The organism is Streptomyces sp. NPDC047315 (assembly GCF_040643215.1).
Classification (GTDB): Bacteria; Actinomycetota; Actinomycetes; order Streptomycetales; family Streptomycetaceae; genus Streptomyces.
Window position 1 is genome coordinate 57,672 of record NZ_JBEYTZ010000012.1, and the last position, 183,663, is coordinate 241,334.

Below are 183,663 nucleotides of genomic sequence, written 5' to 3' on the forward strand. Positions count from 1 at the left end.
TCGGCTATCGCCGCCCGCACCTCGCGCCCGCCCGCCAACTCCTCCCGGTAGCGGGTGACGACGAAGAGGCTGTAGTCGATCGCGAGCCCGAGGCCCAGCGCCGTGGTGATGTTGACGCTGAACACCGACACCGGCACGAGCAGGTCCAGCAGCCGCAGGACGACGAACGACCCGATGACCGCGATCACCCCGACGAGCAGCGGCAGCAGGGCGGCCACCACGCTGCGGAACACCAACAGCAGGATGAACAGCACGACGGGCGCGGCCAACAGCTCCGCCTTGACCAGGTCCTCGCTGCTGCGTTCCTCGATCTCCATGCGCACGGCCGTGACGCCGGTGGCGGTCACCTCGACGCCGTCGCGTTCGCCGACGGTCTGCGGCACCAGCCGTTTGGCGCTCTTGCGGACGGTGTCCTCGTCCCCCGCGAGCCGCACCAGCACCAACGCCGAGCGACCGTCCTCGGCACGCAGCGGCTCGGCGCGCCCCAGCGACCAGTACGACGCGGCCTGGACCACGCCCCGCTCCGCCGCCAGCTCCGCGGTCAGCCGCTCGCCCTGCCGGGCCACTTCCGGCCCGTCGACGGAGCCGGGCGCCTTGACGACGAAGACCAAGTGCGGTGAGCCGGCGGAGAACTCGGTGTTCAGCAACGCGTCGGCGCGCGCGGCCTCCGAGCCCGGAGAGGTGATCCCCCCTTCCGACAACCGGCTCTCCACGTCGGCGCCGAAGGGCACCGCGACGATCACCGCGATCAGCGCGGAGACCAGCACCAGCCGCCGCCGGCGCGCCAGCCAGCCGCCGAACCGGGCCAGCGGCCCGCCGCCGGGCGGCGCCGACGACCCGCCTTCCTGCCCGGGCGGCGGTGCGGCGACTGAATCGGGAGTGGGATGGGAGCCCACGACTCCTCCTCCGGGTTGACGCGTCCCAGGAGCGGACGCAGGGGGGAACGGCAGTGCGGGGCCGCGTGCGCTGGCGGCGGCCTCGGCGCCGGTCTCCTGCGATGACCTGCGCTGCTCTGCCTGCTCGTGGTGCGACGTCGACCCCCGCGTCAGCGTAGGAAGACCGGTTTCAACGGACTGGCAGCGCAGCGTCAACGGCAGTGCAAATTGCGCCCGGAGGCACGTCGGCGCTCATCACGTGCGTCGCTCGCGGTGGACGGGGGCAGCACCGCGGGCCGCGTGATGTTCCAGCCGCCCCGCGCCTGACGACGTACGTCCACCGGTGGCCCCACCGTGTGGGACAGCGGAGTGATCATTCCCGGGGTAGCGCGTGTGAGACGGGTTGCCCACCCCGCCATGCTGAGACGAAACGGCTTCGACGCCGTGCTGAGAAAGGCCGCGCCGGTACTCGGCGACGGGCCCGGGCGGCGGGGCAGACCCGCCGCCGGATGGCGCAAGGGACTGGTGGCGGCGTTTGCGGCGGTCTCGCCGCTCGCCGGACTCACCGCCGTCGCGGAGGCCGCCCCCGCCCCGACCGCGGTCAAGGCGGCGACGGGCACGCTGTCGCTGTGCTCCGACCGCAGCGTGGACGGCGGGCAGTTGTACGACCTGGCCTTCTTCTCCGGCGGCTCCGGTGGCTACCTCGGCAACGGGAAGATCTTCCCGATCACCGTCGACGCCGGCGGTTGCACCCGCATCGACCGCGGAACGACCCGAGTCAGACGGAAGTCACCCGGCCGGACGTCCCGCCCGGTCCTGGATCGGACGTCACGCGCCGCCCTCGTCGAGCAGCGAGAGCAGGGCGTCGGCCGCGGGCGCCGAGGACGCCGGGTTCTGCCCGGTGATCAGCAAGCCGTCCCGCAGGACGTACGGCTGCCAGTCCCCGGCCTTGGAATACGCCCCGCCGAGCTTGACCAACTCGTCCTCGACCAGGAACGGGACGACGTCGGTGAGCTGGACGGCCTCCTCCTCGGAGTTGGCGAACCCGGTGACCCGCTTGCCCGAGACCAACGGGGTGCCGTCCTCGTTGACGACGTGCCGCAGGACGCCGGGGGCGTGGCACACCAGCGTCACCGGCCGGCCCGAACGCAGGGTCGTCTCGATCAGCCGCGCGGACACGGGGTCCTCGGCCAGGTCCCAGAGCGGCCCGTGGCCGCCGGAGTAGAAGACCGCGTCGAAGTCGCCGGCCGAGACCGAGTCGAGGCGCACGGTGTCCGCCAGCGCCCCGGTCGCCTCCGCGTCGGCCTCGAAGCGTCGGGTCAGGTCGGTCTGGAACTGGGGCTCGTTGCTCTTGGGGTCCAACGGCGGCTGCCCGCCCCCGGGCGAGGCGAGCACGATCTGTGCGCCGGCCTCCTTGAAGCGGTAGTACGGCGCCGCCAGCTCCTCCAGCCAGAACCCGGTCTTGCGGCCGGTGTCCCCCAACTCGTCGTGCGAGGTGAGGACGATCAGAATCTTCATGACACGCTCCTGTGCGAGTGGACCGACGTCCCCCGTGCGGTCTCTCGGCGGGCCGCACGGGGGACAACCACTCATAGACTTCCGTGCCGACGCCGTCCATAGGGGTACCCGGACCCGAGCAATCGCGTGATAGTCGGTTGCCGGGTGCCGCACGCGGTCCGCTGGCGCGCCCCTCGCGCAGTTCCCGGGGCCGGACGCGTTTAGGGCCAGGTCGGAGCAGTGGATTGCGGACTGCAAGGATCCAGGGGTCGACTTTCCAGGGGCGAGGAGACACCCCTACTCCGGATGAATAGGGGTACCCGATCTATGTGAGAACAGGTCGCTTTGTTCCCGGTCCGGTGCCTTCCGTAAGGTCGACTGCGTCGTTGACGCTGATCGTTACGACTGCTTACGCTGTGTCCGCAATGCTGAGTTGCCGGCATTGTTCAGCACGTTCAATTCAGAGCGAGCGTCGGGGGATTGGCAACGTGAGGTCCGTCGAGACCCTTTCGCTCATCAGCATCTGTCGAGAAAGGGTACCGTTATGCCGATTGCAACGCAGGAGAACGTCAGCGGAATGCGCCCGGAGTCCCTTGCCACGCAGGACTTCGCGAACAGCGTTCTGAGCGCGGCGGGCCCGGGGTTCCACTCGGACTCCGAGATTCCCGCGATGGCCACGCCGGCCACGCCGACCGTTGCTCAGTTCGTGATCCAGGGCAGCACCGTCTGCCTGGTTTGCTGACGGAAGAATGAATCGCGTGCCGGAGGGGAACTGGTCAACAGTGCCTTCTCCGGCACGCACTTCCGAGGTACTCATAGCTGCGTCCGGGTCCGAGACGGAAAGACGAAGATGTTGGTGAGTTTGCCACGGTGGAGGAAGAGAACTTCGAGTGCAAGCGTCGCCCAGAAAGCGGCTGATCGAGTCTTCCTGCCGATTGCGATAGGGCAGGTCCTGGCATCCGCGGAGACCCTGAGCCTCAAGGACGTCTTCGACGACGACGGCTATCTCCGAGGCGTTTCGGCCGAGCAGTACCCGGAGGGGAGCCTGCGCCACCGGATCAGTCGCGTGCTCGACCACGCACGCACCCCCAAGGTGCTCGCCGGCGTCACGCTCGCGGCTGCCGTGGGCCTGGCGTTGGGACGCGGCAACCGCAAGGTGCAGATCGCCTCGTCGGCGATCATCGCCACCTGCAATCGACTGAGTGAGATCCGCACGCCGTACGGCCGCGACGGCGCGGACCAGATGACCGCCGTGATCACGCAGTACCGCACGCTCACGGCGCTGATACCCGACCGACGGCTGTCCGACGACCTCTTCCTGCGGGCCGTCAACTTCCAGTCCGGGCTCAGCTACGCGGTCTCGGGCATCTCCAAAGCCTTCGGCAGCAGTTGGATCCAGGGCGACGCGCTGCCCGAGATCCTGCAGACGGAGGCGTACGGCCGGGGGCCAGCCGCCGAGCTGCTGCGAAGACGGCCGAAGCTGTCCCGTGCGATGACCGTCGGCACGGTGGTGTGGGAGAGCGCCTTCCCGCTGGTCTATCTGCTGCCGCGGCAGCAGGCGTCACACGCGCTCTCCGCGGTCAAGCTGTTCCACGTCGGCGTCGCGGCCACCATGGAGCTGCCGCGGTTCGTCTGGGGTTTCGTCGGCTCCCACGGAGCGGTCGGCTACGTGCTGGACACCCGGGGCAACCGTCGGACGTTCGAGAAGGCCGTGGTCGGCACCGCCTGCGGGGTGGCCGTCGCGAGCGCCCTGATAGCCCGTGAGAAGCGCAAGATCGCAGAGCAGCGACGACTGGGCCCCAAGGGCGTCTCGCAGCTCCAGAGCGCGTTCGGCACGGTCGAGTACGTCGTCAACCGGCCTTCAGACAACACGGACAACGCGGATGGCACGGATGGTGCAGTCGGCGCGGACGGCGCCCGGCCCGTCGTCGTCCTGGAATGCGGCCTCGGGCAGTCCCTCGAATCGTGGGAATGGGTCGCGGAGCGGCTGGCCCGGGACCACACGGTCATCCGCTATCACCGGTCCGGATACGGCCTGACGAACGCCCGGGCGTCCAGCGGTGACATCCTCAGCGCCGTCCTCGACGAAGTCGGGATCCAGGGCGAGGTCGTGGTGGCGACCCATTCGATCGGTTCGCTGAGCGCGGCGTCCTACGTCGGCGACCCCCGATTCGTCGACCGGATCCGCAAACTCGTCGTCGTCGACGGAACCGACCCCGAACTGCTGGACGCGGACCGCTCCGATCGCCGTCGATTCGGGAAGTTCATCCAGTCGCAGGTGCACACCCTCTTCGCCGCCGTGACAGGGATCTACGAGTGGGCACCGAACGCGGTCCAGCGGCAGGCGGGCTACACGCCCGACACCCAATACAGCCACGTCCAGTTCGTGTTCTCGCCGCAGAACATCGTCAACTCGGTACGGGAATACGTGAAGATGGGCACTGAAGGGACCCTCGCCGAGCTCAGCGCGGTCAAATCGGTCCTCGTCGTCGCATCCGGCGAGAACGCCGAGCAGCAGTCGGCGCTGGCGAAGAAGCTCGGAGCCGACGTCGAGGTGGTGGCTGGATCCGCCCACCGGTCGATCATTGGATACAAGAATCACGCCGAGAAGGTCGAAGGCGCCATCAGAAGGTTCATACATGCTGGGTGAACGAATCAGAGGTACCGCAGGCGCGTTCGCCGTGGGGGCGATCGCCGCGCATCTGGTCTCGACGGTCTTGCAGAACACACCGGACTCCTACAATCAGGACCTGAGGAAGTTCACCGGCGGCTGGCCCATTCCCGGTTGGCGCTTCTTCGCACCGAACCCGGGCGTGCAGAACGTCCATCTGCTGGTGCGCGAGGTGAAGTCCGACGAAACCGAGCCGACGCCGTGGCGCGACGTCACCCCTCAGGTGGCACACGGCTGGAAACAGGTCGTCTGGAATCCTGCGAGCCGGGGCCCCAAAGCGCTGTTCGACGCCATGCAGCAGCTTTCGGTGATGAGCTCGAACCACGCCGAATTCAACTGGGTCACCCAGAGCTCGCCGTACCGGCTGGTGTTCTCGGCGAGCCGGGCCTCCGCCGGGGACGACGCGAGGGCCCTGCAATTCCTGCTGATGAACGTCTTTCCCAGCGCACCGCCGGAGCAACGGATGAAGCCGATCCTCACGTCCGAGTGGATTCCGCTCCACCCCGCGGTCGACAGCGAGGCAGCCGCCGCATGAACGTGGAGCAGTTCGAGGGCGCCGAAGTGCACCTTCACATCACGGGGTCCATCAGCGCCGCGCTGGTGCCCTGGTGGATCCACTGGCTGCGGGAGCTGAACCCGGAGCTGACCGTGAACGTGTCGGTCACCCGGTCCGCCACGCGGTTCCTGGCGGTTCGGTCGCTGCGCCACCTGGCCAACGGTCGGGTGTGGGTCGACGCGTGGGACGAGTCGGACGTACCGCCCGAGGTCAACAGCGGACGGAGCGGCGCGTCCGAGTGCCTCCTCGTCTTCCCCGCGACCCTGGACACCCTCATGCGCCTGGCGCAGGGCCGGGCGGACTCGCCCGCCCTGATGATGCTGCAGGTCACGGACCTGCCCATCGTCATCGCCGACACGCTCCCCGGGTCGAACGAGATCGTGGAGGCCAACCTGCGCACCCTCCGGCTCCGTTCGAACGTCGCATTCGCACCACGGGTGACCGGCGTGCGCGCCAGCAACCGCGCGGCGGCCGAGGTGGGGTTCAACCTGCCGGGCGCGATCGCGGTGGCCAACGAAATGCTGAAGAAAGGTCGCCCCAGTGAGTGACGCGAGCGTGTACGACGAGAACGCGATCGACGCCTACGACCTGCTGTCGTCCATGCTCTCACCGGGTGCCCCGCACGCGGCCTGGGTGTCCTCGCACCGACCGCTGGCTGGGCAGAAGGTGCTGGACCTCGGGGCCGGTACGGGCGTCTCCTCGCTCGCGCTCGCCGAGGCCGGAGCCCGCGTCGTGGCCGTCGACGCATCGACGCCGTCGCTGGACCTGCTCAAGAGCAAGTGTGGCGAACACCCCGTCGAAGCGGTCGAAGGCGACTTCCGCCACCTCCGCCTCGACGACGCGTTCGACGTCGTCACCCTGTCGCGGAACACGTTCTTCCTCGCCCAGAGCCAGGACGAGAAGATCGATCTCCTCCGGGTCGTCGAACGGCACCTGAAGCCCGGAGGCACGGCCTTCCTCGACTGCACCGACCCCGCCGAGTACCTCCAGGCGGGCGGCGACGCGCATTCGGTGACGTACCCCCTGGGCCGGGAAAACATGGTGACGATCACCCAGACGTCGGACCGCGCCGCCCAAGCCGTGCTGAGCATCTTCCTGGTGCAGAGCGCAACGAAGCTCACGGCTTTTCACGAGACGGCCACCTGGGCGACGCTCGCGGAGATTCGACTGATGGCACGCATGGCGGGTCTGGAAGTGTCACACGTCAACGGTTCCTACGCGGGCGAGGACTACGGCCCGCGCTCCCGCGAAATGCTGATCGTGCTCCAGCGCCCGTAGGTCGTGTCCGCCGAGTCCCGCGTGGCCCGTGCGGCAGTGCCGCGCCTTGGCTGGCGCGCTTGCGTCGTGGTGCGTGTGCGGCCATGGCGTCTGCGGCCCGTCTGCGGCTGTTCGCGCAGTTCTCCGCGCCCCTAAATGCCTCCGTCCCAGCCCGCAGACAAGCGACGGGGGAAGAACAACAGGGGCGCGGGGAACTGCGCGAACAGCCCACCACCGGCCAGCCGGGACCAACGCTCCACCAGGGAAACGGCGGCTACGTCGAGAGACGCAGGAGCGCGCGCGGGACTTTGCGGACACGGCCCAGCCGGAACTCCCGTCGAGCGGAGCAAGGAGGCCCGCTCAACCGACGTCCGGTGCGACGTCGTTGATGCGGGCCACCGCGGTGCGGGCCGTTGCCCGCGGATCGCGGGCCCGGCCGCGCTGGAACGCTGCCGCGTAGGCCTCGTCCCCCAGCGCTGCTCGCGCCTTCTCGCGCGCCCGTTCCACGTCCCGCGCCTCACCGGGCGGCAGTTTGGCCCGTACGGCGGCGCGGCCCGCGGCGGCCGTCCCGAGGTGCTCGGCGGCCAGCCGCGCACGGCCCGCATCCGCCCACGCGGCGGACAGCCCCTCCAGCGCACGTGCGATGGAGCGCAGCGAACCCGTCTCCAGGGCGGCCCGCGTGCCCCGTGCGTGCTCCCTGAGCGCCGTGTCCGTGTCGCCGCGCAGCTCGGCCACGTATCCGAGTTCGGTGAAGACCAGCGCCGTCTCCACGGTGCCGGTCGCCTCGCCGCAGTGCGCCAGCCACGCCCGTAGACGGGTCTCGGCGGTGTCGAGGCGGCCCTCGCGGCGGGCGGCCAGGCCCGAACCGAGCTGGGCCAAGCGCTCGCCGAAGTCGTAGCCGATCTCGGTGGCCATCCGCCCGGCCTGCCGCAGCAGTTCGCGCGCTTCGTGGAAGTCGCCCTCGGCCATCGCGCACCAGGCGAGGCTGGAGAGCCAGTAGGACACCTCGGGCCAGAGGCCGAGGCCGCGGGCGATCGTCAGGGCCTCGCGGCCGATGCGGGAGGACTCGCGCAGGTCGCCGATGATCTCGGCGTGCCGGCTGAGCACGGCCATGGCCTGCAACTGCCCCCACTGGTCGCCCAGTGCACGGAAGAGGCGCAGCGCCTCGCCGGCATCGGTGGCGTGCCGGGGGGAACTGCCCTGGCTCTGCTCCAGCCAGGCCCGGTTGGACAGGGCCACCGCGGTGCCCCACTGGTCGCCCTGCGTACGGAAGTCGGCGAGGGCCCGGTCCAGGAGTTCCCAGCCCCGTTCCCTGTGGCGGTGCTCGTTGAGCGCGGGTCCCAGGAACCACATGGCCCGCGCGCGGGCGTTGGCGTCCCGCGCGTCGTCGAAGTGCGCCAGCGCGGCGTCGGCGCGCGCCACGACGTCCGTCGCGTGCGGCGCCATGTTCTCCAGGCCGGCGTGCCAGGCGGTGGCCACGGCCCGCAGTTGACGGCTGCCGCCGTCCATGGCGAGGGCCTCCGCGAGGAGCCGGTGCGCTTCCGCCAGCCGGCCGCGCACCCACCGGTACCAGAACGGGGCGGAGGCCAGCACGAGCGCGGCGCCGGTGTCCCCGCGGCGTACGGCGGTGGCCGATGCGGTGCGCAGATTGGCGGCCTCCTGGTCCATCAGGTGCAGCCAGCGCCGTTGTGCCGGGCCGCGCAGCATCGGGTCGGCGCGCCGGGCGAAGTCGGCGTAGTAGCGCATGTGCCGCTCGTGGACCTCGGCGGCCTCCCCGGACTCCGCCAGCTTCTCGGCGGCGTACGCGGCGATGGACTCCAGGAGTCGGTAGCGCGGCCCCTCCTCGGTCTCCACGACGCTGACCAGGGACTGTTCGACGAGTCTGGAGAGCGGCCCCAGCACCTCGCCGCTCAGGTCGCTGCCGATGTCGCCGGGCGCTTCCTGCGTGAGGTCGGCCTCCGCGGCAACCGCCCGTGCCGCCTGCGGTGTGCAGCCGTCGGAGTGCGCCGACAGCCGCTGCAACACCCGGCGCTCGTCCTCGGTCAGCAGCTCCCAGCTCCAGTCGATCACGGCACGCAGCGTCTGCTGGCGCCGGGGCAGCGTACGGTGACCGCCGTCCAGGAGCCGGAAGCGGTCGTCCAGGTGTGCGCACAGCTGGCTGAGGCCCAGCGCGCGCACCCGGTGGGCGGCGAGCTCCAGAGCCAGGGGCAGCCCGTCGAGGCGATGGCACACCGAGGCGACGAGGGGGAGCGTCTGGGCGTCCAGCCGCAGGTGCGGCGCGTGCCCGCGCGGCGAAGAGCCGTACGGCGCTGGGAGCCGAGGCCAGGTCGGCGGGCGGACGGCCACCGTCGGTGTCCAACGGCGCGACCTCGTGGACGTGTTCGCCCTCGGCCCGTAGCGGCTCCCTGCTGGTGACCAGGCAGCGGAGCCGGGGCGCACTGGTCAGGAGCAGATGGACGAGCCGGGCCACGGGGACGAGGGCGTGCTCGCAGTTGTCGAGCACGAGCAGGAGGCGGGAGCCGCGCAGCCGTTCGGCGAGGTGGGCGGCGGGTGCCGGGCGGCCGTGCTCCTCCGCTGCGCCGTCGCGGATCCCCAGCCCGGCGGTCACGGCCTCCGCGACCCGGTCGAGCGAGCCGTCGGCGCGTGCGAGGGCGCCCAGTTCCACCAGCCGCACCCCGTCGGGGAAGTCCGGTTCCAGCGCGGCGGCGACCTCCAGCGCGAGCCGTGTCTTGCCCACGCCGTCCGGTCCCGTCAGACACACCAGTCGCCCCTCGTCAAGGAGCGCTCGCACCCGCCGGACCTCCTCCGCGCGCCCGATCAGCGCGTTGACCGGCGCGGGCAGGTTGGAACGTGGGCGCAGCGCGAGGCCCGAATCAGGCGGCCGTACAAGACCTGAGCACAGACGGGGTGCCGTACGCAGTCTCATCAGTGAACGTCTGCGCGGCTGAGTTCTAGACTGCCCGCAGGGCGCCTGCATCAGCATCTGCTTGAGCCGAACTTCGTTCTGAAACGAACAGCGAGTGGGGCGTCCGGCGAAACGAAGAGGCGGGATTCCTGTGGCGGACGGGCATCCGGGATGTCCACGGGAAGACGCGGCGACGGCACTCCGGCAGGAACGGTCAGCGGACACGTGGGCGAACGACTGCCAGCGGGCACTGGGAGAACTGTAGAAGGTGGTGGCTCACGGATCCCAGTGCCAAGCCTCGGAAGCCTCCCAACCCTCGGGAGCCGACGACCAGGAGGTCCGCCCGGTCCGACGCACGGGCAAGTGCGACGATGGGTCCGTCATCGGGTAGCTCTTCCACGACTTCGACTTCGGGATGCCGTTCGCGCAGTGGAGCCAACCACCCCTTCAACGCCTGTCGTTGTTCTTGGCGCAGGGCGTCCTGGGCCGTACTGACCGCTGCGGGAGGGCCCGGATGACTCCAGGCGTGCACCGCCTGCAACTGGGCGCCGGTCAGCGACGCCACCTCGAAGGCGTACTCCAAAGCGGCATCGGAGTGAGCTGATCCGTCCGCGCCGACGACGACGCGTCGATGACCGCTGCTGACGTGGTTGACGATGACCACGGGGCTCGTCGAGTGACCGACGACCTGCAACGCGACGGAACCAAGGAGCAGGCCTCCGAATCCGCCTGTCCCCTTGGCACCGAGAACCATGGTGTGGGCGTGCTCGGCCTCGGCCAGCAGGACCGCCGCCGGCGTGCCCGAGACAAGGACGGGGGCGACTTCCAGACCCGGGTGGGCTTCCTGCGCGATGGCCACGGCTTCCTCAACGACACCCTGGTCCCGGTGGCTCTCCTCCCAAGCACGGCCCTCGGGGGTCGACGCGTACACATGAGCCGGAGGTAGGACGTGAACGATGCGTAGGGCGCGCTGCCGGAGCGCCGCCTCTCGGGCAGCCCACACCAGGGCGCGCAGACTTCGTCCGGATCCGTCAACCCCGACAACGATCGGATCAGCCATTTCTTCTCCCGGGTGTGCAATTGCCAGCCTTCGCCGTCCGCGTCCCCTCCGCGCTGCGCCTACTCGTTGCCCGGCGCCGAGCTGCCTCCTGCTCGGTCCTGCACCAAGCGGGTGGCCCCCACAGGCTGCGAAGGGTCACATCGGCACCGCCGGACGGTGGGACGCTCCCTACCACCGTCGACCACAAGTTTCGTCGAGGCACCTCAGAGCGGGCCGGAAGGACGTAGCCCCATCGCTGAGGACCGTCGACTTCCGTGGACGGGACCAGGGCCCGAGACAAGCAACCGGTGCTCCGGCTGCCCGGTCGGGGTACCGGGGTCCTGCTCCGTTGAGAGCACTGCGCCTCCAGTTCGGCAACCATGCCGAGGACCCATGCCGCTGTGACGTTCGTACAGGCGTTGCGTCGGTCCCGGGATCGCGATACCGATGCCGGCCCGAGAGCTGCCGGTACCGCTCGGCGACGACATCCGCAGGGCCACGTCCTTGCACGTCCGACTGGTGCTTGCGGAGAGCGCGGCCTTTGCACGGCGCCACCGAGCGTTCACGCACTGCCCTTCGCGAGGGAGGAAAGCGCGGCGTCGAGTAGGCGAGTCGCCTCGTCCGCTACGGAAGCCATGGCGTCAACGCCGGTGAGAGCGACCATGGTGGAGGGGTCGATTGCCTGCACGATCACTTGGTCGTCCTCCGTACGGACCACGACGTTGCAGGGGAGCAGGAGCCCGACTGCGGGGTCGGCGTCCAGCGCCTGACGGGCAAGCGCGGGATTGCACGCTCCGAGGATGAGATACGGCTCCATGTCGTGGTCGAGCTTCGCCTTGAGCGTGGCCCGGACGTCAATCTCCGTCAGGATGCCGAAGCCTTGGTCGGCCAGCGCACGGCGTACGGTCTCCACCGTCTCGTCGAAGGCGCCCGCCAGCTTGATGCTGCGGTCATACGGCATGCTCTCCACCTCACTGTTCCCATGACACCGATCGGCACATGGCGCGGTTCTGGTCCCAGCACCGACAGCACGATGCCCTGACCGGATTCGTCCGGAGACGCACCACAGCGGTGGAGCTGTGGCTTGGGCCGTCCGGTGCTCCTGTACGCCGCCTCCCAGCGTGACAACAGGGTGTCCCGCGCGCCACCCGCGTCCACGTCCGGCGCGCGGCCCGCCCTTGCGCGCCTTTTGCCCGCAGGGGCGGGCCCCGAGGCGACGCCTGGCCTGGGGCGGACGCGTCGTCGTGACGCGTGGGCGAGATGGGCTCCCGCGGTGGCCTGGCTCAGTCATGTGGGACGACGGCGACCGGGCAGGGCGCGTGATGTAGGGCGGCATGGGCTACGGGACCGAGGCGCGGTGCGAGGGCGGGGCGGTGCTTGCGTCGGCCGACGACCAGCACATCGGCCCCCTCGGCGGTGCGCACGACGGCCTCGGCCGGACTTTCGAGCCGAACGGCGTCTATCGGCTCCACGCCGGGGAACTTCTCGCGCCAGGGGCGGAGGACCTCAGCCAACCGTTGCTGCGCCACCTTTGTGATCTCCTCGACGACGTGGTGGTCCACGCCCCCCGGAGTCTGCGCGTGAATTGGCAGGCTCCGACCGTGGACGACCTGGAGTGGCACCCCACGGGCCGCAGCTGCCGTGAAGGCAAAGGCGAGCAGGTCATCGCAGGGATCGTGCAGCTTCAGCGCCACCACGACGCTGTTACCGGCGGATGCCGAGCCGTCTTGGCGGGCATTTAGACGGACCAGCACCACGGGTCTCGTGGCCCGCGCCACCACGGCCATGCTCACGGAGCCGAGGAAGTAGCTCTCGGCGGACGTCAGGCCGCGCGACCCCAGAACGGTCAGATCGGACTCGGATGCCGCCTTCAGCAGCGCGTCCTGAGCGTCGTTGGCGGCCAGGTTGCCGACGACTGGGAGGTCCGGGTGGCGTTCCTGGAGTTCCGCTTGCGCCTGGCGCACGATCCGTTTCGCCCAGTAGTTCTGGTCGATCTCCGATGCGGCACGGATCGGCTCTGGCACGAGCGTGGGCCAGGCATGCAGCAGACGCAGCGTGCATTTGCGCCGCCCGGCCTCGTCGGCGGCCCAGTGAGCGGCTGCCATGCTCTCGGGCGAGCCGTCCAGGCCGACCGTGACGACGGGCTCCATGCAAGATGCCTCCATCTCGAACCGCGGGGGAGGGGAGCGGGCGTGTCGACGGGCGAAGGCCCAAGCACGCCTTCTCCTCATTCGAGGATTACCCCAGATCGTCCTGCGCGCATACGCGCGACGATGTCCCCCCGGGCCCTTCCCGGCGGTGCGGCCCCAGCCGAATCCGCGGTGGACATTCCTGGGCGTCTCATCCGCGGGACTGGAACCTCGTTCCCACCTCGGGGCGGAGTGACCGGGCCACTTCCGGGTCGAAGGGTTCGGTGCTGGGGGTGAGCATGGACGCGGCGGCCACAGCCACTCCCAGCGCGCAGGCGTCGACCGGTTCGTCTCCGGCAGCCAGCCGCGTGGCGATGGCGGCCACCATGCCGTCTCCCGCGCCGGCGTCGCTCAACGGCTCACCGGGCAACGGTGGCGCGTGCAGTTCGACATGGCCCTGCTGGGTCGAGCACACCGCGCCCAGCGCTCCCACCGTGGTGACGGCGACCTCGGCGGCCCCCGAGGTGAGTAGGTGCTCGTTGACGGCTCGGGCGTCGTCCAAGGCGAGGACGTCCCGACTGGTGAGGCTTGCGGCCTCCGTCCGGTTGCACCTGAGGAGGAAGACGCCTTCCGAGAGCGCTGCGCCGAGCGCCGGCCCGGAAGTGTCCAGAATCAGTCGGCATCCGGCTTCCTTGGCACGACGGGCGGCGGCTGCGTAGAAGTCGGCTGGCAGGCCGCCCGGCAAGCTGCCGCTGGCCACGACGTACGGGTGTTCCCTCATGGCCCGCTCCAGCACGTCCAGGCACCACACCGCTTCGTGGTCGCGCAGTCGTGGGCCGGGCGGCACGATGTGGTAGCTGTGCTGCGGATCCGTCGTGACCAGCACGAGAGCTTCGCGGGTCTCGCCCTCGACACCGACGGCGACGTGGTCGACGCCCTCTTCGTCCAACAGCCGGTTCAGGCGCAGCCCTACCTCGCCTCCGGCGGTGTGGACGGCGGTGGCCCGGCCTCCGAGCCGCACCACACCACGGGCGACGTTGATCCCCCCGCCCCCGGCGGTCACCGACCTGACTCGGGCACGGTTCTTGCCGATGCCCTCCAAGCGCCCGACCTCCCAGCAGAGATCGACGGCGGGGTTCATCGTCAACGTGAGCACGGACGGCCCAGCAGCCTCGCGCCCCGACTTCCTCGCGTTGTCGGTGCTCCCTTCCGCGGCGGGGCCCGGCCTCCCCATCGCGTTCACCGCGGTGCGCAGGCCGAAGTGCCCGACCGCGCTCGGCATACCGCCTGTTCGACACGGTCTCGCGTCATCGCGCTCACCTCCGTGGACGGGAACACGAACCGCTACCAATGCTGGGGTAGTGCGAGGTCACCCGCATGCCGACTGCACTGCCCCGCCTACGGGCCCGCTGCCCAGCACCTCGGTTCCCGAGCCTGACCGGGGCGTCGGACCGTGGGACCACACCGTTGCTCGGGCACCCCGCCACCCGCCGGAGCACCTCGCGGGCAGGGAACCAGTCCCGCTCAGCACCCTCCGTCCCGACGCGTTGCCGTGGGGCCACCACTCGCTCCGCGTACGACCAGCACCGGACGGACAGCGGGCGTGGTGCACGCAGTGCGTGCTGACCGACCCGAGGAGCATTCCGGTGAAGGCCCCGCACCCGTGGCTGCCGACCACCAGGAGGTCGGCGTCTTGGGACGCCCAGGGCCTGCACGGCCGCCGGGTACCCCTCGACGACCCGCGGGGCGACCAGCACCTCCGGATGCGCCCCGCGGGCCTCCTTGATCGTCAGATGGAGGCTCTGGCGGGTCTGTTTCGGGCAGTCGACGTCGGAGTAGTCGACCGGCATCCCGTAGGCGGGCGGAAATCGCCACGCCTGCACGGGTGACAGCCGGGCGCCGGTCATAGCCGCTTGCCGGGCCGCCCAGCGCGGCGCGGACCTGCTGGACTCCGATCCGTCGACCCGACCACGATCAACCGTTCGGCTGCCGGCCGTCCCATCTCGCCCCTCCTTGCCGCGGGGCCGGCCTCCTTCGGGGCCGGCCTCTCCGGTGCGGCGCCACCGGACGTGGCCGTGCCGGCCCGGCCCCACACTCGGGTGGACGTCAGCACCTCCGGCACGGCGGCGTGAACCCGGCCGACGCGTGGGCGGAACGGATCACCGGCTCGCCTGTTCGCGGAACTCCCGGAACGCGGCGAAGGCGCGCGGACCGTAGACCGTGCCAGGGCCGCCGTTCATGAGGATCGCCACACCGATGGCCTCGGCTACCTCTTCCTCACTCGCGCCCCGCAGGGCGGCCCCGTGGGCGTGGGCCACGATGCAGCCGTCGCACTCCTTGCTCACCGCAATGGCCAGTGCGATGAACTCCTTGGTTTTGACGTCCAAGGCACCCGGAGCGAGTGCGGCGTCGTGCAGCTGTTTGTAGCCCTCGTACACCTGCGGAATGGCCTGTCGCAGCTCACGGCTGGGCACGCGCAGCCCCTCGCGTATCTGCTCTCCGTAGCTCATTTCGGTCTCCTCTCCGCTGCGCCCGTGGCACGGCTGACGTCTTCGCGCCTTCGTGTCCGGACGACCCGTGCGCCGGCCACTGAAAACCCGTCGGCGAGAGGTGGAACACGGCGTCGTCGCACGAGGCTCCCACCGGGCAGCACGCATTGCCGCCCGCCTGCGCGCTCGGGCCCGTCTGCGCCGTACGCGCAGCAGAGCCGGCGAATCCATGGGCGAGAGCGGGTGACTCCCCGAGAGGGCTGTCACGTGACGATGCGCTGACGGCCGCGGGCCACCGGATTCCCACTGCCATCGTCCGGCGCTCCGCTCTCGGTGGCGGTGGGCCGAACGGTACCCACTCCGGGGCCGGTAGGGCAGTGCGTCGGTGCACGTGACGCCGAGACCCACGCTGCCGACTTGCACGGCCCGCACCATGCGGAGGCCTGCGGCAGGCACGCGAGACGAGTTCCGTCGACCTCGGGCCGCGGGCTTCCTCGAAGGCGATTCGTTGGCGGACTGGCGCTCCGGGCCACAGGCCGGCTTCCAGCGTCGGGACACGGCCAGCCGAGTGCCATGAGGCCGCCGCCCAGGTGGTCCGTGAGCGCGGGCTGCTCGCCGACGCCCGATCGAGGTACCGACATCCCGCGGGTCACACACGAACCGGCAAGCGGGAGTCCGCATGTTCCCTGTCATTTGCCTCATCGTTTGTCAGAGCGCAGCTGTCATCGCGCTCCCGTTCGGCCGCGTCGCGTCTGTCCGCTTCCAAGCCGCGACGGCGTTCCTCAAAGGCCGCGTCACCGTGTTGGGCGTCTGCCGGAGCCACCGGACATCCGTGGCCTCTGCTGGCGATGTCTGCACGGCTGTGCATACGTGGAGTTGGCGGACCAGGGGTGGCGGTGACGGCATCTGGCGCCGGCCGGAGACCTGGGCGCGCCGGTGCCAGGAGACCCGCCGCACAGCCCCATCTCATGCCTGACGCACTTCAACCGCCCACGCCCCCAATCGGGTTGGTGGACGGAGACGACTCCGCCTGGCGAGAACGCCGGACGAGCCGAACCCAAGCCGCACCGTCAGCGAGACGCTGTATCGCGGCGAGGCGTTGTCCAACTGCGCGAGCGACGAAGCCGCGGTCGCTCACCATACGCCGCCGGCCGACCACCCCGGTCCGGCGAATCGGGCCCGGGTTCTCTCCGACGGACACAGGCACAGGTGCCACGCCCGAGTGTCCCGCAGGGTCGATCAGAGGCCATGCGTCCTCCGATGCCCAGTCGGTCCAGACCAGATGAACGCTGTCGAGCCCGATGGCGAGCCAGCTGCGGGAGCGCGCCCACGGCCCGGGCGACCCCTCTACGGCTCTTCGCTGTTGCAGCCGCACGCGGGCGCGGTCGGCGTCTGCGGCGGCCGTTGTGCCGCCGTCGCGGCCGAAGCGGCGGCTTCGCCCCGGCCACCGGCCGGAGGCGGTTACCCGCCGTCCCGGCCACGCCCATCCGAACGGTCCTCGGCCGAAGCCCGGCCCGGGGTGCAGCGAAAGGCAGTACCGCCATGAGCGGTGAACGACCAGGTACGGCCGGTCCGCGCCAGCCGGACCAGGAACCGGTCCCGGCGTCCCAAGGGGCGCCCGTGCGATCCGGATGTCCCCGCCCGGCGACCTGGCTCACTGCGCTCGCCCTGCTTCCCCTCGGCCTGTTTGCCGCGGCAGCTTGGCAAGGGCGCTGGGTGCGGCCCAGCGGGGACGACTGGTGCTTCCTGCCGTTGGTCCGCGACGGCGGCCTGACCGCCATGGTGGGGGAGTTCTACCTCGACGACAACGGGCGCGTCGCCAATGCGGTCCTCGTCTGGGCCTACGCCCGCTTCGGCCTGGCCGGGCACGTGTGGTTCGGTTTGGTCAGCGGCCTGATCGTGGCGGGCGTACTCTGGGCGGTGACGTCCCTGGCGGTGCGCCGGTCCGGGCTGACTGCCCCGCGCGGACTAACGCTGCTGACAGCGTCCATGGTGACGGCGCTCTTCCTGTTCGCCTCCCGTAACACGTACAAGACGTTCTACTGGCCGGCCGCGTCGGTCTCGCACACCTTGGCACCCGTCTTCGCCTGCGCGGCGGTGATCCCGCTGCTGCTGGCCCGCTCCGCGCGGGGCAGGGCGTTGGCCGTCGCGGCGGTCTTGCTCGTGGGCGCCGTCATCGGCACGCTGTCGGAGGAGACCTCGGTCGTCTCGTTGGTGATGCTCTCGTTCGTTCTCCTGCTGAGCCGCAGGGCGGTGCCCAAGCGAGCGTTGGGACGCACGCGCGCTTGGTGCCTGGCGGGGATCGCGGGAATCGCGACCGGGACCGTGGTCCTCGTCACGTCCCCCGGCTCAAGGAACCGGCGCGAACGGTACAGCGCACAGCACTCCTCGCTGCTGGAACCCGAGACCCTGATCAACGGCCTGGGCGTCTTCGCCCGCGTCATGTACCAGATCCTCGGAACCTGGCAGTATCTGGGAGCGGTCGCGGCCGGAGCCCTGCTGGGGCTGCTCGCCGCCCGGGCCGGCGCCCGCGCCGTGGCGCCGAATCGCACCCTGCTGGCCTGCTCGGGCGTCCTCGCCTTCCTGATCTCGGGCTATCTGTGCACCGTCGCCGCGTATCCTGCCTTCGGCCCGGGAGTGGCGAGCTCGCCCCGCCTGTGGAACGACTTCCTGCTCCCGTATCTCGCCCTGCTGACCGGGTTCGGCTTCCTGCTGGGGCAGGCCCTGCGCCGCCTGGACGTGCGCGTCGGTGCGGCGCGGGCGGCCGGCGCTGCCGTGTGCGGTCTCGCCTGCGTGAGCCTCGCCTTCCCGCTGGTCGAGTTGGGCGACGACATGTGGGCCCGGGCCGTGGCGTGGGACCGCCAGGACCGGTGGCTGCGGGCACAGGCTGCGGGCGGCACCAGGGTCGCCCCCTACTACCCGACACCGGTCGGTGGAATGACGGAACCCTCCAGCCGGCAGGGCAAGACGCTCTGGCCCGGTCAGTGCGTCGCCGACTACTACCACCTGGAGCACGTCACCCAGGCCGTGACGCCGCCCTGGCGGTGAAAGGGCGGCGTCCGACCGGGCTCATCGTGGGTGCCTCGCGGGAGGTCGGACGGATGTGGTCGCGTCCGGGTGCCGGGACGGGGTACCGCCCCGCTCAGGTGCGGGGCGGCGTGTTCGACCGGGTGACGGGGGCGCTGCGCGCTCGCGCGCGGACGGCCGTCAGACGAGATTCTGGCGCGGGATCTCCGGGGGCGAGAGCGGCGAAGACGGTCCGGTAGGCGCCCATCGGCCGGCCTGGGGCCTTGAGACGAAAACCAAGACCGGGTCCTATGCGGTGGGGTTCAGTTGAGCCCTGCCTGGGGCGGGGTGCGTGGAGTTTGACTGAAGTTGTCGATCATGTGACCGCCGGTCTCGAATGAACGCTTTTGCGGGCAGCCGTACCAGTTGCTCAGGTCCCCGCGCAGTCGCCGCGTGGAAGGCGTCCGCATGCCGACTCCCCACTCGTTCGCCCTACCGCGCCGTCAACGTGCAGCCGTGGCCCGGCTCGGCGACTCTGGAGATTGGGGGCAGTGCCGGGAGGAGCGCTGATGTGCTGGGAAACCATCCACAAGGACACGGCACCGGACGTCTCCCACCGCCTCGTCGACTACGACCGGGACCGTTCGGCCTTCGCCTGGTCCCAGGCCGCCGCCGGCCTGACGGGGCTGCCCGACGGCGGCCTCAACATCGCCCACGAGGCGGTCGACCGGCACGCGGCGTCCGACCGGGCGGAGAAGCCGGCACTGCGGTGCATCGCCCGCGACGACTCCGTGTCAACCATGACGTACGGAGAGTTGGCTCGTTGTACCGCGCGTTTCGCCAACGTCCTAAGGGCACTCGGCGTCGGCGCCGGGGAGAGGGTCTTCACCCTGCTCGGTCGCTGCCCCGAGCTGTACGTGACCGTCCTGGGCACGTTGAAGAACACCAGTGTGCTCTGCCCTCTCTTCTCCGCCTTCGGCCCCGACCCGGTCGAACAGCGCATGCGTCTTGGAGACGCCCGGGTGCTGGTGACTACTGCCGCGCTCTACCGGCGCAAGGTCGCCGGGCGCCGTGTGTCGATGCCAGGGCTTGAGCACGTACTGATCGTCGGGCCCGGCGCGGGTGAACTGCCCGGCACCGTGGACTTCAGCGAGCTGATGGCCGCTGCCGCTGACACCTACCCCATACCCCCGACCTCGCCCGAGGACATGGCGCTGCTGCACTTCACCAGCGGTACCACGGGCACCCCCAAGGGCGCGGTCCACGTCCACGAGGCTGTGGTGGCCCACTACGCCACGGCGGCTTACGCCCTCGACCTGTACCCCGAAGACGTGTACTGGTGCACTGCCGACCCCGGCTGGGTCACCGGCATGTCGTACGGAATCATCGCCCCGCTCGTGCACGGCGCGACGGTGGTCGTCGACGAGGGCGACTACGACGCCCGGCGCTGGTACCGGATCCTGGGAGAACAGAAGGTCACCGTCTGGTACACCGCTCCCACGGCCCTGCGCATGCTCATGCGGACGACACCGCGGCAGGGCCCGTACGACCTGCCCCGGTCCTACGACCTCTCGACCCTGCGCTTCATCGCCTCCGTCGGTGAACCCCTCAACCCGGAAGCCGTCGTGTGGGGCCGGGACGTCCTGGGCCTGCCGGTGCACGACAACTGGTGGCAGACGGAGACCGGATGCATCATGATCGCGAACTTCGCGGCCTGCGAGATCCGGCCCGGCTCGATGGGACGACCACTGCCCGGGGTGGAAGCCACGGTGCTGGAGCGCGGCGAGGACGGCCGGGCGCTGGTGCGCGGGGGCCGGGTCAAGCAGGTGGAGAACCCCGACATCGACGGAGAGCTGGCCTTGAGGCCGGGCTGGCCCTCCATGTTCCGGGGCTACCTGCACGACGACGAGCGCTATGACGCCGCGTTCGTGGACGGCTGGTACCTGACCGGCGATCTGGTTCGCCGGGACGCGGACGGTTGGTACTGGTTCGTGGGACGTGCCGACGACGTCATCAAGTCGGCGGGGCACCTGATCGGGCCCTTCGAGGTGGAGAGCGTGCTCATGGAACACACGGCAGTGGCCGAAGCCGGAGTGATCGGACGGCCCGATCCGGTCGCAGGCAACGTGGTCAAGGCGTTCGTTTCCCTACGCCCGGGGGTGCTGCCCACTGCGGACCTGGAACGAGAGCTGCTCGCCTTCGCCCGGGAGAAGCTCGGATCCGCAGTCGCTCCCCGGGAGATCGCCTTCGAACAGGACCTGCCCAAGACGCGCAGCGGAAAGGTGATGCGTCGGCTGCTGCGGGCGAGGGAACTCGGCCTGTCCACCGGCGATGTGTCGACCTTGGAGGGACCCACATGAGCGGGGCACACCCCACCCGCACCCGCAAGGCTCCGGCTTCCGGCAAGAAGACATCGGTGGCCAAGCGGGGGACGACACCAGCCGACCGGTCCGCAGCGGGACACCGGATGGACCTGCTGGAGGCGATGCTGCGCATCCGACGGTTCGAGGAACGCTGCGTGGAGTTGTACAGCGCGGCGAAGATTCGCGGGTTCGTCCATCTCTACATCGGAGAGGAGGCCGTCGCCGTCGGTGTCAACGAGGTGCTGACAGCCGAGGACGCCGTCGTCGCCACCTACCGTGAGCACGGCCACGCGCTGGCCCGTGGGATTACGGCAGAGGCGGTCATGGCGGAGATGTACGGCAGGACGACCGGGTGCAGCGGGGGCCGGGGCGGCTCCATGCACCTGTTCGACGCGAGCCGACGCTTCTACGGGGGCAATGCCATCGTCGCCGGTGGGCTCCCCCTGGCAGCGGGGCTCGCACTCGCGGACCGGATGCGCGGCCAGTCCCACGTCACCTGCTGCTTCTTCGGTGACGGGGCCTTCGCTGAGGGAGAGTTCCACGAGACCGCGAACCTCGCGGCCCTGTGGAACCTCCCCCTGCTCCTCGTCTGCGAGAACAACCTCTACGCCATGGGAACGGCGCTGGAACGACACGAGGCGCAGACCGACCTGGCCATGCGCGCCACTTCCTACGGCATGGTCGGCTGGGCCGTGGACGGCATGGATGTCGAAGCCGTGGAGCAGGCCGCCCGCAGGGCCGTGGAGGGCATCCGGGCCGGCACTGGACCGCACTTCCTTGAACTGCGCACCTACCGCTTCCGCGCCCACTCCATGTACGACCCCGACCGCTACCGTGAGAAGACGGAGATCGAACAGTGGCGGTCCAGGGATCCGATCAGCCAGCTCATGGACCGCATGAGGGACAGCGCCGAGTTGACCGACAGGGACGTCGCACGGGTCGAGCGGAGGATCACCGCCGAGATCGACCACGCCGTGGACGCGGCCGAGCAGGCGCCCGAGGAGCCGGTTGAGCGTCTACTGCAGCACGTCACCAGTTCCTCGACCCAGGCGGTGAACTGACGTGAGCGCCAAGGGAACGCCCGAGGCGACAACGACCTACCGGGAAGCGATGCGCGAGGCGCTGAGGCAGGCCCTGCGCGCCGACGACAGGGTCTTCCTCATGGGGGAGGACGTGGGCCGGTACGGCGGATGCTTCGGCGTCAGTCTCGGTCTGCTGGAGGAGTTCGGACCCGAACGCGTCCGCGACACTCCGCTGTCAGAGTCCGCGTTCGTGGGTGCCGGCATCGGGGCGGCCCTCGCCGGGATGCGTCCCATCGTCGAGATCATGACCGTCAACTTCAGCCTGCTCGCCCTCGACCAGATCCTCAACAACGCCGCCACCCTGCTGCACATGTCAGGCGGCCAGCTCCCCGTTCCGCTGGTGATCCGGATGACCACGGGCGCGGGGCGGCAACTGGCGGCACAGCACTCGCACAGCCTGGAGGGCTGGTACGCACACATCCCTGGCATCCGTGTCCTCGCCCCCGCCACGCTGGAGGACGCCCGCCACATGCTGGCCCCGGCGCTCGCCGACCCCGACCCGGTGCTGATCTTTGAACACGGCAGCCTCTACAACGCCTCCGGTGAGGCTCCACCGCCCGGGGGATCGGTGGACCTGGACCACGCGGCGGTCCGCCGCTCCGGCACCGACATCTCATTGATAACCCACGGCGGGTCGTTGCCCAAGGCGCTCGCGGCGGCGGACGAACTGGCTGCCGAGGGCATCAGCGCGGAGGTCATCGACCTGCGCACCCTTCGGCCTCTCGACGGCGAGGCCATCGCAACCTCCGTCGCCCACACCCACCGCGCGGTCGTCGTCGATGAAGCGTGGCGTACGGGAAGCCTGGCCGCCGAAGTCTCCGCCCGCATCGCTGAACAGACGTTTTACGAGCTTGACGCCCCTGTGGAGCGGGTGTGCAGCGCGGAGGTCCCGATGCCGTACGCCCGGCGGCTGGAAGAGGCAGCCCTACCGCAATCCGCGGACATCGTCGCGGCAGCTCACCGGGCGGTGGACTGACCATGGCCGAGTTCACCATGCCCTCCCTCGGCGCCGACATGGACGAGGGCACGCTCGTGGAATGGCTGGTCGGTCCGGGCGATCAGGTGCACAAGGGAGATCCGGTCGCGGTCGTCGAAACCGCGAAGTCGACGATCGAGGTGGAGTGCTTCGAAACGGGGACCGTGGCGGAAACCCTCGTAGAGCCCGGGGCGACCGTGCCGGTGGGCACACCACTCGCGGTCATCGGGCCGCCGGGGAAGAAGGACGGCAGTCCCGAAGGAGCGGGCGATCCCAAGAAGCGGTCGCCAGGCCGGGCACGACGAAAGGGCGCGGTCTCCAGCTCTCCGCCTCCCAAACCTGTGAGCACTTCGGCCCCGGCGCCAGTGTTCTCCGCAGCCGAGTCGCCCGGCCACGCCGAGGCAGGCCCCCTGACTCGGCACCTCGCGGAGCAGAGTGGCCTCGACCTGGAGCGGCTGCCAGGGTCCGGCCCCGGGGGACGGATCACCCGAACCGACGTCGAAGCGGCCGTCGCTGCCCGTGCCACCACTCGACCGCGGCGCGTGCGGGCCACACCGCTGGCCCGGCGGCTCGCCGCCGAACTGGACGTCGACCTGACCGCGGTGGCGGGAACGGGCAAGGACGCTGTCGTGCGCGCCGCAGACGTACGACGGAGCACCGCCGGTGCCGCGGACGCCACCACGGAGCGATCCGGAGCCGAACGTCCCTCCGTCGCCCGTATGCCCGAAGAGCAGACCACGGCCATGCGCCGGGCCATCGCCGACCTGATGAGTCGCGCCAACCGGGACATCCCCCACTACTACCTCTCGACCACGGTGGACATGGCCGCCGCGATGGACCGGCTGCACGAGCTCAACCGCCGCAGCCCCGTCGCTGAGCGACTCCTGCCCGCGGCGCTGCTGCTCAAAGCGGTGGCCCTGGCGGCACGGCAGGTGCCGGAGCTCAACGGATTCTGGAACGACGACCGGTTCACGCCCGGCGACGGCGTACACCTCGCCGTGGCTGTGTCCCTGCGTGGCGGAGGGCTCGTGGCCCCCGCACTGCGGCACGCCGACACCCTGCCGCTTCCCGGGTTGATGGCGGCCTTGAAGGACCTGGTGACGCGGGCACGCACCGGCAGGCTGCGGGGGTCGGAGGTGTCCGGTGCCACAATCACGGTCTCCAACCTGGGCGACCAGGGAGTGGAGACCATCCTCGGCGTGATCTACCCGCCGCAGGTGGCCCTGGTCGGCTTCGGGCGGCTAGTCGACCGGCCCTGGGCCGTCGGCGGCTTGCTGGGGGTACGACCTGTGGTGACCGTTTCACTCTCGGCTGACCACCGCGCTACGAACGGTGTTGTCGGGGCTCGATTCCTCACTGCGGTCGACCGTCTCCTACAGAAACCGGAGCAGCTGTGAACACGGACCGAACCGAGGCTCTGGACCTCGTCAGGGACTCGATCGTCGAGGTCGTCCCCGGCGCGGACGTGGCCTCCCTAGAACCCGACGACGCCTTCCGTGAGGCGCTGGAGATGGATTCCCTTGACTTCCTGAGGTTCGTCGAGACGCTCAGTCGCAGGTCCGGAATCCCGATCGAAGACGAGGACGCGACGCACCTGTCCACGCTGTCCGCCTGTACCGACTTCCTCCTCGCCCACGGGCGGTGAGGCTCACTGCCCAGACGGGCCGACTTCCTCCAACCGGACAGGTGCTCTCGTCCGTTCCGACGCGTTGCCGGGCGTATCCTCAGCCGGTTCGTCGGACGGGGACGGTGCGGCTGGCCGGTTCCGGGGTCGTGGGCCTGGGAACCGTCACCGTGAGGATGCCGTCCTGGTAGTCCGCCGTGGTTTCCTCTTGCGGTACGGCGAAGGGGAGCCGCACGGTCCGTTCGAAGGAGCCGTAGCGGAACTCGGAGTGCCGCTTGTCCTTGTCCTCGGTGGTTTCTGTGTGCTCGGCGCGCACGGTGAGGGTGTCGCCCTCGACAGTGATCTCGATGTCATTGTCGGGGTCCACCCCTGGAAGCTCGGCGCGGAGAACGAACCGGGAACCGTCGTCGGAGACTTCGATGGGGATGAGGTGGGACCCCTTGCGGACCCACCCGGCAGGGATGTCGGGCAGGCTGGAGCCGAACCATTCCATCAAGTCCGGCAGTCCGGTCCGTCGCCTCGGAAGTGACGAGTCGGCCATGACTGGCCCTCCTCTCAGCTGCTTCCTTCCACGCTGATCCTCACCATTCTCTCTCCGTGGCAGCTCGGCCGCAGACACATGCTGAGGACACGGACGGTGACGGCTTAATCGAAGGGCGATGGGGCCTCGTGCCCGCCCGACTGGTCCATGCTGTGCCCACGGTCGTCACTCCGGGAGTGATCGGCCCGTGTCTGACGGCAAGGCGGTCCGAACGGTGCCACACTCGACTGTGGCACACCGGCCCTGGCCCTGTGGAAGCCCGACAGGGGAGGGGCTGGCCGTGGGGTGGTGCGGATCTTCAGCAAATACGGAGTGCCGGAGCTAGGCCGTGTCTGACAAATCCCGTCTGGGCCGCGGCCCCCGTCCTCAGGGGCGGACGACGCTATTTGTCAGACACGACCTAGTGGGTGCGGCCCGTTTCCAGGAGAGGGGTCTGAGCGGATGCGTGGAGTGGATCCACTCGTAGTCGGTATCGACGGATCCGAGTCGAGTCTGGAAGCAGTGGACTGGGCAGCGGACGAGGCGACCAGGCACCGGGCTCCCCTGCACCTCGTGCACGCCGCCGCGTTGCCCGGGGTAGGACACGGCGACCTCATTGCGCTTGCGTCGCACCGAGCCAGGCAGCGCACCGACGCACCCGTGTCGAGTGAGGCCCTGCCCGGTGACGCTGTCGCCGAGTTGGTCGATATGTCGCGCAGAGCTCGCATCTTGGTGCTCGGTGCCAGGGGAGCCGACGGCCGCGCCGAGGTGACCCTGGGCTCGGTCGCTGTGAAGGTGACGGAGCGATCCGCTTGTCCTGTCGTGGTGGTGCGTGGTGCAGCGCAACACCGGAACGTCCGGTTCGGGAACATCGTGGTGGGTGTCGAGTACGGAGAGGGGAGCGATCCGGCGGTTGACTTCGGGCTCCGTGAGGCTTCCGTGAGGCGCTGCGCCTTGGCGGCCGTCTACGCCTGGAATCCGCTGACCGGAACACCCCCCGAATCTCCACCTCCGTTCTGGTACGCCCTTGAGGCACACCGGCGATCGCCGGCACAGGTACTAAAGGACGCGCTCAGAGGCGCTGAGGAGTGTTACCCGGACGTCGTCGTGAACTGCCACGTAGCGGAGGAGCCGGCCCGAAAGGCGCTCCTGAGGGCTGCGGAGGGCGCCGATCTGCTCGTCGTGGGCATCGGCAGGCGGGATGGCCCCTTCGGGCTGCGCCTGGGCCTGATCGATTCTCTGCTCCTCGAACGTTCTCCGTGCCCGGTCGCGGTAGTCCCGCGGCACAGTCCTTGGGCAAGGCGCTCCGCCGTGGGCGTCCAAGGTGCCGCGTGACCGTCGTACTTCGGCTGGTCTCGTTGAGGTCCGAAGGAGCACCTGAAATGGGAGGGCACCGCCACCAGACGGGCGCGGTGCCGATTCCCGTCGTTCTAGCAGCAGCTGTGTCCATAAGGGCAGGTCGACGTTGCGGCGACTATGCGACGCGTTGATCGGTGCCACGTTGCCGCGTCGCTTCCGCGTTCAGATTGTCTATGAGCCGTGGGGGCCTCCTTTTCAGGCGGAACGAGGGGCCTGGGTCGGCTGTCCCGGGGCGGTGCGTGGCCCGCTTGTGGTCGACTGCTGCCCATCACCGCCGGAGTGGTGGTGATCACGGCCACCCTTCGAAGGGTGCCGCGTAGGCTTGTGTAGTCGTCGCGGTAGGGCCGGGAGGGCGGGTGAAGCTTCCCTGCAAGCAGCTGGCGATGAGTCAGGGAAGTCGGCCAGTGTCAGCGTGAGCCCTGAAGAGGTTGGGGGAATGCTGCCGAAACATGCGACGCGTTGTAGGGTGAAAAAATCGCCCTTGACCTGCAAAAACGCAGGCAGGGAGCCTCTTTTCAGGAGCATTTTCATGCTGCGCACCATGTTCAAGTCCAAGATCCACCGTGCCACGGTGACCCAGGCCGATCTGCACTACGTTGGCTCGGTCACCATCGACGCCGATCTGATGGACGCGGCCGACCTGCTGCCGGGCGAGCTCGTCCACATCGTGGACATCACCAACGGTGCCCGGCTGGAGACGTACGTCATCGAGGGCGAGCGCGGCACCGGGGTCATCGGGATCAACGGTGCCGCCGCGCATCTCGTTCACCCCGGTGATCTCGTCATACTGATCAGTTACGCCCAGGTGGACGACGCGGAGGCCCGCTCGCTGGTGCCGAGCGTGGTGCACGTCGACGCCGACAACCGCATCGTGGCCACCGGCACGGACGCCGCGGCCCCCGTGCCGGGGAGCCGCACCGAGCGCAGCCCGAACGCCGCCGTGATCTGATCGTGGGGCGCAGCACCAGCAGGCCAGACGGACCAGAGGAGGCGGCCATGGCCGACGAGCGGAAGCACGACCTGCGGGACGACCGGAGCCGGGGGCTCCTTCAGGCGTACGAGGACGACGGCGTCGCCGGCCGCATCGCGTACTTCGTGCTCGACGCGGAGCCGGCGGCGCTCGTCGCCGTCCACACCGTCGTCGAACCCCAGCACGAGGGCCGCGGCATCGCCGGGGCGCTGGTGGCCGAGTTCTACGCGATGGCGGCCCGCGAGGGGGTGCCGGTGGTGCCGCTGTGCCCGTACGCCGCCGCGTGGGCCAAGCGCCACCCCGAGCAGGCGCCGGTCGCGCCGGCGGAGCTGGTGGCCGCGGCCGAGGTGCAGCTGCGGGAGCGCCCCGAACGCTGGTGACCCCTCGGACGTGTCCGCGGGGTCCCGCGAGCCCCTTCCGCAGGGGCTTCAGGGGCGCGGGGAACTGCGCGACAAGCCACAGACGGGTCGCAGACGCTGTCATTGCGTGCTCACCATGGCCGTACGGCGTCGGCAAGGGCTGAAGGGGCAAGCGGAGAGCGACGGGCGCGAGCTCGTTGGTGGCGCTGGTCGTGCCGGGGGAGCGGACCGGTGGGTAGGCTTCCGGTACGGGGGTGTGCGCCACACATTCGACGGCGACCGTGGAGGACCGGCATGACCCAGCCGCCCGTACCGCCCTCACCGATCCCGACCCCGGGGCCGCCGGGACCGGACCCCGGCCCGCTGCCCGGGCCCGTACCGACGCCGCAGCCGCCGCCGGTGCCGCCGGACCCGATCCCCCAGCCGGGACCGGATCCGAACCCCGCGCCCGAGCCGCAGCCGGAGCCCCAGCCCGCGCCGGGCCCGGCCTGACGAAGGCGCCCGTTCAGTCGGTGGACACCTCGGAGCGGTCTCCGCCCCACAGGGTGTGGAACGAGCCCTCGCGGTCCGTGCGCCGATAGGTGTGCGCGCCGAAGAAGTCGCGCTGGCCCTGGGTGAGCGCGGCCGGTAGCCGCGGCGCCCGCAGGGCGTCGTAGTACGCGAGCGCCGCCGCGAAGCCCGGCGTCGGCACGCCCTGTCGGGCCGCCGTCGCCACCGCCTCGCGCCAGTCGTCCTGCGCCTGCCCGACCTCCTGCGCGAACTGCTCGTCCGACAGCAGGCTCGGCAGGTCGGGCCGGGTGTCATAGGCGGCGCGGATCCGGTCGAGGAAGGCCGCGCGGATGATGCAGCCGGCCCGCCAGATCGACGCCACGGAGCCCGGGTCGACGTTCCAGTCGTACGCCTCGCTGCCCGCCTGGATCTGGTGGAAGCCCTGCGTGTACGAGACGACCTTCGACGCGTACAGGGCCTGTTCCACCTGCTCGGCGAACCGAGCCGCCGCCGCCTCGTCCAACGCCTTCGGCACGGGGCCCGGCAGCTCGCGCGAGGCTTCGCGCAGCTTCTGGTGGCCCGACAGCGACCGGGCGAACACCGCCTCCGCGATGCCGGAGACCGGCACCCCGAGGTCCAGCGCGATCTGCACGGTCCAGCGGCCGGTGCCCTTCTGCTCGGCACGGTCGGCGACGACGTCGACGAACGGCTCGCCCGTCGCGGCGTCCACGTGCGCCAGCACCTCCGCCGTGATCTCGATCAGATACGAGTCCAGCCGGCCGGTGTTCCACGAGCGGAAGGTCTCCGCGATCTTCGCGGGGGAGTAGCCGGCGACGGTGCGCAGCAGGTCGTACGCCTCGGCGATGAGCTGCATGTCCGCGTACTCGATGCCGTTGTGCACCATCTTCACGAAGTGGCCCGCGCCGTCGGGGCCGATGTGTGCGACGGTCGGCGTGCCGTCTTGCGCCTTCGCGGCGATCTTCTCCAGCAGCGGCCCGAGGGAGGCGTACGACTCGGCCGAGCCGCCCGGCATGATGCTCGGCCCGTGCAGGGCCCCCTCCTCGCCGCCGGAGATCCCGACCCCGACGAAGTGGATGCCGCGCTCGCGCAGCTCCTTCTCGCGCCGGCGGGTGTCGGCGAAGTGGGCGTTGCCGCCGTCGATGATGACGTCGCCCTCCTCCAGCAGCGGTGCGAACTCCTCGATGACCGCGTCGGTCGCCTCACCCGCCTTGACCATGATGACCAGCCGCCGCGGACGCTCCAGCGCGGCGACGAACTCCTCGGCGGACTCGGCGGGGACGAAGGCGCCCTCGTCGCCGAACTCCTCCACCAGCGCCCGCGTCCGGGCCGCCGTGCGGTTGTGCACCGCGACCGTGAGGCCGTTGCGGGCGAAGTTGCGGGCGAGATTGCGGCCCATCACCGCGAGTCCGGTGACACCGATCTGGGCTGTAGCGTCCATCACTGCTCCTGATGTGTCCGTGGTCTGCATGGCCTGCGTGGTGTGCGTCGTACGGGCGGGTACGCATCGAGACCGCGTCGCACGCGTGTCCGAGGCGTCGGCTGCCCGGGCGTCCACCGAACATCAATCCCGGGGCGGCGGGGAAAATTTCCCCGGGCCCGGCGATTTCGTCCCGATGGCGTCCAACCGCGGCAGCGGTGCCCGAGGGGCCTTCCGCCCCCGCTGCGCCCCGTGCGCGGGGCTTGAGCCCTTGTCATCTTCCGTGCGCAGCACTTAGGTTGACCGCTTGGTATGTGACCTTCCTGTTATGCACCTGTACACCAATGCACCTTTGCACCTCATCGTCGTTCTGCCTGTACGTAGGGGGAGACCTCCATGGCCGCAACGGGTCGGCACCGCCGGCAACAGCCGAGCCGCATCAACCGCGCCTCGCTCACCCTCACCGCCGGCGGTGCGGGGATGGCGCTGCCGCTGATCGGCGCGGGCACCGCGCAGGCGGCGTCGGTGGACGTCTGGGAGAAGGTCGCCGGCTGCGAGTCCACGAACAACTGGAAGATCAACACCGGTAACGGCTACTACGGCGGGCTCCAGTTCACCCAGTCCACCTGGGACGCCTACGGCGGACGGGAGTACGCGCCGCGCGCGGACCTCGCCAGCAAGGACCAGCAGATCGCGATAGCCGAGCGGGTCCTCAAGGGACAGGGCCCCGGGGCCTGGCCCTCCTGCTCGGTGCGCGCCGGGCTGACCCGCGGAGGAGACGCACCGGACATCGCGCCCGACGGCAGACGGTCGACGCAGGGGACCGAGGCGCAGGGCGAACGCAAGGCGAACGCGTCCGGGAGCGGACAGCGGACGGCCTCCCCGCAGGGAAGCCAGGTGCGGAAGCAGTCGACGCCGCCGAAGGCGACGCCGACGACCGTGCCCACCCAGCGCGAGGGCTACACGGTGGCCCGCGGCGACTCGCTCTCCCGGATCGCGGTGCAGAAGGACATACAGGGCGGCTGGCCACGGCTGTACGAGATGAACCGGACCACCGTCGGATCCGACCCGGACCTGATCCTCCCCGGCCAGCGGCTGGTCATCAAGATGGCGGCGCCGAAGACCGGGGGGAAGGCGGCGGCGCCCGGGCAGCAGGCCCCGAAGCCCGAGGCCGTCCCGGAGAAGAAGGCCGAGCAGCCGAAGAGCGCACCGAAGGCCGCGCCGAAGACCGAGAAGAAGGCACCGAAGCCGGAGACGGTCGAGAAGAAGGTCGAAAAGAAGGTCGAGAAGAAGGACACGAAGCCTTCGACGAAGCCGGTGCGCGCCGCCGAGACCCGTACCAAGCCCGCCGCGTCCACCAACAGGTCCGCCGAGCGGCCCACCCACAAGGCGGGCATGAGCGCTCCCGTGGACGCCTCCACCGGCACCCCGTACCGCAAGGCCGGCACCGCCTGGTCCAGCGGCTACCACACGGGCGTCGACTTCCCCGTCCCCACCGGCACCTCGGTCAAGTCCGTCGCACCCGGCCGCGTCGTGTCCGCCGGGTGGGCCGGGTCGTACGGCTACCAGGTCGTCATCCGGCACACCGACGGCAAGTACAGCCAGTACGCGCACCTGTCGGCGCTGACCGTGCGCTCGGGCCAGCAGGTGGCGAGCGGGCAGCGCATCGGCCGCTCCGGCTCCACCGGCAACAGTTCAGGGCCCCATCTTCACTTCGAAGTCCGCACGGGACCGGGATACGGGGCCGACATCGACCCCGTGGCCTACCTCAGGTCGGGCGGCGTCACGCTCTGAGCGCTCCGAGCGCTGCGTTGGGGACGCGGTGAGGTCCGCAGACGGCGCAGCGCTCGGGCGGCGCTCCACGGAGCTGCGGTTCTTCGGCCGCCCGCTGCGGCAGGCGCGAAATCCGGACCTCCGCTGCTCCGCGATCCGAAGGGCGGCGGGGGTCGCGGCACGGGCGCCGGCCGGAGCCAGACCTTCGACGAGCGCCGCGCTGCTCACCCCGTCATCCGCACGGTCCGTGTGATCGGTGTGCTCCGTGCGGTGCACGTTCCGAGCGGTGCCGGGGCCGTCCGAGCCCTCGTCGGCGCTCCCGGCGGTCTCGCGCTGCTGCACCGGCTGCATCGACACCCCCGACACGGCCGCGCTCTGAGCATCCCCTGCCTCTGCCTCCGTCCGTACCTCGCCCGCGCCCGGCTCCGCCGCGGTCGCCTCGTGGCCCGCAGCCGTCATCCGCTCCACGGTCAGCAGGACCAGACCGGCCGCCGCCATGGCGCCGAAGCCCATGGCCAGCAGAGTGCCGGCGAACCCGTAGCGGAACGTCTCCCCGAACATCGTGATGCCGACGGCCGCCGCGACCACCGGATTGACCACCGTCACGGTCGCCAGCGGCGCGGCGAGCCCCGCACCCCGGTACGACGCCTGGGACAGCAGCAGCCCGCCGATCGCCAGCACCGCCACCGTCAGCAGGCTGGACCACTGGGCGAGCGGCGCGGACCAGTCCCAGTCCACGGCCACCGTCTTGGTGAACACCGAGGCGATGCCGAACGCCACGCCCGCGCAGGTCGCCAGCAGCACGCTGCGCAGCACCGGCCGGTGGATGGTCTGCGCCACCAGGAAGACCAGCGCGACGACGCCGAAGGTCACCGCCGCCAACACCCCGCGCTCGCCCGACCCCAGCGATCCGGAGTCCGCACTGCCGCTGAGCGACATCAGACCGGCCAGGCCGATCGTGGCGAGCAGCGCACCGCGCCACGCGGTCGCCCCCGCCCGCCGCCCCACGAACATCGCGGCCATCGGCAGCGCGAACACGATCGTCAGAGCGCCGAGCGGCTGCACCACGCTCAGCGGGCCGTACGCCAGGGCGACGACGTGCAACAGCGCACCGGTGCCGTTCAAGGCAACGGCCCCCCACCACCCGGCGTGATGCAACGGAGCGTAGGGCCGGGCGGCGGTGGATGCGGCGACCTGCTCCTGCACGATCGCCCCGGCCGCATAGGCGACCGCGGAGACCAAGGAGAGCAGCAGCGCCAGCGCAAGGGGACTCATACTCTCTACGATCTCTCCAAAACGTGCTCCCGTCGTCGTCCTTGAGCAGGCACTTGGTCGTACTGCCGACGGAGTACGACCGTGGGACTTGAGTGCTACCAAGGTCTTTGTCGCAGGTCAGCCCGGGTGGAGAAAGAGCAGGATCGAGGCGGAACCAGACCCTCCGAGCGGCCTTGACGATCAATGAGACCTGTGAATGGATCTGATAACGACAAGGGGGGTGAGCTGCGGAATGAGGCCCGAGCAGCTGCGTGAGGTGGCGTCGGTCGGCGGCTTCTTCGCGCTGCGGACCGGTGAGCCGGACGGCGGGACTCCGCTCGCCGCCGTGTACGGGGGCGACGGCGCCCCCCTCACCCTGCGTGTCGACCTGGTGGCCACCCGGCTCGGCGCGCGGGAGCGGCGGGTCGCCGCCTCCATCGCCCACCTCGGGCTCGCCGCCCGGCTGTGGTCCACCGCCCTCGGCTCGGCCGCCCTGCACGGCCTGGTCCCCGTCCTGGACCCCGGGCGGACGTACTGGACCCCCGACCGCTCGTCCCCCGACGACCTGGTGCTCACCGAGGTCCGCAGTCGGCCCGCCTCCGTCGCCGCGATCCGCGACGCCGTCCAGGTCGACCACCTCGTCCCGCTGTCGACGGTGCTGCGCCGCGACACCCGGATCTCCCCCCGGCTGCTGTGGGGCAACGCCGGCTCGGCGCTCGCCGGGGCCGTGCGCGAGCTGGAGACCTGGGCGGGCGCCCGGGGCCGGCCGGAGGTCGTCGAGCGGGCCCGGGCGTTGGCGGCCGGCCTCTTCACCCACCCCGACCTCGCCGGCACCGTCCGCGGCCCCGCCATGCGGCGCACCAGCTGCTGCCTGTACTACCGGGCGGGCGGCGGGCTCTGCGGCGACTGCACCTTCGACGCACCGCCGACGGCGGCGGCCCGCGGCTGACCGCGCCGGTCCCGCTCGCGACGGCCTCCTCGGCGACCTCCCCCATTTGGCCCGCACCCGACCGCTCAGTACAGTTGCGCTTTTGAAACCTCCACCTGGCGAACACGCCCGGCGGACCCCTGACAGGGCGACCACCCCATCGACCGGCACCGGCCGGCGTCGACCAGCGCGCCCCGCGATCGAGAAACGGCAAGGCCCATGACGGTGACAGAGGACAGCTCCGTGTTCGGACCCGGGATCGACCCGGAGCGGCTGGCCGTCTGCCTGAGCGTGCTGGAAGAGCTGGACGCGCTGGAGGTCGACCACCCGGACGCGATCACCGTCCGCCGGGCCACCGCGGGCGTCTACCGCACGGTCAAGCAGCGCCGCCGTCAGGAGCGCCGGGCCGCGAAGACCGCGCACGACAAGTCCGTGACCGAGGCGACCGCCACCGGTTCCGCCCAGCGGATCGACGACGAGACGGAAGGGCTGCTGCCGTCGTCCTCCAGTGTCGGGGAGCTCGCGGGCATACTGCAGCGCCCGCGGTCCTGTTACGTCTGCAAGACGCGTTACGTCGAGGTGGACGCCTTCTACCACCAGCTGTGCCGCGAGTGCGCCGACTTCAACCGCGGCCGGCGCGACGCCCGTACCGACCTGACCGGCCGGCGTGCCCTGCTCACCGGCGGACGGGCCAAGATCGGGATGTACATCGCGCTGCGGCTGCTGCGGGACGGCGCGCACACCACCATCACCACCCGCTTCCCCAACGACGCCATCCGCCGCTTCAAGGCGATGCCGGACAGCGACGAGTGGATCCACCGGCTGAAGGTCGTCGGCATCGACCTGCGCGACCCGGCGCAGGTCGTCGCGCTCGCCGACTCGGTCGCCGCCGAAGGGCCGCTGGACATCCTGATCAACAACGCCGCACAGACCGTGCGCCGCTCCCCGGGGGCCTACCGGGAGCTGGTCGCGGCCGAGTCCGCCCCGCTGCCTGCCGGCGAACTGCCATCGGCGCAGGTCATCGGCGCCTTCGGCAGCGGCGCCGTGGACTCCGTGGCCGCCCTGCCGAGCGCGGCGGGCCAGGGCCTGAGCGCGACGGACGTCACCGCCCTCGCGCTGGTCTCCGGCTCCGCGACGCCGGCCCGCATCGAGGCCGGCACGGCGATCGACGCGGGCGGGCTGGTGCCCGACCTCGTCGACACCAACAGCTGGATCCAGACGGTCTCCGAGGTCGACCCGGTGGAGCTGCTGGAAGTCCAGCTGTGCAACTCCACCGCGCCGTTCATCCTGATCAGCCGGTTGCGGGCGGCGATGGCCGCGTCCTCGGCCCGCCGTCGGTACGTCGTGAACGTCTCCGCGATGGAAGGGGTGTTCAGCCGCGGCTACAAGGGCGCCGGGCATCCGCACACCAACATGGCGAAGGCCGCGCTGAACATGCTCACCCGCACCAGCGCCGAGGAGCTGTTCACCGCGGACCGCATCCTGATGACCGCGGTCGACACCGGGTGGATCACCGACGAGCGCCCGCACTTCGACAAGATGCGGTTGGCCGAAGAGGGCTTCCACGCCCCCCTCGACCTGATCGACGGCGCGGCCCGGGTGTACGACCCGATCGTGCGCGGCGAGGCCGGCGAGGACCTGTACGGCTGCTTCCTGAAGGACTACGCGCCCGCCAAGTGGTGAACAGCTCCGTCACCGTGTGACGGTTGGGACGAGGGCCGGTGGACGTTCGCCCGGATGCGTGCGGCCTGAAATCATATGTTTACCGGCCCCATCGAGCAGACGCGCGCTCATGTGGTTACGCTGAGACGTACGGACGCCACCAAGAGGATCCACGAAAGCCCCTTGGCCGTCCTGGGACAGGTCTGCAACCAGGCCGCGGTCCCGCCCGAAAGCCGGCGCCACCGCGACCGAATCGCCCTGTCCCAGTTACGCGACACAGAGGAGTGCGCGGTGACACCAGATGTGAAGCAGCAGGAGAAGCACCCTCCGGAACGGACCCGAGAGCGGAGTGCGCGCACCAAGGAACTCGGCAGCCTGGAGGTGTGGGCCCGCTCGGCCCCCATCCGGCTCGCCGGCTACGAGGACGACCTCGCCGAGCCGCACATCCTGCCCGGCATCGACTGAGCGCCGGCCCGTGCCCCCTGCCCCGCGGCAGGGGGCACGGCCGTGTCAGCGCCGCAGTCGGGTCGGCGGGAAGAACTCCCGCACCTGGTCCCGGTGCCACCACGCCCCCGTGGTCCGCAACTCCCGCCACGTCGTGTAGCGGTAGCGCCAGATCCGGGCCCGCACGTAGGTCGGCGGGGCGTCGGGGAAGGGGTTGTCCCGCAGCAGCCGCAGGGTGTCCCGGTCGCCGTCGAGCAGCCGCTCGACGAAGGGGCCGAACCAGGACCCGGCGTACGCGGGGGAGAGCGCGGCGAACCACATCAGCCAGTCCAGCCGCAGGTGGTACGGGGCGAACTGGCGCGGCATCCGGCGCGGATCGGTCGGCTTGCCCTTGAACCCGTACTCCTTCCACACCGTGCCCGGACCGATCACCTGCTCGTCGGTGCCCTCCACCACCACCTCCCGGCGCACCCGGCCCACCGTGCCGAAGGCGCCGTAGGAGTTGACCAGGTGGTAGGGGTCGTACGAGGTGTTCATGCGCTGGCGGCGGGAGAGCAGGTTGCGGGCCGGGCGGTAGCTGCGCACCAGCACCAGGGCGGTGACGGCGACGACCAGGACGGCGTACCACGTCGGCGGCGCGGGCAGATCGGGCGGCGCTGCGACGAGGGAGCCGTCGACGGCGGAGAGCGCGAGGACGATCGTCAGCCAGTTCAGCCATGCGAAGTTGCCCGAGAGCACCAGCCACAGCTGGGTACAGACGATCAGTACGGCCGCGACGGTGGCGATCGGCTGCGGAGCGAAGAGTCCGAACGGCACCACGAGTTGGGCCACGTGGTTGGCGGCGACCTCCACCCGGTGCAGCGGACGCGGCAGCCGGTGGAAGAACCAACTCAGCGGATTCGGCATCGGCTGGGTCTCGTGGTGGTAGTACAGACAGGTCAGATCGCGCCAACAACGGTCGCCGCGCAGCTTGATCAGCCCGGCCCCGAACTCCACCCGGAACAGCACCCAGCGCAGCAGGACGAGCACGAGGACCGGGGGAGCGGTGCGGTCGTTGCCGAGGAAGACCGCGAGGAACCCCGTCTCCAGGAGGAGGGACTCCCAGCCGAAGCCGTACCAGGTCTGTCCCACGTTGACGATCGACAGGTACAGCACCCACAGCGCCGCCCACCAGAGCATGGCCACCGCGAGCGGCAGCCGGTCCGCCGCGCCCGCCACCAGGGCCGCCGCCCCCGCCGCACCCGCCCAGGCGCAGCCGGCGAAGAACCCGTCCGAGTAGTGCAGGTGGAAGACGCTCGGCGCGCGCCGGAAGGGGACCCGGCGCAGATGGGCGGGGACGGGGAGCATGCCCTTCTCCCCGATCAGCGCCCGGAACTGCAGGGCGGCGGTCAGGAAGGCGACCACGTAGACGGTGGCCAGGGCCCGCTGGAAGACCAGCCGGCTCAGCCAGTAGGCGTCGTCACCGAACCACTCCATCGAGTCCAGTATCGAACGCCGCGCCCGCCGTCGTCAGCCGCCGCACCGTACGACCGAGCCGACGGGCGTACGCACGTTGGAACGGCGGCACCAGGGGGCCGGCGAGCCGGGTGTACCAGCGGGCCGGGCGGCTGAAGGCCAGCACGGTGAACCACACCGACCCGTCGTCCCGGATGTCGACGACGAAGGACTCCTCGCCGCACTCGGGGTGGCCGGTGAGCGTGCCGTATCCGAAGCCGGTGCGTCGGCGGTCCTGCACGGTCCACACGATCTCGCAGGGCGCGGTGAGCCGGACCGGTCCGAGGCCGACCGAGACCGCGACCCGTGCGCCCGGCGCCGCGCGGGGGGCCGGGGTCCGCAGCCGTACGCCGGAGCGCCGGTGCATCCGCCAGGTCATGACGGCGTCGGCGGCGCGCTCGTAGGCAGCCCGGCCCCGACCGATGCGGGTGGTGTGGTGCAGATGGTGATAGCCGTCGGGCAGCGGCCCGAGCCGGGTGGCCCCGGTCTGTGGGTACGTCAGCGTGCGCCGAATGGGCGCGGGCCTGACGGACGGTGTGCGCGAACGGCCGCGCGACACCCGGCCGCGCAGCTGTGCGGCCAGGCTGACCAGCACGGACAACACCACTTCCACCCCCGGGACCGATCGACGTCCTCCCCCTGACGGCCGAGCCTATGCGCCGACTTGAACGCGTTCAAGTCGCGGGTGGTGCGGTGTCCGGCACACCGTGGGGAGCAGGTCGCAGCCGGGTGGAGCCACAGCCGGGCGAGCGACCGAACGGGCAGAGCGTGCAGAGCGCGAAGAGGCGGGAGATGTTCGTGGGCCCCATTCGTCGTCGGTGGACCGCCCGTCGCCCCCCGACCGACCGGCGCCGGCGGTCGTCGGCCGCCGCGCTTCTTGCCGTCGGCTCCCTCGGTCTCCTGATGGCCGGCTGCGGCGGGGACGGCACGCAGGCCGCGGACCGGGACGAGGAGGTCTTCCTCCAGCCCGCGACGGAACAGGGGCCCGATCCGTACACGGCGACGACGGCGCGGGCGCTGGCCACCCCGGTGCCCGAGCCCGTCGTGCCGGCGGCCGTCGGTAGCGACAAGCCCACCCGCGGCCAGACCCTGCGCGTGCTGTCCGGCGCCACCCCGGGCCTGTACGGCGGTACGGAAGCGGTCGGCAGTTGCGACGTGCAGCAGCAGATCACGCTGCTGCGGGCGGACGGGAAGAAGGCGAGCGCCTTCGCGGACGGCGCCGACATCTCGCAGCAGGACCTCCCCCGCTTCCTGCGCGACCTCACCCCCGTCGTACTGCGCGCCGACACCCGCGTCACCAGCCGCGGCTTCCGGGACGGCAGGGCGACGGCCGCCCGGCAGACGGTGCTCCAGGCGGGCACCGCCGTGTTGGTGGACCAGCGCGGCGCGCCACGGGTGCGCTGTGCCTCCGGCACCCCGCTCGCCCGGCCGGTGGCGGTCAAGGGCGGGGTGATCCAAAAGGGCACGCCGTGGCACGGCTACCGGCTGGACCGGGTCGTGGTCGTCAAGCCCACCACCCAGGACCTGGACAGCCTGGTGATCGTCGACGTCTCGCAGGACACCTGGATCGACCGGCGCACCGGCACGGACGGCGAGGACGACCGCCGCCCCGACGTGGTGCCTCCCGTGGCACCCGACGACATCTACGCGTACCCGTCGGAGCCGAACCCGGAGCCGGCGGCCGACGAGTCGGAGCCGGGCGGGGCGCTGGTGCCGCCGGCCCCGGACGCGACCGGGGCGGAGACCGAGGACGCCCTCGGCGACGCGGTGGACCCGCTCGACCCCTTCGACGCCCCCGACTCCGTCGGCTCGGGCGACTCCGCGGACGCCATGGACCCGCTGGACTCCCTCGACCCCTTCGACCTGGACCTCCTCGACGCCGAGGGCACAGCGGGCACGTAGGCGCTCGTAGGTGCACACAGGCCAGGCGCGGCGGCCCGACGAGCCCAAGCGCTTTCCCCCTGCGCTGCCGCAACCAGTCGAAGAATCCGACAAATGATGGCAGAGTGGCCGCATGGTTGATCGGGCAGCGGGGGCGCCGACGCTACCCGACGACTGGCCGGCGGGCCCCGACACGAGCCTCACCCTGAATCGCATGGGCAGCTTCGACTGGGACCTGGCGAGCGGTCTGATGCACCTCGACGTGCCGGCCCACGACGTGCTCGACCTGCCGCTGGAGGAGTACGACGGACGGCGCGCCACCCTGATGCGCCGGATGCCGTCCGAGGACGCGGCCCGGCTCGACGCGCTGGTGACCGCGGCTCTGAAGGACGGCAGCGAGAACTACGGCGCGTACTTCCGCATCCGCCGCCGCGACGGCGGCCTCCGTTGGACCCACTCCCAGGGCTACGTGCGCCGCGACGCCGAAGGCCGCCCGGTGCGCGTCATCGGCATCGTCCGGGACGCCACGGTCGAACTCGCGGACGCCACCGCGCGCGTCGCCGCCGACGGCGAGCGGCGCTGGCAGACCAGCGTCGTCGAGGCCACCACGGCGGCGCTCGCCCACGCCCGCACCGTCCAGGACGTCATCGACGTCCTCAAGGACGTCCACGGCCTGGAGATCTTCGGAGCGACCAGCCTGGTCATGGGCCTGCTGGAGCCCGGCGGGCGGATCCACCTGGTCGCCGAGGGGCCCCAGGACGCCTTCGTGCCGGGCACCCGCTTCACCAGGGTGGACGAGCAGTACCCCATGAGCGAGGTGATCCGGACGCTGGCGCCCCGCTTCATCGAGGGGCCGCGGGACTTCGCCGGCTCGTACCCGATCCTGTGGCCGCACATCGAGGGCCTGGGCATCGAGGCCGCCGCCTATCTGCCGCTGATCGCCCAGGGCCGGCCGATCGGCGCCTTCGGCCTGCTCTACAACGACCGCAACGGCTTCACCTCGGCCGAGCGCAACGTGCTGATCGCGCTCGGCAGCACCATCGCCCAGAGCGTGCAGCGGGCCGTGCTCTACGACCAGGAGCACGACCTCGCCGAAGGGCTCCAGCAGGCGATGCTGCCACGCCGGATCCCGGACGTGCCCGGCGCGCAGATCGCCGTCCGCTACCGGTCGGCGCGCATGGGCCGGGACATCGGCGGCGACTGGTACGACGTCATCCCGCTGCCCGGCGGACGCGTCGGCGCCGTCATCGGGGACGTACAGGGCCACGACACGGACGCGGCGGCGGTGATGGGACAGCTGCGGATCGTGCTGCGCGCCTACGCCGCCGAGGGCCACTCGCCCGCGACCGTGATGGCCCGCGCGTCGGCCTTCCTCCACGAACTGGACACCGACCGCTTCGCCACCTGCCTGTACGCGGAGGCCGACCTGTCCAGCGGAGTGGTCCAGGTCGTCCGCGCCGGACACGTGGACCCGCTGCTGCGGGACACCGACGGCAGCTGCCGCCGCATCCCGGTCGACGGCGGGATGCCGCTCGGCCTGTCGGCGGAGTTCGGCCGCCTGGAGTACCCCGTCAGCACCGTGGAGCTGGACCCGGGGCAGAGCCTGCTGCTGTACACCGACGGCCTGGTGGAACTGCCGGGCGCCGACCTCGACGACGGCATGCAGCAGCTGACGGCCCTGGTGCGCAACGGCCCCCGCGACATACATGAGCTCGCCGACCACCTGTGCGAGGTCGTCGACGAACGCGGCGGTGACGACGACGTCGCGCTCCTGCTGCTGCGCCGGCGCGGCGCGCTGACCCCGCGCTCCGGCGGCCGGCTCCAGCAGTACGTCGCCCAGAACGACCCGGCGGCGCTGCGCTCGGCCCGCCGGATGGTGCGCTCGGCGGTCGAGGCGTGGGGCGGCGGGGCGCGCGCCGACGACATCGAGCTGGTCGCCGACGAGCTGACCACCAACGCCCTGATGCACACCGACGGCGGCGCCAGCGTCACCGTACGGGTCCTGTCCGGGTCGCAGCGCCGGCTGCGAGTGGAGGTGGAGGACCTCTCCAGCGCGCTCCCGCGGCGCAGGGACGCCGGGGAGTCCGGGGTCTCGGGGCGGGGCCTGCTGCTGGTGGACCGGCTGACGGACGCCTGGGGCGTGGATTCGCGCGGCAGTGGCAAGAGCGTGTGGTGCGAGTTCGCCGTACCGGACCGCTGACGCGCCCCGAGCCCGCCCTCAAAGCTCGACCTGCCGGCGTCGACACGCCGTCCGACGGCCGGACGTAACGGGTCCGTGACAGCGAGGCGTGTCCGGCAACTGTGTTAACTGTCCGTGAAACGATCGCACTTGAACGTGACTGCTCGTGAGAATTGGCTGTAGTGAGAGGAATCAGAGGACCGGAGGTACTGACGTGAGGACACCGTGAGCAGCGAGCCCCTCGCCCCCCTCGATCTGGCGTTCTGGCGCATGGAGTCCGTCGGCCACCCGATGCACCTCGGCGCGCTCGCCCTCTTCACCCCCGCCGACGACGCACCGCCCACCGCCGACGACCTCCTTGACCTGCTCGCGAGCCGGGCCAGCGCCGTCAGGCGGCTGCGCAGGAGGGTGCACGACGTCCTGTTGCCCATCGGCGGGGCAGCCTGGTCGGTCGACCAGGACTTCGACGTCACCCGCCACCTCCACCGGATCCGGCTGCCCGCCGATGACTTCGCGGCCGGCGCCACCGCGCTCGCCGGCGGGCTGATGGAGCGACCCCTGGAGCGCGGCCTGCCGCCCTGGGAGATGTATCTGATCACCGGCGCGGCCGGCGGCGCCTTCGCGGTCCTCGTCAAGCTGCACCACGCACTCGCGGACGGGATGCGCGCGGTGGCCATCGGCTCGGGCATCTTCGACGAGGTCGCGGACCCGCGGGGGGTGCGGGCCCGGGCCCGGGCGCGGATGCGTCGGGCTCCGCAGCCGACCGAGCGCTCGTGGCTGCGCGACCCCGGCCGGCTCGTCGGCACCGCCCGCGACCGCATCGACGACCTGCAACTGGCCGTCGGCGTCGGGGCCTCCCTGGTCCGTGCCAGCCGGCTCGACCTCGGGGGACTGCCGTGGCTGTCGGCCGCCGCCAGCGGCACCCGGCGGCTCGGCACGGCCGTCCTCGACCTGGAAGAGGTGCGGCTGGTGCGCAAGGCGGTCGGCGGCACCACCAACGACGTACTGCTCGCCACGGTCGCCGGCGGACTGCGGCGCTGGCTCGTCGAGCGCGGCGAGAGCCCGCCCCCGCAGGGGCCGCGCGCCCTGGTGCCCGTCTCCAGACGGCGGCCGGGCGCACCCCTCGGCCCCGGCAACAAGCTCTCGGGGTACCTGCTCGACCTGCCCGTCGGGGAGCCCGACCCCGGCCTGCGGCTCGCCGCCGTGCGCACCGCCATGGACCGCAACAAGGAGGCCGGCCCCTTGCGCGGACCCGGGGCGCTCGCGGTGATCGCCGACCAACTGCCCCCGGTCGCGCACCGCTTCGGCGCCCCGCTGGCGGGCGGCGCCGCGCGGCTGCTCTTCGACCTGCTGGTGACCAGCGTGCCGCTGCCCCGTACCGAACTCTCCCTCGGCGGCTGCCCGCTGCACTCCCTCTATCCGATGGCGCCCCTGGCGCGCGGCCAGTCGCTGGCGGTGGCGCTCACCCAGTACGGCGGTCAGGTCCACGTGGGACTCGTCGTCGACGCCAAGGCCGTGCCCGACGTGGACCGCATCGCGGTCGGCATGGGGGAGGAGTTGGCGGAGTTGGCCCGGCTGGGCAGCGCGGGATGACCCGCCGCGACCGGCGGCGATCGCCGGGAGGATCCAAGAGGCCGAGCAACCGAGGGCCGAGTGGTCAAGAGGCCGAGTAGCAAGAGACATCGGAGTGGTGGCTGGAGGGATCTGGATTCTGGTCGTCCACTCGCCGTTGACAGGCGAAGTGATCCGATGAATATTCGGCTGGGTAGGTGAGCACCGGAGCAACCGGCGGTCGTTCGACGGGCCCACGGCGAGGGGACGCAGCGCGATGCGACACCGCACGCTCGGCCGCAGTGCAGTGCGGATCACCGAACTGGCCTTCGGCGGCGCCGGCATCGGCAACCTCTACCGGCGCGTCGACGAGCCGACCGCGGCGGGCGCCGTCGACGCCGCCTGGGACGCGGGCATCCGCAGCTTCGACACCGCGCCCCACTACGGGCTCGGCCTGTCGGAGCGCAGGCTCGGGCGCGCGCTGCAGGGGCGCCCCCGGGACGCGTACACCCTCTCGACCAAGGTGGGCCGGCTGCTGCGGCCGACCGCGGGCGGCGGCAGTGACCTCGCCAACGGCTTCGACGTGCCCGCCGACCACGCCCGCGTCTGGGACTTCAGCGCTGACGGGGTGCGCCGCAGCGTCGAGGACAGCCTGCGCAGGCTCGGCCTTGACCGCATCGACGTCGCCTACCTGCACGACCCGGACGACCACGAGGACGAGGCGCTGCGGCACGGCTATCCGGCGCTGGAGCGGCTGCGCGCCGAAGGCGTCGTCAGGGCGATCGGCGCCGGCATGAACCAGACCCGGATGCTCACCCGCTTCGTACGGGACACGGACGTCGACGTCGTGCTGTGCGCGGGCCGGTTCACCCTGCTGGACCAGGAGGCGCTGGCGGAGCTGTTGCCGACGGCCGCAGCCCGCGGCACTGCCGTGATCGCCGCCGGGGTGTTCAACTCGGGCCTGCTCGCCGCCCCCGCGCCCGGCGCCCCCTACGACTACGCACCAGCGCCGCCGGACCTCACCGACCGCGCCCTGCGGATGCAGGAGGTCGCCGCCCGCCACGGCCTGCCGCTGCGCGCCGTGGCCCTGCGGTTCTCCCTGAGCCATCCGGCCGTCGCGGGCGCCCTGGTGGGAATGCGCTCCGCGGCGGAGGTGCACGACGCCGTCGCACAACTGGCCCGCCCCGTGCCGCCCGCGCTGTGGGACGAACTGCGCGCCGAGGGCCTGCTGGACGCGCCACCCGCGGAAGCGGGCACGAGGAGGTTACGAGGTTGAGGAGGTTACGAGGATGAGGGTCGCCTTGCACACCCGGGTCCGCGCCGATCGCATCGACGCCTACGAAGCCGCGCACCACGCCGTCCCCGAAGAGCTGATACGAGCGATCCGCGCGGCCGGCGCCACCTCGTGGACGATCTGGCGCAGCGGCACCGAACTGTTCCACGTGATCGACTGCGCCGACTACCCGCGACTGCTCGCCGCCCTCGAACACCTACCCGTCAACATCGCCTGGCAGGCCCGGATGGCGGACCTCCTCGACGTCGCCCACGACTACTCGGCGGCCGGCGGCACGGCCGGACTGCCCGTCGTCTGGGAGCTGTGAGCCGCCCGATGACGATCGTCGACGCACACCACCACGTGTGGGACCTGTCCGTACGCGACCAGGGCTGGATCACCGGCCCCGCACTCGCCCCCCTCCGCCGCGACTTCTCCCTGGACGACCTCGCCCCCGAAGCCCGCGCCGCCGGAGTCGGCGCGACCGTCCTCGTCCAGACCGTCACCGTCGCCGACGAGACCCCCGAGCTGCTGGCGCTCGCCGCCGCGGGCGACCTGGTCGCCGGCGTCGTCGGCTGGACCGACCTGACGGCGCCCGACGTGTCGCAGGAACTGGCCCGGCTGCGCGCACTGCCCGGCGGGGACCGGCTCGTCGCCGTCCGCCACCAGGTGCAGGAGGAGCCCGACCCCGGGTGGCTGGTCCGGCCCGAGGTGCTGCGCGGCCTCGCCGCCGTCGCCGCCGCCGGCCTCGCGTACGACCTGGTGGTCCGCCACCACCAGCTGCCGATGGCCGTCCGCGCGGCCGACTCCCTGCCCGACCTCGTCTTCGTCCTCGACCACCTCGGCAAACCGTCGATCGCCGCCGGCGAGGTGGAGCCCTGGGCGGGCGCGGTGCGGGCGCTCGCCGCCCGCCCCAACACCGCGTGCAAACTGTCCGGGATGGTGACCGAAGCCCACTGGGACCGCTGGACCACGACCGACCTACGTCCCTACGCCGACACCGCCCTCGACGCCTTCGGCCCCGCGCGGCTGATGTTCGGCTCGGACTGGCCGGTGTGCCGGCTCGCGGCCCCCTACCCCCGGGTGCTGGCCGCCGCACGCTCCCTCACCGAGCACCTCAGCGCATCCGAACGGAACGACGTCTTCGCCGGCACCGCGCAGCGCGTCTACGGGCTCCGCACCCTGTGAACCTGCGGCTTCCCATCCACTGCGGCACCCTGGACGCATGCCGGAACTACCCGAAGTGGAATCCCTGAGAGAGTTCCTTGACGCCCATCTGACGGGGCAGGAGATCGCCCGCGTCCTCCCGCTGAACATCAGCGTCCTCAAGACGTACGACCCACCGCTCAGCGCAGTCGAGGGCGCCACCGTCACCGCCGTGCAGCGGCACGGCAAGTGGCTGGACGTCACCGCGGGCGGACTGCACCTGGCGATCCACCTCGCCCGCGCCGGATGGCTGCGCTGGAGCGACGAGTTCCCGGCCGCACCGCCGCGCCCCGGCAAGGGCCCGCTCGCACTGCGCACCGTCCTCGTCTCCGGCGCCGGCTTCGACCTCACCGAGGCGGGCACCACGAAACGGCTCGCCGTCCACCTCGTCCGGGACGTGGCGCAGGTCCCGGGGATCGCCCGACTCGGCCCCGACCCGCTGGCCGAGGACTTCGACCGGGACGCCTTCGCGGCGCTGCTCGCCGGCGAGCGCCGGCAGATCAAGGGCGCCCTGCGCGACCAGGGCCTGATCGCCGGCATCGGCAACGCGTACAGCGACGAGATCCTGCACGCGGCGAAGATGTCGCCGTTCAAGCCGGTGCAGAACCTCGACGAGGAGGAGGTCACCACCCTGTACGAGGCGCTGCGCAGCACCCTCGGTGAGGCGCTGGAGCGCTCGCGGGGCGTGGCGGCCGGACGGCTGAAGTCCGAGAAGAAGAGCGGGCTGCGGGTGCACGGGCGGGCGGGGCAGCCGTGCCCGGTGTGCGGGGACACCATCCGCGAGGTGTCGTTCAGCGACTCGTCGCTCCAGTACTGCGCGACGTGCCAGACGGGCGGCAAACCACTCGCGGACCGCCGCATGTCCCGACTCCTGAAGTAGCCCCTCCGGACGTGGGCGTACCCGTGTGTCCCTTCCGCCCCGGCAGGCACGACAGCGGCACTTGCCAGAAGGGCCACGGCGAGAGCGTGGGGCTCCCGGGGCCAGCCGCGCGGGATCTCGCGGAGAGGGCCTAGTTGCTCAAGGTCGCCAGGACGCGTTCCGTGCCGTTCTCGCGGATCTCCCAGCGGTCGACGTCCCCGGCCGGGACGTTCGTGCCGCCCCGGACCTCCAGCGCGTTCCCGCCGACGTAGCCCCCCGGCGGAACCCGCCAGCTCAGCACGGGGTGCTCTACGCCGTCGCGGTCGACCGCGAACAGTCGGCACGCCGCCGGCCCCCGCAGCCCGGTGAGGCGCAACTCCACCTCGGTGCCCCAGGCGCGGCCGGTCACGGCCGCCGACGCGCTGACGGCCGTACCGGCGTCGGCGGCCGTGAACCGCTCCTCCGCCGTGCGCGGCGCCGCGGACGGCGGCCCGTTCGTCCGGACCGCGTACGTCCCCACGGGCACCGCCACCGCCAGTGCGAGCAGCGCCACCGCCACCTTGCGACGGCGCCCGCGGGCCCGTCGCCGCCGTCGCCCGACCTCCTCGACCAGCCGTCGCGGCAACGCGGGCGTCAAACGCGCGTCGACGCCCGCCGGGCCGAGCGCCGCGAGTTCCCGCAGTGCACCGGCCGTCGCCGCGAACCCGCACAGCTCGACCCGACAGTGCCCGCACCTCGCGAGGTGGTCCTCGAAGCGGTGGGCGTCCGCGGGTTCCAGGACGCCCAGCGCGTAGGCCGCCACGTCCTCGTGCCGCTGCGGGGTGATCACGACGTCCTCTATTCCTCTCGGGGCAGGTTCGGCACGGCTCTTCGGTGACGCATCGGACGCGCCGGATGTGCCACTGCGTCCGCCCCGCGTGGCCATGGATGTATACGCACCGGAAACCGAAAGCGCTCAAGTCGACACGGAAGCCCCTCTTCCTCCCCGGATCCTTCACCCCGTGCCGCCCGCGCCGCCCCCTTCCCGGCCGACCGCCGTCGGACCGTGGCCGGGCGCTGCCACCCCGCCTACACTCCGCACCATGCTGCGCGCACTGGCCGTCGACGACGAGGAACCCGCCCTGGCGGAACTGCTCTACCTGCTGCGCTCCGACCCGCGGATCACCCGCGCCGAAGGAGCCACCGACGCCACCGACGCACTGCGCCGCATCACCCGCGCCCTCGACGTCGGACCCGACGGCGACGACGGCATCGACGTCGTCTTCCTCGACATCCACATGGCCGGGCTCACCGGACTCGACGTGGCCAAACTGCTCGCCCGCTTCGCCCGCCCCCCGCTGATCGTGTTCGTCACCGCCCACGAGGGCTTCGCCGTCCAGGCGTTCGACCTGAAGGCGGTCGACTACGTCCTCAAGCCGGTGCGCCGGGAGCGGCTGGCGGAAGCCGTCCGTCGGGTGCGCGACCAGGTCGCCGCCACCGCCCGCGAACCGCGCACGACCGAACTGCCGCAGGGCCCCGCCGCCCCGCCCCCGCCCGGCCCCGTCCAGAGCAGCACCGGGCAGATCCCCGTCGAACTGGGCGGCGTCACCCGCTTCATCCCGATCGACTCCATCGCCTACGTCGAAGCGCAGGGCGACTACGCCCGGCTGCACACCGCCGAAGGCAGCCACCTGGTCCGCATCCCGCTGTCCACCCTGGAGGAGCGCTGGGCCTCCCGGGGCTTCGTCCGCATCCACCGCAGCCACCTCGTCGCCCTGGACCGGATCGACGAGCTGCGCCTGGACGGCGGCGCCACCACCGTGCGGGTCGGCTCGGCCGAGCTGGCCGTCAGCCGTCGGCACGCCCGCCAGCTCAGGGAGTTGCTGGTGCGCAGGGCCCACGGCTGAGCCATCGCCCCCGCGGCGGGGCCCAACCGTTCGCCGGACGCCGCCGACCGTTCGTCGTCCCGTACGTCCGTCCGGCGATCCGCCGACCCCGCCCACCGAGCGAAGGCCCCCGGCCCCCCGCCGCGCACTCCGAGCACGCCTAGCCTTGATCGCAGAGCGAAGGGGTCTGATGTCCGACATCGAAGCACTGCTCAAGGAGCTGCGGGGCCTGCCGGACGCCCCGGCCGTCAGCGCCCACGAGGTCCACGCACTGCTCACCGCGGTCAAGAGCGCGGCCGGGCGCTGGGCCGACGTGCTGTACGGGGTCCAGGAGTCGGCCCGCGGATTCGTCGGTCCGCGCGCGGACGCCGCACTCGAAGTCGCCTTCCGCAGGGCCGAGGAGTCCTACGTCGAACTGGAGATCGCCCTGCGGGACCTGAACGACACCAGCCCGCGCCGCTGACGGCCGCCACCCGCCGTCCGCCGCTCGCGCCGACGTCTACCGTCGGTAATCCCACCTGCGTAGACTCCGTGGCCCCACGACCGACCGAGCCCGTGGCGGCTCACCCGACGAGGCGAGGAAGCGGACGACGATGTCTGCAGAGCAGCGGCCCCGCCGCGAGGTGGTCACCGGGGTGCCCCGGGGCACCCGCCGCGCGCCCGGGCACGCACCCGCCCGGTCCGAGATCACCGAACAGACCACCCTCGGCGCCACCTACGTCCGCTCCCTGATGCGCAGCCAACTGCGCTCCGCGCTCTACGCACTGGGCACCCTCGCCCTGCTCGTCGGCACCCTCCCGCTGCTCTTCGCCCTCCCGGCCGCCTTCGACGGCGACTCGCTGTCGCCCCAGCCCTTCGTGTGGGCCGCGCTCGGCGTCGCCGTCCACCCCGTGATGTGGCTGACCGCCCGCTGGTACGTGCGCCGGGCCGAGCGCAACGAACGGGACTTCACCCGCCTCGTGGAAGGCCGCTGACCGTGACTCCACGCTCCCAGGCCCCCGCCGACCCCCTCATATCCAGCACCGCCGAAGGGCACGTCGGCCACCGCCCGAACGGGGCCCGGTGAACCAGACGTACGCGGTGACGGCCGTGACCGTCGTCGTCCTCGCCACCCTCCTCATCGGCGGGCTCGGACTGCGGATCTCCCGCACCACCTCGGACTTCTACGTCGCCTCCCGCACCGTCGGCCCGCGTCTGAACGCCGCCGCCATCAGCGGCGAGTACCTATCCGCCGCCTCCTTCCTCGGCATCGCCGGCCTGGTGCTCCTGCAGGGACCGGACATGCTCTGGTACCCGGTCGGCTACACCGCGGGTTACCTGGTGCTGCTGGTGCTGGTCGCCGCCCCGCTGCGGCGCTCCGGCGCGTACACCCTCTCCGACTTCGCCGAGGCGCGACTGGAGTCCGCCGCCGTGCGCCGACTGGCCTCGCTCTTCGTCGTCGGCATCGGCTGGCTGTACCTGCTGCCCCAACTCCAGGGCGCCGGACTCACGCTGGAGATCCTCACCGGCGCCCCGAACTGGGTCGGCGGGGTGGTGGTCGCCGTCGTCGTCACCGGCGCCGTCGCGGCCGGCGGGATGCGCAGCATCACCTTCGTCCAGGCGTTCCAGTACTGGCTGAAACTGACCGCGCTGCTCGTGCCCGCGCTGTTCCTGATCGCGGCCTGGGCCTCGGCGGACGCGCCCCGCGCACGCTTCGACGCCCCCGCCGTGCTGCGTGAGCACACCACCGTGAAGGTCGCCGACACCGTACGGATCGAACTGGCGAAGCCCCTGCACCTCACCGTCGACGGCACCGTGGACGGCACCGCGTACGCCGACGAGCACGTCACCCTGGACGAGGGCGCGCACAAGGTCACCGCGGGCACCAGCCTGACCCTGCCCGCCGGCGCCGAGGTCCCCGAGCGGACCACCACCGGATCCGACCCGGCGAGTTGGTCCCAACCCCTGTCCGGCGGACGCGACGGCTACCACCTGTACGCCACCTACGGGCTGATCCTCGCCACCTTCCTCGGCACCATGGGCCTGCCCCACGTCGCCGTCCGCTTCTACACCAGCCCCGACGGGCGCGCCGCGCGCCGCACCACCCTCGTCGTCCTCGGACTCGTCGGCGCCTTCTACCTCCTGCCACCCGTGTACGGTGCGCTCGGCCGCATCTACGCGCCCGAACTCTCCCTCACCGGCCAGGCGGACGCCGCGGTGCTCGTGCTGCCGGAGCGGGTCGTCGGCGGGGTCGCCGGGGACCTGCTCGGCGCGCTGCTCGCCGGCGGCGCCTTCGCCGCCTTCCTGTCCACCGCCTCCGGGCTGACGATGTCCGTCGCCGGGGTGATCTCGCAGGACGTGCTGCCGTCCCGGGGCGTGCGGTACTTCAGGCTCGCCACCGTCCTCGCGATGGTCGTCCCCCTGGCGGTGAGCGTGGTGGCCACCAACGTGCCCGTCGCCGACGCCGTCGGACTGGCCTTCGCCGTCTCCGCGTCCTCGTTCTGCCCGCTGCTCGTCCTCGGCATCTGGTGGCGCCGGCTGACCCCGCCGGGCGCGGCGGCGGGCCTGGTCGTCGGCGGCGGCTCGGCGCTCACCGCCGTGATGGCCACCCGCGCCGGGCTCCCGCCCGAGGGCTGGGCCCACACCCTGATGGCCTGGCCCGCGGTCTGGTCGGTGCCCCTGGGCTTCCTCACCATGGTCCTGGTGTCGCTCGCCACCGCGCGGCACGTGCCCGCGAACACCACCGCGATCCTCGCCCGGCTGCACCTGCCGGAGGACCTGGCCGGCGGCCGGCCGCAGCCGCACCCCGAAGCGCCGCACGCACCCGAGGGCCCCGCCGCAGCAGAGGGAGACCAACGATGACCGGTACGGGATTGGCGGCGCTGGCCGCCGCCGGGGCCGTCCTCCTCGTCGCGGGCGTCGCCCTGGGCCGACTGACCGCCGGCCGCCGCCCCACCGCCGACCTCGACCTCGGCACGCCCGTGGAGCGCGCCACCTTCCACACCCTGCACACCGCCTCCCTCGCCGCGCCCCCGCTGCGGGCCGGGCTCACCGAGGACACCGCGCGCAAGGCCGCCCGCCGACTGCGCTCCCTGCTCGGGACGGAGGCGCTGTGCCTGACCGACCGGGAGAAGGTGCTGGCCTGGGACGGGTCGGGCGGGGACCACCACGAACAGCGGGTGATGGCCCGCGTCGGGGCGGTGCTGGACTCGGGCCGCAGCCAGAGCATCGAGACCCGCTGCGAAGACCTGGAGTGCCCACTGAGGTGGGCCGTGATCGCCCCGCTCACCGGCGACCAGGGGGTGCTCGGGGCGCTGGTGGCGTACGGCTCCCGGGAGTCGGCCGTGCTGGTGCGGGCGGCGACCGAAGTGGCGCGCTGGGTGTCCGTACAGCTGGAACTCGCGGAGCTCGACCGCTCCCGCACCCGGCTGATCGAGGCCGAGATCCGGGCCCTGCGCGCCCAGATCTCACCGCACTTCATCTTCAACTCGCTCGCCGCGATCGCCTCGTTCGTCCGCACGGACCCCGAGCGGGCGCGGGAACTGCTGCTGGAGTTCGCCGACTTCACCCGCTACTCGTTCAGACGCCACGGCGAGTTCACCACGCTCGCCGACGAACTGCGCTCCATCGAGCAGTACCTCGCCCTGGCCGGTGCCCGCTTCGGCCGACGGCTGAAGGTCACCCTCCAGGTCGCACCGGAAGTGCTGCCGGTGGCGCTGCCCTTCCTCTGTCTCCAGCCGCTGGTGGAGAACGCGGTCAAGCACGGTCTTGAGGACTCCACGGGCCAGCGACGGATCACGATCGCGGCGCAGGACGCGGGCGCGGAGGCGGTGGTGACCATCGAAGACGACGGCGTCGGCATGGACCCGGACGAACTGCGCCGCATCCTGGCGGGGGAGCGCACCGCATCGTCCGGCATCGGCCTGTCCAACGTGGACGAGCGGCTGCGCCAGGTGTACGGGGACGACCACGGACTGGTCATCGAGACCGGGGTCGGCGCCGGAATGAAGATCACGGTCCGGGTGCCCAAGTACCGGGCCGGGGTGCACTCGTCACCCGGCCGCAGGGCGCCGTGACCGCACGCCGGCGGCATCGGGTCCGGCGGGCGGGCCGCCCGTGCGCGGGCGCCCGGGAAGCGGCGAGAGCCGAAACCGCGGGGTCAGAAGAGATGGATCGCCAGATGGCTGAGCGGCAGCCCGAGCTGCCAGGCCGGGGTCCACGACCGGGTGTCCTCGTCCACGGTCCGGGGCGCGTCCGAGGAGCGCCGGGGCCCCTCGTCGCCGAGGTCGGTGGCGAGCAGTTCGGTCTGCCGCAGCCAGCGCCAGGACTCCCGGGCCAGGGCGAGGTCGGGCCCCGCCGGTCCGCCGGCCTCCCGCGCGCGTTCCTCGCGCGTCGCCAACTGCTCGCCCACCCACGCGGCCCAGGGGTGGTCGTACGAGGTGAGGTTCAGCCACTCCTCGATCCGCGCCACCGCCTGCACCCCGGCCACCTCGTCGGCGCCGTCGCAGAGGTACACCGTCAGCGCCAGCGTCTGGCGACCGGCGCGGTACTCCAACGTGCCGACGTCGACGAGGTCGCCGGTGCGCAACACCTCGTCCGCGATGTACTCGGCGCATAGCCACGCCATGGGGATGGCCAGCGCCTCTCCGCTGGTGCCGTTCGTACGTTCGGGCTGCACCCTTCCCACCTTCTTCCGGGCGACCTTCTCTTGACTCGGAGACGAGCCTCCTCCGAGTAGCACGGCTGGGGACGGGTCTTTACTCAACTTCACCGTGATATTGAGAAATCGACGCCGTCAGCCGCCCTGACCAGCATCGCCGTCGGCTCCACCCCAGGAAATGGGAAACAACTGGGAAACCGTGCGCCGGGCCGGAGTAGGCCCCCTCAGCCCTTGGACCGTACATGCTGCACAGTCCTCTTGACGGTCCTTTCCGAAACCTCCGGCCGTACCCGGCGCACCTCAGCCAAGACGTCTCTCCACCCTTCGACACCCGATGCTATTGCCGCACGTACCAGCGACGCGATGGACAGACGCACGGCACCAGGCGATGGTGGATCACACTCCACGTCGCCGAGCCCCTCCCACCGTTTCTGTAGTGCATCCATGACAGCCCGCTCCATCGGCACCGTCACACTGCTGTATGTCCCCTCGACGCCGGGAACCTCGTGCCCCATCCTCGTCTCCACCGTGAACCGAGCATGACCGTCCTCGTCGAGCCAGGACTTGTGGCCATGACGGATCAGGTACAGACGCCGCCCCTGGAACGAGGGGACGGCCTCTATTGCCGGGCGCTGCCCCCGTGGGCCGTTCAAGGCGTCGCAGCCGTCGGCGATTGGGCGCCAGTACACCTTGCTGAATGCGATCCTGCCGAGGCATCCCCCCTCAGGAGCAGGGAACACCCAGGACTGCTCATGCGATTCGAGGAGCTTCTCCAAAAGTTGGGCCAGAAACGGGGGGATGACGAGGGTTCGCTTCGACCCGTATTTAGGCGGGAAGAAGAGCAGTTTGCCGTCCTCGTATTGGACTTGCTGCTCCACACGGATCGCCGGCATCAGTTCGCTGCCGCGTCCGTACCGAACCACGTCCTCGTCGTACCGATCCTCTTCGTCGGGATCATTTCGAGGGTCGGAAGCGGGCCAGTTCGGGTAGCAGTACTCGCGTGTGAGACCGAAGAGCTCAGCCGGGCGCATACCTGTCAGCGCCATCGTCCAGATGAACACGTAGCCGGCATAGCCCCAGCGCGCGTTGGCGTTCAGCGCCAACTGGTTCACCGCGGTGGCAGTCATATCCTTCTTGCGCTCACGCGGCTTCTTCGTGTACTTCCCTCGACGCCGTTGACGCTCCACGGGGGACGTCTTACACAGGCCGGCAGCAGCAGCGTCGTCCATGACCATTCCGAAGACCATCCAGATGTTCTGGATGCTGCTCTTACGTAGCCCGGAGTTGTTCAGGTGCTTCCTGAACGCCCGAGTGCTGATGAGGTCGACGTCTGCAACTGTCTTGTTCTCGTACCTCGGGCGAATGTGCTTGTTAATGATCGACTTATAGTTCCGAAGGGAGAGGTGGGCAAGGTCGATCGACTCCAACCAATCGTCCAACCAGTCCGTCATGAGCGTCGAGCCGTCACGGTTACTGACGTGGGTGCCGTGCCGAATCTCATACATCTGGTCTTGGCCGTAGGTGAACGCCTCATCCTCGTCGGTGAAGCCACCCCTCGACTCGAAGCGCCTCTTCCCGCTGGCCAGGTACTCGCCGGTCCACCACTTCACGCGACAGGTACCGCCGCGCCATTCCACATAGACGTGCTGATGCTGATGCGCAGGAATGTGTGCCTCCTTTGAAGGGGCGCGGTGCCCGGCAGGTACCCCTACCGCCGGGCGTCCGCGTCGGGCTCAGTCGCCTCGGCCGATTCGGCACAGGCGGCAGTCGCCGCATTCTCCTCCCAAGCCCCTCACCAGTTCCCGCATGATGTCCCGATCTCGGCTGTCGGGTTGAGACTGCTGCTGGCGAGGGACCGCGCAGACGATCCCGTCATCGATCTTGATGGCCTGGCCATGGAACCCGAGCCCGTAGTCGACCGTGAGCGCGCCTTTGTACAGCATTGGCCCCCCTACCTCGGTTGTTCGGGAGCCTCCAAGGGTTCTACCGACTCTGCCATGAACGTGCCCAGTTGGGACCCGTCGTGCCCAAAGAGGGCGAAGAATTTTCGCCAGGCATGGATGGGGATGGCTGAAGTCAGCAGGGTTGTAGGGCGGCTGGTGAAGTTTAGGTCAAATCAGGCCGTGCTTACGGAAGTCTTCGACGATGCGCTCGCTGAGTTCGCGGATCTGCTCCGCGTTGAGGTCTGTCGTGGCGACCGCTACCAGTTGGACTCGCTCACGTGCCTGCTGGTCCACCTTCTCCATTGCTTCCGGGTCGACTGCCGCGATGGTGGCGGTGCTGTCCGTGGTGGCGGCGCGGATGGGGATGGGGTCGCGGCCTTCCATGATGCCGACGCAGCCGCCGGTGGCCCATTGCAAGAGCCTGTCGATCTTGGTGTAGCTGGTGAGGTGGACGCTGAACCCGGCTTCGACGCGCTGCCAGGTCTTCTTTGACGTGCCGCCCTGCTGGGCGTTGACGTCGTTCAGGGCGAGACCGAGCTCGTGCCGGCGGCGCTTCGCTGCCGTGGCGAGGGTCTGGCGCTGCTGCTCGTCGTAGGGGGTGGCCATACCCCTCATCTTGGCAGGACTGGCCGGGACCACCTAGGACTAGCCCCCGATTGGGCCGAAAGTCACCCCAAGATACCCCCAGGTCACGGCCGTGATTGTCACTCGGCTGTCCATTTGTGGGCACAGTGTGGGTAGTTCAGGGGTAGACATGGGTGGAGGGTGTGGGTAGTGTCTGGGTATGCAAGAAGCCCTCACCACCTTCGAGGTGAAGGGGACGGCCATATGCGACACGCGCAAGCAAGCCGGACTCGACGTGCGAACCCTGGCCGAACAGATCGGCTGCACCCCTAGCTACCTGCGGAAACTCGAACGAGGAGACCGCAACCGCATGAGCCCTCGCTTGTACGTCCGCCTCCGTGCCGCCCTCGCAGCCACCGACGAAGACCTCCTCGCCGACAGCGAGGAACCCACGTGAAAGGACACGCCGTGGCTACCGACAGGCCCGTGGACGAGCCGGTTGACGAGCTGGAGCAGGAGGCGGTCGAGCCGAAGAAGTTCGTCGACCAGCCGAAGAGGCCCGAAGACCTGAATTCCCCCTACTTCACCCTCCGCGAGGCCGCCTGGCTCCGCAGGTGCAGCGTCAAGACGGTCCGACGCCGCATCAAGGACGGGACCCTCCCGCACAGCCGCCGCCGCAACTCGGAGGGCAAGCCCACCGGACGGATCCTCGTCAGCCGCGAGGACCTCGACCACCTCTACGACGCCGACCGTGTCGGCGCCGCCCCGGCCCCGCGCCGAGGACGCGCTCGAAGCGCACCGCAGCGCGCCGCCTGACCGCATAGGTCGGGGCCGCTGCAGACCCTGTCCGGTCCGCGCGACCCCTGCGCATCACCCCATCCGATCGAACACCCGATCAAGACAGGAGGAGACGCATGTCTCCATCGTCTCAGACCTCTGCCGTCGTCTCGACGGCTCCGCAGTCGCCGCAGCCGCCGTTGGTCCTCGTGGCGCTGGCCGCGTACGACGGCGCGTCCGGTGACGTGCGCGCCGACGTGCTCGCGCTGGCCGGCCCGTACCTGGAGCAGGTCGACGGCCGCCGCCGGCCGCTCGGCTACGACCACGGCCGCACGCTGGCCGGCCCGGTGGCTCTCATCGACGCGTACCGGATGCGCGGCGCCGAGTTGGTGAGCCTGCTGGGGCTCCAGCTCGGCGCGGACGACGCGCCGTTCGTGCTCCCGGAGGTGGCCCGCGCGATCGTCGCCGCCGCCGAGGCGCCGGTGGAGGCGCTGACCGCCCGCGCCACGGTGACGGGGCAGCCGGCCGCGATCGCGCTGCTGCACCTGATCGACGGCCGGCGCACGGTCCGCGTGTCGCTGCCGACGCGGCGCGCGACGACGCTGCCGCAGGTCCTCCGCAGCGCAGCGCGCATCATCGCCCGCCAGGGCCACTGGCCCTACGACTACGTCCCGGACGCGTTCGACCGGGAGATGACGCAGCCGCACGCGTTGCGGCCGATGAGCATCGTGGCCGCGCTGAAGTGCGCGGTGACGGGCGACCCGCACCGGGACTCGCTGCTCGCGGACGAGGCGATCGCCACGTTGGCGCTGCGGCTGGAGGTCGACGGCGAGGGCCCGCACTTCCGGGACGACGTGTTCCGCCTGGAGGGCCACATCGAGGCGTGGGAGCAGATCCCTGCGCGTACTGCGGCGTCGGTGGTGGCGGTCCTGGAGGCTGCCGGGGACGCCACGGAGGTGGCGTCGTGAGCGCCCGGGACGTTGAGCGGGCGCGCGCCGTCGCCGAGTTGGGTGCGCTGCCGGTGCCGCTCGGGCACGCCGAGCCGGCCGAGTCACCGCAGCGCACGTCGTTCGAGGCGCGGTTGGAGGAGTACCTCGGGCGTCCCGTGGTGCGCCGGTCGTGCTGCGGAAGTGAGCGGGCGCTGGCGGAGATCGCGGTTGGTCTGCGTGACGAGGTGGCCCGGCTGCGGGCTGCGCTCGACCAGGCTGAGGACGATCGGACGGGCGCCTGCCTGGCCCGGTGGGAAGAGGAGCAGGACAACCAGCGGCTGCGGCTGGCGCACAAGTCGGCGGTGGCGCGGGGTGTCCGGCTGCGGGAGCAGTGCGCGACGTTGGCGGCGCAGGTCGCCGGCGTGGACCGGCTGCTGGAGGACGTGCAGCCCTGGGCTGACGCGGCGGACCGAACCGCCGGGCTGAAGGCGAAGCCGGCCGGGTTGAGCGCGGAGGACTGGAACGAGCGGTACCCGGTGGGGACCCGCGTCCACGCCTACCCCGGGACGCGGGACGACGCGCCGCTGAAGACGCGGACCCGGAGCGTCGCGTGGACGCTCGGGCACGGTGCGGCGGTCGTGATGGTCGAGGGGCACTCGGCAGGCATCAGGCTGACCCACGTGGACCCCGAGGCGGGTGACCTGCCGTGATCGTGCTCTTGCTGCTCGCCGTGGTGGTGCTGTCCCTCGTCGACATCGTCGCGATCGACCGGCTGCCCGCCCGCCCGTGGGCGTCCCGTGGGGTGTTGTCGCGCCCCGCGCTGGACACGTGCTCCTGCGGCCGGTTGCTGCCCTCGTCCCTTTCCCGCTGCTCGGACTGCCCGGGAGGCACCCGATGACCGGACCCGATCACTACCGCGAGGCCGAGGCGCACCTGGCGTCCGCCAGCCGCAACGCCCTCAGAGGCGACGACCCCGGGCACGCGCTCGCTGCCGCGCAGGTGCACGCCACCCTGGCTCTCGCCGCAGCGACCGCGCTCATCGACGAGAAGCCCCGCAGCGGTTCGTTCGACGCGTACCGCGAGTGGGAGGCCGTGGCCACGGCTGTCGAGGAGGCGCCCGGTGCGTGACGACGACCTCGACGAGACGCCCGACGCGGCTCAGATCGCCATGGAGCAGGACGGCTACAGCCGCTACGGCGCCTGGCGCCCCGACGCGCCCGCGCCCACCACCACGACGACCACGACCGGAGGCACCACCCGATGACCACCCACCGCATCGTCGTCGTCGACGTCGACCGCGACGGCTGGACCGATGGGCTCCAGCTCAGCATCTCCCGCCTCGACGAGCAGGGGGCCGGGGACGGGTACCGGCTGGCCGGCCCCAAGTACAACGGCAGCAGCAGCAACCTGCTGCGGGCCGAGTTGACCGAGCACGACGCGGCCCAGATCCGCAGCTACCTGGACGGCGCTTTCCCACAGGCCGCACCAGACCACGCCGAGGTGCGCGCCGCCACGCTTCGGGAGGCCGCGGCAGCGGTCGAGTCCGGCATCCCGCTGCTGCTGAACACGGCGATCGGAGCCGAAGCCAAGGGCACCATGACGGGCACCCTCGAAGGACTGGCCGACCGGCTGCGCGCCATGGCCACCGAGGCCAGCCCGGCGCCCGCCGTCGTGCCCTGCGGCCGGTCACTGGCCACCGGCCAGCCGTGCCCCGACCACCAGCCGACCGCCGCGCAGGGCGGTGCCCGATGAGCGCCCGCGACGAGATCCGCGCCGAGCGGGACGCCGAGATCACCGCCTGGCTGGGCAAGAAGGCCCGCGAATACCGCTCGACCACGTCCCGCCAGCACGCCCTTCAGGCCGACGCTCTCGACATCATGGCGTCGAAGATCTCCCGAGGCGCCGTCCGCGACAACAACACCGCGACACTCCCCAGCGACGAGCCGCTAATCGTCGACCGGTTCGACACGGCGATCGAGCCCGCGCCGGAGGATGACCCGCTCCTCACCATCTGCGCCATCGCAGCCGGGGGACGCCCGGTCGCGCTCCTCCTCGACGAGGAGACCCGGGCCAAGGTCGCCAGGTGGTGCACGCCGTACCCTCGCCCGCTCCTGACCGCAGCCGAGCGCCGCATCCTCGCCTTCGCCCTCGACCTCGCCTTCAACCAGATGGTGTCGGACGACGAGTTCACCGAAGAGGACCACGCCGCGCTGAACTCCCTCGGCGCCCTGACCACCCCGCCGGTGGGTGCCGTGCCCGACCCGGAGTGCGGTATCTGCCGGGGCACCGGCGACACCTCGGCGACCTACGTCGGGCCGTCTGAGCTGCACCCCGGGATCGTCGAGTGCTCGTGCTGGGACCCCACTGCCGAGCCGGTGACCATCCCGCCCGAGGTTGCGGAGCACGTCCTGTGGCACGAGTACCGCGACCCCGCCGGCTACCCGCCCGGGGGCTACCTCCGCCAGCTGCTCACCGCTTGGTCGTACGCGGACGACGAGCACTCCCGCCGGCTCGCAGCCGCGTACCCCGCGTACGGCGCCGCCCGCGACCTGGCCGCCGCCCCCGACGGCCGCGACCGGCTGCGGCAGATCTCCGCCGCCGCAGCGCAGGGCGGTGACGCCGCATGAGCGCCGTGCGCACCGTCGCCGCTGTCGCTGCCTACGCCACGACTATCGGCACCGCGAACTGGCTGACCTCCCGCTACGGCCTCATCCCTATCGGGTTCGGGCTCACCGCGACCGCGGGCACTCTCGCCGCGGGGGCAGCGTTCCTGGCCCGGGACTGGGTGCAGGACACGTGCGGTCGAGTGTGGGCCGTGGCAGGGATCGCGGCCGGCACGATGCTGACCGCGGTCACCGCGCCCGCGCTGGCTGTCGCCTCGGCAACCGCGTTCCTCGTTGCCGAAGCAGCGGACATGGCCGTCTACACGCCGCTGCGGTCCCGCGGTTGGGCTGGGGCTGTGTTGGCGTCCGGTGCCGTGGGTGCGGTGGTGGACACCCTGCTGTTCCTGTGGCTGGCCGGGTTCTCCGTCTCGGTGCCGGTGGTCGGTGGGCAGCTCGTCGGCAAGGTCGTGTGGGCCACCGTCCTTCCGACCGTGGCGGTGCTCTCGGTGAGGGGGGTGCGTCGTGTTGTACCTCGGCACTCCCTCGGGGCCTGACGTGCGGGCCGCTATGTCCGCCGGGTTGATCGGCTGTATGACGACTCCGGCGCAGGGCAACCGGATCCCCGACGGCGCGTGGTTCGCGTGCGACAACGGCAAGTTCGGCAAGGGCTGGCCCGGCGCCGACGCGTGGTTCGCGTGGCTGGAGCGCACCGTTACCCGCTACGGGCCTGACCGCTGTTTGTGGGCCGTGGCCCCCGACGTGCCGTTCGACGCGGCGGGCACGCTGGCCGAGTCCGCGCCGTGGCTGCCCCGCATCCAGGCCCTGGGGGTCCCGGCCGCGTTCGCTGCGCAGGACGGATGCGACGCCCTCGGCATCCCCTGGGACCACATCGACGTGCTGTTCCTCGCCGGGTCCACCGAGTGGAAGACCGGCCCGGTCGCTGAACGCCTGGCGCGGGAGGCCCGTGAGCGCGGCAAGGGCGTCCACATGGGGCGCGTGAACTCGCTGGTCCGGCTGCGCACCGCTGAGTGGTTCGGCTGCGACAGCTGCGACGGGACCTACCTGGCGTTCGGCCCGGACAAGAACCTGGCCCGCCTGGCCGACTGGCTCGGCGAACTCCACCACACCCCGTCCCTCTTCGGGAGGTCCGCATGACGAACACCGCGCTGGCCGGGGCTTCGGCCCCGGCCGCCGGGCCCGCGCTTCGGCCCCGCGTCGCCCAACTCCTCGCCGCGATCCGCGCCGACGGCGGCCAGTGGTCCACCGGCCGCGTCCAGACCTGGCGGCGCAACACCGGCAGCCCGGACACGCAGCGGGGCACCGCACGGCGGGACCTCGAACACCTCGCCCGCCTCGGGCACCTCGACACCCGCGGCCCGCACAACGGGCGCTACTACACCAGGAGGGGCGCTCGATGACGACCATCGCACCGCCCGAGGTGACGCCCGGCGTGTACGACATCCCCGCCGAGACCTACCACGCCGACCCGATCCCCGGCGGCAGCCTGTCCTCGACCGGCGCCCGCCGACTCCTCGACTGCCCAGCGAAGTTCCGATACCTCCTCGATCACCCCGAACCGTACAAGCCCGCGCTGGAGTTCGGCACCGCAGCACACACCGTGCTCCTCGGCGACGGGCCCGAACTGGTCGTCGTCGACGGCGACCGCTGGGACACCAACGAGATCAAAGCCAAGGTCCGTGAGATCCGGGCCGCCGGGAACATCCCGCTGAAGAAGGCCGCAAAGCAGAAGATCGACGACATGGCCGCAGCGCTCGCCGCCGAGCCGGAGGCCGCCGAACTGTTCGCCCCCGGCTCGGGGGCGGCCGAGCAGTCCCTGTTCTGGCCCGACCCGCAGTACGGAGTGTGGCGACGAGCGCGGCTGGACTGGCTCCGCCCGGATCAGATCGTCGACTACAAGACCGTGCGGTCGGCCCGACCTGCGGACCTGGCGAAGGCGTTCTGGGAGCACGGCTACTACCAGCAGCAGGAGTGGTACCGGGACGGCGCCGCCGAACTCGGGCTCCTCGACCGCGACGTGCCGATGACCTTCGTCTGCCAGGAGAAGGAACCGCCGTACGTCGTCACCGTCGTCGAGTTGGACTTCTTCTTCGCCGAAGCCGGACGCCACCGCAACGCCCAGGCCCTCGACCGCTACGTCCACTGCCGGGAGACCGGCGACTGGCCCGGCTACGCCACCGGCACGACCTACCTCTCGATGCCCCCGTGGGCCGAACGACAGCTTCAGGAGAACCTGTGAACCAGCAACTCCCTCCGCCCACCCACATCGGCCGCCGCCCCGCCGCTGACGAGTTCGATGACGCCCCGTTCACGTTCCGGCCCGCGACCAAGGACAAGGCCAAGGCTCGTATCGCAGTCCAGGGCGTCTCGGGGTCCGGGAAGACCTGGACCAGCCTCTCGATCGCCCACGGCCTCGCCGGAGACGCGCCGTTCGCCGTCATCGACACCGAACGCGGCGCAGCCTCCCTGTACGTCGGCATCAACGGCGTCCGCTTCGACACCCTCCAGATGCACCGCTACGACCCGCGCGACCTGGTCAAAGCCCTCGCCGCAGCGGCGCAGCGCGAGTACCCGGTCATCGTCGTCGACTCCCTCTCCCACTTCTGGAAGGGCACCGACGGCACCCTCCAGCAGGTCGACAAAGCCAAGTCCCGCTATGGCGGGAACTCCTTCGCCGGATGGAAGGAGGGCACCCCGATGCAGAACGACATGATCGACGCCCTCCTGGCCTATCCCGGGCACGTCGTCGTCACCATGCGCTCCCACACCGAGTGGGTCCTTCAGGAAAACGACCGGGGTCGCAAAGAGCCCGTCGCCATGGGGATGCGCGCCGAGCAGCGCAAGGGCGTGGAGTACGAGTTCGGCCTGGTCTGCTCGATGGACATCGACAACACGCTCACCGTGCTGAAGTCCCGCTGCCCGGCGCTCCACCGCAAGGTCATCACCTCGCCGTCCGGTGCGATGGACATCGCGAAGCCGCTCCTCGACTGGCTCAACGACGGCGCCACCCCGGCCGACCCAGCCGCGTACATCGACCGTGCCTTGGACCCGCAGGCCACCTACCAGGGGCTTCTCGGTCTGTACGCGGAGGTCGAATCTCGGGGCCTGATCGCAACCCCGCTGCTCCATCCGGGCACGGGGGCGCCGGCCAGCCTCGGCGACTACATCAAGGAGCGCGGTAGCGCTCTCAAACAGGCCACCGGAGGCGCGTGATGTGGGCCCGCCGCGGCGCCCGCCCCACCTAAACCCCTTCATACCCCCCACGCCACCCTCGCTCAACCCCGTGCCTGGAGGTGCCCATGCCCCGCCACCCCGCCGCCGAACGCCCCGTCGGACGCGCCGCCGCCGCCCTGACCGTCGCCGAACGCCTCGCCGCCGCCAAGAAGGACACCCTGCTCACCGAACTGGCCGATCAGTCGTCGTGGGACAGGTTCCTCGTCGAACGGGCGATCTTCGCGGTCGCGACGACCCGGTCCGAGTTCACCGCCAACGACCTCCGCGAACTGCTGCCCGAGATGGGCCACGGCTTCCTCGGCGCCGCCATAGGAGCCCTCAACCACGGCGGCGTCATCACCGGCACCGGCCGCCTTGTGCCCTCCACCAGCCCCGGCACCAAAGGCCACGGCATCCACGTGTGGACCCTCACCGCAAAGGGCCGCCGCATCCACAAGAAGCGCACCGACCGCCGCACCGCGGCCAACACCGGAAGGAACCCGCGATGAGCCGCCGCAATCTGGAGTGGATGGACGAGGCCGTCTGCGCCACCGTCGACCCCGACCTGTGGTTCCCCGAGTTGGGATCCAGCCACAAGCCGGCGCGCAGCATCTGCGCCACCTGCCCCGTCCAAGCCGAATGTGCCGCAGCAGCCCAACGCTTCGAAGGCGGGCTCGGCGCCGGCGTCCGGCACGGCACCTGGGGCGGTCAAACCCACCGCACCCGAGCCAAGATCGCAAAGCGGGCAGCGGCATGACCGGACGGCAAGCAAACCTCCCCCATCACGGCACCTACAGTCGCTACTCCGCACACGGTTGCCGCTGCCCGCGATGCCGTTCCGCAGGTCGCTCGTACCGGCTCCGCCGCAGCTACGACAACATCAACGGCCGGTACCGCCGTATCGACGCCACGCAACCGCGCGTCCACGCCGAACAGCTGGCCGCCCGCGGCTGGACCCAAGCCCAGATCGGTGCAGCGGCCGGCGTAGCTGAGTCATCTGTAGGTGGACTGCTGTCCAGGCACCGGGTCACGGTGAGCAGGCGGACGGCTGCCTCGATCCTCGCGATCCGTCTCGATTCGGTACCACCGGTTCCGCGGCACATGGTCGCCGCGACCGGGAGCCGACGCCGTCTTCAAGCCCTCACGACCATCGGGTGGCCCATCGCGGCCGTAGGCCGCCGGATCGGAGTCGACCCCTCCGGTCTCACGCAGTTGGCTGCCGGTCGACGCACCCTGATCCAGGCCACTACCGCTGCCGCGATCGCGCGGGTCTACCGGCAGATGTCGGTCACGCCCGCCCCACCGTCCTGGGAGGCCGACCGGGCTCGCCGCCACGCCCAATCCCACGGCTGGCACGGGCCCATGGCATGGGCAGACATCGACGACCCATCCTGCCAGCCCGACACCGTCTGCCCAGTCGCCCGCACGGGCCTGCACGCCGACGACGTCGCCGAACTAGCCGCGCTAGGTCTCGACGACGACGAGATCGGTCGACGCCTGGGCGTGTCCTCGCGAACGGTGCTTCGAGCGCGCACAGCGCACGGCATCCAGACAGCGGTAGCCGCCTGACCGCGCATCTGACTCTTCGCCCGGCCGGCCACAAGCCCTACGCCGAAGCCGCTCTTCGTGAGCAGGCCGCCGACACCGCCGCCGCCTACCAGAACGGACACATCGCGTGAACTCCTGGCACCACGCCCAGAGCAGCGCCCGCAAGTGGGGAAGAAGGTCGGCGCCGTCTACGAGGGCCCCGACGAGGCCCGATACCAGCGCTGCAAGGAACTCGAAGGCGCCATCGAAGGCGGCCAGTTCGAACACGTCCTCCTCGACGCCTTCGGCGACCACGCCCGCGTGACCGTCCGCCGCGACGGCATCCAGGTCGAGTCCTACAGCCACGACTGACCGCGCCCCTGCACTCCGTCCGGGGCGGCCGGCCCCGCGCCCCGCCCCGGACGTGAACCACCACGAGCAGCAAAAAGCCCCGCCGAAGCAGGGCCAGACAAGAGGAGGAGACGGGTGTCAGGCTTCCCGCTTCAAGCCTTCGCGGTACCGAGCCAGGTCAGCCATCAGGTTCTCCCGGGTCTGCTCTATGGCGGTCTCGTCGATCAGCAGCCGCACCGCCTCGGCCGTCAGCCGGTCCTCCACTGCCTGTTCGTAGAAGTCCGTCGGTACGACGTACGCGCTACGGCGACCGCGCTCGGTGAAGGCAGCCGGGCGCCCGCCGTAGCGGACGTCGCGCAGGAGCTGGGTGAGGTTCGCGCGGGCGTCGGTCATGGACACCTCGGCAACACCGTCATCTGCGGTCTGAATGCCCTGGTCAGCAGCCATGGCCAGAGTGTAAGTCATTGCCAATCCTTCCATTCTTTCCAATCTTTAAAGTATTGTGGCAGGTGTGAACCGGCACCGCCAGACGCAACCGCCGCCGCATGCCCAAGCTCTCCGAAAGAAGCCCTGATGGCCGTCTCCAAGCGACTCCGGTACGAGATCCTCCGCCGGGACAACCACGCTTGTCGCTACTGCGGCGCCGCGGATTACAGCAGCGGCAAGACCAGCTGCATGCCGAACGCGATGCTCGTCGCCGACGCCGAGCCCGCCGGCGGTGAGAACTGATGGCTCGTGGCCATGGCCGGATCCTCGCCTCCATCTGGGAGGATTCCGACTTCCTCGCGCTCGACGAGAGAGAGCAGCGCCTCTACCTGTTCCTGATCTCGCAGCCGAACCTCAACCATGCCGGACTGCTTCCGCTCACTCTCCGGCGCTGGTCTCGCAAGGCTCGCGGCCTGACTTCCGCCGAACTGGAGAAGTGCCTTGAGGCGCTTGAGGCCGCTCGGTTCGTCGTGCTGGACGACGACACGGAGGAACTGCTGATTCGCTCCTTCGTCCGCAACGACGGCGTGTGGCGCATGCCGAAAGTCATGGGCGCCATGGTCTCCGGCGCCTTCGAGATCTCCTCCAAGCGCCTCCAGCAGGCGCTGCTCGCAGAGATGGACCGGATCCCGCTTGAGGAGTTGAACGACGAGCCGACGAAGTACCGCGGCGAGGACGGGCCGTCTATTCGCCGGCAGGTTGCTGATCACATTGAGACCCTTCGTAAGGGCTTCGGTAACCCCACGCCTGACCCCACGGGAGGGGGTTCCGTAACCCCCTCCGATACCCCTTCGGGAACCCCCTCCGATACCCCTGCCGAAGGGGGTCCGAAAGGCTCTACGCGCGGGCGCGCGGGCGCATCACGCGCGCATTCCCCTGCCCCTGCCCCTACCCCTGCCCCTAACCCCAGCCCCGTACAAGACGCGTCGGTCGAGGCGGACAGGCAAACAGAGCTGATCGTCGTCGGAGATTCCGACTTCGTCGGCGCGACAGACGCAACGCCCGGAGAGCCCGAGCCCGTAACCGCTGACGTGATCGTCGGCGAGTGGCTGAACCGCTGTGCCAAGCGACCGCCGGGATCTGTCATCGGCCGAGTCGGTAAGCAGATCAAGCAACTGCTTGCGGACGAGATCGCCGCCGACGACATCCGCCGCGGTCTCGCCGCCTGGATGGCCAAGGGCGCCGACCCGTCGTCGATCCCCAGCTTCGTCAACCAGGCCATGAACTCGCAGCCCGCGCAGATCGGCAACGTCATCGCTCTGCCGTCCGGGTCGTCCGGCCAGCCCTTGTCCGGCACCGACGCGAAGGTCGCCGGCTGGCTCGCCATCCGTGACCAACTCCGTCAGCAAGGAGGAACCGCGTGAACGCCGACGAAGCAGCCGACCTCCTGGCGCACGCCGCCGGCTTCGATAACCGTCAGCCGTCTTTGGCCGCCGCCCTCGCCTGGGCTTCAGCCCTCCCCGACGTCCCTCTCGACGCCGACGCGAAGGCCGCCGTCGCCGCCTACTACACGACCCCGCCGCAGAACCCGAACGAGCGGCTGTGGGTCCTGCCGCACCACGTCCGCACCCTCCGCACCAAGATCCGCAACAAGCGGCTGGAGAACTTCCAGTACGAGCCCGTCGACGGCGAAACCACCGCCCAGTACCTCGCCCGCTACCGCGGCCAAGTCGCCGCAGTCGCCGACGGCCGCGCCACCGTCACCGCCAGCGGGCTGCAACTCGAAGGCGCACCGCACCCCCGTGTCCAGCGCGAGTTGGAAGCCCGCGGCTGGGAAGGCACCCGCACCGTCCCCGAAACCGACGACGAGCCCTTGTCCGCACAGGTCCGCCGTCGAGGCCCGTTGGGCATCCCATGCCCCGTCGCTGTCTGTCGAGCCGGCGTCGGATCGGCGTGCAAGACCGGGCACGCCACGGCGAAGTACCCGCTCGGCAAGCCGCTGGCGAAGCCGCACGCGCTCCGTATCCGCGCCGCCGAGGGCGAGCGGCAGACGACGCCCGAGGAGCGCGAGATCGAGGAGCAGCGCATCCGGGAGGCGTCCCGCCGCGCGCTGGAGCGCGACCGGGCCAAGAACGCGATCCACGACGCGGTGATCGTCGACGAGGAGGCGTCGTGACCGACATCGAGCCGGAGGACGTGCGCGAGATGCGCCGCCAGGGCGACCTACGGCGGTTTCTGCGGCAGCAGATCGACGCCGGCCGGCAACGCCGAACCACGCCGCCCAGGGCGAGCGCACCGAAGCCGCCTGGACATCGGCCTGGCGCGTGGCCCACGGGCACGAGCCCGCCCGGGCCGCTGCCGCCCCAGCCGGCCGGTGCCTGGACGACGGCCCTCGACCGGTACCGCCGCGGACTCGGACGCGAGAGCGACCCCTGCCCCTGCGGCGCCTGCCCATCACCCACTACTCGCCCCTGAGGAGACCTCTCATGGCCCCCGAAACGTTCAACGCCCGCTTCAAGGGCATCTGCGCCGCGCTCGACATCCCCACGACCACCGTCACCGACGCCTTCGGACGCACCGATGTGCTCATCAACCGCGACGGGATGCAACGGCTCCGGGACGCCGCCGACGCCACCGGCTTCCCCGAGATCGCAGAAGCCCTCAAACGTCTGCTCGAAGCCGGCGGGCGGCCGTCATGAACCGGCCTGTGGGGGCCCCGATGCCCGCCTCGCTCCGCAGCCTTGGCGCCTCGCGGCACCCTGCTCGCGCCTATCCGTGCCCTTGGTGCCACGCCGGGGCGCACCAGCCCTGTACGGTGCCGAGCCGGCCCGGCCACACGGTCCCGCGCCTGCATCACCAGCGCGTGGATGCCTGGGCTCGTGCCACGGCCTGCTGCCCGACCTGTCAAGTCGCCCCCGTGACGCCCTGCCACACCGCGGGTGTCGAACTCGCCGACGGCGCCGTGCACTCGGCTCGGCGTACGGAAGCGGAGGCGACAGCGGCATGAAGGTCTACACCGACCCCATCGACGCCGAAGCCATCCCCGACGGCACCTTCGGCGGCGCGCGCTTCCGGTCCCGCAACCGCGGCACCACGACCCGCTGCTGGAGCCCCGCCGAGCAACGCGACCACTACAACGCGCTCGCCGTCGCCATAGGCGCCCCGCTACGCCCCGACGACGGAGCCGCCGCGTGACCCGTTGCCGCGTCTGCGGACGCCACCTTCATGCACCAGCCACCGCCGCCCGCGGCATCGGCCCCACCTGCGCCCGCAACACCCAGCAGGCCACACCGACTGCTTCCCGGCTCCGGTCAGCGCCCGCCGACCACTGCACTGGGCAGCAGCCGCTGTTCCCCGACGCCGGCCTCGGCCTCACCGTGCCCGACCGCATCAACCGCCACGTACCCCGCCCAGCCGCCTGAGATGGGACCCCTGCCGTGAAGCTCCAGCCCGAAGTCCTGGCCGCGATACGGGACCACGCCGTCACCGACGGGTGCCGCCTCACCCTCACCGGACCGCGCTTCGACGACCGCCTGTACCAGCGCGTCAACGACGTCCTCGAAGCCGTCGGCGGCCGATGGGACAAGCACGCCGGCGTGCACATCTTCCCCGCCGACGCTGCCGCCGCGATCGCACCTGTCCTCGCCACCGGCCACGTCGTCACGCTGCGGGAGAAGCGCCAGCAGGCCCAGTTCTTCCCCACCCCGCCACCGGTCGTCGAACGGCTCCTCGACCTGGCCGACCTCGCTCCCGGCATGACCGTTCTGGAACCCTCGGCCGGCTCCGGCGCGATCGCCACCGCCATCGCGGCTCGGGACGCTGTCGTTGACTGCGTCGAGCAGGACCCCGGCTACGCCGCACACCTAGCCGACCTCGCCGTCGCCCGAACCCTGACGGTCGCGGACTTTCTCACCGTCCCCCCGCGCCCGGAGTACGACCGGGTGGTGATGAACCCGCCGTTCACCCGCGGCGCCGACATGGCGCACGTGGAACACGCGCTGCGGTTCCTAAAGCCCGACGGGCGCCTCGTCTCGGTCATGTCCTGGGCCGTGGCCGAACCGTCCCGCGCGACAGCACGTTTCCGTGCGCTGGTGGGAGCTCGTGGCGGCACCGTGGAGGCCACGCCCCGACGGGCGTTCGCTGCCTCCGGCACCGACATGGACACCGTCCTCGTCACCATCCCCGCCACACCGCCCGCCGACGCGGCCCCGATCGAATGGCCCGTCCGCGAGCAGCCAGCCGTCGACGAACTGGCGTACCGCGATCCGGCCGAGATTCTCGACGAGATCCGCGCCGATCTGCATGCCGCGCTCGCCGAGTTCGACGCCCTCGCTGAACTCCTCGCGAAGCCTGCGGCCGTGACCCGCCGGCCGACGTCACGCCGCTCCCCGCGCCGCGCCAAGAGCAACTGCTGCTCGACGGCCTCGACGAAGCCTCGTGACCGAACACCCGCCCCGACCCATACCTGAAGGAGCTCGCGCCATGAACTGGAAGACCATCAATGACCTCGTCGGCTGGCTCGACGGGGAGAACGGCCGCGGCCCCGACGAGATCACGCTCCGCCTCCTCAAGATCTCCGAGGAGGCCGGGGAAGTCGCCCAAGCGTGGATCGGGACCGTCGGCCAGAACCCCCGCAAGGGCGTCACGCACACCGTCAACGACGTCGCCGACGAGCTGGTCGACGTCATCGTCACCGCCGCCGTCGCGCTCGCCACGATCACCACCGACCCGGCGGGGCGCCTCGACGCCAAGCTCAGCGAGATCGCCGCGCTCCGCATCACCGCCGAGGAGATCAGCCGATGAGCGCCGACCGCTACCCACTCCGTGTCCGCCTCCACGGCGGCCGGAACACCCACGGCGCGCGGACCACCGCCGCCGACACCCGAATCACCGCCTGCAGCCTCTGGATCAACGCCACCGCCACCAACCACTGGATGCCGCCCACCGCGGTCATCACCTGCTCTGCCTGCCGGCGGCAGATCGCCCGAGAGGAAGCCCGCTGATGCCCACGCCCCACGCCCCCGAACGCACCCTCGACCCCGACCAGACCGCCGCCCTCGCCCCGCTGGCCGCTCTCATCGCCGACACCGTCCGTTCCACGCCTATCCACCTCGGCCCCGGCGGCACCGACCGCCTGACCGCCGAGCTGACCGTCCGGGCCTCCGTGTGGATCGGGAAGCACGTCCTCCCGCGCACCCCGGGACTCGCCGCCCTGGCCGTCGACATCGACCAGGAGCGGCAGCGGCAGATCGCCAAATGGGGCGGGCGGCACCACCGGGACGGTGCCGGCAACGTTCAGGACCAGAAGGCGGCGGGGCCCGCGCGCTGCTGGTGCCACTCGGCATTGGGGTCCGGCGTGACCTGGCCCGAGCTGCTGACCCAGGTGGTCGCGCAGGCCAACGCCGAGTCCGACCCGGACCAGCTGCGTACAGAGCTGGTCCAGGTCTCTGCGGTCTGCGCCGCGTGGATCGCCGACATCGACAGCCGGACGGAGACACCCTGATGCCCGCCCGTATCCTGCGCCGCCGCACCGAGGGCTGGTCGCTCGCCGCGGCCACGTCGAACCCACTCGGCGCGGTGATCGTGAGCAGGCCCTCCCGCTTCGGGAACCCGTTCACCCTCCAGCAGGCCATCGAAGCCGAGTGGCCCAACCCTCGCCGCGACTGCGCAGAGACGTACCGCGATTGGCTGCGCGTCGGCAGCCGCGGCGGCTGGTTCGAAGAGACCTACCGCATCGGCCGTCAGACCTTCGACCGCCGCCGTGTCCTCGCCGAGCTGCACACGCTGCGCGGCAAAGACCTCGCCTGCACCTGCCCCCTGCCCGAGCCCGGCGAGCCCGACCACTGCCACGGAGCTGTGCTGCTGCGCCTGGCGGCCGGAGAGGAGATCTGATGTCCGTCCAGCATGAAGCACCGTCGACCGATGACGTGCTCGCCCGCGCCATCCCCGCCTGGGAGGCCGTCTACGAGCCCGGGAACGTCTCCGACTACCTCATCGGATACGCGAACTCCGAGGCCGCCGCGAAGGGCGCAGCGATCGCCTGGCTGCTCTCCCAGTCCGACGCGGAAGCCAGCCGTCTGGAGTGGGCCGATCAGCCTGTTGGGGAGCGGCACGACGCCTGGGCCGATCTGATCGAGCAGCACGCCGACGGCATCGACACCGCCACCGGCATCACCGTCCGCCGCCGCATCCACCCCTACACCGCTGCCGACTTCACCCCGGACGTCGAGCCCGAGTAGCCCCGCCGGGGCCGCTGTACGCCCGCCTGAGCGCCGAACACCCGTCCAGCGGCCCCGCGCCCGCCCCGCCAGCCGTACGCCCGCCACACGACCACCAGGAGCCCCGACATGCCCGCTCACCCCAATCACTACCAGCGCCTCGCCACCGAGCTAGCCACCGCTACCCGCCCCGCCCGCCGCGACGAACTGCTTGACGAATGGCTCGACTGGCGCGACCTGGCCACCGAGTGGGACGCCCAGTTGTGGGGGTTCGACCCGGACCGGTGGTGCGCCGCCGAACGAGCCGCGATGGAGCGCTGCGCCACCACCGAGGAGCCGACCCGATGACCACCCCCGCAGACCGGCTCGCCCGGATCGCCGAAGCCCACACCGCAACCCGCGGCCCCGCAGGCACCACCGACGGCTACTGCAACGACTGCGACCAGCGCTGGCCCTGCCCCACCTACGTCTGGGCCACCACAGACCGCGACCCGCTCGCCACCTGGGACCCCGCAGACGACGCACCCGACCCGGAGTGCACCGCCCGGCTCCTCCCCGCCACGGACGAGACCGCCAGTCGGTGCATCCGCCAAGGCGATCACAGCACCCACGTCACCGCAGCCGGCGCCCGCTGGCTCAACACCCAGGAGCAGCCCCGATGAGCAGCGGATACGCCGGCATCAGCCTCGCCGGGCGCTGGGAATGCGGCGCCTGCGGAGCATCCGGAGACGGCTGGTGGAACGAGGAAGACGGCCTCGTCCTGGACGACAAGCACGAGTGCGAGGAGGACACCCAGTGATCACCCCCGGCGACACCTACCGCTCTGCGAACTCCCGCGAGACCACCCGCATCCGGGTTGAGAAGTACACCCCGGGCCGCAGCCACGCGTTCGTCGTCACCCTTACCCCCGACGGGCGCGCCGTCCGCCGTCGAGCCCTCGAAGTCCGCCAGCTCCACGACACGCCCCTGACCCGCGCCGGCCAGCCCCGCCGCACCGGCTACATCCTTGCCCGCGCCATCACCCAGGGGCAGCCGTCATGAGCCGCGGCTACCGCATCCTCGTCACCGGCAGCCGCACATGGACAGACCCCGACCTCATCCACGCCGCGCTCGCCGGCGCCATCTATCAGAACGTCCCCGCCACCGTCGTCCACGGAGGCTGCCCCACCGGAGCCGACGCCCTCACCGCCTGGTGGGTCCAGCGTCATCAGGACCTCGGGCTCACCGAGGAACGCCACCCCGCAGACTGGTCCGCCTACGGCCGCTCTGCAGGGCCTCGTCGCAACGCCGAGATGGTGCACCTGGGCGCCGACGTCTGCCTCGCGTTCATTCGCGGCGGCTCTCGGGGCGCGTCGCACACGGCGCAGCTCGCCGAGCGGGCCGGCATACCGGTCCGGAGGTGGACCGCATGAGCCGCGGACCGGCCCGCCAGCCCCTCACGCCACGGCAAGCCGAAGTGCTCACCGCCGCAGCGTCGGGCGACTCCCTCACCACCATCGCCACCCAACTCGACACCACCCCACAGCAGATCGGAGCACGACTCGCCGAGGCGTACCGACGGCTCGACGTCACCCACCTGCCCCGCAACGACCGCCGCACCGCCGCAGTGCGCACCGCCCGCCCGCGCGGCCTCATCCCCGGAGACCCCGAATGACCAGCCTTGACGTACAGGGCCTGTGCCCCGCCTGCAGAGCCGCCAGCCTCTTCGTCGCCGACGGCGGATACGTCACTTGCGCCCGCCTCGAATGCCCCAACCCTGTTGCCGCAGACGACCTCCTCCACGGCGAGAAGCCCCCGCCTGCGGACCGCGTCGACGGGCCGGGTACCACGACCGGCATCGCCGCCGAGGCCGAGCCCGCCGACCTCCGTGCCCGCATCGCCCGGGCGCTCCACCGCTACGACAACGATCACGGCCTCACCGCCAACGACATCCCCACCGCATCACCCGCGAACCCGACGCCATCACCTGCACCGGACCCAACAACCAGCTCACCAACTGACCCCGAAGGGAACACACCCATGGGATGGGGATCCGCCTACCGCATCTTCAACACCGTCGCCGACGCCCTCATCAAGGCCAACGCCACCGACGAGACGAAGGAGCAGACCCTCACCGCCCTGATCGCCGGCCTCCGCGATGGCGACTGGGACACCGAACTCGACAGCCTCCAGAACTACCTGGACGACCCCGCCATCGTCCGCGCCTTCGCCACCAACGACATCCACTGGCCCGAGGGCTAAACCCCGCACACGCGAAGGGGCGCCCTGGCCGTCCAGGGCGCCCCGCCAACACCCCAGGAGAACCAATGGACGCCCGCACCGCCACCGCCCCCGGCCACTGGGACAGCCTGACCGAGCACCAGCCCGTCCTCGCTGCCGAGCTCTGCGCCCACCTCCAAACGCTCCCCGCGGACACGCCCCAGCGCCTCATCGCCGGCACCACGACGCAGGACGCCCTCTACCTCCCCACGGACTACGTCCCCGCCGGCCCAGTGCCGGCGCCCGACATCGCGCCCTACAACGCCGACGACGTGGAGGACTGCGCCGCGTGCAGCGACACCTGGGACTCCTGCCGCTACCACTACGGCCACGCCACCGGCTACGGAGACCTCCTGGACCTGCTCGCCGCCGCAGTGAAGAACGACCCGGCGATCACCGTGACCGATGCCCTGGCCGCCATCAACCGTCGCTACCAGTACGCGGCCTAACGCCCGTGCCCCGGCGCCGTACCACCCGGGCCCTGGGCCAACTCGCCCTCTGGGCCGACGAAGAAGACGAGCCCGACCCTCAAGACCGGTGGGGTGTGCCGGCCGACGCCGGCCGCCCCGCCACCCGACCCACCCGCGACCGCACCCACAAACCGATGCGCACCATCCACCCCTTGGAGAGCTACCTGTGAACGCTGGAAACTCCGCCGCCGCCCGGGCCCGCGAGCTTCGTGGTGGGCTTCGCGCGGCCGTGGCCCGCCCGGTGCGGTCCTGGCTCGGGCTGCGCCCCTCGGGGCGGGATCAGGCTGCGGCCCGGTGGGGGCACGGCGCGGCGGGGGAGGAGGCCACCGCCCAACTCCTTGCCCCGCTCGCGGCGCTGGGCTGGCACATACGGCACGACCTGGCGATGCCCGGTTCCCGCGCGAACCTTGACACGGTGCTCGTCTCGCCGTGCGGCACCGGCCTGGTCGTCCTCGACACCAAAGCGTGGCGGCGGAACTGGACCACCCGGATCGTGAACGGCAGGGTGCACTGCGGCCCCGAGGACCGGCACGACCAGATCGAGAAGGTCGCCGGCTACGCGCGCCGCGTGCAGCAGCTGCTCGGCATGCCGGCCGGCACCGTGCAGCCGCTCCTCGTCGTCCACGGCAGCCCCATCCCCGGCGGCGCCCTCACCGTCCGCGTCACCGGCTGGCCCGAGCCCGTCCACGTCCTCGCCCCCAGCGCCCTCGTGCCGACCCTCGCCGCAGCACCCCGCCAGCGGCACCCGGCCCGGGCCCGGCAACTCGCCGCCCGCGTCGACCAGATCCTCCACCCCTACCAGTAGAGCGCGATGGCCGCCCACGCCGAAGCGGGGCGGCCCTCTTCGTGCACCGCGTGGGGCCCGGGGTCAGGAGAGCCGGCTCCTGGCCGAGCGTGGGCCCGACGCCGACCGTGCGCCCCGCGCCCGCCGGACCGCCCGCGCCACCGCCGCCGGTTCCTCCCGCTGCCGCGCCGCCGCCCGGGCCGCCATCGCCTGGAACACCGCGGCCGGCAGTCCCGAGCGCTCGATGGCCTTCGCCGCACGCTCCTCGCAGCCGGGCGTGCTGCAGTGCACCGTGCTCGCGACCACACCGGGCAGGGACGGGTAGGTCATCGACTCCGGCGGCAGGTAGTCGGCTTCGCACCCCAGGCACGCGTACCACGCACGCATCCGAGCCCTCCTTCTCATTGCGGGACGGTCCTCGCGCCGCCGCAGGTGCTGCACGTCCCGGTCCAGCGGCGTACGACCGGCGTCTGGTGCCCGTCCTCGTCGACCTCGACCGTGTGCTCCTCGTGCTCAGTCAACCCCGACCCGCTACACGACGTACATGGCCGCTCGCTCATTGCACCAGGATGAGGGACACCTTCCCGCTGCCGCAGGCATACGCCCGGACCCCGGCGCACCCTGGTGGTGTGGACTGGCCTGTCGATGTCGCCCTCGCCCGCCCGGTGCAGCAGATCCCGGACGGGCCGTGGGCGTACGAGATCAAGCTCGACGGGCACCGCACCGTGCTCTGGCGCACCGCGGACGGGGTGCGGCTCCAGTCCCGCTCCGGGCGGGACGTCACCGCCGCGTGGGGCGACCTAGCCGCCGCGGGAATGGCCCTGGAGCCCGGGACCGTCCTCGACGGCGAAGCCGTCATCTACATGGTCGACGATCAGGGCCAGGCGCGGATCAGCTTCGAAGCGGCGCAGTCCCGCGCGCACTCGGCTCCGGCCCGGGCCCGGGACCTCGCCGGCACGTACCCGGCCACGTACGTCCCGTTCGACATCCTCGCCCGCCCCGCCCCCGGCCACTCCGACGACCTGGTTGACCTGCGGGCCCGGCCCTACGAGGAGCGGCGCCAGCACCTCCTCGACGTCCTCGCCGACATCGGGCCACCCATCGAGCCGGTCTGGTCCACCACCGACCGCGAGCAGGCCCTCGGCTGGTACGAAGCGCTCCGCGGCACCGGCGTGGAGGGCCTCGTCTGCAAGCCCCTCCGATCGACGTACCAACCCGGACGGCGCGCCGGCTGGCTGAAGGCCCGGCACACGGACACCGTCGACGCCGAGATCGTCGGCTACACCGGGCCCCCGCGGCGCCCCCACACGCTCGCCGTGCAGCTGCCCGACGGGCGGATCGCGCTCTCCCAGCGCCTGGACGCCACCCTCGCCACCGTAGTGGCGCCGCGTCTCGTCGCCACGGCCGGCCGGGCGGAGACTGCGGCCGGCGACTTGTACACGCCCGTCGCCCGCGGCACCGTCGTCGAAGTCGCCGCCGGTACCACCCGGCACCCCGTCGTCACGGTGCTCCGTGTCCGTAGCTGATCGACCGCGAGCGGCGCGCCCGCTCCCGCCGGGCTGGTGCCGGTGGTCTAGCTCTCGATCGTGAGGCGGACGCCGGCGGTGCGGAGGTCCGCGGTGGTGCCGTCCACCGTCAGCCCGGCCGCCTGGAACTCCTCGATGAGCAGCTGCGCGTCCCGCTCGGCGGTCACCTGCTCCGACACGGCGTCGAGGGCTTCTTGGTCGTGGGCCTCGGTCGCGTCGTGGAACTGGGGGCCGTCGACGTGCCGCAGGCCAGCCATCGTGAGGGTGCACGAACCATCGGTTTTGGAGGGGACGAGGTCGTATCGGTAGCGGGTGTCCGCCATGCGGTGCGGCAGGAGGATCGCGCGGGCGACAGCGTGCGCGGTGCGGGCACCAACATGGTTCTTCAGGTGCTGAGCGATCTGCTCGGGGTCCTGGGACTCCACCCCGTAGGGGGTGACCTCGGCCCAGGTGGTCAGTTCCCTGTCGGTGACGAGCACCCGCGTGGTGTCGGTCCAGTAGGCGATGGGCTCGCCGTTGGACGCGACGGCGGGGATCCCGTGGCCCTCCAGCCATTCGGCGACCTCGGTCAAGTTGGTGCGCTGAGTGCGGACGGCGACGACGGTGCCCTCGCGCAGCAGGTCGAGGATCAGTGCCTGGTTGCCGGGGACGATCGGCCCGTACATTTTCCCGCCCTGCCAGCCCTTGTTGGGCCAGTGCACGACCTTGTCCAGCTTGAACGTGACGCACCGGGGCCGCGGACCGGTCGGATTGGCGTCGGCCGGGTAGCGGGCCCACAGGGCGTAGGCGGCGCGGTGGAGCAGGGCGGCGGTACGGCGGGCGGCGGCGCGGAGCATGAAGATTCCTTCCCGGTGCGTGGGCGGTGAAGTAGGGGGCAGCCCGGTGTCCTCAAGGTGGGCGGTGGTCGCTCAGAAGTCGTAGAAGATCGGCGTGTACGTGGGGTCCTCCGGCTCCTGCGGGTTGCGTGCCTCCTCCGCGGCCTGGCGGGCCCATTCCGCCTTGCGGGCCGCCAGCCGGGCAGCGGAGGCGGCCCTGCGGTCGGCCCAGCCGGCGGCGTGCTCGTGGACGGCCCAGACCGCCGGCTTCAGCCAGAGTTCCGGGGTGTCCAGGGTGGAGAACCAGCCCTGCTGAAGGTGCTCGATCTCGCCGAAGAAGCCGCCCTGCACGCTCACCCTGGGGAAGTCGCTGAGACGGCTCGCGGAGAAGACCAAGGCGTACGCGGGCGGGGTGCACGCGCAGAAGGCGGCGACGGCCTCCGCTGCCCGCCGGGTGGAGTGACGGCCGTGCAGTTCCATGCGGGGCTCCGTGCCGGCGGGGCGGGTGTCGACGACGACGAACGCCTCTCCCTGGCGCTCGACGCGGTAGCGGGCGCGTCCGGTGAGGGCGGCCTTGTGCTGGCCGATGACGATGCGGGCGGTGAGCGAGGGGAGGTCGACGATCCAGTGTCCGCCGGCCTTGGTCGCGGTGATGACGCCGGTACGGCACCAGGTGCGGATGGTGCCGACGGTGACCTGGGCGATGGAGGCGGCGATCGCGGCGGTGGTCGTGGCGCTCATCGCGTCCCCCGGGTGTCGGCTGTGGTGGTGCGTGACGGCTTGCGTGAGCCGTTCGCTATGAGTCTGACACCAACTCAGGGAAACGTAAAGGGGGTTTACGTTTGCGGGTTTCTCGGCCTACGCTTCCCCCATGACCATCGCCATCACCCGCAGCGCCTGGCTGACCACCCGACACCTCTACGGGGCCCTACGAGAGCGCGGTCTCCACGACCTCCCCCGACACACCAACAACGACGCGCACAAGTGGGAGGTGACGATGCTCATCCAGGCACACGCCGCCACCCACGACGCCTTCGACGGCGACACCTGGTACGACGTCACCTGGGCCGTCCCCACCGTCGTGGACTACGGCGGACCGAACGGCGACGTCTACGGCTGGCACTCCTACGCCCCCGTGACCACCCTCGGGGAACCGCCCACCCACCCCGACCCCAACCACCCCACCACCACCGCCTTCGAGACCTACGAAGGGCTGCACGGCCACCGCGGCTACTACCGGGACGCACGCTTCGACTGGGGGGCATACGCCGACAGCATCCTGCAGCTACACAACACGAGCCGGCCGCCCGTGATCGACGAGGACGCGCGCATCCGATACGGCGCCTACCGCCTCAACAAAGCCGAGGTCGAGCTGGAGAGCGCGAAGCAGTCCGTGAAGGCCGTCCTGCGCAACGTGCGGCAGGCACGGATGGCGGCCGGTACGTGGCAGCACGGGACCAAGGTCGAATGGGCCGGCTGGTACGACGTCTCCCGCCCGACCCTCGACGACTGGCTGAACCGCTAAGACGGAGTGCGGGCGGTGCTCACGCTCCGCGAAAGGCGTGACCAGCGTCGGCCCGGTTAGGGTCGAACGCATGTACGGAGAGCCGCCCTATACCCCCGACGCCGAGGCCGAGGAAGCGCCACCGTGGCGAGAGGACTTCGGGCTGCCGGGGCCCGACGTCCTCGTCTACCCGCCAGGCCAGCAGCCCACCCTCTGGGTCTACACCCAGGGTGGGTGGAAGCGGGCCCACGTCCACGCTCGGCAGACCTATCGCGACCGCACGTACGCCGGTCGCGTCGCGTACCAGGTGGAACTCCAGCTCACCGGCGAGGACGGCATCATTGGCACCTACGCCCGCAGCTACTGGTGGGGCCAGCCCGCGGTAGCCGCCCAGGTCTGGGCGTAGGCGGGCCTCGACGCCCTGAGCGCCGCCTGACCCCAGCACGACGACGGCCACCCCCCGAAGCACCGGGAGGTGGCCGTCGTCGTTGCGCGTCTATTCGCCGGCGGTCGGGGCGGGGCCGAGCCCGTAGTAGCCCTTGACCTCGCGCCCGTTCTCGACCTTCCGGTGGACCTCGTCGCTCTTGACCAGGCGGGACAAGGTGTTGTCGAGCGTGGACCCCTCCAGGCCCGCGAGAGCACCGATCTGGTCTCGGTGGTGGTACAGGGTCTCGATACTGGCCGGGTCGGCAAGATCCTGGAGCGCGGCGAGGATCTTCTCGGACGCGGTCTTGGGCTTCTTCGGCGCGGCCGGCATCGCGAAGAGGTCGCCGAGGATGCCGTCGACATCGTCGCCGTCGTCGGCTTCGCTCCCGGGCAGGACGGAGCGGGTGGCGAGTTCGTGCCGCTGCTCCCAGAACGGCCAGTCCACCGGCCACGCCACCGCCGCGGTGTTGATGTGGGGGGTGGCGTCTTCGAGGGTGAGGGTGCGCATCATCTCGGCGTGCGCGCCGGGGCTGGCGGCGTACGCGAGGCCGAAGGTGCGCTGCGGGTCGCCCTCGGGCAGGTCCGGGTCGTAGACCATCGCACGGTCCCCGCTCCACGCAGCGGGGATGTCGGCCGGGTTGCAGCCGGCGAAGCTCTCCGGCAGATCGATCAAGTGCTTCTGCTGGGAGTCGGAGCGGTGCAGGATCAGGGCCCCGCCGTAGAAAACGTTGTCCCGGATGGCAGCGTCACCCCCGAGCTGCGCCAACTGCAGGAGCTGGTTGGCGAGGACGACGGGCATCCCCAAGCTGCGGCCGAGGGTGGCGCCGGCGTTGATGATGTACGTCGCCTCGCGGCGGTGCTCTGCCCGCTCGCCCAGGAGCTTGGACGCCTCGTCGAGGATCAGCGGCACCCACGGCCGATCCGCGGTCGACTTGAAGTTCTTGGCTCCGAGCCGGGCGGACTCCTGGATGCGCCACTGCAGGCCGTGCCACCACACCCGCAGGGCCCCGATCGCCCCGTCAGCCCCCAGGCCGGAGTAGGCGGCCATCTTCTCGATCGCCGGGTTGGAAGAGCCCTTCGGGTCCGCGTTGATGATCGCCGCCCCGTTGACGTGGTAGGCGAGGGCCAGCAGCTGCAGGGTGCCGCCCTTCCCGGATCCGGTGACGCCGGCGACGAGCACGTGCTGGGCGCCGAGCGCCGGATCCCACAGCTGCACCCGGGCGGGGAACCCGGACACGCCGCGCCCGATCTGCACGAACCCGTTCTGGTTGGCCTTCAGGATGCCGGGGCCGGGGAACGGGGTGCCGTCCTGGAGGGGGTTGCGGTGCATGCGGCGCACGATCGCCTCGCGGGGGTTCGACCGCGGCTCGTACGAGAGGAGGAGGGGGTTGTCGACCCGGAGCGCGCCGGCGAGGTCGGCGAGACCGGGGTGCTGGAGCCGGTCCAAATCCTCTCCGGCGACGACGAGCGCGACCTGCCCGCCGGTGGCCGGGTCGTCCTGGATCTGCTCCAGCCGGGTGCCGGACATGAGGCCGCCCTTCCGCGCGGCCCACCTCCGCCACGCCCCGGGCAGCGTGGCCGGGTCCAGCTCGGGCGGCGCCACCAGGTGCACGGTGAGCTGCCGCTCGCCGGTGTGCGCACCGGGCTTCAGGTCGATCCACTCGACCGGCCGCTCGTACACGGAGGAGATGGTCTCGCCGTTGACGGTGACGGTGCCTCCGAGGGGGGCGGTGATCGTGCCTGTCCACCGCAGGCCGGGGATGTAGGTGGTGAGGTGCAGTTCCTGCCCGCGGTGGGTGCCCGTGTTGGGGTGGGAGATGTGCGCGGCCCACCGCCGCAGCACCTCCTGCACCTCCTCGGGGAGCTGCACCGGCGCCGGGCCGCCCGCCGGCGCCTGCTGCACGGGCAGCGCCTGCGCTCGCCGGGCCCGGCGCAGGATCCGGCGGAGCTTGAACGGCACCAGGGCGACGGCGGCCCACCAGCCCGCCGATACGACGCCCTCCACCGAGGGCAGGGCGAGGAACCCGGCCATCAACGCGTCCGCGCCGGCGGGGCCCTGGAGCGTGCCGAGGCCGAGCGCCATGCCGGTGGTGAGGGTGGAGGCGAACAGCGGGGACCGGTGGGCCTCCAGAACATCGCGGGCGGGCAGCGTTGCGGCCAGGGCGGCGGGGAGCCGGTTCATGTAGCTGGCGGCGAGGAACCCGGCGCCGAGGCCGTAGCCGACGGTCGCGACGAACGCCGCCCCGCCGTCTAGGAACGGTGCGACGAGCCCGGTGACCACGGGGGCCACGCTGGTGGCGACCGCGATCGCCCGCTCAGTACGAGCCGAACGACGAACGCCAGCTTGGGGGCTGGTCGGGGCGTGCTCCACCGGGCTGGGAGCGGGGGCGGTGGTGGTGTGATCGGACATCAGCGGTTCTCCTCGGCGAGCTGCAACAGAACAAGAACGGGGCGGTGGTGGGGGAGGGGGCCAAGTCGGCGGCCCTCTCCCCGGCGTGGTGGCTACTCCTGGGTCAGCCAGCTGCGTTTGACCTGGGAGAGCTCGTCCCGGTCGACCGGGGACCGCCGGAACGCCTCCTGGAACGCCTCGTGGGTCCGGCGCGCCTGCTCCTGAGCAGCCTCAGCCGACCGCGCCGTGGTCGCGGACGCCGCGGCGTACGCGTTCATTGCGCCCGTCCACCCCAGGAGCGCCGCCACCAGGTCCCGGCACTCCCCGACCGTCGACGGGTCCACGCGGATCGCGCTGATGACCTCCGCTACCCGGGACGTGTCCTGCGCTTCCTCCTCCAAGCGCGCGGCCCGGGCACCGACCTGCTCGCTGTTACGCGCCAGCCCCGCCGCGAGCTTGTTCGTCGCCCTGACCAGGTCCGTGTACGTGATCCCTGCCATCGCCTATCCCCTCGTGTCCACGAGGGGTCCGTCGGAGCCCTCCAGGTAGAAGTCCATCCGGGCGGGAGCGGTCTCGTCGCTGTCGACGACGGCCTGGAACATCGCGCCGTACCGGGTCTCCGAGTTGGTGACCACGACGTGCGCGAGCTCGGCGGACCGCAGCGCCCGCTTGTGGGTGTCCTCCGCCGCGGTGACCGCGGCCTTCGCGTCCTCGTCCAAGCGGGCCAACCTCGCGGCCAGGTGCTCCCCGGCCTCCTGGGCACGGACGGCTTCCCACAGCCGAGTTACGGCTTCGGCGTACCGCTTCGCCTGGTCGACCAGGCCCCTCGTGACCTCTGCCTCCGCGGTCAGCACGTCTGCCCGGGTGCCCAGCCGCTGCTGGAAGCTCCGCAGGTTGCGGACCTCGCCGCTGGAGATAGTGCTCCGAGCGGCGCCGTCGCCGAGGTGCAGGGTGGTGCCGTCGACCCCGAGGACTTCGATCGGGACGACGGGGGGTGTGCTGGTGGTCACGGACTCCTCCTCGGCGCCCTGGGCGCCCTCGTTGGCCTGCTCGGCCTCGGCTCGCTGCTTCTTGCGATCGGCGTGGGCCTGGTCGAGGCGGGCCTTCTCCCGGCCGGCGGCGCCGAGCGTGTCGCCCCAGCCGTCCACGACGCCGTCCCGGTACGCCTCGACGTGGGCGAGGCCCCGGGCGGCGCGGGACCCGTCGCGGTAGCCCGCCTCACGGGCAGCGCGGGTGCTGAACCGCTTCCCCGACTCCGGGTCGGCGCCGGCGGCCTCGGGGGTGGTGCCCTTCGCGGCGTCCGCCTGCTGCGGCTCGGTCGGCCCGGTCGACTTGGAGCCGTCGCCGGACCCAGCCGGGCCCGGCTTCTCCTTCTTCTTCTCCAGCGACACCTTCGGCCCCGACGCACCGGAGGACGGCTTACTGCTCGCGCCGGCGCCCGTGCCGCCCGCGGCCTTCGCCGAGCCCTTGCCGTCGCCCTCGCCTGCGCTGGCTCCGGGGGCCGGCTTCTTGTCGGGGGTGGTGCCCTTCGCGTCCGACGACGCCTTCGACGGCTCCTTCGAGCTCGTGCCCGTACCACCGCCGCCGGCGGCGCCCGGGGACGTGCCGGCCCCGCCGGAGCTGCTGCCGGACGACCCGCGGCCGGACGACCCAGCGCCGCCGCTCCCCGAGGATCCCGACGAGGAACCCCCACCGCCCGACGGCGACTTCCCGCCGGACCCAGACGACCGGCCACCCGAAGCGCCGGCGCCGACAGGCGACGACCCGGAGCCGGAGCCCCTGCCCTGCGACGGGGCACCCGAGGAACCGGAACCGGGGCCCTGGGCCGGCGACTTCTGCTGCGCGCCGCCGTCACCCCCGCCGCCGCCGGCTCCCGAGCCCGAGCCCGGCCCCGAACCGGAGCCGGAGCCGGAGCCGGAGCCGGTGGAGCGTCCACCGGCGCCCGACCCCGCACCCGTGTCTCCGCGCCCACCACTACGACCACTCGAACCGCCGCTCGGGCTGTTCTTCGGCCCGCGGCCCGACCCACCGTTGGACTTCCCCAACGACTTATCAGAACCAGAACCAGAACCAGAGCCAGAACCCGAGCCGGAATTCCCAGACGACTTCCCGGGAAATCCATCGGAACGATTCACGGTCCGTGTCTCTTTCACCTGGTGCGCGCCGGCTTTAGCCTTCGCCACCTCCAGCGCCTTCACATGCGCGCCGGCACCCTTCCGCCAACGCTCCGCAATCGCCAACAGCAAGGCCCGCCACACCGACTGCTTCCCCTGCGGATTCGACGAGGCGTTAGCAGGAGTGCTCTGCTGCGGGGCACCGTGAAAGTCAGCACTCGAACCACCCGCCGCCGGGGAAGGGGAATTTGGGGGCGGGGTGGTCTGGCCGGTGACCGGGGTCAGCGTGAACGCCTCCGGCCGGGCGCGAGCCGGCTCGACCGGCGCCAGCATCGACGCCAGCAGGCCCCCTCCCGAACTCGCTGCGGACGGCGTCGCAGTGGGTGCGGCGGGGGTGCTGGGGGCGGGGTCAGGGGCCGTCGCGGGGGCCGTATCGACCGCCATAGATCCTTCCTCTCCTCAGCTACTTCCCACCTACCTCCCAAGCCAAGATCCACCGCCAGACGCCCCACACGCGGGCGCCGAACAGGATCTTTAGGCTCGGGAGGTAAGTGGGAAGTAGATCCACTAGGGGTGTCGGCGACTCAGGCGTCTACGCGGCGCGTGCCGCGCTTGGCCACGACCAGGACGCCCACCGCCAGAGCTGCGGCACCGATCACGAAGCCGGAGTTCACACCCCCACTGGCGGGCCGATCCGAACTCGTGGTCGCAGCGCTCGCCGGCGCCATGTCCGCCGCCGACGACGCCCGCGGGTACTGCGCCTGGCAGTCCTCCACGACGTCGCCATACGACGGAGACCCGAAACCCTTTCCGATGGCGCCCTTGTTGGTATTCACGCACGAATCCACCAGCGCCTGACGCGCCTTATCCGATACCTGTTGGGCGGTGTTCTGCTTCTCGTTGGCGCGATTCAGCTCCTTCAATTCCTCCAGACGCAAAGCCTTCTCGCGGAGTTCGACTTCCTTCGCGAGGGCGGTGGCCTCCTGCTGCTGCGCCGCATACGACTGGTAGCCCATCAGGCCACCACCCGCGAGGACAGCAGCTCCAAGGCCGACGGCGACCTTTCCGCGCTTCGTCAAACCCGGCTTTCCGGCGGGGGTTTCCGGCGGGCCGTAGGGGTGAGGGTCGAAAGTCATTTCACGTTCTCCGTGCAGTTCAGAGGACCGACGGGGCGGCGTCGGACGTACCGTCGCCCACCTCGCGGGCCTGGGTGATGGCCTCGACCACGCGGGTGAGGTCGAGACGGATGACCAGGGACAACGGCGTGCCGCGGCGCACCGAGGGCCGGAACCCGGCGGCGGGGTGCAGGCTCGACAGGTGGGCGTCGATCAGCTCCCGGGCCGCGGTCAGGGCGGCCTCCGCCTCCTGGGCGTCGCCGGCGGCCCACTCGTACACCGGCGGCGCGAACACCGGGACCGCCGGGGCGGCGGGGGTGGCAGGGGTGGTCTGGCTCATAACGGAGTTCTCCTTGCGGGTGGTGGGTGCGACTTCGGGTCAGGCACTTCGGGTGGCGGCTTCAGCGAAGAGCCTCTGTGCCGTCTTCAGCCGGTCGTACGCCGTGGTCTGCTTCAAGTTCAGACGGGTCATGACCTGTTCGAGCGAGACGGCCTTGGGATCCCCCGCGTCGCGCATCCAGGCGAGAACCGCGGTGATCTGCCCGTTCCGCCAGCGCCTGCCAACGCGCCCCTGAAGGTCTGCCAGGTCTTCGTGCTCATCTGCCAGCGCCGCCAGCGTGCCTGCCAGCGCCAGCGGAAGGACTGCCAGTGCCACCTCAACGCCGTGCCGCGTGCACAGCCGGAGGGGCTGGCTGATAGCCGAACGGGACTGGCAGTTGGCAACGGTGCACGAGGTCGGGTTCATCGGTGGCGGCCTTTCACTGGCAGATGGGTTGGCAGTCAGGAGGCGAGCCGGACGGGCTTTGCCAGCTGGGTGTGGCCTGCCTGAATGGCATCGGTACGGAGCTGCTGGGCGCGGGATCGGGAGACGCCGAGGGCGGTGCCGAGCTGGGCGTCGGAAGGCTGCTTGCCGTGCTGCTCGGTCAGCAACTGGTAGACGCTCACGACCTGGAGAACGTCGATGGAGCTGCCACCAGAAGAGGCACCTGAGGTGGTGGCAGAGCTCTGGCCCTCGTTGGCACCGGCGCCCGGCCGGTTGGCACTGGCAGCGCTGGCGGTGGTAGCAGCCGGGCCGGGAACGGCACCGCTGGCAGTCTCGGTGTGGCCGCTGGCACCCCGGCTGGCAGCGGCGGAATTGGCATTGGCAGGCGGTCGACTGGCACTGGCACTGGCAGCGCGTTGCATCACCTCGGCGGCACGACGGGTGGCAGCTTCCTTCTCGACAGCTGCCACCCGGGCGGCTTCCTCGGCTTCCTGCCGGACGAGAGCAGCGCCGGCGGCCTTCTGCTGTTCCTCCGCGACGCAGCGGGCGTGCTCAAGTTCCTCCAACCGCCGCTGACGCTCGACCTCCTCCTGGGCCTGCTGCTCCCGGCGGGCGATCTCAGTCAGCCGGACACGAGCCTCAGCGTCATCGATCCGCCGCTGGCGCTCACGGTCCTCGCGGACCTTCTCCAGTTCGAGAGCCTGGCGCTCCTGCTCCAACCGGTCGGCCTCAATCTGCCGACGCTGCTCGTCCTCAAGACGCTGCTGCTCAGCCTTGTAGGCGAGATCCTTGCGGCGACGCTCATCCTCGGCTTCCTGGCGCTCGCGGGCGATCCGATCGGCCTCTTGGCGGCGCTTCTCCTCCTCGAGGGCGGGCCGGTCGATCGCCTCGGACACACTCATGCCGTCGGCGACGAGGTCGAGGACGAGGAGCTGCTCCGCGGACGCCTTCCGGCGCCAGCGCCGGCCGTACTTCTGCCGGAGCTGCGCCCGGTAGATCCGGGCCTGCAGCTCCAGGTCGATCACGGTCTCGTAGGAGCGGATGTTCCACAGCCGCATCCGCCGCCAGATGACGAACGTGCCCAGCGGGTTGAGGAACCAGCGGGACAGCGGCGGGGACTCGATGAACTTGTCCGCGGTGATGTCCGCGATCCGGCCGACAGCGTGCCGCGCGGCCTCCACGGCGATCACGAACAGCACCGGGATCACGCCGTGCATGCCGACGCCGACCGGGTCGGGCCAGGCGGCGACGGCGTTGAACGCGATCGTCGCCGCGGTGAGCCCCCAGGCGGTGTGCCGGAGCAGGGGATAGGGGATTCGCCGCCACGTCAGGAGCAGGTCGAGCGCGAGGAACGCGATGATCCCCGCGTCCACGGCGATCGGGAAGGCGTCGGCGAACGCGCCGAAGCCCTTGCGCTCGGCCAGCTTGGTCACCGCGGCGTAGGAGCCGATGAAGCCGAGGGTGGCGATCGTCAGGACGGCGACGACGACGGTCCCGACGAGGATCTTCTGGGTGCGGGTCAGTACGACGGGGGCCGTGGGGGCGACTCGGGTCTTGGGCAGGGGCTGCCACTCGCCCAGAGTCGGGAGCGGGGGCGGCGAGGAGCCGTCCGGGGGAGTGGTCACGGGAGCGAGTCCTTCCAGAGAGGGGAGGCGGGTGGGGGCCGGAGGGCCGGTCAGAAGAGGGTGGCGAGGATGGTGGTGACGGCGAACAGGGCGCCGGCGGCCTTCAGCAGCCGGCCGGCGTGGGTGAGGCGCACGAACTTGGCCTTCGCGATCACGGAGAGCGCCCGGAGTTCGCCGCGTCGGTCCGCACCCGCACCGAGCGCGTCCGCCAGCTCGGCGTCGGACGCCTTCGCGTAGTGGAGGAAGTTCGCGTTGCAACGGCCGATCAGTCGCGGCAGCACCACATCGAGGAGGAGCCACGCCGACCCCGCAGCGGATGCCGCGGCGATCCCGCCGAGGACGGCGATCGGCCACGGCTGCGCCAGCAGCACCTCGTACCGGTCGACGAGCGGACCGGCGACGATCGCCAGGCCAGCGAGCATCACCGACGCCTTGGTGTCCGTGCGAGTGATCTCCCCGCGGGCCACGGTCAGCTCGGCCTCGGTGAAGTCCACCGCCGCCGCGCGCTCGGCCAGCGACTCCGCGATCACGTCGAGCTGCACAGACGTACAGAGCACCCGGTCACTCAGGTCCGCCAGCTCGTGCGCGATGGCCACCGAGGCGAGGGCCACGGCCCGCTCCGAACTGTTGCGAATCGGCAAGCCGTCCGGGTCACGCCCGTCCAGCGCAGTCTGCGCCTCGGCACGCAGAAGCTCGGCCTGATGATGGCTGGTCAGCTCACGGTGGGTCGTCACAGCGGACTCCTCGATCGGCTCAGAGTGAAGGCGGAGGCGGGGTTCAGTCGGTGGTGCCGACCAGGTCGGACACGGCGCGGACGTGCCGCTGCTGCTCACGGATCACGCCGTCGACCTCACCGGTGAGCGGCGGGGTGCTCCAACTCGACCGGTAGTCCGACAGGTCGCCGATCACCCACGCCGACGAGCCACCCCGCTCGTACGCGTCCCGGTGGGAAAGGGTCGTACCGCGGTACTCCTCGTGCACCGCGACGATCCGAGCCGCCGTCGCATCCCAGGCAACCGCCGCAGCCCGCGCCGTGCTCTGCGCCTTCACCAGCCGCGACACCGCGGACCGCCACATGCCATCCGTCGTGGTCGCGAGCGCCGCGAACTGCTCGTCCATCTGCGCGCGGGCCTTCGTGTACGCGTCCCACACCTTGTGTGCGCCGTCGGCCGCTGTCGCGAGGTCGCGCACATAGCGGGCCTGCTGCCACAGTTCGTGGGCGGTGCTGTATTCCTCCCGCAGCAGTTCCAGGGCCGCCGTCGTCAGCGTCCCGTCCGCCTTGGCGCCCGCCGGCAACAGCGGCTCCACCTCGGCACCGGTGAACGGCTTGAACGTGAACCCGGGCAGGCTATGACCGCCCCTCGTCACGCCACGGAAGTTCGGGTGGTGCCAGCGGCCGGCCCCCTTGGCCGCCTGCTCGGCCTGTTCGAGCGAGAAGAACATCGGGTCCTCCAGATCGATGTGGTCGTGTCCTGCCGGGGCTGCCCCGGCCCTCTCCCGCCACCCGGCCAAGCACGGACGGGTGACGAGGGAGAACCGCCAGCCCTCAGCGACCGCGGGCCTTGCGGATGTTGTCCACGGCGCCGGCGCCGTCCGGGCCGCCGATACTCCGCACCACGGCCACCAGGCCGTAGGTGACGCAGACGACCACCAGTGCGCCGGTGGCGAGGGAGATGGCGATGCTGTTGATCGCGGCGACGAGCATCGGACCGAGGTAGACGCTGGCGCCGACCGCGCCCGCCCCGATCCCCCCACCCAGCGCCACCCGCTGCAGGGTGCGGTCCGGCGGGGCCGCCTGGTGGATGTGGACGACCTGCGGCACCGGGGCCGTACCCGCGCCGCTGTGAACGGCCGGCAGGCCCCCCTGCGGTTGAGGCAGGTACGCGTACGTGCCGTCCTGCATCCGCACCACCACAGCGCTCGACGGCGCCGGCGCGTACTGCGGATCGGGGTCGGGGATCACAGGAAGTCCTCTCGGATCGTTCAGCAGTGGAAAGGGGCGGTCAGTCGAGCAGCACGCCGTCGGGCACGTGCCCGGCCCGCAGCTCGGCCGCGATGTGCCGGTACTCGGCCGCGTTACGGCGAGCGATCACCGCGGCCCGGGCCGCACGCCGACGGGAACCGTCGGTCTGCGAGACGTCGGCGGCGTGCTGCTCACCGCTGGCTGCGGCGCGCTCCGAGCGCGCGGCGAGCCGGTCGAACGCCGCGGCCTCGACGGCGAGCCGCTCCGGCCCCGTCGACCACTCGTACGCGGCGTCCTGCAACGCCTGATGCCAATCACCGGTGAACACCGACGGCGCGCCGGGCGCGTCGCCGACGATCTGGTGCACGAAGTCGCGGGCAATGTCGTCCGCGGAGACGGTGGAAGACGTGGTGGAGACGGTCGAGACAGCCATCGTCGGAAACCTCCGAACCAAAGCAGGAAGAAAGAGAAGGCCGGGTGGCGCACTGGGGGCAGAAACACCACCCGGCCGCAGAAGCCGGGCCCCGGCTGGGGGATTTACCAGGACCCGGCAGACCAAGAACGGGCTAGAATCCCGTGATCTCATCGAACGCAGCCACCGCACGAGCCGGATCCGCAGCAGCCAGACCCATCAACTCGCCGCAGTTCAGGCCGATGCAGTACTCCTCCAGATCCGCCTCCAACCGCGGATCCAGGTCGTCATCCGGCTCCAACTCCGTCAGTGCGACCGGCAACGGGCCATCCACACCCGCATCCCGATACGCCACCAACGACGCCAACGCCTCGACAGCGGCCTCCAAGGCACGCGAATCCAACAGCGCCTCACCGACGTAGTCGCCGGCCGCGTCCCGCAGAGTGATCCGACACGCGGTCGCGGCACCCTCCGGCGACAACTCCTGCAACAGGCGCAGCAGATCCACCAGACGCACGTCATCCGCCGAAAACTCACGGCCATCCATCACGCCACCCCGCGTGGGCTGACGGCCGACGCTGCCAGGAAGTCGGCGAGCGCCGCCTCGGAGACCCGGAAGCGGGGACGGGAGCCGCGCTTGGCGATGTCGATCGCCGTGATCCGGCCGGACTTGATGAGTTCGCGGACGTGCTGCGAGGTGCCGCGGATACGGCGCGCGACCTCTCCCGTGGTCAGGTAGCCGTCCGAGGGGACGACGGGTGTGGGCGTCACTGGGTACTCCCCTGCAATCGACTGGGGTGGACATCACCAGAGAAGCAGATCGAACCAGTGCAATCAATCGCTCTAGAGCATGAGTGAGCAATTTGAGACAACAAAAAGACCCCCACCGTGGGAGGTGGGGGCGATGATTGGCAGGTCAGGCGGGGAAGTCGTAAACGAGCAGGAATCTCGACGCGTCCAGAATCATGCGCTCGCAGGCAACCACCCGACCGTCAGCGCGCTTGGCAGTCCGGTACTGCTCAATCACGGGAGCGCCGGCGGCCAGCTTGAGAACGTCCACCTCGTCCGGTGTTGCTAGTCGCGACCTCATCTGCTCGCGGAACTGCACCGGTGCACTGCCGATCTCCCCGAGGCGGGCATAGACACCTCCGGGGCCCGAGTCGCGCTCCAGGATGCGCGTCCCCTGGGCTAGGTCGAATGGGATGTGCGAGGTCGCGTGCATGACCGGCACGCCATCGACGAGGTATCTGCGGTCGCGCTCCCATACGGGGTCGCCGACTGTGATTCCAAGGGTGTTCGCTAGGTGGGTGTTCGCCTTGATCATCTGTTGGGCGACCCCCTCGGCCATCATGTCGCGGTCGTCGATATCGACGTCCCACATGGAGCGGCCGGCGGACCACTGCTCGCTCCGAAGTCGTTTCGTCGCGTTCCGCACGATGGGGCGCCACGTGGTGATTCGCCAGCCGGACCCCACCCGCGATTCAACGAGCCCTTCGTCCCGGAGGACTGCGAGGGCCTGCCTGATGGTCACCTGGCTGCCGAGTTCGTACTGCTCCTGCAGCGTTCGTTCTGCGGGCAGCCTGCCCTTCTCGGCGAACTCGCCTGCCCCGATGCGTCTCCGCAGGTCATCCGCCACCTCGCGGTACTTGTGCCGATCGCCGGGCCTGCGTTGGGGGCGCTGCTCGCCTGGCTGGGTGGGCACGGGGTCTCCTTCGGCGGCCGAATCCTTCTAGAGCAACGCTACCTGCTGCACAGCAATTGAGTGCCGCAGGTCAGGGGGCCACGCGGCAGGGACTAGCTCAAATTGCTATAGAGCGATACTCTTGCTGGAGTCGGACCCCGCGGCACCTCCACCTACGGTTGAAGGACGAAATGCCCGAACCGCCCGAGCGTACCGCGCTCTACCGCTACTTCGACGCCGAGGGCGTGCTGCTCTACATCGGAATCTCGAACGACCCCGACAACCGTGCCCGAGCGCACCGCTACGAGCCCAGGCCAGACGGATGGCCGGAACGCGCAGTGCGACGCGAGGACGAGTGGCACAGGACCCGCGCCGCCGCCCTGGCCGCGGAGGCGGAAGCGATCCGAGCCGAGAGGCCGCTTTACAACGGAACTCACAACTACGCCGACGCGGCGTTCAATCCTGCCTCGTGGCCGCAGGCCCTTTCGGGCCGCAAGGTCGCGGCGGTGGCCGGGCTGATGCGCTCGGAGATTCTCAGCGGGCGGTGGTCCAGTGGCCAGCGCATTCCGTCCCTGCGAGTCCTGAGCAGGGCAGCAGGAGTCGGCGTGCGCGCCGTCAGCAAGGCGTCGACGCAGCTGCAGGCCGAGGGCCTTCTCGACCTCCAGCCGGGCCGCGGCCTCTTCGTCAGGAGTGCTCCGGGGCAACGGCCGAGGCTGCCGCACGACTGGTACCGAGCGCACGGCTTCCCTGGATAGGACGGCTCGGTGCCGCGAGCATCGCCAAGCACTCGCCAAGGAGGTGCTTTTCAGCCATCTCGGTATCGGTGTAATTCGGGCACCCGTCCTGACGTCTCTCCTGGTCAGGATGGGTTTCCCGGGGCCCAGAAATCCGGCCCCCGGCTTGCCGTCCTGATCAAGCATCCCCATTTGGGGTGTGCCACGGCGGAGGCTAGCGTCGCTGCCGACCCAGTAAGCAGAAAGGCCCGGGGCGACGCCCCGGGCCCGCTGGACCAGCGGTTGCAGCCGCTGACCAAAACCCTCAATCCCAGAATCGAGGTTCCCCGTGACGTTACAGGAGCAGGAGGCGGCTGTGGTGCCGCAGTCGTTGTTGGCGGGCGGCGCGGACGGCGGTGTCCCTCCCGGCGCGTGTCTTCCGGGTTGCGTGGTTGATCACGATGTGGCGCCGGGGGTGTCGACTGCGCCTGAGGACGTTTGGTGTTCGCGTCCGCTGGGTGCGGCGTCGTTGCCGATCAACGCGGAGGGGGCGCCGGAGGAGGCGCTGCTCTTCGGGTTGTCGATCGACATCGTCCCGTTCTCGTCGCGCCTCGCCGAACGGTTGCCGCACGTGTGCGTGCAGGTGGTGGCGGATCAGTGGATCGAGGCCCTGGACCCTGACGGGTTCGCCACGGTGATCCGCACTGTGGAGGAACGCCTCGACGCAATGCGCGCCGCCCACGCCGAGCTCGTCCGCGTCCGGGCCGCGTACGTCGCCCCCGCTCCCGATCACGCCGCGGCTGGCGTCGACGGTTTCCGCTCCGAGGGGCGTTGACCCCCAGCGCGTACGACCAACAATTCCCTGAGTCGCCTGGGGCGCCCGGGGCCTATTGGGCCTGAGCGGGTACTGACGGCCTCCGGAGCGGCGACGTTCCGGCAGGCCACACCTCTTCTGCTGTCCAGCTCGGGCTGAGCACGCAGAAGGGGTGATTGGAGGTGATCGCAATGTTCTTCTGTGCCCTGTGTTTCCACCCGGGTTTCCATGCTACGGAGGGCGGCGTGACGGTCTGCGAGCAGTGCTCGGTTTGTGTTGCCGTGCGGAGTGCTGCGGAGGTCGACGACGACTCGGCGGAGTAGTCGGGTTGCGTGGGGTGGCCGGCATGCTGCTGGTCACCCCACGGGCGTCGTGCGCGCGGGTGATTCGTGGGCGTGTTGGCGGCTGGTGGGTGCGGGGGTGCGCGACGCTCTCGGCATGACGATGGTGAAGATCCGGCTCCCTGAGGACCAGCTAGACATTACTTCGCTGAACGTGTTCTTCGACGGCCGTCCGGTTGTGAGCGCGTCGGCCGCGGTGATTCGGGGCTTCGGCGGGGAGCTGGACGATCTGGGTGAGGCGCTGCGGGAGTACTTCGTCGAGGGCGCGTCGTGGTGCCGGGTCGGCGATGACGTTCACACGGTTACTGCGGACGAATTCGAGGTACGTCTGAGCTCGTCTTCGGGAACGTCTGGCTGGCACGTGGACCACTTTCATGCCGGTTGGTGTAGTCCTGAGGGCAAGCTGGTCCCGGAGGATGCCCGGCCGCAGTACGCACGGTATGTGGACTCCAAGCGCCGGGTACGCGAGTCCTGCCTTGAGGGTGAAGACCTCCGTGCTGCGGCGGCGAAGGGTGGCCCGCCGCGTGTCGACGAGTTGGTGCGCCGCCATGCTGCTCGCTTGGCTGAGTGGTACGACGCCTTGGACGAACTGCTACGCGCGGTGACGACTGCCTCGGGGCTTCCTGCATGGGTCAAGCCCGTGGTGCGGAGCGAGCTGTTGGACTGGCATCGGACGCGGGAGTACCTGACGAGTGCGGTGCTCGACTACCACCACGGCGATCCCGGACCTCGCCCTGACACAGTGTTCGGCAACCTGTGCTTCGGCTTCTCAACTACAGCGGTGGAGCTGATGCCGGACGTCTGACCTGGGTGGAGTTCGCTCTCCTGCCTTCGCTTAGCTTTCACCAGGCCGCCCCCGTCACTGACGCCGGCGGCGATTGGATTCCCCACTCGCTCACGGCTTCGATTTTCGTGTCGTGGGGAAGGCGTCCGTGGTTGGGTGTGCTCGTCAACTGGTGCATGCGGCAACGAAATTGAGTTGCGTGTAGTGCCCCATCTGTTTTGTGTGTCGTACTCGATACATGCTCTAGTTGTGGCATGTCGACACCTAGACTCACCAAGCCCACGATCGCGGTGCTTGAGGTTCTGCTCGCCGCCACGTCTGATCGCCCGGCGTGGGGCTTGAGTATCTGCCGTGAGGCCGATCTCGGTTCAGGGACGGTCTACCCCATCCTCGACCGCCTCGCCGAACGCGGCTGGATCACCAGCCATACCGAAGGCGAACCGCACCCAGGCCGGCCCCCACGCCGCTACTACGAACTCACTGGCGCCGGCCGGGCTCAAGCGCAGGCGGCCCTCGAAGCGCGTGCCGCCCGGCGGCTGGGCCTTGGTCTTGCTGGAGGTTTGGCGTGACCAGAAGGGCATGGCACTCGGATGCCAAGGAGCGCCGCCGGGCGCGCCTGATTGTCGCCATGACGGGAACCGTCACTTCGTGCTTCGTCACGTTCACCTCTCTGGTGAGAGGGGAGTGGTGGCCCGGAGTGATCTTGGTGATTGCCTGTGCCATGGGAGTGCAGCTCGTGTTCGAATGGCCCCGGTTGTACGACGCGATCACGAGGCGGTCCCTTCGTGCTGGTACCGGGCTGTCTGGGTTCGCAGCCGTGCTGGCGGGTCGCCACCGTGACATGCGGCAGGTGTGGCTGGCGGACCTGGCGGGTGACCCGGAGAACGACTTCATCCTCACTCCTTGGCAGCGTCGTCGGATGGCTGCTGGGTTCGTGGTGGCTGCGGTTCGGATGCGTGCTCATGACCTGCTGGGCTGGGTGTGGGCGCCGGTTGACTGGGTCCTGCTGACCGATCGCCGGCGGAACGCCGCCATCACGGTGATCGTCGGGGCCCAGGCCGTGTACATAGTCGGGGATGGCGGGCTCGAAGGCCTGGTGACCGAGGTGTGGGAGCCGTGCGGGATCGCTGGCGCCGCCCTGTACGTCCTGTCCCGCTTCCTGCGCCGCGTCCGTGGCATCGAACTGGCCGCCAGCAACAACCAGCGGGGCCCGCAGTCGTAGAGGCCGCCCGGTTCAGTTCTGTTGCTCGGTTTCGTTGAGGGTGCGGGCGGTGCGGAGGATGGCTGCTCCGGTGGTGCGGCTGACGCCGTGGAGCTCTGCGATCTGGGTTGCCGTGGGGGCCTTGGTGCCGTTGGCCTTCGCGCGCGCGAGTGCGTCAGCGGCCTGGGCCACGCGGGGGTCGATCGGCGTGTTCGGGTCGCGGCCGGCGCGCCCGCGGTTGGGGCCGGCTGGGCTGTTGCGGGGCCGGCCGGCGCCGGTCTTCTCGGGGTGTTCGCGTTGGTCGCCCTGCTCGATGCGTTCTACGACGGCTCGGCGGGGCCAGCGGCGCCCGTGCTCGTCGACGGCCCCGCTGAGGTAGCCGCTGGTGCTGTAGGCGCGGACGGTGGACGCCTCGATGCCGAGCATGGCTGCGGCTTCCTTGTCGGTCAGGAGGTCGTCGGGGTGCTCGGCGTCGAGGTCGGGTTCGGGCGGGATGGGTTGGCCGTTGGTGTATGCGTCCGCCTGGGCGGCGTCGTACAGCCGCACGCGGCCTTCCGCGGGGTTGACCCGGGTGACGCGCTGCTCGAACGCGTCACGCTCCCGGCGGCGCCAGGTGTGCAGGGGGAGGCCGGCGGCGGCGGCGATCTCGGCTTCGGTGCGCACGGGGCGGCCCTGGGGGATCATCGGGGATTCACGCTCCTGGTCGGGGGTGGGGGATACACTCCGGTACATCATCGGTGCTCGCCTTCGGGCGGGTGTTGATGGGGTTGGGCCGACGGATGCCGTCGCCCCCGATGGGGGTGAACCGTCGGCCCCTTCTTCTTTGCTGGCGGTTGTCGTCCGCGCGCGGACGACAACCACGCTTTACCGCCGGGTGGTGGCGAGCGACTCCAGGGGGTTGGGGGTCCCGTCCCGCGCGGTGACGGAGCGCGGGCCCACGTGGATCGCGACGGGCGTCCACCCGCCGCTGGGGACGTTGGCCATCAGCTGGTAGCCGTCGCAGTCGAAGCAGGGGCACTCCCTGACCCAGAACGTCCCGTCGTGCAGGTCGGCGATCGAGCCGTGGTAGCGCACCTTCGTGCCGTCCTCCAGCCAGGCCATGGGCGCAGCGGCGGTGTAGGGCTCGGGGGTGACGTGGATCGGGAGGCCGTGGCCGGCGCGCTGTAGGGCGTTGACGATTGACGCGGCGCCGTGGCGCAGGTTGCGCGCCCAGCCGGCGGGGAAGTAGTCGCCGTTCACCGCGTCGTACCACTCGACGTGCACGCGGCTGCCAGCGCCCTGGAGCAGCACGCCGACGGTGCCCGCGTGGGGGTGGACGACCTTCCACCCGTTTACGGTCAGCCGGAACGTCTCCTTTTTGATGCCGCGGGTGTTGAGGGTGTCGGTTGCCCACTCCCACTCGGCGATTTCGGCGCGGGACATGCCGACGAGTTGCACGGTGACGTCGCCGAGGGTGTGGATGGTCAGTTCGCCGCGGTCGTCCCGCTCGCCTGTGGTGACGTTGGGGATTGTGAAGGTGTAGGCGGAGGAGGCGGTGTTCGTCATGGTGTTCGTCCTCACGGGTGCGGGTGGATGTTGATGGGGCCGTTCGGTGGGTGCCGTCCCTTCCGAACGAAAACAACGTTACAGCATCTCGTGACGACGGGCAAGGGGGACGCCCACAGATGGCTCACGTCCTGCTGCTTGTGCTGTGTGGCTGTGGGGTTGGTGGTGCTCGGGGTAGCGTTCGTGGATGTTTGATGTTCGTCTGCGGACTCTGCTTGGTGCTGCTCCGGGTGAGGCGTCGTACGCCCAGTTCCTGTCGCTGATCGACAATCCGAACGCGCAGGAGGGCCCGGATCTCGACTTCAAGGGCGAGCAGTACCGGAAGGGCTCCGAGGCTGCGGGGGAGTTGGCGAAGGACGTCGCGGCGCTCGCCAACGCCGCAGGCGGGACTCTGATCCTCGGACTCCGGGAAGACCGCGCCACGTCGATCCCGGCGCACGCGAACCCGGAGCCACTGACGGATCGCCTCCGGAAGAGCTACCGAGAGACCCTGATACTGCGGCTCGACCCTCCTGTCGACTGCGACATCCACTTCATTGCAGAGAATCCCGCCGCGGCGGCCCTGGTCGGCCTGGTGGTGATCTCGGTGCCGCCGAGTGCTCGGGGCCCGCATGCCGTGGTCGGTACTACGGATCTACGCGACGGAACCCTCCGCTTCCCGTACCGCAACGACAACCACACGGCTCACATGAATCTCACCCAGATCAAGCGCGCGATCACCGCCGCCACGAGCCTCGTATCCGCCCGTGAGGAGGTCCTGGCGGCTGCTCACGAGGACGTGGCGAAGGACGGAAGATTCCTTCCCGGGCCGAGAATCACGCTGACCGTCACACCCGATCTGCCTGGCGCATTCCCCGTCGACAAGAAAAGCTATGGCGAAGTACGAGGCGAGTTGGCCGACGTCGAGCTGCCTCTTCACGGGCACAAGGTCTTCCAGTCCTTCGGCGTGGGGCCGCGGCGCTTCATTGCCTCAGCGGGTGAGTCCCGCTCACGGCATGTGGCGCACTTCCACCACGATGGGACCGCGGCCTGGGTGACCGAGGGCCCAGTGGTGTCGGCGTTCCCTTACAGCGGCTCGACGCACGAGTTGTGCATGAGCTGGCACAGCGACTTCATCGTGCTGAAGACCCTCGTCATGATGCAGCACCTGGTCCACCATGCGGTGAACCGGGCGGGAGCTTCGGGTACGGCGACCATGCTGATGGGGCTGGTCGGCGGTCCTCCGGCGTGCGGGTTGGCGAGCGACCGCGGTGGTGGTGTCTTTGAGGTTGTCTCTCCGCTGGAGAAGTACTCTGCGGGCGGGCGGGCAGGGCTGCTGTTGAACGCGGCTGAGGGCGGAAGCGCGCTCGTGCAGGGGGCCGCTGTTCTGTTGGCTGACTGCTACCAGCATTTTGGTGTCGTCGAGGCGGAGCAGCTGACGCTGGACGGGCAGATCAATTTGGGGGCGTGGGGGCCGCGTTCTCGCGATGCCGTCGCGGCTTGGGCGGAGGGTGTTGGTGTCGAGGTGCTCGACACGTAGGACGATCTCGTCGCCCCGTGCTGCCGCCCGCTTGAGGTGCGTCACGCACAACTCGTGTTGGTGAACCGCTCGCGCCGGTCAGGTCGGCAGGTGGGTGATTTGGAGGATGCGGAGGGTTTTGCGGGGTGCGTGGGTGATGAGGAGGACAGCGATGGTGTGGGTGAGGATGAGGGTGCGGGTGACGCCGTCGTCGACCCCGTAGGGTTCGGTGGCCGTGTGTGGGTCGTTGCAGGCGTGGAGGAGGGCCTGGTCGAACTCGTCCCGCGCGGTTTGCGGGAGGGAGTCCCACACGGACTCGATGACGCGGTCGTACCTCAGCTCGTACACGCGCTCAGACTGTCAGATCAGGCAGCGCCCTGAGATTGGAATCGGGCAGCTGCTGCTTCGATGCGCGCGGTGCCGTCGATCCAGTCGCCCGGGGGTTCCTCGCCCCGTTCCTCGGCTGCGGCGATTTCGCGGCCTCGTTCGACCGCGGCGACGATGTCCTTGGCGATGCGTTCCCAGCGGGCGAACACGTCGAGGATCTGGTGGGCGGGGGCGCGGTTGATTTCGGCGAGGAAGCGTTGGGAGAGGGCGGGGCTGCCGAGGGCGTCGCAGATGGACTCGATGGTCCACGAGGTGCTCACCGTGGGTTCCTCCGCCTCGTATCGTGCGTGCTTTCGCCGTTTGCTTTCGGCTCTAGCTTTCGGCGTTAGCCGTCAGCTGAACTTTCAGCTCAACTACAACCGTGCGGTTCACCGTAGCTCATTAATCTACCTTGAAGGGTGGTTCGTGTTTTCTAGGCTCCTGGCCTGCGGTTTCTGCGGTGGACTCGGTGTCTGCCGCGGCTTTGGAAGCGGCCGGCCACGGATGCGCGGGCAGCGCGCCAGGCAGATGGTGCCGGGCTCTCTGGGGCCTGGCTCCCCTCTTCGGCTCGGGGTTCACCTGTGTGCTGCGGGCGGCAGCAGCGGCTGGTGGACGTCTCGGTGCTCCAGTGCCGCGGCGGCGCCGGCCAGCTTGAGAAGCGGTCCGGCCATCGCGGCGACGGCGCGGGCGGCTCCGACGGCTCTGTGACGGCCTCCGACGCAGCCGACCGCGACCGTCAGGGGTACTCCTGCGGTGACGAGTCCGGCTGCTGCTGCGGCGGTCGCGGTCACGAGGGGAATGGCGCCCGGGGTGGTGAGGACGTGCTGAAGCACGACTTCGTCGAGGCCAGTGAGCTCGCGTAGGGCCGGGTCCTGGTGCGGGTTTCGCAGGATCCGGCGTAGGTCGAGGGTGATGTCGGCGGTAGGCGCCGGTCGGTGGCCGTAGCCGAAGGACACGATGCGCAGCGCGGGAAGCGGAGAGGGCATGCGGTCAGCGTGGCGCCGGCGCGATGGTGCTGACCAGGGGTTTCCTGTTTCCCGTTTGGGGAGGCTACTCGTCGGCGGCTGTGATCTCGTCCTGGTTGGTGCGGAGTACGGCGCGGGCTACCCAGCCGCGGCCGATTCGGTCGGAGGGCGGGTTCGTCGGCACCGCGCCCATGCGTTCGCAGAGGCGGTCGAGTTCGGCCTGGCACTCGATGCGGTCGTCGCCGCGCACCATGTAGGAGATCGCCATGGGGGCAGTGTGCCGGCGGGCCGGGGGCGACGCGGCCGAAACACGGAAACGCGCCACCTTCGAGGTGGCCGGTATATGTCGGTTGGGGGGTGCACCATGGGCGTGTCGCCGTCCGCACCGTCCTGGGAGCGCCCGCCATGCACCACGAGTCCGATCCGGCGTACGAATGGCCCACCTGCAGCACGCCGTCGTGCGGCAGGCAACTGTGGGTTCGTGAACTCGGCCGGCGGGTGTGCCGGCCGTGCGAGACCTCGGCGCAGCGGCATCTCGCCGACCTGCCGGGGCTGTTCGCCGAGCTGAACCGCACGGCGACGCTGATACGCGGGGCAGGCGGGCGAGGGGTTGCGACGTCGGGTTCGCGGACTCCGCCGATCCCGCCTCGGCTCGACGTCTTGGCGCTGACGGGGCCCGGCGGGGTGGGGGCTCGTCTCGCCGCGGTCGAGGACTCGTGGCGGACGGCGCTCGGTTGGACGGTGGCGCCGTGGCGCGGTTCGCCTGTGCAGGCGGTGCCGGAGCACGTCCGGTTCTTGGTCAACAACCTGCCGTGGGCGTGCTCCGAGTACGAGTCGGTCGGTGACGACGTAGTGGAGCTGCGGCGGCTCGCTGCGGAGTGCCGTGCCGCGCTCGATGGTTCGGGGCGTCCTGGCCGGGTTCGGGTCGGGTCCTGCCCGGCCGTGGTCGAGGGCGCCCGGGTGTGCGGGGAGGCGTTGACGGCGACCGCGGAGAACCTGCGGATCCGATGCCGTTCCTGCGGAGCCCGATGGGAGACGCTGGAGGAGTGGCGGGCGCTGCGAGAAGCACAACAGCATGTACTGGTCGAGCGCGAGCGGGCAGCGGCATGACCGTCGTTGCCCGCGTCTGGTGGGCCCTGAACCGCCACTTCATGCTCATCGCCTACACGTTCGCAACCGTGCTCGCCCTGGCTCTCGCCGTCGTGACGGCCCTCACCCGCCGCTGACACGAGAGGATGCCCCTATGCCCCCCGGCCGTACCCTGCACCTCCGCTGCCAGACCGTCGTCGACGGCCACCTCGCCTACGTTCTCGTGCCCGTCGACCGCGCGAGGTGGGAGGCGGACGAGCCCATGCAGGAGTCCGTGCGACGCCGAGCCCGCGAGGAACTCCGGCACCGCGCCGTCCTGCTCGCCGGACACGACTTGCCAGCCGACCGCTTCGACGCCCTCCCCGTCTGGGTCGAGTACCCCGATCGGTGCGAAGTAGAGTGCGTCGGCGGCCCGCACGACGGGAAGCGGATCACATGGCCCAGCGCTGAACCTCCCCTCGGGATCCAGCTCCCGATCGACGAGGGCACTGCAGCTCTCATCGATGCCCGGCCGGCCGAGAGCAGTACGCGAACCGTCCTGTACGAGCCGCTCTTTGGCGAAGGCGGCTTCGTCTCTCGCACCAACGACGGTGCCTGGCGCTACCGCTCCACGCGATAGGACGCCGCGCACCTCTGAGCCGAGAGAGGACCACCATGGAATCCCGCGCCTTCCCCCTCGCCGACATCCTCAGCGTCACCACCCCCACCCTCCTGTCCCGACGCGGCATGGACGGGCTCACCGACCTGCTGTCGTGGATGACCGGTGAGCCCCTGCAGCGGCATCAGCTCCTCCGCGCGGGCGACGAGTGCGCGCCCGCGCTGCTCCAGCAGCACCCGCAGCTCGTCGGCATCGTCCCGCCGCCCGGCCTGGACCGGGCGGACCTGTACGCGTGGTTGGTCGAGCAGGAACGGATCCACGGCGCCGAACTGACCGTCACCCCGCTGACGGAGTGGACCCGCCAGCACCCTGTGCAGGAGCTGGTCGACCGGATCGACCTCGCCCGCCTCCCCGTGGTCGACGGCTGACCGCCCGCTGTCACACCCCGGGCGTACCGTCGGAGACGTCCACCACGGCCAGCCCCGCCACCGTGCGGGGCTTCGTCGTGTCACGGTCCGGACACACGACCACCACGCCACCCCCACACCCAGCACCATGGCCTCCACACGCACTCACCGTGGGGGATCCATGCGCACCAGACTCGTCCCGGCCGCCATCGCAGCCGCACTCGCACTCACCGCATGCAGTAGCGAGAGCTACGAAGACATCACCGCCAACTGCGCGAAGGCGCTGGAGAGTCGAGCAGAGGGGGACAAGGAGAAGCCCAGCGCCTGCAAGGACGTCAAGGAAGACGACTACGACACCCTGGTGATCAGCTCCGTCCTTGAGAAGGACGGATGGGTCGACAAGGACGGCGAGGTCAATACGGACAAGCTCCTCAACCCCGACGGCACGCCAGATCCCGACCTCGGCCTCGACGACTTCGAGCCTCGATGAGGTCTGACGGAGGTGGGCGCCCGCGGTCAGTAACCGTTGCAACGGGCGTTCCTGCAGCCGCTCGCCGTACCCGTAGCCGGCGAGGCTTCCTCTCGCCAAGCAGCGCAGTTCTCGTGTGACTTGTGTGAAGGTCATCCGGGCTGTAATCTCCAAAATGACCTACCACACGTGTGTCAAGCCCCGTTTGCAGACAATGCAACGGGGCTTCCTTCGTTTCCAGGGGAGGTGCCATGCCCCACCCTGCGCCCGACCTGTGGGACGTCCTCGAAGAAGTCCGCGACGGCCTCCCCGGAAGCGTCATCGGCGACATCCACCAGGCCGCCTCAGCTGCCGGCGTGAAGCCGGGCACGATCCGGACCTGGATGACCCGAGGGAAGATCCGCCCCCTGTTCGGCGCGCCTGGGGCCGAGGTCTTCCACATCCCCACCGCGCAGAGCATCGCGGCCCGCGGCGCCCAGCACACCCCCCGGGACCCGGCGGCGAACAGCCGCGGGCCGCACCAGCGTCGACGACCCACCCGCCAGACCCCTGCGCTCGACAATGCGAGTGCAGGCAGGGCCTCGTAGCGCCCCAGCGCTCGGCCCACGTCCACCCGGCCCGAGGGCGGCAACCCGGGTGGACCGTCCCGCCGCTCCTCTACCCCCAGGCCAGGAGCGGCGGGGCACGATTTCACCGTCACGAAACAGCCACAACCCCCACACGGTTGGGCCGGCCCCCGGATGATGGCGGATCACGTCAGCACCACCCCTGGGGGGATCATGAAACGCGCCGCCGTCGTCACCGCCGTCGCCGTCCTCGGCCTCACACTCACCGCCTGCACCGACGACGACAAGAAGACCGGCGTCGTCGACAAGCCCGACCGCAGCGCCGCATCACAGCCGGCCGACACTCCGAGCGGTGCCGCCACCACGCCGGCCCCGGCGAAGGAAGCCAAGGTCGGCGACCCGATCACCGTCACGGGCCAAGAGGACGGGCAACAGGTCCAGGTCACCCTGAAGAAGATCGCGGACCCGGCGAAACCTGCCGACGAGTTCACCGAACCGGACGCCGGGAACCGGTGGGTCGGCGCCCAGTTCGAGATCGTCAACACCGGCACCGTCGACTACGACGACAGCCCCGGCAACGGTTCCCAGATCGCCGACAGCGAGGGGCAGCGCTTCGGAACCACGTTCGCCGAGATCACCGCCGGTCCGTCGATGACCGCGTCCGCGAAAGCCAAGCCCGGCGCGAAAGTCCTCGGCTGGCTCGTCTACGAGGTCCCCAAGAACGCCAAGCTCGCCAGCGTCCAATTCGGCATGAACTCCGGCTTCGCCGACGAAACCGCCGAATGGAAACTCGGCTGACAACCTGCACCAGCCGTGCGCCCCGACACCCGACCACGGTGCCGGGGCGCACCCACGCCGCCCCCAGGAGGGACAGACCATGCCGACCAGCGACGCCGAGGGCAAGGACTGGTCCCTCGAACGCTTCCGCCGCCACCTCCCGAACACCGTCACCGACGTCGGCCCCGGCGAAGGCACCTACGCCAAGCTGTTCCGGCCCGTCCACGAAGGCGTCTGGTGGACTGGCATCGAGATCCATCGGCCGTACATCAAGAAGTACCGCCTCAACTCGACCAAGGCGCGGAAGATGTACGACGAGATGCATGTCGAAGACGTCCGCGACTCCCCGGGCCACCTTTTCTACCGCGACCTGGTGATCTTCGGGGACCTGCTGGAGCACGTCGAACGAGACGACGCTGTCGCCCTCCTGCAGCGCGCGGAAGCCGCGGGCGCGTGGAACATCCTCGTGTCCGTGCCGATCGTGGACTCGCCGCAGGGCGAGGTCGACGGCAACCCGCACGAGGCGCACCTCCACCAGTGGGACCCGGACGACATGGACCAGGTCCTCACCCGACTCGGCGGGCGGGTCGAGACGTTCCGTGGCGGGACGCTCGGGTGCTGGTGGTGGAACCGCGGCTGAACAGGCCCGCCGCCGAGCCGAAGGCGTCGATGTCGCGATCACCGGCGCCGCGCCGGTGGCCTCATCTTGCCCGACCGCGTCCGCATTAACGGGACCGAAGACGCCGTGATCAACATCGGGGAAATCACCTCCACCAACGTCGTCGCCGTCACACTCACGCTGTACGCCCGCAGCATCACCATCACCCCCGACGTCCCGACGTGACCAGGAAGGCCCGCGCCATGGCCTCGCACCGCCCCGTCACCCTCACCGTCGGCGCCGAGTGGGAGGCGAACTTCGACAAGCGCCAGCATCTCCTGCCTGGCTACGAACTCCACCGAGAGCCCACCGCCGACGGGACCCGCATCACCATCACCATGAACATCCCCGACGCGCCGCCCGAAGCCGCCAGCATGACCCCCTGGTTCAACCACGACGAGGACCTCCCGGTCGACCTCGCCGCCATCGACTACCACGACGCCGACGGCCGCCACCTCACCACCTGGAGGCCGCCATCGCCAACCAACTGATCGGGCAACTCCTCGACAGCCTCGGCACCCAAGCCGACATCGACCCCGACGACCTCCCCGTCGACGCCCTCGTCATCATCAAACTCATCAAAGCCGACGGCACCGTATCCCTCGTCAAAGGCCGCTCCGAAACCCTCGACTGGGTCACCGCGATCGGCATGCTCACCGTCGCCCTCGAAGTCGAGAACTCCGGCTTCGCCGACGTCGACGACGACTAACAACCAGGAGCCCGCGCATGGCCAACCACCTCATCACCTACCTCGACGGCGACACCGAGACCATCACCGCCAGCAGAATCGAACCCTTCGGTGACCAGTACGTTGCCTATGCCGACGACGGATCCGCGACCGCCTACATCCCGATCTGCAGCGTCCGCAGCGTCGTACGCCAGAACCACGACGAGGCGAACCGCTGATGCCGCGCCTCCAGATCCTCGAACTCCCCGAAGGCATCGACGACGAGCGCCCGCCGTTCGTCCTCGTCATCGACCAAGCCCCACGCGACGAACCACTGTTCCGGTCGTTCCGCGAGGACATGGACCTGAACGACATCGTCGCCGACCGCGTCGGTGCCCGCGCCGTCCTCGTCTTCGAAGACACCATCGACATCCCCGCCAACGAAGTCCCCATCGGACCCGACGGCCACCCCGTGTGCATCCGCCTCGAACCAGACCTCACCGGCTGGGACGACGCCATCACCACAGCCGTCACCCGAGCACGCGAACGCGTGAACGGAACCAGGTAGCTGGCATGCCGGCCTACGCCATTAACCGCCCAGGTGGACACCCGCACGACGACATCCTCATCGAAGACCCCCACCTCACCCTCACCGTCACCGATGGGTGGGCCGTCTTCACCGACCAGAACGGCATCTGCCTCGCTGTCCCCTCCGGGCAGGGCGCCACCATCCAACGCATCGACGAGCCAGCAGCGGGAGGCGATGACCCATGGCCGCCGGACGCGAAGCAACCCCCAACGACATCGCCGCCACCGCCCGCCTGATGCGCTACTGGGCAGAAGGCGAAGGCGCAGCCAAGATCCAATGGGGTGTGCCCGGCGACTTCGACCGCTGCGTCGTCCAGCTCAGCAAGTACGTCAGCCCCGGCATCGTCAAAGGGCTCTGCTCCAACCTGCACCTCCGCGCAACCGGCGCCCGCCCCGGCCACGCACCCGGAGAACAAGCCGCAGGCAAAGGCCGCGACTGATGGCCAGCCAGAGCCGCCGCACCTCGCCCCTCCCCAGCAACTGGGCCCGCCTCCGCCAGCGCATCCTCCGCCGCGACAGGCACCGCTGCCAACGCGCCCACGACCACAACCCCGGCGGCATCTGCGGCGAGCCGGCCACCGACGTCGACCACATCACCCCCGCCCACCTCGGCGGCAGTGATGACGAGGTCAACCTCCAAGCCCTCTGCCGCTGGCACCACGACCAGAAGACCGGACGCGAAGCCTCCGCCGCTGCTCATGCCCTGCCGCCGCGGACCAGGCCGGCCGAGGCTCACCCTGGACTGCTGGGTTGATCTTGACTCGGGGACGTCGTGCATGGTCACGGCGTTTCGTGATCACCCTGGGGGGTGCCCCCAAGATCATTCCAATCTTGCGATCGGGCAGGTTAGCTCCCCGCGATCTGTACGGGTCTGTGACCTGCGATGATCACGGTCCGCTGCCTTGATCCATTATCCTTTGCCGATAACTTGCCTGATCAGGGCGACTACTCGTTACATCGCGGGTATTCTGAATTCATGAAGACGACGGTGTGTGAGCGCGAAGGGTGCGAGGCGGCCCTCCCGGTCGCCGGCCGGGGCCCTGTGCCCCGGTTCTGCTCCACGTGCTGCCGCGTCGCCGCCCACAGGGCCCGCCGCAAGGCGACGGAGCCGCCGCAGGAGATGACGTCCCGCCGGCGGTGGGTGCGCCGAAGCGCACGGAAGGTTCCGCTGCAACCGTCGGGGCGGCCCGCGTTGTCGACGTCGCCGGCGACGTGGTCGTCGTACCGGACCGTGGCCGGTTCGTCGGTGGGCGTGGGGCTCGGATACGTGCTCGGCCCGGACGACGGGATCGTCTGCATCGACCTCGACCACTGCCTCCACGGTGGGCAGCTCGCCCAGTGGGCGCGGGAAGTCGTGGACCGCTGCTCCGGGACGTACATCGAGGTGTCGCCGAGCGGCGACGGGCTTCACATCTTCGGCCGCGCCCAGGTCGTGAAGGGCCGCCGCATCGTGCGGGACGGTCGTTCCGTCGAGGTGTACGGGCAGGGCCGGTACATCGCCATGACCGGCCAGCGTTTCGAAGACGCTCCTGCCGAACTCGCCGATCTATCCGAGGTGGTTGCCTCGCTGGTCTGACGAAGAAAGGGGGTGCCATGGCTGGCTATGGCCCCCCGCCGTCGGAGCGGAAGGTGCGCCGCAACAAGGACGACTTCGAGGAGCAGGCGGTCACCATCGTCGCTGACGACGAGGTCCGCGGCCCCGAGCTGCCGCACTCCGCGTTGTACTGCCCGCGGACGGTGGACTGGTACGAGACGTGGCGGCGAGCACCGCAGGCCGCGGTGTTCGTGTCCACGGACTGGCAGCGGCTGCAGATGCTGGCGCCCTTGGTGGACGCGTACTTCCTGGAGCCGTCGACGAAGCTGCTCGCGGAGATCCGGCTGTCCGAGTCGCTGCTCGGCGCGACGCACGTCGACCGTATGCGGGGCCGGATCACGGTGGAGCTCCCGAAGCCGGCTTCGGGCGGGACGCGCCCGCCGGCCGGGGTAGCGGACATGCGGGCGGCGCGCCGTAAGCGGATGACCGATGCCTCGTGAACTCGTCTACGCCCCAGACCATGACCGCGATAGGTCGCTGGGGCTGCTCGCGTGGGACTGGATCGAGCACTTCTGCGTCCACGGCCCCGGCGACGTGCAGGGCCAGAGTGTGGAGCTCGACGGCGAGTTCGGCGGCTTCATCGTCGACGCGTACGCGCTGCGCGGGGACGGGCGGAAGCTCTACGACTCGGCGGTGATCTCCCGCGGCAAGGGGCGCGCCAAGTCGGAGCTCGCGGGCTTCATCGGCCTGTTCGAGGCGTTCGGCCCCTGCCGGTTCGCCGGCTGGGCTGAGGGCGGCGAGGTCTTCGAGTGGCACGACTTTCGGTACGAGTACGCGCCCGGTGAGCCGATGGGGCGCCCGGTCACGTACCCGTTCATCCGTTGCCTTGCGACGGAGGAGTCCCAGGCCGGGAACACCTACGACAACATCCACTTCAACCTGACCGAGGGCATCCTCGCGGAGGAAGTCCCCAAGGGCACCGCCGGCTTGACCCGGGTGTTCCTGCCGGGCGGCGGGGAGATCGTCCCGTCGACGGCGTCGTCCTCGTCAAAGGACGGCGGCAAGGAGACCTGCACCATCTTCGACGAGACGCACTTGTATGTGACACCGGAACTGCGGCGCATGTACAAGACGGTCGACCGGAACTGCAGGAAGCGCAAAGACGCCCAGCCGTGGGCTTTTCAGACCACCACGATGTATCAGCCGGGAGACAACTCGGTCGCGGAGGGGACGCACGAGCGGGCCAAGCTGATCGCGGAGGGCAAGACACGGGCCGCGCGCCTGCTGTTCGATCACCGTGAAGCACCCGCGGAGGTGGATCTCGCCGACCGGGAGCAGCTCACCGCGGCGCTCCGGGAGGTGTACGGGCCGTTCGCTGACGTCCTCGATCTGGACGGCATCATCGAGAACGAGTTCTGGAACATCGAGAAGGACCCCGAAGAGAGCCGCCGGTACTTCTTCAACCAACCGACGGCGGCCCGCACCGCGTGGACCACGAAGCCGTTGTGGTCGGCGTGCGCGCGTCCGGACATCATCGTCGCGGACTCGGACCCGATCGTTATGTTCTTCGACGGGTCGAAGAACGACGACGCCACGGCGCTCGTCGGCTGCGACATCGCGACGGGTCACGTAATGACCTTCGCCTGCTGGGAGAAGCCCGACGGGCCTCTCGCGCGGGGCTGGGAGGTGGACCGGGCCGATGTCGACCGCGTCGTCCGCCAGGTCCTGGAGACCCGGAACGTCGTCGGCTTCTTCGGTGACGTGAAGGAGTTCGAGTCCTACATCGACCAGTGGGGCCAAGACTACGGGGACCAGTTCGTCGTGCAGGCGGCGACGGGGCGCGCGGCGCACGCGGTCGCGTTCGACATGCGCGGTCGGCTCCGGGAGTTCACGGAGGCCGCGGTCCGCATGGAGATCGATATCCGGGAGAAGCAGGTCACGCACGACGGCGACAGCCGGCTGCAGCGGCACGTGCTGAACGCCCGAAGGAAGCCGAACAAGTGGGGCGTGTCGATCATCAAGGAGGGGCGTGAGTCCCCGCGGAAGATCGACCTCGCGGTGTGCGCCGTCGGGGCCCGGATGGTGCGCCGCCTGGTGCTGGCATCCCCGGAGTGGTCGAAGCGGCAGAAGCAACGGCAGCGCACTGGTCGAGTGTGGGGCTTCAACTGAGAAGGAGGGGGTGGTCGTGTGGGCGAGCTGACCGACGCCGAGGCGGTGGCCACCACCCGGCACCTGCTGAAGCTCCGTGAGGAGGAGCAGCCACGGCTGAACCGGATCGCGGACTACATGCGGGGCCGGCACGACAGCGTGTACGTGCCGAGGGGCGCGCGGGCTGAGTACCGGTGGTTGATCGAGCGGGCGCGCGTGAACATCCTGCCGCTGGTGGTCACGGTGGTGGCGCAGAACATGTACGTCGACGGCTACCGGCCGGCTGGTGAGGATGAGAACGCGGCGCCGTGGGAGGCGTGGCAGGCGAACCGGATGGATGCTCGTCAGCACGGGATCTACCGGTCGGTGTTGACGTATGGGGCGGCGTACACGCTGGTGATGCCCGGCACGCCGGTTCCGGTGATCACGCCGTTCTCGCCGCGTCGGATGACGGCCCTGTACGAGGACCCGGTGAACGACGAGTGGCCGAAGTTCGGAGTCGACGATCGGCTGGAGAACACGGCGACGGGGAAGCGGCGCGTTGTCACCCTGTACGACGACACGAACCGGTACCGGTTGACGGGCAAGCCGGACGGCACCCAACTGCAGCTCGATGGGCCCGACGCGGTCGAGAAGCACGGCCTGGGCGTGTGCCCGATCGTGCGGTACGTGAACACCCTCGACCTGGACGGTGACGGTGTTCTCGGCGAGATCGAGCCGCTGATCGACACCCAGGACCAGTTGAACATGACCACGTTCAACCTGTTGATGGCACAGCAGTACGCGGCGTTCCGTCAGCGGTGGGTGACGGGCATGGCGCCTCCGTTGGACGGGAACGGCACCCCGATCGAGCCGTTCCGGTCGCGGGTGGACGGGATCCTCGTCGCGGAGGACGCGGACACGAAGTTCGGGGAGTTCGGGGCGACGGACCTGTCCGGCTACCTGAAATCTCGGGAGTCGACGATCAAGCACATCGCGACAGTGTCCCAAGTGCCTCCGTACCACCTGCTGGGCGAGATGGTGAACCTGTCGGCGGAAGCTCTGGCTGCGGCCCGTGATGGCCTGGACCGCAAGGTCGACGAGCGGGAGTCGCTGTGCGGGGAGTCCCACGAGCAGACCCTGCGCCTGGTCGGGCGCGCCGCTGGAGACATGGAAGCGTGGAAGGACACCGCTGCCCAGGTCGTATGGCGCGACACCTCGGCGCGTTCTCTCGCGCAGACCGTTGACGCCCTCGGAAAGCTCGTCACCATGCTCGGCGTGCCCGCGCAGGAATTGTGGGAGCGGGTGCCCGGGGTGACGCAGACGGACGTGGAGCGGTGGAAGGCCACGGCGGCGGAAGGCGACCAGATGCGCCGCCTCAACGAGGTGATCAACCGCCAGATGGAGCCGCCGGCAGACCCCACGGGCGGCTACTCCGACCCGGAGATGGCGGCGTGACGTGGCCACGCTGACGGCACGCATCGCGCTGCAGTACCGGCTCCGGCAGGCGCAGCTTTCGGCACGGCTCGTGCGACAGATCTCCTCCACGTGGCGGGATCTGGTGGATCCGGCGCGGGTGGACGCCTCGTGGCCGGCGCTGCGTGCCGCTCTGGCTGCGATGGTGATGGTCTCCCGGGCGGAATCGACGGCCACGGCCAGCAGCTTCTACCTGGAGGCTCGCCGCACCGCAGGAGTCGCGGACGACGGGTTCCGCCCCAGGGCGCCGGATCCCCTGGACTGGGCGCAGCTCGCCACCACGCTCGACATCACCGGGCCGATCACCTTCAAGAAGGCCATCGCGGCGGGGAAGACACCCGCCCAGGCCGTGGACGCCGCGGCAGTTCGGCTGGCCGGCTCCACTCAGTACACCGCTCTGCAGGGCGGCCGGCAGCTCATCCAGCAGGCGATCGAGGAAGACAGCGGCGCGACGGGCTACGCCCGGGTCACCGACGAAGATCCGTGCGCCTGGTGCGCGATGCTCGCCTCCCGCGGCCCCGTGTATAAGACGGCTGTCACCGCCGGCGACCCGCGTCGGGGCGGCGACCGATACCACCCCTTGTGCGCCTGCCAAGCGGTGCCGGCTTTCACGATGGACGAGCCGTTCATCGGAGTGGCTGAGCAGTTGTACGACGACTGGCTGCGGGAGACCCGCGGCTACGGCGGCAAGAACGCCGTGAACGCCTTCCGCCGCTGGTGGGAGTCGGAGGGCCGGTCCCGATACACGGCCCCCACCATCTGACCTGACCTTCTCTTGGGCGCGCGCCGGCATGGTGCGTGCCCTTCCTGTTTCCCCCCGTTTCGCGGGCTGCCGGCAGGCGCCCGCCATCCCGACATGGGAGTCCTGATGTCCACCCCTACCGACCCGGCTGCCCCGGCAGCGGTCCCGACGCCGGCGGAGGCCGTCGCCTCCGGCCAGATCCCCGCAACCGCCCCCGTCCCGCCGCCTCCGTCTCCTTCCGCCCCGGTCCCGGCCATGGCGCCGTCGGCAGGGCAAGGAGGCCCCGCGCCCGACGCACCCGCAGCAGGGGAGCCGACGGACGTCGACCTCGCCGCGGAAGTGGCCAAGTGGAAGGCCATGTCGCGGCAGCACGAACGCCGTTCCCTGGCAGCTCTCGGACTGTCCTCGACGGACGAGCTGGACGCCCTGCGGGATGCCGCGACGAAGTACCGCGAACACGAGGACGCGCAGAAGTCCGAGATGCAGCGGGCGACGGAACGGGCCGAGGGCCTGCAGCAGCAACTTGCCGCGCTGGAGGCGCAGAACGCGCGCCTGATGGCGGCGGCGACCCACAACCTCCCCACCGACCTGATCGACCTCCTTGGCACCGGTAGCGCCGAGGAGATCAACACCCGGGCTGAGGTGTTGGCCGAGCGCCTCAAGGCCGCCGCGCCGCCTCCGGCCCCGCCGGCAACGGCACGGCCCGTCGAAGCCCTGACACCCGGGGCAGCGCCGGCATCGGACCGCAGCGCCCTTTCCGTGGACGCCCTGATCCGCCGCGCCGCTGGCCGCCCCACCTCCTAACCCTCTTCTCGCAGCACCGGATTCACCCATGCACGGGGCCGGGGCGCTGCCTTCCTGAAAGGAGTCCCCGTGGCCATTTACAACTCCATGATCGGCCGGGATGCCAGCAACGACCCGCTGGTGCCCGAACCGGTCTCGGCGGAGATCATCCAGGAGCTTCCGGCCGCGTCGGCGCTGCTGCAGCGCGCCCGGCAGGTCCCGATGTCGACGAAGACGCAGCGGCAGCCGGTGCTCGACGTGATGCCGATCGCGTACTTCGTCGGCGGCGACACCGGGCTGAAGCAGACGTCGGCGCAGGACTGGAAGAACGTCGACCTGGTGGTCGAGGAGATCGCGGCGATCGTCCCGATTCCCGAGGCGTACCTGGACGACGCGCAGATGCCGATCTGGGAGCAGGTCCGGCCCCGGCTCGTGGAAGCGATCGGCGCGAAGATCGACGGCGCCGGTCTGTTCGGCATCGACAAGCCGTCGACCTGGCCCACCGCCGTCTACCAGTCCGCGGTCGCGGCCGGCAACACCACGATCGCCGGCACCGGCGCCGACTTCGCCCAGGACGTGACCGTCGTCGCGGAGAAGGTGGCCGCGGACGGCTTCGCGATCAACGGCTTCGTGTCCCGCCCGGGGCTGACGTGGAAGCTGAACGGCATCCGCTCCTCGCAGGGCATGCCGATCTACCAGCCGAACCTGCAGGGCACCCCGGGCGGCACCCTGTACGGCTACCCGATGTCGGAGCTCACCAACGGCGCATGGGACACGTCCGAGGCCGAGCTGCTGATGGGCGACTGGTCCAAGGCGATCATCGGCATGCGGCAGGACATCAGCTTCAAGCTGTTCACCGAAGGCGTCCTCAGCGACGACACCGGCAAGGTCATCCTCAACCTGATGCAGCAGGACAGCGTGGCGATGCGCGTCGTCATGCGGGCGGCGTTCGCCACGGCCAACCCGGCGACCCGCGTCAACACGAACTCGGCGACCCGGTCCCCGTTCGGCGTGGTCCAGGCGACCACCGCCGCTTCCTGACCATCCGTGCGGCGACCAGCCAGCGCGGCTGGTCGCCACACGCCCCCCGTGAGCGCTGAGGAGGTGCTGGTGCGCGTCCTCGCGATGCTGCACGCCTACCCGCCAGGCCACAACGCGGGCGCCGAGTGGGCGGCACACGGCCTGCTGCGGGACCTCGCCCGCCGCGGGCACCAGGTCGACGTCCTGCTGTCCCAGGAGCGGGCCGCGACCGCCGGGTACGAACTCGACGGGGTGCGCGTGCACCCCTACCGAGGGAAGGGCGATCCGGCCGGCTGGATGTGCGGCACCGGCCGAGCGGACGTCATCGTCACCCATCTGGAGAACACCGCCCGAGCGTCGATCCTGGCGGGCATGCACCGCATTCCGGTGGTGCACCTGCTCCACAACACCTACGACAAGTCCAAGGCGTGGCTGGTGAAAGGCGATCCAGCGCTCGCCATCTACAACACGCAGTGGATGCGCGCCGACGTAGAGGAGTGGTGGCAGGCGCATCGTGGCGACTGGCCGATGCCTCCCGGGATTGTCGTGCGGCCCCCGGTCGCGGTGGACGACTACCAGGCGACACCGGGGGACCGCATCACCCTGATCAACCTGACTGCCGAGAAGGGCGCAGGGCTGTTCTACCGGCTGGCCGAGTTGATGCCGCGGCGACGGTTCCTCGGAGTCGTCGGCGGCTACGGCCAGCAGATCATCCGCACGGATCTGCCGAACGTGGAGATCGTCCCGCACACGCCGGGGGACCGGATCGCGAAGGACGTCTACGCCCGCACCCGCGTGCTGCTGGTGCCGAGCGTGTACGAGTCCTACGGCCGGGTCGCCGTGGAGGCCATGTGCTCTGGCATCCCCGTCATCGCGCACCCGACACCCGGCCTCAAGGAGTCCCTCGCCTCCGCCGGCATCTTCTGCGACCGGGACGACCCAGATGCCTGGGTGGAAGCGATCCGCACCACCACCGCACCCGCGGCCTTCCGTGACCGGTCGAAACGTGCCCGGGCCCGAGCCGCGGAACTCGACCCCACCGCCGAACTCAACCACTGGCACCAGGCGTTGGAGGAGGTGGTGGCCCGTGGCCGCGCTCGCCAAGCTCTCTGACCTCGAAGCCCGCCTCGGCCGCCCCCTCACGCCGGCGGAAGCCGGCCGCGCGCAGGCCCTCTTGGACGACGCCTCCGCCCTCGTGCGCTCCTACACCCGGCAGACGTTCGCCCGGGTCGACAACGACGTCGTCGTTCTGCGGGCGCAGCAGGGCGAGATCCGACTCCCGCAGCGCCCGGTGATCACCGTGACGTCGGTGATCGCGGTTGGCGCTGGTGACGGCATCCCTGACCTGCCAGTCGTCGGCTGGCAGTGGGACGGGCTGGACATCGTCCGGACCGTCGCCGACACCCCGGTGATCAACTTTCCGGAGACGTGGCTGGAGGACGACCTGCTGCGCTACCCGGGCACCTACCGGGTGACCTACAGCCACGGAGACGCCGACGCCCCAGCCGATGTGGTCGCGGTCGTCTGCCGGATGGTGCTGCGCACCCTGACGGCGCCGACGATCGCCGGCGGAGTCACCGGAGAAACGATCGGCCCCTACACGTACCGGACGGACGGCGCCGGCGCCGGCACCGGAGTGCTCATGCAGGATGACGACCGGCGCATGCTCAACGATGCCGGATACCGGCCCACGGCCGGCATGTCGATGCTGAGGTTCCGATGATCGACTTGCGCGTGGTGGCGCGCGTCCACGCCTACCCGCCGCAGCACAACGCCGGCGCCGAGTGGATGCTCCACGAGATGCTGCGGTCCCTGGTGGCCCGTGGCCACTCCTGCGAGGTGTGGCTCTCCCAGTGGACCGGAGAAACGGAGGCCCGGGACGTTGACGGGGTCCATGTCGTGCCGGCCGGGCTGGGGGAGTGGCAGCCGGCGGTAGCCGCCGCGTCGGTGGTGGTGAGCCATTTGGAGTGCGTGCCGGAGACCGCGAGCCTCGCCCGCGGCTACGGCGTCCCCATGGTGGTGCTGTGCCACAACACGTTCGATCTGACGTGGAAGCCCATCATGGAGGGCACCACGGCGCTGGCCGTCGTCAACTCGCAGTGGATGCGGGAGGCAGCCGGCCGCGCCTTCGACCAGCAGCAGGGGCACGTGCCGCAGCGCATGCTGGTCGTGCGGCCCCCGGTCCACCCCGGGGACTACCAGACCCGGCCCGGGGACTGCATCACCCTCATCAACTGCACCCTGTCCAAGGGTGCCGGGGTCCTTGCTGCCGTTGCCGAACGCATGCCTGACCGGAAGTTCCTCGCCGTCCGCGGCGGCTACGGCGAACAGCAGCCCCCTGATCTGCCGAACGTCCTCGTCCTCGACCACATGGACGGGCACCGCATGCGGGACGAGGTCTATGCCCGCACCCGCATCCTCCTCATGCCCAGCGACTACGAATCCTGGGGGCGCGCCGGTGTCGAGGCCATGGCCAGCGGCATCCCCGTGATCGCCCACCCCACCGACGGGCTCGTCGAATCCCTCGGACCAGCGGGAACCTTCGCTGACCGGGGCGATGTGGACGCCTGGCAGCACGCGATCGAAGCCCTCGACGAGACGGCCGCGTACCGGGCGGCCTCCCGGAAGGCTCGCGCCCGCTCCCGCGCCCTCGACCCGACCGACGACCTTGCGGCGTGGTGCGACGCGGTCGAGGAGGTGGCGCGTGCGCGCACTGCCCCACGGTGAAACGATCACCATCCTCCGGCCCGGGCCCGCGTCCCGCGACGCCTACGGCAACGACGTTGCTGGCGCGCCGACCGAGATCCCGGTGGAGGGTTGCGCGGTCGCCCCCGAGGACGCTACCGGCTCCGGATCCGACGAGCTCACCGATGCTCGGGACACCGTCTTGTCGGGGCTCACGGTGTGGGCGCCGTATGGCACGGACGTACGCCCGACCGACAGGGTTCGGCTCGCCGGAATCGTCTACGAGATCACCGGCCGTCCAGCCAGCCCCTACCGGTCCCCGTTCACCGGCTCAACCGGGCCCGTCGTCATCTCCCTTTCACGCGTCACTGGTTGAGGAGGTGCCCGTTGGCAGCACGCTTCCGCCCCTCACACCGGGGTATCGGTGAACTCCTGCGGTCGGAGATGATCCGCCGCGACCTGGTGCGGCGCGCCAACCGCATCAAGTCGACCGCTGAGACCATCGCCCCGGTCGGAGGCCCAGGCGACCCGCACCCTGGCCGGTACAAGGCGTCCGTGGTCGTCACCTCGACGACCCGTGGCGGCCGGCGCCGTGACCGGGCCGTCGCGTACGCCACCAACACCGCCCCCTATGCCCGCTGGGTGGAGTACGGAACCGAGCGGGTGCCCGCGCACCACGTGATGCTGCGGGCCGCGAGGGCAGGCGGTGACTGATGACCTGGCCGGACGTGGAAATAGAGCTTGTGGCCCGGCTCGGCGACGGGCGACTAGGGCCGGCCCGAGTGCTCACCGAACTGCCCGAGAACCTCCTGGACGTTCTCCCCGTGGTGCAGGTTCAGCGGGTTCCCGGCGGCGGCGATGACGGCTACCGCCTCGACCGCGCCCTCGTCGACGTCGACGTGTACGCGCCCACGCGCCTGCTGGCTTCGCAGATCGCGCAGCAGGTCCGCAACGAACTCGTTGTCCTGCTGCGCGGGGCGACCACCACGAGGGCCGTTTTCGGCCGGGTGTCCACGGTCGCCGCCCCCGCTTGGCGCCCCTACGAGAACCCTGGCCTGCGCCGGAGCGGCGCCACATACGAGATGTTCTTCCACCCGGTCTGACCGGTTACGGCCCGCGCGCCCTTCCCTGTTTCCGACCCCGTCCGCTGGCGGGGCCTTCGCATGTCTGGAGACCCACCATGGTCAACATCACCCGCGCGGCGGACCTGATGGAGGTCGGTGCGAACGGTGGCGCGTGGACCGCGCCGCTGGGCACCGCTTCCCCCGGCGACCCGCAGATTCAGCCTCTCGCGCCGTGGCTGCCGATCGGCGCCATCTCGGATGACGGCCTCGTGCAGGGCTTCGACGAGGACAGCCAGGAGTACACCCCGTGGGGGTACACCTCGCCGATTCGGACCACGATCACGAAGTCCCTGCGCACCTTCAAGATCACGGCGTGGGAGACGACGCGCGTCACCGCCCGCAGCCTGCACTACCGGATTCCGGAGTCCGCTCTCACCCCGACCGCGGGGCTGACGTCGTTCGCCGAGACTGCGAGTCCCGTTCCGGACCGGCGCGCGTTCTGGTTCATCGTCCTCGATGGCGCGACGCAGCTCGGGTTCTACGTGCCGGAAGGGGAGATCACGGAGCGCTCCGACGTGACCCACAAGCAGGACGAGATGGCCGGCTTCGAGTGGACGATCACCGCCTACCCGGACGTGAGCGGCAACACCGTCTACCACGCTGACCGCGTCCCGCCGACCCCGGCTTACACGGGGTCGTAACAGACCGGTGGGCGGGCACGTCAGCGCGGGCGCGGCCCGCCCACCTTCACCCCTTTCTTCCCGCGCGCACTTGAGGAGTCCCGCGCTATGACGGATCAGCACACCCAGACCACCACGCACCCCTACCCGCAGCCCGTGTCGGAACCGCTCCCGCCCCAGGGGCAGGAGCTGCCCGCCGCACCCCCCGTCGGCGGGGTGGCCCAGGCGCAGGAGGCGGAGGCCACCGGCCGCCACGTCGCGGCGGACCTGTGCGGCCAGCAGGTCTACATCATCCCGCCGGGGGCGTGGCGCCAGTCGTGGCAGCGCCTCCTCAACTCGGGGCAGATCGATGCCTTCGCCGAGACCATTCTGTCTCCCGACAGCTACGAGCTGTTCCTCGAACTCGATCCGACGAACGACGAGTTCGGCGAGATGATCGCCTCGGCGGCGGAGCGCGCTGGTGAGAGCCTGGGGAAATCGCGTGGACCCGGTCCGTCCTCGCGGACCACGCGGAGGCGGTAGAGGCTGACCTGGCCCGCTACTACCCGCGGGACGCCGACCAACTGGCCGGCTACTACCAGGACCGGATGACGATCCGCCGCCTCCGGGTGTTGATTCAGGGGCTGCCGGCGGAGTCGGCGACGATGACGGCGCTGCGGAACGCGATGTCAGATGAGGAACTGGCCGCGACGGCTGAGGCCGCGGTGCCGGAAGAAGGTCGCTGGTCCCAGGAGGAGCAGCTCCTCGCTGCTGTGCACGATGCCCTGCGCCGGATCGAGTACGTCCTGATCTGCTCCAACTCGGAGAAGAAGGATCACCCGAAGCCACCGGAGCCGATGCGTCGACCGGGCGCGCGGCCGGTGAAGACGGGCCGGTCGCTGACCGACGAGGGTGCGGAGCACCTGTTCCGCCTGATCAACAGCAGCGCCTGAACGTGCGGGAGGGGGACCTCCTGTGGCGATCACTGTTGGCAGCGTTGAGGTCGACGTCATCCCCAACGCCCGCGGTATCCAGGGCCGGCTGCGTGCTGCTCTGGTGCCGGCGGCGACGCAGATCGGTGACGAGGCCGGCCGGATCATCGGCCGGCAGATCGCCGCGCACATCACGCCGGCGATCCGGGACGGCATCAACGCCGGCGCCCGCGCGGCTCGCCCCGCGGCGGCACGGCAGGGCTCCGACACGGCAGGGGCGTTCTCCCGCGCGCTGAAGACGCGGCTAGAGGCAGCGTTCCGCGCCCTCCCGAAGATCAACATCGATGCGAACACCAGCGAGGCTGACGCCGACCTGCAGGCCCTGCGGGTCCGGATGGAGTCCCTGGCCGACAAGCGCATCGGCATCGACATCGACGCCGCGGCGGCGAAGGCCGAGATCCAGCAGATCGAGGCCGAACTCACCCGCCTCGGTGCACGGCACCCGAACGTCCAGGTCCGCGCGGACACAGCGACCGCGCGCGCCGAGCTCGCCGCGGTACGAGCGCAGATCGCCGCGGTCGACGGCCGCCGCATCAACATCGACACTGACGTCGACACGACGCGGGCCACCGCGTCGATCCTCCACCTCACCGTCGCCCTGGCGGGGCTCGCCGTGGTGCCGGCGCTCCCGATCCTGGCTGCCGGCATCGGGTCGATCGCGTCCGCCGCGGTCGTCGCCTCCGTCGGTGTCGGGGTCCTCGCCGCGGTCGCGATCCCCGCGTTCGTCGGCATCGCCGGCGCCCTGCAGGCGCAGAAGGCCGCCCAGGACGCTGCGGCGACCGCCACAGCCCGCGGCACACAGGCCACGGCACAAGGCGCTTCGCAGGCGCTGCAGATGGCGTCCGCGCAGCAGGCCCTGGCCGCGGCAGAGCGAAATGGTGCCCGGCAGATCGCGCAGGCTCAGGCGCAGGTCCGGCAGGCCAAGCAGGCCGCGGCGGACGCCGTGATGCAGGCGGCACAGCGCAACGCGCAGGCCGCCCGGGCGATCGAGGACGCTGAGCGGGCCCTGGTCCGTGCGCAGCAAGACGCTCGGCGCGCTCAGGAGGATCTGACCGACGCACGCCGTGAGGCCCGTCACGAGTTGGAGGACCTGAACGCGCGCCTGGCCGGCGCCCGACTCGACGAGCGGGACGCCGCTCTGCAGGTGAAGGAGGCGGAGCAGGAGCTCGCCGCGGCCCGCGCCTCGGGCGTCCGTGGTCTGGACTTGCAGCGGGCGCAGCTCGCCTACGACCAGGCGGTGCAGCGCCTTCGGGAGCAGCAGACGGAGACGAAACGTCTCACCTCCGACACGGCGGAGGCCAACCGGGCTGGTGTGGAGGGCTCGGACACGGTTCGGGCTGCTCAGGACCGGCTGGTGCAGGCGCAGGGCCAGGTGGCGGACAGTGCGCGTGCGGTGCGGGATGCGCAGGCGGAGGCCGCCCGGACGCAGGTGGAGACGGCGCGGCAGGTCGCCCAGGCGCAGGAGCGTGTCGGTGAGGCGACGGCGAACGTCGCGAACGCGCAGCAGGCGGCGGCTGAGTCGGTCGCGTCGGCGCAGCGGCAGATCCAGTCGGCGTCGCTCGCTGCGGCGGGCGGGGTGGATCAGGCCGCGGTCGCGCAGGCCAAGTACCAGGCCGAGCTGGCGAAGTTGTCGCCGGCGGCGCGGGGCACGTTCGACGCGTTCATGTCGCTGCGGACGGCTTTCTCGGCGTGGTCGCGGTCGTTGCAGCCGGCGGTGATGCCGATCTTCACCCGTGCGTTGCTTGGGATCAAGAACAGTTTGCCCGGGTTGACGCCGATCGTGCTGGCCGCGGCACGGGCGATCACCACGCTGCAGGACCGGGCGTCCGCCGGGTTCCGCTCCCCGTGGTGGCAGGAGTTCAAGAAGGATCTGACCGGCTCGGTGGAGCCGGCGATCATCGGCATGGGCGCTTCCTTCGGCCGAGTCTTCAGGGGGATGGCCGGCATTGTGCAGGCGTTCATGCCGCACATGGACTCCATTTCCGCGCGGATGCAGCGGATCACGGGCCGGTTCGCCGACTGGGGCACCGGGCTGAAGGGGAGCCAGGACTTCGAGCGGTTTCTCCGGTACAGCGCGGAGCAGGCGCCAATCTTGGCTGAGGCCCTGTCGGCGGTGGCGCGGGCGTTCTACGAGGTCGGTAAGGCGCTGTCGCCGCTGTCAGGCCCGGTGTTCGAGGTTATCGGGGCTTTCGCGCGCGGTCTGGCGGATATCGTGCGGGATTTGCCGTGGCTCGTGCAGCTCATCTATGCGGTGATCATCGCGTGGAAGCTGTGGACGATCGCGGTCTGGCTTTTCAATGTCGCCTGGAGCCTCACCGGTATCCCGCTGATTATCGCTGCGGTGGTGGCGCTCGTCGCCGCCGTCATCTATGCGTGGAAGAACTTCGACTGGTTCCGCACCGCGATGATCGCTGCCTGGAATGGGGTCAAGACCGCGGCCCTGTGGGTGTGGAACACGGTCCTCAAGCCGACGTTCACGGCGATCTGGACTGCGCTGCAGACCGTCGGCCGCTGGGCGATGTGGCTGTGGAACACCATCCTCAAGCCGGTCTTCAACGCGATCAGTGTGGCGGCCCGCATCCTCGCAACGATCATCGTCACGGTCGTTATCGGGCAGATCATCGTGCGCTTCAGGGTCCTCGCCGCGATCGCGATGTGGCTGTGGAACACGGTGCTGAAGCCGGTGTTCCAGTGGATCGGTGCCGCCGGGAAGTGGATGTGGGACAACGTCCTCAAGCCGGCTTTCGACGCCCTGGTCGCTGCATTCCGGGCGATCGGATCGGCGGCGACTTGGCTGTGGCAGTCCGTGATCTCCCCGGTGTTCGGGTGGATCGGAGGCAAGGCGTCGTGGTTGTGGAGCAACGCGATCAAGCCTGCCTTTGACGCGATCAAGGCGGGGGTTCGGTTTGTTGCCGATGTCGTGAAGTGGCTGTGGGACACGAGCGTTAAGCCCACCTTCACCTGGATCGGCGACAAGGCGACCTGGTTGTGGAAGAACGCAATCAAGCCGGCTTTCGATGCCATCAAGGTAGGCATCAAAGCGGTCGGTGACGCCTTCGAGGACGCGAAGGACTTCATCGGCCGGGCGTGGGACAAGGTCAAGGACATTGCCAAGGGTCCCGTTCGCTTCGTCATCGAAAAGGTCTACAACGCGGGCGTCGTGCCGGTATGGAATTTGGTGGCGAATGCGTTCGGCGCGCCAACGCTGAAGGAAATGAAGATCCGGGGCTGGGCGACCGGTGGTGTTCTCCCCGGGTACACGCCCGGACGCGACGTCCACCGCTTCGTCAGCCCCACCGGGGGCGGGCTGGAACTCTCCGGTGGCGAAGCGATCATGCGCCCGGAGTGGACCCGCGCCGTCGGCTCCGGCTTCGTGAGCACCATGAACCGGATCGCGTCCAGCCGCGGTTCCACCGGCGTGAAGCGCGCCCTGGCTCCGATGCTGGGCGGCAATCCGGACGTGCCGACGCAACGCTTCGCGGACGGCGGCATCTGGGGGTGGGTGAAGAACACCACCGCCGGCGTCGGGACTGCGGTGTGGGAGAAGGTCAAGGAGGGCGCCTCCTGGGTGACCGACACCCTGGAAGCATCGGCGCGGGCCGGCGTGAAGAACGTCGTCGACCCGATCCTCGCCTCCTTCCCCGGCGCCCATACGGGCTTCGGGAAGATGATCCGCCGCATCCCCGACAAGGTGATCGACAGCCTCTTCGGCTACACGAAGGAGGCCGACAAGCGCACCGGAGGCGGCACCGGCGGGCCTCGGATCAAGGCGGCCTTGAACTGGGCGCGTGCTCAGGCCGGGAAGCCCTACATCTGGGGCGGCACCGGCCCGGCCGGCTACGACTGCTCGGGTTTCCTCGGCGCGATCGAGAACGTCATCCGCGGCATCACACCGCCGTATCGCCGCAGGTGGGCGACGATGGCGTTCAACGGCCGTACCGCTCCCCCCGGCTGGGTCCTGAACGGCAAGAGCCCGTTCACGATCGGCATCACGAACGCCGGCGTTGGGCACACCGCGGGCACCCTCGGCGGCGTCAACGTCGAGTCCCGCGGCGGCGACGGCGTCGTCATCGGGAAGCGGGCCCTCGGCTCGCAGGCCGCGATGTTCCGCGACGTGTACGGCTTCATGCCCGGGAAGTACGACAGCGGCGGCTACCTGCCAGAGGGGTTGTCCCTCGTCTACAACGGCACCGGGAGCCCCGAGCCCGTGTTCACCTCCGGGCAGGCCAGCGCCCTCGCGCGGGCCGCAGTCGGCGGCGGGCTCCAGCCCGGCACGCCGGTCACCCTCGTCGTCCAGGACGGCCCGACGCTTCGCGCCTACGTCGACGGGCGGGCCGACGGCCGCGTGGGTGCAGTTCTGGGGCCGCTCGCCACCGCCATCCAAGGAAGAAGGGGCTGAGGCGATGGGGATCCCCGGGAACTACTTGTCGGACACGACGTCGACGATGACCCCTAACATCTCCGGCTGGACACCGCTGCTGAACTGCACGATCGGTCTCGGCTCCGGCGGCAGCATGACGGACGGCTGTCTCTTCATGACGTCCGTCGCCGCAGGCGAGATGCGGGTCCGCACGGTCGCCTCGTACCCGGTCGTGCCCGGCGTCGAGTACTCCGCTTTCGCGGATGCGGCCGGGGCGACGGTGCCGGAGCGGATCGGGATCCGCTGGCTCACCGCGAGCAACACCGAGGTGAGCATCACGTGGTCGCTGACAACGGCCACGGCGGCAGCGGGCTGGCACCGGATCGCGGTCGCCGACTGGGCCCCCGCCGGCGCAGCGAACGCCCAGGTCGTGTTCTCCTCTACGCCCGCCGGGGCCGGGGTGCTGCAGTACTTCGACAACGTCTACCTGGGTCTGCCGTGGCGCACCACGGGCAACCTGCTGAGCGCGAACGCCGAGACGAGCGAGCGGGCATCAGGGTGGGAGTGGGGCGTCCCGACCAACGCCACGGTGGCTCGGCAGATGCCGGCGGTCGCCTGGTCCAGCACCACCTACGTGGTCGGCGGGCACGTCGCGGCGATGACCGTGACAGCAGCCGGCAACGCCAGTTTCCGCTCCACGGACCTGCCTTCGATCACTCCGGGAACGGAGTACCTGGGCTACCTGCACCTCAACCCGCCCACCGCGGGGAGCACCGCGTGGGTGGAGCTCAGGTTCTACGACGCCTCGTTCACCCAGGTCCAGGCCACCCGGGCCACCTTGGCGGCGCCGGGGACGGGCTGGTACCGGCAGCGGGTATCGGCGGTGGCACCTGCGGGGGCAGCGTATGCGACGCTCGCCGCGGGCCTGGACGGCGCGACCGCGGGACAGGTGCTGCGGACCGATACCGCGGTCATCACCGTCGCCCCGGAGTTCCGCGAAGGCAGTGTTGTCCCGTACGCGGACGGCGGGTTCGAGCAGGGCATCGGCGCCTGGACGGTCGTCTCGGGCGCGGCGACCCTCGCTCGCCTCACGCCGTGGGGTACGGACTCGCTGGAGGCGTCGTACTGCATGACCGTCACTTCGGCGACGGCCACCACCAGCGTGATTCGCTCGGGCCGCTACCCGATCGGCGCTGCCGCGGCGGGGCTGTCGTTCCGCATCGAGGCCGGCATGAAGACCACGGCCGGGTCATGGACACTGACGCGGGCAATCCGCTGGTACTCCGCTACCGGCACAGACCTCGGCGTCAGCGCCGGATCTCCAGGGACACCCCCGTCGCCCGGCTGGTGGTTGTTGTCGATCGACCAGACCGCGCCCGCTGGGGCGACGCAGGCTGCGATCGAGTACACCCTCACCGCGGGCGCCGCGGCATCGGTGATGCGGATGGACAAGGTCTCACTGTGGCAGGCGCTGCCGTTGACCGAGGCGGTCCCGGACGACGCCACCGCTTCGATCCGGGTCACGTTCCGGGAGATCAACACCGCGGGCACGATCTCCATTTGGCGGGTCACCCCTGACGGGACCCGTACTCCGGTCCGCGGCGCCGACGGTCTGATCCTCGGTGTGCCGTCTGCGTCCGATGTGGTCGTGATCGAGGACTACGAGGCGCCGCTCGGAGTGCCGGTGTACTACTACGCGGAGACCCGCACCGGCACCGCGCTGTCCTCGACCCGGGCCACTGCCACGGTCACCCTGGCCCCCGGCGACCTCAACCTGTGCTGGCTCAAAGACCCGGGCTATCCGCAGCGGAACCTGCAGGTCATGGTCAAAGTGCCTCCGGCGTGGAAGCGGCCGATCCAGCAGGCGGTGTACCGCGTCCACGGCCGGCAGAACCCGGTCGTGCACTCGGACGTCCGCGGCGGCCTGGAGGGGGACCTCGTCGTCTACACCCGATCCGATGCGGAAGCCACCGCCCTCACCTGGGTCCTGAGCTCGGGAAACATCCTGCTGTGGCAAGTAGTGCCCGGCGTCCACGAAACGGACACCTACGTCTCCGTCGCGGAGACGTCTCTGCCCCGCGGCGCGCCGCTCGCGGGCGAGGCGTGGCGGGAATGGACCCTGGCGCTGACCCAAGTCGACATGCCCACCACGGTCGGCGTCGCCGGAAGCGCGGGCCGCACCTGGCAGGACGTCCTCACGGAGAACGCGACGTGGCAGGACGTGCTGGACCGCTTCGCCACCTGGGAGGCCGTGTTCCTCAACCGCCCGATCGGAGGCTGAGCGTGTATCCGGTCTCCGATCGCTTCCTCCAAGCCCTCGCGGGCTCCTACAACCCGGTCACCCAAGCAACGCTGTACCGCGCAGACGGCATGGTGGAGACCTTGCCCATCACAGGTGGCACAGTCACCGTGGACCGCTCCCAGCAGTCCCGCCGCACCTGCTCCACCACGTCCGCCGACCTGGCTCTGATCCCGCTAACCAGCATGGACAAGGCCGCGATCTACGGGGCCCGCCTGCAGATCAGCCGCGGCATCCGGCTGGGGGAGTACCAAGAACTGGTGCCGGTCGGCCTGTTCCGCGTCGACGGCGTCGCGGGCGACATCGACATGGGCCCGGTGACCCTGACCGGCAAGAGCCTGGAGTGCGTGGTCGCCGACGACCGGTTCACCGCCCCCTACCGGGGGTCCGGGACCGCGGTCGGGGCGATCACCGCCCTGATCCGCCGGAGCATCCCCACCGCCACGGTCGACAGCAGCAACGCCACGGACGCGCCGATCGGGCCCCGTACCTGGGACGTCGAGGGCGACCCGTGGGCCGCGGTCGTGGAGCTCGGCGCCGCCATCGGCTGCGAGGTGTTCTCGGACGCGGACGGCACGTTCATCATCGCGCCGCTGCCCGACATCGCCACCACGACCCCGGTGTGGACCATCGCGGCGGGCGAAGGGGGCGTCTACATCCAGGCCAACCGCGGAATGAGCTCCGAAGGCGTGAAGAACGGCTGGTTGGTGCGCGGGGAGAACACGGAGACCGGCGCCGCCGCGGTGCAGGCGCTCGTCGTCGACAACGACCCCGGCTCGCCGACGTACTGGTCCGGTCCGTTCGGCCGCCGCCCCGATTTCTACAGCAGCTCCACCATCGTCACCGTCGCCTCCGCGTCGGCCGCGGCCACGCTCAAGCTCCGGGCCAGCGTCGCGCCGAACGCGACCGCAGACATCAGCGCCCTGCCCAACCCGGCGCTGGAACCCGGCGACGTTCTGCGCGTCGTCTATCCAGACGGCTCCAAGGAACTGCACCAGGTCGCGTCGTTCTCGATCGACCTGGGTGTCGGCGGCGACTTCGTAATCCAGACCATCAGCGCGAAGGAGGGCACGTGAATCCGTCCGCTCGGGCCGTGACGGACCGGATTGCTGCAGCGGTCCGCGACCAGGCCATCGCTGCGAGCGCGGATTCGCCGCGGGTACGGGGCGCGGACTGGCGCACCGCGACGGTGGCAACCGTCAACACGGACGGCACCATCGTCACTACGGACGGGATCACGGCCCGCCGTCTCCTCTCGTACTCGTTCCCCCGCGCCGGCGATCAGGTCGTGATCACGCAGTCATCTGCCGGGAATTGGGTCGCTCTCGCCGAAACCGCAGCCACGGGCGCGGGGCAGTGGATCGCCTTCTCGCTCGCCTCCGGCTGGGCGGCCACCGTCGGCTACTACACCCCGGCCTACCGAATCAACGACGACGGCACAGCGAGCTTGTCCGGCATGGCCTCCATGACGGGCGCCCTCGCCGCGGGTGCGACGGTCGCCACGCTTCCGGCGGAAGCCCGGCCCGCGAGCCGCGTACGTGTCACTGCCCAGGTCGCGGCCGGGTACTTCTGCGTGCTGACCCTGGATCCCGGCGGCGCGATCACCACCGGCGACTTCAACCCGGCGTTGCCCGGCACGGGCACCAAGTACTCCCAATTCGACGTATTCGGCCGCTACCGCCTGCTCTGAGGAGGCCCCCTTGCCCGCTGAGGATGACTACGGCCAAGGCGTCTCGATCGCCTCCCTCACGGACCCGCCGGACGCCGCGACCCTGGCAAGGAATATCGCCAACGGTGCCGTATCGCGCGGCGTGCTGCGGTTCACGACCGCATCCCAACGCGCCGCCGAACTCGTCGGGGCCGGCGCCCCCGTCGAGGGCATGATCTCTACCCAAAGCGACACGAAGCGCGTCTACCGGTACGACGGATCCGCATGGGTTCCGATCTCCGCCCTCGTGCAGCGCGGCAGCGTCAGCATCTCCTTCACCGGACAGACGTCCTACACCACCACGGTCACCTTTCCGACCCCGTTCCCGACCACACCCTCCGTGTCGGTGAACATCAACTACCTCGGGGCCCCTGCTGCACGGTGGGGCGAACGAGCCGGCGCCGTCACGGCCACGAACTTCTCCCTCGCGGTGTTCTCCAACGACCCCGCCATCCCCTCCACCTGGAGCGGCGTGGACGTCCAGTGGATCGCCGTGGCGACCTGACCCCGAAGTCGACGACGGCCTCCTCTCTCCTCTCCGTCTGCCCCGGCGCCGCTGGCCCGGGGCTTCTGCACGTCTGGAGTACCCATGGCCACACCACTTACAGCCGCAGCTTTCGAGGCGGCTCTTCGCGCCGAGGGCGTCCGCGTCGTCGAGGTCGGCGGCTGGCAGACCCACACCCGCACCGGGTCCGGGCGCCCGTGGGGCCCGGTGCACGGCGTGATGATCCACCACACCGTGTCCTCCGGCACGCAGGCGTCGGTCGACCTGTGCCGCCGCGGGCACGCCGACCTGCCGGGTCCCCTGTGCCACGGGGTGGTGCCGAAGGACGGGACGGTGCACCTCGTCGGCTACGGCCGGACGAACCACGCAGGCGGCGGCGACCCTAGGGTCCTCGACCAGGTGATCGCCGAGTCCTACACCACCCGACCGACGGCGCCGAAGAAGGGCAACGTCGACGGTGTCGATGGCAACGCTCGCTTCTACGGCTTCGAGTGCGTCAACCTCGGCAACGGCAAGGACCCCTGGCCCGAGGCCCAGCTGGACGCGATCGAGCGGGCCGCGGCAGCTCTGTGCCGCGCGCACGGCTGGAGCGCGAAGAGCGTCATCGGCCACCTGGAGTGGCAGTTGGGGAAGGTCGACCCGCGAGGCTTCGGCATGCCCGACCTGCGCGAGCGGATCGCCCGCCGGCTGGCCGGCAAGCCGGGGCCGAAGCCGCCCGCGCCGAAGCCCACCTACCAAATCCACGTCGTAAACCCCGACGAAACCTGGGCCAGCATCGGCGACCTCCACGACACCAGTGTCGAACGGCTGCGCCGGCTGAACGGTGCCGACCTCAGCATCGGCCGCAAGATCAAGTTCTGAAGCATCGGAGAGACCATGGACCGCATCGCCATAACGAAGACCGCCTCCATCTACGCCCGCGACCTGGCAGAACGCGTCGTATGGACCTTTCTCACTGCCTCGGCTGCCGTCGCGCTCGCGGCTGGACCTGCGGACATGCTGTCCGCTTCCTTCTGGGAAACCGTCGGTGCGGCTGGCCTAGCGGCGGCCGGCTCGCTGCTGAAGGGCCTTGTAGCCCGCGTGATCGGCGATAAGAACTCCGCCTCATCAGCCCCGGGGGTGTAGCCAGTGCTGCGGCGGGCGCGGTCCCGCCTCGGCCGCCGCGGCGCCTACCTCGTCTGTCTCGGCACCGTGTGGGTGCTGTACGGGGCTGGGCTGCTCGTGCAGCCAGTGCCGGACACCCGCGGCCTTCGACACGTGCTGGCCTTGGCGCCGATGGACGTGTGGGCGTGGTGCTGGATCGTCGCCGGCGTGGTGGCCGTCGTTGCGGCGTGGAAGCCGACCGGGCGGGATTGGCCGGGGTTCGCGGCGCTCACGGTGATGCTGGTGCTGTGGGCGCTGTCGTACGCCGCGGCGTGGGCGGGGGGCGAGTACTCGCGGGGCTGGATCGCAGCGGCGATCTGGGCCGCGGTGGGCGCCGGGTGCGCCGTGGTCGCGGGGTGGCCGGAGCCGCCGCGCTCGGAGAGATAGGCACGACCAGATGACGATGGAGACGTGGGTGCAGGCGGTGCTCGCGCTGGTGGGCACCGCGGGTGGGGTGGTGGCCGCGAGATCGGCGCGAAGGACCCGCAGGCAGGAGCGCCGGGACGACTTCACGGCGATCACGGAGCGCATGGAGCGGGACATCGCCCGCCAGGAGCAGCGGATCGGGGTCCTGGAGGAGCGGGCGGTGGGGCAGCGGGAGACGATCCGCTACCTGGAGTCGTGGGTCCGCACCTTGTACGGCTACATACGGCGAGCGGGCCTGGAGCCGCCGGCGCCGCCACAGCCGGTACCGGACGCGGCCCGCGAGTACCTGCACATCGAGACGTGAGGAGCGAAATGAGCGAGTCCCCGACGGAGCAGACCGAACCGGATGAGGTGCCGACCGAGCGGCCGGTGGAACCGGAGGTGCATCACGAGACAGCGGACCGGGCGACGCTGGAGGAGATGGGGGTACTGGATCCGCATCCCGCGCCGCCATCGGCACCCGGGCCGTCGCCTGTTCCTCCGGCAGCGTGACACTGCCCCGCCTCGACCTTCGGGTCGATGGCGGGGCGCTTCGTCATGCCGAGGGTGCGTCGCAGGCGCAGACGCCTCGGCAGTCTCCAGCCCTGTGCATCAGTCCCCCTTGCGGTAGCGATTGACGTGGTTACGGACGCTGGCCGGCGCTCCGACATATCCGCAGCCATACGGACACTTCTCCCAGCCTCCGCCAGCGACTGCGGCCTCGGTCACCGAATTCTCGGGGCCAAATCCGTGCTCGGCGAGCAGGTGAGGCACCGACGCCTTGTACCGGACAGCCATCAAAGCGGCCTCGGCGACCTTGTCGTGGCCCTGGGCGAAGAAGCGTCCGATGCCGACCTCCTTGCCACAGCCGCACCAGCAGAAGCCGTTCGGGAGGAGCCGCTTGCTCACTTTCCCTCCAGCCGTGCACGGATCGCAGCGACCACGTCAGACACGGCCTGGTTGAACGCCTCGTCCGCCAGAGTGCCGGTGTCGTCGTTCAGGTACTCGTCACGTGCGGCCTCGATCGCCTCGGTGAAGATTTCGGTGCGGTAGTAGTTCTGTAGATCACTGGCCAGGTGTTCGGCGAGGTGGTGACGCATCGGTGCGAGGCGCAGCGCGTCCCAATGGTTCGTCTTGTTGAAGTGGACCAGCGAGTCGTAGATGCGGTCCAGGAACGTGGGGTTGACGCCTTCCACTTCCTGAACTGCGGTGATGTCGAACCCGAACCGGACGTCGGAGCATCTGTCGTAGATCTCCTCGCTGATCCGCTCGGGGCCGACGTCGCGGTCCGCTTGGACGCGCATCGTCAGGGCGTACGTTTTCATGAACTCAAGGTAGCAAGTCAAGACATGCAGTCAAGGAGTGATGTCAAGAGTTGCGTACGTGGTGGGGTGCTGTTCGGCACCTGACACGTGGATCTACCAGCAGTGATGGGGATTAAGAGCTCGAAGACGGCCCATGAAGCCAGGGTCTGGCGTGGTGGCCTGGTGCTCACCGGTGGCCGTGTCCAGGTAGCCCCAGGCGCCGCGCTGCCCTCGCCCGCAGACCATCAGGGTGAGCGTGCTCCCGGGCTCATGGATACGGGTGACCTCGTGATACACCTCGCGCGACACGGTGTTGACGCCACCGGCGGCGTGCTCGACGCCGCGGTCGGCCCGCACGGAGCCCTCGCCGGGTGTGTAGCGGTCTTCGTTATACCCGCCCGAGGAGGACGTGCGCGTCGAATGCCCACGGGTGCGAGTGCGGCTGGGACTGCCGGCCGCCGCGGAGGTCGGGCGCATACCAGATGTTGGCGCGCAGGGTGCGCTCGATCGTGTTGAGGAGGGTCAGTTCCGCTTTGTACGCCTCGCCGTCCTCGTCGGGCACGAGCGTCCACCCCGCCGGCGCGACGAAGTGCTCCCACGCGAGCGGCGGCCGGTCCGGTACCTGCTTGGCGAGCGCAGCGCGGGTGGCCTCGTACATGTCGTGGGTGACCTTCAGACCGGGGATGATCAGGTGCGTCACGACTCCTCCTGGGTGATGACCTCGATGTAGATGCGGCAGCCGGTGCCGCGGCGGTTGGGGACGGGGGTGGATACGTCCCCGACGATCAGGTCTGGTGCGGCGCGGAGGGCCTTGACGACGGCGTCTGCGGTGGTGGTGACGTCGCTGGTGTCGGAGCCCATGAGACGGAGGGTTGGCATGCCAACGACGTTACGGCCGCCTGCTCTTGACCGTGGTTGATCCTGGGGTTCGTCAGAGATCTGTCACGTTTTCTCGGTACGGTCGCCGTCACGAAGAACTTGGGGGAGAGTCCACATGGGCATCACGATCGCGACGGCATCCCGGCAGGGCACCGGCACCAACAACGCCGACAGCGCGGCGGCTTTCACCGCAGCCGACGGGACCCTGGCGGCGGCCGTCGTCGACATGATCGGCCACGCCCCGACCGCACCGCGGGTGGGCATGTTGTGCGCGGAGACCGCGGTGCGGGTGGGCTCGCAGAAGGGTGCGCTCGCCGGCATTCTCGCCGCCGCTGCCCTCGTGGCCGACCCGGGCGCCGGCGACGAGCCGGAGCCGGACGGTGTCGCGGTCCTTGCTGTCGTCGAGCCGGACGAGACGCGGCTCGCGTGGGTGGGCGATTGTGTCGCGCTCTCGTGGAACGGCAAGCAGTTGCTGCGCCGCAGCACGCCGCAGAGCATGGGCGAGTTCCTGCGCATCAACGACGACGAGGGCCGGGCGATCAAGCACGACAACTGGGTGAGGATCGCGCTCAGCACCTCGACCGCGACGAACGTTGCCGTGACGTCCGTCCCGCGCGACGAACTGCTGCTGCTCGTTTCCGATGGTGTGGTGGACCAAGTCGAGCACGGCACGCTGGAGACGCTGGTGCTGGAGCACGCCGACAACCCGCAGGCCCTGGTGGACGCGATCGTCGCCGCTGCCGAGCCGGACGAGCGAGGGCGCCGGGACGACGCGACCGCGGTCGTGATCGTTGCGTTTGCGCGGTGACGTGGACGGCCGCCGGCTGAGGCGGCGCCTGGTCAGGTACGCGGCAGCCGGCGGGCCAGTTGCTCCCAGAGCTTGGCGGCTGCCGTGGCGGTGGCTTCGTCGGTGCCGGGTGCCTCGGCGAGTACACGCAGCAGGGCGATCGCGGCCACGGTCTCACCTGCGGTGAGGATGGGGAGGCGGTCGCCGGGTGCGTTCAGGAGCTGGTCGAAGTCTCTGCCGGTGCAATGGCGCGGCCCCGCGGGCGGACGCGGGGCCTCTCTGTGAGTTCCGCAGACAAGTTGGAGCTCGCGCGGCACACTCAGCGCAAAGGGGGTGCCGCATTGGACGACCACGTGAATCCGGAGCTGCGTCGACGACTGGAGGCGCGCAGAGAAGAGGAGGCCGTCCTTGCGAGAGCCCGCCAGCCCTATCGCTCCCGTGGCCGGGATACGAGATTCTGGGTGATCTTCTACGTGGTCATGTTCATTGCCTTCGCGATCCTCGGCAATCTGGTCGACTGAATGGCCTTGTTGCGGCGCCTGGGTGCACGGTGCTGCGCAACGGGGGTGGCGCCCCGCCGTCGCGGGGGTGGTCCCGTTTCGCCATGGTGGGCCGCGGAGAGCCACGTGAAGTCCCCGCCGCGCGGGGGTGGTCCGTGTTTCCGTCTCGGGGCGAAGTGGGCCCCGCCGTCGCGGGGTTGCGGTGGCCTCGCTGCGTGACGCCGTGGCCAAAGCGGGTCAAGGAACCAGGGCCCGTCAACCGATCGTGGCTAGATCAATTCATATGAGTGGTCAGTAGTGCCTCCGTGCGGCTGCGCGCCGTTAGGTGTTGCGAAAACACCAGTCAGGCGTCGCGCAGCTCGCTGGGTCCTGGCAGACAAGTCGAGCTGCGCGACGCCCTTCAACAGGAGGTCGCGTTGCCAACGCCCCCTGACCCGCAGTCTCCTGCGGGTGGCTCGAAGGACGAAGAGGACGAGCACGATCGACGCAAGGGAGATCCGGGCCCCTCTTCGTCGCCGGTACCCGAGGTCGCGAACGCCACCACCAAGGTTCGGGGGTGGTGGCGCCGATAGCTAGCCATGCCACTCCCTCCCCATCGAGTCTGCCCGTCGTCCCCCTGGGCGGCGGGCAGGCTGCACGCTGCCCACATTTACTACACCCTTAAACTACCGGCGCTAGCCGGTCGTAGTATTCAACAGGTTGAAAACCACATCTGGCGAACGACCGAATTGGCCCGACGGCCACGCCCATTCACCCATATGGGGGGTGGGGTGTCGTGTCGGGTGACGCGGTAACCTCGGGGTCGAGCACCTACTCACGTGAGTCACTGGCCTCCACCACCACTGCGACACGTGACGCAGTGGTCTCGCGCCAAGCACCTAGTGACGTCACCGGGTGGTCCAACGGCTTCATCCCAGGAACGTTCCTAGGATGTGTCGTACTGGTGTGCCCTTCCACCCCGCCATTCGATCATGGTGGTGTCACTGCCGACGAGCGCTTCGGCGTGGTCGAGCCCAGCAGCGCGCAGGAACTCGATCAAATCGGCATCCGAGTACGCGACGCCCAGGATGCTGTTGCGCACAGTAACCCTGCGCCCACCGCTGGGGCTGGGCCGGTGGACGACGACGGGTGCAACCATGCCTCAAGGATGCGCCCGGCCGGCTCCCGTAGCACCCCGGGCGGTCAGCCCTCAGGGCACTCGACGTCGTGCCGCACCCGCTGCTTCAACGCCTTCTCCACGACGTACCGCGACTGCCCGGTAGCCGCGGCGTGTGCCGTGATGCCTGCCTGCACCGCGGTGGCGGTGGGGATCGTGAGGGCGCCGGCCTGGATCTCGACCCAGGCGTTCCGCTCCAGCGCGATTAGCTCGTCCGTAAGTTCGATAGCAGCCACGGGCCGATCTTAAGCGCCCCGCGTGACGAGCTCGACGACCCGATCCGTGTCAGCGAGGTCGGCCAGTACGACGTCCGCGCCGGCCGCCACCAACTGGTCCTCGGCGCTTCGCCCTGTGGCGACGGCGATGACCCGGACACCGTGCGCTCGTGCACCCGCGACGTCGGCGGGGGTGTCGCCAATTAGGACGGCGTCCTCGGCTGGGACGCGGGCGCGATCGAGTGCGAGCCGCACGAGATCCGGGCGCTCTTCGGCGTCTTCGCCGTAGGCGCCGAGGCCCCACTGCATGTGCTGGTCCAGCCCGAACACGGACAACTTGATCTCTGCGACGCGGCGCACGTTGCCAGTCACGACGGTCTGGGCGATCCCATCTGCGGCGAGAGTGTCCAGCGCTGCGGCAGCCCCGGCGAGCGCATGACCGCGCTCTCGTAGGGCGGCGCCGTGCTTCAGATGCTGGTCGGCCAGTGCGGCGGCGAACCGCTCGAAGTCGCGGCGGTCGACGTCGAGTCCGTGAAGGCGGGCCGTCTCCCGGAAGATGACCGGCTCGGTGATCCCGTCGATCTTCGCCTGCTGCCGCATCGGTACGCCCGTCACCGCCTCGAACGCCGCGGCAGACAGCTCGCGTCCGACGCCGCGTGTCGCGATGAGGGTGTGATCGATGTCCCACAGCACCAGCATGGTCGCCTCCCCTGTTCGGATGGGTCCACTCGATCGTGCACCATCCGTGCCGGCTCTTGTCATCCTGCGTACGCTGGCGGCACCGCAGCGGAGGTGCACGATGACGGTACGACTTCCCCTAGGCAAGCGCGTCGTTAGATACCGGCGCCGGACCGGCCGAAGCCAGGCCGCGATCGCCGGGCTGGTCGGGATCTCCGAGCGCTACCTGTCCCAGATCGAGAACGGGCACAAGACGCCGTCGGCTGACGTGCTGACCAAGCTCGCCGCTGAACTCGGCGTTCCTGTCGCGGCGCTGCTGGCGGAGGAGCCCGTACCGCAGGCATCCGCTCCGCTGACCGTGGCGCCCGAAGTGGCGCGAGCACTGCTCGGCTACGGACCGTGCCGCACCGCCGAGCCGGTGGCACCCGCAGCACTCCGTGAGCGCGTCGAGAACGCGTGGCAGACCTGGCAGTCCTCGCCGCAGCGCTTCACGGACATCGCCGATATCCTCCCCGCTCTGATCCAGGACACAGAGCACGCGGTTCGCGCCCGCCGCCGGGACGCCGATGCAACTGCCCGCCGTGAGACCCTGCGAGTCGCCGCCGACCTGTACGGCCTGCTGCGCTCATATTGCCGACGGGCCGGCCGCCTGGACCTCTCCCTGATGGTCGCCGACCGGGCTCGGCAGGCAGCGGAGGACGCCGACGACCCCATCCGAATCGCCGCAGCTGCCTGGAACCTCGGACACGCCCTCCTCGCAGACCCACGCGGTGAAACGATCGAAGAAGCAGGGGAGGTCGCACAGGCTGCGGTCGCCGAGCTGCGCCGCGCTCCTGCGGGCGGCACGCCAGATGCACTGGCGATGCAAGGCGCTCTGGAGCTGGTCTCCGTCGTCTCCGATGCACGGCGACAACGCTGGTGGCAGGCGCGAGACAGGCTGGAGAAGACCGCGGTGCCCCTCGCGAAGCAGGCCGGCGAAGGGAACGTCGGGCGGACCGTGTTCGGGCCGACGAACATCATCCTGCACGCGATCAGTATCGAGATGCTGGCCGGCGAGGCGGCCGAGGCCCTGCGCCTCGCCGACCTGGTCGACACCAGCGCTCTTGCCTCGCACGAGCGGGAGTTCACGTTCACTATGGAGGTGGCTCGGTGCTGCGCCATACGCCGCGACGACGCCGCGGTCCTGGTGCACCTGCTGAGGTTGGAGGAGCTGTCGGCGGAGGACTTGGTGCGTAGCCCTGCGGCGTTGCTGATGCTGGCCGACCTGCAAAAGCGCGCCCGGCCCTCGTACCGGCGCCCCGTCGACCAGCTCGCCGAGCGTCTCGGCGTCTGACCCGAACTCCGGGCATACCCGAACTGTGAGTTCGGGTCGCCAGGCCGGGGCGGCCCTACCTTCGCGGGACACCAACGTGAAGGGACCGCCGTGAGAACAGCACCGGTACTCCCCGGCTCCAACGGCACGCACCTCGTCGAAGCCGGCGTCGACTGGGACGTGGTCCGCGTCAGCCGCCACCTCGGTCTCCAAGCACTCGACCGCCTGGACCCGGGTTCTCTCGTGGTGGCGCCGAGCCGCCCCGACCCTGCGCTGCACTTCTTCGTTGTCGCCGGCAGCACCTACGACTGGCACGTGGCGCAGACGTCCGCCCTGAGGCGAGCAGCCTTCGTATTGATCCCCCCTGCCGATCGCCTCCATCCTCCCGGCCCCTACTGGCTAGTCCCTCCGGGAGCCGACGGCGCGATCAACCTCACCGACCTCGACGTCCTGCGGGACGCGCTGAACGAGCTCCTCAGCGCCCTCCCCGATACGAGGGGGTCTCGGTGACCAGCCGCCGGCTGTTCGCTTTTGCGTCGCTGCGGCTGGACCCCGACGAGGACGCTGCGGCGCCCGCGTACGCGATGACGTGCGAGTGCGGGGAAACCTCTGGCCCGATGGAGCAGCAGGTCGACGCCGACCTGTGGGCGCTCACCCACACCGGTCAGCAGCCGACGCACCGTCGCTACTGCGGAACCCTGGTGCGCGCCTTCCGCGTCGTCCCGGTGCCCGGTAGCCTGCTCCACCAGATCGAGAACGGCGCGGGTGGCGACGTGGCTGCGGTCGTCGACCTGAACGCGGCGTGTAGCAGGTGCGGCACGAGCCGCGGCGTCGCCCTCGTCGCGACGTTGCCCACCGGCTCGGGCCCTGACCGCCCCGTGTACGGCTGCCCCGAGCACGCCAAGGAGCTCGCCGACGCAGCCGAGGACACCCTGCTCGGCACCGAAGCGCTCGCGCGGCTCAACCGGCTGGGAGCCGACCGTGGCTGAGCGTGTGCGTGCGAGCTTGGTGGACATCGCCCGTGATGTGCACCTGGCGTGGACAGTGGCACAGGCCCTGCCGGAGAAGGAAACGGCCCTGCGCGACCGACTGCGGTCCCACATCGCCGCCCTCGCCGACCCGGCCGAGGAATACGCCCGGAGCCTCGGCGGTGACGAGCAGCAGTGTGTCGCCCGCGACGTTCAGCGCGCTCTGGCCGCAGCCGACGACCCCGAGAGCGCGCCGCCCGGCGAGTACCTGATGCAGTTGGCGAACCACGCGAAGGGCCTTATCGGCTACGCCGTCACGGAAGGGCGGACGGTCCGTGGGTAGCGGCGTGGAGTACTGCGTGTACTGCGAAGGGCCCGTTCCCCGCTGTGATGAGAACCGGGTCGCGGATGGCTTCTCCGCCTCGGGAGCGAGACCGGACTCGTACGCGCACCCCGGATGTCGGCCGCCGCGGCGAGCGCCGCAGCCGAGTGGCCGGATCGCTGGTGGCGTACTGCGCCGGTACGGACGACGTCCCTGATCTCCGTGTGCCGGCGATCCCCGCCGGCACGCGAACCACCCGCTCCGGGGGTCTACTTCTGGCTTGCTCCGCAGAGGCGGATGAGCCACCGGTCTGTCGGGAGGATCAGATCAGCGGTCTCCACGGGATGTCCCAGCGCATCGAGACGCGTGCGCACCAGCCGATACGCCACCGAGTCCACCAGCAACCCCAGGGCGTGAGCATGGTCTTCTTCAACGGGCACCGTTCCCACCTCGACCACGTAGTCGACATGTGGTTTCCGGCGCCCTCGCCACCAGGAGGAGATCAGCATGGCGGATCGCCCTCCAGGGTCCAGGCACTCCACCAGTTCGTGCCGCAGCAGCGCGCCTTCACGAACCTGGAGCCTGGCGGCCAGTTCCGCAGTCGCGGGCCGCGGCCTGGTGTCGGTGGTCTCCGTCCCGTAGGGCCAGTCCGCGTCGGCGTCCGTGAGGGTGCGCATGGCAGGAGCATGGGCCACGGTGACCCGCTTCCGCTCTTCTCCGTCGAGAACGCCGGTGCGACGCAGCAGGACGTACGCAAGGCGAATGGTTTGAGGGTGAACTCCGTACTGGACAGCCATCTCGGCGCGCGACGGAAGGGCGTCGCCGGGGTACCACTCGCCTTGATCGATGCGGCTGTGGATGTCGGAGGCGATGCGGCGGTGTGCTGCATCGCTCATCAGGACCCCTGGCGTAGATCGTTACCTGAGGTCTGAACCTAGAAGGATCGGAACGTCTGGATATATCCAGGGCGGATCCGGCACTCTGGATATGCCAGCGACACGTGAAAACTGGAGAAGTCGGCGGGGCGACTCAGGCCGCCTCCGCCGATGGGGCGCTCCACGGTCGTCGTACCCCGCGACCATGGAGCGCCCCGGGTTACCCGTCGAAGCGCGGCGGGTAACCACCCGATCGAGTGAACCGCATGCCGTGATCGGTGTACGAGGCATTCGTTGGGCATGGTGCCGGGGTCGGACCGTCTTCACTGCCTCCAAGGGCGTGACGGTCCGGCCCCGGTCTCATGTCTCCGGGCGAGGAGCTGGGAAACGACTGGGAAACGATCATGGTCACTCATGTCCACGAAACGACCATCTATGTCCACGCCAAAATCACGTGGAGGTGGTTGACCAGTGCGTTTCCAGAGGAACCTCAGGTGATGTCGATAGAGGCGTCAATCTACTCAACTTCACCGTGACGTTACGCACTTTGCGGTCCCCGGCCGTGGCCCCGGGGGGAGGCGGTGCCAGCGGGGCGACCGGTGCTGGCGGGTCGGACCGGGAGGTGGGGAGGGGCGGGGCGCAGCGGCACGGCCGGGACGGGGCGGGGGGCCGGCCGTGCGGGTCAGGCCGCCGCGCGTCCGGGGCGCGCATATCCGGGTAGACAGCGGGCGAGTGCGCGCAGCGCATAGTGCGTACGCGACTTGACCGTGCCCGGGGGGATGCCCAGGGACTCGGCGGCTTCGTTGACGCTGAGTCCCTGGAAGTAGAGGCGGTCCAGGACCGCGCGGTGGTCGTCGCTGAGGGTGCCGACGGCGGCGCGCACGTCGAGTTGCGCCACGGCGGTCTCGGTGACGTCGCAGGGGTCGGGGGTGGTGGCCAGCACGCCGTCGCCGATCTCGGTGGGCCGGGCGAGCCGGGAGCGGCGGGCGTCGATCGCCAGCCGGCGTCCCACGGTGAACAGCCACGGGCGCATGGACTCGTAGGGGCCGTCGAACGCCTCGGGGTGCTGCCAGGCCCGCACCAGGGTCTCCTGGAGCAGGTCCTCGGCCCGTTGCTGATCGCCGTAGGTCAGACCCTGGAGGAAGCTGAGCAACGCCGGTCCGTGCTGGCGCTGCAGATCGACGATGGTCCCCTCGTCGGCGGTCGAGGAAGCGGTCGCGGTCGCCGTCGTCATGGCCAACACCCTTTCGCGTGCTCGTTGTCGGTCGGGGCGATCGGGGGGTCGTGCATTCGGGGTTGTGGCGTATCCGAACCCATCTGCACGGCGAGGGACAGAAGACCGGGCGCGGTCGTCGGCGAGCGGTCGCTTGCCGCGGCGAGTGGTGCGGCGAACGGGCGGCCGGATCCGGACGGCCGGGGAAGCGGATCGATGAACGGCCGAAAACCGGATTGTGGAACTCCGATTGGGTGACCGCTCGGGCCGTGACGCTTGACTCCCTGCCGGGCGCCCTGTGCAGTCACAAAGTCATATTGAGTGTTTTTGCACGCTTTATTCGTTCGGCGCACCGGGAGTCGATCCATGGGAGAGCGCACCACATCGCGCACACGACGTCGGTCGGTCACCCTCGCCGCCCTGCTGCTGACCGCCGTCACCGCAGCCGCGGCGGCCTGCGGCGCGCCCGACGGCGAGCAGGACCGCGGGGCGGCCCCGGGCGCCGCCCGGTCACCCGCCACCGGCGGCGCCGATCCCACGCGCAGCTTCACGCTCGTCGCCAGCGGCGACGTCCTGCCGCACGACTCCGTCATCGCCCAGGCCGCCCACGACTCCACGGACGCGTCCAACGGCGACCACGACTTCAGGCCGATGCTCGCCGCCGTCCGTCCGGTGGTGTCCACGGCTGACCTGGCGATCTGCCACATGGAGACGGTGTACGGCGCGGACGGCGACTACCGCGGCTACCCCGCGTTCACCTCGCCGCCGGAGGTCGCCCGGGGCCTCGCCGCCACCGGCTACGACGCCTGCTCCACCGCCTCCAACCACTCCCTCGACGACGGGGCCGACGGCATCCGGCGCACCCTGGACGCCATGGACACTGCCGGGCTCGCCCACCACGGCTCGGCCCGCACGGCGCAGGAGGCGGCCACTCCCGGGTGGCTGAAGGCCGGCGGAGCCAAGGTCGCCCACCTCGCTTACACGTACGGCACCAACGGCAACGAGACCCCGGAAGGGCAGCCCTGGGCCGTCCGACTGATCGACGAGGCGAAGATCGTCGCCGACGCCCGGGCGGCCCGTCGCGCCGGCGCCGACGTGGTCGTCCTCAGCCTGCACTGGGGCACCGAGTGGCAGACGGAACCCGACGAGCAGCAACTCGCCCTCGCCCGCGGCCTCACCGCGTCCACCACCGGGGGCCGCCCCGACGTCGACCTGATCCTCGGCACCCACGCCCACGTCCCCCAGGCGTACGAGAAGGTGAACGGCACCTGGGTGATCTACGGCATGGGGGACCAGATCGCCGGCCCCATGTTCGACTACACCGGCGCCCGCGACCACCGCGGCAACCAGGGCTCGATCGGCCGCTTCACCTTCGCGCCGCCCGCCCGGCCGGGGGAGCGGTGGGCCGTCACCAAGGCCGAGTTCGTCCCCCAGTGGTACGACACCTCGACCGGCCGCGTCGTCAACCTCCCCGCAGCCCTCGCGGAGGACCCCGAGCGGGAGGACCACCAGGCGATCCAGGACGCGATCAGCGAAGCCGTCCTCAGCAGGGGTGCGGACCGGGACGGACTCACCCTCGCCCGCTGACCGCTGACCGCTGACCGCTGACCGCCGTGTGCCGTGTGCCGTGTGCCGTGCGGCGACGGCGGATCAGGGCACCACCGTCACCGGCCAGCGGCCCGCCTTCACCAGCCGCACCGCAACCGAACCGATGAACCGGTGCCCCGCGGACTCCGAGAGGCCGACGACCACCGCGTCCGCGGTCAGCTCCTCCGCGGCCCGCGTCAGCCCGCCGTAGGGGTCCCCGCGGAAGGTGTGGAACTCCCACCGGACGTCCCAGATACCGCGGACGCGTTCCGTGGCGGCCCGGATCTCGGCGACCAGGCCCTCCGCGATCTCCCCGGTGACGTCCACCACCGGCGCGCCGAGCGCCGCGCTCGCCGACACCACGGGCTGCACGTACACGATGGCGAGCAGCGCGTTCTGCCGTCGGGCCAGTCCGCTGGCGTAGGCCACGGCGCGCAACGACGCGTCGGAGCCGTCGACGCCGGCGAGGATCACCTTCGGACCGTCGGTGCCGCGTTCGAAGCGGGTGGAGCGGTCCGGCTCGGGGGAGTGCGGGCGCTGCGGAGGCTCAGGCTCTGTCACACCACCGAGGTTATGCCGTCGTGGACGAGGGCGACCCAGGGGCTCCGCTCGGTCGCGGCACCGGCTCGGTCGAGGGCGCGTTCTACCGAGCCTTGTTCGACTGCTCTCATCGGGTACTTTCCCGTGCGGTGGCGTGTTGGTGTGCGACCGGACCGCGCACTCGTGCGAGCAGTTGGTCATGAAGAAGGATCAGACGCCGGAGCGCCGCTCGGTGCTCCGCATCGCCGCGGGCCTCGGCGCGCTCGCCACGGCCGGCCTCCTCGTCACCGAAGGGAACGGGGGGCAGGTCGCGGCGCCGAAGGCGGGCCCGGCCGGGGCCGGTGCGCCCGCGGCGGGGGCGCCGGGCACGTCGGCGCACCGGGTCCGGGCCTCCGCCTACCGGCTCCAGCCGATGACCACCGTGCCGCAGCGGGCGCGCCGGACGAGGCCGCCGGTGCGCGAGCACCCGTTCCTCAGCCTGCCGGCCGAGGGCCGCAGCATGGTGCTGACCTTCGACGACGGGCCCGATCCGGACTACACCCCGGACATCTTGACCACGCTGCGCCGGTACGGCGTGCCCGCGATGTTCTTCGTCTGCGGGGAGATGGTCGCCCAGCACCGGGACCTGCTGCGCCAGATGTCCGAGGACGGTCACGTCATCGGCAACCACACCTGGTCGCACCCCCTGATGCCCTCGCTGTCGGCGGCGCGGATCCGGAGCGAGATGGGGCGCACCAGCGACGCCGTCGAGGGGGTGCTGGGGCATCCGCCGCTGTGGTACCGGGCGCCGTTCGGCGCCTGGAACCGGCTCTCCTTCCAGATCGGCGCCGAGTTGGGCATGGAGCCGCTGGGGTGGACGGTGGACACCCTCGACTGGACCGAGCCGGGCGCCGGCACGATCGTGAGCCGGGTGCTGGACGGGGCGGGGCCGGGCGTGGTGGTGCTCTCGCACGACGCGGGCGGCGACCGATCGCAGAGCGTGGTGGCGCTGCGGAACTACCTGCCGAGGCTCTTGGAGGCGGGGTACCGCATCACGGTCCCGCAGCGCTGACGCGCCCCGCGCCGGGGCGCCGGTGGCGCGCCGACGGGGCGCGTCAGCGGGAGGAGACCAAGCGGGCGAAGACGACCACGTTGGCGTCGTAGCCGCGCTCCCGGGAGTACGCGCCGCCGCAGGTGATCACGCGCAGTTCGGGGTAGCCGGTGTCCCCGTACACCTGCGAGCCGGGGAACTCCTCCTTGTCGTACACCTCCACGCCGTACACCTCGAAGACCGCCGTGCTGCCGTCGAGCCGGGGCACCTCGATGCGCCGGCCGGTCTTCACGGAGCCGAGGCCGTAGAAGACGGCGGGGCCGGTGGCGTTGTCGACGTGTCCGACGATCACGGCGGTGCCGCGCTGGCCGGGGGCGACGCCGTTCTGGTACCAGCCGGCGATGTCGGGGTCCTCGGCGGGCGGCGCCTCGATCCAGCCGTCGGGGTCGAGGCCGACGTTCATCAGCGGGGCGTCGACGTCGAGCGACGGGATGCGGATCCGGTCCGCGGGCGCGTGGTCGAGCGTCTCGACCGCGGTCACCGGGGCGAAGGTCTCCCCCTGCGAACGGCCGAGCGAGGCGGCGGCAGCGGGCTGCGGCGGGCCGAGCGCCACGTCCACGCCGTTCTTCATCAGCGCGATGCCGGTGAGCATCACCAGCGCCAACACTCCCCAGGGCGAGCGTCGCCGTCTCGACTCCGGGTCGTGGTACTCCGCGCCCATGGGCACTCCCCTTCATGTCCTTCGCCGCACTTAAGACGTTTCTTATGACATGTCACTTTTATTGATTTTCAACGGCACGTTAGGGGAGGGAGGCGATCTTGGCGAGGAGGGCGGGGCGAACGGGTGGCGACCGCCACCCGGGGTGACCCATCCGTGCCATCGGTCCGATAAAACTTCCGGACCGTCGTGACGGTCCGTGACCTGCGGCTCCGTGGAATCCATTGGGCGTTACGTGGGCGTGTCGGCTCACCGGGCCGGACGAGCGTCGACATGCGGCGGGTGGCGAGCCTGGTGAGGGTTCGTCATGGAAGGCGTACTCGTCGACTTACCCGGAGCGCCGCTCCGGGCGTCTTCCGATGGAGGTTCACGATGCGTGCTTCACGCGCTCTCGCCGTGGCCGCGGTCGCGTGCGCGGCCATCGGGGTCCCGGCCCCGCTGGCCGCGGCCGGCGGCGGCGACAACCAGGATCTGGGGCCGTTCAACATCTCCGTCCACCCGCGCGCCGTCCACGAGGGCGGCACCCTGACGATCACGGTCAACGGCTGCAGCCGCGGCGGCACGGTGACGTCGAACGCCTTCCCCACGGCCCGCCTGGAGAACCGGGACGGCCGTGAAAGCCGCGACGGCCGTGACGGTCGCGACAACAGAGATGCCAGGGACAACCGCGACAACCGCGGCGGGGACAACAGGGACGGCGGGGACAACAGGGGCGGGGACAACCGCGAAGCCCGGGACAACCGGGACGGGCGGGAGCGCGGCGAACTGGTCGCCTTCGCCCGCGTCCGCGACAACACCGCCCCCGGCGACTACAACCTCGCGGTCCGCTGCCACGGCAGCAACCGGGTCGAGACGGCCGAGTTCACCGTGCTCCGCGGGCGCGGAGCGCACGGCGGCCTCGGCGGCACGGTCGCTCCCACCACCGCCGAAATGACCGTGGGCGGCGGGCTCGTGGCCGTCGCGCTGGCCGGCGGGGCGTTCGCCCTGACCCGCCGCCGCGGGGCCGCGGGCACCAGGGTCTGACCGGATCGAACCTCCCGGTCGACGCAACCGCCGTCGCCCCGAGCGCTCGTATGGCGCTCGGGGCGAGCGACGTCGGGGCCGGGCCGCGGGGCGGGCGGGAGCGCGGTCAGTGCTCGTGCGGGCGGGCCCGGCGGCGTACGGCCCAGCCGGTGCCCGCCGCCGCGACCAGGACCAGCCCGGCACCGATCGCGACCTCCTTCGGCCCCGCGCCGCCGTTGCTGCCCCCCAGACCGCCGCGCACCCCTTGGGGCGTCACGGAGGCGCTGGCCGTCGCCGTGGGCGTGGCGGGGGCTATCGGCATCGCCGTGGAGCTGGTCGTGGGGGTGGTGGTGGCCGTCGCGGTGGCCCCGGCGATCGTCAGGTTGAACGTTCCGCGCTGGCTGCCGCAGGTGAACTGGACCGCGTACTGCGCGCCCCGGCGGGCGTCCGGGTCCACGGTGGCCGTCGCCGACGTGCCGGGCTGGATCGTCACCGTGTCGAAGACCCCGGACGTGGCCGTGGCGGCGGACGTGCACCCGCTCGCGGACAGCGCGACGCGACCGCCGGGGGCCACGGTCGAGGGCGCGACGGTGAACCGCACCGCCGTCCCGTCCCCACCGGCAAAGGCGACGGGGACGGGCAGGGCGAGCGCCGCCGCCCCCACGAGGGCGGCGGCTGCGACGGGTATCACGCGCATGGTCATTCCTCCGGGTCCCCGAGGAGCAGGCGCGGAACCTCTTGTCCACAGAAGGCGGGTGATGCCCCTCGATGTCCGAAACGCTAGGAGCCGGCCCTGCCGGTCGCGATCGCTGCCGTGCGAACGGGTCATCCGTGTGGGCCGGGCGGGCGACGGCACCGGCGTGGTGTCGCCCGCGCGGGAAGCCCGTCCACCCGCTCCGGAGTTTTTCCGGCCGCATTGAACGCGTGCCCGCACCCGCTCCGTACCTAGGGCCACGAACGGCGCGGCCGGGCGCCGTCCGGAACCTGACGGACTTCGGGAGTGCACATGAACACCTTGCGGAACGCCTCGCTCGCGGTGGCTGCGGCAGCCGTGCTGGTGCTGACGACGGCGTGCGGCGAGGAGAGCGGCAAGGACGGCGGCGGTGGCGGGGAGGACGGCCGGAGGACCGGCGCGGCGAGTGCCGCGCAGCCCGGAAGCAGCGGCTACGGCGACTACGCGTCGGGCGGCGCGAACGCCCAGGGCGCCGCGGCGAAGCCGGCGGGCCAGCTCACCGTCTGGAACAGCCCGGCACTCGGCCGGGTCGTCACCGACGGCGCGGGGCTCACCCTGTACCGCTTCGACAAGGACACCGCCGCACCGCCCGCCTCCCATTGCGAAGGCGACTGCGCGAAGGCGTGGCCCGTGGTGCCCGCGAACGGAGTGACGGCGGCACCGGGGGTCGACCCCTCGTTCCTCGGCCAGGTCACCCGCTCCGACGGGACCGAACAGCTCACCATCGGCGGCTGGCCGGTGTACCGCTACGCCAAGGACACCAAGGCGGGGGAGGCCAAGGGGCAGGGCGTGGGCGGCACTTGGTTCGCCGCCGCCCCGGACGGCAAGAAGGCCGGCGCCACCACGGCCGCCGACAGCGGTGCCAGCAGCGGCGGCGACAGCGGTGCCCGTCCTGCCGGACTGCCGGGCCTGTCCACCCGCAAGGACCCCAAGCTGGGCGACGTCGTCGTCGACCGGGACGGCATGACGGTGTACCGCTTCACCAAGGACTCCGCCTGGCCCATGAAGTCGGCCTGCACCGGCGAATGCCTGGAGAAGTGGCCGGTCGTCGCCCCCGTCGACAAGAACGACACCCGGGGGATCCTCCGGAAGGGGTACGTCACCTTCGACCGCCCCGACGGCGTCAAGCAGCAGACGATCGACTGCTGGCCCCTTTACACCTTCGCCGGCGACGCCAAGCCCGGGGACATCAACGGACAGGGCGTGGGCGGCACCTGGTTCGCCGTGACGCCGCAGGGGAAGCTGGTCAAAGCGCCCCGGTAGCAGTCGTCGACCGGCCCGCCGTGCGCCCCGCGCGCGCCGGCGGGCCGGGCCGCCGTTCCCTTGCGGTGTGATGAAGAACGGTTCGCGAATTCCCGTTTGGACTCGCTCAATTGGCGGTCGATCAGTAGCCTCGGCTCGAGCACTGGCCATGCACATGGTCGGACGCGCCTGTGGGGGGCGTGGTTGACGTAGTTGGAGACATCGATGGAGCGTCCCGCCTGGGCCCCGCCCGGCATCGACATCTCGGTGCCGAGCGTGTCCCGTATGAACGACTTCTACCTGGGCGGTTCGCACAACTTCGAGGCCGACCGGAAGGCGGCCCGCGAGGTGCTGCGGCACCTGCCGGGGGTGCCGAAGGTCATCCAGGCCAACCGGGCGTTCATGCGCCGCGCGGTGACCTGGGCGGTCGCTTCGGGCGTCACGCAATTCCTCGACGTCGGCTGCGGAATGCCCGCCTTCGGCAGCGTCCACGAGGTCGCCCGGACGGCCGACCCCGGGTGCCGAGTGGTCTGCGTCGACCACGATCCGGTCGTCGTCGCCCAGGCGCGAACCCGCCTTGAGGGGGACCCCCGCGCCGCCGCCGTCCTGGCTGACCTGCGCAAGCCGCGCCAGATCCTGGAGAGTCCGGAGCTCGCCGAAGTGCTGGACCTGGCCAGCCCGGTGGCGCTCGTGTTGGTCTCCGTCCTCCACTTCGTCGAGGATCAGGACGATCCCCACGGGGCGGTGGCGGAACTGACGCAGGGGCTCGCCCCGGGGAGTTTGATCGTGATCACCCATGCCGCGTACGACGGAGTGCCGGTGCCGCAGGAGCAGACGGCGCGGGCCGTCAGCGTCTACCGTGACATCCGCAATCCAATGACGATGCGTTCACAAGAGCAAATTGCTCGGTTCTTCGAGGGGTACGAGATGGTCGAGCCCGGACTGGTGTCCAAGCCGCACTGGCGGCCGGATGCCCCTGCCGAGCAGGAGGACCCATATGCCTACTCAGGCTTCGCAGGGGTGGGACGCAAGGCGTGAAGGCGCCGTCGCAGGCGACGGGTCCCACGGCGGACCCGGACGGTCTTGAAGACAGACTTCGCCGTTTCGCGACCATTTGGAGCCGTGCCGTCTTTCCCGTGACGGCGACCTCGCTGACCCGAGCCGAGGTGGAGGAACACCTGCTGCCGCTGGCCCGGCGGCTGTGCACGCTGCTGCACGCCCGGCCCTTCGACCCGGGCCCCGCCCAGGACGTGGGGGCGGCGCTGATCGAAGCCCACTGCACCGACCCCGAGGCGCTCACCCGCACGCTCGGCGTGATCGACGCCTACCTCGTGCTGTACTGCGGCGACGCGGGCGCCGAGGAACTGCCCGTCGAGGACGGCCGCACCCGCTGCACCCGGCTGCAACACGCGGTCGCCGCCGGCTTCTCCCAGGGGCTGCGCGATCGCACCCTCGCCGAGCAGGAGGCCGTCGCCAGCTCCTCGCTGGCGGCCCGCACCGACGCCCTGCACGCGCTGCACGCCACCGAGACCCGACTGCGGGCCGTCTTCGAAGGCGCCGCCATCGGCATCGGGATCGCCGACCTCGACGGCACCCTCGTCGAGGTCAACGAGACGCTGACGAGGATGTTCGGCGGCCTGGAGCACCACGTGCGGGCCAAGAAGATCACCGAGTGGACGCACCCCGAGGACCGACCGCACATCGGCCAGCTCTACCGGGAGCTCAAGCGCGGCGAACGCGAGCACTTCCGGGTCGAGAAGCCCTTCTTCCGCACCGACGGCACCGTGCTGTGGACCAACTTGACGATGTCCCTGCTCCGGGATCCGGAGGGGCGCCCGCAGTACCTGCTCGCGCTCCTGGAGGACACCACCGAGCGCCGGCTGCTCAATCTGCGACTGCGGTACGAGGCCACGCACGACGCGCTCACCGGGCTGCCGAACCGCACGCTCTTCTTCGAACGCCTGGAGAAGGCCCTCGCCGGCAGCGGCACCTCCCGCTTCGGCCTGTGCTACCTCGACCTCGACGGCTTCAAGGCGATCAACGACAGCCTCGGCCACGCCACCGGCGACCGCCTCCTGGTCGAGGTCGCCGACCGGCTCCAGAGCTGCGCCACCGCGCCCGGCGAGATGGTGGCCCGCCTCGGCGGCGACGAGTTCGTGGCGCTGACCACCGGATCGGAGTCGGAGTGCGAAGCGCGGGAGTTGGCCTCCCGGATCCTCGGCGCCCTCGGCGCGCCGATCCTGGTGGACGGACGCGAGTTCACCGTGCGCGGCTCCATCGGCATCGTCGAGGGCTGCTCCGGCGAGCGCACCACGGCGGAGGTGCTGCGCAGCGCCGACATCACGATGTACCGGGCGAAGGCGCAGGGCGGCAACCGCTACGAGTTCGCCGATCCCGAGTTGGAGGCGAGCGCGATCACCCGGCACGGGCTGACGACCGCGCTGCCGGCAGCCCTGGAGCGGGGCGAGTTCTTCATCGAGTACCAGCCGCTGGTGCACATGGGCGACGGCCGGGTGCACGGCGCTGAGGCGCTGGTGCGCTGGTCCCACCCGCAGCACGGGATCCTCGGCCCCGACCAGTTCATCCCGCTCGCCGAGCACACCGGGCTGATCGTGCCGCTGGGGCGGTGGGTGCTCCAGGAGGCGGTGCGCCAGGCCCGCTACTGGCAGGAGCACCCGGTCGGCGGCGCCCCGGTGCGGATCAACGTGAACCTCTCGCCCACCCAGCTCCAACACCCCGGCCTGGTCAAAGACACCGTCGCGGTGCTGGAGGGCGCCGGCCTCGAACCCGGAGCGCTGTGCCTGGAGGTCACCGAGTCCGCGTTGATAGGAGCCGACGAGGGGCTGCTCAGACCGTTGCGGCAACTCGCCGAGCTCGGCGTGGACATCGCCCTCGACGACTTCGGCACCGGCTATTCGAACCTGGCGAACCTCAGACGGCTGCCGGTCAGCATCCTCAAGCTCGACCGCTCCTTCACCAAGGGCATGCAGCACGCGCCGGTCGACCCGGTGGACCTGAAGATCGTCGAAGGCATCGTCTCCCTGGCGCACAGCCTGGAGCTGGCGGTCACCGTCGAGGGCGTGGAGACCGGCGTCCAGGCCGACCAACTGCGGGAGCTGGGCTGCGACACGGCGCAGGGCTGGTACTACGCCCGCCCCGGCCCGCCGGACCAACTGCACGCGCTGTCCCTGGCGGACGCGGTGTGACCCACGGCCGACGGCCCGCGGCCCGCGGACCCGCTCGGCGGGACCCGCGGGCCGCGTCGTCCGCGCCGCCGCACGGTGGGGCCCGGCGTCACCCGTCGGCGCCGCCCGCCACGGCGGTCGTCGTCAGCAGCACCTTCTGGAGTTCGCGCGCGGCCCGCGGCGGCGCCACGTCGCTGCGGTGCGCGAGCGCGATCGTACGCCGCAGCCCCGGTCGGGCGAGCGGGGTGACCCGCAGGTCCGGGCCCGCGCGGTCCGCGACCATCCGGGGCACCACCGCAAGGCCGAGCCCCGCCCGGACGAACCCGAGGACCGCGTCCATCTCGCCGCCCTCGACCGTGAACGCCGGTTCGAACCCCTCCGCCCGGCAGGCCGCGACGGTCAGCTCCCGCAGGTCGTACCCGTGCCGGAACATCACCAGCGGCTGATCGCGCAGATCGGAGATCCGCACCGGGTCGCGCGGCGCCGGGGACACCGCCGACGAGACGACGACCAGGTCCTCCCGCAGCAGCTCCACCGTGGTCAGGGCCGGTGACGCCGGCGGCAGCGGCAGCACCACCAACGCCAGGTCCAGCGCACCCCGGGCCAGCCGGCGCACCAGGTCGTGGGAGCCGCCCTCGTCGATCAGCAGCTGGATGCCGGGGTGCCGGTCGTGGAAGGCGCGCAGCACGTCGGGGAGCAGTCCGGTGCACAGGCTCGGGGTGGCCCCGAGCCGCACCCGTCCGCGGCGCAGCTGCACCAGCTCCTGCACCTCGTGCCGCGCGGTGTCCGCGTCCGCGAGGATGCGCCGGGCCAGCGGCAACAGGGCCTCGCCCGCCTCCGTCAGCGCGATGTTCCCCCGCGCCCGGCTGAACAGCTCCGCACCCAGCTCCTTCTCCAACGCCCGGATCTGCTGGGAGAGCGACGGCTGGGAGACGTGGACCAGCTCGGCGGCGTGGGTGAAGTGCCGGGCCTCGGCGACGGCGACGAAGTAGCGGAGCTGTTGCAGCTGCATGGCACCAGCCTACGAGGGCAGCATAGGGAATAACTATCGACAGCAGCTGGATCATGTCTTGGACCACTGGTGGGGTGCGGCCCTACCGTTCCTGACATGGCTCTGGCAACGCGCACGGCAGCGAAACCGTCGCCCACCCGCCCCCCGCGCACCTTCTGGGGATCGACGCTCGGCAAGAAGATCATCATGGCCGTCAGCGGCCTGATCATGCTGGGCTACCTCGTCGCACACGTGGTGGGCAACCTCAAGGTCTTCTTCGGCCCGGAGGAGTTCAACGGCTACGGCCGCTGGCTGCGCACCATGGGCGCGCCCGTCCTGCACGAGGAGTGGGCCCTGTGGGGCGTGCGGATCCTGCTGCTCGCCGCCGTGGTGGCGCACGCCGTCTCCGCGTACCAACTCAGCCGCCGCGACATCAAGGCCCGCCCCGTCGCGTACGTGCACAAGCGGCGCCGCGCCAGCTACGCCACCCGCACCATGCGCTGGGGCGGGATCATCATCGCGCTGTTCATCGTGTGGCACATCCTGGACCTGACCACGCTGACGGTGAACGAGAACGCCCAGCACGGACGCCCCTACGAGAACGTGGTGGCCACCTTCTCCACCTGGTACGGCAACGTCATCTACATCACCGCGATGCTCGCGGTCGGCCTGCACGTGCGGCACGGGTTCTGGAGCGCCGCCCAGACCCTGGGCGCCGGCAACGCCCGGCGCGACCGCGCGCTGAAGGCCGTCGCGAACGGCCTCGCGCTGGTGCTGACCGCCGGCTTCCTCGCCGTACCCGTCGCCGTCATGACCGGATTGGTGAGCTGACATGAGTTACACCGAGTACGAGGTCGGCGCGCCGATCACCGACACCAAGGCGCCCGACGGCCCCGTGGCCGAGCGCTGGGACCGCCGCCGGTTCGAGGCGAAGCTGGTCAACCCGGCCAACCGGCGCAAGCACACCGTGATCGTCGTGGGCACCGGGCTCGCCGGCGGCGCCGCCGGCGCCACCCTCGGCGAGCAGGGCTACCACGTCGAGCAGTTCTGCTACCAGGACTCGCCGCGCCGCGCCCACTCCATCGCCGCGCAGGGCGGCATCAACGCCGCCAAGAACTACCGCAACGACGGCGACTCCATCCACCGCCTCTTCTACGACACCGTCAAGGGCGGCGACTTCCGCGCCCGCGAGTCCAACGTGCACCGCCTCGCCCAGATCTCCGTGGAGATCATCGACCAGTGCGTCGCCCAGGGCGTCCCCTTCGCCCGGGAGTACGGCGGACTCCTCGACACCCGCTCCTTCGGCGGCGTTCAGGTCTCCCGCACCTTCTACGCCCGAGGACAGACGGGCCAGCAACTCCTCCTCGGCGCCTACCAGGCGCTGTCCCGGCAGATCGCCGCGGGCACCGTCAACCTGCACGCCAGGACCGAGATGCTGGACCTCCTCGTCGTCGACGGCCGGGCCCGCGGCATCGTCGCCCGCGACCTGGTCACCGGCGAGATCTCCACCCACTTCGCCGACGCGGTGGTGCTGGCGACCGGCGGCTACGGCAACGTCTTCTACCTGTCGACGAACGCCATGAACTCCAACGCGACCGCGATCTGGCGGGCCCACCGCCGCGGCGCGTACTTCGCGAACCCCTGCTTCACCCAGATCCACCCCACCTGCATCCCGCGCACCGGCGACCACCAGTCGAAGCTGACGCTGATGAGCGAGTCGCTGCGCAACGACGGCCGGATCTGGGTCCCCAAGGCCAAGGGCGACACCCGGCCGGCGAACGAGATCCCCGAGCACGAGCGGGACTACTACCTGGAGCGCATCTACCCCTCCTTCGGCAACCTGGTGCCCCGGGACATCGCCTCCCGCGCCGCCAAGAACGTCTGCGACGAGGGCAGGGGGGTCGGTCCCGGCGGCCAGGGCGTGTACCTGGACTTCGCGGACGCCGTCCGCCGCATGGGCCGCGACAAGGTCGAGGAGAAGTACGGCAACCTCTTCGACATGTACGAGCGGATCACCGCGGAGAACCCGTACGAGGTGCCGATGCGGATCTATCCCGCCGTGCACTACACGATGGGCGGGCTGTGGGTCGACTACGACCTCCAGACCACCGTCCCCGGCCTCTTCGCCATCGGCGAGGCCAACTTCTCCGACCACGGCGCCAACCGCCTCGGCGCCTCCGCCCTGATGCAGGGCCTCGCCGACGGCTACTTCGTCCTGCCGTCCACCATCAACGACTACCTGGCGCGCACCCCGCTCGACGACCGGCCGAGCGAGACGCACCCCGAGGTCGCGGACGTCCTCGCGGAGACCGAGGACCGGATCAACCTGCTGCTCTCCGTGGACGGCGACCGCACCCCCGACTCCTTCCACCGCGAGGTCGGCGAGTTGATGTGGGAGTTCTGCGGGATGTCCCGTACGGAATCGGGGCTGCGCAAGGCCCTGGAGCGCATCCCGCAGATCCGCGAGGAGTTCTGGCGGCGCATCAAGGTCCCCGGCAGCGGCGACGAGTTCAACCAGTCCCTGGAGAAGGCCAACCGTGTCGTCGACTACCTCGAACTCGCCGAGTTGATGTGCCTCGACGCGCTGCACCGCGCGGAGTCCTGCGGCGGCCACTTCCGCGAGGAGTCCCAGACCCCCGACGGCGAGGCGGCCCGCCGGGACGACGAGTTCGGCTACGCCGCCGCCTGGGAGTTCCCCGCGGACCGGCGTGCTCCGGTGTTGCACAAGGAATCCCTGGTCTTCGAGTACGTCCACCCCACCCAGCGGAGCTACACATGAGGCTCACCCTCCGCGTCTGGCGCCAGCCCCGCGCCGACGCGCCCGGCGCCATGGCCACCTACGAGGTGGACGGCGTCTCCCCGGACATGTCGTTCCTGGAGATGCTGGACACCCTCAACGAGGACCTGATCCTGCGCGGCGAGGACCCCGTCGCCTTCGACCACGACTGCCGCGAGGGCATCTGCGGCGCGTGCAGCCTGGTCATCAACGGCGACGCGCACGGGCCCGAGCGCACCACCACCTGCCAGTTGCACATGCGCTCCTTCGCCGACGGCGACACCATCGACGTCGAGCCCTGGCGGGCCGCCGCCTTCCCGGTGGTCAAGGACCTCGTGGTGGACCGCACCGCCTTCGACCGGATCATCCAGGCCGGCGGGTACGTCTCCGCCCCAACCGGGTCGGCGCCCGACGCGCACGCGACCCCGGTCCCCAAGGCGGACGCCGACTTCGCCTTCGAGCACGCCGAGTGCATCGGCTGCGGCGCCTGCGTCGCCGCCTGCCCCAACGGCTCGGCGATGCTGTTCACCTCCGCGAAGGTCAACCACCTCAACGTGCTGCCGCAGGGCGCACCCGAGCGGGAGACCCGGGTCCTGGACATGGTGGCCGCGATGGACGACGAGGGCTTCGGCGGCTGCACCCTCACCGGGGAGTGCGCCACCGCCTGCCCCAAGGGCATCCCGCTGCCGTCGATCGCCGCGATGAACAAGGAGTGGCTGCGGGCCACCCGACGCACCTAGGAGTTCTGTCCCGTGCGGCCCTTGCGGCAGTACCGCGGTTTCGCCGTGCGGCGGGCGGAGACGTCGCGTCTGCGGCCCGGTGGTCGGTTGCTCGCGCAGTTCCCCGCGCCCCCGTCTCGCTCCCCTTGTCGGCTACCTGCGGACAGGGGGTTGGGGGCGCTGGGGGTCCCCCCATGCCCCCTGGGCATAGGGGACGGAACTGTTCGAGCAACCGACCACCGGGCCAAAGAGACAAGGCTCCCGCAGCGAAACGGCGGCTACGTCCAGACGCACGGGGAAGCGCGCGGGACCTTCCGGGCACGCTCTAGGCGTGTGGGGCGAGCGCCCGGGCCAAGTAGGGCGCCGTACGGCTCAGGGGCTCCGAGGCGACCTGGGTCGGTGTCCCTTCGGCGACCACCCGGCCGCCCTCCTCGCCGCCCCCCGGCCCCAGGTCCACCACCCAGTCCGCGTCCGCCACCACGTCCATGTCGTGCTCGACGACCACCACGGAGTGGCCCGCGTCGACCAGGCCGTTCACCTGGCGCATCAGCACCTCAACATCGGCGGGGTGCAGCCCGGTCGTCGGCTCGTCCAGTACGTAGAGGGTGTGTTCCCGGCGCACGCGCTGCAGTTCGTTCGCCAGCTTGATGCGCTGCGCCTCGCCGCCGGACAGCTCCGTCGCAGGCTGCCCCAGCCGCAGATAGCCGAGGCCCACGTCGAGCAGCGTGCCGAGGCTGCGCGCGGCGGCCGGCACGTCGGCGAAGAACTCGGCCGCCGCCTCCACGGTCAGGTCGAGTACGGCGGCGATGTGCGAGCCCCGGTAGCGGACCTCCAGCGTCCGCGGCTCGTAGCGGGCGCCGCCGCACTCCGGGCACGGCGCGTACGTGGTGGGCAGGAACAGCAGCTCGACGGAGACGAACCCTTCGCCCTGACAGCGCTCGCACCGCCCGCCCGCGACGTTGAAGGAGAAGCGGCCCGCCCGGTAGCCGCGGGCCCGCGCCTCGTCGGTGGCCGCGAAGAGCTTCCGTACGACGTCGAACAGGCCGGTGTAGGTGGCGAGGTTGGACCGGGGGGTGCGGCCGATCGGCTTCTGGTCGACCGTCACCAGCCGCCCCGCGTCCCACGTCCCGTCGGACACCGCCCCGACCAGGGTTGACTTGCCCGACCCCGACACCCCGGTGACCGCCGTCAGGGCCCCGCGGGGGATGCGCACCCGTACGTCACGGAGGTTGTGGCGGGTGACCGGGCCGACCTCCAGCCACCCCGAGGGCTCGCGCACCGCCCGCGGGGCCGGCGCCGGGCGTTCGAAGAGGAAGCGCCGGGTGGCGGACTCGGCCACCCGCGCCAACTCGGCCAGCGGCCCGCTGTGCAGGACCCGGCCGCCGTGCTCACCGGCGGCCGGGCCCACGTCGACGAGCCAGTCCGCGCCGCGCACCACGTCCAGGTGGTGCTCCACCACGAACACCGAGTTCCCGGCCTTCTTCAATCGGTCGAGGACGGTCAGCAGCGCCTCGGTGTCGGCCGGGTGGAGCCCGGCGGACGGTTCGTCCAGCACGTACACCACCCCGAACAGGCCCGAGCGGAGCTGGGTGGCGAGCCGCAGCCGCTGCAGTTCGCCGTTGGAGAGCGAGGGGGCGGTGCGGTCCAGACTGAGGTAGCCGAGGCCGAGTTCGGTGACCGGGGCGATCCGTGCCAGCAGGTCGTCGGTGAGCGCCTGCGCGGCGCCCGCGCCGTCCGGCCGCGACAGCACGTGCGCCAGTTGGGTCAGCGGCAGGGCCGCGAGCTCGGCGATCGTCCGACCCGCGAAGGTGACCGCCAGCGACTCGGGCCGCAGCCGCGCGCCCCCGCACGCCGCGCACGGCGCCGCCCGCAGGAACCGCTCCGCCTTGGCGCGCAGGGTCCGACTCCGGGTGTCGGCGAAGGTGTGCAGGACGTACCGCCGGGCGCTTTGGTACGTGCCCTGGTACGGGCGCTGGATGCGGCCCGCCTCGCGCACCGGGTGCACCGTGACCACGGGCCGCTCGTCGGTGAACAGGATCCACTCGCGCTCCGCGGGGGGCAGTTCGCGCCACGGCCGGTCCACGTCGTGCCCGAGCGCGTCCAGGACGTCCCGCAGGTTCTTGCCCTGCCAGGCGCCCGGCCAGGCGGCGATCGCGCCCTCGCGGATGGAGAGCGAGGGATCGGGCACCAGCAGGTCCTCGTCGGTGTCGTGGACCAGGCCGAGGCCCTGGCACTTCGGGCAGGCGCCGGCGGCCGTGTTCGGCGAGAAGGCGTCCGAGTCCAGGCGCGGCGCACCGGGCGGGTAGTCGCCGGCGCGCGAGTACAGCATCCGCAGCGAGTTCGACAGCGTCGTCACCGTGCCGACGGAGGAGCGCGACGAGGGGGACGAGCGGCGCTGTTCCAGCGAGACCGCCGGCGGCAGCCCCGTGATCTCGGCGACCGCCGGCGCGCCGACCTGGTGGATCAGCCGCCGGGCGTAGGGGGCGACGGATTCGAAGTAGCGCCGCTGCGCCTCCGCGTAGACGGTTCCGAAGGCGAGCGAGGACTTGCCTGACCCCGACACCCCGCTGAAGACGACGAGGGCGTCGCGGGGCACGTCCACGTCGACGTTCCGCAGATTGTGCTCACGGGCGCCGCGAACGCGGACAAAGGGGTCATGAGAGCTGTGCACGATGGCTGATTCTAAGCGGCGGGACCGCCCGGTGCCGCGCGGTGGCCGGTGATCGCAGGGTGGGGCCAGGCGGGACGTCGCGGCATGGGCGCCGTCGCGCGAGCGCCGATCGCACCCGACGGGCCGACCGGCGCCACCACCTCGCTGACGTGGAAGTTTTCACAACCGGAGTGATCTTCCGGATGGCGCTGCGGCTGGATTTCGCCGCCCGGTCGCGCGCCGTTCGGATCGGCGTCGGACGGGGTTCAGTCGCCGTCCTCCAGTCGGAAGCCGACCTTCAGCCCCACTTGGTAGTGGTCGATCTGACCGTCGGTGAGGTGGCCGCGCACCTGGGTCACCTCGAACCAATCCAGGCCACGCAGTGTCTGATTCGCGCGGTTGATGCCGTTGCGGATGGCCTGATCGACGCCGTCGGGGGAGGTTCCGACGATTTCCGTGACCCGATACGTGTGATTCGACATGGGGGCGGATTCCTCTCGCTAGGCTCACCCCACCGCGCACCGGGGGCCGGCCTTGAGTGAGGTGTCCGGATATGAGGGCCAATCAGAGGGTTGACCCCTTCACTGGTCCATACCAAAATCCAGCCAAACCCGCGTGCCCCTGGAGCGCGATACCCCCCATCGGGTTCACATATTCATGCCATAAGGTGAACGTTGTGAGAAGCCGTCCCGTCCCCACCTCCATCGCACTGGTGTGCCTCTTCGCGCTCACCGGCTGCGGGATATTCCCCGGCACCGAGTCCGACAGGACGACGGTGAAGATCTGGCTGATGAAGGACAGCGCCTCCGACGAGTTCCTGGAGCGCTTCACGAAGCAGTTCGAGAAGGACCACCCCTCCGTGGAACTGGAGTTCACCTTCCAGGAGTGGAGCGGCATCGGCAAGAAGGTCAAGGCCGCCCTGGACGGCCAGGACACCCCGGACGTCATCGAGGTGGGCAACACCCACGTCGCCCAGTACGCCGAGTCGGAAGCCCTCACCGACCTGACCGTGGAGGCCACCCGCGACCTCGGCCGCGAGGACTGGCTGCCCGGTCTCGCCGAACCCGGCAACATCAACGGCGCCCAGTACGGCATCCCCTGGTACGCGGCCAACCGCGTCGTCATCTACAACAAGGACATCTTCAAGGCCGCCGGCATCACCAAGCTGCCGACGACCCAGAAGGACTGGCTGAAGATGACGGAGAAGCTGAACGGCGGCGGCAACCAGGGCATCTACCTCCCCGGCCAGGACTGGTACGTCCTCGCCGGCTTCATATGGGAGGAGGGCGGGGAACTCGCCGTCGAGCGTTCCGGCTCCTGGGAGGGCGCCCTCGCGAGCGAGCCCGCCGTGCGCGGGATGAAGTTCTACAAGAGCCTCCAGGCCCACGGCCAGGGCCCCAAGGACGGCGACGAGCGCACCCCGCCGCAGGCCGATGTCTTCGCCAAGGGCAACGTGGCCCAGTTCATCGACACCCCCGGCGCGACCTCCCGGATCCTCAAGCAGAACCCCGAGCTCAAGGACAAGCTCGGCTACTTCCCCATCCCCGGCAAGTCCGCCGCCAAGCCCAGCGCGGTCTTCACCGGCGGCTCGGAGCTGATCATCCCGCGCAAGGCCGAGTCCCGCGGCGCCGCCGTGGACGTCGTCAAGGCGCTCGCCAGCGAGAAGTGGCAGATCGACCTCGCCCGGACGATGAACTACGTGCCCAACAAGAAGACGCTCTCCAGCGTCGTCGGCGGCGAGAGCAACGAGGCGATGTCCAAGGGCGCCTCCGCCATGGGAAGCAAGGCCACCCCCAACTCGCCGCGCTGGGCCAACGTCGAGTTGGACAACCCCATCAAGTCGTACATGACCGTGGTGCTCCAGGGCAGCGACGACATCGAGGGCAGCGCCCAGAAGGCGTCCGACGCCATCACCACCGCGCTCAGAAGGCAGTGACCGCCCGGGGGCGCGCACGCCGCGCCCCCGCCGGCTAGCCGGCGACCCTCGCCAAGGAGAGCGCGAACCGGCCCCGTGCGTCGGTCCACCAGTGCGTCAGCTCCAAACCGGCCGCCGCCAACTCGCTGCGCACCCCCTCCTGACGGAACTTCGCCGACACCTCCGTACGCAGCTCCTCGCCCTCCTCGAACGGCACCGCGAGACCCAGCTCCGGGACCTTCACCGTGAGCGCGGAGCGCGCCCGCAGCCGCATCTCGATCCACTCCCGGCGCCGGTCCCACAGCGCCACGTGGTCGAAGTCGGCCGGATCGGCGTCCGCCCCCAGCTCGCGGGCGAGCACCGCCAGCACGTTCTTGTTGAACTCGGCCGTCACCCCCGCCGTGTCGTCGTACGCCCGCACCAGCACCTCCTCGTCCTTGACCAGGTCCGTACCGAGCACGAACGCGTCACCGGGTTCGAGCATGGCCCGCACCGAACGCAGGAAGGCCGTGCGCTCGGCCGGCAGCAGATTGCCGATCGTGCCGCCGAGGAAGGCCACCACCCGCGGGCCCGGCGTCTTCGGCAGCTCCAACCGGGCGGTGAAGTCGGCCACCAGCGCGTGCACGCGGAGCCCGGGGCGCTCGGCGAGCAGCGCCGCAGCCGCGCCCCGCAAGGCGCTCTCGCTCACGTCAACGGGCACGTAGACGCGCAGACCGGTGAAGGCGTCCAGCAGGTGGCGCGTCTTGTCCGACGAGCCGGAGCCCAGCTCCACCAGGGTGCGCGCCCCGGTGGCCGCGGCGATCTCGGACGCCCGGTCGCGCAGGATCTCCCGCTCGGCCCGGGTCGGGTAGTACTCCGGCAGTCGGGTGATCTCCTCGAAGAGGTCGCTCCCGCGGGCGTCGTAGAACCACTTCGGCGGCAGCGTCTTGGGCGTGGCGGTCAGGCCGTGGAGCACGTCGGCGCGCAGGGCCGCGCCGGTGGCGTCCTTCGGAAGGGTGCGGGTCAGCTCGAACGGACTCACGTGCAGGGCTCCTTGAGGGGGGTCAGGAGGACGTCGGCGCGGGTCGCCGTCAGCAGGGTGCGGTCGGGCGCCTCGCGCCAGCGCGGATCGTCGTCGTACGGCTCCGAGGCCACGGTGGTGCGCCCGTCGGGGCCGGTCAGGTACCAAAGGGTGTCGCCCCAGGCCGTCGCGGCGATCGTCCGGCCGTCGGTCAGCAGGAAGTTCAGCCGGGAGCCGGGCGCCGCCTCCGCGACGGCCCGCACGGTCTCCGCCAGCGCCTCCCCGGGCGGGTCGCCGTCGCGCAGCCGCCGCAGCACCAGCGCCCACAGCAGGGCCGCGTCGCAGCGCGCCTCCAGGGCGAGCAGTTCCACCGCTGGCAGTGTCGCCGCCAGCGGGGCCAGCGACCGCGGCCAGCCCGTCACCGCGCCGTTGTGGCTGAACAGCCACGGGCCCGCGGCGAAGGGGGCCGCCGCCGCCTCGCCGTCCGCGCCGGGCTCGGTGGCGTCCCGCACCGCGGCCAGGAACGACTCGCTGCGCACCACCCGGACCAGGTCGGCGAAGGAGAGGTCGGCCCAGACGGGCCCAGGGCGCCGGTAGCGCGCGGGAGTCGGGTCGCCCTCGGCGTACCACCCGACGCCGAAGCCGTCGGCGTTCACCGTGCCGTGCCGCTGGTGGCGCGGCGCCCACGACTGGCGCAGCAGCGAGTGCGGCGGCACGGTCAGGACCTCGCGCAGCGCCAGCGACGGCCCCAGGTGGGCGACGTGGCGGCACATCAGGCGTCCCGGGCGGTGCGGAAGCCGGCGAAGATCTGTCGACGCACCGGCAGGTCCCAGTTGCGGAAGGTGCCCCGGCAGGCCACCGGGTCCACCGCGAAGGAGCCGCCGCGCAGCACCTTGTGCCCAGGACCGAAGAACACCTCCGAGTACTCCCGGTAGGGGAACGCGGTGAATCCGGGGTGCGGCAGGAAGTCGCTCGCCGTCCACTCCCACACGTCACCGATCAACTGCCCTACGCCCAGCGGCGAGGCGCCGGCCGGGTACGCGCCGGCGGGCGCCGGCCCGAGGTGGCGCTGGCCCAGGTTGGCGCGGTCGGGCGTCGGGTCGGCGTCGCCCCACGGGAAGCGGCGCGAGCGGCCCGTCGCCGGATCGTGGCGCGCCGCCTTCTCCCACTCCGCCTCGGTCGGCAGCCGCCGCCCGGCCCAGCGCGCGTACGCGTCCGCCTCGTACCAGCTGACGTGCAGCACCGGCTCGTCCGTCGCCACCGGCCCCAGTACGCCGAACCTGCGGCGCAGCCACTGGTCGCCCTCGCGCCGCCAGAACAGCGGGGCGCCGATGTGGTGGCGCTGGATCTGTTCGTACCCATCGGGCGCCCACCAGCGGGGGTCGCGGTAGCCGCCGTCCTCGACGAAGGCGAGATAGGCGCCGCAGGTCACCGGGGTGACGTCGAGGTGGAAGGGGGCGATGTCGCGCTGGTGCGCGGGCCGCTCGTTGTCCAGCGCCCACGGCTCGGTCGAGGTGCCCATGGTGAAGGGACCGCCCGGGACCAGGACCTCCGACGGCAGCGCGGCGGCGTCGGCCGCGGCGGGCGGCGCCGGCGCCGTGAGCGCCGCCGGGCCCTTGCGCAGTTGGTGGGTGATGAGCATGGTCTCGTCGTGCTGCTGCTCGTGCTGGGCGATCATCCCGAAGGCGAAGGACGCATCGGCGAGCCGGCCGGCGCCCTCCAGCGGGGTCGCGGCCAGGACGTCCAGCACCCGGTCGCGCACCTCGGCCGCGTAGCCGCGGGCCTCGGCGGGCGGCAGTAGCGGCAGGGACGGCCGGGTGGCCCGCGGGTGCTCGAAGGCGTCGTACACGGAGTCGATGTCGGGCCGCAGGGCCTCGCGTCCGCCGACCGTGCGCAGCAGCCACTGCTCTTCCTGGTTGCCGATGTGCGCGAGGTCCCAGACCAGCGGTGACATCAAGGGGGAGTGCTGGGCGACCAGGTCGTCGTCGTCCACGGAGTCGGTGAGATGCGCCGTGCGGCTGCGGGCGCGCACCAGGGCGTCCAGGGCGCGGCGGCGCAGCTCGTCGGGTTCGGCCCCCGCCGTGGGTGCGACTCCCGGCGCGGGGTCGGCGCTCCCGTGCGTCGTGCGGTCGGTCGTCATGAGCCGGACTCCTTCCGGTGGGGCGTGGCGCGGGCCGGGGGCGTCGTGGCGGCGGGCAGCCGCAGGTCGTCGGCGGGACATCGACCACGGTGTACGTGCCGTTCGGCGAAGGCGGCGACCAGGTCGCACACCGCGCCCGACGCCCCCCTCCGCGGCAGCGCCTCCAGCGCGGCCCGGAAGCAGACCGACGCCACCGCGCGGAGCTCCGGGTCCGCCAGCCCGAGGCGTGCGGCGTCCAGCCACAGCGGATTGCGCGGCGCCGGCCCCGGCCCCGCCCGCTCCGCCAGCGGCTTCACCGCCCGGTAGACCGTCTCCGCCGCCTCCGGGTCGTCGAAGAGGGCCGCGGTGACCGCGAGCGGCACGATCCAGCCGTCCGCACCGGCCTGGGCGTCGATCATCCGAAGTTCGAGGTGGCCGCGCGGCCGTACGGGTGGGAACAGCGTGGTCAGGTGGTAGTCGAGGTCCTGCCGGGTCGGTGGGTGCGGCGCGCCGGTGCGTATCCACTGGCGGAACGACAGGCGCTGCGGCAGCTCCCAGGGGCCGTGCGGGGTGCGGACCACCATCACCGGGGCGTCCAGCACGTGCTCGCTCCACGCGGCCCGGGGCTCCCGGTGCAGGGGCGGCGCGATGGGACGCACGGCGTCCAGCTCCGCCCAGATCGCCTGCCGGGTGGAGCACCAGCCGGTGTTCCGGCCCTCCCGGACGGGCGAGTTGGCGAACGCGGCCAGCAGGACCGCGCCCAGCAGGTGCGCGAGCTGCCAGCGCCGACCGTGCCCGAGCGGACCCGGCTCCTCCTCGCCCGCGTCCAGGCACACCTGGATCGACGCGGAGGAGCACATCATGGAGCGCCCCGCCGCGCCGGTGCGGTCGAGGTACGCCTCCATGGCGTCGTAGCGGGGTTCCCGCAGCAGTCTGCGCGGTGGGTGCCAGGGGTCGATGCCGACGCCGGCGAGGACGAGACCGTCCCGGTCGAGTGCGGCGCGCACGGCGGCCAGATCGGCCGCGACGGAGTCGATGCACTCCGTCAGGGAGGCGGCGGGAGCCGAGCTGAGCTCCAGCTGGCCGCCGGGTTCGAAGGTGAGGGCCGAGGCCAGCGGCAGGGCGCGCACTCGGTCGTGGGCCGCCGTCAGCCGATGGACGGGGACGCGGCGGCGGGGGTCGTGCTGCTCTTGGACGAGCCATTCCAGTTCCACGCCCACGGCCTTGGGCGGGCCGGTCTTGAAGCAGATGCCGCGGAGCAGGTCCCGCGCTTCCGCTTCTACCAGGGGCCGGCTCAGGTCGCCGGTATCGGGAGGTCGCATGCTCGACTCCTCGTTCGAAGGCGCCCCGCTTTCGCAGGCACCCTGCCAACCTAAAGCCACGTTCGCGGCGGCGCACAAGGGCGCCGGGGCCCGCGGCGGCAGCGGTTGCGGCACCGCCCGCCCCGGGCTCCGGGTGGCCGCGGAACCGCCCACGGCCGCGTCACCGCAGGTCAGCGTTGGCGCACACGGAGGACGTACGACGGTGGGGGAACGGAGCGAAGCCTCGGAAAGTCGTTGAAACCCACGACCATCTCACCCCGGATGGCCGGCGGGCACCGCCCCCGACGCCGCCCGGCGCGCTCGTCTACGCCCGCCCGCCGGGCCGCCCGCCCACCGTCGCCCGCACGGCGCTGACACATCGATCCGTCGAAGGAACGCCCCCTGGGTGCAAGGAAGTTGGCGGAGCGTCGAATCTGGCCATCCGGCCGCCGGTGCCCGGGCCCGGTCTGGAAAGATGCCTGGGGCGATGAGCCAGACACCCAAACAGTCCGCGGAGCGTTCCGTTCCCACCAGTGCCGACGTCGCCCGGTTAGCCGGGGTTTCCCGGGCCACCGTCTCGTACGTCCTCAACAACACGGCCTCGGTCCGCATCAGCGAACCCACCCGCCGACGCGTGCGCGAGGCCGCTGAGGAGTTGGGGTACGTCCCCCATGCGGCGGCCCGCAGCCTGCGGGCCGGCCACACCCGCATGGTGCTGCTGCCCACGGCGTCCTTCCCGGCCGGCCCCCTCTACGAGCAGTTCCTCGCCGAACTCCAGTGGGCGCTGCGCCGACTCGACTACACCGTGGTTCAGTACGGCAGCCTCGGACTCGACGGCGACGAGGCCGCGCGCGCCTGGGCCGAGCTGCGGCCCGTCGCCGTCGTCTCGCTCGGCGAGGCGGGCCTGACCCCGCACGGCGTCGACGTGCTCAAGCGCTCCGGCGCCAAGGCCGTGATCACGTTGGGATCGCGCCCCGTGGCGGGCGCGCACTGCCTCGTCATGGACCAGACCGAGGTGGGCGTCCGTGCCGTCGCGCACCTGGTGGAGCGGGGCCGACGGGCCATAGGCGTCGTCCTGCCGCAGGAGCCCGGCCTGGGGCCCAGCGCCGAACTGCGGATGGAAGGCGCGCGCAGGGCAGCCGCGGCGGCCGGCGCACGCATCGAACCGCTGCCGCTGTCGTACGCGGAGGAGCCCGCGGCCGAACTCGCCGCGCGCTGGCGCGGGCTCGGCCTCGACGCCGTCTTCACCTACAACGACGACTACGCGGTGCTGCTGATGCGGGCCCTGCAGGACGAAGGGATAGCGATCCCCACCGAAACGGCGGTCATCGGCGCCGACGACCTGCTGCTCGGACGGCTCCAACGGCCCCGGCTCAGCACCGTCCACATCGACCTGGTGACCGGGCGGCGGCTGGCGGAACTCGTCGACCGCGTGGTGCGCGCGCCCCACGACGTGGCCGACCTGGCAGAGGTGGCGGACGTGACGGAGACGTACGACCTGATGGGGGTGCGGGCCGTGCACCGGGAGTCGAGCTGACGCACCGGCGCCGGCGCGACGGGGGAGCGTCTGGGCGTGCGGCCGGCCCCGACCACCTCTAGCGTCGCTCATATGAGCACACATCCGCAGCGCTTTGAGATCCTGGTCCTGCCCGAGCACGTCGTGGGCCACGAGGACGCGCCGAGGCCGCAGGACGCGATCCGTACCGCGGTCGTCGAGGCGACGGGGGAGTGGGGCGCCTCGGGCTACCCCCGCTACGAGGGCCAGGGGATGGTCGCCGACATCGACCCCGAGACCCGTACCGTCGAAGCGCTCCTCGTCGACGGCTTCGAGCTGGACTACGGGCTCACCGCGCGGGTGGCGGAGGCGGCCGACCGCTAGCCGACGCCCGGGCGCGACGTCCCGAACGCGGCGGCCGGGCGCCGGGTCCGTGGCGGCCGGCCACGGACCCCCGGCGCTTCGGCGCAGGTGCCCCGGGCCTCAGCCCTGCGACGGCTCCTGCCCGTTCCCCCGCGTCGCCTCGGCCTCCTTGACGGACTGGCGGACCTGGTCCATGTCCAGCGCCCGCGCCTGGCCGATGACGTCCTCCAGGGCGGCTTCTGGGAGCGCCCCCGGCTGGGCGAACACGGCGATCCGGTCACGGACGATCATCAACGTCGGGATGGACCGGATCTCGAACGTCGCCGCGAGCTCCTGCTGGGCCTCCGTGTCGACCTTGCCGAAGACGAGGTCGGGATGGCGCTCGGCGGCGCCCTCGTACACGGGGGCGAACTGACGGCACGGGCCGCACCAGGAAGCCCAGAAGTCGATCAGGACGAAGTCGTTCTCCGACATGACCTGGTCGAAGTTCTCCTTGGTGAGCTCGACGGTGCTCATGGACTGCTTCCTCTCCTCGGTGGCTGCCCGGTGCGTACCCCGGTCCGGGCCGTCGGATCGACCCGGTGCCCCGACCCGCGACAACGACCCGCCGGGCCTGGCTATTCCTGCCCCTGCCCAAGGATCGCCGCGACATGTGAGGGTCGGCCCGCCATGTGGCCAAGGCGCACCCCGGGGACCAAACTGGCCCTATGACGGAAGCAGCGGAGTACGACGTCGTGGTGCTGGGTGCCGGTCCCACCGGCGAGAACGTGGCGGACCGGGTGCGGGCGGGCGGCCTGAGCGCCGCCGTGGTGGAGAGCGAACTCGTCGGAGGCGAGTGCTCGTACTGGGCCTGCATGCCGAGCAAGGCGCTGCTGCGCCCCGCGATCACCCGCGCGGACGCCCGCCGCGTGCCGGGAGTGCGCCAGGCCGTCCAGGGGCCGTTGGACGCGGACGCCGTGCTGGCCCACCGCGACGCGTACGCCTCCCACTGGAAGGACGACGGCCAGGTGGCCTGGCTCGACTCCACCGGCGCGCGCTTCTACCGAGGGCGGGGCAAGCTGCGCGGCCCCCGCACGGTCGTCGTCGAGGGCCCCGAGGGCGAACAGCACGTCCTGACGGCCCGGCACGCCGTCGCGGTCTGCACGGGCAGCCGCGCCCTCCTGCCCGACCTGCCGGGCGTCGCCGGAGCGAAGGCGTGGACCAGCCGCGAAGCCACCAGCGCGCACGCGGTGCCGGGCCGCCTCGCCGTCGTCGGCGGCGGAGTCGTCGGCGTGGAGATGGCCACCGCGTGGCAGGCCCTCGGCTCCCGCGTCACCCTGCTCGTACGCGGCGGCGGACTGCTGCCGCGGATGGAGCCCTTCGTCGGCGAACACGTCGCGGACTCCCTCGTCGAAGCCGGCGTCGACGTCCGGCTGAACACCGACGTCTCCGCGGTGGTGCGGGACGGCGGCACCGGCCCCGTCACCCTGGTCCTCGGCGACGGCGACCGCGTGGAGGCCGACGAGGTCCTCTTCGCCACCGGCCGGGCGCCGCGGACGGACGACATCGGACTGGACACCGTCGGTCTGCAGCCGGGCGGCTGGCTCCCCGTCGACGACAGCTGCCGCGTCGAGGGCAGCGAGTGGCTGTACGCCGTCGGCGACGTCAACCACCGCGCGCTCCTCACCCACCAGGGCAAGTACCAGGCCCGCATCGCCGGCGCCGCGATCGTCGCCCGCTCCCAGGGCGTCCCCCTCCTGGAGACCGACCGCTGGGGCGCCCACTCGGCGACGGCGGACACCGCGGGTGCCCCCCAGGTCGTCTTCACCGACCCGGAGGTCGGCGCCGTCGGTCTCTCCCTCGCCGAAGCGGAGGCGGCCGGCCACCGCGTCCGCGCCGTCGACCAGGACCTCACCTCCGTCGCCGGCGCCGGCCTCTACGGCGACGGCTACCGGGGACGCGCCCGGATGGTCGTCGACCTCGACCGCGAGGTCCTCCTCGGCGTCACCTTCGTCGGCCCGGGAGTCGGCGAACTCCTCCACTCGGCGACGATCGCGGTCGTCGGAGAGGTCCCGATCGACCGGTTGTGGCACGCGGTCCCGTCGTATCCGACGATCAGCGAGATCTGGCTGAGGCTGCTGGAGGAGTTTCGAGGGTAGGAACCGCCGTCAAAGCCGTGCCGGGCCGGTCGAGTGGTGTGGTGAAGGCACCGGCTCTCAGTGAGCGGGCGGGTGGTCCCGGTCTGTCGGCGGCTCCAGCAAGTGGCGCAGCATCGGGCCGGAGAGCCGCAGTACGTCGTCCAGGTCGGCTTCGGCGAGGTAGGGCATCCTGAGCATTTCCCGCTGGACCGCGATGCCGAACAGGGTCGCGGACAGGAGGGCGGCCCGCAGCTGGGTGTCCGGGCCGTCCATGGCCTCGGCCAGCGGGTCCACGGCGCCCGTGGTCGCCTTCTCGCGGAGGAGCTGCGCGGCTTCCTCGTTAGTCATCGCTGCGCGCAGCAGGGCGAGCATCGGGTCGTGTTGTGGGCCGGCGAAGTCCGCGAGCATGGTGCGGAGGTACTCCGCGCCCTGCTGGTCGGAGACTTCCAGTGCGGACGGGTCGAAGGACGCCTGCCAGTCCACGGCTTCGCGGAAGAGGTGCTGTTTGGTGCCGAAGTATTTGATGACTGAGGACTTGTCGCACTCCGCGGTTGCCGCGATGCCGCGGATGGTGGCGCGTTCGTAGCCGTGTCGGGCGAATTCCTGGCGGGCCGCTTCCAGGATGCGCAGGCGGGTGCGCTCGCCCTTGCGCGTCTTCTCCGGCATGCGGTGTTCCTCATTCCTCGGGTGACCGGGGTGGTGATCGTACGTGGACGGCCGGGCCCGGGGTTCTCTCGGGCCCGGCCCTCTTCGTGGGTCAGCCCATGTGTACGGGGGCCGGCTGGCCGTCCGCAGCGGGCTCGGGGCGCTTGGCGTTGACGGCGAGCCCGACCACGGCGATGCCCGCGATCATCAGGGCCGCCGAGCCCACCAGCGCCGCGGTGTAGCCGTCGGTCAGCGCGCCAGCGGCGCGTTCGAGCAGGCTGCTGTCCTTGGTGGCCAGTGCCTGGTAGTAGGCGCCGTCCGCGTTGGGCAGCTTGTCGTCGGCCATGGTCGTGGAGACCGTCGCCAGGACGGCCAGGCCGATCGCTCCGCCGACCTGCTGGGCGGTGTTGAGCAGCGCCGACGCGATGCCGGCGTCCTGGTGGCCGACGCCGGAGACCGCGCCGAGGGTCATCGGGAGGAAGGCGGTTCCCAGGCCGATGGAGGTGATGACCATGGCGGGCATCAGGTGTGCCCAGTAGGAGGAGTCCGGGGTCATCGTGCCGAACCAGAGCATGCCACCGGCGGCCAGGGCCAGGCCCGGGATGGTCAGGGTGCGCGGCGCGAACCTCGCCACCAGCTTCGCACCGGCGCTCGTGGCCATGCCCATGCCGAGACTGAACGGAATGTAGGCGAGACCGGTCTCCAGCGCGTTGAAGCCGAGGACCTGCTGCATGTAGAGGGAGAGGAAGTAGAACATCGCGAACATGCCGGCGCCGATGAACAGCATCGTCACGTACGAGCCGGCCCGGTTCCGTTCGGCCAGCAGGCGCAGCGGCATCATGGGTGCCGCGACCTTGGACTGGAGCAACACGAAGGTGGCCAGGAGGACGGCGGCCACGCCGAAGAGCGCGAGCGTGCTGCTGTTCGTCCAGCCGTGCTCGCCGCCCCGGGTGATCGCGTAGACGAGGGAGACGAGACCGGCGGTCCCGGTCACAGCACCGGGCACGTCGAGGCGCCCGCGTACCCGCTCGCCCTCGGCGAGGACCTTGGTGCCGAGCAGGACCGCCAGGCCGATCGGGACGTTCACGAAGAACACCCAGCGCCAGTCGAGGTATTCGGTGAGCACGCCGCCGAGCAGCAGGCCGACAGTCGCTCCGATGCCGGACATCCCGGCGTACACCCCCATCGCCTTGTTCCGTGGCGCGCCCTCGGGGAAGGTCGTGGCGATCAGTGACAGCGCGGTCGGGGCCGCCACGGCCGCGCCCACACCCTGGAGCACACGTGCCGCGATCAGCAGCTCCTGGCTGGTCGCGAAGCCGCCGAGGAGTGACGCGAGGGTGAACAGCGCGATGCCGATCCGGAATATCCGGCGCCGCCCGAACAGGTCGCCGATGCGGCCACCGAGCAGCAGGAGGCCGCCGAATGCCAGGACGTAGGAGTTGACGACCCAGGCGAGCCCGGAGGCCGAGATGTCGAGGTCCTCTTTGAGGCTCGGCAGCGCGATGTTGGTGATCGTGCCGTCGAGCACGACCATCAGCTGGGCCGAGGCGATGACGGTGAGGGCCAGCCCCAGGTGCCGGCCGGCTCCTGGGGGTGCCGCGGTGGGTGATGACATGACTACCATCCAGAAAAGTGTACGAGCGTTGCTTTTTCTGGTCTCGGCAACCGCCCACCCCTTCGATTGATTCCCCCAGGGGGTATGTGATCAACGTCATGGCGCCTTCGCCCGGCACTCCCGGGGGTCGTGGACCTCGTTGCGCGCGGCCGTCCCGGTCCGGCCCTCCGGTCTTCTCGGGGCGGGGTTTCACGTCCGGCGTGGGCCTCCTGTGGCGGCGCGCCGGGTGGGGTGACGTCCCTGGCGGAATACCCCCTAGGGGTATATGGTTCCCGTGGGTGGTCCGGGAACACGGACCACGTCGCACGAGGCATCACGCAGATGGAGACACGATGAACAGCACCTCCGGCCACGACATGACCGGCCATGACGGCCACACCGGACACGGTGGAGCCCGTCCCGGCGGGTTGTCCGTCTCCGAGAGCGGGTACACCCTCGAACTCGACGCGACGGTCCTTCCCGCCGGGACGCAGACGGTCACCTTCCGGATCACCGGCCCCGACGGCCTGTCGGTCACCGAGTACGAGCCCGAGCACGAGAAGGAACTGCACCTCATCGCCGTCCGCCGCGACACCACCGGCTTCCAGCACGTCCACCCCGTACGGGACGGGAACGGCGTGTGGAGCGTGGGGCTGACCCTGACGCCAGGGGACTGGCGGATCTTCGCCGACATCCACCCGGCCGGACACGACGGGACCCTGACCCTGGGCGTCGACGCCGCCGTCGCCGGCCCGTACGACCCCCAGCCGCTCCCCGGGGACACCCGCACCGCGCATCTCGGTGAGTACGCCGTCACCCTCGACGGAGGCCTCGTGCCCGGCGCGGCGAGCGACCTGACCCTCACCGTCACCCGCGACGGGCGGCCCGTCACCGACCTCCAGCCCTATCTCGGCGCCTACGGGCACCTGGTGGCACTGCGCGCCGGCGACCTCGGCTACCTCCACGTCCACCCGGAGGGCGAGCCCGGTGACGGCGCCACCGAGCCGGGGCCGGAGATCATCTTCATGGCCGCCGCGCCGACGGCCGGCACCTACCGCCTCTACCTCGACTTCCAGCACGACGACGCCGTCCGGACCGCCGAGTTCACGCTACGGGCCACCACGTCCGCCGCCCCCGCGCACCCGAGCCACCACCACGGTCACCACTGACCGGCGTGAACACCACCGACCTGCTGCCGCGATACGGGGCACGGCCGGGAAACCCCCGACCCGTCGTGCCCCACCGCCCACCCCCGCACATACCCGTACCGGAAGGGCCGTCATGCCCCGCCTGACCCGACTCACCCCCGACACGGCGGTCGGCGCCTCGCGCGACCTCCTCGCCGAACTCGCCTCCCGCCACGGCCGGCTCGGCGACATGGTCTCCACGATGGCCCACTCACCCGCCGTCCTGGGCGGCTACCTCCAGCTCAGTCGCGCCATGGGCCGCGCCAAGCTCGACCGCAAGGTCAGCGAACGGATCTCGATCGCCGTCCAGACCCAACAGGGCTGCGGGCTCTGCCTCGACGCCCACATCAGCGCCGCCCGCGCCCTGGGCGTGGACGAGGACGAGATCGACCGCGCCCGCGAGGGCACCTCGGCCGACCCCGCCATCGCGGCGATCGTCGCCCTCGCCCTCCAGGTCTACCGCGAGCCGACGTCGATCACCGACGAACAGATCGACGCACTGCGCGAGCACGGCTTCGGCGACCGAGCGATAGCCGACGTCGCCGGCGTCGTCGCGCTCAACATCCTCACCGGCTCCTTCAACCTGCTCGCCGGCCTCACCCCGGGGGGCGACCGCGATGCGTAGGGAGACACCCGCCCGTACCCGCGGGGCGCGGTCGCCGCCTTGGGGCCGTGCCCCACCGCATGGACACGGAAAGGGCCCCGCCGTGCGGCTGTTCGCCATCCGCGACTACCGCCACCTGTTCAGTGCCTAGGTCATCGCCCTGTTCGGCGCCGGACTGGCCACCGTCGCCCTCGGACTGCTCGCCTACGACCTCGCCGGCCCGGACGCCGGCAAGGTCCTCACCGCCGTCACGGCCGCCGCGGTGAGTCAACGCGACGACCCTCCACGGGCCGGTCGACGCACGCAGCCGGTCGGGGAATCCTGAGCGGCGCACGGTCGACCCGAGGCACCGCCATGGAGACCGGCCGTGACGATCCCCGGCGGATGCGATATACATGGGCCCCTGAAATACCCCTCAGGGGTATGCTCCCCCTTGGAGGAAGGTAGTCGTGGGACTGTTCGCGCTGCGTGATTTCCGCCGTCTGTTCAGTGCGCAGATCATCGCCCTTTTCGGTACCGGGCTGGCGACCGTCGCGCTGGGGCTGCTCGCCTACGACCTCGCGGGTCCGAGCGCCGGTGCGGTCCTCGCCACCGCTCTGACGATCAAGATGGTCATGTACGTCGTCATCGCGCCGTTGGCCGCGGCCTACGTCGACCGGCTGCCGAGGCGGAAGCTGCTCACCGCCCTCGACGTGGTCCGGGCCCTGGTCGTGATCGCGCTGCCGTTCGTCACGGAGATCTGGCAGATCTATGTGCTGATCGGCCTTCTCCAGGCCGCGTCCGCCGCGTTCACGCCCACCTTCCAGGCGGTGATCCCCGACATCGTCACCGACGAGGCCGACTTCACCCGGGCGCTCTCGGCCTCCCAGGTCGCCTACACCATGGAGAGCCTGCTGAGCCCCGTCCTCGCGGGTGTGGCGCTGTCCTTCATGTCCTTCAACTGGCTCTTCGTCGGCACGGCCGTCGGGTTCGCCGTCTCCGCCCTGTTCGTGCTGTCGACGCGTATCCCCGAGGCCCGGCCCAGCGAACACACCCGGGCGTGGGACCGCGTCGCCTCGGGGATCCGCACCTTCGCCACCACGCCGAGGCTGCGCGGCATCATGGCGCTGAACCTGGTGGTCGCCGCCGCGGGTTCGATCGTCGTGGTCAACACCGTGAACTATGTCCGCGACGTACTCGGCGGCACCCAGACCGACGTCGCCTGGATGCTCGCCGCCTCCGGCGGCGGCACCCTGCTGGTCGCGCTCCTGCTGCCCCGCGTACTCGACCGGATCGCCGAACGCACGGTGATGTCGACCGGCGCCGCGGTCCTGGTGACGGGCGTCGCCGCCGCCGTCGCGATGAGCGCGGCCGGTCTCACCACCTGGGCGGGCACCGCGGCCGTCTGGGCCGTCATCGGGGGCGGGATGGCGCTGATCGTCACACCGACGGGGCGGGTGCTGCGCCGTTCGGCCGAACCGAACCGGCTGCCCGGGGTCTTCGCCGCCCAGTTCTCGCTGTCCCATCTGGCGTGGCTGGTCACCTATCCCGTGGCCGGCTGGATCGCCACGGAATCAGGTTTCACCCTCACCTGGACGATCCTCGCCGTCCTCGCCGCGCTGGGCGCCGTCGCCGCACGGGCCCTGTGGCCGCGCGAGGAGAAGGTCGAGGCTCCCCGAACCATCAGCGACGCCACCGTCCGGGAGGAGACCGAGGCGGCGGCGGGCACACTCGCCGTCTGCCAGTGCACCTGCGTGCAGACGGTGTGAAACCGAGGACGCGGTTCTGCCCGGGCGCTTCAGCGTGCCGGAGGTGCTGGAACGGACTCGTGCGATGAGCACCGCCGACGTCACGACGGCCATCCACGCGCCCGGCCATTCCGCCGCATCCCACAGCAGCGGGGTGTCCGTGGAACGTTCCGATGTGCTGGCAGATCCTAGGTACGCGGGCGCCCGTTGTCAGACGTGAGGGGCGCCGGAAGGACGGCTATGGTGTGTCCTTTGCGGCGGTTCCTGGAGGCGTACCGGCAGGGGTAGCGCCAGAGCTGCTCCCGGATCCGCCCAGCAGTACTCTGAAGCGGCCACGTCAGAACTGGTGCTGACCGACAGCACCACTGACTGGCGTCGGCAAGAATGGAACCGTACCCGGCGGGTCCGCTCAAGCCAGGACAGCCCGGTTTGGCCGGCGGTTCAGCTCGGCGTGGGTGTGTGCCGGCGATCCTCGGTCAGCGGCGGCCGGTGGCCAGGACGACGAGGAACTGGCCGCCGCCCGCCTCGACGCCGGCGGTCACGGGCAGCCCCGGTACCAGTCGGGCGAAGCGGTCCACCAACCAATCCGCTGCTTCCTGGGCGTCCTGCCTGGTCGGACAACGGCCCACCGTCTCGCGGCCCCCCTTGCGCTCCAGCCTCGCGGCAACGGCGATCAGCGGCGCGGGTTCGACCACGTACAGGCGGTCCGGCCAGTCGATGACCACCTTGACCGCGCCCTTGCGGGAGTTGCACCCGCGGTGCGCGAGCCGCTCGGTGACCTTGGCCTTCCGGTCGGCGGTCCGGCTGTCAACGCTGGGCCCCAGCGGGTCGTTCACCGACTTGTCGGGGTCGACTGGTTCGTCGCACACCCAGCATCGCCAGCCGTCGCGCTCGGCCACATCATCGAGAAGACTCATTCGAGCAAACTACCTGCCCGGTCACCACCCCGCGCACCAGGGCCCAGCAGCGCAGGACAACCGTGGTCCGTACTGTTCCTGAACGGCATGAGAATGACCTCTTGGCCCGCCCCGAGTGCGGATCGTCGTGGTTGAACACCATCTCCTTGCAGGTCGGTGAGGTGATCGCGGTCGGGGTGCTCAGATTCAGGGTGGGCCGGACACTCATGTCGGCACAGGGAGCCAGGAGCATCGTCGGTGCGGGCCGGGGGCACAAGTCCCGTCAGGCGGGAGGAGGGGGAGCCGGCCACGGTCGCCTGCCGGATGCCGTTGACGTGGACGCTGAACCCCCGCGATCACCTCAACCGCCTCGTACCACGGCACGCCCCGCCCTCGCGAAGGCCCGGGAACCACCGGGCACTCGGCGTGTCAGGACCGGCTGACCCAGCACCACTAAACTCCCCGGATGGCAAAGTACTTCGACGTGCACCCCCAGAACCCCCAGCGACGCACCATCGCGGGCGTGGCCGACAGTATCCGTTCCGGCGCGCTCATCGCGTACCCGACGGACTCCTGCTACGCGCTGGGCTGCCAGCTGGGCAGTCGCGACGGAATCGGGCGCATTCGAGCGATCCGGGATCTCGATGAGCGACACCACTTCACTCTTGTGTGCGGGGACTTCGCCCAGCTGGGCCAGCTCGTGCACATCGACAACGACGTGTTCCGCGCGATCAAGGCGGCTACGCCGGGCAGCTACACCTTCATCCTGCCCGCGACGAAGGAGGTGCCGCGACAGCTGCTGCACCCGAAGAAGAAGACGGTCGGCGTCCGCATCCCTGATCACACTGTCGCCCAGGCTCTCCTCGCCGAACTCGGTGAGCCCCTGCTCTCCAGCACTCTCCTGTTGCCCGACGAGAAGGAGCCGCTGACCCAGGGCTGGGAGATCAAGGAACGGCTCGACCATGTCGTCGACGCCGTGGTCGATTCGGGTGACTGCGGCACGGAGCCGACCACGGTCATCGACTTCTCCAGCGGTGAGCCGGAGATCGTGCGCAGGGGAGCGGGTGACACCGCCCGGTTCGAGTAGCCGCTTCGAGGCACTGCCCCGCGCCCGGGAAGGACGGTCCGGGGGCGGCGGATGCGCAGAGGGCCGGGGACCCGCTCCAGTAGGTACTGGGGGAGATCACCGCGTCACTCCTCCGGCACCTGCACCACCAGGACATCGTCATCAGCGGACGCCGTCGCTGCGGGAGGCGGTGCCGGTCGGAGCAGCCCGGGGCCTGTCGGCGGTGACCTTGGGCGGCAGTCTGGCCGGGATCGTCGGCAGCCTGATCGCGGTACTCCTCACCGCGCTGCTCGCGGTGGCCTGGAACTATCTGCGTGAGCAGCTCAGTGATCCGCTGCTGGAGCACGACTCCCAGGAGCCTCGGACTGCTACGCACCGCTCACCTGGCCTGAGTGCGCGGTTCCCGGCCGCTGTGGTGGAGTCAGCCCCCGGAACGAGTGTGGTGTTGGCGCCATGGAAAGTGGATCACTGCGCTTCTAGCGTATGAGTCGTGAAGAAGACCATGTCAGCACCGCCTTCGCGCTCACGCTCGCCACGGTGACGACGACCGCGGGCCACACCGCGGTCGCCTCCCCCTCCACTGCCGCGGACGGTCTCGAACGCTTCCGGAAGCAGACCGTCAACTGGGCAGAGTGCGACGATCCCGCGCTCGCCGCGAGCGGAACCGAATGCGCACGGATCACGGTTCCCCTCGACTACGGCAAGCCGGAGGGCCGCACCCTCGCCGTTGCGATATCGCGCATCAAGGCGACGGACCCGAAGAAGCGGCGCGGCATTCTCCAGAGCAACCCCGGTGGCCCCGGCGGGCGGGGGCTGTCCCTGCCCGCCGAGATCAAGGCGAAGATGACGCCCGAGGTGGCCGCGGCGTACGACGTGATCGGGATGGACACCCGGGGACTCGGCGAGAGCACCCCCGTCGACTGCGGGCTGACCCGCGGGATGTGGCTGCACGCGCCGGGCCCGGACCGGGCCGGATTCGACGAGTCCGTGCGGCTCTCCCGCGAAGACGCCCGCACGTGCTGGGACAAGTACCCCGACGTGCTGCCCCACCTCTCGACCCGCAACATCGCCCGGGACGTGGATGTCGTCCGCAGCGCGCTCGGCGAACGGAGGACCTCCTGGTTCGGCCAGTCCTACGGCACGGTCCTCGGTGCGGTGTACGCCCAGATGTTCCCCCACAGGATCGATCGGCTCGTCCTCGACAGTGCCCCCGGACCCGCCGACTACCACAGCTTCGAGATGATACGGAAGATGGGGCCCGCCAACGAGAAGGCACTCGATGACTTCGCCCGCTGGGCCGCACCGCGTGACCGGGAGTACGGTCTCGGCACCACCGCCGCCGCCGTGCGCGCCACCGTCGAGGGGCTGATCCGGCGCGCCGGTGCCGAACCGATCCGCATCGGCGGACACCGCCTGGCCCAGCACGACCTGACCCTCGTTTTCTTCACTCTCGGCACCGACGACACCGGGAACACCGACTTCGCGCTCGTGCTGCGCGCCCTGGTTGACGCCGCCGACGGGAAACCGGTCACCCCGCCCCCGGCCCTGGAGGGGTTCCTGGAGGTGATGATGAACCCCCGGGAATCGGGACGGGCGGCCGATGACGCCGCTCAGCTCGGGATCCTCTGCGCCGACGCCGTCATGCCGCGCGACCCCGAGGACTACTGGAAGGCGGTCGAGCGGGTCAGGGCATCGCAGCCCGTCTTCGGTCCCGTGACGAATGTGCCGCTGCCCTGCGCCTTCTGGAAGGAGAAGCCGCGTGAGCAGCCGACGAAGATCAACAACAAGGTGCCCGCGCTCCAGATACAGGCGACGGGCGACACCCGCACCACCTACGAGTCGGGACTCCGGATGCACCGGGCGATGCGCGGCTCCAAGCTGGTGACGGTTCCCGCCCGGAGTCACGCGGTCTATCTCTACTACCCCAACGACTGCGTCAAGCGGACCGTCAACGACTACCTGCTGGACGGCACTCTGCCAGCGCGGAACACCGTCTGCGCCTCCTGAGGGGCGGGTGGGATCTTCCGGGTTACGCCCTGGGGCGGCCGTCGAACCGGGAGCCCTCGTCGGGCCATGTCCGGTCAACGCGGCCAGGAGAAGCTCTCCTCGGAAGAAGTGGGCCTGCCGCCGTGCTCGCCACATCGCCACCCGGGCGACGGCACGCCGTTCCATCAATACGGTGTGTCCTTATACGGCGGTTGCTGGAGGCGTACCGGCAGGATCAGCAGCGGAGCGCGTTGGTGGGACAGGTTCGATTCGACGAGCGCGCTCGGACGGGTCCGGGGCCGGGAACGGCCGGGCGACCATGGTCGGCCGGCCCGGTCGCCCTGCGGACGGCGCCGCCCTACGGTGGGAGGGGGCGGCCTAGCGCTCGCTCCGGCCCGGACACGCCGCACACGGTTCCGGAGCACCGCCGGGCGCCCCGCACACCGTTGAACAGGAGAGGCGCGAAGATGGAGAGCATGAGGTTCCCGGCTCCGGCCGAGGGGTTCGTCCTGACGCACTTCATCGCGGTCGCGGACGTTGCCAGGGCCCGTGACTGGTACACCACGGTCCTGGGCGGGGAGGTCGTCCTCGATGACGACCCGTGCATCGTCAAGGTCGCCAACGGGTGGATCACCATGGCCACCGGCGGCGGCCCCACCCCCGACAAGCCCGATGTGAACCTGAGTCCCCCCGCCGACCCCCACACGGTGACCGCCTTCCTCAACCTACGGGTCGCCGACGTGCACGCCTGCTATGAGCAGTGGAGTTCCCGGGGCGCGCACTTCCTCACCCCGCCCCTCGACCGGGGCGCGGAGATCCGCTGCTACATGCGCGACCCCGACGGCCACCTCATCGAGGTCGGTCAGGCGACCGGCGTCCTCGACCGCGACTCCAGCTGAACCACCGGCACGGAACCCCGCCCCGGGTGGAAGGAAGCACGCAGATGCTCGGCGAACACCCCGTCAACCCCGTCCTCCTCGCCACCGACCTGGCCGAGGCCCGCCGCTTTTACCACGATCTCCTCGGTCTGCCGATCGCGGCCGAGAACGACAACATGATCACCTTCCGCACCGGGCCCAACCTCCTGCTGGTCTCCCTCAGCAGCACCGGCACGGCCGACACCCAGACCCAGGCTTCCTGGACCGTCACCGACATCCACGCCGAGACCGAAGCGCTGCGCGCCCGCGGGGTGACGATCCAGAACATCGACCAGCCCGGCCTCTCCACCGACCACGGCATCGCCGACGCCGGATTCGCCTGGGCCGCCTGGATCACCGACCCGGCCGGGAACTCCCTCAGCATCCTCCAGCTCAAGCGGGAACCCGGCCGTCCCGACGCGGGCGGCGGTCAGGCATCCGACCAGCAGGGGTGAGGGGCGCCTCCGCGTTCGGTTCGCGTGCCTCGGGGGCGTGTCGAGCGGATCGGTTGAGGCTGATGCCCGCCGCGGGCTCCCGTTGGGACCCCGGACGGACTCGACGGCAGTCCCGCCGCCCGGGGCGCCGCCCGGCTCCCGGCGCGCGACACGGCGCCCTGCCCCGTAGGCTCGAAACGACCACGCGCACCCGAGTGCGGGGAGGCGTCATTCCATGCGTGCCGCCTGGTACGAGGAGCAGGGCCCGGCCGCCGAGGTGCTGCGGGTCGGCGAGCTGCCCGACCCGGTCCCCGGCCCGGGAGAGGTCCGGATCCGGGTCACGGTGTCCGGTGTCAACCCGGGCGACACCAAGAAGCGCGGGGGCTGGCTGGGCTCGGCGATGCCGTACCCGAGGGTGATCCCCCAGAGCGACGCCGCTGGAGTCGTCGACGCCACCGGGGAGGGGGTGGACGCGTCGCGGGCGGGAGAGCGGGTCTGGGTGTACGGAGCCCAGTCGTACCGTCCCTTCGGCACCGCCGCGCAGTACACCGTCGTTCCCGCGCGGCAGGCGGTCCCGCTACCCGCGCACGTCGGGGACGACCTCGGCGCATGTCTCGGCATCCCCGGGATCACCGCCCACCGTGCCGTCTTCGCGGACGGACCGATCGACGGGGCGACCGTCCTCGTCCACGGCGTTCTGGGCTCCGTCGGTTCACTGGCGGCGCAGCTCGCCCGCTGGGCCGGTGCCACCGTCCTCGGCACCGTCGTCCGCACCGGCGACCTGGCCGGTGTCGACCCCGCCGTCGTCCACCACGCCGTCGCGCTCGACGCGTCCGGCCCAAAGGAGGCCGCGGCGGCACTGCGGGCACGGGCACCCGGTGGAAGAATCCACCGGATCGTCGAGGTCTCCCTCTCCGACAACGCCGCGCTGGACGCGGCCGTCGCGGACAACGGCACGGTGATCGCCGCGTACGCCACCCGCAGCGACCCTGCCGCTCTCCCGTTCTGGGAGTTGCTGTTCAACAACGTCACCCTGCGACTGCTTGGCAGCGACGACTTCCCGCCCGACGCCGTCCGCCTGGCGGCCCGCGATCTGACCTCGGCCGCCGCCACCGGAGTCCTCCGCGTCCCCGTCCGCGACCACTTCCCGCTGGAGCGGATCGCCCGTGCCCACGAAGCGGTCGACACGGGCGGCAGAGGACGCATCCTGATCACCCTCCAGCACTCGTGACATCGGCCCTTCACGCATCTGCCGCCCTTCCCCGTCGCCGGCCGCTGTCTGGCTCTCGCACACTCGCCGCACCGTCCCGGCGTTCACGGTAGGACGCGTCAGCGGTACGACGCCCCTGGATCGTGTAGTCAGCACCGACCACGTCTGGCCAATGGGCGAGTGATGTCCGGCCCTGCTGCTCGGGCGCGAGAAGGAACATTTCTTTCTCGCGACCGAGGTAGACAGTCCCTGCGGCACCGCCGGACCATGCGGCGGACTCTCTGTCCGGTCCTCACGAGGGGTACGGCAGCAGACCCCGGTCGATCCGCTCCCACGCCGTCCTCAGGTCCGTCAGCAGTTCGGGGCGTACGGCAGCCTTGTCGGCCTGCTCACGGATGTCCTCCGGCAGCCGGTAGAGGCGGTCCTTGCCGTCCTTGCCCCGGTAGTACTTCCACTCGCCCCGCCGCAGCGCCCGCTCCCCCCGGACCCGCCAGAACAGGTCACGCGGGGGCACGTCAGCGCCGTGCAGCAGATAGCCGGCGAGGCTGACTCCGTCGAGGGGGTACGCCGGGTGGGGTCGCGCCCCGCCCACCTCCAGGAGGGTCGCCGTCCAGTCGGGGGAGTACACCGGAACCCGGCTGACCTGCCCGCCGTCGATCCGCGCGGGCCAGCGCAGGATCGTGGGCACCCGGATGCCGCCGTCCAGGAGCGAACCCTTGTTGCCGCTCAGCGGCCAGTTGTACGAGAAGCGCTCGCCGCCGTTGTCGCTGGCGAAGAAGACCAGGGTGTCGTCCTCCTGCCCGGACCGCTTCAGGGCCGTGAGTACCGTGCCGACCGAGCGGTCGAGGTCCTCGACCATCTGCCGGTACTTCGTGAGCGAGCCCCCGTCCTGGTGTCTGAGCGCCCGTCGGTCGCCCGCCCTGATCCGGCGGACGATCTCGGCGCTGGTCTCCTCGTCGCCGTCGGCGATCCACGGCCAGTGCGGGGTGGTGAAGTTGAGGTTCAGGAGCCAGGGGGTGCGCCCGTGGTCGCGGCTGACGTACTCGACGGCCCGTTCGGTCAGGATGCGGGTGTAGTAACGCAGGTCGCGGTACTCGGCGTCGCCTTCGTAGAGGTCGTACTCACCGCCGGAGCTCAGCTTGGAGTAGTACTCCAGCGCCCCGCCGAAGTTGCCGAAGAACTCCCCCCAGCCGGACCGGGTGGGGCTGTAGTCGGGCAGGTAGCCGCAGTGCCACTTGCCTATCAGCGAGGTCCGGTATCCGGCGTCGCGAAGTAGCGAGGCGAGGGTGGGATGCGTGGGATCGAGCCCCACCGACCGGTCCGCGATCGGCTCGGCGAGCCCGCCCTCAGTACGGCCCGGGTAGCGGCCGGTGTAGAGGCTGAACCGGGTGGGCGAGCAGGTCGCGGAGCCGCTGTACGCATCGGTGAACCGCACGCCCTGGCGGGCGAGCCGGTCCAGATGCGGGGTACGGATCTCCGGTGCGCCGTACGAGGAGAGGTCGGCCCAGCCCAGGTCGTCGCCCAGGATGAACAGCACGTTGGGCCGGCGGACACCCCGGCCGGGCGTGCGTGCGGCGCGGAACGGACGCTCGACGGGAGTGGTTCCGGCGCTGTCGGCCGCGGCGTCGACGGCCGGCAGCCCGAGGGCTGCCACGGCCCCGGCGGCGGTACCGCCGAAGGCGCGTCGGGACAGGGAAGAGTCGAAGGAGGTCACGAGGGTGCTCCAGGGCAGGAGTGCGTGCTCGCGCAGATGCGTGGCACCGCGCGGCGAGGGGAACTCGGGAACCGGAACAGGGGTTGCCGAGGTGCGGGAAGAGGCGCTGTCGGACGCGCCGGATCAAACCCGAGGCTGACGAAGCCTCAGGGCGCGGCGGGGTGCGTCAGACGCAACGACAGATGGCGCTCGCGACACGGACCAGGTCGACGTGGCGGCGCTCCACAAGACGGACCCGCAGGTCACCGAGTGGCTGCATGCCTCCAGACCCTTCCCGATGCCCCTCTTCCTGTCAACGGCCCGCTCACCCTTCGAATTGATAACGTGATCGTCGTGACAGAGCTGGAAGAACTGGTCCTGACCCCCGGTGAGCGGGCCCGGGGCGTGCGGGTCGAGAGCGTGTTGTTCGGGATGGACTGGACCGGCGAGGAACACCCGGGCCAGCTGGCCGGGTTCGTGGCCGGTCGGGTGCGGGGCTTCGGGGTGGAGCCGGTGGGCGTCGACACGGACGTCGTCTACCGTGCGGCCGAGGGCGATCCGACTCTGGGGCGTGGCGACTTCCCGGTGCGCCAGCTCGATCACCTGTCCGGTGTGCTGGCGGGTCTGGGCTGCACGCTCATGGTGTGGGACACCGGCACCGACACCTACGAGTTGTTGGTGGCGCTGACCGGTGAGCGCGAGCCCACCGGGTTGATGTACGAGGGCGCGCCGGTGCGTGCGTGGGGCTCGGGGGCCGAGGAGACCCTGGTCAGCCTGGACTGCCCGGACTGCGCGCAGTTGCTGGTCTGGCAGTTGCCGGCGGCCGAGACGCTCGCCGACGAGCGATGCGACTGTGGAGCCGGACTGTTCGACGCCGCTGGTCGTCCGCTGCCTGGAGTCACACTCCACGACTGAATCGCTGGCAGGGCGCTGTCGCCGCCGTGCCGAGGTTGCTGGCGGCGTACCGGCAACGCACCCGGGTGTGGTGCCCCGGCGGGTGGGTGCCCGCCGGGGGTCGGGCGGGGGTGTTAGCCGCAGGTGGCCAGGAGGATGGAGAGGACGGTGCAGGTCGTGGCTGCGCTGTCGTTGGTCGGGTTGGGGTCGGTGGGTGCGGAGGCGGTTCGGGTGCCGGTGACCTTCACGGTGCCGAGGGACAGGAGGTGCAGGGGCACGCGGAACGTCTTGCTCGCGCTGGTTCCGTTCGTGATGGTGCCGTAGGTGCAGGTGACGGTCCCGCTCGTGGCGGTGCAGCCGGGCGACACGTTGGTGGCGGTGGTACCGGGCGGCAGGGTGGCGGTGACGGTGGCCGAAGCGACCGCGTTCGGGCCCCGGCCACGGGCCGTCAGGGTGTAGGTGAGGTAGGGGACCAGGATGCCCAGGCTCGGCCGGGCGGAGACGTCGACGTCGACGTCCGCGGTGGACGCGGCGGCCGGGGCGAACGCCACGGCGTACGGTCCGCTGCCGACGGGGACGGACGCGGTGACGGTGTTGGTGGCCGTGTCGATCACCGACGCGGTGCCGCTGTTGCTGTCGGCGACGTACACCTCGCCGCCGTCGGGGGTCACCGCGACGCCGATCGGGGTGGAGCCGACGCCGACGGTGGCGACGACCGTACCGGTGGCGGTGTCGATCACGGACGTGCTGTTGCCGCCGATGTTGGTCACGTAGACGCGGGACCCGTCCGGGGACACCGCGGCGCCGAAGGGGGAGTTGCCGACGGGGACGGTCCCGGTGACGGTGCGGGTGGCGGTGTCGATCACGGTGACCGCGCCCGCTTGTTGCGAGCTGACGTAGAGCCGGGTGCCGTCGGGGGTCACCGCGAGGCCGTTGGGTCTGGCGACGGGGATGGTTCCGGTGACGGTACCGGTGGCGGGGTCGATCACCGCGACCGCGGCGGCGCTGCTGACGTAGACGGAGCCTCCGCCGGGGGCCACGGTGACGCTGTTCGGCGCTGCTCCGACGGGGACGGTCGCGGCGACGGCGTTCGTCGCCGTGTCGATCACCGACACCGAGGCGGACAGGAAGTTGGTGACGTAGGCCCGGCTGCCGTCGGGGGCCACGGCCACTCCGAACGGGCCGTCCCCGACGGGTACGGTCGCCGTCACCGCCTGGGTGGCGGTGTCGATGGTCGACACCGAACCGGAGCCGCGGTTGGTGACGTAGGCCCGGGCGCCGTCCGGGGTCACCGCGACTCCGGACGGGCCGTCGCCGACGGGTACGGTCGCGGTCACCGTGTCCGTGGCGGTGTCCACGACCGACACGTTGTCCGACGCGCTGTTGGCTATGTACGCCACCGCGCCGGCGGCGCGCGCCGGCGCGGCGGTCGCTGCCGGTACGGCCACCGCGACGAGGCCGGAGCAGAACAGCGCACCCGTGGCCAGCAACGCGGTCAACCGTCGACGCGACCCGACGCGCGGCACCGGGCGTAAGGCGGAGCGTGAAGACATGATGATGGTGTTCCCCTTTCCTGGTCCGCGCCGCGACGGCGGGGACCGGCCAGCCCCTCGGGAAACCGCGGCGGGGCGGCCAACAGCCGCGGACCGGGCCGCAGGGGCTGAGGACCAGGACGCGGGCCGTCCGGCCCCGACCTGATCAGCGCCCCCCCGGGGGGCGGGTCCGCAACGGTCTGAACATGCCCAACAGCCGAGCCGGCGCAAGGCCCGCATCAGCGCGTTCAGCATGGCACCGCCGTGCAGCGCGCCGGGGCGGAATCGTGAACATCAGCACCCAAGTCCGTTTCGTGGGCCCGGGGCCGGGGCGGGTCCGTGCAACAGCGCGTCCGCCGATACGAAGTGCAGGCCCTGCTCCAGCAGGCCCTCGATCACGGTCGGTAGGGCCGCCACGCTCTGGCGGCGGTCGCCGCCGCCGTCGTGCATCAGGACCAGGGAGCCCGGGCCGGCGTGGTCCAGTACTGTACAGGCGATCTTCTCGGGGCCGGGGCGGGCCCAGTCCCAGGAGTCGACGTCCCAGAGGGCGAGGGCGGGGCCGTCGGGGTGGAGTTCGGCCAGGGCTTCCGGGGTGCGTGCGCCGTACGGCGGGCGGAAGACGGTGGGGACCCGGCCGACCGCGCGGTCGAACGCCTCGTCGGTGCGCTCAAGTTGGAGTCGGAACTGGCGGGGGCTCAGATCCGGCAGGAACGGGTGTGACCAGGTGTGGTTGCCGAGGGCGTGTCCCGCGTCCACGATCCGGCGCACCTCGTCGGGGAGGGCGTGCACGTGCAGGCCCACGCAGAAGAAGGTGGCGTGCACGCCGTAGCGGGCCAGGATGGAGAGCACCTGGCCGGTGAAGACCGGGTCGGGGCCGTCGTCGAAGGTCAGGGCGATCTCGTGGCGGTCGCGCGGGCCGTGGCGGAACCAGCGGCCCGCCCGGGCGAGTTGTTCCTCGTGCGCGGCGCTGCGTCGGATGCCGCCGTGGTAGTCGTCGTCCCGACCGGTCTG

The 183,663-nt window shown here is 70.9% G+C and carries 215 protein-coding genes and 1 pseudogene (1 of these 216 cut by a window edge); 147 read left to right on the forward strand and 69 right to left on the reverse strand.

The features are described from left to right. Together ABZ842_RS16070 and ABZ842_RS16075 are read right to left on the reverse strand one after the other, a co-directional pair. Window positions 1-896, reverse strand: partial view of an MMPL family transporter gene (locus ABZ842_RS16070; RefSeq protein ID WP_361537287.1) — the 5' end (the start) only. The gene continues 1,381 nt to the left of window position 1, outside the view; only the first 896 of its 2,277 coding nucleotides appear in the window; it begins with the start codon at window positions 894-896; the stop codon falls past the left edge of the window. 807 nt (window positions 897-1,703) lie between these two features. Then, a complete protein-coding gene (locus ABZ842_RS16075; RefSeq protein WP_361537288.1) occupies window positions 1,704-2,393 on the reverse strand; it encodes a type 1 glutamine amidotransferase domain-containing protein in 690 nt (229 codons plus the stop codon). 523 nt (window positions 2,394-2,916) lie between these two features. Between ABZ842_RS16075 and ABZ842_RS16080 the strand changes: the two genes are divergently transcribed. The 5 genes from ABZ842_RS16080 (at window position 2,917) to ABZ842_RS16100 (ending at window position 6,877) form a co-directional block, all read left to right on the forward strand. Further along, complete coding sequence (locus ABZ842_RS16080; RefSeq protein WP_361537289.1) at window positions 2,917-3,114, forward strand: cypemycin family RiPP; 198 nt, start codon at window positions 2,917-2,919, stop codon at window positions 3,112-3,114. A 114-nt stretch (window positions 3,115-3,228) separates the two neighbouring features. Beyond that, window positions 3,229-5,022 (forward strand): alpha/beta fold hydrolase, encoded by a 1,794-nt coding sequence (locus tag ABZ842_RS16085; protein ID WP_361537290.1) that lies wholly within the window; start codon window positions 3,229-3,231, stop codon window positions 5,020-5,022. After that, window positions 5,012-5,578, forward strand: a complete 567-nt coding sequence (locus ABZ842_RS16090; protein WP_361537291.1) for a hypothetical protein — start codon at window positions 5,012-5,014, stop codon at window positions 5,576-5,578. Before ABZ842_RS16085 ends, ABZ842_RS16090 begins: the two co-directional genes overlap by 11 nt. After that, window positions 5,575-6,147 carry a CypD family RiPP peptide-cysteine decarboxylase gene (locus ABZ842_RS16095; protein WP_361537292.1) on the forward strand — a complete coding sequence of 191 codons (573 nt, stop codon included), beginning with the start codon at window positions 5,575-5,577 and terminating at the stop codon, window positions 6,145-6,147. The genes ABZ842_RS16090 and ABZ842_RS16095 overlap by 4 nt, the downstream gene beginning before the upstream one ends. Continuing rightward, window positions 6,140-6,877 (forward strand): class I SAM-dependent methyltransferase, encoded by a 738-nt coding sequence (locus ABZ842_RS16100; RefSeq protein ID WP_361537293.1) that lies wholly within the window; start codon window positions 6,140-6,142, stop codon window positions 6,875-6,877. The genes ABZ842_RS16095 and ABZ842_RS16100 overlap by 8 nt, the downstream gene beginning before the upstream one ends. 339 nt (window positions 6,878-7,216) lie before the next feature. Here the strand turns inward: ABZ842_RS16100 and ABZ842_RS16105 are convergent, their stop codons facing one another. Beyond that, window positions 7,217-9,202, reverse strand: a complete 1,986-nt coding sequence (locus tag ABZ842_RS16105; protein WP_361537294.1) for a hypothetical protein — start codon at window positions 9,200-9,202, stop codon at window positions 7,217-7,219. 106 nt (window positions 9,203-9,308) lie between these two features. Here ABZ842_RS16105 and ABZ842_RS16110 point away from each other — a divergent pair, with 106 nt between their 5' ends. After that, window positions 9,309-9,752: a hypothetical protein gene (locus tag ABZ842_RS16110; protein WP_361537295.1), complete on the forward strand. Its 444-nt coding sequence runs from the start codon at window positions 9,309-9,311 to the stop codon at window positions 9,750-9,752. 223 nt (window positions 9,753-9,975) lie between these two features. Here ABZ842_RS16110 and ABZ842_RS16115 read toward each other — a convergent pair whose 3' ends face one another. The 6 genes from ABZ842_RS16115 to ABZ842_RS16140 all read right to left on the reverse strand — a co-directional run bounded on the left by ABZ842_RS16115 (window position 9,976) and on the right by ABZ842_RS16140 (window position 15,439). Then, window positions 9,976-10,821, reverse strand: coding sequence for a universal stress protein (locus tag ABZ842_RS16115; protein WP_361537296.1), 846 nt, complete (start codon window positions 10,819-10,821; stop codon window positions 9,976-9,978). A 541-nt stretch (window positions 10,822-11,362) separates the two neighbouring features. Then, the gene (locus ABZ842_RS16120; RefSeq protein ID WP_361537297.1) at window positions 11,363-11,761 is read right to left on the reverse strand and encodes a DUF302 domain-containing protein; all 399 of its coding nucleotides are present in this window, start codon (window positions 11,759-11,761) and stop codon (window positions 11,363-11,365) included. A gap of 322 nt (window positions 11,762-12,083) precedes the next feature. Then, on the reverse strand, window positions 12,084-12,950 hold the full coding sequence (locus ABZ842_RS16125) for a universal stress protein (protein WP_361537298.1): 867 nt from the start codon (window positions 12,948-12,950) through the stop codon (window positions 12,084-12,086). Between the two features lie 190 nt (window positions 12,951-13,140). Next, a complete protein-coding gene (locus ABZ842_RS16130; protein WP_361537299.1) occupies window positions 13,141-14,211 on the reverse strand; it encodes a hexose kinase in 1,071 nt (356 codons plus the stop codon). Window positions 14,212-14,298: 87 nt separating this feature from the next. Beyond that, a complete protein-coding gene (locus ABZ842_RS16135) occupies window positions 14,299-14,607 on the reverse strand; it encodes a universal stress protein (protein WP_361537300.1) in 309 nt (102 codons plus the stop codon). Window positions 14,608-15,088: 481 nt separating this feature from the next. Next, window positions 15,089-15,439: a carboxymuconolactone decarboxylase family protein gene (locus ABZ842_RS16140; RefSeq protein WP_361537301.1), complete on the reverse strand. Its 351-nt coding sequence runs from the start codon at window positions 15,437-15,439 to the stop codon at window positions 15,089-15,091. A 1,695-nt stretch (window positions 15,440-17,134) separates the two neighbouring features. Between ABZ842_RS16140 and ABZ842_RS16145 the strand changes: the two genes are divergently transcribed. From ABZ842_RS16145 to ABZ842_RS16170, 6 genes are all read left to right on the forward strand, one after another. Further along, complete coding sequence (locus ABZ842_RS16145; RefSeq protein ID WP_361537302.1) at window positions 17,135-18,466, forward strand: DUF6056 family protein; 1,332 nt, start codon at window positions 17,135-17,137, stop codon at window positions 18,464-18,466. A gap of 527 nt (window positions 18,467-18,993) precedes the next feature. Next, the gene (acsA, locus tag ABZ842_RS16150) at window positions 18,994-20,784 is read left to right on the forward strand and encodes an acetate--CoA ligase (protein WP_361537303.1); all 1,791 of its coding nucleotides are present in this window, start codon (window positions 18,994-18,996) and stop codon (window positions 20,782-20,784) included. Beyond that, entirely contained in the window at window positions 20,781-21,848 is a 1,068-nt protein-coding gene (gene pdhA / locus ABZ842_RS16155) for a pyruvate dehydrogenase (acetyl-transferring) E1 component subunit alpha (RefSeq protein ID WP_361537304.1), read from the forward strand. Before acsA ends, pdhA begins: the two co-directional genes overlap by 4 nt. A gap of 49 nt (window positions 21,849-21,897) precedes the next feature. Next, the gene (locus tag ABZ842_RS16160) at window positions 21,898-22,845 is read left to right on the forward strand and encodes a pyruvate dehydrogenase complex E1 component subunit beta (RefSeq protein WP_361537499.1); all 948 of its coding nucleotides are present in this window, start codon (window positions 21,898-21,900) and stop codon (window positions 22,843-22,845) included. 2 nt (window positions 22,846-22,847) lie between these two features. Further along, window positions 22,848-24,242 carry a 2-oxo acid dehydrogenase subunit E2 gene (locus ABZ842_RS16165; RefSeq protein WP_361537305.1) on the forward strand — a complete coding sequence of 465 codons (1,395 nt, stop codon included), beginning with the start codon at window positions 22,848-22,850 and terminating at the stop codon, window positions 24,240-24,242. Beyond that, window positions 24,239-24,490, forward strand: a complete 252-nt coding sequence (locus ABZ842_RS16170; protein WP_361537306.1) for an acyl carrier protein — start codon at window positions 24,239-24,241, stop codon at window positions 24,488-24,490. Before ABZ842_RS16165 ends, ABZ842_RS16170 begins: the two co-directional genes overlap by 4 nt. A gap of 79 nt (window positions 24,491-24,569) precedes the next feature. On the opposite strand, the gene ABZ842_RS16175 is transcribed toward ABZ842_RS16170, so the two are convergent. Further along, the gene (locus tag ABZ842_RS16175; RefSeq protein WP_361537307.1) at window positions 24,570-25,010 is read right to left on the reverse strand and encodes an Hsp20/alpha crystallin family protein; all 441 of its coding nucleotides are present in this window, start codon (window positions 25,008-25,010) and stop codon (window positions 24,570-24,572) included. A 441-nt stretch (window positions 25,011-25,451) separates the two neighbouring features. Between ABZ842_RS16175 and ABZ842_RS16180 the strand changes: the two genes are divergently transcribed. The 4 genes from ABZ842_RS16180 to ABZ842_RS16195 all read left to right on the forward strand — a co-directional run bounded on the left by ABZ842_RS16180 (window position 25,452) and on the right by ABZ842_RS16195 (window position 28,169). Next, window positions 25,452-26,324, forward strand: a complete 873-nt coding sequence (locus ABZ842_RS16180) for a universal stress protein (protein WP_361537308.1) — start codon at window positions 25,452-25,454, stop codon at window positions 26,322-26,324. Between the two features lie 553 nt (window positions 26,325-26,877). Continuing rightward, complete coding sequence (panD, locus tag ABZ842_RS16185) at window positions 26,878-27,297, forward strand: aspartate 1-decarboxylase (RefSeq protein ID WP_361537309.1); 420 nt, start codon at window positions 26,878-26,880, stop codon at window positions 27,295-27,297. Window positions 27,298-27,299: 2 nt separating this feature from the next. Further along, window positions 27,300-27,698, forward strand: coding sequence for a GNAT family N-acetyltransferase (locus tag ABZ842_RS16190; RefSeq protein WP_361537310.1), 399 nt, complete (start codon window positions 27,300-27,302; stop codon window positions 27,696-27,698). Between the two features lie 273 nt (window positions 27,699-27,971). Continuing rightward, window positions 27,972-28,169, forward strand: a complete 198-nt coding sequence (locus tag ABZ842_RS16195) for a hypothetical protein (protein WP_361537311.1) — start codon at window positions 27,972-27,974, stop codon at window positions 28,167-28,169. Between the two features lie 13 nt (window positions 28,170-28,182). Here the strand turns inward: ABZ842_RS16195 and gndA are convergent, their stop codons facing one another. Next, a complete protein-coding gene (gene gndA, locus ABZ842_RS16200) occupies window positions 28,183-29,625 on the reverse strand; it encodes an NADP-dependent phosphogluconate dehydrogenase (RefSeq protein WP_361537312.1) in 1,443 nt (480 codons plus the stop codon). Between the two features lie 375 nt (window positions 29,626-30,000). Here gndA and ABZ842_RS16205 point away from each other — a divergent pair, with 375 nt between their 5' ends. After that, window positions 30,001-31,398: a transglycosylase family protein gene (locus ABZ842_RS16205; RefSeq protein ID WP_361537313.1), complete on the forward strand. Its 1,398-nt coding sequence runs from the start codon at window positions 30,001-30,003 to the stop codon at window positions 31,396-31,398. Here ABZ842_RS16205 and ABZ842_RS16210 read toward each other — a convergent pair. Further along, window positions 31,300-32,652: a DMT family transporter gene (locus ABZ842_RS16210; protein ID WP_361537314.1), complete on the reverse strand. Its 1,353-nt coding sequence runs from the start codon at window positions 32,650-32,652 to the stop codon at window positions 31,300-31,302. The two genes, ABZ842_RS16205 and ABZ842_RS16210, sit on opposite strands and share 99 nt — an antisense overlap. A gap of 232 nt (window positions 32,653-32,884) precedes the next feature. On the opposite strand from ABZ842_RS16210, the gene ABZ842_RS16215 reads away from it, so the two are divergent. The 3 genes from ABZ842_RS16215 (at window position 32,885) to ABZ842_RS16225 (ending at window position 35,686) form a co-directional block, all read left to right on the forward strand. Beyond that, a complete protein-coding gene (locus ABZ842_RS16215) occupies window positions 32,885-33,580 on the forward strand; it encodes an IucA/IucC family C-terminal-domain containing protein (protein WP_361537315.1) in 696 nt (231 codons plus the stop codon). A 198-nt stretch (window positions 33,581-33,778) separates the two neighbouring features. After that, window positions 33,779-35,242, forward strand: coding sequence for an SDR family NAD(P)-dependent oxidoreductase (locus ABZ842_RS16220; RefSeq protein WP_361537316.1), 1,464 nt, complete (start codon window positions 33,779-33,781; stop codon window positions 35,240-35,242). Window positions 35,243-35,512: 270 nt separating this feature from the next. Then, window positions 35,513-35,686, forward strand: a complete 174-nt coding sequence (locus ABZ842_RS16225; RefSeq protein WP_361537317.1) for a hypothetical protein — start codon at window positions 35,513-35,515, stop codon at window positions 35,684-35,686. A gap of 45 nt (window positions 35,687-35,731) precedes the next feature. On the opposite strand, the gene ABZ842_RS16230 is transcribed toward ABZ842_RS16225, so the two are convergent. Both ABZ842_RS16230 and ABZ842_RS16235 read right to left on the reverse strand, forming a co-directional pair. Then, window positions 35,732-37,141, reverse strand: a complete 1,410-nt coding sequence (locus ABZ842_RS16230) for a lipase maturation factor family protein (RefSeq protein ID WP_361537318.1) — start codon at window positions 37,139-37,141, stop codon at window positions 35,732-35,734. After that, entirely contained in the window at window positions 37,125-37,673 is a 549-nt protein-coding gene (locus ABZ842_RS16235) for a DUF1990 domain-containing protein (protein ID WP_361537500.1), read from the reverse strand. Before ABZ842_RS16235 ends, ABZ842_RS16230 begins: the two co-directional genes overlap by 17 nt. A gap of 284 nt (window positions 37,674-37,957) precedes the next feature. Between ABZ842_RS16235 and ABZ842_RS16240 the strand changes: the two genes are divergently transcribed. From ABZ842_RS16240 to ABZ842_RS16270, 7 genes are all read left to right on the forward strand, one after another. Continuing rightward, window positions 37,958-39,061 (forward strand): DUF6777 domain-containing protein, encoded by a 1,104-nt coding sequence (locus ABZ842_RS16240; RefSeq protein ID WP_361537319.1) that lies wholly within the window; start codon window positions 37,958-37,960, stop codon window positions 39,059-39,061. A gap of 112 nt (window positions 39,062-39,173) precedes the next feature. Beyond that, window positions 39,174-41,240, forward strand: a complete 2,067-nt coding sequence (locus tag ABZ842_RS16245; RefSeq protein ID WP_361537320.1) for a SpoIIE family protein phosphatase — start codon at window positions 39,174-39,176, stop codon at window positions 41,238-41,240. A 204-nt stretch (window positions 41,241-41,444) separates the two neighbouring features. Next, window positions 41,445-42,812 carry a wax ester/triacylglycerol synthase family O-acyltransferase gene (locus ABZ842_RS16250; protein WP_361537321.1) on the forward strand — a complete coding sequence of 456 codons (1,368 nt, stop codon included), beginning with the start codon at window positions 41,445-41,447 and terminating at the stop codon, window positions 42,810-42,812. A gap of 235 nt (window positions 42,813-43,047) precedes the next feature. Further along, window positions 43,048-44,046: an aldo/keto reductase gene (locus ABZ842_RS16255; protein WP_361537322.1), complete on the forward strand. Its 999-nt coding sequence runs from the start codon at window positions 43,048-43,050 to the stop codon at window positions 44,044-44,046. Between the two features lie 13 nt (window positions 44,047-44,059). After that, window positions 44,060-44,371, forward strand: a complete 312-nt coding sequence (locus ABZ842_RS16260) for an L-rhamnose mutarotase (protein ID WP_361537323.1) — start codon at window positions 44,060-44,062, stop codon at window positions 44,369-44,371. A gap of 8 nt (window positions 44,372-44,379) precedes the next feature. Next, window positions 44,380-45,231, forward strand: a complete 852-nt coding sequence (locus ABZ842_RS16265; protein ID WP_361537324.1) for an amidohydrolase family protein — start codon at window positions 44,380-44,382, stop codon at window positions 45,229-45,231. A gap of 37 nt (window positions 45,232-45,268) precedes the next feature. Continuing rightward, the gene (locus ABZ842_RS16270; protein WP_361537325.1) at window positions 45,269-46,129 is read left to right on the forward strand and encodes a DNA-formamidopyrimidine glycosylase family protein; all 861 of its coding nucleotides are present in this window, start codon (window positions 45,269-45,271) and stop codon (window positions 46,127-46,129) included. A gap of 130 nt (window positions 46,130-46,259) precedes the next feature. Here the strand turns inward: ABZ842_RS16270 and ABZ842_RS16275 are convergent, their stop codons facing one another. Then, a complete protein-coding gene (locus tag ABZ842_RS16275; protein WP_361537326.1) occupies window positions 46,260-46,937 on the reverse strand; it encodes a zf-HC2 domain-containing protein in 678 nt (225 codons plus the stop codon). 253 nt (window positions 46,938-47,190) lie between these two features. Between ABZ842_RS16275 and ABZ842_RS16280 the strand changes: the two genes are divergently transcribed. The 5 genes from ABZ842_RS16280 to ABZ842_RS16300 all read left to right on the forward strand — a co-directional run bounded on the left by ABZ842_RS16280 (window position 47,191) and on the right by ABZ842_RS16300 (window position 52,028). Then, the gene (locus ABZ842_RS16280) at window positions 47,191-47,994 is read left to right on the forward strand and encodes a LytTR family DNA-binding domain-containing protein (RefSeq protein ID WP_361537327.1); all 804 of its coding nucleotides are present in this window, start codon (window positions 47,191-47,193) and stop codon (window positions 47,992-47,994) included. A gap of 169 nt (window positions 47,995-48,163) precedes the next feature. After that, window positions 48,164-48,436, forward strand: a complete 273-nt coding sequence (locus ABZ842_RS16285) for a hypothetical protein (protein WP_361537328.1) — start codon at window positions 48,164-48,166, stop codon at window positions 48,434-48,436. Window positions 48,437-48,566: 130 nt separating this feature from the next. Then, entirely contained in the window at window positions 48,567-48,947 is a 381-nt protein-coding gene (locus tag ABZ842_RS16290; protein WP_361537329.1) for a hypothetical protein, read from the forward strand. 88 nt (window positions 48,948-49,035) lie between these two features. After that, window positions 49,036-50,814, forward strand: coding sequence for a cation acetate symporter (locus ABZ842_RS16295; protein ID WP_361537330.1), 1,779 nt, complete (start codon window positions 49,036-49,038; stop codon window positions 50,812-50,814). Beyond that, window positions 50,811-52,028, forward strand: a complete 1,218-nt coding sequence (locus ABZ842_RS16300) for a histidine kinase (protein WP_361537331.1) — start codon at window positions 50,811-50,813, stop codon at window positions 52,026-52,028. Before ABZ842_RS16295 ends, ABZ842_RS16300 begins: the two co-directional genes overlap by 4 nt. Before the next feature lie 83 nt (window positions 52,029-52,111). Here ABZ842_RS16300 and ABZ842_RS16305 read toward each other — a convergent pair whose 3' ends face one another. From ABZ842_RS16305 to ABZ842_RS16315, 3 genes are all read right to left on the reverse strand, one after another. Continuing rightward, the gene (locus ABZ842_RS16305) at window positions 52,112-52,579 is read right to left on the reverse strand and encodes a hypothetical protein (RefSeq protein ID WP_361537501.1); all 468 of its coding nucleotides are present in this window, start codon (window positions 52,577-52,579) and stop codon (window positions 52,112-52,114) included. Window positions 52,580-52,836: 257 nt separating this feature from the next. After that, complete coding sequence (locus ABZ842_RS16310; protein WP_361537332.1) at window positions 52,837-54,222, reverse strand: integrase; 1,386 nt, start codon at window positions 54,220-54,222, stop codon at window positions 52,837-52,839. Window positions 54,223-54,723: 501 nt separating this feature from the next. Continuing rightward, window positions 54,724-55,161, reverse strand: coding sequence for a hypothetical protein (locus ABZ842_RS16315; RefSeq protein WP_361537333.1), 438 nt, complete (start codon window positions 55,159-55,161; stop codon window positions 54,724-54,726). 178 nt (window positions 55,162-55,339) lie between these two features. On the opposite strand from ABZ842_RS16315, the gene ABZ842_RS16320 reads away from it, so the two are divergent. From ABZ842_RS16320 to ABZ842_RS16400, 17 genes are all read left to right on the forward strand, one after another. After that, the gene (locus ABZ842_RS16320) at window positions 55,340-55,576 is read left to right on the forward strand and encodes a helix-turn-helix transcriptional regulator (RefSeq protein WP_361537334.1); all 237 of its coding nucleotides are present in this window, start codon (window positions 55,340-55,342) and stop codon (window positions 55,574-55,576) included. A gap of 11 nt (window positions 55,577-55,587) precedes the next feature. Continuing rightward, window positions 55,588-55,935, forward strand: coding sequence for a helix-turn-helix domain-containing protein (locus ABZ842_RS16325; RefSeq protein WP_361537335.1), 348 nt, complete (start codon window positions 55,588-55,590; stop codon window positions 55,933-55,935). A gap of 98 nt (window positions 55,936-56,033) precedes the next feature. Next, complete coding sequence (locus ABZ842_RS16330) at window positions 56,034-56,864, forward strand: hypothetical protein (protein ID WP_361537336.1); 831 nt, start codon at window positions 56,034-56,036, stop codon at window positions 56,862-56,864. Next, window positions 56,861-57,535 carry a hypothetical protein gene (locus ABZ842_RS16335; protein WP_361537337.1) on the forward strand — a complete coding sequence of 225 codons (675 nt, stop codon included), beginning with the start codon at window positions 56,861-56,863 and terminating at the stop codon, window positions 57,533-57,535. The genes ABZ842_RS16330 and ABZ842_RS16335 overlap by 4 nt, the downstream gene beginning before the upstream one ends. Next, window positions 57,532-57,723 carry a hypothetical protein gene (locus ABZ842_RS16340; RefSeq protein WP_361537338.1) on the forward strand — a complete coding sequence of 64 codons (192 nt, stop codon included), beginning with the start codon at window positions 57,532-57,534 and terminating at the stop codon, window positions 57,721-57,723. The genes ABZ842_RS16335 and ABZ842_RS16340 overlap by 4 nt, the downstream gene beginning before the upstream one ends. Further along, on the forward strand, window positions 57,720-57,953 hold the full coding sequence (locus ABZ842_RS16345) for a hypothetical protein (RefSeq protein WP_361537339.1): 234 nt from the start codon (window positions 57,720-57,722) through the stop codon (window positions 57,951-57,953). The genes ABZ842_RS16340 and ABZ842_RS16345 overlap by 4 nt, the downstream gene beginning before the upstream one ends. After that, the gene (locus ABZ842_RS16350; RefSeq protein ID WP_361537340.1) at window positions 57,946-58,089 is read left to right on the forward strand and encodes a hypothetical protein; all 144 of its coding nucleotides are present in this window, start codon (window positions 57,946-57,948) and stop codon (window positions 58,087-58,089) included. The genes ABZ842_RS16345 and ABZ842_RS16350 overlap by 8 nt, the downstream gene beginning before the upstream one ends. Then, window positions 58,086-58,577: a hypothetical protein gene (locus ABZ842_RS16355; protein WP_361537341.1), complete on the forward strand. Its 492-nt coding sequence runs from the start codon at window positions 58,086-58,088 to the stop codon at window positions 58,575-58,577. Before ABZ842_RS16350 ends, ABZ842_RS16355 begins: the two co-directional genes overlap by 4 nt. Beyond that, window positions 58,574-59,452 carry a hypothetical protein gene (locus ABZ842_RS16360; protein WP_361537342.1) on the forward strand — a complete coding sequence of 293 codons (879 nt, stop codon included), beginning with the start codon at window positions 58,574-58,576 and terminating at the stop codon, window positions 59,450-59,452. Before ABZ842_RS16355 ends, ABZ842_RS16360 begins: the two co-directional genes overlap by 4 nt. Next, window positions 59,449-59,982: a VUT family protein gene (locus tag ABZ842_RS16365; protein WP_361537343.1), complete on the forward strand. Its 534-nt coding sequence runs from the start codon at window positions 59,449-59,451 to the stop codon at window positions 59,980-59,982. The genes ABZ842_RS16360 and ABZ842_RS16365 overlap by 4 nt, the downstream gene beginning before the upstream one ends. A gap of 37 nt (window positions 59,983-60,019) precedes the next feature. Further along, window positions 60,020-60,583, forward strand: a complete 564-nt coding sequence (locus ABZ842_RS16370; RefSeq protein ID WP_361537344.1) for a hypothetical protein — start codon at window positions 60,020-60,022, stop codon at window positions 60,581-60,583. Continuing rightward, the gene (locus tag ABZ842_RS16375) at window positions 60,580-60,846 is read left to right on the forward strand and encodes a hypothetical protein (RefSeq protein ID WP_361537345.1); all 267 of its coding nucleotides are present in this window, start codon (window positions 60,580-60,582) and stop codon (window positions 60,844-60,846) included. The genes ABZ842_RS16370 and ABZ842_RS16375 overlap by 4 nt, the downstream gene beginning before the upstream one ends. Then, on the forward strand, window positions 60,843-61,685 hold the full coding sequence (locus ABZ842_RS16380) for a PD-(D/E)XK nuclease-like domain-containing protein (protein ID WP_361537346.1): 843 nt from the start codon (window positions 60,843-60,845) through the stop codon (window positions 61,683-61,685). Before ABZ842_RS16375 ends, ABZ842_RS16380 begins: the two co-directional genes overlap by 4 nt. Further along, window positions 61,682-62,659, forward strand: coding sequence for an ATP-binding protein (locus tag ABZ842_RS16385; RefSeq protein ID WP_361537347.1), 978 nt, complete (start codon window positions 61,682-61,684; stop codon window positions 62,657-62,659). The genes ABZ842_RS16380 and ABZ842_RS16385 overlap by 4 nt, the downstream gene beginning before the upstream one ends. An 86-nt stretch (window positions 62,660-62,745) precedes the next feature. Next, window positions 62,746-63,168, forward strand: coding sequence for a hypothetical protein (locus tag ABZ842_RS16390; protein ID WP_361537348.1), 423 nt, complete (start codon window positions 62,746-62,748; stop codon window positions 63,166-63,168). Further along, window positions 63,165-63,416 (forward strand): WhiB family transcriptional regulator, encoded by a 252-nt coding sequence (locus ABZ842_RS16395; RefSeq protein WP_361537349.1) that lies wholly within the window; start codon window positions 63,165-63,167, stop codon window positions 63,414-63,416. The genes ABZ842_RS16390 and ABZ842_RS16395 overlap by 4 nt, the downstream gene beginning before the upstream one ends. Before the next feature lie 956 nt (window positions 63,417-64,372). After that, entirely contained in the window at window positions 64,373-64,558 is a 186-nt protein-coding gene (locus ABZ842_RS16400; RefSeq protein WP_361537350.1) for a hypothetical protein, read from the forward strand. Between the two features lie 117 nt (window positions 64,559-64,675). Here ABZ842_RS16400 and ABZ842_RS16405 read toward each other — a convergent pair whose 3' ends face one another. Beyond that, window positions 64,676-64,984 (reverse strand): type II toxin-antitoxin system prevent-host-death family antitoxin, encoded by a 309-nt coding sequence (locus ABZ842_RS16405; RefSeq protein ID WP_361537351.1) that lies wholly within the window; start codon window positions 64,982-64,984, stop codon window positions 64,676-64,678. A gap of 126 nt (window positions 64,985-65,110) precedes the next feature. Between ABZ842_RS16405 and ABZ842_RS16410 the strand changes: the two genes are divergently transcribed. The 22 genes from ABZ842_RS16410 to ABZ842_RS16515 all read left to right on the forward strand — a co-directional run bounded on the left by ABZ842_RS16410 (window position 65,111) and on the right by ABZ842_RS16515 (window position 74,715). Further along, window positions 65,111-65,266 carry a hypothetical protein gene (locus ABZ842_RS16410; RefSeq protein WP_361537352.1) on the forward strand — a complete coding sequence of 52 codons (156 nt, stop codon included), beginning with the start codon at window positions 65,111-65,113 and terminating at the stop codon, window positions 65,264-65,266. Beyond that, complete coding sequence (locus tag ABZ842_RS16415) at window positions 65,266-66,387, forward strand: hypothetical protein (RefSeq protein ID WP_361537353.1); 1,122 nt, start codon at window positions 65,266-65,268, stop codon at window positions 66,385-66,387. The genes ABZ842_RS16410 and ABZ842_RS16415 overlap by 1 nt, the downstream gene beginning before the upstream one ends. Continuing rightward, window positions 66,384-67,139, forward strand: coding sequence for a hypothetical protein (locus ABZ842_RS16420; protein ID WP_361537354.1), 756 nt, complete (start codon window positions 66,384-66,386; stop codon window positions 67,137-67,139). Before ABZ842_RS16415 ends, ABZ842_RS16420 begins: the two co-directional genes overlap by 4 nt. A gap of 310 nt (window positions 67,140-67,449) precedes the next feature. After that, complete coding sequence (locus tag ABZ842_RS16425) at window positions 67,450-67,662, forward strand: hypothetical protein (RefSeq protein WP_361537355.1); 213 nt, start codon at window positions 67,450-67,452, stop codon at window positions 67,660-67,662. A 304-nt stretch (window positions 67,663-67,966) separates the two neighbouring features. Next, window positions 67,967-68,158, forward strand: coding sequence for a hypothetical protein (locus ABZ842_RS16430; RefSeq protein ID WP_361537356.1), 192 nt, complete (start codon window positions 67,967-67,969; stop codon window positions 68,156-68,158). Continuing rightward, on the forward strand, window positions 68,155-68,385 hold the full coding sequence (locus ABZ842_RS16435) for a DUF6011 domain-containing protein (RefSeq protein WP_361537357.1): 231 nt from the start codon (window positions 68,155-68,157) through the stop codon (window positions 68,383-68,385). Before ABZ842_RS16430 ends, ABZ842_RS16435 begins: the two co-directional genes overlap by 4 nt. Window positions 68,386-68,400: 15 nt before the next feature. After that, entirely contained in the window at window positions 68,401-69,432 is a 1,032-nt protein-coding gene (locus ABZ842_RS16440) for a methyltransferase (RefSeq protein ID WP_361537358.1), read from the forward strand. 13 nt (window positions 69,433-69,445) lie between these two features. After that, entirely contained in the window at window positions 69,446-69,766 is a 321-nt protein-coding gene (locus ABZ842_RS16445; protein ID WP_361537359.1) for a MazG-like family protein, read from the forward strand. After that, window positions 69,763-69,966 (forward strand): hypothetical protein, encoded by a 204-nt coding sequence (locus tag ABZ842_RS16450; protein WP_361537360.1) that lies wholly within the window; start codon window positions 69,763-69,765, stop codon window positions 69,964-69,966. Before ABZ842_RS16445 ends, ABZ842_RS16450 begins: the two co-directional genes overlap by 4 nt. Beyond that, window positions 69,966-70,466, forward strand: a complete 501-nt coding sequence (locus tag ABZ842_RS16455) for an NUDIX hydrolase (RefSeq protein ID WP_361537361.1) — start codon at window positions 69,966-69,968, stop codon at window positions 70,464-70,466. Before ABZ842_RS16450 ends, ABZ842_RS16455 begins: the two co-directional genes overlap by 1 nt. Next, the gene (locus ABZ842_RS16460; protein ID WP_361537362.1) at window positions 70,466-70,855 is read left to right on the forward strand and encodes a DUF4326 domain-containing protein; all 390 of its coding nucleotides are present in this window, start codon (window positions 70,466-70,468) and stop codon (window positions 70,853-70,855) included. Before ABZ842_RS16455 ends, ABZ842_RS16460 begins: the two co-directional genes overlap by 1 nt. Beyond that, window positions 70,855-71,202 carry a hypothetical protein gene (locus ABZ842_RS16465; RefSeq protein WP_361537363.1) on the forward strand — a complete coding sequence of 116 codons (348 nt, stop codon included), beginning with the start codon at window positions 70,855-70,857 and terminating at the stop codon, window positions 71,200-71,202. The genes ABZ842_RS16460 and ABZ842_RS16465 overlap by 1 nt, the downstream gene beginning before the upstream one ends. 108 nt (window positions 71,203-71,310) lie before the next feature. Then, a complete protein-coding gene (locus ABZ842_RS16470) occupies window positions 71,311-71,529 on the forward strand; it encodes a hypothetical protein (RefSeq protein ID WP_361537364.1) in 219 nt (72 codons plus the stop codon). Next, on the forward strand, window positions 71,526-71,843 hold the full coding sequence (locus tag ABZ842_RS16475; protein WP_361537365.1) for a hypothetical protein: 318 nt from the start codon (window positions 71,526-71,528) through the stop codon (window positions 71,841-71,843). The genes ABZ842_RS16470 and ABZ842_RS16475 overlap by 4 nt, the downstream gene beginning before the upstream one ends. Then, window positions 71,840-71,980 (forward strand): hypothetical protein, encoded by a 141-nt coding sequence (locus ABZ842_RS16480; RefSeq protein WP_361537366.1) that lies wholly within the window; start codon window positions 71,840-71,842, stop codon window positions 71,978-71,980. Before ABZ842_RS16475 ends, ABZ842_RS16480 begins: the two co-directional genes overlap by 4 nt. After that, window positions 71,977-72,222, forward strand: a complete 246-nt coding sequence (locus ABZ842_RS16485) for a hypothetical protein (protein WP_361537367.1) — start codon at window positions 71,977-71,979, stop codon at window positions 72,220-72,222. Before ABZ842_RS16480 ends, ABZ842_RS16485 begins: the two co-directional genes overlap by 4 nt. Then, on the forward strand, window positions 72,219-72,593 hold the full coding sequence (locus ABZ842_RS16490; RefSeq protein WP_361537368.1) for an SLOG family protein: 375 nt from the start codon (window positions 72,219-72,221) through the stop codon (window positions 72,591-72,593). Before ABZ842_RS16485 ends, ABZ842_RS16490 begins: the two co-directional genes overlap by 4 nt. Further along, entirely contained in the window at window positions 72,590-72,835 is a 246-nt protein-coding gene (locus ABZ842_RS16495; protein WP_361537369.1) for a LuxR C-terminal-related transcriptional regulator, read from the forward strand. The genes ABZ842_RS16490 and ABZ842_RS16495 overlap by 4 nt, the downstream gene beginning before the upstream one ends. Next, window positions 72,832-73,422: a hypothetical protein gene (locus ABZ842_RS16500; RefSeq protein WP_361537370.1), complete on the forward strand. Its 591-nt coding sequence runs from the start codon at window positions 72,832-72,834 to the stop codon at window positions 73,420-73,422. The genes ABZ842_RS16495 and ABZ842_RS16500 overlap by 4 nt, the downstream gene beginning before the upstream one ends. Before the next feature lie 65 nt (window positions 73,423-73,487). Further along, complete coding sequence (locus ABZ842_RS16505) at window positions 73,488-73,889, forward strand: hypothetical protein (protein WP_361537371.1); 402 nt, start codon at window positions 73,488-73,490, stop codon at window positions 73,887-73,889. Between the two features lie 5 nt (window positions 73,890-73,894). Beyond that, window positions 73,895-74,080, forward strand: a complete 186-nt coding sequence (locus ABZ842_RS16510) for a hypothetical protein (RefSeq protein WP_361537372.1) — start codon at window positions 73,895-73,897, stop codon at window positions 74,078-74,080. Continuing rightward, a complete protein-coding gene (locus ABZ842_RS16515) occupies window positions 74,077-74,715 on the forward strand; it encodes an NERD domain-containing protein (RefSeq protein ID WP_361537373.1) in 639 nt (212 codons plus the stop codon). The genes ABZ842_RS16510 and ABZ842_RS16515 overlap by 4 nt, the downstream gene beginning before the upstream one ends. Window positions 74,716-74,778: 63 nt before the next feature. Here the strand turns inward: ABZ842_RS16515 and ABZ842_RS16520 are convergent, their stop codons facing one another. After that, on the reverse strand, window positions 74,779-75,081 hold the full coding sequence (locus ABZ842_RS16520) for a hypothetical protein (RefSeq protein WP_361537374.1): 303 nt from the start codon (window positions 75,079-75,081) through the stop codon (window positions 74,779-74,781). Window positions 75,082-75,323: 242 nt separating this feature from the next. Between ABZ842_RS16520 and ABZ842_RS16525 the strand changes: the two genes are divergently transcribed. Then, a complete protein-coding gene (locus ABZ842_RS16525; protein WP_361537375.1) occupies window positions 75,324-76,220 on the forward strand; it encodes a DNA ligase in 897 nt (298 codons plus the stop codon). Between the two features lie 47 nt (window positions 76,221-76,267). Here the strand turns inward: ABZ842_RS16525 and ABZ842_RS16530 are convergent, their stop codons facing one another. Together ABZ842_RS16530 and ABZ842_RS16535 are read right to left on the reverse strand one after the other, a co-directional pair. After that, a complete protein-coding gene (locus ABZ842_RS16530; protein ID WP_361537376.1) occupies window positions 76,268-77,056 on the reverse strand; it encodes a hypothetical protein in 789 nt (262 codons plus the stop codon). Between the two features lie 72 nt (window positions 77,057-77,128). After that, window positions 77,129-77,776, reverse strand: a complete 648-nt coding sequence (locus ABZ842_RS16535; RefSeq protein WP_361537377.1) for a hypothetical protein — start codon at window positions 77,774-77,776, stop codon at window positions 77,129-77,131. A gap of 130 nt (window positions 77,777-77,906) precedes the next feature. On the opposite strand from ABZ842_RS16535, the gene ABZ842_RS16540 reads away from it, so the two are divergent. Both ABZ842_RS16540 and ABZ842_RS16545 read left to right on the forward strand, forming a co-directional pair. Next, window positions 77,907-78,560 (forward strand): hypothetical protein, encoded by a 654-nt coding sequence (locus ABZ842_RS16540; protein ID WP_361537378.1) that lies wholly within the window; start codon window positions 77,907-77,909, stop codon window positions 78,558-78,560. 70 nt (window positions 78,561-78,630) lie between these two features. Continuing rightward, window positions 78,631-78,945 (forward strand): hypothetical protein, encoded by a 315-nt coding sequence (locus tag ABZ842_RS16545; protein ID WP_361537379.1) that lies wholly within the window; start codon window positions 78,631-78,633, stop codon window positions 78,943-78,945. Window positions 78,946-79,035: 90 nt separating this feature from the next. Here the strand turns inward: ABZ842_RS16545 and ABZ842_RS16550 are convergent, their stop codons facing one another. From ABZ842_RS16550 to ABZ842_RS16615, 14 genes are all read right to left on the reverse strand, one after another. Then, the gene (locus ABZ842_RS16550) at window positions 79,036-81,375 is read right to left on the reverse strand and encodes a type IV secretory system conjugative DNA transfer family protein (protein WP_361537380.1); all 2,340 of its coding nucleotides are present in this window, start codon (window positions 81,373-81,375) and stop codon (window positions 79,036-79,038) included. 92 nt (window positions 81,376-81,467) lie between these two features. After that, window positions 81,468-81,854 (reverse strand): hypothetical protein, encoded by a 387-nt coding sequence (locus ABZ842_RS16555; RefSeq protein ID WP_361537381.1) that lies wholly within the window; start codon window positions 81,852-81,854, stop codon window positions 81,468-81,470. Window positions 81,855-81,857: 3 nt separating this feature from the next. After that, entirely contained in the window at window positions 81,858-82,745 is an 888-nt protein-coding gene (locus ABZ842_RS16560; protein WP_361537382.1) for a hypothetical protein, read from the reverse strand. A gap of 1,307 nt (window positions 82,746-84,052) precedes the next feature. Further along, on the reverse strand, window positions 84,053-84,604 hold the full coding sequence (locus ABZ842_RS16565; protein ID WP_361537383.1) for a hypothetical protein: 552 nt from the start codon (window positions 84,602-84,604) through the stop codon (window positions 84,053-84,055). A 19-nt stretch (window positions 84,605-84,623) separates the two neighbouring features. Continuing rightward, window positions 84,624-84,923 carry a hypothetical protein gene (locus tag ABZ842_RS16570; RefSeq protein ID WP_361537384.1) on the reverse strand — a complete coding sequence of 100 codons (300 nt, stop codon included), beginning with the start codon at window positions 84,921-84,923 and terminating at the stop codon, window positions 84,624-84,626. Window positions 84,924-84,962: 39 nt separating this feature from the next. Then, entirely contained in the window at window positions 84,963-85,328 is a 366-nt protein-coding gene (locus tag ABZ842_RS16575; RefSeq protein ID WP_361537385.1) for a hypothetical protein, read from the reverse strand. Between the two features lie 35 nt (window positions 85,329-85,363). Then, on the reverse strand, window positions 85,364-86,908 hold the full coding sequence (locus ABZ842_RS16580) for a DUF2637 domain-containing protein (protein WP_361537502.1): 1,545 nt from the start codon (window positions 86,906-86,908) through the stop codon (window positions 85,364-85,366). 113 nt (window positions 86,909-87,021) lie between these two features. Continuing rightward, on the reverse strand, window positions 87,022-87,705 hold the full coding sequence (locus ABZ842_RS16585) for a Pycsar system effector family protein (protein ID WP_361537386.1): 684 nt from the start codon (window positions 87,703-87,705) through the stop codon (window positions 87,022-87,024). A gap of 43 nt (window positions 87,706-87,748) precedes the next feature. Next, window positions 87,749-88,414, reverse strand: a complete 666-nt coding sequence (locus tag ABZ842_RS16590) for a hypothetical protein (protein ID WP_361537387.1) — start codon at window positions 88,412-88,414, stop codon at window positions 87,749-87,751. A gap of 103 nt (window positions 88,415-88,517) precedes the next feature. After that, window positions 88,518-88,934, reverse strand: a complete 417-nt coding sequence (locus ABZ842_RS16595; RefSeq protein WP_361537388.1) for a DUF6251 family protein — start codon at window positions 88,932-88,934, stop codon at window positions 88,518-88,520. 40 nt (window positions 88,935-88,974) lie between these two features. Continuing rightward, on the reverse strand, window positions 88,975-89,367 hold the full coding sequence (locus ABZ842_RS16600) for a hypothetical protein (RefSeq protein WP_361537389.1): 393 nt from the start codon (window positions 89,365-89,367) through the stop codon (window positions 88,975-88,977). A gap of 133 nt (window positions 89,368-89,500) precedes the next feature. Beyond that, entirely contained in the window at window positions 89,501-89,893 is a 393-nt protein-coding gene (locus ABZ842_RS16605) for a hypothetical protein (protein ID WP_361537390.1), read from the reverse strand. Further along, window positions 89,893-90,117, reverse strand: a complete 225-nt coding sequence (locus ABZ842_RS16610; RefSeq protein WP_361537391.1) for a helix-turn-helix domain-containing protein — start codon at window positions 90,115-90,117, stop codon at window positions 89,893-89,895. The genes ABZ842_RS16605 and ABZ842_RS16610 overlap by 1 nt, the downstream gene beginning before the upstream one ends. 145 nt (window positions 90,118-90,262) lie before the next feature. Further along, entirely contained in the window at window positions 90,263-91,048 is a 786-nt protein-coding gene (locus ABZ842_RS16615; RefSeq protein ID WP_361537392.1) for a GntR family transcriptional regulator, read from the reverse strand. A gap of 170 nt (window positions 91,049-91,218) precedes the next feature. Between ABZ842_RS16615 and ABZ842_RS16620 the strand changes: the two genes are divergently transcribed. The 5 genes from ABZ842_RS16620 (at window position 91,219) to ABZ842_RS16640 (ending at window position 94,901) form a co-directional block, all read left to right on the forward strand. Continuing rightward, window positions 91,219-91,782 carry a winged helix-turn-helix domain-containing protein gene (locus ABZ842_RS16620; protein ID WP_361537393.1) on the forward strand — a complete coding sequence of 188 codons (564 nt, stop codon included), beginning with the start codon at window positions 91,219-91,221 and terminating at the stop codon, window positions 91,780-91,782. 307 nt (window positions 91,783-92,089) lie between these two features. After that, window positions 92,090-92,575 (forward strand): hypothetical protein, encoded by a 486-nt coding sequence (locus ABZ842_RS16625; protein ID WP_361537394.1) that lies wholly within the window; start codon window positions 92,090-92,092, stop codon window positions 92,573-92,575. Between the two features lie 417 nt (window positions 92,576-92,992). Next, on the forward strand, window positions 92,993-93,700 hold the full coding sequence (locus ABZ842_RS16630) for a hypothetical protein (RefSeq protein WP_361537395.1): 708 nt from the start codon (window positions 92,993-92,995) through the stop codon (window positions 93,698-93,700). A 233-nt stretch (window positions 93,701-93,933) separates the two neighbouring features. Next, window positions 93,934-94,248 (forward strand): helix-turn-helix transcriptional regulator, encoded by a 315-nt coding sequence (locus ABZ842_RS16635; RefSeq protein WP_361537396.1) that lies wholly within the window; start codon window positions 93,934-93,936, stop codon window positions 94,246-94,248. Continuing rightward, on the forward strand, window positions 94,245-94,901 hold the full coding sequence (locus ABZ842_RS16640) for a hypothetical protein (protein ID WP_361537397.1): 657 nt from the start codon (window positions 94,245-94,247) through the stop codon (window positions 94,899-94,901). The genes ABZ842_RS16635 and ABZ842_RS16640 overlap by 4 nt, the downstream gene beginning before the upstream one ends. Before the next feature lie 12 nt (window positions 94,902-94,913). Here ABZ842_RS16640 and ABZ842_RS16645 read toward each other — a convergent pair whose 3' ends face one another. Both ABZ842_RS16645 and ABZ842_RS16650 read right to left on the reverse strand, forming a co-directional pair. Beyond that, entirely contained in the window at window positions 94,914-95,615 is a 702-nt protein-coding gene (locus ABZ842_RS16645; protein WP_361537398.1) for a DNA-binding protein, read from the reverse strand. Window positions 95,616-95,744: 129 nt separating this feature from the next. Then, window positions 95,745-96,425 (reverse strand): hypothetical protein, encoded by a 681-nt coding sequence (locus ABZ842_RS16650; protein ID WP_361537399.1) that lies wholly within the window; start codon window positions 96,423-96,425, stop codon window positions 95,745-95,747. A gap of 187 nt (window positions 96,426-96,612) precedes the next feature. Between ABZ842_RS16650 and ABZ842_RS16655 the strand changes: the two genes are divergently transcribed. Next, a complete protein-coding gene (locus tag ABZ842_RS16655; RefSeq protein ID WP_361537400.1) occupies window positions 96,613-97,944 on the forward strand; it encodes an ATP-binding protein in 1,332 nt (443 codons plus the stop codon). Window positions 97,945-98,022: 78 nt separating this feature from the next. Here ABZ842_RS16655 and ABZ842_RS16660 read toward each other — a convergent pair whose 3' ends face one another. The 4 genes from ABZ842_RS16660 to ABZ842_RS16675 all read right to left on the reverse strand — a co-directional run bounded on the left by ABZ842_RS16660 (window position 98,023) and on the right by ABZ842_RS16675 (window position 99,522). Continuing rightward, complete coding sequence (locus tag ABZ842_RS16660) at window positions 98,023-98,271, reverse strand: hypothetical protein (RefSeq protein WP_361537401.1); 249 nt, start codon at window positions 98,269-98,271, stop codon at window positions 98,023-98,025. A 17-nt stretch (window positions 98,272-98,288) separates the two neighbouring features. After that, window positions 98,289-98,570, reverse strand: coding sequence for a hypothetical protein (locus ABZ842_RS16665; protein WP_361537402.1), 282 nt, complete (start codon window positions 98,568-98,570; stop codon window positions 98,289-98,291). A 294-nt stretch (window positions 98,571-98,864) separates the two neighbouring features. After that, the gene (locus ABZ842_RS16670) at window positions 98,865-99,275 is read right to left on the reverse strand and encodes an RNase adapter RapZ (RefSeq protein ID WP_361537403.1); all 411 of its coding nucleotides are present in this window, start codon (window positions 99,273-99,275) and stop codon (window positions 98,865-98,867) included. Window positions 99,276-99,339: 64 nt separating this feature from the next. After that, window positions 99,340-99,522: a hypothetical protein gene (locus ABZ842_RS16675; protein ID WP_361537404.1), complete on the reverse strand. Its 183-nt coding sequence runs from the start codon at window positions 99,520-99,522 to the stop codon at window positions 99,340-99,342. Between the two features lie 137 nt (window positions 99,523-99,659). Here ABZ842_RS16675 and ABZ842_RS16680 point away from each other — a divergent pair, with 137 nt between their 5' ends. From ABZ842_RS16680 to ABZ842_RS16865, 38 genes are all read left to right on the forward strand, one after another. Beyond that, window positions 99,660-100,364, forward strand: coding sequence for a hypothetical protein (locus ABZ842_RS16680; protein WP_361537405.1), 705 nt, complete (start codon window positions 99,660-99,662; stop codon window positions 100,362-100,364). A 133-nt stretch (window positions 100,365-100,497) separates the two neighbouring features. Further along, window positions 100,498-100,962, forward strand: a complete 465-nt coding sequence (locus tag ABZ842_RS16685) for a hypothetical protein (RefSeq protein WP_361537406.1) — start codon at window positions 100,498-100,500, stop codon at window positions 100,960-100,962. A 35-nt stretch (window positions 100,963-100,997) separates the two neighbouring features. Continuing rightward, window positions 100,998-101,369, forward strand: coding sequence for a hypothetical protein (locus ABZ842_RS16690; protein ID WP_361537407.1), 372 nt, complete (start codon window positions 100,998-101,000; stop codon window positions 101,367-101,369). 160 nt (window positions 101,370-101,529) lie between these two features. Then, on the forward strand, window positions 101,530-101,838 hold the full coding sequence (locus tag ABZ842_RS16695) for a hypothetical protein (protein WP_361537408.1): 309 nt from the start codon (window positions 101,530-101,532) through the stop codon (window positions 101,836-101,838). Window positions 101,839-102,068: 230 nt separating this feature from the next. After that, complete coding sequence (locus ABZ842_RS16700) at window positions 102,069-102,404, forward strand: hypothetical protein (RefSeq protein WP_361537409.1); 336 nt, start codon at window positions 102,069-102,071, stop codon at window positions 102,402-102,404. A gap of 192 nt (window positions 102,405-102,596) precedes the next feature. Beyond that, complete coding sequence (locus tag ABZ842_RS16705; RefSeq protein ID WP_361537410.1) at window positions 102,597-103,181, forward strand: DUF4352 domain-containing protein; 585 nt, start codon at window positions 102,597-102,599, stop codon at window positions 103,179-103,181. Window positions 103,182-103,260: 79 nt separating this feature from the next. Next, complete coding sequence (locus tag ABZ842_RS16710) at window positions 103,261-103,800, forward strand: class I SAM-dependent methyltransferase (RefSeq protein WP_361537411.1); 540 nt, start codon at window positions 103,261-103,263, stop codon at window positions 103,798-103,800. A 66-nt stretch (window positions 103,801-103,866) separates the two neighbouring features. Beyond that, window positions 103,867-104,004: a hypothetical protein gene (locus ABZ842_RS16715; RefSeq protein WP_361537412.1), complete on the forward strand. Its 138-nt coding sequence runs from the start codon at window positions 103,867-103,869 to the stop codon at window positions 104,002-104,004. After that, complete coding sequence (locus ABZ842_RS16720; RefSeq protein ID WP_361537413.1) at window positions 104,001-104,309, forward strand: hypothetical protein; 309 nt, start codon at window positions 104,001-104,003, stop codon at window positions 104,307-104,309. Before ABZ842_RS16715 ends, ABZ842_RS16720 begins: the two co-directional genes overlap by 4 nt. Before the next feature lie 235 nt (window positions 104,310-104,544). After that, complete coding sequence (locus ABZ842_RS16725) at window positions 104,545-104,724, forward strand: hypothetical protein (protein WP_361537414.1); 180 nt, start codon at window positions 104,545-104,547, stop codon at window positions 104,722-104,724. After that, entirely contained in the window at window positions 104,724-105,053 is a 330-nt protein-coding gene (locus tag ABZ842_RS16730; RefSeq protein ID WP_361537415.1) for a hypothetical protein, read from the forward strand. The genes ABZ842_RS16725 and ABZ842_RS16730 overlap by 1 nt, the downstream gene beginning before the upstream one ends. A gap of 202 nt (window positions 105,054-105,255) precedes the next feature. Beyond that, window positions 105,256-105,513, forward strand: a complete 258-nt coding sequence (locus ABZ842_RS16735; protein ID WP_361537416.1) for a hypothetical protein — start codon at window positions 105,256-105,258, stop codon at window positions 105,511-105,513. Next, window positions 105,513-105,827 carry an HNH endonuclease signature motif containing protein gene (locus ABZ842_RS16740; protein WP_361537417.1) on the forward strand — a complete coding sequence of 105 codons (315 nt, stop codon included), beginning with the start codon at window positions 105,513-105,515 and terminating at the stop codon, window positions 105,825-105,827. The genes ABZ842_RS16735 and ABZ842_RS16740 overlap by 1 nt, the downstream gene beginning before the upstream one ends. Before the next feature lie 222 nt (window positions 105,828-106,049). Continuing rightward, on the forward strand, window positions 106,050-106,649 hold the full coding sequence (locus ABZ842_RS16745) for a DNA primase (RefSeq protein WP_361537418.1): 600 nt from the start codon (window positions 106,050-106,052) through the stop codon (window positions 106,647-106,649). 17 nt (window positions 106,650-106,666) lie between these two features. Continuing rightward, entirely contained in the window at window positions 106,667-107,107 is a 441-nt protein-coding gene (locus tag ABZ842_RS16750) for a hypothetical protein (RefSeq protein ID WP_361537419.1), read from the forward strand. Beyond that, on the forward strand, window positions 107,097-108,776 hold the full coding sequence (locus tag ABZ842_RS16755) for a Terminase (protein WP_361537420.1): 1,680 nt from the start codon (window positions 107,097-107,099) through the stop codon (window positions 108,774-108,776). Before ABZ842_RS16750 ends, ABZ842_RS16755 begins: the two co-directional genes overlap by 11 nt. 18 nt (window positions 108,777-108,794) lie before the next feature. Next, entirely contained in the window at window positions 108,795-110,192 is a 1,398-nt protein-coding gene (locus ABZ842_RS16760; RefSeq protein ID WP_361537421.1) for a phage portal protein, read from the forward strand. Window position 110,193: 1 nt separating this feature from the next. Beyond that, complete coding sequence (locus ABZ842_RS16765) at window positions 110,194-110,973, forward strand: hypothetical protein (RefSeq protein ID WP_361537422.1); 780 nt, start codon at window positions 110,194-110,196, stop codon at window positions 110,971-110,973. Between the two features lie 105 nt (window positions 110,974-111,078). Next, window positions 111,079-111,756 carry a hypothetical protein gene (locus ABZ842_RS16770; protein ID WP_361537423.1) on the forward strand — a complete coding sequence of 226 codons (678 nt, stop codon included), beginning with the start codon at window positions 111,079-111,081 and terminating at the stop codon, window positions 111,754-111,756. A gap of 69 nt (window positions 111,757-111,825) precedes the next feature. After that, window positions 111,826-112,776 carry a phage major capsid protein gene (locus ABZ842_RS16775; protein ID WP_361537424.1) on the forward strand — a complete coding sequence of 317 codons (951 nt, stop codon included), beginning with the start codon at window positions 111,826-111,828 and terminating at the stop codon, window positions 112,774-112,776. Window positions 112,777-112,824: 48 nt separating this feature from the next. Further along, on the forward strand, window positions 112,825-113,868 hold the full coding sequence (locus ABZ842_RS16780; RefSeq protein ID WP_361537425.1) for a glycosyltransferase family 4 protein: 1,044 nt from the start codon (window positions 112,825-112,827) through the stop codon (window positions 113,866-113,868). Then, a complete protein-coding gene (locus ABZ842_RS16785; protein WP_361537426.1) occupies window positions 113,843-114,478 on the forward strand; it encodes a hypothetical protein in 636 nt (211 codons plus the stop codon). Before ABZ842_RS16780 ends, ABZ842_RS16785 begins: the two co-directional genes overlap by 26 nt. Continuing rightward, window positions 114,475-115,482, forward strand: coding sequence for a glycosyltransferase family 4 protein (locus ABZ842_RS16790; protein ID WP_361537427.1), 1,008 nt, complete (start codon window positions 114,475-114,477; stop codon window positions 115,480-115,482). The genes ABZ842_RS16785 and ABZ842_RS16790 overlap by 4 nt, the downstream gene beginning before the upstream one ends. Further along, window positions 115,460-115,816, forward strand: a complete 357-nt coding sequence (locus tag ABZ842_RS16795) for a hypothetical protein (protein WP_361537428.1) — start codon at window positions 115,460-115,462, stop codon at window positions 115,814-115,816. The genes ABZ842_RS16790 and ABZ842_RS16795 overlap by 23 nt, the downstream gene beginning before the upstream one ends. Window positions 115,817-115,827: 11 nt before the next feature. After that, on the forward strand, window positions 115,828-116,154 hold the full coding sequence (locus tag ABZ842_RS16800; protein ID WP_361537429.1) for an HK97 gp10 family phage protein: 327 nt from the start codon (window positions 115,828-115,830) through the stop codon (window positions 116,152-116,154). After that, complete coding sequence (locus ABZ842_RS16805) at window positions 116,154-116,543, forward strand: hypothetical protein (protein WP_361537430.1); 390 nt, start codon at window positions 116,154-116,156, stop codon at window positions 116,541-116,543. The genes ABZ842_RS16800 and ABZ842_RS16805 overlap by 1 nt, the downstream gene beginning before the upstream one ends. A gap of 77 nt (window positions 116,544-116,620) precedes the next feature. After that, window positions 116,621-117,205: a phage tail protein gene (locus ABZ842_RS16810; RefSeq protein ID WP_361537431.1), complete on the forward strand. Its 585-nt coding sequence runs from the start codon at window positions 116,621-116,623 to the stop codon at window positions 117,203-117,205. A gap of 87 nt (window positions 117,206-117,292) precedes the next feature. Next, the gene (locus ABZ842_RS16815) at window positions 117,293-117,706 is read left to right on the forward strand and encodes a hypothetical protein (protein WP_361537432.1); all 414 of its coding nucleotides are present in this window, start codon (window positions 117,293-117,295) and stop codon (window positions 117,704-117,706) included. A gap of 65 nt (window positions 117,707-117,771) precedes the next feature. Next, window positions 117,772-118,116 (forward strand): hypothetical protein, encoded by a 345-nt coding sequence (locus ABZ842_RS16820; RefSeq protein ID WP_361537433.1) that lies wholly within the window; start codon window positions 117,772-117,774, stop codon window positions 118,114-118,116. A 22-nt stretch (window positions 118,117-118,138) separates the two neighbouring features. Then, window positions 118,139-122,554 carry a hypothetical protein gene (locus ABZ842_RS16825; protein ID WP_361537434.1) on the forward strand — a complete coding sequence of 1,472 codons (4,416 nt, stop codon included), beginning with the start codon at window positions 118,139-118,141 and terminating at the stop codon, window positions 122,552-122,554. Window positions 122,555-122,600: 46 nt separating this feature from the next. After that, entirely contained in the window at window positions 122,601-124,796 is a 2,196-nt protein-coding gene (locus ABZ842_RS16830) for a hypothetical protein (protein ID WP_361537435.1), read from the forward strand. Between the two features lie 2 nt (window positions 124,797-124,798). Further along, on the forward strand, window positions 124,799-125,890 hold the full coding sequence (locus ABZ842_RS16835) for a DUF5047 domain-containing protein (protein WP_361537436.1): 1,092 nt from the start codon (window positions 124,799-124,801) through the stop codon (window positions 125,888-125,890). Continuing rightward, the gene (locus ABZ842_RS16840) at window positions 125,887-126,504 is read left to right on the forward strand and encodes a hypothetical protein (RefSeq protein ID WP_361537437.1); all 618 of its coding nucleotides are present in this window, start codon (window positions 125,887-125,889) and stop codon (window positions 126,502-126,504) included. The genes ABZ842_RS16835 and ABZ842_RS16840 overlap by 4 nt, the downstream gene beginning before the upstream one ends. Before the next feature lie 10 nt (window positions 126,505-126,514). Next, window positions 126,515-127,027 (forward strand): H-type lectin domain-containing protein, encoded by a 513-nt coding sequence (locus ABZ842_RS16845; protein ID WP_361537438.1) that lies wholly within the window; start codon window positions 126,515-126,517, stop codon window positions 127,025-127,027. Between the two features lie 84 nt (window positions 127,028-127,111). Then, the gene (locus ABZ842_RS16850; protein WP_361537439.1) at window positions 127,112-127,888 is read left to right on the forward strand and encodes an N-acetylmuramoyl-L-alanine amidase; all 777 of its coding nucleotides are present in this window, start codon (window positions 127,112-127,114) and stop codon (window positions 127,886-127,888) included. 15 nt (window positions 127,889-127,903) lie between these two features. Next, window positions 127,904-128,152, forward strand: coding sequence for a hypothetical protein (locus tag ABZ842_RS16855; protein ID WP_361537440.1), 249 nt, complete (start codon window positions 127,904-127,906; stop codon window positions 128,150-128,152). Window positions 128,153-128,155: 3 nt separating this feature from the next. Beyond that, on the forward strand, window positions 128,156-128,557 hold the full coding sequence (locus ABZ842_RS16860; protein WP_361537441.1) for a hypothetical protein: 402 nt from the start codon (window positions 128,156-128,158) through the stop codon (window positions 128,555-128,557). Between the two features lie 10 nt (window positions 128,558-128,567). Next, window positions 128,568-128,900, forward strand: a complete 333-nt coding sequence (locus ABZ842_RS16865) for a hypothetical protein (protein ID WP_361537442.1) — start codon at window positions 128,568-128,570, stop codon at window positions 128,898-128,900. Between the two features lie 287 nt (window positions 128,901-129,187). Here ABZ842_RS16865 and ABZ842_RS16870 read toward each other — a convergent pair whose 3' ends face one another. From ABZ842_RS16870 to ABZ842_RS16885, 4 genes are all read right to left on the reverse strand, one after another. Continuing rightward, window positions 129,188-129,484 carry a hypothetical protein gene (locus ABZ842_RS16870; protein WP_361537443.1) on the reverse strand — a complete coding sequence of 99 codons (297 nt, stop codon included), beginning with the start codon at window positions 129,482-129,484 and terminating at the stop codon, window positions 129,188-129,190. Further along, a complete protein-coding gene (locus tag ABZ842_RS16875; RefSeq protein ID WP_361537444.1) occupies window positions 129,481-129,900 on the reverse strand; it encodes a hypothetical protein in 420 nt (139 codons plus the stop codon). The genes ABZ842_RS16870 and ABZ842_RS16875 overlap by 4 nt, the downstream gene beginning before the upstream one ends. 367 nt (window positions 129,901-130,267) lie before the next feature. Continuing rightward, window positions 130,268-130,579, reverse strand: coding sequence for a hypothetical protein (locus ABZ842_RS16880; protein ID WP_361537445.1), 312 nt, complete (start codon window positions 130,577-130,579; stop codon window positions 130,268-130,270). Continuing rightward, complete coding sequence (locus tag ABZ842_RS16885; protein WP_361537446.1) at window positions 130,576-130,758, reverse strand: hypothetical protein; 183 nt, start codon at window positions 130,756-130,758, stop codon at window positions 130,576-130,578. Before ABZ842_RS16885 ends, ABZ842_RS16880 begins: the two co-directional genes overlap by 4 nt. A 115-nt stretch (window positions 130,759-130,873) precedes the next feature. Between ABZ842_RS16885 and ABZ842_RS16890 the strand changes: the two genes are divergently transcribed. Both ABZ842_RS16890 and ABZ842_RS16895 read left to right on the forward strand, forming a co-directional pair. After that, window positions 130,874-131,566 carry a SpoIIE family protein phosphatase gene (locus tag ABZ842_RS16890; protein WP_361537447.1) on the forward strand — a complete coding sequence of 231 codons (693 nt, stop codon included), beginning with the start codon at window positions 130,874-130,876 and terminating at the stop codon, window positions 131,564-131,566. A gap of 320 nt (window positions 131,567-131,886) precedes the next feature. After that, window positions 131,887-132,066, forward strand: coding sequence for a hypothetical protein (locus ABZ842_RS16895; protein WP_361537448.1), 180 nt, complete (start codon window positions 131,887-131,889; stop codon window positions 132,064-132,066). A gap of 904 nt (window positions 132,067-132,970) precedes the next feature. On the opposite strand, the gene ABZ842_RS16900 is transcribed toward ABZ842_RS16895, so the two are convergent. Genes ABZ842_RS16900 through ABZ842_RS16910 form a run of 3 tightly spaced genes read right to left on the reverse strand, consistent with a single transcriptional unit; the run spans window position 132,971 to window position 134,115 of the window. Next, a complete protein-coding gene (locus ABZ842_RS16900; protein ID WP_361537449.1) occupies window positions 132,971-133,183 on the reverse strand; it encodes a hypothetical protein in 213 nt (70 codons plus the stop codon). A gap of 44 nt (window positions 133,184-133,227) precedes the next feature. Continuing rightward, window positions 133,228-133,437 carry a hypothetical protein gene (locus ABZ842_RS16905; protein ID WP_361537450.1) on the reverse strand — a complete coding sequence of 70 codons (210 nt, stop codon included), beginning with the start codon at window positions 133,435-133,437 and terminating at the stop codon, window positions 133,228-133,230. Between the two features lie 9 nt (window positions 133,438-133,446). After that, window positions 133,447-134,115, reverse strand: coding sequence for an HAD hydrolase-like protein (locus ABZ842_RS16910; RefSeq protein ID WP_361537451.1), 669 nt, complete (start codon window positions 134,113-134,115; stop codon window positions 133,447-133,449). 100 nt (window positions 134,116-134,215) lie between these two features. On the opposite strand from ABZ842_RS16910, the gene ABZ842_RS16915 reads away from it, so the two are divergent. The 4 genes from ABZ842_RS16915 (at window position 134,216) to ABZ842_RS16930 (ending at window position 136,717) form a co-directional block, all read left to right on the forward strand. After that, a complete protein-coding gene (locus ABZ842_RS16915; protein WP_361537452.1) occupies window positions 134,216-135,427 on the forward strand; it encodes a helix-turn-helix domain-containing protein in 1,212 nt (403 codons plus the stop codon). A 90-nt stretch (window positions 135,428-135,517) separates the two neighbouring features. Next, window positions 135,518-135,916 carry a hypothetical protein gene (locus tag ABZ842_RS16920; protein WP_361537453.1) on the forward strand — a complete coding sequence of 133 codons (399 nt, stop codon included), beginning with the start codon at window positions 135,518-135,520 and terminating at the stop codon, window positions 135,914-135,916. Next, window positions 135,913-136,395 (forward strand): hypothetical protein, encoded by a 483-nt coding sequence (locus ABZ842_RS16925; protein WP_361537454.1) that lies wholly within the window; start codon window positions 135,913-135,915, stop codon window positions 136,393-136,395. The genes ABZ842_RS16920 and ABZ842_RS16925 overlap by 4 nt, the downstream gene beginning before the upstream one ends. Next, entirely contained in the window at window positions 136,388-136,717 is a 330-nt protein-coding gene (locus ABZ842_RS16930; protein ID WP_361537455.1) for a hypothetical protein, read from the forward strand. Before ABZ842_RS16925 ends, ABZ842_RS16930 begins: the two co-directional genes overlap by 8 nt. 248 nt (window positions 136,718-136,965) lie before the next feature. Here the strand turns inward: ABZ842_RS16930 and ABZ842_RS16935 are convergent, their stop codons facing one another. Further along, window positions 136,966-137,592, reverse strand: a complete 627-nt coding sequence (locus tag ABZ842_RS16935; protein ID WP_361537456.1) for a GntR family transcriptional regulator — start codon at window positions 137,590-137,592, stop codon at window positions 136,966-136,968. 661 nt (window positions 137,593-138,253) lie between these two features. Continuing rightward, window positions 138,254-138,805 (reverse strand): sigma-70 family RNA polymerase sigma factor, encoded by a 552-nt coding sequence (locus ABZ842_RS16940; protein WP_361537457.1) that lies wholly within the window; start codon window positions 138,803-138,805, stop codon window positions 138,254-138,256. A gap of 345 nt (window positions 138,806-139,150) precedes the next feature. Here ABZ842_RS16940 and ABZ842_RS16945 point away from each other — a divergent pair, with 345 nt between their 5' ends. Further along, window positions 139,151-140,371: a CapA family protein gene (locus tag ABZ842_RS16945; protein ID WP_361537458.1), complete on the forward strand. Its 1,221-nt coding sequence runs from the start codon at window positions 139,151-139,153 to the stop codon at window positions 140,369-140,371. A 63-nt stretch (window positions 140,372-140,434) separates the two neighbouring features. Here the strand turns inward: ABZ842_RS16945 and ABZ842_RS16950 are convergent, their stop codons facing one another. Then, window positions 140,435-140,932 (reverse strand): universal stress protein, encoded by a 498-nt coding sequence (locus ABZ842_RS16950; protein ID WP_361537459.1) that lies wholly within the window; start codon window positions 140,930-140,932, stop codon window positions 140,435-140,437. A 178-nt stretch (window positions 140,933-141,110) separates the two neighbouring features. Here ABZ842_RS16950 and ABZ842_RS16955 point away from each other — a divergent pair, with 178 nt between their 5' ends. Next, a complete protein-coding gene (locus ABZ842_RS16955; protein ID WP_361537460.1) occupies window positions 141,111-141,962 on the forward strand; it encodes a polysaccharide deacetylase family protein in 852 nt (283 codons plus the stop codon). A 43-nt stretch (window positions 141,963-142,005) separates the two neighbouring features. Here the strand turns inward: ABZ842_RS16955 and ABZ842_RS16960 are convergent, their stop codons facing one another. Continuing rightward, window positions 142,006-142,662, reverse strand: coding sequence for a class F sortase (locus ABZ842_RS16960; RefSeq protein WP_361537461.1), 657 nt, complete (start codon window positions 142,660-142,662; stop codon window positions 142,006-142,008). Between the two features lie 369 nt (window positions 142,663-143,031). On the opposite strand from ABZ842_RS16960, the gene ABZ842_RS16965 reads away from it, so the two are divergent. Then, window positions 143,032-143,682: a hypothetical protein gene (locus ABZ842_RS16965; protein WP_361537462.1), complete on the forward strand. Its 651-nt coding sequence runs from the start codon at window positions 143,032-143,034 to the stop codon at window positions 143,680-143,682. Between the two features lie 106 nt (window positions 143,683-143,788). Here ABZ842_RS16965 and ABZ842_RS16970 read toward each other — a convergent pair whose 3' ends face one another. Then, entirely contained in the window at window positions 143,789-144,358 is a 570-nt protein-coding gene (locus tag ABZ842_RS16970; protein ID WP_361537463.1) for a hypothetical protein, read from the reverse strand. Between the two features lie 309 nt (window positions 144,359-144,667). Between ABZ842_RS16970 and ABZ842_RS16975 the strand changes: the two genes are divergently transcribed. The 3 genes from ABZ842_RS16975 to ABZ842_RS16985 all read left to right on the forward strand — a co-directional run bounded on the left by ABZ842_RS16975 (window position 144,668) and on the right by ABZ842_RS16985 (window position 148,842). Further along, entirely contained in the window at window positions 144,668-145,657 is a 990-nt protein-coding gene (locus tag ABZ842_RS16975; protein WP_361537464.1) for an SCO0930 family lipoprotein, read from the forward strand. A 204-nt stretch (window positions 145,658-145,861) separates the two neighbouring features. Then, window positions 145,862-146,674 (forward strand): SAM-dependent methyltransferase, encoded by an 813-nt coding sequence (locus tag ABZ842_RS16980; protein ID WP_361537465.1) that lies wholly within the window; start codon window positions 145,862-145,864, stop codon window positions 146,672-146,674. Then, window positions 146,671-148,842, forward strand: coding sequence for an EAL domain-containing protein (locus tag ABZ842_RS16985; protein ID WP_361537466.1), 2,172 nt, complete (start codon window positions 146,671-146,673; stop codon window positions 148,840-148,842). Before ABZ842_RS16980 ends, ABZ842_RS16985 begins: the two co-directional genes overlap by 4 nt. A gap of 88 nt (window positions 148,843-148,930) precedes the next feature. On the opposite strand, the gene ABZ842_RS16990 is transcribed toward ABZ842_RS16985, so the two are convergent. After that, window positions 148,931-149,833 carry a LysR substrate-binding domain-containing protein gene (locus ABZ842_RS16990; protein ID WP_361537467.1) on the reverse strand — a complete coding sequence of 301 codons (903 nt, stop codon included), beginning with the start codon at window positions 149,831-149,833 and terminating at the stop codon, window positions 148,931-148,933. Between the two features lie 96 nt (window positions 149,834-149,929). Here ABZ842_RS16990 and ABZ842_RS16995 point away from each other — a divergent pair, with 96 nt between their 5' ends. Genes ABZ842_RS16995 through ABZ842_RS17005 form a run of 3 tightly spaced genes read left to right on the forward strand, consistent with a single transcriptional unit; the run spans window position 149,930 to window position 153,328 of the window. Next, on the forward strand, window positions 149,930-150,643 hold the full coding sequence (locus tag ABZ842_RS16995) for a succinate dehydrogenase (RefSeq protein WP_361537468.1): 714 nt from the start codon (window positions 149,930-149,932) through the stop codon (window positions 150,641-150,643). 1 nt (window position 150,644) lies between these two features. After that, on the forward strand, window positions 150,645-152,591 hold the full coding sequence (locus tag ABZ842_RS17000; RefSeq protein ID WP_361537469.1) for a fumarate reductase/succinate dehydrogenase flavoprotein subunit: 1,947 nt from the start codon (window positions 150,645-150,647) through the stop codon (window positions 152,589-152,591). Further along, window positions 152,588-153,328 carry a succinate dehydrogenase/fumarate reductase iron-sulfur subunit gene (locus ABZ842_RS17005; RefSeq protein ID WP_361537470.1) on the forward strand — a complete coding sequence of 247 codons (741 nt, stop codon included), beginning with the start codon at window positions 152,588-152,590 and terminating at the stop codon, window positions 153,326-153,328. The genes ABZ842_RS17000 and ABZ842_RS17005 overlap by 4 nt, the downstream gene beginning before the upstream one ends. 304 nt (window positions 153,329-153,632) lie before the next feature. Here ABZ842_RS17005 and ABZ842_RS17010 read toward each other — a convergent pair whose 3' ends face one another. Together ABZ842_RS17010 and ABZ842_RS17015 are read right to left on the reverse strand one after the other, a co-directional pair. Further along, the gene (locus ABZ842_RS17010; RefSeq protein WP_361537471.1) at window positions 153,633-155,978 is read right to left on the reverse strand and encodes an excinuclease ABC subunit UvrA; all 2,346 of its coding nucleotides are present in this window, start codon (window positions 155,976-155,978) and stop codon (window positions 153,633-153,635) included. Between the two features lie 245 nt (window positions 155,979-156,223). After that, window positions 156,224-156,439 (reverse strand): dodecin, encoded by a 216-nt coding sequence (locus tag ABZ842_RS17015; RefSeq protein WP_361537472.1) that lies wholly within the window; start codon window positions 156,437-156,439, stop codon window positions 156,224-156,226. Between the two features lie 194 nt (window positions 156,440-156,633). Here ABZ842_RS17015 and ABZ842_RS17020 point away from each other — a divergent pair, with 194 nt between their 5' ends. Continuing rightward, window positions 156,634-157,893: an extracellular solute-binding protein gene (locus tag ABZ842_RS17020; RefSeq protein WP_361537473.1), complete on the forward strand. Its 1,260-nt coding sequence runs from the start codon at window positions 156,634-156,636 to the stop codon at window positions 157,891-157,893. Window positions 157,894-157,927: 34 nt separating this feature from the next. Here the strand turns inward: ABZ842_RS17020 and egtD are convergent, their stop codons facing one another. From egtD to egtA, 4 genes are read right to left on the reverse strand one after another with little or no spacing between them, the layout of a single operon-like run. After that, on the reverse strand, window positions 157,928-158,893 hold the full coding sequence (egtD, locus tag ABZ842_RS17025; RefSeq protein WP_361537474.1) for an L-histidine N(alpha)-methyltransferase: 966 nt from the start codon (window positions 158,891-158,893) through the stop codon (window positions 157,928-157,930). Beyond that, window positions 158,890-159,645 (reverse strand): ergothioneine biosynthesis protein EgtC, encoded by a 756-nt coding sequence (gene egtC / locus ABZ842_RS17030; protein ID WP_361537475.1) that lies wholly within the window; start codon window positions 159,643-159,645, stop codon window positions 158,890-158,892. Before egtC ends, egtD begins: the two co-directional genes overlap by 4 nt. Continuing rightward, window positions 159,645-161,012, reverse strand: coding sequence for an ergothioneine biosynthesis protein EgtB (gene egtB, locus ABZ842_RS17035; protein WP_361537476.1), 1,368 nt, complete (start codon window positions 161,010-161,012; stop codon window positions 159,645-159,647). Before egtB ends, egtC begins: the two co-directional genes overlap by 1 nt. Further along, a complete protein-coding gene (gene egtA / locus ABZ842_RS17040; RefSeq protein ID WP_361537477.1) occupies window positions 161,009-162,313 on the reverse strand; it encodes an ergothioneine biosynthesis glutamate--cysteine ligase EgtA in 1,305 nt (434 codons plus the stop codon). The genes egtB and egtA overlap by 4 nt, the downstream gene beginning before the upstream one ends. Window positions 162,314-162,779: 466 nt before the next feature. On the opposite strand from egtA, the gene ABZ842_RS17045 reads away from it, so the two are divergent. Both ABZ842_RS17045 and ABZ842_RS17050 read left to right on the forward strand, forming a co-directional pair. Then, window positions 162,780-163,829 (forward strand): LacI family DNA-binding transcriptional regulator, encoded by a 1,050-nt coding sequence (locus ABZ842_RS17045; RefSeq protein ID WP_361537478.1) that lies wholly within the window; start codon window positions 162,780-162,782, stop codon window positions 163,827-163,829. A 72-nt stretch (window positions 163,830-163,901) separates the two neighbouring features. After that, complete coding sequence (locus ABZ842_RS17050; RefSeq protein WP_361537479.1) at window positions 163,902-164,171, forward strand: hypothetical protein; 270 nt, start codon at window positions 163,902-163,904, stop codon at window positions 164,169-164,171. A 99-nt stretch (window positions 164,172-164,270) separates the two neighbouring features. Here ABZ842_RS17050 and trxA read toward each other — a convergent pair whose 3' ends face one another. After that, a complete protein-coding gene (gene trxA / locus ABZ842_RS17055) occupies window positions 164,271-164,750 on the reverse strand; it encodes a thioredoxin (protein ID WP_361537480.1) in 480 nt (159 codons plus the stop codon). A gap of 107 nt (window positions 164,751-164,857) precedes the next feature. On the opposite strand from trxA, the gene ABZ842_RS17060 reads away from it, so the two are divergent. Continuing rightward, window positions 164,858-166,288, forward strand: coding sequence for an NAD(P)/FAD-dependent oxidoreductase (locus ABZ842_RS17060; protein WP_361537481.1), 1,431 nt, complete (start codon window positions 164,858-164,860; stop codon window positions 166,286-166,288). 57 nt (window positions 166,289-166,345) lie between these two features. On the opposite strand, the gene ABZ842_RS17065 is transcribed toward ABZ842_RS17060, so the two are convergent. Together ABZ842_RS17065 and ABZ842_RS17070 are read right to left on the reverse strand one after the other, a co-directional pair. Next, the gene (locus ABZ842_RS17065) at window positions 166,346-166,933 is read right to left on the reverse strand and encodes a TetR family transcriptional regulator (protein WP_361537482.1); all 588 of its coding nucleotides are present in this window, start codon (window positions 166,931-166,933) and stop codon (window positions 166,346-166,348) included. A 91-nt stretch (window positions 166,934-167,024) separates the two neighbouring features. Beyond that, the gene (locus ABZ842_RS17070) at window positions 167,025-168,527 is read right to left on the reverse strand and encodes an MFS transporter (RefSeq protein WP_361537483.1); all 1,503 of its coding nucleotides are present in this window, start codon (window positions 168,525-168,527) and stop codon (window positions 167,025-167,027) included. Window positions 168,528-168,859: 332 nt separating this feature from the next. Between ABZ842_RS17070 and ABZ842_RS17075 the strand changes: the two genes are divergently transcribed. From ABZ842_RS17075 to ABZ842_RS17090, 4 genes and pseudogenes are all read left to right on the forward strand, one after another. After that, window positions 168,860-169,675, forward strand: coding sequence for a hypothetical protein (locus ABZ842_RS17075; RefSeq protein WP_361537484.1), 816 nt, complete (start codon window positions 168,860-168,862; stop codon window positions 169,673-169,675). Window positions 169,676-169,787: 112 nt separating this feature from the next. After that, window positions 169,788-170,318, forward strand: a complete 531-nt coding sequence (locus ABZ842_RS17080; protein ID WP_361537485.1) for a carboxymuconolactone decarboxylase family protein — start codon at window positions 169,788-169,790, stop codon at window positions 170,316-170,318. An 82-nt stretch (window positions 170,319-170,400) separates the two neighbouring features. Then, window positions 170,401-170,550, forward strand: a pseudogene (locus ABZ842_RS17085) (MFS transporter); the annotation flags it as partial. Window positions 170,551-170,746: 196 nt separating this feature from the next. Then, window positions 170,747-172,045, forward strand: a complete 1,299-nt coding sequence (locus tag ABZ842_RS17090) for an MFS transporter (RefSeq protein WP_361537486.1) — start codon at window positions 170,747-170,749, stop codon at window positions 172,043-172,045. 455 nt (window positions 172,046-172,500) lie between these two features. Here the strand turns inward: ABZ842_RS17090 and ABZ842_RS17095 are convergent, their stop codons facing one another. Then, the gene (locus ABZ842_RS17095) at window positions 172,501-172,941 is read right to left on the reverse strand and encodes a hypothetical protein (RefSeq protein WP_361537487.1); all 441 of its coding nucleotides are present in this window, start codon (window positions 172,939-172,941) and stop codon (window positions 172,501-172,503) included. Between the two features lie 445 nt (window positions 172,942-173,386). Between ABZ842_RS17095 and ABZ842_RS17100 the strand changes: the two genes are divergently transcribed. The 5 genes from ABZ842_RS17100 (at window position 173,387) to ABZ842_RS17120 (ending at window position 178,554) form a co-directional block, all read left to right on the forward strand. Then, window positions 173,387-174,007 carry an L-threonylcarbamoyladenylate synthase gene (locus ABZ842_RS17100; RefSeq protein WP_361537488.1) on the forward strand — a complete coding sequence of 207 codons (621 nt, stop codon included), beginning with the start codon at window positions 173,387-173,389 and terminating at the stop codon, window positions 174,005-174,007. A gap of 462 nt (window positions 174,008-174,469) precedes the next feature. Next, window positions 174,470-175,993: an alpha/beta hydrolase gene (locus ABZ842_RS17105; protein WP_361537489.1), complete on the forward strand. Its 1,524-nt coding sequence runs from the start codon at window positions 174,470-174,472 to the stop codon at window positions 175,991-175,993. 446 nt (window positions 175,994-176,439) lie between these two features. After that, a complete protein-coding gene (locus tag ABZ842_RS17110; RefSeq protein WP_361537490.1) occupies window positions 176,440-176,871 on the forward strand; it encodes a VOC family protein in 432 nt (143 codons plus the stop codon). A 26-nt stretch (window positions 176,872-176,897) separates the two neighbouring features. Continuing rightward, entirely contained in the window at window positions 176,898-177,344 is a 447-nt protein-coding gene (locus tag ABZ842_RS17115; RefSeq protein WP_361537491.1) for a VOC family protein, read from the forward strand. A 214-nt stretch (window positions 177,345-177,558) separates the two neighbouring features. Then, window positions 177,559-178,554: an NADPH:quinone reductase gene (locus ABZ842_RS17120; RefSeq protein ID WP_361537492.1), complete on the forward strand. Its 996-nt coding sequence runs from the start codon at window positions 177,559-177,561 to the stop codon at window positions 178,552-178,554. 271 nt (window positions 178,555-178,825) lie between these two features. Here ABZ842_RS17120 and ABZ842_RS17125 read toward each other — a convergent pair whose 3' ends face one another. Beyond that, window positions 178,826-180,247 carry a sulfatase-like hydrolase/transferase gene (locus ABZ842_RS17125; protein ID WP_361537493.1) on the reverse strand — a complete coding sequence of 474 codons (1,422 nt, stop codon included), beginning with the start codon at window positions 180,245-180,247 and terminating at the stop codon, window positions 178,826-178,828. 166 nt (window positions 180,248-180,413) lie between these two features. Continuing rightward, window positions 180,414-180,506, reverse strand: coding sequence for a putative leader peptide (locus tag ABZ842_RS17130; RefSeq protein ID WP_361537494.1), 93 nt, complete (start codon window positions 180,504-180,506; stop codon window positions 180,414-180,416). 74 nt (window positions 180,507-180,580) lie between these two features. Here ABZ842_RS17130 and ABZ842_RS17135 point away from each other — a divergent pair, with 74 nt between their 5' ends. Further along, on the forward strand, window positions 180,581-181,141 hold the full coding sequence (locus ABZ842_RS17135; protein ID WP_361537495.1) for a hypothetical protein: 561 nt from the start codon (window positions 180,581-180,583) through the stop codon (window positions 181,139-181,141). A 113-nt stretch (window positions 181,142-181,254) separates the two neighbouring features. On the opposite strand, the gene ABZ842_RS17140 is transcribed toward ABZ842_RS17135, so the two are convergent. Both ABZ842_RS17140 and ABZ842_RS17145 read right to left on the reverse strand, forming a co-directional pair. After that, window positions 181,255-182,619, reverse strand: a complete 1,365-nt coding sequence (locus tag ABZ842_RS17140; protein ID WP_361537496.1) for a beta-propeller fold lactonase family protein — start codon at window positions 182,617-182,619, stop codon at window positions 181,255-181,257. 327 nt (window positions 182,620-182,946) lie between these two features. Further along, on the reverse strand, window positions 182,947-183,663 hold a 717-nt coding region (locus tag ABZ842_RS17145), incomplete at its 5' end, for a polysaccharide deacetylase family protein (RefSeq protein ID WP_361537497.1).

What these genes read in the sequence shown, in the direction of transcription:
- ABZ842_RS16075 (WP_361537288.1), bottom strand. Translation starts at nt 2,393, where the DNA reads ATGAAGATTCTGATCGTCCTCACCTCGCACGACGAGTTGGGGGACACC.
- ABZ842_RS16300 (WP_361537331.1), top strand. Translation starts at nt 50,811, where the DNA reads ATGACCGGTACGGGATTGGCGGCGCTGGCCGCCGCCGGGGCCGTCCTC.
- ABZ842_RS16540 (WP_361537378.1), top strand. Translation starts at nt 77,907, where the DNA reads ATGACCATCGCCATCACCCGCAGCGCCTGGCTGACCACCCGACACCTC.
- ABZ842_RS16570 (WP_361537384.1), bottom strand. Translation starts at nt 84,923, where the DNA reads ATGAGCCAGACCACCCCTGCCACCCCCGCCGCCCCGGCGGTCCCGGTG.
- pdhA (WP_361537304.1), top strand. Translation starts at nt 20,781, where the DNA reads ATGAGCGGGGCACACCCCACCCGCACCCGCAAGGCTCCGGCTTCCGGC.
- ABZ842_RS16650 (WP_361537399.1), bottom strand. Translation starts at nt 96,425, where the DNA reads ATGACGAACACCGCCTCCTCCGCCTACACCTTCACAATCCCCAACGTC.
- ABZ842_RS16125 (WP_361537298.1), bottom strand. Translation starts at nt 12,950, where the DNA reads ATGGAGCCCGTCGTCACGGTCGGCCTGGACGGCTCGCCCGAGAGCATG.
- ABZ842_RS16475 (WP_361537365.1), top strand. Translation starts at nt 71,526, where the DNA reads ATGACCACCCCCGCAGACCGGCTCGCCCGGATCGCCGAAGCCCACACC.
- ABZ842_RS16365 (WP_361537343.1), top strand. Translation starts at nt 59,449, where the DNA reads ATGAGCGCCGTGCGCACCGTCGCCGCTGTCGCTGCCTACGCCACGACT.
- ABZ842_RS16630 (WP_361537395.1), top strand. Translation starts at nt 92,993, where the DNA reads ATGACGATGGTGAAGATCCGGCTCCCTGAGGACCAGCTAGACATTACT.
- ABZ842_RS16910 (WP_361537451.1), bottom strand. Translation starts at nt 134,115, where the DNA reads ATGCTGGTGCTGTGGGACATCGATCACACCCTCATCGCGACACGCGGC.
- ABZ842_RS16690 (WP_361537407.1), top strand. Translation starts at nt 100,998, where the DNA reads ATGGAATCCCGCGCCTTCCCCCTCGCCGACATCCTCAGCGTCACCACC.
- ABZ842_RS16770 (WP_361537423.1), top strand. Translation starts at nt 111,079, where the DNA reads ATGTCCACCCCTACCGACCCGGCTGCCCCGGCAGCGGTCCCGACGCCG.
- ABZ842_RS16680 (WP_361537405.1), top strand. Translation starts at nt 99,660, where the DNA reads ATGCACCACGAGTCCGATCCGGCGTACGAATGGCCCACCTGCAGCACG.
- ABZ842_RS16820 (WP_361537433.1), top strand. Translation starts at nt 117,772, where the DNA reads ATGACGATCCGCCGCCTCCGGGTGTTGATTCAGGGGCTGCCGGCGGAG.
- ABZ842_RS16965 (WP_361537462.1), top strand. Translation starts at nt 143,032, where the DNA reads ATGCGTGCTTCACGCGCTCTCGCCGTGGCCGCGGTCGCGTGCGCGGCC.
- ABZ842_RS16500 (WP_361537370.1), top strand. Translation starts at nt 72,832, where the DNA reads ATGACCAGCCTTGACGTACAGGGCCTGTGCCCCGCCTGCAGAGCCGCC.
- ABZ842_RS17045 (WP_361537478.1), top strand. Translation starts at nt 162,780, where the DNA reads ATGAGCCAGACACCCAAACAGTCCGCGGAGCGTTCCGTTCCCACCAGT.
- ABZ842_RS16675 (WP_361537404.1), bottom strand. Translation starts at nt 99,522, where the DNA reads ATGGCGATCTCCTACATGGTGCGCGGCGACGACCGCATCGAGTGCCAG.
- ABZ842_RS17060 (WP_361537481.1), top strand. Translation starts at nt 164,858, where the DNA reads ATGACGGAAGCAGCGGAGTACGACGTCGTGGTGCTGGGTGCCGGTCCC.
- ABZ842_RS16130 (WP_361537299.1), bottom strand. Translation starts at nt 14,211, where the DNA reads ATGCCGAGCGCGGTCGGGCACTTCGGCCTGCGCACCGCGGTGAACGCG.
- ABZ842_RS16730 (WP_361537415.1), top strand. Translation starts at nt 104,724, where the DNA reads ATGCCGCGCCTCCAGATCCTCGAACTCCCCGAAGGCATCGACGACGAG.
- ABZ842_RS16790 (WP_361537427.1), top strand. Translation starts at nt 114,475, where the DNA reads ATGATCGACTTGCGCGTGGTGGCGCGCGTCCACGCCTACCCGCCGCAG.
- egtA (WP_361537477.1), bottom strand. Translation starts at nt 162,313, where the DNA reads ATGCGACCTCCCGATACCGGCGACCTGAGCCGGCCCCTGGTAGAAGCG.
- ABZ842_RS16710 (WP_361537411.1), top strand. Translation starts at nt 103,261, where the DNA reads ATGCCGACCAGCGACGCCGAGGGCAAGGACTGGTCCCTCGAACGCTTC.
- ABZ842_RS16980 (WP_361537465.1), top strand. Translation starts at nt 145,862, where the DNA reads ATGGAGCGTCCCGCCTGGGCCCCGCCCGGCATCGACATCTCGGTGCCG.
- ABZ842_RS16535 (WP_361537377.1), bottom strand. Translation starts at nt 77,776, where the DNA reads ATGAGCGCCACGACCACCGCCGCGATCGCCGCCTCCATCGCCCAGGTC.
- ABZ842_RS17005 (WP_361537470.1), top strand. Translation starts at nt 152,588, where the DNA reads ATGAGGCTCACCCTCCGCGTCTGGCGCCAGCCCCGCGCCGACGCGCCC.
- ABZ842_RS17065 (WP_361537482.1), bottom strand. Translation starts at nt 166,933, where the DNA reads ATGCCGGAGAAGACGCGCAAGGGCGAGCGCACCCGCCTGCGCATCCTG.
- ABZ842_RS16620 (WP_361537393.1), top strand. Translation starts at nt 91,219, where the DNA reads ATGCCCGAACCGCCCGAGCGTACCGCGCTCTACCGCTACTTCGACGCC.
- ABZ842_RS16670 (WP_361537403.1), bottom strand. Translation starts at nt 99,275, where the DNA reads ATGCCCTCTCCGCTTCCCGCGCTGCGCATCGTGTCCTTCGGCTACGGC.
- ABZ842_RS16375 (WP_361537345.1), top strand. Translation starts at nt 60,580, where the DNA reads ATGACGAACACCGCGCTGGCCGGGGCTTCGGCCCCGGCCGCCGGGCCC.
- ABZ842_RS17130 (WP_361537494.1), bottom strand. Translation starts at nt 180,506, where the DNA reads ATGCAGCCACTCGGTGACCTGCGGGTCCGTCTTGTGGAGCGCCGCCAC.
- ABZ842_RS16160 (WP_361537499.1), top strand. Translation starts at nt 21,898, where the DNA reads ATGCGCGAGGCGCTGAGGCAGGCCCTGCGCGCCGACGACAGGGTCTTC.
- ABZ842_RS16735 (WP_361537416.1), top strand. Translation starts at nt 105,256, where the DNA reads ATGGCCGCCGGACGCGAAGCAACCCCCAACGACATCGCCGCCACCGCC.
- ABZ842_RS16915 (WP_361537452.1), top strand. Translation starts at nt 134,216, where the DNA reads ATGACGGTACGACTTCCCCTAGGCAAGCGCGTCGTTAGATACCGGCGC.
- ABZ842_RS16850 (WP_361537439.1), top strand. Translation starts at nt 127,112, where the DNA reads ATGGCCACACCACTTACAGCCGCAGCTTTCGAGGCGGCTCTTCGCGCC.
- ABZ842_RS16940 (WP_361537457.1), bottom strand. Translation starts at nt 138,805, where the DNA reads ATGACGACGGCGACCGCGACCGCTTCCTCGACCGCCGACGAGGGGACC.
- ABZ842_RS16530 (WP_361537376.1), bottom strand. Translation starts at nt 77,056, where the DNA reads ATGCTCCGCGCCGCCGCCCGCCGTACCGCCGCCCTGCTCCACCGCGCC.
- ABZ842_RS16550 (WP_361537380.1), bottom strand. Translation starts at nt 81,375, where the DNA reads ATGTCCGATCACACCACCACCGCCCCCGCTCCCAGCCCGGTGGAGCAC.
- ABZ842_RS16265 (WP_361537324.1), top strand. Translation starts at nt 44,380, where the DNA reads ATGACGATCGTCGACGCACACCACCACGTGTGGGACCTGTCCGTACGC.
- ABZ842_RS16270 (WP_361537325.1), top strand. Translation starts at nt 45,269, where the DNA reads ATGCCGGAACTACCCGAAGTGGAATCCCTGAGAGAGTTCCTTGACGCC.
- ABZ842_RS16945 (WP_361537458.1), top strand. Translation starts at nt 139,151, where the DNA reads ATGGGAGAGCGCACCACATCGCGCACACGACGTCGGTCGGTCACCCTC.
- ABZ842_RS16255 (WP_361537322.1), top strand. Translation starts at nt 43,048, where the DNA reads ATGCGACACCGCACGCTCGGCCGCAGTGCAGTGCGGATCACCGAACTG.
- ABZ842_RS16565 (WP_361537383.1), bottom strand. Translation starts at nt 84,604, where the DNA reads ATGACTTTCGACCCTCACCCCTACGGCCCGCCGGAAACCCCCGCCGGA.
- ABZ842_RS16990 (WP_361537467.1), bottom strand. Translation starts at nt 149,833, where the DNA reads ATGCAGCTGCAACAGCTCCGCTACTTCGTCGCCGTCGCCGAGGCCCGG.
- ABZ842_RS16410 (WP_361537352.1), top strand. Translation starts at nt 65,111, where the DNA reads ATGGCCGTCTCCAAGCGACTCCGGTACGAGATCCTCCGCCGGGACAAC.
- ABZ842_RS16315 (WP_361537333.1), bottom strand. Translation starts at nt 55,161, where the DNA reads ATGGCCACCCCCTACGACGAGCAGCAGCGCCAGACCCTCGCCACGGCA.
- ABZ842_RS17080 (WP_361537485.1), top strand. Translation starts at nt 169,788, where the DNA reads ATGCCCCGCCTGACCCGACTCACCCCCGACACGGCGGTCGGCGCCTCG.
- ABZ842_RS16810 (WP_361537431.1), top strand. Translation starts at nt 116,621, where the DNA reads ATGGTCAACATCACCCGCGCGGCGGACCTGATGGAGGTCGGTGCGAAC.
- ABZ842_RS16970 (WP_361537463.1), bottom strand. Translation starts at nt 144,358, where the DNA reads ATGCGCGTGATACCCGTCGCAGCCGCCGCCCTCGTGGGGGCGGCGGCG.
- ABZ842_RS16180 (WP_361537308.1), top strand. Translation starts at nt 25,452, where the DNA reads ATGCGTGGAGTGGATCCACTCGTAGTCGGTATCGACGGATCCGAGTCG.
- ABZ842_RS16955 (WP_361537460.1), top strand. Translation starts at nt 141,111, where the DNA reads ATGAAGAAGGATCAGACGCCGGAGCGCCGCTCGGTGCTCCGCATCGCC.
- ABZ842_RS16960 (WP_361537461.1), bottom strand. Translation starts at nt 142,662, where the DNA reads ATGGGCGCGGAGTACCACGACCCGGAGTCGAGACGGCGACGCTCGCCC.
- ABZ842_RS16815 (WP_361537432.1), top strand. Translation starts at nt 117,293, where the DNA reads ATGACGGATCAGCACACCCAGACCACCACGCACCCCTACCCGCAGCCC.
- ABZ842_RS17050 (WP_361537479.1), top strand. Translation starts at nt 163,902, where the DNA reads ATGAGCACACATCCGCAGCGCTTTGAGATCCTGGTCCTGCCCGAGCAC.
- ABZ842_RS16830 (WP_361537435.1), top strand. Translation starts at nt 122,601, where the DNA reads ATGACCCCTAACATCTCCGGCTGGACACCGCTGCTGAACTGCACGATC.
- ABZ842_RS16975 (WP_361537464.1), top strand. Translation starts at nt 144,668, where the DNA reads ATGAACACCTTGCGGAACGCCTCGCTCGCGGTGGCTGCGGCAGCCGTG.
- ABZ842_RS16330 (WP_361537336.1), top strand. Translation starts at nt 56,034, where the DNA reads ATGTCTCCATCGTCTCAGACCTCTGCCGTCGTCTCGACGGCTCCGCAG.
- ABZ842_RS16575 (WP_361537385.1), bottom strand. Translation starts at nt 85,328, where the DNA reads ATGAACCCGACCTCGTGCACCGTTGCCAACTGCCAGTCCCGTTCGGCT.
- ABZ842_RS16480 (WP_361537366.1), top strand. Translation starts at nt 71,840, where the DNA reads ATGAGCAGCGGATACGCCGGCATCAGCCTCGCCGGGCGCTGGGAATGC.
- ABZ842_RS16285 (WP_361537328.1), top strand. Translation starts at nt 48,164, where the DNA reads ATGTCCGACATCGAAGCACTGCTCAAGGAGCTGCGGGGCCTGCCGGAC.
- ABZ842_RS16245 (WP_361537320.1), top strand. Translation starts at nt 39,174, where the DNA reads ATGGTTGATCGGGCAGCGGGGGCGCCGACGCTACCCGACGACTGGCCG.
- ABZ842_RS16555 (WP_361537381.1), bottom strand. Translation starts at nt 81,854, where the DNA reads ATGGCAGGGATCACGTACACGGACCTGGTCAGGGCGACGAACAAGCTC.
- ABZ842_RS16635 (WP_361537396.1), top strand. Translation starts at nt 93,934, where the DNA reads ATGTCGACACCTAGACTCACCAAGCCCACGATCGCGGTGCTTGAGGTT.
- ABZ842_RS16415 (WP_361537353.1), top strand. Translation starts at nt 65,266, where the DNA reads ATGGCTCGTGGCCATGGCCGGATCCTCGCCTCCATCTGGGAGGATTCC.
- ABZ842_RS16885 (WP_361537446.1), bottom strand. Translation starts at nt 130,758, where the DNA reads ATGCCAACCCTCCGTCTCATGGGCTCCGACACCAGCGACGTCACCACC.
- ABZ842_RS16115 (WP_361537296.1), bottom strand. Translation starts at nt 10,821, where the DNA reads ATGGCTGATCCGATCGTTGTCGGGGTTGACGGATCCGGACGAAGTCTG.
- ABZ842_RS17015 (WP_361537472.1), bottom strand. Translation starts at nt 156,439, where the DNA reads ATGTCGAATCACACGTATCGGGTCACGGAAATCGTCGGAACCTCCCCC.
- ABZ842_RS17100 (WP_361537488.1), top strand. Translation starts at nt 173,387, where the DNA reads ATGGCAAAGTACTTCGACGTGCACCCCCAGAACCCCCAGCGACGCACC.
- ABZ842_RS16360 (WP_361537342.1), top strand. Translation starts at nt 58,574, where the DNA reads ATGAGCGCCCGCGACGAGATCCGCGCCGAGCGGGACGCCGAGATCACC.
- ABZ842_RS16745 (WP_361537418.1), top strand. Translation starts at nt 106,050, where the DNA reads ATGAAGACGACGGTGTGTGAGCGCGAAGGGTGCGAGGCGGCCCTCCCG.
- ABZ842_RS16320 (WP_361537334.1), top strand. Translation starts at nt 55,340, where the DNA reads ATGCAAGAAGCCCTCACCACCTTCGAGGTGAAGGGGACGGCCATATGC.
- ABZ842_RS17110 (WP_361537490.1), top strand. Translation starts at nt 176,440, where the DNA reads ATGGAGAGCATGAGGTTCCCGGCTCCGGCCGAGGGGTTCGTCCTGACG.
- gndA (WP_361537312.1), bottom strand. Translation starts at nt 29,625, where the DNA reads ATGGACGCTACAGCCCAGATCGGTGTCACCGGACTCGCGGTGATGGGC.
- ABZ842_RS16505 (WP_361537371.1), top strand. Translation starts at nt 73,488, where the DNA reads ATGGACGCCCGCACCGCCACCGCCCCCGGCCACTGGGACAGCCTGACC.
- ABZ842_RS16465 (WP_361537363.1), top strand. Translation starts at nt 70,855, where the DNA reads ATGTCCGTCCAGCATGAAGCACCGTCGACCGATGACGTGCTCGCCCGC.
- ABZ842_RS16220 (WP_361537316.1), top strand. Translation starts at nt 33,779, where the DNA reads ATGACGGTGACAGAGGACAGCTCCGTGTTCGGACCCGGGATCGACCCG.
- ABZ842_RS16600 (WP_361537389.1), bottom strand. Translation starts at nt 89,367, where the DNA reads ATGGCTGTCTCGACCGTCTCCACCACGTCTTCCACCGTCTCCGCGGAC.
- ABZ842_RS16080 (WP_361537289.1), top strand. Translation starts at nt 2,917, where the DNA reads ATGCCGATTGCAACGCAGGAGAACGTCAGCGGAATGCGCCCGGAGTCC.
- ABZ842_RS16395 (WP_361537349.1), top strand. Translation starts at nt 63,165, where the DNA reads ATGAGCCGCCGCAATCTGGAGTGGATGGACGAGGCCGTCTGCGCCACC.
- ABZ842_RS16260 (WP_361537323.1), top strand. Translation starts at nt 44,060, where the DNA reads ATGAGGGTCGCCTTGCACACCCGGGTCCGCGCCGATCGCATCGACGCC.
- ABZ842_RS16740 (WP_361537417.1), top strand. Translation starts at nt 105,513, where the DNA reads ATGGCCAGCCAGAGCCGCCGCACCTCGCCCCTCCCCAGCAACTGGGCC.
- ABZ842_RS16345 (WP_361537339.1), top strand. Translation starts at nt 57,720, where the DNA reads ATGACCGGACCCGATCACTACCGCGAGGCCGAGGCGCACCTGGCGTCC.
- ABZ842_RS16805 (WP_361537430.1), top strand. Translation starts at nt 116,154, where the DNA reads ATGACCTGGCCGGACGTGGAAATAGAGCTTGTGGCCCGGCTCGGCGAC.
- ABZ842_RS16750 (WP_361537419.1), top strand. Translation starts at nt 106,667, where the DNA reads ATGGCTGGCTATGGCCCCCCGCCGTCGGAGCGGAAGGTGCGCCGCAAC.
- ABZ842_RS16425 (WP_361537355.1), top strand. Translation starts at nt 67,450, where the DNA reads ATGGCCCCCGAAACGTTCAACGCCCGCTTCAAGGGCATCTGCGCCGCG.
- ABZ842_RS16655 (WP_361537400.1), top strand. Translation starts at nt 96,613, where the DNA reads ATGTTTGATGTTCGTCTGCGGACTCTGCTTGGTGCTGCTCCGGGTGAG.
- ABZ842_RS16090 (WP_361537291.1), top strand. Translation starts at nt 5,012, where the DNA reads ATGCTGGGTGAACGAATCAGAGGTACCGCAGGCGCGTTCGCCGTGGGG.
- ABZ842_RS17120 (WP_361537492.1), top strand. Translation starts at nt 177,559, where the DNA reads ATGCGTGCCGCCTGGTACGAGGAGCAGGGCCCGGCCGCCGAGGTGCTG.
- ABZ842_RS16290 (WP_361537329.1), top strand. Translation starts at nt 48,567, where the DNA reads ATGTCTGCAGAGCAGCGGCCCCGCCGCGAGGTGGTCACCGGGGTGCCC.
- ABZ842_RS16705 (WP_361537410.1), top strand. Translation starts at nt 102,597, where the DNA reads ATGAAACGCGCCGCCGTCGTCACCGCCGTCGCCGTCCTCGGCCTCACA.
- ABZ842_RS16495 (WP_361537369.1), top strand. Translation starts at nt 72,590, where the DNA reads ATGAGCCGCGGACCGGCCCGCCAGCCCCTCACGCCACGGCAAGCCGAA.
- ABZ842_RS16215 (WP_361537315.1), top strand. Translation starts at nt 32,885, where the DNA reads ATGAGGCCCGAGCAGCTGCGTGAGGTGGCGTCGGTCGGCGGCTTCTTC.
- ABZ842_RS16725 (WP_361537414.1), top strand. Translation starts at nt 104,545, where the DNA reads ATGGCCAACCACCTCATCACCTACCTCGACGGCGACACCGAGACCATC.
- ABZ842_RS16455 (WP_361537361.1), top strand. Translation starts at nt 69,966, where the DNA reads ATGCCCACGCCCCACGCCCCCGAACGCACCCTCGACCCCGACCAGACC.
- panD (WP_361537309.1), top strand. Translation starts at nt 26,878, where the DNA reads ATGCTGCGCACCATGTTCAAGTCCAAGATCCACCGTGCCACGGTGACC.
- ABZ842_RS17075 (WP_361537484.1), top strand. Translation starts at nt 168,860, where the DNA reads ATGAACAGCACCTCCGGCCACGACATGACCGGCCATGACGGCCACACC.
- ABZ842_RS16450 (WP_361537360.1), top strand. Translation starts at nt 69,763, where the DNA reads ATGAGCGCCGACCGCTACCCACTCCGTGTCCGCCTCCACGGCGGCCGG.
- ABZ842_RS16165 (WP_361537305.1), top strand. Translation starts at nt 22,848, where the DNA reads ATGGCCGAGTTCACCATGCCCTCCCTCGGCGCCGACATGGACGAGGGC.
- ABZ842_RS16110 (WP_361537295.1), top strand. Translation starts at nt 9,309, where the DNA reads ATGGACGAGCCGGGCCACGGGGACGAGGGCGTGCTCGCAGTTGTCGAG.
- ABZ842_RS16470 (WP_361537364.1), top strand. Translation starts at nt 71,311, where the DNA reads ATGCCCGCTCACCCCAATCACTACCAGCGCCTCGCCACCGAGCTAGCC.
- ABZ842_RS16935 (WP_361537456.1), bottom strand. Translation starts at nt 137,592, where the DNA reads ATGAGCGATGCAGCACACCGCCGCATCGCCTCCGACATCCACAGCCGC.
- ABZ842_RS16280 (WP_361537327.1), top strand. Translation starts at nt 47,191, where the DNA reads ATGCTGCGCGCACTGGCCGTCGACGACGAGGAACCCGCCCTGGCGGAA.
- ABZ842_RS16370 (WP_361537344.1), top strand. Translation starts at nt 60,020, where the DNA reads ATGACGACTCCGGCGCAGGGCAACCGGATCCCCGACGGCGCGTGGTTC.
- ABZ842_RS16175 (WP_361537307.1), bottom strand. Translation starts at nt 25,010, where the DNA reads ATGGCCGACTCGTCACTTCCGAGGCGACGGACCGGACTGCCGGACTTG.
- ABZ842_RS16210 (WP_361537314.1), bottom strand. Translation starts at nt 32,652, where the DNA reads ATGAGTCCCCTTGCGCTGGCGCTGCTGCTCTCCTTGGTCTCCGCGGTC.
- ABZ842_RS16305 (WP_361537501.1), bottom strand. Translation starts at nt 52,579, where the DNA reads ATGGCGTGGCTATGCGCCGAGTACATCGCGGACGAGGTGTTGCGCACC.
- ABZ842_RS16205 (WP_361537313.1), top strand. Translation starts at nt 30,001, where the DNA reads ATGGCCGCAACGGGTCGGCACCGCCGGCAACAGCCGAGCCGCATCAAC.
- ABZ842_RS16140 (WP_361537301.1), bottom strand. Translation starts at nt 15,439, where the DNA reads ATGAGCTACGGAGAGCAGATACGCGAGGGGCTGCGCGTGCCCAGCCGT.
- ABZ842_RS16890 (WP_361537447.1), top strand. Translation starts at nt 130,874, where the DNA reads ATGGGCATCACGATCGCGACGGCATCCCGGCAGGGCACCGGCACCAAC.
- acsA (WP_361537303.1), top strand. Translation starts at nt 18,994, where the DNA reads ATGTGCTGGGAAACCATCCACAAGGACACGGCACCGGACGTCTCCCAC.
- ABZ842_RS16865 (WP_361537442.1), top strand. Translation starts at nt 128,568, where the DNA reads ATGACGATGGAGACGTGGGTGCAGGCGGTGCTCGCGCTGGTGGGCACC.
- ABZ842_RS16605 (WP_361537390.1), bottom strand. Translation starts at nt 89,893, where the DNA reads ATGGATGGCCGTGAGTTTTCGGCGGATGACGTGCGTCTGGTGGATCTG.
- ABZ842_RS16855 (WP_361537440.1), top strand. Translation starts at nt 127,904, where the DNA reads ATGGACCGCATCGCCATAACGAAGACCGCCTCCATCTACGCCCGCGAC.
- ABZ842_RS16120 (WP_361537297.1), bottom strand. Translation starts at nt 11,761, where the DNA reads ATGCCGTATGACCGCAGCATCAAGCTGGCGGGCGCCTTCGACGAGACG.
- egtB (WP_361537476.1), bottom strand. Translation starts at nt 161,012, where the DNA reads ATGACGACCGACCGCACGACGCACGGGAGCGCCGACCCCGCGCCGGGA.
- ABZ842_RS16545 (WP_361537379.1), top strand. Translation starts at nt 78,631, where the DNA reads ATGTACGGAGAGCCGCCCTATACCCCCGACGCCGAGGCCGAGGAAGCG.
- ABZ842_RS16900 (WP_361537449.1), bottom strand. Translation starts at nt 133,183, where the DNA reads ATGGTTGCACCCGTCGTCGTCCACCGGCCCAGCCCCAGCGGTGGGCGC.
- ABZ842_RS16695 (WP_361537408.1), top strand. Translation starts at nt 101,530, where the DNA reads ATGCGCACCAGACTCGTCCCGGCCGCCATCGCAGCCGCACTCGCACTC.
- ABZ842_RS16875 (WP_361537444.1), bottom strand. Translation starts at nt 129,900, where the DNA reads ATGAAAACGTACGCCCTGACGATGCGCGTCCAAGCGGACCGCGACGTC.
- ABZ842_RS16755 (WP_361537420.1), top strand. Translation starts at nt 107,097, where the DNA reads ATGCCTCGTGAACTCGTCTACGCCCCAGACCATGACCGCGATAGGTCG.
- egtC (WP_361537475.1), bottom strand. Translation starts at nt 159,645, where the DNA reads ATGTGCCGCCACGTCGCCCACCTGGGGCCGTCGCTGGCGCTGCGCGAG.
- ABZ842_RS16390 (WP_361537348.1), top strand. Translation starts at nt 62,746, where the DNA reads ATGCCCCGCCACCCCGCCGCCGAACGCCCCGTCGGACGCGCCGCCGCC.
- ABZ842_RS17095 (WP_361537487.1), bottom strand. Translation starts at nt 172,941, where the DNA reads ATGAGTCTTCTCGATGATGTGGCCGAGCGCGACGGCTGGCGATGCTGG.
- ABZ842_RS16405 (WP_361537351.1), bottom strand. Translation starts at nt 64,984, where the DNA reads ATGGCTGCTGACCAGGGCATTCAGACCGCAGATGACGGTGTTGCCGAG.
- ABZ842_RS17105 (WP_361537489.1), top strand. Translation starts at nt 174,470, where the DNA reads ATGAGTCGTGAAGAAGACCATGTCAGCACCGCCTTCGCGCTCACGCTC.
- ABZ842_RS16355 (WP_361537341.1), top strand. Translation starts at nt 58,086, where the DNA reads ATGACCACCCACCGCATCGTCGTCGTCGACGTCGACCGCGACGGCTGG.
- ABZ842_RS16490 (WP_361537368.1), top strand. Translation starts at nt 72,219, where the DNA reads ATGAGCCGCGGCTACCGCATCCTCGTCACCGGCAGCCGCACATGGACA.
- ABZ842_RS16520 (WP_361537374.1), bottom strand. Translation starts at nt 75,081, where the DNA reads ATGCGTGCGTGGTACGCGTGCCTGGGGTGCGAAGCCGACTACCTGCCG.
- ABZ842_RS17000 (WP_361537469.1), top strand. Translation starts at nt 150,645, where the DNA reads ATGAGTTACACCGAGTACGAGGTCGGCGCGCCGATCACCGACACCAAG.
- ABZ842_RS16685 (WP_361537406.1), top strand. Translation starts at nt 100,498, where the DNA reads ATGCCCCCCGGCCGTACCCTGCACCTCCGCTGCCAGACCGTCGTCGAC.
- ABZ842_RS17070 (WP_361537483.1), bottom strand. Translation starts at nt 168,527, where the DNA reads ATGTCATCACCCACCGCGGCACCCCCAGGAGCCGGCCGGCACCTGGGG.
- ABZ842_RS16645 (WP_361537398.1), bottom strand. Translation starts at nt 95,615, where the DNA reads ATGATGTACCGGAGTGTATCCCCCACCCCCGACCAGGAGCGTGAATCC.
- ABZ842_RS16995 (WP_361537468.1), top strand. Translation starts at nt 149,930, where the DNA reads ATGGCTCTGGCAACGCGCACGGCAGCGAAACCGTCGCCCACCCGCCCC.
- ABZ842_RS16445 (WP_361537359.1), top strand. Translation starts at nt 69,446, where the DNA reads ATGAACTGGAAGACCATCAATGACCTCGTCGGCTGGCTCGACGGGGAG.
- ABZ842_RS16380 (WP_361537346.1), top strand. Translation starts at nt 60,843, where the DNA reads ATGACGACCATCGCACCGCCCGAGGTGACGCCCGGCGTGTACGACATC.
- ABZ842_RS16430 (WP_361537356.1), top strand. Translation starts at nt 67,967, where the DNA reads ATGAAGGTCTACACCGACCCCATCGACGCCGAAGCCATCCCCGACGGC.
- ABZ842_RS16700 (WP_361537409.1), top strand. Translation starts at nt 102,069, where the DNA reads ATGCCCCACCCTGCGCCCGACCTGTGGGACGTCCTCGAAGAAGTCCGC.
- ABZ842_RS16095 (WP_361537292.1), top strand. Translation starts at nt 5,575, where the DNA reads ATGAACGTGGAGCAGTTCGAGGGCGCCGAAGTGCACCTTCACATCACG.
- ABZ842_RS16590 (WP_361537387.1), bottom strand. Translation starts at nt 88,414, where the DNA reads ATGTTCTTCTCGCTCGAACAGGCCGAGCAGGCGGCCAAGGGGGCCGGC.
- ABZ842_RS16230 (WP_361537318.1), bottom strand. Translation starts at nt 37,141, where the DNA reads ATGGAGTGGTTCGGTGACGACGCCTACTGGCTGAGCCGGCTGGTCTTC.
- ABZ842_RS16460 (WP_361537362.1), top strand. Translation starts at nt 70,466, where the DNA reads ATGCCCGCCCGTATCCTGCGCCGCCGCACCGAGGGCTGGTCGCTCGCC.
- ABZ842_RS16195 (WP_361537311.1), top strand. Translation starts at nt 27,972, where the DNA reads ATGACCCAGCCGCCCGTACCGCCCTCACCGATCCCGACCCCGGGGCCG.